This window comes from Microcoleus sp. AS-A8 (assembly GCA_039962225.1).
Classification (GTDB): domain Bacteria; phylum Cyanobacteriota; class Cyanobacteriia; order Cyanobacteriales; family Coleofasciculaceae; genus Allocoleopsis.
This window is the reverse complement of the sequence record JAMPKV010000009.1, coordinates 57,672-288,357: the sequence shown is the minus strand read 5'-3', so window position 1 is coordinate 288,357 and position 230,686 is coordinate 57,672. Positions and strand designations below refer to the sequence as shown.

Annotated in this window: 174 protein-coding genes, 1 tRNA gene, 2 pseudogenes and 1 riboswitch (1 of these 178 running past the window's edge); of the genes and pseudogenes, 91 read left to right on the top strand and 86 right to left on the bottom strand. The window is 47.3% G+C overall.

The window, feature by feature from the left end; all coding sequences use genetic code 11:
- Nucleotides 1-282 precede the first annotated feature (282 nt).
- The gene (locus NDI48_16680) at nucleotides 283-468 is read left to right on the top strand and encodes a PCP reductase family protein (GenBank protein MEP0832811.1); all 186 of its coding nucleotides are present in this window, start codon (nucleotides 283-285) and stop codon (nucleotides 466-468) included.
- A 120-nt stretch (nucleotides 469-588) separates the two neighbouring features.
- Here the strand turns inward: NDI48_16680 and NDI48_16675 are convergent, their stop codons facing one another.
- The 3 genes from NDI48_16675 to NDI48_16665 all read right to left on the bottom strand — a co-directional run bounded on the left by NDI48_16675 (nucleotide 589) and on the right by NDI48_16665 (nucleotide 5,764).
- The gene (locus tag NDI48_16675) at nucleotides 589-2,448 is read right to left on the bottom strand and encodes a serine/threonine protein kinase (protein MEP0832810.1); all 1,860 of its coding nucleotides are present in this window, start codon (nucleotides 2,446-2,448) and stop codon (nucleotides 589-591) included.
- A 418-nt stretch (nucleotides 2,449-2,866) separates the two neighbouring features.
- A complete protein-coding gene (locus NDI48_16670) occupies nucleotides 2,867-3,601 on the bottom strand; it encodes a hypothetical protein (protein MEP0832809.1) in 735 nt (244 codons plus the stop codon).
- A 78-nt stretch (nucleotides 3,602-3,679) separates the two neighbouring features.
- Nucleotides 3,680-5,764 (bottom strand): S-layer homology domain-containing protein, encoded by a 2,085-nt coding sequence (locus tag NDI48_16665; GenBank protein MEP0832808.1) that lies wholly within the window; start codon nucleotides 5,762-5,764, stop codon nucleotides 3,680-3,682.
- A gap of 797 nt (nucleotides 5,765-6,561) precedes the next feature.
- Between NDI48_16665 and NDI48_16660 the strand changes: the two genes are divergently transcribed.
- The 4 genes from NDI48_16660 to NDI48_16645 all read left to right on the top strand — a co-directional run bounded on the left by NDI48_16660 (nucleotide 6,562) and on the right by NDI48_16645 (nucleotide 11,755).
- A complete protein-coding gene (locus NDI48_16660; protein MEP0832807.1) occupies nucleotides 6,562-7,566 on the top strand; it encodes an ABC transporter ATP-binding protein in 1,005 nt (334 codons plus the stop codon).
- 124 nt (nucleotides 7,567-7,690) lie between these two features.
- Complete coding sequence (locus tag NDI48_16655) at nucleotides 7,691-8,491, top strand: ABC transporter permease (GenBank protein ID MEP0832806.1); 801 nt, start codon at nucleotides 7,691-7,693, stop codon at nucleotides 8,489-8,491.
- A 125-nt stretch (nucleotides 8,492-8,616) separates the two neighbouring features.
- Nucleotides 8,617-10,452 carry a Gldg family protein gene (locus NDI48_16650; GenBank protein MEP0832805.1) on the top strand — a complete coding sequence of 612 codons (1,836 nt, stop codon included), beginning with the start codon at nucleotides 8,617-8,619 and terminating at the stop codon, nucleotides 10,450-10,452.
- 214 nt (nucleotides 10,453-10,666) lie between these two features.
- Complete coding sequence (locus tag NDI48_16645; GenBank protein MEP0832804.1) at nucleotides 10,667-11,755, top strand: DUF4340 domain-containing protein; 1,089 nt, start codon at nucleotides 10,667-10,669, stop codon at nucleotides 11,753-11,755.
- Nucleotides 11,756-11,770: 15 nt separating this feature from the next.
- Here the strand turns inward: NDI48_16645 and NDI48_16640 are convergent, their stop codons facing one another.
- Both NDI48_16640 and NDI48_16635 read right to left on the bottom strand, forming a co-directional pair.
- Nucleotides 11,771-12,862, bottom strand: coding sequence for an endo-1,4-beta-xylanase (locus NDI48_16640; GenBank protein MEP0832803.1), 1,092 nt, complete (start codon nucleotides 12,860-12,862; stop codon nucleotides 11,771-11,773).
- A 311-nt stretch (nucleotides 12,863-13,173) separates the two neighbouring features.
- A complete protein-coding gene (locus NDI48_16635; GenBank protein MEP0832802.1) occupies nucleotides 13,174-15,327 on the bottom strand; it encodes a polyribonucleotide nucleotidyltransferase in 2,154 nt (717 codons plus the stop codon).
- A gap of 208 nt (nucleotides 15,328-15,535) precedes the next feature.
- Here NDI48_16635 and NDI48_16630 point away from each other — a divergent pair, with 208 nt between their 5' ends.
- From NDI48_16630 to NDI48_16590, 9 genes are all read left to right on the top strand, one after another.
- The gene (locus NDI48_16630; GenBank protein ID MEP0832801.1) at nucleotides 15,536-18,766 is read left to right on the top strand and encodes a DEAD/DEAH box helicase; all 3,231 of its coding nucleotides are present in this window, start codon (nucleotides 15,536-15,538) and stop codon (nucleotides 18,764-18,766) included.
- A 106-nt stretch (nucleotides 18,767-18,872) separates the two neighbouring features.
- Nucleotides 18,873-19,286, top strand: a complete 414-nt coding sequence (locus NDI48_16625) for a nuclear transport factor 2 family protein (protein MEP0832800.1) — start codon at nucleotides 18,873-18,875, stop codon at nucleotides 19,284-19,286.
- A 65-nt stretch (nucleotides 19,287-19,351) separates the two neighbouring features.
- Nucleotides 19,352-20,188, top strand: a complete 837-nt coding sequence (locus NDI48_16620; GenBank protein MEP0832799.1) for an SWIM zinc finger family protein — start codon at nucleotides 19,352-19,354, stop codon at nucleotides 20,186-20,188.
- Nucleotides 20,189-20,677: 489 nt separating this feature from the next.
- A complete protein-coding gene (locus NDI48_16615; protein ID MEP0832798.1) occupies nucleotides 20,678-22,189 on the top strand; it encodes a tetratricopeptide repeat protein in 1,512 nt (503 codons plus the stop codon).
- 153 nt (nucleotides 22,190-22,342) lie between these two features.
- Complete coding sequence (locus NDI48_16610; protein MEP0832797.1) at nucleotides 22,343-23,260, top strand: histone deacetylase; 918 nt, start codon at nucleotides 22,343-22,345, stop codon at nucleotides 23,258-23,260.
- Nucleotides 23,261-23,365: 105 nt separating this feature from the next.
- Nucleotides 23,366-24,517 (top strand): glutamate--cysteine ligase, encoded by a 1,152-nt coding sequence (gene gshA / locus NDI48_16605; protein ID MEP0832796.1) that lies wholly within the window; start codon nucleotides 23,366-23,368, stop codon nucleotides 24,515-24,517.
- 251 nt (nucleotides 24,518-24,768) lie between these two features.
- Nucleotides 24,769-25,230: a tRNA (cytidine(34)-2'-O)-methyltransferase gene (locus NDI48_16600; protein ID MEP0832795.1), complete on the top strand. Its 462-nt coding sequence runs from the start codon at nucleotides 24,769-24,771 to the stop codon at nucleotides 25,228-25,230.
- Between the two features lie 1,234 nt (nucleotides 25,231-26,464).
- Nucleotides 26,465-29,242, top strand: a complete 2,778-nt coding sequence (locus tag NDI48_16595) for a peptidoglycan DD-metalloendopeptidase family protein (protein ID MEP0832794.1) — start codon at nucleotides 26,465-26,467, stop codon at nucleotides 29,240-29,242.
- Nucleotides 29,243-29,364: 122 nt separating this feature from the next.
- Nucleotides 29,365-29,437 (top strand) — tRNA-Met (locus tag NDI48_16590).
- Nucleotides 29,438-29,532: 95 nt separating this feature from the next.
- Here the strand turns inward: NDI48_16590 and NDI48_16585 are convergent.
- Nucleotides 29,533-31,572, bottom strand: a complete 2,040-nt coding sequence (locus NDI48_16585) for an amylo-alpha-1,6-glucosidase (GenBank protein MEP0832793.1) — start codon at nucleotides 31,570-31,572, stop codon at nucleotides 29,533-29,535.
- A 339-nt stretch (nucleotides 31,573-31,911) separates the two neighbouring features.
- Here NDI48_16585 and NDI48_16580 point away from each other — a divergent pair, with 339 nt between their 5' ends.
- Nucleotides 31,912-32,514 (top strand): peroxiredoxin, encoded by a 603-nt coding sequence (locus NDI48_16580; GenBank protein ID MEP0832792.1) that lies wholly within the window; start codon nucleotides 31,912-31,914, stop codon nucleotides 32,512-32,514.
- Nucleotides 32,515-32,595: 81 nt separating this feature from the next.
- On the opposite strand, the gene NDI48_16575 is transcribed toward NDI48_16580, so the two are convergent.
- Complete coding sequence (locus NDI48_16575; GenBank protein MEP0832791.1) at nucleotides 32,596-33,498, bottom strand: ABC transporter permease; 903 nt, start codon at nucleotides 33,496-33,498, stop codon at nucleotides 32,596-32,598.
- 160 nt (nucleotides 33,499-33,658) lie between these two features.
- Between NDI48_16575 and def the strand changes: the two genes are divergently transcribed.
- The 3 genes from def (at nucleotide 33,659) to NDI48_16560 (ending at nucleotide 35,951) form a co-directional block, all read left to right on the top strand.
- Entirely contained in the window at nucleotides 33,659-34,222 is a 564-nt protein-coding gene (def, locus tag NDI48_16570) for a peptide deformylase (protein MEP0832790.1), read from the top strand.
- 18 nt (nucleotides 34,223-34,240) lie between these two features.
- Nucleotides 34,241-34,438: a hypothetical protein gene (locus NDI48_16565; GenBank protein ID MEP0832789.1), complete on the top strand. Its 198-nt coding sequence runs from the start codon at nucleotides 34,241-34,243 to the stop codon at nucleotides 34,436-34,438.
- A 118-nt stretch (nucleotides 34,439-34,556) separates the two neighbouring features.
- Nucleotides 34,557-35,951, top strand: a complete 1,395-nt coding sequence (locus NDI48_16560; GenBank protein MEP0832788.1) for a PrsW family glutamic-type intramembrane protease — start codon at nucleotides 34,557-34,559, stop codon at nucleotides 35,949-35,951.
- A 171-nt stretch (nucleotides 35,952-36,122) separates the two neighbouring features.
- Here NDI48_16560 and NDI48_16555 read toward each other — a convergent pair whose 3' ends face one another.
- The 3 genes from NDI48_16555 to NDI48_16545 form a co-directional block, all read right to left on the bottom strand.
- On the bottom strand, nucleotides 36,123-37,070 hold the full coding sequence (locus NDI48_16555; protein ID MEP0832787.1) for a DUF5996 family protein: 948 nt from the start codon (nucleotides 37,068-37,070) through the stop codon (nucleotides 36,123-36,125).
- A gap of 68 nt (nucleotides 37,071-37,138) precedes the next feature.
- Nucleotides 37,139-37,414 (bottom strand): UBP-type zinc finger domain-containing protein, encoded by a 276-nt coding sequence (locus tag NDI48_16550; GenBank protein MEP0832786.1) that lies wholly within the window; start codon nucleotides 37,412-37,414, stop codon nucleotides 37,139-37,141.
- 272 nt (nucleotides 37,415-37,686) lie between these two features.
- On the bottom strand, nucleotides 37,687-41,676 hold the full coding sequence (locus NDI48_16545) for a GAF domain-containing protein (GenBank protein ID MEP0832785.1): 3,990 nt from the start codon (nucleotides 41,674-41,676) through the stop codon (nucleotides 37,687-37,689).
- Between the two features lie 872 nt (nucleotides 41,677-42,548).
- Here NDI48_16545 and NDI48_16540 point away from each other — a divergent pair.
- Both NDI48_16540 and NDI48_16535 read left to right on the top strand, forming a co-directional pair.
- Nucleotides 42,549-43,349, top strand: coding sequence for a pentapeptide repeat-containing protein (locus NDI48_16540; protein MEP0832784.1), 801 nt, complete (start codon nucleotides 42,549-42,551; stop codon nucleotides 43,347-43,349).
- Nucleotides 43,350-43,473: 124 nt separating this feature from the next.
- Nucleotides 43,474-43,926, top strand: coding sequence for a SufE family protein (locus NDI48_16535; protein ID MEP0832783.1), 453 nt, complete (start codon nucleotides 43,474-43,476; stop codon nucleotides 43,924-43,926).
- 92 nt (nucleotides 43,927-44,018) lie between these two features.
- On the opposite strand, the gene NDI48_16530 is transcribed toward NDI48_16535, so the two are convergent.
- The 3 genes from NDI48_16530 to NDI48_16520 form a co-directional block, all read right to left on the bottom strand.
- Nucleotides 44,019-44,261, bottom strand: coding sequence for a hypothetical protein (locus NDI48_16530; GenBank protein MEP0832782.1), 243 nt, complete (start codon nucleotides 44,259-44,261; stop codon nucleotides 44,019-44,021).
- Between the two features lie 504 nt (nucleotides 44,262-44,765).
- Entirely contained in the window at nucleotides 44,766-45,221 is a 456-nt protein-coding gene (locus tag NDI48_16525) for a pentapeptide repeat-containing protein (protein ID MEP0832781.1), read from the bottom strand.
- 243 nt (nucleotides 45,222-45,464) lie between these two features.
- Complete coding sequence (locus NDI48_16520) at nucleotides 45,465-46,130, bottom strand: hypothetical protein (GenBank protein MEP0832780.1); 666 nt, start codon at nucleotides 46,128-46,130, stop codon at nucleotides 45,465-45,467.
- Nucleotides 46,131-46,277: 147 nt separating this feature from the next.
- Between NDI48_16520 and NDI48_16515 the strand changes: the two genes are divergently transcribed.
- Nucleotides 46,278-47,171: a DUF3598 family protein gene (locus NDI48_16515; GenBank protein MEP0832779.1), complete on the top strand. Its 894-nt coding sequence runs from the start codon at nucleotides 46,278-46,280 to the stop codon at nucleotides 47,169-47,171.
- Nucleotides 47,172-47,674: 503 nt separating this feature from the next.
- Nucleotides 47,675-48,067, top strand: coding sequence for a DNA sulfur modification protein DndE (dndE, locus tag NDI48_16510; protein MEP0832778.1), 393 nt, complete (start codon nucleotides 47,675-47,677; stop codon nucleotides 48,065-48,067).
- 22 nt (nucleotides 48,068-48,089) lie between these two features.
- Here dndE and NDI48_16505 read toward each other — a convergent pair whose 3' ends face one another.
- Nucleotides 48,090-49,124, bottom strand: coding sequence for a pentapeptide repeat-containing protein (locus NDI48_16505; protein ID MEP0832777.1), 1,035 nt, complete (start codon nucleotides 49,122-49,124; stop codon nucleotides 48,090-48,092).
- Between the two features lie 126 nt (nucleotides 49,125-49,250).
- Here NDI48_16505 and NDI48_16500 point away from each other — a divergent pair, with 126 nt between their 5' ends.
- Complete coding sequence (locus tag NDI48_16500) at nucleotides 49,251-50,771, top strand: DNA phosphorothioation-associated putative methyltransferase (GenBank protein MEP0832776.1); 1,521 nt, start codon at nucleotides 49,251-49,253, stop codon at nucleotides 50,769-50,771.
- Nucleotides 50,772-50,779: 8 nt separating this feature from the next.
- Here NDI48_16500 and NDI48_16495 read toward each other — a convergent pair whose 3' ends face one another.
- The gene (locus NDI48_16495; protein MEP0832775.1) at nucleotides 50,780-51,487 is read right to left on the bottom strand and encodes a DUF2062 domain-containing protein; all 708 of its coding nucleotides are present in this window, start codon (nucleotides 51,485-51,487) and stop codon (nucleotides 50,780-50,782) included.
- A gap of 649 nt (nucleotides 51,488-52,136) precedes the next feature.
- Here NDI48_16495 and NDI48_16490 point away from each other — a divergent pair.
- Nucleotides 52,137-52,388 (top strand): hypothetical protein, encoded by a 252-nt coding sequence (locus NDI48_16490; GenBank protein ID MEP0832774.1) that lies wholly within the window; start codon nucleotides 52,137-52,139, stop codon nucleotides 52,386-52,388.
- Here the strand turns inward: NDI48_16490 and NDI48_16485 are convergent.
- Nucleotides 52,339-52,923: a methyltransferase domain-containing protein gene (locus NDI48_16485; protein MEP0832773.1), complete on the bottom strand. Its 585-nt coding sequence runs from the start codon at nucleotides 52,921-52,923 to the stop codon at nucleotides 52,339-52,341. The two genes, NDI48_16490 and NDI48_16485, sit on opposite strands and share 50 nt — an antisense overlap.
- A 131-nt stretch (nucleotides 52,924-53,054) precedes the next feature.
- Between NDI48_16485 and NDI48_16480 the strand changes: the two genes are divergently transcribed.
- Complete coding sequence (locus NDI48_16480) at nucleotides 53,055-57,959, top strand: CHAT domain-containing protein (protein ID MEP0832772.1); 4,905 nt, start codon at nucleotides 53,055-53,057, stop codon at nucleotides 57,957-57,959.
- A 259-nt stretch (nucleotides 57,960-58,218) separates the two neighbouring features.
- On the opposite strand, the gene NDI48_16475 is transcribed toward NDI48_16480, so the two are convergent.
- Nucleotides 58,219-60,603 (bottom strand): PAS domain S-box protein, encoded by a 2,385-nt coding sequence (locus NDI48_16475; GenBank protein ID MEP0832771.1) that lies wholly within the window; start codon nucleotides 60,601-60,603, stop codon nucleotides 58,219-58,221.
- Nucleotides 60,604-60,712: 109 nt separating this feature from the next.
- Nucleotides 60,713-61,690 carry a tetratricopeptide repeat protein gene (locus NDI48_16470; GenBank protein MEP0832770.1) on the bottom strand — a complete coding sequence of 326 codons (978 nt, stop codon included), beginning with the start codon at nucleotides 61,688-61,690 and terminating at the stop codon, nucleotides 60,713-60,715.
- Between the two features lie 347 nt (nucleotides 61,691-62,037).
- Between NDI48_16470 and NDI48_16465 the strand changes: the two genes are divergently transcribed.
- Both NDI48_16465 and NDI48_16460 read left to right on the top strand, forming a co-directional pair.
- Entirely contained in the window at nucleotides 62,038-64,098 is a 2,061-nt protein-coding gene (locus tag NDI48_16465) for an elongation factor G (protein MEP0832769.1), read from the top strand.
- Nucleotides 64,099-64,263: 165 nt separating this feature from the next.
- Nucleotides 64,264-64,452, top strand: a complete 189-nt coding sequence (locus NDI48_16460) for a DDE transposase family protein (protein MEP0832768.1) — start codon at nucleotides 64,264-64,266, stop codon at nucleotides 64,450-64,452.
- A gap of 33 nt (nucleotides 64,453-64,485) precedes the next feature.
- On the opposite strand, the gene NDI48_16455 is transcribed toward NDI48_16460, so the two are convergent.
- From NDI48_16455 to NDI48_16445, 3 genes are all read right to left on the bottom strand, one after another.
- Nucleotides 64,486-65,787, bottom strand: a complete 1,302-nt coding sequence (locus tag NDI48_16455) for a S41 family peptidase (GenBank protein ID MEP0832767.1) — start codon at nucleotides 65,785-65,787, stop codon at nucleotides 64,486-64,488.
- Nucleotides 65,788-65,963: 176 nt separating this feature from the next.
- Nucleotides 65,964-71,384 carry a hypothetical protein gene (locus NDI48_16450; protein MEP0832766.1) on the bottom strand — a complete coding sequence of 1,807 codons (5,421 nt, stop codon included), beginning with the start codon at nucleotides 71,382-71,384 and terminating at the stop codon, nucleotides 65,964-65,966.
- A gap of 849 nt (nucleotides 71,385-72,233) precedes the next feature.
- A complete protein-coding gene (locus NDI48_16445; protein ID MEP0832765.1) occupies nucleotides 72,234-73,568 on the bottom strand; it encodes a KAP family NTPase in 1,335 nt (444 codons plus the stop codon).
- A 534-nt stretch (nucleotides 73,569-74,102) separates the two neighbouring features.
- On the opposite strand from NDI48_16445, the gene NDI48_16440 reads away from it, so the two are divergent.
- From NDI48_16440 to NDI48_16425, 4 genes are all read left to right on the top strand, one after another.
- Nucleotides 74,103-74,945 (top strand): FtsQ-type POTRA domain-containing protein, encoded by an 843-nt coding sequence (locus NDI48_16440; GenBank protein ID MEP0832764.1) that lies wholly within the window; start codon nucleotides 74,103-74,105, stop codon nucleotides 74,943-74,945.
- A gap of 212 nt (nucleotides 74,946-75,157) precedes the next feature.
- Nucleotides 75,158-76,429: a cell division protein FtsZ gene (gene ftsZ, locus NDI48_16435; protein ID MEP0832763.1), complete on the top strand. Its 1,272-nt coding sequence runs from the start codon at nucleotides 75,158-75,160 to the stop codon at nucleotides 76,427-76,429.
- Nucleotides 76,430-76,713: 284 nt separating this feature from the next.
- Entirely contained in the window at nucleotides 76,714-77,532 is an 819-nt protein-coding gene (gene thiD / locus NDI48_16430; GenBank protein MEP0832762.1) for a bifunctional hydroxymethylpyrimidine kinase/phosphomethylpyrimidine kinase, read from the top strand.
- Between the two features lie 148 nt (nucleotides 77,533-77,680).
- Nucleotides 77,681-78,250 (top strand): hypothetical protein, encoded by a 570-nt coding sequence (locus tag NDI48_16425; protein MEP0832761.1) that lies wholly within the window; start codon nucleotides 77,681-77,683, stop codon nucleotides 78,248-78,250.
- Nucleotides 78,251-78,630: 380 nt separating this feature from the next.
- Here the strand turns inward: NDI48_16425 and NDI48_16420 are convergent, their stop codons facing one another.
- The gene (locus NDI48_16420; GenBank protein MEP0832760.1) at nucleotides 78,631-79,035 is read right to left on the bottom strand and encodes a 4Fe-4S binding protein; all 405 of its coding nucleotides are present in this window, start codon (nucleotides 79,033-79,035) and stop codon (nucleotides 78,631-78,633) included.
- Between the two features lie 51 nt (nucleotides 79,036-79,086).
- On the opposite strand from NDI48_16420, the gene NDI48_16415 reads away from it, so the two are divergent.
- Entirely contained in the window at nucleotides 79,087-79,689 is a 603-nt protein-coding gene (locus NDI48_16415) for a thioredoxin family protein (protein ID MEP0832759.1), read from the top strand.
- Between the two features lie 124 nt (nucleotides 79,690-79,813).
- Here the strand turns inward: NDI48_16415 and NDI48_16410 are convergent, their stop codons facing one another.
- Nucleotides 79,814-80,308 (bottom strand): GAF domain-containing protein, encoded by a 495-nt coding sequence (locus NDI48_16410; GenBank protein MEP0832758.1) that lies wholly within the window; start codon nucleotides 80,306-80,308, stop codon nucleotides 79,814-79,816.
- Between the two features lie 235 nt (nucleotides 80,309-80,543).
- Nucleotides 80,544-82,529, bottom strand: a complete 1,986-nt coding sequence (gene dndD, locus NDI48_16405; protein MEP0832757.1) for a DNA sulfur modification protein DndD — start codon at nucleotides 82,527-82,529, stop codon at nucleotides 80,544-80,546.
- Nucleotides 82,530-82,924: 395 nt separating this feature from the next.
- On the opposite strand from dndD, the gene tnpA reads away from it, so the two are divergent.
- The gene (tnpA, locus tag NDI48_16400) at nucleotides 82,925-83,368 is read left to right on the top strand and encodes an IS200/IS605 family transposase (GenBank protein ID MEP0832756.1); all 444 of its coding nucleotides are present in this window, start codon (nucleotides 82,925-82,927) and stop codon (nucleotides 83,366-83,368) included.
- Between the two features lie 207 nt (nucleotides 83,369-83,575).
- Here tnpA and dndC read toward each other — a convergent pair whose 3' ends face one another.
- Genes dndC through dndB form a run of 3 tightly spaced genes read right to left on the bottom strand, consistent with a single transcriptional unit; the run spans nucleotide 83,576 to nucleotide 87,359 of the window.
- Nucleotides 83,576-85,192 carry a DNA phosphorothioation system sulfurtransferase DndC gene (gene dndC, locus NDI48_16395; protein MEP0832755.1) on the bottom strand — a complete coding sequence of 539 codons (1,617 nt, stop codon included), beginning with the start codon at nucleotides 85,190-85,192 and terminating at the stop codon, nucleotides 83,576-83,578.
- Nucleotides 85,189-86,238, bottom strand: a complete 1,050-nt coding sequence (locus NDI48_16390; protein MEP0832754.1) for an HNH endonuclease — start codon at nucleotides 86,236-86,238, stop codon at nucleotides 85,189-85,191. Before NDI48_16390 ends, dndC begins: the two co-directional genes overlap by 4 nt.
- Nucleotides 86,235-87,359 carry a DNA sulfur modification protein DndB gene (dndB, locus tag NDI48_16385; GenBank protein ID MEP0832753.1) on the bottom strand — a complete coding sequence of 375 codons (1,125 nt, stop codon included), beginning with the start codon at nucleotides 87,357-87,359 and terminating at the stop codon, nucleotides 86,235-86,237. Before dndB ends, NDI48_16390 begins: the two co-directional genes overlap by 4 nt.
- Before the next feature lie 487 nt (nucleotides 87,360-87,846).
- Between dndB and NDI48_16380 the strand changes: the two genes are divergently transcribed.
- Nucleotides 87,847-89,445 (top strand): DGQHR domain-containing protein, encoded by a 1,599-nt coding sequence (locus tag NDI48_16380; GenBank protein MEP0832752.1) that lies wholly within the window; start codon nucleotides 87,847-87,849, stop codon nucleotides 89,443-89,445.
- A gap of 92 nt (nucleotides 89,446-89,537) precedes the next feature.
- On the opposite strand, the gene NDI48_16375 is transcribed toward NDI48_16380, so the two are convergent.
- The 4 genes from NDI48_16375 to NDI48_16360 form a co-directional block, all read right to left on the bottom strand.
- Nucleotides 89,538-90,707 (bottom strand): Rpn family recombination-promoting nuclease/putative transposase, encoded by a 1,170-nt coding sequence (locus NDI48_16375; GenBank protein MEP0832751.1) that lies wholly within the window; start codon nucleotides 90,705-90,707, stop codon nucleotides 89,538-89,540.
- An 84-nt stretch (nucleotides 90,708-90,791) separates the two neighbouring features.
- A complete protein-coding gene (locus NDI48_16370; protein ID MEP0832750.1) occupies nucleotides 90,792-91,040 on the bottom strand; it encodes a winged helix-turn-helix domain-containing protein in 249 nt (82 codons plus the stop codon).
- Nucleotides 91,041-91,144: 104 nt separating this feature from the next.
- On the bottom strand, nucleotides 91,145-93,058 hold the full coding sequence (locus tag NDI48_16365; GenBank protein ID MEP0832749.1) for a GAF domain-containing protein: 1,914 nt from the start codon (nucleotides 93,056-93,058) through the stop codon (nucleotides 91,145-91,147).
- Between the two features lie 205 nt (nucleotides 93,059-93,263).
- On the bottom strand, nucleotides 93,264-94,646 hold the full coding sequence (locus NDI48_16360; protein MEP0832748.1) for an MFS transporter: 1,383 nt from the start codon (nucleotides 94,644-94,646) through the stop codon (nucleotides 93,264-93,266).
- 590 nt (nucleotides 94,647-95,236) lie between these two features.
- Between NDI48_16360 and NDI48_16355 the strand changes: the two genes are divergently transcribed.
- The gene (locus tag NDI48_16355) at nucleotides 95,237-95,980 is read left to right on the top strand and encodes a response regulator (protein MEP0832747.1); all 744 of its coding nucleotides are present in this window, start codon (nucleotides 95,237-95,239) and stop codon (nucleotides 95,978-95,980) included.
- A 24-nt stretch (nucleotides 95,981-96,004) separates the two neighbouring features.
- Here NDI48_16355 and NDI48_16350 read toward each other — a convergent pair whose 3' ends face one another.
- The 5 genes from NDI48_16350 to NDI48_16330 all read right to left on the bottom strand — a co-directional run bounded on the left by NDI48_16350 (nucleotide 96,005) and on the right by NDI48_16330 (nucleotide 100,847).
- On the bottom strand, nucleotides 96,005-96,976 hold the full coding sequence (locus NDI48_16350) for an NAD-dependent epimerase/dehydratase family protein (GenBank protein MEP0832746.1): 972 nt from the start codon (nucleotides 96,974-96,976) through the stop codon (nucleotides 96,005-96,007).
- A 254-nt stretch (nucleotides 96,977-97,230) separates the two neighbouring features.
- Complete coding sequence (locus NDI48_16345) at nucleotides 97,231-98,574, bottom strand: D-alanyl-D-alanine carboxypeptidase (protein MEP0832745.1); 1,344 nt, start codon at nucleotides 98,572-98,574, stop codon at nucleotides 97,231-97,233.
- A gap of 368 nt (nucleotides 98,575-98,942) precedes the next feature.
- Nucleotides 98,943-99,125 (bottom strand): CsbD family protein, encoded by a 183-nt coding sequence (locus NDI48_16340; protein ID MEP0832744.1) that lies wholly within the window; start codon nucleotides 99,123-99,125, stop codon nucleotides 98,943-98,945.
- 428 nt (nucleotides 99,126-99,553) lie between these two features.
- Nucleotides 99,554-99,853, bottom strand: coding sequence for a hypothetical protein (locus NDI48_16335; protein ID MEP0832743.1), 300 nt, complete (start codon nucleotides 99,851-99,853; stop codon nucleotides 99,554-99,556).
- A gap of 442 nt (nucleotides 99,854-100,295) precedes the next feature.
- On the bottom strand, nucleotides 100,296-100,847 hold the full coding sequence (locus NDI48_16330; GenBank protein MEP0832742.1) for a type IV pilin-like G/H family protein: 552 nt from the start codon (nucleotides 100,845-100,847) through the stop codon (nucleotides 100,296-100,298).
- A 261-nt stretch (nucleotides 100,848-101,108) separates the two neighbouring features.
- Between NDI48_16330 and uvrB the strand changes: the two genes are divergently transcribed.
- Both uvrB and NDI48_16320 read left to right on the top strand, forming a co-directional pair.
- Nucleotides 101,109-103,106: an excinuclease ABC subunit UvrB gene (gene uvrB / locus NDI48_16325; GenBank protein ID MEP0832741.1), complete on the top strand. Its 1,998-nt coding sequence runs from the start codon at nucleotides 101,109-101,111 to the stop codon at nucleotides 103,104-103,106.
- 48 nt (nucleotides 103,107-103,154) lie between these two features.
- Nucleotides 103,155-103,724, top strand: a complete 570-nt coding sequence (locus NDI48_16320) for a Uma2 family endonuclease (protein ID MEP0832740.1) — start codon at nucleotides 103,155-103,157, stop codon at nucleotides 103,722-103,724.
- Nucleotides 103,725-103,791: 67 nt separating this feature from the next.
- On the opposite strand, the gene NDI48_16315 is transcribed toward NDI48_16320, so the two are convergent.
- Genes NDI48_16315 through NDI48_16305 form a run of 3 tightly spaced genes read right to left on the bottom strand, consistent with a single transcriptional unit; the run spans nucleotide 103,792 to nucleotide 108,038 of the window.
- Entirely contained in the window at nucleotides 103,792-104,859 is a 1,068-nt protein-coding gene (locus NDI48_16315; protein MEP0832739.1) for a hypothetical protein, read from the bottom strand.
- A gap of 9 nt (nucleotides 104,860-104,868) precedes the next feature.
- A complete protein-coding gene (locus tag NDI48_16310; GenBank protein MEP0832738.1) occupies nucleotides 104,869-105,840 on the bottom strand; it encodes a hypothetical protein in 972 nt (323 codons plus the stop codon).
- Nucleotides 105,841-105,857: 17 nt separating this feature from the next.
- Nucleotides 105,858-108,038, bottom strand: coding sequence for a dynamin family protein (locus NDI48_16305; protein MEP0832737.1), 2,181 nt, complete (start codon nucleotides 108,036-108,038; stop codon nucleotides 105,858-105,860).
- Between the two features lie 67 nt (nucleotides 108,039-108,105).
- On the opposite strand from NDI48_16305, the gene NDI48_16300 reads away from it, so the two are divergent.
- The 3 genes and pseudogenes from NDI48_16300 to NDI48_16290 all read left to right on the top strand — a co-directional run bounded on the left by NDI48_16300 (nucleotide 108,106) and on the right by NDI48_16290 (nucleotide 110,235).
- Complete coding sequence (locus NDI48_16300) at nucleotides 108,106-108,285, top strand: hypothetical protein (GenBank protein MEP0832736.1); 180 nt, start codon at nucleotides 108,106-108,108, stop codon at nucleotides 108,283-108,285.
- A pseudogene (locus NDI48_16295) lies at nucleotides 108,212-108,622 on the top strand (UvrB/UvrC motif-containing protein). Before NDI48_16300 ends, NDI48_16295 begins: the two are co-directional and overlap by 74 nt.
- A gap of 215 nt (nucleotides 108,623-108,837) precedes the next feature.
- Nucleotides 108,838-110,235: an adenylate/guanylate cyclase domain-containing protein gene (locus NDI48_16290; GenBank protein ID MEP0832735.1), complete on the top strand. Its 1,398-nt coding sequence runs from the start codon at nucleotides 108,838-108,840 to the stop codon at nucleotides 110,233-110,235.
- Nucleotides 110,236-110,391: 156 nt separating this feature from the next.
- Here the strand turns inward: NDI48_16290 and NDI48_16285 are convergent, their stop codons facing one another.
- Nucleotides 110,392-111,423: an SMP-30/gluconolactonase/LRE family protein gene (locus NDI48_16285; protein MEP0832734.1), complete on the bottom strand. Its 1,032-nt coding sequence runs from the start codon at nucleotides 111,421-111,423 to the stop codon at nucleotides 110,392-110,394.
- Between the two features lie 376 nt (nucleotides 111,424-111,799).
- On the opposite strand from NDI48_16285, the gene NDI48_16280 reads away from it, so the two are divergent.
- Both NDI48_16280 and NDI48_16275 read left to right on the top strand, forming a co-directional pair.
- Nucleotides 111,800-112,273, top strand: coding sequence for a TspO/MBR family protein (locus NDI48_16280; protein ID MEP0832733.1), 474 nt, complete (start codon nucleotides 111,800-111,802; stop codon nucleotides 112,271-112,273).
- A 186-nt stretch (nucleotides 112,274-112,459) separates the two neighbouring features.
- Nucleotides 112,460-113,293, top strand: coding sequence for a DUF2382 domain-containing protein (locus tag NDI48_16275; GenBank protein ID MEP0832732.1), 834 nt, complete (start codon nucleotides 112,460-112,462; stop codon nucleotides 113,291-113,293).
- Nucleotides 113,294-113,404: 111 nt separating this feature from the next.
- Here the strand turns inward: NDI48_16275 and NDI48_16270 are convergent, their stop codons facing one another.
- On the bottom strand, nucleotides 113,405-113,566 hold the full coding sequence (locus NDI48_16270; GenBank protein ID MEP0832731.1) for a hypothetical protein: 162 nt from the start codon (nucleotides 113,564-113,566) through the stop codon (nucleotides 113,405-113,407).
- A 127-nt stretch (nucleotides 113,567-113,693) separates the two neighbouring features.
- On the opposite strand from NDI48_16270, the gene NDI48_16265 reads away from it, so the two are divergent.
- The 4 genes from NDI48_16265 (at nucleotide 113,694) to NDI48_16250 (ending at nucleotide 116,749) form a co-directional block, all read left to right on the top strand.
- Nucleotides 113,694-113,993 carry a hypothetical protein gene (locus NDI48_16265; protein ID MEP0832730.1) on the top strand — a complete coding sequence of 100 codons (300 nt, stop codon included), beginning with the start codon at nucleotides 113,694-113,696 and terminating at the stop codon, nucleotides 113,991-113,993.
- Nucleotides 113,994-114,142: 149 nt separating this feature from the next.
- Entirely contained in the window at nucleotides 114,143-115,060 is a 918-nt protein-coding gene (locus tag NDI48_16260) for a histone deacetylase (protein ID MEP0832729.1), read from the top strand.
- A 263-nt stretch (nucleotides 115,061-115,323) separates the two neighbouring features.
- A complete protein-coding gene (locus NDI48_16255) occupies nucleotides 115,324-115,677 on the top strand; it encodes a hypothetical protein (GenBank protein MEP0832728.1) in 354 nt (117 codons plus the stop codon).
- Between the two features lie 571 nt (nucleotides 115,678-116,248).
- On the top strand, nucleotides 116,249-116,749 hold the full coding sequence (locus tag NDI48_16250) for a hypothetical protein (GenBank protein ID MEP0832727.1): 501 nt from the start codon (nucleotides 116,249-116,251) through the stop codon (nucleotides 116,747-116,749).
- Between the two features lie 91 nt (nucleotides 116,750-116,840).
- Here NDI48_16250 and NDI48_16245 read toward each other — a convergent pair whose 3' ends face one another.
- The gene (locus tag NDI48_16245) at nucleotides 116,841-116,936 is read right to left on the bottom strand and encodes a cytochrome b6-f complex subunit PetL (GenBank protein MEP0832726.1); all 96 of its coding nucleotides are present in this window, start codon (nucleotides 116,934-116,936) and stop codon (nucleotides 116,841-116,843) included.
- A 92-nt stretch (nucleotides 116,937-117,028) separates the two neighbouring features.
- On the opposite strand from NDI48_16245, the gene aroB reads away from it, so the two are divergent.
- Nucleotides 117,029-118,126, top strand: coding sequence for a 3-dehydroquinate synthase (gene aroB / locus NDI48_16240; GenBank protein MEP0832725.1), 1,098 nt, complete (start codon nucleotides 117,029-117,031; stop codon nucleotides 118,124-118,126).
- 94 nt (nucleotides 118,127-118,220) lie between these two features.
- Here aroB and NDI48_16235 read toward each other — a convergent pair whose 3' ends face one another.
- Nucleotides 118,221-119,156, bottom strand: a complete 936-nt coding sequence (locus NDI48_16235) for an ADP-ribosylglycohydrolase family protein (GenBank protein ID MEP0832724.1) — start codon at nucleotides 119,154-119,156, stop codon at nucleotides 118,221-118,223.
- Nucleotides 119,157-119,318: 162 nt separating this feature from the next.
- Nucleotides 119,319-119,606 carry a helix-turn-helix domain-containing protein gene (locus NDI48_16230; protein ID MEP0832723.1) on the bottom strand — a complete coding sequence of 96 codons (288 nt, stop codon included), beginning with the start codon at nucleotides 119,604-119,606 and terminating at the stop codon, nucleotides 119,319-119,321.
- 124 nt (nucleotides 119,607-119,730) lie between these two features.
- On the opposite strand from NDI48_16230, the gene NDI48_16225 reads away from it, so the two are divergent.
- Nucleotides 119,731-119,916, top strand: coding sequence for a hypothetical protein (locus NDI48_16225; GenBank protein MEP0832722.1), 186 nt, complete (start codon nucleotides 119,731-119,733; stop codon nucleotides 119,914-119,916).
- A gap of 855 nt (nucleotides 119,917-120,771) precedes the next feature.
- Nucleotides 120,772-122,817: a tetratricopeptide repeat protein gene (locus NDI48_16220; GenBank protein MEP0832721.1), complete on the top strand. Its 2,046-nt coding sequence runs from the start codon at nucleotides 120,772-120,774 to the stop codon at nucleotides 122,815-122,817.
- Nucleotides 122,818-123,250: 433 nt separating this feature from the next.
- Here NDI48_16220 and NDI48_16215 read toward each other — a convergent pair whose 3' ends face one another.
- Nucleotides 123,251-123,481, bottom strand: coding sequence for a hypothetical protein (locus tag NDI48_16215; protein MEP0832720.1), 231 nt, complete (start codon nucleotides 123,479-123,481; stop codon nucleotides 123,251-123,253).
- 554 nt (nucleotides 123,482-124,035) lie between these two features.
- Between NDI48_16215 and NDI48_16210 the strand changes: the two genes are divergently transcribed.
- The 3 genes from NDI48_16210 (at nucleotide 124,036) to NDI48_16200 (ending at nucleotide 128,253) form a co-directional block, all read left to right on the top strand.
- Nucleotides 124,036-124,671 carry a L,D-transpeptidase family protein gene (locus NDI48_16210; GenBank protein ID MEP0832719.1) on the top strand — a complete coding sequence of 212 codons (636 nt, stop codon included), beginning with the start codon at nucleotides 124,036-124,038 and terminating at the stop codon, nucleotides 124,669-124,671.
- A 270-nt stretch (nucleotides 124,672-124,941) separates the two neighbouring features.
- On the top strand, nucleotides 124,942-127,122 hold the full coding sequence (locus tag NDI48_16205) for a tetratricopeptide repeat protein (GenBank protein MEP0832718.1): 2,181 nt from the start codon (nucleotides 124,942-124,944) through the stop codon (nucleotides 127,120-127,122).
- A gap of 216 nt (nucleotides 127,123-127,338) precedes the next feature.
- Nucleotides 127,339-128,253, top strand: a complete 915-nt coding sequence (locus NDI48_16200) for a branched-chain amino acid transaminase (protein ID MEP0832717.1) — start codon at nucleotides 127,339-127,341, stop codon at nucleotides 128,251-128,253.
- A gap of 99 nt (nucleotides 128,254-128,352) precedes the next feature.
- Here NDI48_16200 and NDI48_16195 read toward each other — a convergent pair whose 3' ends face one another.
- On the bottom strand, nucleotides 128,353-128,781 hold the full coding sequence (locus tag NDI48_16195; protein MEP0832716.1) for a gamma-glutamylcyclotransferase: 429 nt from the start codon (nucleotides 128,779-128,781) through the stop codon (nucleotides 128,353-128,355).
- 278 nt (nucleotides 128,782-129,059) lie between these two features.
- Between NDI48_16195 and NDI48_16190 the strand changes: the two genes are divergently transcribed.
- Both NDI48_16190 and leuS read left to right on the top strand, forming a co-directional pair.
- Nucleotides 129,060-129,665 carry an SMI1/KNR4 family protein gene (locus tag NDI48_16190; GenBank protein MEP0832715.1) on the top strand — a complete coding sequence of 202 codons (606 nt, stop codon included), beginning with the start codon at nucleotides 129,060-129,062 and terminating at the stop codon, nucleotides 129,663-129,665.
- Nucleotides 129,666-129,802: 137 nt separating this feature from the next.
- Nucleotides 129,803-132,373 (top strand): leucine--tRNA ligase, encoded by a 2,571-nt coding sequence (leuS, locus tag NDI48_16185; protein ID MEP0832714.1) that lies wholly within the window; start codon nucleotides 129,803-129,805, stop codon nucleotides 132,371-132,373.
- A gap of 110 nt (nucleotides 132,374-132,483) precedes the next feature.
- Here the strand turns inward: leuS and NDI48_16180 are convergent, their stop codons facing one another.
- Entirely contained in the window at nucleotides 132,484-133,710 is a 1,227-nt protein-coding gene (locus NDI48_16180; protein ID MEP0832713.1) for a sulfite exporter TauE/SafE family protein, read from the bottom strand.
- A gap of 518 nt (nucleotides 133,711-134,228) precedes the next feature.
- Here NDI48_16180 and NDI48_16175 point away from each other — a divergent pair.
- Nucleotides 134,229-135,305 carry a peptidoglycan-binding protein gene (locus NDI48_16175; GenBank protein MEP0832712.1) on the top strand — a complete coding sequence of 359 codons (1,077 nt, stop codon included), beginning with the start codon at nucleotides 134,229-134,231 and terminating at the stop codon, nucleotides 135,303-135,305.
- Between the two features lie 215 nt (nucleotides 135,306-135,520).
- Here NDI48_16175 and NDI48_16170 read toward each other — a convergent pair whose 3' ends face one another.
- The 3 genes from NDI48_16170 to NDI48_16160 all read right to left on the bottom strand — a co-directional run bounded on the left by NDI48_16170 (nucleotide 135,521) and on the right by NDI48_16160 (nucleotide 138,724).
- Nucleotides 135,521-135,853, bottom strand: a complete 333-nt coding sequence (locus NDI48_16170; GenBank protein ID MEP0832711.1) for a hypothetical protein — start codon at nucleotides 135,851-135,853, stop codon at nucleotides 135,521-135,523.
- A 600-nt stretch (nucleotides 135,854-136,453) separates the two neighbouring features.
- On the bottom strand, nucleotides 136,454-138,229 hold the full coding sequence (locus NDI48_16165; protein MEP0832710.1) for a glycosyltransferase family 39 protein: 1,776 nt from the start codon (nucleotides 138,227-138,229) through the stop codon (nucleotides 136,454-136,456).
- 252 nt (nucleotides 138,230-138,481) lie between these two features.
- Nucleotides 138,482-138,724, bottom strand: a complete 243-nt coding sequence (locus tag NDI48_16160; GenBank protein ID MEP0832709.1) for a hypothetical protein — start codon at nucleotides 138,722-138,724, stop codon at nucleotides 138,482-138,484.
- A 527-nt stretch (nucleotides 138,725-139,251) separates the two neighbouring features.
- Here NDI48_16160 and NDI48_16155 point away from each other — a divergent pair.
- Both NDI48_16155 and NDI48_16150 read left to right on the top strand, forming a co-directional pair.
- Nucleotides 139,252-139,578 carry a hypothetical protein gene (locus tag NDI48_16155; protein ID MEP0832708.1) on the top strand — a complete coding sequence of 109 codons (327 nt, stop codon included), beginning with the start codon at nucleotides 139,252-139,254 and terminating at the stop codon, nucleotides 139,576-139,578.
- Nucleotides 139,579-139,589: 11 nt separating this feature from the next.
- A riboswitch (cyclic di-AMP (ydaO/yuaA leader) is annotated at nucleotides 139,590-139,719 on the bottom strand.
- A 174-nt stretch (nucleotides 139,720-139,893) separates the two neighbouring features.
- Nucleotides 139,894-141,192 (top strand): tetratricopeptide repeat protein, encoded by a 1,299-nt coding sequence (locus NDI48_16150; protein ID MEP0832707.1) that lies wholly within the window; start codon nucleotides 139,894-139,896, stop codon nucleotides 141,190-141,192.
- 143 nt (nucleotides 141,193-141,335) lie between these two features.
- Here NDI48_16150 and NDI48_16145 read toward each other — a convergent pair whose 3' ends face one another.
- The 4 genes from NDI48_16145 to NDI48_16130 form a co-directional block, all read right to left on the bottom strand.
- Complete coding sequence (locus NDI48_16145; protein ID MEP0832706.1) at nucleotides 141,336-142,937, bottom strand: B12-binding domain-containing radical SAM protein; 1,602 nt, start codon at nucleotides 142,935-142,937, stop codon at nucleotides 141,336-141,338.
- Nucleotides 142,938-143,207: 270 nt separating this feature from the next.
- On the bottom strand, nucleotides 143,208-144,053 hold the full coding sequence (locus tag NDI48_16140; GenBank protein MEP0832705.1) for a GNAT family N-acetyltransferase: 846 nt from the start codon (nucleotides 144,051-144,053) through the stop codon (nucleotides 143,208-143,210).
- Complete coding sequence (locus tag NDI48_16135) at nucleotides 144,050-144,709, bottom strand: MotA/TolQ/ExbB proton channel family protein (GenBank protein ID MEP0832704.1); 660 nt, start codon at nucleotides 144,707-144,709, stop codon at nucleotides 144,050-144,052. Before NDI48_16135 ends, NDI48_16140 begins: the two co-directional genes overlap by 4 nt.
- Before the next feature lie 18 nt (nucleotides 144,710-144,727).
- A complete protein-coding gene (locus NDI48_16130) occupies nucleotides 144,728-145,522 on the bottom strand; it encodes a DUF2993 domain-containing protein (protein MEP0832703.1) in 795 nt (264 codons plus the stop codon).
- 525 nt (nucleotides 145,523-146,047) lie between these two features.
- Between NDI48_16130 and NDI48_16125 the strand changes: the two genes are divergently transcribed.
- On the top strand, nucleotides 146,048-149,671 hold the full coding sequence (locus NDI48_16125) for a CHAT domain-containing protein (GenBank protein MEP0832702.1): 3,624 nt from the start codon (nucleotides 146,048-146,050) through the stop codon (nucleotides 149,669-149,671).
- Between the two features lie 366 nt (nucleotides 149,672-150,037).
- Here the strand turns inward: NDI48_16125 and NDI48_16120 are convergent, their stop codons facing one another.
- Entirely contained in the window at nucleotides 150,038-150,970 is a 933-nt protein-coding gene (locus NDI48_16120; GenBank protein MEP0832701.1) for an alpha/beta fold hydrolase, read from the bottom strand.
- Between the two features lie 303 nt (nucleotides 150,971-151,273).
- Here NDI48_16120 and clpS point away from each other — a divergent pair, with 303 nt between their 5' ends.
- Together clpS and NDI48_16110 are read left to right on the top strand one after the other, a co-directional pair.
- On the top strand, nucleotides 151,274-151,555 hold the full coding sequence (gene clpS / locus NDI48_16115; GenBank protein MEP0832700.1) for an ATP-dependent Clp protease adapter ClpS: 282 nt from the start codon (nucleotides 151,274-151,276) through the stop codon (nucleotides 151,553-151,555).
- Nucleotides 151,556-151,687: 132 nt separating this feature from the next.
- A complete protein-coding gene (locus NDI48_16110; protein ID MEP0832699.1) occupies nucleotides 151,688-152,506 on the top strand; it encodes a CPBP family intramembrane metalloprotease in 819 nt (272 codons plus the stop codon).
- A gap of 364 nt (nucleotides 152,507-152,870) precedes the next feature.
- On the opposite strand, the gene NDI48_16105 is transcribed toward NDI48_16110, so the two are convergent.
- The 3 genes from NDI48_16105 to NDI48_16095 all read right to left on the bottom strand — a co-directional run bounded on the left by NDI48_16105 (nucleotide 152,871) and on the right by NDI48_16095 (nucleotide 156,773).
- Entirely contained in the window at nucleotides 152,871-153,587 is a 717-nt protein-coding gene (locus tag NDI48_16105) for a pentapeptide repeat-containing protein (GenBank protein ID MEP0832698.1), read from the bottom strand.
- 69 nt (nucleotides 153,588-153,656) lie between these two features.
- Nucleotides 153,657-155,057, bottom strand: a complete 1,401-nt coding sequence (locus tag NDI48_16100; protein ID MEP0832697.1) for a metal-dependent phosphohydrolase — start codon at nucleotides 155,055-155,057, stop codon at nucleotides 153,657-153,659.
- A 135-nt stretch (nucleotides 155,058-155,192) separates the two neighbouring features.
- Nucleotides 155,193-156,773, bottom strand: a complete 1,581-nt coding sequence (locus NDI48_16095; protein MEP0832696.1) for a B12-binding domain-containing radical SAM protein — start codon at nucleotides 156,771-156,773, stop codon at nucleotides 155,193-155,195.
- A 527-nt stretch (nucleotides 156,774-157,300) separates the two neighbouring features.
- Between NDI48_16095 and NDI48_16090 the strand changes: the two genes are divergently transcribed.
- The 7 genes and pseudogenes from NDI48_16090 (at nucleotide 157,301) to NDI48_16060 (ending at nucleotide 162,840) form a co-directional block, all read left to right on the top strand.
- On the top strand, nucleotides 157,301-157,705 hold the full coding sequence (locus tag NDI48_16090; protein MEP0832695.1) for a DUF1830 domain-containing protein: 405 nt from the start codon (nucleotides 157,301-157,303) through the stop codon (nucleotides 157,703-157,705).
- A gap of 108 nt (nucleotides 157,706-157,813) precedes the next feature.
- Nucleotides 157,814-158,251 (top strand): DUF4079 domain-containing protein, encoded by a 438-nt coding sequence (locus NDI48_16085; protein ID MEP0832694.1) that lies wholly within the window; start codon nucleotides 157,814-157,816, stop codon nucleotides 158,249-158,251.
- 361 nt (nucleotides 158,252-158,612) lie between these two features.
- Complete coding sequence (locus NDI48_16080; protein MEP0832693.1) at nucleotides 158,613-158,918, top strand: hypothetical protein; 306 nt, start codon at nucleotides 158,613-158,615, stop codon at nucleotides 158,916-158,918.
- Nucleotides 158,919-159,374: 456 nt separating this feature from the next.
- Entirely contained in the window at nucleotides 159,375-159,683 is a 309-nt protein-coding gene (locus NDI48_16075; GenBank protein MEP0832692.1) for a hypothetical protein, read from the top strand.
- Between the two features lie 96 nt (nucleotides 159,684-159,779).
- A pseudogene (thiO, locus tag NDI48_16070) lies at nucleotides 159,780-160,763 on the top strand (glycine oxidase ThiO).
- A 261-nt stretch (nucleotides 160,764-161,024) separates the two neighbouring features.
- Nucleotides 161,025-161,768, top strand: a complete 744-nt coding sequence (locus tag NDI48_16065) for a thiazole synthase (GenBank protein MEP0832691.1) — start codon at nucleotides 161,025-161,027, stop codon at nucleotides 161,766-161,768.
- A gap of 130 nt (nucleotides 161,769-161,898) precedes the next feature.
- Nucleotides 161,899-162,840 carry a phosphorylase gene (locus NDI48_16060; GenBank protein MEP0832690.1) on the top strand — a complete coding sequence of 314 codons (942 nt, stop codon included), beginning with the start codon at nucleotides 161,899-161,901 and terminating at the stop codon, nucleotides 162,838-162,840.
- Between the two features lie 72 nt (nucleotides 162,841-162,912).
- On the opposite strand, the gene NDI48_16055 is transcribed toward NDI48_16060, so the two are convergent.
- The gene (locus NDI48_16055; GenBank protein ID MEP0832689.1) at nucleotides 162,913-164,007 is read right to left on the bottom strand and encodes a hypothetical protein; all 1,095 of its coding nucleotides are present in this window, start codon (nucleotides 164,005-164,007) and stop codon (nucleotides 162,913-162,915) included.
- 234 nt (nucleotides 164,008-164,241) lie between these two features.
- On the opposite strand from NDI48_16055, the gene NDI48_16050 reads away from it, so the two are divergent.
- The 3 genes from NDI48_16050 (at nucleotide 164,242) to NDI48_16040 (ending at nucleotide 167,369) form a co-directional block, all read left to right on the top strand.
- Entirely contained in the window at nucleotides 164,242-165,234 is a 993-nt protein-coding gene (locus NDI48_16050) for a response regulator (protein MEP0832688.1), read from the top strand.
- A gap of 36 nt (nucleotides 165,235-165,270) precedes the next feature.
- Nucleotides 165,271-165,978, top strand: a complete 708-nt coding sequence (gene ubiE, locus NDI48_16045) for a bifunctional demethylmenaquinone methyltransferase/2-methoxy-6-polyprenyl-1,4-benzoquinol methylase UbiE (GenBank protein ID MEP0832687.1) — start codon at nucleotides 165,271-165,273, stop codon at nucleotides 165,976-165,978.
- Between the two features lie 161 nt (nucleotides 165,979-166,139).
- Nucleotides 166,140-167,369: a DUF445 family protein gene (locus NDI48_16040; GenBank protein MEP0832686.1), complete on the top strand. Its 1,230-nt coding sequence runs from the start codon at nucleotides 166,140-166,142 to the stop codon at nucleotides 167,367-167,369.
- Between the two features lie 5 nt (nucleotides 167,370-167,374).
- Here the strand turns inward: NDI48_16040 and NDI48_16035 are convergent, their stop codons facing one another.
- Complete coding sequence (locus NDI48_16035) at nucleotides 167,375-167,737, bottom strand: hypothetical protein (GenBank protein MEP0832685.1); 363 nt, start codon at nucleotides 167,735-167,737, stop codon at nucleotides 167,375-167,377.
- Between the two features lie 110 nt (nucleotides 167,738-167,847).
- Nucleotides 167,848-167,994: a hypothetical protein gene (locus NDI48_16030; protein MEP0832684.1), complete on the bottom strand. Its 147-nt coding sequence runs from the start codon at nucleotides 167,992-167,994 to the stop codon at nucleotides 167,848-167,850.
- A gap of 182 nt (nucleotides 167,995-168,176) precedes the next feature.
- Here NDI48_16030 and pdxH point away from each other — a divergent pair, with 182 nt between their 5' ends.
- Entirely contained in the window at nucleotides 168,177-168,815 is a 639-nt protein-coding gene (gene pdxH / locus NDI48_16025; protein MEP0832683.1) for a pyridoxamine 5'-phosphate oxidase, read from the top strand.
- 64 nt (nucleotides 168,816-168,879) lie between these two features.
- Here the strand turns inward: pdxH and NDI48_16020 are convergent, their stop codons facing one another.
- Together NDI48_16020 and NDI48_16015 are read right to left on the bottom strand one after the other, a co-directional pair.
- Nucleotides 168,880-170,076, bottom strand: coding sequence for a phosphoserine transaminase (locus NDI48_16020; protein ID MEP0832682.1), 1,197 nt, complete (start codon nucleotides 170,074-170,076; stop codon nucleotides 168,880-168,882).
- Between the two features lie 94 nt (nucleotides 170,077-170,170).
- Nucleotides 170,171-170,899, bottom strand: a complete 729-nt coding sequence (locus tag NDI48_16015) for a hypothetical protein (GenBank protein ID MEP0832681.1) — start codon at nucleotides 170,897-170,899, stop codon at nucleotides 170,171-170,173.
- A 110-nt stretch (nucleotides 170,900-171,009) separates the two neighbouring features.
- On the opposite strand from NDI48_16015, the gene NDI48_16010 reads away from it, so the two are divergent.
- Nucleotides 171,010-173,334 carry an ATP-dependent helicase gene (locus NDI48_16010; protein ID MEP0832680.1) on the top strand — a complete coding sequence of 775 codons (2,325 nt, stop codon included), beginning with the start codon at nucleotides 171,010-171,012 and terminating at the stop codon, nucleotides 173,332-173,334.
- Nucleotides 173,335-173,374: 40 nt separating this feature from the next.
- On the opposite strand, the gene NDI48_16005 is transcribed toward NDI48_16010, so the two are convergent.
- From NDI48_16005 to NDI48_15995, 3 genes are read right to left on the bottom strand one after another with little or no spacing between them, the layout of a single operon-like run.
- Nucleotides 173,375-174,667: a hybrid sensor histidine kinase/response regulator gene (locus NDI48_16005; GenBank protein MEP0832679.1), complete on the bottom strand. Its 1,293-nt coding sequence runs from the start codon at nucleotides 174,665-174,667 to the stop codon at nucleotides 173,375-173,377.
- A 7-nt stretch (nucleotides 174,668-174,674) separates the two neighbouring features.
- On the bottom strand, nucleotides 174,675-175,121 hold the full coding sequence (locus NDI48_16000) for a response regulator (GenBank protein ID MEP0832678.1): 447 nt from the start codon (nucleotides 175,119-175,121) through the stop codon (nucleotides 174,675-174,677).
- On the bottom strand, nucleotides 175,118-176,509 hold the full coding sequence (locus NDI48_15995) for a CHASE3 domain-containing protein (GenBank protein MEP0832677.1): 1,392 nt from the start codon (nucleotides 176,507-176,509) through the stop codon (nucleotides 175,118-175,120). The genes NDI48_16000 and NDI48_15995 overlap by 4 nt, the downstream gene beginning before the upstream one ends.
- Before the next feature lie 551 nt (nucleotides 176,510-177,060).
- Between NDI48_15995 and NDI48_15990 the strand changes: the two genes are divergently transcribed.
- Nucleotides 177,061-178,164 (top strand): ABC transporter ATP-binding protein, encoded by a 1,104-nt coding sequence (locus tag NDI48_15990; GenBank protein ID MEP0832676.1) that lies wholly within the window; start codon nucleotides 177,061-177,063, stop codon nucleotides 178,162-178,164.
- 309 nt (nucleotides 178,165-178,473) lie between these two features.
- On the opposite strand, the gene NDI48_15985 is transcribed toward NDI48_15990, so the two are convergent.
- Complete coding sequence (locus NDI48_15985; protein ID MEP0832675.1) at nucleotides 178,474-178,998, bottom strand: hypothetical protein; 525 nt, start codon at nucleotides 178,996-178,998, stop codon at nucleotides 178,474-178,476.
- Nucleotides 178,999-179,261: 263 nt separating this feature from the next.
- On the opposite strand from NDI48_15985, the gene NDI48_15980 reads away from it, so the two are divergent.
- Nucleotides 179,262-179,846 carry a hypothetical protein gene (locus tag NDI48_15980; GenBank protein MEP0832674.1) on the top strand — a complete coding sequence of 195 codons (585 nt, stop codon included), beginning with the start codon at nucleotides 179,262-179,264 and terminating at the stop codon, nucleotides 179,844-179,846.
- Between the two features lie 95 nt (nucleotides 179,847-179,941).
- Here the strand turns inward: NDI48_15980 and NDI48_15975 are convergent, their stop codons facing one another.
- From NDI48_15975 to infC, 8 genes are all read right to left on the bottom strand, one after another.
- A complete protein-coding gene (locus NDI48_15975) occupies nucleotides 179,942-180,439 on the bottom strand; it encodes a DUF2243 domain-containing protein (protein MEP0832673.1) in 498 nt (165 codons plus the stop codon).
- Between the two features lie 607 nt (nucleotides 180,440-181,046).
- Nucleotides 181,047-182,531: an insulinase family protein gene (locus NDI48_15970; protein MEP0832672.1), complete on the bottom strand. Its 1,485-nt coding sequence runs from the start codon at nucleotides 182,529-182,531 to the stop codon at nucleotides 181,047-181,049.
- A gap of 275 nt (nucleotides 182,532-182,806) precedes the next feature.
- A complete protein-coding gene (locus tag NDI48_15965; GenBank protein ID MEP0832671.1) occupies nucleotides 182,807-184,423 on the bottom strand; it encodes an insulinase family protein in 1,617 nt (538 codons plus the stop codon).
- A gap of 190 nt (nucleotides 184,424-184,613) precedes the next feature.
- On the bottom strand, nucleotides 184,614-187,073 hold the full coding sequence (locus NDI48_15960; GenBank protein ID MEP0832670.1) for a GH116 family glycosyl hydrolase: 2,460 nt from the start codon (nucleotides 187,071-187,073) through the stop codon (nucleotides 184,614-184,616).
- A 66-nt stretch (nucleotides 187,074-187,139) separates the two neighbouring features.
- Nucleotides 187,140-187,637, bottom strand: coding sequence for a hypothetical protein (locus tag NDI48_15955; GenBank protein ID MEP0832669.1), 498 nt, complete (start codon nucleotides 187,635-187,637; stop codon nucleotides 187,140-187,142).
- 156 nt (nucleotides 187,638-187,793) lie between these two features.
- The gene (locus NDI48_15950; protein MEP0832668.1) at nucleotides 187,794-188,273 is read right to left on the bottom strand and encodes a Crp/Fnr family transcriptional regulator; all 480 of its coding nucleotides are present in this window, start codon (nucleotides 188,271-188,273) and stop codon (nucleotides 187,794-187,796) included.
- 279 nt (nucleotides 188,274-188,552) lie between these two features.
- On the bottom strand, nucleotides 188,553-191,552 hold the full coding sequence (locus tag NDI48_15945) for an MFS transporter (GenBank protein MEP0832667.1): 3,000 nt from the start codon (nucleotides 191,550-191,552) through the stop codon (nucleotides 188,553-188,555).
- Nucleotides 191,553-191,639: 87 nt separating this feature from the next.
- Entirely contained in the window at nucleotides 191,640-192,176 is a 537-nt protein-coding gene (infC, locus tag NDI48_15940; GenBank protein MEP0832666.1) for a translation initiation factor IF-3, read from the bottom strand.
- Between the two features lie 232 nt (nucleotides 192,177-192,408).
- On the opposite strand from infC, the gene NDI48_15935 reads away from it, so the two are divergent.
- The gene (locus tag NDI48_15935) at nucleotides 192,409-193,362 is read left to right on the top strand and encodes an alpha/beta fold hydrolase (protein MEP0832665.1); all 954 of its coding nucleotides are present in this window, start codon (nucleotides 192,409-192,411) and stop codon (nucleotides 193,360-193,362) included.
- Between the two features lie 51 nt (nucleotides 193,363-193,413).
- On the opposite strand, the gene NDI48_15930 is transcribed toward NDI48_15935, so the two are convergent.
- From NDI48_15930 to NDI48_15920, 3 genes are all read right to left on the bottom strand, one after another.
- Nucleotides 193,414-195,249: an iron uptake porin gene (locus tag NDI48_15930; GenBank protein ID MEP0832664.1), complete on the bottom strand. Its 1,836-nt coding sequence runs from the start codon at nucleotides 195,247-195,249 to the stop codon at nucleotides 193,414-193,416.
- A 350-nt stretch (nucleotides 195,250-195,599) separates the two neighbouring features.
- Entirely contained in the window at nucleotides 195,600-195,941 is a 342-nt protein-coding gene (locus tag NDI48_15925) for a BON domain-containing protein (protein ID MEP0832663.1), read from the bottom strand.
- Between the two features lie 260 nt (nucleotides 195,942-196,201).
- Nucleotides 196,202-196,570 carry a BON domain-containing protein gene (locus tag NDI48_15920; GenBank protein MEP0832662.1) on the bottom strand — a complete coding sequence of 123 codons (369 nt, stop codon included), beginning with the start codon at nucleotides 196,568-196,570 and terminating at the stop codon, nucleotides 196,202-196,204.
- Between the two features lie 313 nt (nucleotides 196,571-196,883).
- On the opposite strand from NDI48_15920, the gene ilvN reads away from it, so the two are divergent.
- On the top strand, nucleotides 196,884-197,402 hold the full coding sequence (gene ilvN, locus NDI48_15915; GenBank protein ID MEP0832661.1) for an acetolactate synthase small subunit: 519 nt from the start codon (nucleotides 196,884-196,886) through the stop codon (nucleotides 197,400-197,402).
- 42 nt (nucleotides 197,403-197,444) lie between these two features.
- Here ilvN and NDI48_15910 read toward each other — a convergent pair whose 3' ends face one another.
- The 3 genes from NDI48_15910 to NDI48_15900 form a co-directional block, all read right to left on the bottom strand.
- Entirely contained in the window at nucleotides 197,445-199,721 is a 2,277-nt protein-coding gene (locus tag NDI48_15910; GenBank protein MEP0832660.1) for a PAS domain S-box protein, read from the bottom strand.
- A gap of 631 nt (nucleotides 199,722-200,352) precedes the next feature.
- Nucleotides 200,353-202,521: a pentapeptide repeat-containing protein gene (locus NDI48_15905; protein MEP0832659.1), complete on the bottom strand. Its 2,169-nt coding sequence runs from the start codon at nucleotides 202,519-202,521 to the stop codon at nucleotides 200,353-200,355.
- A gap of 312 nt (nucleotides 202,522-202,833) precedes the next feature.
- Nucleotides 202,834-203,835, bottom strand: coding sequence for a zinc-dependent alcohol dehydrogenase family protein (locus NDI48_15900; protein MEP0832658.1), 1,002 nt, complete (start codon nucleotides 203,833-203,835; stop codon nucleotides 202,834-202,836).
- 631 nt (nucleotides 203,836-204,466) lie between these two features.
- On the opposite strand from NDI48_15900, the gene NDI48_15895 reads away from it, so the two are divergent.
- Nucleotides 204,467-205,432 carry a GAF domain-containing protein gene (locus NDI48_15895; GenBank protein ID MEP0832657.1) on the top strand — a complete coding sequence of 322 codons (966 nt, stop codon included), beginning with the start codon at nucleotides 204,467-204,469 and terminating at the stop codon, nucleotides 205,430-205,432.
- Nucleotides 205,433-205,662: 230 nt separating this feature from the next.
- Here NDI48_15895 and NDI48_15890 read toward each other — a convergent pair whose 3' ends face one another.
- On the bottom strand, nucleotides 205,663-206,655 hold the full coding sequence (locus tag NDI48_15890) for an alpha/beta hydrolase (GenBank protein MEP0832656.1): 993 nt from the start codon (nucleotides 206,653-206,655) through the stop codon (nucleotides 205,663-205,665).
- A 388-nt stretch (nucleotides 206,656-207,043) separates the two neighbouring features.
- On the opposite strand from NDI48_15890, the gene NDI48_15885 reads away from it, so the two are divergent.
- Complete coding sequence (locus tag NDI48_15885; protein ID MEP0832655.1) at nucleotides 207,044-207,442, top strand: hypothetical protein; 399 nt, start codon at nucleotides 207,044-207,046, stop codon at nucleotides 207,440-207,442.
- 450 nt (nucleotides 207,443-207,892) lie between these two features.
- Here the strand turns inward: NDI48_15885 and NDI48_15880 are convergent, their stop codons facing one another.
- Entirely contained in the window at nucleotides 207,893-208,087 is a 195-nt protein-coding gene (locus NDI48_15880; GenBank protein ID MEP0832654.1) for a hypothetical protein, read from the bottom strand.
- A 601-nt stretch (nucleotides 208,088-208,688) separates the two neighbouring features.
- Here NDI48_15880 and NDI48_15875 point away from each other — a divergent pair.
- Both NDI48_15875 and NDI48_15870 read left to right on the top strand, forming a co-directional pair.
- Nucleotides 208,689-209,051 (top strand): STAS domain-containing protein, encoded by a 363-nt coding sequence (locus NDI48_15875; protein MEP0832653.1) that lies wholly within the window; start codon nucleotides 208,689-208,691, stop codon nucleotides 209,049-209,051.
- Between the two features lie 314 nt (nucleotides 209,052-209,365).
- The gene (locus NDI48_15870; protein MEP0832652.1) at nucleotides 209,366-211,999 is read left to right on the top strand and encodes a TIGR03960 family B12-binding radical SAM protein; all 2,634 of its coding nucleotides are present in this window, start codon (nucleotides 209,366-209,368) and stop codon (nucleotides 211,997-211,999) included.
- A gap of 58 nt (nucleotides 212,000-212,057) precedes the next feature.
- On the opposite strand, the gene NDI48_15865 is transcribed toward NDI48_15870, so the two are convergent.
- Nucleotides 212,058-212,528, bottom strand: coding sequence for a GUN4 domain-containing protein (locus tag NDI48_15865; GenBank protein MEP0832651.1), 471 nt, complete (start codon nucleotides 212,526-212,528; stop codon nucleotides 212,058-212,060).
- 204 nt (nucleotides 212,529-212,732) lie between these two features.
- Between NDI48_15865 and NDI48_15860 the strand changes: the two genes are divergently transcribed.
- The gene (locus NDI48_15860) at nucleotides 212,733-215,129 is read left to right on the top strand and encodes an EAL domain-containing protein (protein MEP0832650.1); all 2,397 of its coding nucleotides are present in this window, start codon (nucleotides 212,733-212,735) and stop codon (nucleotides 215,127-215,129) included.
- A 136-nt stretch (nucleotides 215,130-215,265) separates the two neighbouring features.
- Nucleotides 215,266-215,940, top strand: a complete 675-nt coding sequence (locus NDI48_15855; protein MEP0832649.1) for a pentapeptide repeat-containing protein — start codon at nucleotides 215,266-215,268, stop codon at nucleotides 215,938-215,940.
- 17 nt (nucleotides 215,941-215,957) lie between these two features.
- Here the strand turns inward: NDI48_15855 and NDI48_15850 are convergent, their stop codons facing one another.
- Nucleotides 215,958-216,497, bottom strand: coding sequence for an inorganic diphosphatase (locus NDI48_15850; GenBank protein ID MEP0832648.1), 540 nt, complete (start codon nucleotides 216,495-216,497; stop codon nucleotides 215,958-215,960).
- A 21-nt stretch (nucleotides 216,498-216,518) separates the two neighbouring features.
- On the opposite strand from NDI48_15850, the gene NDI48_15845 reads away from it, so the two are divergent.
- The 4 genes from NDI48_15845 to NDI48_15830 all read left to right on the top strand — a co-directional run bounded on the left by NDI48_15845 (nucleotide 216,519) and on the right by NDI48_15830 (nucleotide 219,700).
- Nucleotides 216,519-216,716 carry a hypothetical protein gene (locus NDI48_15845; GenBank protein ID MEP0832647.1) on the top strand — a complete coding sequence of 66 codons (198 nt, stop codon included), beginning with the start codon at nucleotides 216,519-216,521 and terminating at the stop codon, nucleotides 216,714-216,716.
- A gap of 129 nt (nucleotides 216,717-216,845) precedes the next feature.
- The gene (locus NDI48_15840; GenBank protein ID MEP0832646.1) at nucleotides 216,846-217,481 is read left to right on the top strand and encodes a Vat family streptogramin A O-acetyltransferase; all 636 of its coding nucleotides are present in this window, start codon (nucleotides 216,846-216,848) and stop codon (nucleotides 217,479-217,481) included.
- Between the two features lie 38 nt (nucleotides 217,482-217,519).
- Nucleotides 217,520-218,827 carry a hypothetical protein gene (locus NDI48_15835; protein MEP0832645.1) on the top strand — a complete coding sequence of 436 codons (1,308 nt, stop codon included), beginning with the start codon at nucleotides 217,520-217,522 and terminating at the stop codon, nucleotides 218,825-218,827.
- 405 nt (nucleotides 218,828-219,232) lie between these two features.
- On the top strand, nucleotides 219,233-219,700 hold the full coding sequence (locus NDI48_15830) for a transcriptional repressor (protein ID MEP0832644.1): 468 nt from the start codon (nucleotides 219,233-219,235) through the stop codon (nucleotides 219,698-219,700).
- 52 nt (nucleotides 219,701-219,752) lie between these two features.
- Here NDI48_15830 and NDI48_15825 read toward each other — a convergent pair whose 3' ends face one another.
- Nucleotides 219,753-223,190 (bottom strand): pentapeptide repeat-containing protein, encoded by a 3,438-nt coding sequence (locus NDI48_15825; GenBank protein ID MEP0832643.1) that lies wholly within the window; start codon nucleotides 223,188-223,190, stop codon nucleotides 219,753-219,755.
- A gap of 213 nt (nucleotides 223,191-223,403) precedes the next feature.
- Between NDI48_15825 and NDI48_15820 the strand changes: the two genes are divergently transcribed.
- The 5 genes from NDI48_15820 to NDI48_15800 form a co-directional block, all read left to right on the top strand.
- Entirely contained in the window at nucleotides 223,404-225,281 is a 1,878-nt protein-coding gene (locus NDI48_15820) for a hypothetical protein (GenBank protein ID MEP0832642.1), read from the top strand.
- A 9-nt stretch (nucleotides 225,282-225,290) separates the two neighbouring features.
- Complete coding sequence (locus NDI48_15815) at nucleotides 225,291-227,165, top strand: DUF3685 domain-containing protein (GenBank protein ID MEP0832641.1); 1,875 nt, start codon at nucleotides 225,291-225,293, stop codon at nucleotides 227,163-227,165.
- Between the two features lie 87 nt (nucleotides 227,166-227,252).
- A complete protein-coding gene (locus NDI48_15810) occupies nucleotides 227,253-228,152 on the top strand; it encodes a pentapeptide repeat-containing protein (GenBank protein ID MEP0832640.1) in 900 nt (299 codons plus the stop codon).
- A gap of 655 nt (nucleotides 228,153-228,807) precedes the next feature.
- The gene (locus NDI48_15805; protein MEP0832639.1) at nucleotides 228,808-229,614 is read left to right on the top strand and encodes a hypothetical protein; all 807 of its coding nucleotides are present in this window, start codon (nucleotides 228,808-228,810) and stop codon (nucleotides 229,612-229,614) included.
- Nucleotides 229,607-230,686, top strand: the 5' portion of a protein-coding gene (locus tag NDI48_15800) for a pentapeptide repeat-containing protein (GenBank protein MEP0832638.1). Its footprint extends 3 nt past the window's final position; the window shows 1,080 of its 1,083 coding nt (coding positions 1-1,080); the start codon lies at nucleotides 229,607-229,609; its stop codon lies beyond the right edge, outside the window. Before NDI48_15805 ends, NDI48_15800 begins: the two co-directional genes overlap by 8 nt.

The following is a 230,686-nucleotide window of genomic DNA, read 5'->3' as shown; positions in this document are numbered from 1 at the left end:
TTTTATAACCTCAGTTGTTCAATTCTTATAAAATTTAGCACCAAATAATTGTAGCAATCCTGGATTAATATACTATTACTTTAAAACCACTCAAAAATTTTTAAGGCCCCATTTAAACTAACAAGTACAGCTCTTTAAAAAGGAGAGAGAACCAATTTCTAGGGATTCTGGGAACGCAACTTCGTCTCAGCTTCAAGCAGTTATACTCAAAAAATAGCAGTAAAATAAAAACAGATGAGCTTTAAATTAAGAGCGGATTGCTAACACGAGGGGCTTACAATTATGAGCAGCTCTGATTTTATGGAAACCCTGCAATGGACAACTGAGGCGAAAGCCATGTTGAAAAATATTCCCTATTTCGTTCGTGTCCAAGCTCGAAAACGAATTGAGCAATTGACTCGTGAAGCGGAGTTGGACGTGGTAACCCCTGAAATGGTTGAGCAGGCAAGGGCTGAGTTTGGTCAGTAAGGCATGGAGGGGATAAGAATAAGCAATAAGGTTGAAGTATAAGAAAACTTCCTCGCCATCGGACGGAATATAATTAATTACTCAATCGTTATATTTTTATACTTCATACTTCATACTTTTTTAGGAAATTGGTTGCCAAATCTTGATCGTCTGGTCACTACTTCCACTCACCAGAATTTGTCCCTTCAGTCCAAAGGCAACAGACTCAACAGCTCTAAAATGACCCGAAAGAGTACATAGCCGTTTTCCGGTTTGCCAATTCCACAACTCAATCGTTTTGCCACTGGCACAGGCAAGCGTCTTACCATCCGGGTTAAAGGTGATGGACGCTGTTCCACTCGACTGAGTCGAAAAGCCTCGCAGTTGTTTGCCTGTCGTCGGGTTCCACAGGTGGATCGCGTTACTACTCCCACTGGCAAGGACTTGCCCATCCAGGCTATAGGCCAGGGATGTAATTTCGGTCAACTGATTGGAAAACGTGCGAAGCAGTCTGCCCGTGTGGGGATTCCACAACTCAAGGGTGCCATCCAAACTCGCAACGGCACAGGTATGACCATCGGGCGTCAACGCGACTATCCGAGCTGAATTGGAGTTTCCGGCCAAAATACGCAGTAGCTTGCCGGTGCGGACGGCCCAGATTTTGATTTCCCAATCCCCACTACTGATCAGAGTCTGACCATTGGGACTAAAGGCCAGGTAGCGAACTCGATCCGGGCGACCCGCGAGGGTGTGGAGTAATTCCCCCGTATTGAGTGCCCACAACCGGATGGTTTTGTCATAACTACCCGTGGCTAAAGTGTGACCATCAGGACTGATGGCAATGCTAGTAATCCGGTGGGTATGGTCGCTTAGGGTGTTTCGGGCTTCTCCGGTGCTGAGTGACCATAACTTAACCGTTTTGTCAAAACTGCCGCTGATTAAGGTTTGACCATCGGGGCTGATGGCGATCGCTTTCACCACATCCGAATGCCCCGTCAGGGTTCGGCGGAGTCTGGCTTTGGCCCAAGCGTTGGAGGTTGTGCTGGTTGTGGGCAGAAAGCTGGAAATTAAGGACAAGAGTCGTTTCGGCTTTAAGGGAATGGAATCTGATGATCGCGTTTGTTCCACAATCGGAGGGGGAAGTGGCAGGGGTGGTGGGGAGACAATCTCTTCAAGGCAACGCAAAATCATCTGTGGCGTTTGAGGGCGTTTACCGGGAAATGTCGCCATCAGGTAATCAATTAAATCTGCCAATTCCCGCGAGATGTGCGGGGAACTCTCTCGCCATTGCAGCCGACCGGTGCGGGGGTCTTTCTCAAAATCATTGGGGTGTTTACCGGTCACTAAATAGACAAAAGTGCGTCCCAAGGCAAAGAAATCCGACTGCGCCACAGCATGACCCTCCGCTTGCTCTGGGGGAGTATAACCGGCTGAAATAATCACGGTTCCTGTAGCATTCTGTTTTTGTTTCTGTAAAAAAGTCTCGGTGATTTCCCGAACCGCACCAAAGTCAATTAAGACCAGTTGTCCAGTAGGCCGGATCATGATATTGGTTGGTTTAATATCCCGGTGGACGAGTTCTTGTTGATGGACTTGAGCCAGAATATCAGCGAGTTGTTTCAACCAGGCGATCGCTTGTTCTTGAGGGATGGGTTGATTCCCGCGTTTCGACTGCCATTGCTTTAAATTCAACCCCTCAATTTTCTCCATCACCAGGCAGTGCAGTTGCTCACCCTTCGCGTCAGCCAGCGTAAAATATCCATCAGGCTCAACCCTAGGAATACCGGGATGCTGTAGCCGACTCAAAACTAAAGCTTCTCGTTGGAAGAGAGAGACGGCCTTTTTTTTACCTTCCGGGCTTTGGAAACGCTCTGCCCTGAGAATTTTTAGGACTTTTAGAGTCCCACCATCATCCACTTCAAAGGTTTGACCAAAACCTCCTTTACCCAGGAGTTGATGCACACGGTAGCGATCTTGAAGTAACAAGCCTGGTTGAATCATGAGCGCCCTGGCAAAAGTTAATTTTTGCGACGTAGCTTTAGCCATTATCTGAAAAGTGGAGTGTAGCGGAGCTGAGACTATTCATAGAGAGGCAGCAGCAAGATGAAAGGCTACACAGCTATTTAACCCTTTCATCAGTCTTTAAATTCAAGAACTTTCAGATAAACGACTAGGAACTAGGCTTACGCCAAACCACGTCCTGTCCGTTGCAGTCCCCAGTCTTCAGTTTTCAGTCCTTTGTCCGCAATCCCTATCTTCAAGAATAATCTCTTCGTGAGTACTTATCTCTGTTTGCCTATCCCCTTATGCAAAATCCTGGCATTAGCTCTCAATCAACTGGACCTGATCGAGGCGAGTGTCCTGTAGCCTACCCTAATTGATAGAAGGCTAAAGAAGCGTCGGGTGAGGCGTTTCTCAATTAATTCTGATCACAATCAGGTGGAGGCGGTTCTGATTCAGCATCTTCATTGATTGGCGTTACAATTTGAGCGGACATTTCGTCTTGGTGCAGGACGACGGACTTGAGCTTGAGGTAAAAGTCGGAAGGATCAGGGGGTGGAGTGAATTGGTGAATGGGTTGTTTATTCACCTCACACCGAGACCAATTTGCATCATAGTTGGAACGAGTACCCCTATCCGTGGATGCCTCTTTTCCTTCGTCATCCAACTGGATGAATGTCTTTGCTACCTCTTGTTCTGACATCGTTGTCGGTGCCACCGTCTCCGGGTTGGCGGTTGTGAGTGGCTCCTCCGGGATGGACTCCACCCTGACGCTCTCGTCGAAGGTCTCAGGTAAACTGGGAGTGAATAGCGGTAGACTCGGTTCCAGGTTCAGATCCGTTGCTCGCGTCGTCGGGTATGCTGCCAGCTTTTGGGGCAGTTTGCGACTAATCAGCCGCTCAAACTCATGGTTAAACCGATAAATTGGCTGTCCTCGTCGTGCCCAGACGGCTAAGATTTGCTCGACAGACACGGCTTTATACCGTCCCTGATAGAGTGCCTCAATTACACCTAGACGTACCCAATGCGCTGAATGGTTCTGGAGCCACAAATTCACTAATTCTTCAGCCGTGTAGCCCCTGAGTTCAAAACCATAGTGCTTGAGTAGCGCAACGGCATAGGCAACGGCTGAGTCTGTGGTTGGCTCCCTCATCTCAATGGTCGGTATTAGATTTTGGATTGTGGCAGGAAATGAAAGTTTCCTCGACTCCAAGAGCTCCCTCATCAGACCTCAATTCGGCTGCGTTGAACCTGAAACAATATAAGGTGAGTTGGAAGCTACCACGCGACCAGTTCTCACTAATGCCTGATACATAAACGCGATCGCCAGCGCACGGGAAGCGTCCTGTTTAAGTTGTAGGAGCTTCGGGTTGGGGTAATTGACCACAATCCCGGCTTGAGTGGCAGCAGCAACCGCTGATTTAGCATAAGCTGGAATACTATCGTGATCTTCGTAAATTTCCAAGACTTTGACATCTGCACTGGGTAAGGAAAGCCCATGTACCAAGGAAGCCATCAGATCGATCCGCCGCAAACTTTGTTGAGGGTGGAAGGTTTGGTCAGGATAGCCGGACAAAAATCCACCGCGATAGGCTTGACTAATCACGGGTAAGGCCCAAAAGTCAGCCGGAATATCGATGAATTTGGTATCTGGGCGAATCGCTGTAGGGTTAAACACTTTGACGACTAAGGCGGCATACTGAGCTCGCGAGAGCGGTTCATCGGGCTTAAACGAGCCATCCGCGAAGCCAGTGACGAGGTTCAGGTTAGCGAGGCGACGCACAAACTCAGATGCCCAGTGTTGCTGAATATCGCTAAAGGAAGGAAGGGATAGGTTAGGGCTGACAATGTAGGGAGAAGCTATAGCCTCCGCTCGTCCCGTGGAGACTAAGGCTTGATAAATCAACGCCGCAATCTCAGCACGAGTAATGTTACGCATCGGTTCGAGCTGATTGGTTTTGGGATAATTCACTACAAGTCGTTGTTGAGTGGCGGTGGCGATCGCTTCTGTGGCGTAACTGGGAATTTGGGCGCGATCGCTGTAGAACACCAACAGGTTAGCATTGCCACTACCCAGTCCCAACCCACTCACCAGCGACACCAGCGCCTGTACCCGCGTCAAATTTTGCTGCGGACGAAACGTGCCATCGGGAAAGCCGGAAATAAACCCCATCCCGGCGGCAACGCGAATCGCCGATGACGCCCAAAAGTTAGCCGGAACATCGGAAAATACCCCCGCTCCCGTCCCCCGTTGCCGTGGCAAATCAAACGTCTTGGCCAGAATTGCCGCATACTCCGCCCTCGTGATGCTCGCTTCTGGCTTAAACGTTCCATCCGGAAAGCCCAGAATTAGCCCTCGTGTCACCAATCCCTGAATGAAGGCTGCCCCCCAATGATTGCCCAAATCGCTAAACAGAGCCGGTCCCGTCATGGCGGTTGGAACTTGAGCTGAGCCTAATGTAACAGGGCCCGAAACTCGTGCCGGATTGAGCTGATTTCCCACCGAAACCAACGTCAAAGACGTGCTATTTTGCAGATCAACTTGACCGTTATCCCGCAGGATATTACCGGCTGGGTCTTGAGTGCTGCCCAAATCGGGTTTGGACTCCCCTGTAATCACCAGACCCCCATGGGTATTTTTCTCAATCAAATTCCGACGGAGTACAGGTCTAGCGCCACGGGAGAGGAAAATGCCCGAATGGTTGCTCACCAGATTGTTATCTGTGACTAATGGTGCCGCTGAATCACTAATTGCAATGCCATAACCGGTTTTTTGACACAGATTACGTCGTACTTCCCCTTTAGCATTGCGGACTAAAAACACACCACTGGATGCATTTTGGATAAATATATTATCCAGAATTAAGGGTTTGCCTGTGCCAGTGACAAACACCCCCTCACGACCGCAGCCTGTGAAGGTATTGTTAGTAACCATCGGTGCTGTTGATTCAACCCAAACTGCGGTTCCCTTTTCCACGGGATTGGTCACTGTTACGCCCCGCAATTGAGCCTTCGACTCCAGCCGCAGAGTGATATTTTGTGCATTAAACGTTGGGCTATTATATTTTCCACTGCCCACGATGACAATTCCTTTGCCTTTACTGGGTTCATGTCCCAGCACCATCACCCCAGTGGGGACAACTAAAGGAAACACTTCTCCCCCAGCGGCATTGTAAGTTCCCGCTGATAACTGAATGGTCGTTCCTGATGATGCGGTGGTGAGTGCCCGCGTTAAAGTTTTGAACGGGGACTGAGCGTTACCAGTACCGGTATCCTTACCCGTTTGTGGGTTGACGTAGAGAGTGGACTGAACCATATTTGCTTTTTACTAGAACAAAAACAGTGATAGGGGATTGGTTAGAGCGTTGAAGGTGACAAACTTGAAGGTTGAAGATAAAAGATTCAATTGACTAACTTGTAGGACTTACCAACTGGCTTTCACGACCAACATTCAACTTGCGAACCGACTAACCTGTAACCCATTTCCATCGGTCTTAGAAAACGGCAGACCCGTCAGGCGTTAACCTTACGAGTGGAAAATCCCTCTCAGTCGTAGACACTGGGGGATGAGAACGAGTCAGGACGTAGGTTTTTGTGTCCATAACATAGCTGTAGATATGTTATAAGTTATCTGGTTGCTGACCCGCCCAACTGTATGGACATCAGACAGGCTAATCCGAAGTAGCAGTAATATGCTTGCCGCAGAAACATCAGAGCTTGGGGAAAGAACATGACCACTGGTTAGTAAGGTTACGTCCTGCTGTAAAAAATAAGCCAAGCCATGTTGTACGAGAAAGAAATAAACGACCTGCGGAAGGCGGGTTGCTGCCAGGGTAGCAGGGAACTGCTACGGGAGTCAGGGGACGAGTTTCCAAACCTCCAGACGCTTTGTAAGACCATTATCGAGTTCAGTCTCGAACATCTTCTTTGGAAGAGTCCCTAACATGGCACAGCGATTGAAACTGGAAGCTGCCTGAGAACTGTACTCAGTTCACTGGCAGTACTTCACTCTAAGAAATATTCAAGGGTGGAAGTTCGGCAGCATCCACCAAGCATCCTAGCTTTTCCCCCAACCCAAGTGAGTAAAACCCTTATGATGAACGACCAGCACCCATGATTGAAGTCGAGCATCTCAGCAAAATCTACGCTTCTACCCCAGCTATTCAGGATGTTACCTTCAAGGTCGAGCCTGGAGAAATCTTGGGTTTCCTAGGCCCAAATGGTGCCGGGAAAACAACCACCATGCGGATTTTAGCTGGATATTTACCCGCAACGAGTGGCACAGCCCGGATTGCTGGCTACGATGTACATGAAAATTCCATGGAAATCAGACGGCGGATTGGTTACTTGCCAGAAACGCCCCCCCTGTATCGAGAAATGACGGTTGAGGGATTTTTGCACTTTGTGGCGCGGATTAAAGGCGTTGTGGCGGGCGATCGCACCGAACGAGTCAACTGGACGATGGAACGCTGCAACCTAACCCAAAAGCGCAAAGTCCTGATTCGCAAACTGTCCAAAGGTTTCCGCCAACGTGTCGGGATTGCTCAGGCGATTGTCCACGACCCCCCGGCAATTATTCTCGATGAACCCACTGTAGGACTCGACCCTCGACAAATCATCGATGTCCGTAACTTAATTAAAAGCCTCGCTGGAGAGCATACAATTATCCTCTCGACCCATATTCTGCCAGAGGTGAGTATGACCTGTAATCGTGTCGCGATTATCAACCGAGGTCGCATTGTGGCTACCAATAGTCCTGAAAACTTGATGGCTCAATTGGCAGGAGGGGCAGGTTATGAACTAGAAGTAGACGGCGATGCCCATCAGTTACAAAAATTATTACAGATTGTGCCCGGAATCTGTATGGTCGAACTCGTTAAAAATCCCGAACTCCCCCCTCAGCGTTCCCTGCTTCGCATTATCAACGCCCCCGGTGCTGAACCCGGACGCGATATTGCGTCGGTTACCTTTGGGGCAGGATTGGGCATCCATGAACTGCGACGCACTCGCGTCACACTGGAAGATGTGTTTTTAGAACTGACAACCAGGGAACAACCCATCGAACCGTTGGATGATGAAATTGAAGAGACTGAGGTTACCTACAAATCTGAAGTGTAAAAGATAAAGTATGAAAATATTCAGAGACTACAAGCCCAACGAATCTCCCAAGGATTGGGTTGAGCAGTTAGTTTCATCCTTGATACTTTAGCCTTTAGTAATGCAGCATCTGGAGCAGGAATAGATGGGTGTCGTTATTGCCAACATTTTGGCGATCGTTCGCAAGGAATTACAAGGCTATTTTGGTTCGCCCTTGGCTTATTTAGTCGCCAGCATATTCTGGCTATTGTCGGGTTTCTTTTTTGTCGCGATTCTCCTAAGTCCAGATGGCATCCTTCAGCAAGTCGCACAGCGAGATCAAATGGGGGTACCCGCACCACCCCTGGATGTGGCTTATGAATTTTTAAATGCCTTTTTGGGCTTCCTCGGCCCCCTAACATTATTTGTATTGCCAGTTCTCTCGATGGGGCTATATGCCGAGGAACGTAAATACGGGACGTTAGAGCTATTGGCAACCTCTCCAATTACCAATTGGGCGGTGGCTGTGGGGAAATTATTGGGCGTGCTAGCGTTTTTCACATTCATGATCCTGCCCTTGCTGGTTTATGAAGCGATCGCACTCTCGTCTACCAATCCCCCCCTTGCCCCCGCCGCCCCCTTACTCGCTCACGCTGGATTAATCTTATTAGCGGCTTCAATTCTCTCGTTAGGAATGTTTATTTCCTCCCTCACCGACAGCACAATTGTGGCAGCTTTCATCACCTTTGGGCTGAATATTTTCCTGTGGGTGATTGGTTGGGTTGCCCAAAGTGTCAAAGGCCCCATCGGTGAAGCTATTGGTCATTTATCATTGCTGGAAAACTATAACAACCTCGTTAGAGGTATCCTCGACCCTAGTAGTCTAATTTTATTCGCCAGCTACATTATTCTGGGCATATTTTTAACGGCTCAGTATATCGATGCATTACGCTTCCAGCGCACTTAAGTCAACAATCTGTTGGGGACTGGGAACTGGCAGGGAACGAGACAAGGGGGAATGATGCCCATTACCTATTACCCATTACCAATCCCTGAAGACTAATGACTAATAACTAATAATTAATGACTCTTATGAAGACCATTGCCAAAAAACAGAAAACGAATTATTTTAAATACCTGTTTTGGCTCGGCCCCATCCTGAGCATCATGGGTCTAAGTGCCAGAGTGGTTGCTGGTCAATGGTCGCCAATCGCTTTGGGGTTGCTAATTGCTGGACTTGTAATTATAGGATTGTGGCTGATCTTGGTAGGCAGTTCACCCGGATTTTGGGGACGCCGTTCCACTCAAGCCGGAACTAATGCCATTATCGCCACCCTGGCAATGATTATAATTTTGGGGCTGATTAACTTTTTAGGGGTTCGCTATGGGCAGCGAATCGACTTAACAGACAACCAGCTATTTACGCTCTCGCCCATGTCGCAACGGGTGGTGAAAACGTTGCAGCAACCCGTGAAAGTTTGGATGTTTTCTGGGACGCCTAACCCAGCGGACTTGGAATTACTGAAAAATTACCGCCGCTATGGGTCTAAGTTGGAATATGAGTTTGTTAACCCGCAATTAAAACCGGGACTGGCTCAAAAGTTTAATGTTAAGTTACCTGGAGAAGTTCACCTAGAGTATGGTCAAGACCGAAAATTGGTACAAACGGTGGACGAGGCAGAGCGTCTCTCGGAAATCAAGCTGACCAATAGTATTGAACAATTGACGAGCGATCGCATTGATCAAGTTTACTTCCTACAAGGACATGGAGAACGCCCCTTAGAAGAGGTAGAAGGTGGACTTTCTCAAGCGGTAAGTGCCTTAAAAGATAAAAATTTTACCCCCCTACCTCTCAATTTAGCTGAGCGATCAGAAGTTCCCAAAGATGCTTCTCTGGTCGTTGTTGCCGGTCCTAAGCGGGCGCTGTTTGAGCCAGAAGTTCAAGCGTTGAACAATTATCTTTCTACAGGCGGTAGCTTACTATTGATGATTGACCCGGAAATCAATGCTGGACTGGATAGTTTATTAACCGCTTGGGGAGTCAATCTAGATCGTCAGATTGTGATTGATGCTTCAGGGGAAGGGCGTGGAGTTGGACTTGGCCCTGCCACACCACTGGTTACTACCTACGGGAATCATCCCATTACCAGGGATTTTGGAAATAACTACTCTCTCTATCCAGTCGCACGGCCGGTAGAGGTTACTCCTGTACAAGGCGTTACAGAAACTCCCCTGTTGCGGACTAGTGAAGAGAGTTGGGCTGAAAGTACCCCTGAGACACAACCCCTACAATTCGATCCAAAAAGCGATCGCCCTGGCCCTTTAACGCTAGCCGTTGCCTTAACCCGCAAAGCTATACCCCCGTCAGCGTTACCCACACCAACACCGCAGGCAACGGCAAGTCCTGGGGCTTCTCCTTCGCCAACAGCCTCCCCTAAAGGGCAAGTCCCAGCCTCACCCACACCAACACCGCAGGCAACGGCAAGTCCTGGGGCGTTCCTCTCGCCAACAGCCTCCCCTAAAGGGCAAGCCCCAGCCTCACCCACACCAACACCGCAGGCAACGGCAAGTTCGGGGGCTTCTCCTTCGCCGTCACCGTCTCCCACAGCACAAGCGTCCCCTTCATTAGTCAATGAAAAACCGATTGATAAGAGGACATCTGAGTCAAGACTCGTTGTCATCGGCAACTCCAGTTTTAGTAGCAATGGTTGGTTTGAGCAGCAACTGAATGGAGATGTTTTTCTCAACTCCGTTAGTTGGTTAAGCAATCGGGACGATCAAACCTTGTCTATCCGTCCCAAAGAACAGAAAAACCGTCGCATTAACTTAACATCCATGCAAGCTGGAGTACTCGGTTGGACGGGATTATTGATTATGCCCTTACTAGGTTTGATGACAGCAGGAGTCATGTGGTGGCGACGCCGTTAAGGTGGAATGTTGGCAGGTTAATACAGAGTTGAACGTTGGCAGGTTGTTAGCGTAGCACCGGAGTTCATACGAGGACGTAGCCCAAGTTTAAAGTTGAGATTTAAAAACTTATAGACCTCAACTTTAAAACCTTCAACTTTAAAACCGTCAACCTGAAAACCTTCAACTTTAAAACTTTCAACTTTAAAATCTGCTAACTTTCAACCCATTGAGTATGAAGCTACAGCGGACAACTCTGGTTTTATTAATCACAGCAACATTACTGGGTGGTGCTGTTTATTACTCTGAAATTCAGCGTACCCAAAACCAGGAAGCGACTAAGACCACAAAAGAACCCATTTTTTCGTTTAAAGAAGACCAAATTCAATCTGTCACTCTTTACACCGCTCAAGAAACTTTGGAATTTGATCGGGTCAATGGGAAAACAACGAATTGGCAAATGAAGCAGCCCAAAGAGGCTCCAGCGAGTGATGCGGCTGTTGCCTTTTTGTTGAACTTGCTAGCAGAAGGAAAAAGCGATCGCTCTTTTTTTGTACCGACGAAAGAGCGTCAAGAGTATGGATTTGATCAACCCTTTGCCACAGTCAAGGTACAGCTAAACAATAAGCAAAATCATCGGTTAATTTTAGGCAAACCCGACTTTAATCGCAGTTTTATGTATGCTCATGTAGACTCATCACCACAATCACCTGATCAGTTAAAAGTTCTTTTAGTCCCGATAGACTTTGAGTATGCCGTAAATCGCCCGATTTCGGAATGGCAGAGCCAATCGGAAAAACCTAAGAGTCCAAAACCTTCACCGACTTCTGCAACTCCGAAACTTTCACCATCGGCGACTCCCAGTCCGAAGCCCTCATCAACAACTCCAAGCGCCAAACCTTCATCATCGGCGACTCCAAGCCCGAAACCCTCAACAACTCCAAGCGCCAAACCTTCATCATCGGTGACTCCCAGCCCGAAACCTTCATCAGCGACTGCCAGTCCCAAGCCTTCTCCATCTGGTGAAAAGCCGAAACCTTCACCATCGGCGGCTTCAACCCCGAAGCCCTCACCGACGACTCCCACTCCTAAGCCTTCATCAACAACTCCAAGCCCGAAACCCTCATCAACAACTCCAAGCCCGAAACCCTCAGCATCGACTGCCAGTCCCAAGCCTTCACCATCTGTTGAGAAGCCAAAATCCTCACCGACAACCCCAAGTCCCAAGCCTTCACCATCTGCTGAAAAGCCGAAACCCTCAGCGACAACTGCCAGTCCCAAGCCTTCACCATCTGCTGAAAAGCCGAAACCCTCACCAACTTAAGACCCTGATACTAGGCTACTTACTAGAACTTAAAACTTCTTTAAGGGCGTTGTAAGCTGGCTTGGGGCGATAAGAGGCGTCAAAAATGAGGGGTGCCTCTACCTCGCCCGTCACATCGGCAATCCAAGTATAGCGGTCTGTAAATCCCCAAGTAATGAGTGCTGTACATTTTTTAGCCTGTAAACATACTTTGAGGAGATCGCTATAAGCTTTCGCTTGTTTTGCCAAGCGCTCTTCTAAACTCCCCTTACCATCCTGAATTTTCATATCCAATTCAGTGAACTGCACCTCTAAACCCAGTTGATTGAATCGATCAAAGTTCTGAGCAAGGGAGTCCAGTCTGGGTAAATAGCTTAATCCTAAGTGAGATTGGAAACCTATCCCATCAATCGGTACACCGCGCTGTAGCAAGCCTGAAACTAAAGTATAGACACCGTCTGACTTTTGATTAATCTCCTCCGTCATGTACTCCCCATAAAATAACTTGGCTTGTGGGTCAGCTTCATGCGCCCACTGAAAAGCCATATCAATATATTCAGGGCCAATGTTCCGCAGCCAAATTGTATCTCGCAAAGAGCCATCTCGATTGATGGCTTCATTCACAACATCCCAAACAGGAATTTGGCCTCGATAACGACCGACTAACGTTTTGACGTGGGTTCGTAAAATATCGATCAATTCATCCCGGCTGAAGTTGCCTTCATTGATCCATTTAGGTAATGAATAGTGCCAGACCAAAGGGTGACCACGCACTTCCATGTTATTGTCTTTGGCAAAGTTGATTAATGTATCGACTTGCCCAAACTCGTAGCGATCACGATTGGGATGCACGAACTCAAATTTCCAAGCATTTTCTGGGACTAAGATTTGAAACTCGCGTGCTAGAACCTGTCGGTAGTTGGGATCGTTCAAGAAGGGACCCAAATCTACTGACGTACCGAAACCTATTCCTCGCTTTTGGGCCAGTGAACGCAGCGAAGGCCCGGATGTTTCTGCGGCGGGTGCGGCTGAAAGGGTTGTTATTGATGGTGTAGCGCTGCCCCTAAACATGATTAAAAATGGCACCCAGACACAAACAATCAAAGCAATTAATAGACGGTACTTCATACAATATACAATTGTCTTGAATCCTATTTTTTTGATGAGTTTTGAATTAAAAGTTGGATTTTATCTTTAACAATTCAATCAGTCTATTGCTCATACCAACCTAACTCAAAACTCATAAGTTTTAATCAAGGCTGAAGTGTTAAGTCTGACTATAAAAATATTCAGAATTAACACTTTCTTCGAGGTCAAGTTTCCTGCCAATTCACAACTGCTGATGGTCGGTTTTTGGGTGGAAATCAACCATTTTTTCGCTAGAAAAAATGAAGATTGTAACGCTTCATCCTTCTTACTTCATCCTTGTTAAAACGGTTCTAGGTCATCGTTGCCGCTTCCCGCGCTGCTGCGGCTTCGTCTGGGTGAATGCCTAAACGAGTGAGATTGACGCGCCCTTTGCTGTCAATTTCTCGAACTTTGACCACAACTTCATCCCCGACCGCTACCTCATCCTCTACTCGACCCACGCGATAGTCAGCGAGTTGAGAAATGTGAATCATGCCTTCTTTCCCAGGCAGCAATTCCACAAAGGCACCAATGGGAATAATCCGGGTGACGCGACCGGCATAGACATCCCCTTCATTCAGCTTCCGGGTCATGCCTTGAATGATGTTAATCGCCTTTTTCGCCTTCTCACCATCGACCGCAGAAACGGTAATCGTACCGTCATCTTCAATATCGACCTTAGCACCGGTTTGCTCGGTAATTCCCTTGATGGTCTTACCACCAGGCCCAATCACTAGACCAATCAGGTCTGGATCGATTCTCATCGTCAGCAGACGAGGCGCGAAAGGCGACAACTCTGTACGGGGTTTGTCCAGGGCGACGAGCATTTTTTCCAGGATATGCAGTCGCGCCGGTCGGGCTTGCTTAATGGCGTCGGCAATCACATCCATCGACAAGCCGGTGATTTTCATGTCCATTTGCAAAGCCGTGACCCCGGTATCAGTACCGGCGACTTTGAAATCCATGTCACCCAAAAAGTCTTCAATGCCTTGAATATCGGTGAGAATTCGGATTTCATCCCCTTCTTTAATCAGACCCATTGCCGCGCCACTCACCGGCTTGGTCAGGGGTACGCCAGCATCCATCAAGGCGAGGGTAGACCCACAAACCGAACCCATCGAGGTCGAACCATTGGAAGAAAGCACCTCCGATACGACCCGAAGGACGTAAGGAAAGTCTTCTTGGGGGGGTAAGACGGGGACTATAGCGCGTTCGGCTAAAGCACCGTGACCGATTTCCCTGCGTCCCGGCGATCGCATCGGTTTGGTTTCCCCAACAGAATAAGGCGGAAAATTGTAGTGATGCAGATAGCGCTTATCTTCTTCGGGGTTGAGGTCATCCAGCTTTTGGGCATCGCCTGGGGTTCCCAAGGTTGCCGTGGATAACACTTGAGTGAGTCCCCGGTTAAACAAAGCACTACCATGGACTCGCTGGGGCAATAAACCGACCTTACAAGAGACGGGGCGCACTTCATCGAGTTTGCGACCATCGACCCGAACGCCATCTTCAACAATCTGACGGCGCATCAGTTCTTTGGTAATCTCTTTGAAAATCTTGCCGACGGCTTTTTCATCTTCCGTCGCCGCGACTCGCAGCGGTTCGTCTTCGGGTAATTCGGCAATGGCTGCCACGACCGAATTGGCTTTGATTTGGTCTAAAGCGGTATCCCGACTGTGTTTGTCGAGGTCAAATTGCGAGAGAATCCCTTTGATTTGAGTCGTGGCGCGATCGCGGATAAATTGCTCCAGCGTGGAATCTCCCACAGGGGGTTCGGCGATGGTCACCTCAATCCCTAACGCACTCATCAACTCGCGCTGAGCTTGAATCAAGTCCCGCACGGCTTCGTAGCCAAAGTCGATCGCCTCAATAATATCCTGCTCTGGCAGTTGGTTGGCACCGGCTTCTACCATAATCACGCCATCGGGGGAACCGGCGACGATCAAATCCAAGTCTCCCGACTCGATTTCTCTGTACGTTGGGTTGATGATAAAGTCATCCCCGACTAAACCGACTCGCACGGCTGCCATCGGCCCATAAAATGGAATCTTGGCTTGTAATACTGCGATCGAAGCTCCGGTTACCGCCAAAACATCGGGTGGTACCTGCTCATCCATGGACAGGGTAGTTGCTACGATTTGAATATCATCTCGAAGCCAACTGGGGAATAAGGGGCGCAGAGGACGGTCGATCAGACGGCTCGTCAGAGTCACCTTTTCCGGCGGACGACCTTCCCGCCGCAGAAATCCACCTGGAATTCGACCAGCTGCATAGAGTCGTTCCTCGTAATCAACCAACAAGGGAAGAAAATCTATGCCTTCTCGGGCTTGGGCGCGTGTTGCTGTCACTAAAACAGCCGTGTCCCCCGACTGAATGAGCACGGAACCACCGGCTTGTGGGGCAAGTAGACCCACTTTCAGTCGAATATCCCGTCCGTCGAAGGATATTGACTTGTCTAACTCTACCATTGAGTACTTTGTCCTTCTCTCTATCATGTTCTTTTGTATGGTGCAATCGTAACACTTATGTACTAAGGCTGACTGGGGATAGATAATCGTTATTTAAGAGGTCAAAACAATAGCTGACTGCAAAATGAGTCATTAGTTAGAAGGAATAAATTTAAGCACTTAAGACACGATTATTGGCGTTTGGTACATAACTCAAAATTTTTTACAGATGGCGATTTTACAGGGCAGTTGGATATCGGGTGGAGCTAGTGGGCATCTCTTCATTTGGGGGGAAACTTGGCGCACAAAGGCGTCTTTAGGGTCTTCATCTGCAAATGGTGCGTTATCTCATCCCTTGGCAATGACGCAGGCGGAATTAACGTCTTTTTTGCGTTTTCATCGTCTTTCTATCGATCAATTTGTAGAAACCTCTGGGAGTTCTCGCTCAGGTCGCCATCAGCAGGTGCAACAGAGTCAACTCAACAAATGGCAAGCGAAAGTTATCGCTTTACCGACTCAAACGGCATCTCAGGAAGGGGCATACCCCCTACTATCTACCCAACGCCTGTTAGACAATAGCGATGACCCACCTCTGGAATGGCAACTCTGGAGAGTCGAAGGGTTTTGTCTGGAATCAGCGGAGGCTGTAAAACTCCTACAAGCGCTACCGCTTGGATCTTTTCAAGCCGCTGACGCTTATGTGGGAGGCTCACTCCGCTTTTGGTCACAAGTTATGCGGTGGAGTTTGGATCTGCTCAGTCGATGTAAGTTTTTACCGGGATTCTACAGACAACCCAACGGCGAGGCTGTTGCGCGTTGGCAACCCCTACTCGACAGTGCTGTAGACCAAACGCGTTTAGAAAAGTTTACCCAACTCATGCCCTCGTCTTGTCGAGCTTATCAGGAACTGGGGACGGGAGACGGAGGACAAGGAGGACAAGGCAGAGAATTGGCGGCTTTATCCTCCCCATCTCCCATCTCCCCTGAGGAATTACTGCTAGCTTTCTTGAGTAGTGTCGTCGATGTTCAGGTGCGTCATTGGGTACAAGCTCAGGCGCTTCCAGAGGCTGAATCCACGGTACAGGAGTGGCTGCGAAGGCTCTCTACAACCTCTGATTCCTTTGAGGCATCTCCCGAAGCAGTGGCACGACTAGAAGCCGCTTTGCAAACCTGGACAACTCCACTCCAACAAAACTTAGTCGCACCCACCTCCCAAGGCTTAAGACAAAATCTATGGCGCACCTGCTTTGCGCTCAAACCCCCAGCTTCGGGCGAAGCCAATTGGCAGTTGGAATACTGCTTGCAAGCCGTTGATCATCCAGACTTTTTGGTGGATGCCAAAACCATTTGGAGCCAGCCAGCCGAGCAATTGCAATATCAAGGACGAACAATTGAGCAGCCTCAGGAGACCTTCCTGAGAGGTTTAGGGTTGGCTACCCGCCTCTATCCCCCCATCGAACCCAGCTTGCATCAACCCCGTCCTCAGTCTTGCCAGCTAACACCCATTGAGGTGTATGAGTTCATTCGCGCGAGTGCTTGGCGGTTACAAGACAATGGTTTAGGAATTGTCCTGCCACCCGGATTAGCGCCGGGAGCAGGAGCCAAACGCCTGGGAATTAGCATTAGTGCCGAGGTGGCGCAATCGAAGAAGAAAGAGCGTTTGGGCTTGCAAAGCCTGCTCAAGTTCAAATGGGATCTCGCCATTGGCGATAAAACGATCTCGAAAAAAGAGTTTGATCGCCTAATGTCGCTTCAGTCTCCGATTGTAGAAGTCGGTGGCGAGTGGATAGCACTCCAACCTTCCGATGTGAAAGCGGCTCAAGCTATTTTTGCCACCTCCCAAGAGCAGATGACGCTGCGTGTAGAAGATGCTTTGCGCCTAAGTACGGGTGACACCACTACGCTGGCGAAACTGCCGGTGGTTAAATTTGAGGCATCTGGTGCCTTGCAAGAGTTAATTACCAATCTCACGGGTAATCAGTCGGTTCAGCTGATTGAGACGCCAGAAGGTTTTCATGGGACGTTACGACCTTACCAATTACGAGGCGCTAGTTGGCTAGCGTTCCTAGAACGATGGGGTTTGGGTGCTTGTCTCGCGGACGACATGGGCCTTGGGAAAACGCCCCAGCTCATCGCTTTTCTACTGCATTTACAAGAGCAGGGAGTGTTAGAGGAACCAACGCTTGTGGTTTGCCCAACTTCGGTGTTAGGCAACTGGGAACGGGAAGTCAAGAAATTTGGTTCCTCTTTAAAAGTAATCGTTCACCATGGCGATAAACGACTCAAAGGGAAAGCATTTGCTAGAGCCGTTAAGGATAAGCAATTGGTTATTACCAGCTATCCCCTGGTGTATCGAGATGCCACAACCCTTGAAGATATTTCCTGGCAAGGTGTGGTGTTGGATGAAGCACAAAATATTAAAAATTCATCAGCGAAGCAATCAAAAGCTGCCAGGGAACTCAAGGCAGGATTTCGGATTGCCTTAACGGGGACACCCATAGAAAATCGCTTGTCGGAATTGTGGTCAATTTTAGATTTCCTCAATCCGGGGTATTTGGGCAATCAGCAATTTTTTCAGCGCCGATTTGCTATGCCCATTGAAAAGTTTGGAGATAGGGATTCGTTACAAACGTTGCGATCGCTGGTTCAACCTTTCATTCTCCGCCGTCTCAAAACTGACAAAGACATCATTCAAGACTTGCCTGAAAAACAGGAGATGAATATCTTCTGTGGTCTCTCGGCGGAACAAGCAACCCTTTATCAAAAGTTGGTAGATGAGTCTTTAATTGAGATTGAATCATCTGAAGGTATTAAGCGTCGTGGGTTGATTTTGACATTGCTTCTAAGACTCAAGCAGGTCTGTAATCACCCAGCACAATACCTGAAAGAGAAAGACTTAGGTGCTGCCAAGCGCTCAGGGAAATTACTCCGATTACAGGAAATGTTGGAAGAGGCGATTTCAGAAGGCGACAGAGCGTTAATTTTCACTCAATTTGCTGAATGGGGCAAACTTCTTCAACCTTATTTAGAGAAACAATTGGGCTGGGAAACGTTGTTCTTGTATGGTTCAACAAAAAAACAACAACGAGAGGAGATAGTTGACCGTTTCCAAAACGACCCTGAAGGCCCACGTATTCTACTTCTTTCTCTCAAAGCGGGTGGCACAGGTCTTAATTTAACACGGGCAAATCATGTATTCCATGTTGATCGATGGTGGAATCCAGCCGTAGAAAATCAAGCCACTGACCGGGCTTTTCGGATTGGTCAAACTCGAAATGTTCAGGTGCATAAATTTGTCTGTAATGGCACTTTGGAAGAGCGAATTAACGACATTATTGAGAGCAAGAAACAGCTAGCCGAACAAACCGTCGGTGCGGGGGAAGATTGGTTAACGGATATGGATACAGACCAGTTGCGATCGCTCTTACTGCTCGACCGCAATGCGGTGATTGATGATTAAAATTTTTCCGCATGGGAAGCCAAATATTCCTTGCTCTTTCATTTTTTCTACCTCTTACAAAAGGCAATTTTGTAAGAAATTTAGTACCCAACTATCAGGTTCTGATATGGAAAGTAGACCTCCCTTGCCTCCGTTTACTCTCTCTACAGCTAAAGCCAAAGTACAAGCGGCTGAAGATGCTTGGAACACCCGCGATCCCGAACGAGTATCCCTGGCTTACACCGAAGATTCGGTCTGGCGAAACCGGGCAGAATTCTTCACCGGACGGGAAAAGATTCGAGAATTTCTCACCCGCAAGTGGAACACCGAACTAGACTATCGGCTCAAGAAAGAATTGTGGAGCTTCACCGACAACCGTATCTCCGTTAAATTTGAGTACGAGTATCACACGGATTCGGGTCAGTGGTATCGTGCCTATGGCAATGAGCAGTGGGAGTTTGCTGATAACGGACTGATGCGACGAAGGGAAGCTAGTATCAATGATTTGCCCATTCAGGAGTCGGAACGTAAGTTTCGTTGAGAACGAATTCGTTTCTATCCCTCGAACTATTTTCTACATACTTAAGAATTAATAACTGAGGAAACGTGACTAACTACGAAATCGATTCTCCCCCTTGGTGGGTGCAACAGTGGAATGATTTACTCAACTCCTATCGCTTCAAAAAGCGTTTGGAGAGAGCGCGCAAATATGCCAAAGAAGGTAATGTTCTGAGTATTGAGTTTAAAGGGCCAGAAGTATTAGCGAAGGTACAAGGTACCGCGCCAGAGCCGTATGAACTTTCCTTGTCCATCGACCCTTTTACTGAGGAAGACTGGAATTATATTGTGGAAACAATGGCTCAGTCAGCAATTTACTCCGCTCAGCTATTAGCTGGCGAGATGCCCCACAATATCGAAAAAGTCTTTACAGCCAACGGGTTGAGCTTGTTTCCCTTTACCCTATCAGATATCCGTTCGCGGTGTAGTTGTCCTGACCCCCAAAATCCCTGTAAACACATAGGGGCTGTTTACTACCAATTAGGCGATCGCTTCAGCGAAGATCCTTTTGTCTTGTTCCAATTACGCGGACGTAGTAAAGAACAAATTTTAGATAACTTGCGTCGCTTGCGGAGTAACGGTTCAGAGGGGCAGGAGCCTACTACAGGCGTCTCAGCTACACAATTACAGGTACACGAGAGTACACCCGTCATCCCCAATCCTTCACCTGGGCTTGACATTAACCAATTTTGGCAATACGCTGAACCGCTCGATTCTTCCCTGGTGGTGATTGCACCACCACCAGACAGCCGCACTGTTCTCGATGTTTTAGGGACAATTCCCTTAGCCTCTACTGACGCTCAGGCCGTAAGACAGTACCTGGACAACGTTTATCCCACCGTAGCGCAGCAGGCTGTGATATCGGCGCTTAATCGAGACGAGTGAAATTAATCTGATCTGCTTAGCTACTTCGTTATATAAGCTCTCGGTGATGGGAACTGGGGAATGGGTGACTTGAGACAGTTGCCTACTCCCTAATGCCGTGCTACTTAAGTATCCAGCGCCCGGTCAACCGCTCGGTTATATAATTTCTTAATAATCATTAAAGATTTGATGAACCTTGCTCGACTGAGTTGCTGGTCATCAGCGAATTGACCTATGATGCTAACGATGTATTACAGCTTATTACTACTTTTTTTACAAAAGCCTCCTATTCCTCAATCAAGTCTAATAGCTGTAATCTTTATGTTATATGCCTTGCCAGCCAGAGCACTCCGAGCCGAAACGCGACTATAGCACGACTATGTGTAATACGCAATGCTCGTATTACAAAAAATTCTAGGTGATTAAGGAAACTGAAGAGCGGCTGCCTTGTAGCAGCCTACTTCTGACGCTCTTTTTGACTTGCCGCTCTACACATCTACTCAATTTTCTATGGCTACATTGCAGCAATCCCTAGACACCGATTTTGTTGAGTCATCCGGCCTGTCAGGAGAGAAGGCTTGGGAACGACTAACAGAACTGGTGGGTACCGAACGACTTTCACGCCATAACTTATGGAAACAGCACCTTGTATCCCAACTCTGTGAATGGCTAGGTTATCAACCCTTGGGCCTAGAGTTTGTGGGGCGGTATTTAGCGGAAAACCCCAATTTGTCCTGGGGAAAAATGTTAAAGCAGCTGCAAGCCCAGCGACTGGAAGAAGAAGCGATAAATCCGTCAGAACTGGGAATACAGGCAACCCTTAATACAGCACATGGCGGAGTGAAAGCGGCATTTGAATTAATTTGGCAAAGCCTTGACCCGACGACGCAGCAGGTTGGGGAGTTCTTAAGTTTATTTGCACCGGAAATGATTCCCTGGCAACTCGTTGAGTTTGCCAGTAAACAGTTAAGTTGGGGAAAGGCAGACCTCAATCGAGCCAAACAGCAACTCTACAAGTGGCAACTCATTCAGTCGGTTGAAAATAGCAAAAATTCCTACAAAATACATCCTTTAATTCGGGAGTTTATCCAAGCTAAGCAACGAGTGTCCGAACAAAGCGACAAACTTAAACGGTCGTTTATCCAGGCCATGGTACTCATTGCACAACAAATGCCCGATTCCCCCACTCCCAAGGAGGTTGAATTAGTAAAAGATGCGATTCCTCATCTTATTGAAGTGACTCAATCACTGACGGAGTCGGTAAAAGATGAAGAGATGCTTTGGCTCCTTGATCGATTAGGTAACTTTTATAAAATTCAGGGATTATATAAACTCGCCCAGCCCTGTTTTTTAAGGTGCTTAAAGGTTGCCAAATCTCGCTTAGGCAATGACCATCCTGATGTTGCCACCAGTCTGAATAATCTGGCAGGAATTTACTATGCTCAAGGCTGTTACCAAGAAGCAGAACCCTTCTATCTGCAAGCTTTAAAGCTGAGAAAACGATTGTTGGGAACTAATCGGCCTGAGGTGGCGACAACGCTGAATAATCTGGCATTACTTTATTATGCCCAAGGACGCTATCAGGAGGCAGAACCTCTGTATGTGGAAGCGTTAAAAATCAGAAGACGCTTCCAGAGAAATTACTCCCCCGATGTCGCGGCCACGTTGAACAATCTGGCATTACTTTATTATGCCCAAGGACGCTATCAAGAGGCAGAACCTCTTTATATGGAAGCTTTAGAACTGAGAAAATCTATTTTAGGAAATAATCACCTTGATGTGGCGACAACACTCAATAATCTAGCCTCTCTATACGATGCTCAAGGACGCTGTCAGGAAGCAAAAACTCTGTTCATACAGGCTTTAAAGGTAAGCGAGCAACTTTTGGGCAGTCACCATTCTAATACTATTATTTTCCGGAAAAATTTGCTCACGCTTCAAGCTAAGCAGGAGGCTGGTAATTCCTGGCTACCAAAGAAGTTTAAGAAAAAGATTTTAACGTTGGTGCGGCGAAGAAAGTAAGAGAACTTTCCCCAGTCAAACTAATACTTACAATAGGAAGACAGGGGAAAAACTCTACGATGAGGAGGCGATCGCTAACTTTGATAAAGCGCTCAAAATTGAGCCGACCCAGAAATGATCGGCACAAATCTGCGGTTTCAACTCCTCATCCTCATGGACTTACCCATCATCTACCATCCCGACTACGTCGCCCCCCTGCCCGAAGGGCACCGCTTCCCCATGCCTAAATTTGGGAAACTCTATGAACAACTCCTGAACTCGCGCCTTGCCACCCTAGACCAATTCCATACCCCCGAAATCCCCCCAACCCAATGGATCGAACTTGTCCATACCCCCGACTACGTCCAAGCTTACTGCCAAGGCACCCTCGACCCTAAAGCCCAACGGCGGATCGGATTACCCTGGAGTTCAGCCCTCGTCAAGCGTACCTGCACCGCCGTCGGCGGCACCCTCCTCACCGCCCAACTAGCCCTCAAGTATGGCTTAGCCTGTAATACCGCCGGAGGCACCCATCATGCCTTTCCTAGTTATGGCTCCGGTTTTTGTATCTTTAACGATTTAGCGATCGCAGCGCGTGTCCTACAACAACAGGGACTCGCCCAAAAAATTCTCATCCTCGACCTTGATGTCCACCAAGGAGACGGCACCGCCTTCATTTTCCAAGATGACTCAACCGTCTTCACCTTTTCCATGCACTGTGAAATCAACTTCCCCAGTACCAAACAAACCAGTGACTTAGATGTTCCTCTGCCCGAAGGCATGGAAGACGACGCCTACCTACAAACCCTCGCCCAATATCTCCCGGACTTACTGAGTGAATTTCAGCCTGATCTAGTGCTGTACGACGCTGGAGTTGACCCTCACACAGGCGATCGCTTAGGCAAATTAGCCCTCACCGATACCGGACTCTACCGCCGCGAAATGCAGGTTTTGACTACCTGTGTCGCCGCAGGCTATCCGGTTGCCAGCGTGATAGGTGGCGGCTATGCCGACGACTTCGATGCCCTCATCTACCGTCACTCCCTACTGCATCGCGCGGCGAGTCAGGTCTACCGTCAGTATCGACTTTAATGCCAAACTAGGGAAAGACACTTTGTTTCGTCTTCTTCGATACATTTTTTGACAGACCCTGCATTACTTACTCTCTTCGCCACTCAGCTTAGCTGAGGAACAATTGTGCTTCTATCAAAAGGCTTGGAAATCGAAATGTACACGGGTACGCCCCAAGGCGATATTGTCGGTCTCTCTGACCAGATTGTGGCGTCCCTGGATGGATTTGTGCGGGAACCGGATAGCCGCAATGTAGAATACACCACTGCACCCATCTATTCTTATGATCGGCTCCTATGTGCCATCGTGCGCCCTCGGCAGAAATTACGAGCTTATCTAGAGCGCTTGGGCGATTACACCCTACTTCCCGGCAGCACCTTGTCTTTGGGTGGGAGCGATCGCTTTTACCGTTCCGACCCGAATAATCCCTACCACGACTACATCGAACACACCTACGGCACAAAAGTCGTTACAGCCAGCATCCACATCAACGTTGGCATCTCTGACCCAGAATTGCTGATGCGAGCGTGTCGTTTAGTACGAGTGGAAGCCCCCCTCTACCTCGCCCTCAGCGCCTCTTCTCCCTTTTTGGATGGACAACCGACCGGCTCTCATTCCACCCGTTGGCAAGTGTTTCCTAAAACCCCGGCAGACGTTCCCCTGTTTGAAAGTCATGCTCACTTTATCCAATGGACAGAAGACCAGCTTAAGCTGGGAACCATGCAAAATGTGCGTCACCTCTGGGCATCCGTTCGACCCAATGGCAATCGACGCCCCTATGACCTCAATCGCTTGGAACTGAGAATCTGTGACTTGATCGTAGACCCGATCGCTTTACTCTCGGTTATGGCTCTAGTGGAAGCTCGCATTGCTCAACTGCTCGCCGATCCCACGCTTGATCCGCTGGAGCGAAGTACATTCCCCGCCTCGACGCGTGCGGCTGACCTCGTGGCGCTGACTGATGCCAATGAAGCGGCTGCGGCTCAATTGAGCTTGGAGGCTGAACTCAGGCATTGGCAGGATGGGAGAAAGATTTTGGCGCGGGATTGGATTGAGGAAATTTATCCAGAGGCTTGGGCGATTGCGAAACAAAACGGATTCAGTTGTTTCCTCTCACCGCTCAAGAAAATTCTCCGGGAGGGTAATACTGCTCAGCAGTGGTTAAAACGCCACGCCAGTGGACTCGACAGTCGTGTCATCATCATGCAATGCATCCAAGCCATGACGGCTCAAGAACGGGATCTTGAGGATAAGTTATGTCAGCTATTAGTGGCTTAGGGGTGTATCACGCGACCCCCGGTTTACAAATCAAAATATCTAATAGGTGTTTCCCAACTCTTAGATATTAAGAAAATATATATATCGCGTTGCTCTCTAGGTAGATATCTATAGCCGAGCTGTTGGGTTGAAGTGTACACAGCGCTAGCTATCCAGTCCAATCGGTATTAAGCTGTATTACAGAAAACGGTAAACGGCTATACCTATATACCTAGAGAAGGTTTTTTGTGTCACAAATTGGTAAGCCTTGAATGTTAAGGGTTGTCCTGGTTCATCCCCAAATTCCGCCGAATACGGGCAATGTTGCCCGAACCTGCGCGGCTACGAGTACGGAGTTACATTTAGTCGGGCCTTTAGGGTTTGAAATTAGCGATCGCTACCTGAAGCGAGCAGGACTCGATTATTGGCCCTATGTTAAGCTTCACTACCATGAGTCCATTGATACCTTTAGAGCTATGTATCAACAGCAGGGTGGGCGCTGGATTGGCTTTAGCACTAAAGGAAAATGTAGTTATGTTAAGTTCCAGTTTCAGGCAGGTGATTGGCTGTTGTTGGGTAGCGAAACATTGGGCCTACCCTCTGAGGTTTTAGACGCCTGCCATGCGACTGTCCGTATCCCCATGACCCAGCCAGGGGTACGTAGTTTGAATCTTTCGGTGAGTGCGGCGGTTGCTCTATTTGAGGCACGGCGGCAATTAGGCTATCTGGAATGAACCGTTTGCTCCATCAAAAGAGGCTGTTTCCCTCCACTGTTTGTACAGTCTTGAATCATCACTTTTGAGCGTTATTAGAGCGAGTCCTACTGTCGTTTTCGGATCGGTAGATTTACAAAAGTCAAACAAGGCTATTTCCCTTCAACAGAGCTTAATACTTAATTTATATATGTATATAAAAGTATCTAATTGACCTAATCCCAATTCCAGCGGCTCTAAAATGAATGTAACCAGGAGAGTTCATAGAACTGGCACAATACTGCCAAGTGTCTGTTAGATAGTTGAATTGTTTGTGCCTAGATCAGGACGTTCTAGTAAACCAGTCACAATAACAGCGCAGCGGAACAGGAGCAGCAAGGCGTGTTTTCTGCCAACCGTCGCTTATTACTCACAAAGCTGCCCAGAGCCTTCCCTGTACTTATTTAAGGTGTGTCTTGTCCATGTCAAAACGGCTCTCAGATTATGTAACTCACGATGGATTGCCTTACGACCTCACTTCATTTCCTGCTCGCCACCAGGGATGATTCAGTCATCTCCAATACGAAACGCATCACTCGTTGATAAGAAATTTGTATAAAAAATCAGGGGAAGATCGATGGGGTGACTGATAGATTTTTGTCATCCAAAATTGGTGCGGAGTCAGGGTCAAAATCACCGAATCTCCAGGAAAACTGGGAGTTGACGAATAGTTTGAGGAATACAACCGTTGGCAACAATCGGGTTTTAGCTGTACGATTCTACGGTTGTTGTCTAACCCAGAGTAGCGTAAAGTTCCGTCTGTGATTAGTCAGTTGTTAAACTATCCCATTGCAGGGTGTTCGGCAGGAGCTAATAGATGTAAGCAAACAGCCTTGAGTTTTGTGTTAATCTCTAGTCTTCTTCCGGAGTAAAGCCTGCCAGGTCAGTATGTTCTATGCAGCAAACCTTGGCAAAAGCCGTATCAACATCGACAGTGTCTCTTGTCAAAATATTCTTTCTAAAGAGGCACGCAGTAATTGCTTGTTTAAGGGTGGATCGAGGGGCTACCGTCAAGGGCACAATTTTTTTTACCTGGTCAGGTCAACTTGTCTAAATCAAAACAGCAACTTGTCTAAATCAAAAAAGCAGGGTACTCTTGCCTAAGTATGCTTAATGTATGTGATTTAGATCACAAATTAGAGGTGAGTTGCCTCATTGACTGGTAAAAAATCATTCAGGAACTGTTAAGCGCTCGTCACACACCAGGAGGTCGTTTTTGAAACGAACATTTACGCAGAAGGTCAAAAAAGTTCCGACCTGTGCAGCTGACTCCTTTGATGCGTTATTGAAGCTCTATTTAGGCTATTTAGGAAAGCATCCGGTTGGCGCAACAATTCCGACCGATGTCAACAACCGTAGAGCCCGCACTTCTGCTGCATTGATTGGTTTGGCAATCTCTATGGGGGCAGCCGGCTTATTTCTACCTGGACATGGTGATGAAGCCATGGCCGTAGAGCCGATTGCAGCAGAGCCAAATCTCCCCAATGTTCCTGCGGCATCGGAAGCCAGTGTTTCTCCAGCATCAGCAACAGAGTCCAAAGTTGTCGCGACCGTGACACCGTCAACAACGGTAAAGCGAGAACTAGCACAGAAGGAATCGCCGTCTACTCCAAAACCTGTCGTCGAACACCAGGTGAAAAAAGGAGAGACGCTTTGGGAACTTTCTAAAACCTATGAAGTACAACCAGAAGCAATTACGGCTTCTAACGACATCAAAGCAAGTCCAGTTTTACCAGTCGGACAGAGGCTAAAAATTCCTACGGTGAACGGGATTGTTCACGAAATCCAACCGGGCGATACGGTTGAAACGTTATCTGAGTCTTATGGTGTGAAGCCGACCCAGTTGCAGTCCTCTGCATCCTTATCGGCATCGGGTCAGCTAAAAACGGGTGAATCCGTCACGGTTCCTGGTAATGTCAATGACCTGTTAAAGGCAAGACAAGAAGTGGCGCTCAAGCGCTTAAAAGAGCAGGGGAACCGTTTAAACGACAGTCTGGCGGAGTTGAGGTCTGAGGAGTCTACCAATTTATCTAAACTGGCAACGGTACCAACACAGGAGGCGGATGCATCAACCGCCAACTCGGTAACGCTACCATCTGCGGTTCTTACAACCAAGGAGCCATTCGCCACACCGCAGCCAATGGCGACGGCCATGTCTACTCCTGTGGTTATCCCGGTACCAACACCGGAAATGGCGGCATCACCCTTTGTGAGTCCATCATCGGCAGGACAATCAGAGTCCTCCGTCATCATCCCGGTGCCAACACCGGAAATGGCCGCCTCACCCTATGTGAGTCCGTCATCGGCAAGACCATCGGAGTCACCCGTCGTCCTCCCGGTGCCAACACCGGAAATGGCCGCCTCACCCTTTGTGAGTCCGTCATCGGCAAGACCATCGGAGTCACCCGTCGTCAGCCCGGTACCAACACCGGAAATGGCCGCCTCACCCTTTGTGAGTCCGTCATCGGCAAGACCATCGGAGTCACCCGTCGTCAGCCCGGTACCAACACCGGAAATGGCCGCCTCACCTTTTGTGAGTCCGTCATCGGCCGAACAATCGGAGTCCTCCGTCGTCATTCCGGTACCAACACCGGAAATAGCGGCCTCACCGTTTGTGAAACCAACGGTGCCAAGTTTTTCCAGTCGCACGACGGCTCCAATTCCTAATCCGAAAACGGCAGCCACACCCCAAGTCCCACAGCCAATCGTCATCGAATCCCTAGGGGCTGCTTCTACAGGTAATGTCTACCAAGTTAAACCTGGAGATACGCTGGATCAGATCGCACGTCGCAATGGTTTGTCTCGCACATCCCTGATGCAGGTGAATGGACTGAATAACCCCCATTTGATTCGCATCAACCAACAACTCAAAATTCCGACAACTCAGCCAGTGGGCAGCGCGAATCCAACTGTCGCCTTGTTGCCCGGTATCGACTCGAAATCCAGTCGCTCCGCGTCAGGGCAAGCGCAGCCAGGTGTGACCATACCAACGGTTGCTGTTCCGACTCAGCCAGACCAAGTCCAAAGGGTTGTGCCAGCCGCACAGCGACCTCAATCCCCCTCGGTTCCTCGTGCTGTAGTGGCAGAATCTAGCGATGTGGCCGGTGAAAAACCCAATTCTGCCCTCGTGGCAGACAATCAGCCCAATCAGTCGGCTAACTCTCAGCAAAGCCTTTATGTGGAGAAACTGAAGTCCGACATCCTCCGACTTCGGGAAGAATATCGGCAACAGGGAGGTACTACTCAAGCGGGTGCACCAAGCAACATTGTGGTTCCTGTGGTTAGTACGTCGGTTCCCTCAACCTCGAACACCGCCTCTGTGCCCATCAGGGTTAACCCAGAGTTCGAGACTAAGCAGCGCAGCGAAGGTTTGCAGGCTAATCGTTCTAAGCGGCAAGCACAGCCCGATCAAACGGCTTCGATTCCTATTGAAGTTCCTCCACCGGAAACTACAACTTATACACGCCCTCAGGGATTGGTCGCAACGGCTCCAGCGCCAGTAGGCAGCTATAATCCCAACACTCGGACGCGAGTGGGAGAAATGGTTTCTCCTGAACTGCCCCCCCTGTCTGCGCCGGATATGTATCGACCGGATGGCGCGGCTCAATTCAATGGCTACATTTGGCCGACAAAGGGCGTTTTGACCTCAGGTTATGGTCGGCGTTGGGGACGGATGCATAAGGGCATTGACATTGCGGCTCCCGTCGGCACCCCAGTTGTCGCGGTAGCTCCGGGTGTCGTCGTCTCAGCCGGTTGGAATTCTGGCGGTTACGGCAATTTGGTGGAAATTAAACATCCGGATGGAAGCCTGACTCTTTATGCTCATAACAGCCGGATTTTGGTGCGTCGCGGACAACAGGTTGAGCAGGGGCAACAAATTTCTGAAATGGGTAGCACTGGCTACAGTACAGGCCCACACTGCCACTTCGAGATACATCCGTCTGGACGTGGCGCGGTCAACCCGATGGCTTTTCTGCCCAAGCAACGGAGCTAGTTGATGGTGCAATGAATTCCTCGCATGTTGGGTGGGAGCTAAATGGTTCCTTACCCAACTGAGCAGGGGATAGCCATTTCCTCTGGAGGATGCTATACTAGTTAAGGCGTCGAAAAAAAACTGGCTCAGTAGCTCAGTGGTTAGAGCAGGGGACTCATAAGCCCAAGGTCGCAGGTTCAAATCCCGCCTGAGCCATGTAGAAAAATCTTAATAACGACTTTTAGCGTCAGCGCTCACAATATTTTTGTTTAATAATTGAGTTGGTCGTTCCCAGATTTCAAGGCCAAAATCTAAGACCCAAAATCTCCAAAGTGGCGGATGAGTTCAGCCACCGACCAAGCCTGCGCGATCGCACCTTGGGGTGAGTGGGGTCGATCCCCATCAAAAATTTCGGAAATCGAACCCAGGCACGCTTGCTCCTGAAGGTGTTCGAGCAACGGTAAACAGCTCCAAGGCAGGGGTTGTGTGTCGTAAAAACGCTTCCAAGCACGGATAAACGGCCCAATCAGCCAACTCCAAACCGTGCCCTGATGGTAAGCGCGATCGCGATGGAATCGATCGCCGTGATAGTATCCCACGTAAGCTGGGTCAGATGGGTCAAGACTTCGCAACCCATAGGGAGTCAGGAGGCGATCGCACGCCACCCGCAAAACCCGCCGTCCTTGCGCCTTAGCAAATCCACAATGATGTAGGGAGAGCGCCAAAACTGCATTCGGGCGAATGCGGGCATCTCGTCGGTCATCTGGCTCAATCGTGTCATACAAGTAATTCCGCTCTGTATTCCAGAACTTTTGTAAAGAAGCCTTGACCTTTTGCGCTTGTTGTGAATAGTGTTGCGCCTGGTGTGAGAGACGCACGCCATCACTTTTAGAATCATGAACCAGTTTTTCAGTCCATCGCGCCATCCAACATAACGCAGAGTACCAAAGAGCGTTAATTTCTACCGGTTTGCCCCGGCGCGGCGTCACCGGACAACCATCAATGACAACATCCATCCAAGTCAGGGCAGCATTAGGCACATTCCAAGTCAAGAGTCCATCGGCAGCATCAACCCGTATATGGTAGAGAGTACCGGCTGTCAAGGCTTTGTAGATTTTCCGCACCAGAGGGTATTGCTGAGCTAAAAATTCCCAATCCTGCGTTGTTTCTAGATAGATTCCCAGAACTTCAATCCACCACAGGGAAGCATCAATACTGTTATAGATTGGCTCTGCGCCCGCATCCGGAAAAGTATTGGGAATCAAACCCCCACGGCAATAGGCACCAAACGTTTCTAACAATCCCCTCGCCAGCGTAAAACGCCCTGTGGCTAACGTTAGTCCAGGGAGGGCAATTAGCGTATCGCGTCCCCAGTCATTGAACCAAGGGTAACCTGCAATCACCGTGGGACCGGCAATCGAGGCGCGGTAAGCGATAAATTGATCGCCTGCTCGCAATAACTGATGCCAGATCTCATCCCGCTCACCCTTGAGCGTCACGGGTGCTTGAGCATAGAGCTGACTTTGCCGTTCTTGCTCAGCCTGTAAAGCTTGCTCGAAGCAATCTGAATTCAGCTCAGGGAGCATCCCCTCAGGCCATCCAACCCTGGCTTCCAGCGTCACAGCTTCCCCTGGATGTAGCACGACACTCAGGTACCCAGGGCTATAGAGGTCTTCCTTGTCACCTAATCCCCGTCGATTTTCCTCTGGGTAGTAATAATTCCAGTACCAAACCCCCTCTGGTTGATACTCACCCCCACTCCAGCGCAGCAGCCAGGGTGACCCCACTTGGGTTCCACGAATCCCTTGCAGGTAGATTTGCGGAGGTTTCACCAATTGGGAAAATTGTAACCCCTCATTGGCGGATTGCTGATGGTGAAAGTCGCGATCGCCGATAATCGGTCGTAGTCTCAGAGTGGCTACCTGAGTGCCTTCATAGCGATACTGAATCAAAATTCGGTGATCCAATTGGGATTGAGAATTACTCAGAGATTCGCCGTCTCCAGTCTCTACCCAGCTATAAGGCATTACCAACTGCCGCGTTAACCGCCAGTGTTTTTCTCCCCAAATCCAACTCGGCACTGGGTCGATTTCAAAGGATTGCAGGAGTTGATAACCCACAGGGTCAATCTTGCCACCTCTCCAGAAATTCGTTGAGAGTGCCCAGAGATCACCTGCCACTTCCAGGCTGGCATCCAGATGAGAGAGTAATAATGTCCGGCGTCCCGGAGGCTCAAGAGCCGCAATTAACCAGCCATGATAAGTACGAGTGCGAGCATCACAAACTGTACCGTTGGCAAAACTACCCAAGCCATTGGTCAGTAGCCATTCCCGCGTGTCTAAGTCTTTCACAACAATTCCGCTCTTGAGCCTTGTAGGCTCAGTTTAGGGTTTTCTAGGAGAATTTTCTCTTGTAGAGAATCACAAGCCTGCAATCAATCGACAAAATTTAAACTCTTTGCAGTTCTCTGACCGAAGGCAATCAGAGCCAGAGGTTCAGTGGGTTGCGTCCGGAGTCAGGACTCCTACTCAAAATCGTTATGAGTATGATATAGTTGTAACAGTTCGTAAATCGTTAAGTTTTACCAGTAAGGGTAAAGTTTCTAGAACTTTACTTGCGAGGACAGCGAACGTATACGATAGGCTTTCGGGCCTGTCCAAATAATAGAAAAATCAAAGGAGAGTAACTTTATGAGCCCGATTGAAGGATGTCTGCGGGTAGGTCAACAAGCCCCCGACTTCACGGCTACTGCTGTAGCCGATCAAGAATTTAAGACGATTAAATTATCTGACTATCGGGGTCAATATGTTGTCTTGTTCTTCTATCCGTTGGACTTCACCTTTGTCTGCCCCACTGAAATCACGGCCTTTAGCGATCGCGCTGAAGAATTCAATACCATCGGCGCTCAAATCCTCGGCGTGTCGGTGGACAGTGAATTCTCGCACCTCGCTTGGATTCAAACCGATCGCAAATCGGGCGGGATCGGAGACTTAAACTACCCTCTGGTTTCGGATATCAAAAAAGAAATCAGCACCGCCTACAACGTCCTCGACCCCGATGCGGGTGTGGCGCTGCGCGGGTTATTCATCATCGATAAAGATGGTGTGATTCAACACGCCACCATCAACAACCTATCCTTTGGTCGTAGCGTGGATGAAACATTGCGTACCCTGAAAGCGATTCAGTACGTTCAGTCTCATCCAGACGAAGTTTGCCCAGCCGGTTGGCAACCCGGTGACAAGACAATGGTTCCCGACCCCGTCAAGTCGAAGGTGTTCTTCGCCGCTGTGTAGCAATCAAGTGGCTCTAACCTTCTCCTGACAAACCCCCCTGAACAAGGGGGGTTTGGAGGAGTATTATATTCGAGACATGAGTCAGCGTGAAGCAAATCGGCGTACAGCAAACAAACTTCCCATCAAGCCGACTGAACCCCCAAGAGTTAACAAAAGCAACGGCAGCAGCAATATCTGAATCGGATTGGGTTGTGCGCCACTAGCGATATATTGGATAAAATCTGGCCCCGTCGTCAGCAAATTGGCGAGAAACATTTGAACGCTGGTAATCAAAACCCAGGCAATCATCGCGCCGAGAACCCCAAAAGTCATCCCCTGCAAAATAAACGGCAGATAAATCCAAGAAGTCGTGGCTCCCACAAGCTGCATAATCTCAATTTCCCGGCGTCGTGCCATCACAATCAAACGAATCGTAGTTGTGATCACCGCAACGGCTGTCAGAGTCAGAAGACTAATAATGGTCAGGCTCACCCAGCTCAAACCCTGATTGAGCTGTTGCATCCGTTGGATTACCTCATCCATATATTGCACCTCATCGATCCCCGGTATCTGAGCCAGTTGCTTAGCGATCATTGGCACATGCTGGGAGGCTTGCGCTTTAACCTTCAGTTCATCGACAAGGGGATTTCCTTCCAATTGCTCCGTCGCTGCCTCGATATCCGAAAGACCCATTTCCTTGACCAAAACGGCCCAGGCTTGCTCTTTGGAAATCGCTTTCACATCCGTGACATGAGGCAGTTGGGCAACTAGAGGTATAACCTGTTCTACAGGTGCGCCTGGATCGAGGTAGACAGAGACTTCCACCGGACTCCCGAACTGGTTGAGCAATCCCTCTAATTTCCAAGATGCCTGTAAACTCATACCAAACAGAAACAACAAAACAGTGACGGTGCTAACCGCCGCCCAATTCATCCAACCCCCGCGCCGTAAACCCAAAAGAGTTTCGCGCAGGAGGTAATCCAGTTTTGTGAGAAATTGGAACATTCTTCACTTTCGCGCCTCATAATACATTGATGATGGCCAGACAAAAATGGCCACAAAACTAATAGCTGGGTGGGGAATCACCCCAGGTTCAAAGGCCGAGAGCTGTTAGTATTGAGGTAAAGTACACTGTTACAAATAGCTGTTCCTACGAGTCCTCCCCATGACTGCTCAACTCCTCGTTGAAAAGAAAAAATTAGAGAATCCACCGCTAAAGATTCATTATCTGGGCGATCGCGTCTTACGTCAGCCGGCCAAGCGGGTTGCTAAAGTAGACCAAAGCATCCGGCAGGTGGCTCAGCAGATGCTGCAAACCATGTACAGCGCTGATGGGATTGGGCTTGCCGCCCCTCAGGTTGGGATTCACAAGCAAATCATTGTCATCGACTGCGAACCGGATAACCCTGATAATAAACCTCTGGTTTTAATTAATCCAACGATCAAACGTTTTGGTAGCAAGCTGTGCGATGCCCAAGAAGGGTGTCTGAGTATACCGAATGTTTACTTGGATGTGATGCGCCCCGAAGAAGTGGAGGTGGCTTACAAAGATGAGAACGGACGTCCTCAAACCTTAAAGGCGGATGGACTTTTAGCTCGTGCGATTCAGCATGAGATGGATCACTTAAATGGCGTGATGTTTGTAGATCGCGTGGAGAATGGTCTAGCTTTGACCGAAGAACTGAACAAGCACGGTTTCTCACCCCAAGCCGTCAAACCCCTCGCTTAGCTTATTGCCTCAAAACCAATGATGACACCAAAAAGCGGTCTGTTTTTGGGGAGTTCCTGCGTGGCCGCGATCGCGGCTGTCGGTTCAATATTTGAACTTTCTTCGGGAAACCCCCAGTTGGGAACTTTAGTCACGGGAATTATACTAGCGGCTAGTGTTCCTTTGACGGGATTATTTTTCTATGCAGCAGTTCGGGATGCCAGGGCAAATCAGTAAAGCCATTAGTTGTTAGTCGTTAGTTGTTAGTCGTTAGGAACGAGTCGCTATTCCCTAGTCGTTTTCCTAATCACCCCGCCTCCAATACTCACTAACCATAACCACTAACTACTAACTAATGACCGATCAAGTTTATCGCGCATTTCTGCGACAGCTGTCCACAGGTGGTGCAGCAACGCTGCTTCTTCCCCCCTACCACTTGTCTGACAGTCAAGAGACGGTCATTGGGCGTGAAGCAAGCTGCCACATTAGCTTAGAACCCAATCTCTATTTGAGCGTATCGCGGCGTCATGTTGTGATTCGTCCTGTGTCTTTTTTGGAAAATGGCTTACCCGGCTGGGAAATTTGTGACCTGAATAGTGCCAATGGCACCTTCGTGAATGGGAATTACTTACGAGGTTGTCAGTCATTGAAGACCGGCGATCAGATTGAGTTGGGTCAAAATGGCCCTATGTTCATTTTTGAGTATCAGTTCAACTCCAGCTCCAGTCCCACACCTCTTCATTCACCCCCTCAACCCACTCAGTTCACTGTTGCCGCCCGTCCGCCTGTGACTCCAGTGGGTAGTGCAGGCAAACCCAAGCCCGATTCTGTCACGTTTACCCAACTGTTTCCCCTCGCTTCCACAGGGCGGGATTTAAAACAGAAAGCCTTCTTGGTACCGGGCATTGTCACGGTGCTTTTTGTGGTGTTGATGTTTGCCGCCGTTGGTCAACAAGATGTTTTTAACGTGCTGCTTGCTACCTATTTAGCCGGGGCCGCTTATTTTTTTATCTACCGACTTTGTGGTAAGTCTAAACCTTGGTGGGTCTTACTGTTGTGTGCAGCTTTGACCAGCTTAATTTTAATCGGGCCGCTTTTGCCGCTGTTTATCACTATTTTTCGCGACATTCTGCCGGGGAGCTTACCCAATGAGGGGGAAGAGGTGAGCTTAATGTCCCTACTCATCCGCATGTTCTTTGGGGCAGGATTGATGGAAGAGTTACTCAAGGCATTGCCAGTATTGGGAATATATGTTATTGGACGATTACTTTATTCCCCTTTGCGAGAACGCATTGGCATTTGGGAACCCTTGGATGGCATTCTCTTAGGCGCGGCTTCTGCTGTGGGCTTTACCCTGATCGAAACCTTAGGGCAGTATGTTCCCGGCATTATTGATAATGTAACCCTGCAAGCCGGTGAAGCCGCCGGTCAGATTTCCGGATTGCACTTGCTCATCGCCCGGATTCTCGGCTCGATTGTTGGACACCTGTCTTACAGTGGTTACTTGGGGTATTTTATTGGGTTAAGTGTCCTCAAGCCCACTCAGGCGTGGCAGATTATAGGCTTTGGTTATATTTGTGCCTCCTTTCTCCATGCTCTGTGGAATACAACCGGATTTGTCAGTCCCGTACTCTTGGCGGTGGTGGGAGTTTTATCCTACGCCTTTTTGGCAGCGGCAATTCTCAAGGCGAGGGCACTTTCACCGACGCGATCGCAAAATTTCGCCACTCGCTTTTTTGGTGAGGAGTAGTTGGGAATAGGTAATATCAAGTCCGGATAATGACTTACGATTAAGCCCCTAGTTGAGTCCACCAATGAAAGCCTGTTAAACCTCGAATCAAATCTTGCTATTGCAATATAGATTGGCAACGACGAAATAAAACTTCCTCCAAATCATCAAGTATTTCAAGTGAACGATTGGTTAGTCTTGTAGGGCTGGAGTGCGCTCCAGTGCTGCTCGATCCCAATGCCCTAAATTTGCCGCTGCTTCATAGGTGCTTTGGAAAAAAGCAAGGAGTACCACATCTGGATCGTCAGCTTGTCTCACTACTTCATAGGGCAAGATAAACTCTTGCATCTGTGAGCTGTAAAATGCCTCTGTGGGTTGGATAGGGTAATCTCGAAACCCTTCCGGTGCAGGGTAAGCGTAAGCGTAAAAAACAGGCTCTACAACTGAGCCACCACCTGGCCAAAAGCCGCAACTACTGACTTCGTGCGAATAGGCTTCTCGTGTTACCCAATCTGCCATATTTGGAACTCCACCGGGATGTTCTGGTGCACGACGACCAGAGAAACGGGTCACAGCGAGGTCAAAGCTGCCCCAGAAGAAATGTACAGGACTAGATTTACCCATAAACCGTGAACGGAATACGGTCATAACCCGGTCTACTTGCACGAGAATTCGCCAGAACCGTTGTGCATATTCTGGATCATAAGCTGCATGTTGATAGTCCTGGTCGAACGGAATCGGGTCTGCCACTTCTTGCGGCATCGTCCAGATTCTGACTTCGATACCAATTTCGCTCAGTGTGGATATCATAGTTTGGTAAAAATCCGCAACAGAGCGAGGAGCCAGTGCAATTCTTTTAGTAATGCCGTCGCTGGTGTCAATCTGTAATTGATGATCGAGAAAATCAAAGCTAATTTGAAAGTTGCGAGTTTCGTAAGGGATGGAAGCAGTTGTCAGTCCACGTGGCGTTACATAGAGAGTAGACTGCCACCAGTGATTAAGTTTAGGAGTTAGTGCTAACCGAATTTTACCGATGATTTGTGTCCATAAATGGAGGGTTGCATACGTATCCTGCCAAGCTGCTAGTGGCAAACTGGGCCAAACGATGTCAGCGGGAGTACCTTGAACAGAAACTGCCATAAGAAACCTCCATTTGAGGAAAATATATGAAGATACGGGAAGAGAGTCTAGTTAGAATCAGAATTGCTTCAATAGTCTTTTCCCTGCTCATCTACAAAACACCATACCCACTGTTCTCCCAATTCAGCCGAACTAATCACTGGATGCCCCGTTGCCTCATAATGACGGCGAGCATGTTGATGCTCAGAAGAGTCACAACACAGCATTTTTCCACAGGTTTGGCAAATGCGTAGGTGTACCCAGCGGCTGTTAATTTTAATGCACTCTTCACAGCGAAACACTGGATAGGTTGCTTTAGAAATCAGGGTTTCCGCAGCCAGATCGTTAAGATGTTGGCAGGTCATAGGGTTTTGAGTTGGTGGACAATAGCCTTATGATTCATTAACTCAGTTCATTTTACGATCATCTACAAATAATCTCGATTAATCACTGTTTATTAAACGTTTTTTAAGTCTGAAAAATCAAGGATTTGGTTGGTTTAACTCAGCGATTTCTTGGCAGAGAAAATATCAAGGAAAACAAAAAAATCACCTTTTTTCAATGGGGTTAAGAGCCTTAAACCTTATACCGCAATGCTTTTAGAGTCTTTGTCACTCCCTGAAAAATGCACAACAAATTACCCATCCGTTCCTCCTTGTAACAAGGGTATCTGAATCACAAATTCTGTGCCTTGCCCCAATTGACTATAGCAACGCAGCTGACCCCCGTGTTTTTCCACGACAATTTGATAACTAATCGATAATCCCAAACCTGTACCCGTTCCCAAGGGTTTTGTAGTAAAAAATGGGTCAAATAGTCGTTGCTTAACATCCTCCGTCATTCCTGGGCCATTGTCAGCAATACGGATCGCGACTTCATGGTCATTGACCAGTTCCGTGCAGACTCTAATAAAGCTAGGATTGGTTGTGATTTCTGCCAGTGTTCGCTTCTGATTTTGCTCATCAATGGCATCGATCGCATTGACGAGTAAATTCATAAACACTTGGTTGAGTTGTCCGGCATAACACTCAACGAGTGGCAAGTTGCCATACTCTCTAATCACCTGAATTTCAGGATGCTTCCCCGAAGCCTTCAAGCGGTTTTGCAGAATCATCAGGGTACTATCCAGCCCCTCGTGCAGATTGATCGCTTTGACTTCTGCTTCGGCAATGCGGGAGAAGTTGCGTAGCGCTGCGACAATCTCACAAATGCGTTCGGCTCCCAGCTTCATGGAATTTAGAAGTTTAGGCAAGTCTTCCACCAGAAAATCCAGGTCGATCATCTCAATTTCCGACTGAATTTCTGGCACGGGTTGAGGATAGTGCTGTTGATAAAGCTCGACTAAACCCAAAATATCTTGAGTGTAGCCACTGGCATGAACAAGATTGCCATAAATAAAGCTGACGGGGTTATTAATTTCATGCGCGACGCCAGCGACTAATTGTCCAAGACTGGACATTTTTTCGCTCTGTACCAGATGTCCTTGGGTATTTTGTAGTTCAATTAAAGCTTGCTCCAGTTGTTTTGCTTGTGACTGTGCTTGTGCCGTGGCGCTGCGACTTTGCTGGTAAAGTTCGGCTTGTTGAATCGCGATCGCAAGTTGAGCCGCAACTGCATAGATTAATTCCACTTCCCAGTCTTGCCAATGGTACGGATGCATGTTTTTCACTAAACCCAGACTGCCCCAAACCGAGTCGCCAAAGTGTAAGGGTACGAGTAACCAAGCGCCTGGAAAGGTTTTTGCATAGTCTTGATTAATCGGGTGTTCACAGGTATCAGTATCGTGAATTCTCACGATTTCTAATCGCTTGAGTTGGGAGGCAAGCGGATTATTTTCATCGGGAATTTTGATTCCGAGTGCGACTGGCAAGTCAAGGGATTTCCGATATTCGGATACAGTTAACCACAGCTTTTGTTCCGGCAAGTATTGCACGATGTGAGCGTAGTCTACTTCTACAAGAGAGCCAATCTCACGAACAGCTGTGGCAAAAATTGTCTCTAAGTCTAAAGAACTGCGAATCGCTTGAGTGAGCTGATTGAGTAACTGTTCTTGTAAGAAATGGGATTTCGCCTGTTCATACAATTGGCTATGCTGAATCGCGATCGCCGCTTGAGCCGCCAAGGCTGAGAGCAAGTCTATTTCCCATGACTGCCATTGTCGGGGTTCACAACAGTGATGGGCAACGAGGAGTCCCCACAATTGATTGTTGCTCACAATGGGTACGACGAGGTTGGCTCTAACCTGGATCTGGGCGAGTAAATCAAGATGACAGGGGTCTAGATTGGCGGCATAAATATCTTCGACAGCCAGAACCCGACCTTGTTTGTAAGGTAAGACATACTCTTGTTCAAAACAAGGGTCATAGATGTTCCGTCCCAGAATAGAGAAGCAACTGGACGCTACAGATTCCACAACGACATTCCCACTCCAGTTTGGCTGGAAACGGAAAATAATCACCCGATCCGTCTGAAGCACTTGTCGCACTTCAGCCACGGTGGCATTGAGAATCTTCTCCAACTTTAGAGATCGACGAATGCGTCCTGCGATCGCTCCAATTAAACGCTCTCGTTGAAACTGCTGCCGTAGTGCTTCTTCGGTTTGTTGGCGTTGAATGATTTCGGCTTGAGCCTGCTGATATAGCTCAGATTGCTGAATGGCGATCGCGGCTTGGGTGGACAGGCTCTTGAGTAAATCGATTTCCAATGCCTGCCACTTCCGGGGTGCGCTACACTGCTGAGCCACCAGCAACCCCCACAATTGTTCTTCGTGGACAATGGGGACGACGAGGTTCGCTCTTACCTGAAACTGAGCCAGTAGCTCGCGATGACAAGGAGCCAATGTGGCGGTATAAATATCCTCTACTGCTTGAATTCGCCCTTGTTGGTAAAGCTGGATATAGCTTTGTGCCAGGTAGTGATCGTTGATTACCGTTCCTGACATGGGTATCCATTCACCGCCAACCGATTCCACAACCACCACGCCACTGCCATCAGCACGGAGGCGGAAAATCAGTACGCGATCGCACTCCAGAAATTGCCGCACTTCGGCAACTGTGGTGTTGAGAATTTCCTCCAGGTTCAACGACTGATGAATGCGTCCTGCAATTGTCCGAATGAGCTGCTCCTTCAAAAATTGTTGTCGTAGCGCTTCTTCGGCTTGCTTGCGTTCCGTAATATCTCTTGTCGTAATCGCTATCCCATCTGCAAAGGGAATGACCTGATGATGTAACCATGAGGCCGTAATTCCCGCTTTGGAAATGGCAAACTCTTCCTCCAAAACTTCTCTGGTTTCTACAACCCGAACGTATTTCTCAAAAAATCCTGCGGTGCGATTAATGGGGAGCAATTCGCACAAGTTCTTGCCCAAAACTTCCGCTTTAGACATCGAAATCAGCTTCTCGCCGTTCGAGTTGATATCAATAAAAGCAAAGTCCTCAATACATCCGCTTTGATCTCGCACGCTCTGAAATACAAAGCACGAATCTAAACTTCCCTCCATAGATGCTCTGAACCGTGCCTCGCTCTCCTGTAGCGCCTCAATCAAGGCAACTTCTGTTTGTAGGCGTTTATTAATCTCACGAGAGAAGGCCCAGTTATGTTCTTCGCCATTACATTCTAGATAGTTGAATTTAATCTGGGCTGGCTGGCGCTGAGTCATATCCTCGAAAATATACAGGCGTCCTCGGTAATGCCCAGATTCATCTCGGATTTGCGCCGAAAAGCGTCGGATAGTACGCCCATCTACAAAGTAAATTTCATCCTCAACAACGCATGGGTTGTTCTCACTTTGCAAGGCTTGGTACAACTCAGCCAATGCCACCACATCCATGACCAGAGGTAAGCACTTGGAAATGATATCGTTGTTTTTAAGCTCACCCCGCCGCATCGGGTCTTCCAGGTGTTCGAGACCCCAAATTTCGCAGAAGCGGTGGTTAAAGTAAAGAATTGCATCAGTACGGTTGTCTACGACGTAAAAGGCCAAAGGAGATGTGCTAAGTATCATTCGTAGCATCTCTTCTTGGCTGCAAACGTCCTCTAAAGAACGCTCAAAATTCTTCTCGGCTAACGGCTCATCCGTTTGGTCGATTTGCTTGGGGGAATGGTTAGTTGGCTCAACGTTAAGATAGAAACTTGCTTCAGACTTTGGCGCTGTTTCCTCGTTGGGTTTGTACGACGTAATCTCTTCACAAACGAGGCTAATAATTGGATTAGATTGGGTTCCAGGAACTAAGCAAGCACTCGCTTTTGCCGATAAGAGGCTACCATTTTGATGCACTAGCCGGAGTTCCCATTTCCTAATCGGATTAGCTTGTTGCTGTAAGCCAGCTAATTGGGATTGAAATATAGCTTGGTCTTCTTGTTCAATTACGGGCACAATTGATTTTTGGGTTAAGTCTGTAACCCTATACCCCAAATAAGCCGCACCGAACTGGGTAACAGCCAGAATCCTACCTGTCGAGTTGAGAGAGAAGCCAATGCAGGGAAGGCTCTCATATAACGTCTGAAACCCCTCTAATCGAGGATTGTTTTTATATAGAACTTCGTCTTCTTCAATCTGCCGCTTTTTAGTATTACAATTAACCGGCTGAGACTGTCTAAGGTCAGCTTTTTTCCTCAAGTGACTCATGCCAATTATTCAATCATGTATTTAACTTATTATTTAAAATCATAGCTTTCAAATTATCCATTTTTTATGAAGATTTAAATAATGAATTTTTCTGAATAAGTCTAGATTTTGTACCTATCTGTGACTAGTTTTTTTTTTAATCTCACAAATTTAAAGCCGTATAAATATAAATAATAACAATTTAATATCCCCAAAAAATTATAGCCACTTTTGGCTAATTATTTTTTGCTTTAGGTGGATTTGAGCGCGATTTCTAGGGCTGTTTAAAATCCAGCGTTGGCGTAAAGCTAGCGTAACCAGAACGGCTAGCGTTATCGTTATTCCCGCTCCCTCTAGGAAGTAGCCCCGCTGAGCAACGGCAAATCGTAGTCTAGGGAGTAAAAGTACTCATGAGCTACATTCACCCGGCGAACTACTAGGAAGCCCCTTTCAAGAGCGCTCAATCCTTTTAGCCCTAGACTACTCAGTGTAAAATCTGTACCGAAAGGGTAAAGTTCCTGGCTACAGGGTCTGTATTCGTCAAAAATAATACAAAACTAAAAACCAATGGCACTAATATTTCAATAAATTAAAGAATATTTTTAAAATTTAAGAATTGTGTGATTATATACTCCTAAGAATAAAATAGTTTGTTTACAAAGCACCAAGAAAATATTTGAGATCGCGCTTCCTAGCCGGGGAACGCAGATACAGATGGCTGAGTCTGTTACCGTTGAGGGGTATTTGGCAATCGGCTGTGCGAGAGTGAGTGCCAAAACAGCCCTTAACTCATTGTCCTGACTCGCGCAAAATGATAGATATGCTAAAGCCTTAATCCTAACGCTCTCAAAATCGCCCTAGAGAGCCTTTGTCGCCATGATGGAGATCTCGCCATGAAGCTCAAATTTCTCACGACTGCCGCCCTGTTAACCACAACGAGTCTAAGTGTACTAGGCGATACGCTAGCCCCGCTTTCCGCCAAGGCGGAAAACCTACAACACATCCAACAGTTATTGTCAACCAAACAGTGTCCACAATGTGAGCTGAGTGGCGCAGGTTTAGTGTTGGCTGACTTGGCAGGCACGAACTTGAGTGGGGCCGATTTGAGCCGTGCCAACCTCAGCCGTGCCAATTTGATGGGGGCGGACTTGAGTGGGGCGAACCTGACGGGGGCTTCTCTCAATGGAGCCAATCTCAGTGGGGCGAACCTCAGTGGTGCCACTCTCAATAGTACCGACCTGAGAGATGCAATTCTCAGCGATGCCAAATTATTTGGTACTAGCCTGAGAACCTCTTATATTCAAGGAACCATGGGTATTCCTCAGTACGCAGGAACCCCTGAAGACTTCTACGCTTGGGGTGTTGTGGAGTCACAAAGAGGAAACTACAAAGCGGCGATCGCCAATTATAATCAAGCTCTAACTATCAAGACTGACTTTGCGGCGGCTTTCTTGGCTCGGAGTGTCTCTCGCTTCAATCTAGGAGACTACAGAGGAGCCACTCAAGATGCCCAGGTAGCAGCGACTCTCTTTTCTGTCCAACAGAACCCACTAGGCTATCAAACCGCACAGAACGTTGTTAAGGGTATAGAAATTGTCCAGAATCCGCCGAAAGCTCGCAGTAGAGGCCCTTCGATCGGTGACTTTTTCGTCTCCGTCGGTTCAGTGCTGTTACAATTAGTTTCTTTCTTTTGATCGGCTCCCATGCCAAACTCTGAACGCAAAGGTAGTCCCTTAGGATAGAAGGGTCACGATTCCAGGTGTCAATCGCCTAAGCCTTGTTAGGATCGATTATATTACTACTTCTTAACTATTGGGTATGTCATCCACTTCAACTCCATTACCAGATTCCCTCGCCCGAATTGTGGAGCGCTTTGGGCGTCGTACTAATCCCAAGCAACGTTATGAGCAACTGCTCTGGTATGCCAAACGGCTTAAAGAAATGCCAGAAGACGATAAAACACCAGAAAACAAAGTTCCTGGCTGTACCTCCCAGGTTTTTATCACCGCCAACCTGGAAGATGACAAAGTTTGGTATCAAGGAGACTCAGATGCTCAGTTAGTGAAAGGCTTAGTAGCTCTGTTGATTGAAGGCTTGAACGGACTAACGCCGGACGAAATTCTCCAAATCTCTCCTGACTTCATCCAAGATACGGGTCTGAATGTAAGTTTGACGCCTTCGCGTGCGAATGGATTTTATAACATCTTTCAGACCATGAAGAAAAAAGCACTCGGCTTCAAGCTGGGAGCTTCTTCCCAAGCACTGAGCTAATTCTTGCCAAAGACTTAAGTTTTTGCCCTCAGAATGATGGCGTCGAGTTGGGAATCATGCCCTCTCTACACAAACAAAGTAACCCATTGAATCTAAAGTGTTTCCCTGCCGCCTTTGAGGAGCGCTCCTGCCGCTGCTTGTAGAGAGCCGTAGGTTATTTCGGGTTGACCGTTGATATAGTATTGGCCCTCTACCGATTCGCAGATATTACCGACGACCAGACCATCAGCGCCGTAAACAGCCAATAGTTGCTTAATTTGCTCGGATTGAAAACCTTGGAGCGTTTGGGTCCAATGACTTTCATCCACTGAGCCAATTCTAATTGTTTCTTCCATGTAATCGACTCCTATGAGAAATTTAGACTGAATGAGAGAGTAGGCGACAGACAATGTTTTAACACAGCTACCACAGACGGGCAACGACTCATCATCCGTCAACAGTGCCTTGCGGGATTATAACTTTTCCCTGGCGAATAGAAATGTCTCAAGTTCGACATTTGCAGACAGACAAGACAACAAGCGGTATTTTACAGATCTGTCCTACAAGCCGATCATCAGGAAATTACAGAGCGATTTTCAGCCAACTCATTGATTGTGTCATTGCCAGGAGCCAAAGCAGAGCTACTTTTTAGGTACTTTGCCGTGCAATGGACGACAGGCGTAATTTTGGTCTGAACAGGTAGCTGACTCCTTGGGCCAATAAATTATTTTTGTAGGGCAGACCTCTGGTCGGCCTAAGGGGTCGTACACTCAAGAGGCCAACCCCACAAATATATGATTTCTGCCACCGTTTAGGATGCACCCGTTCTGCGCTTAGAAAAGCAGGGCGTTCAATACAACCTAGTCCCAAGCTGGGACAGACACATCTTCTCCACCAATGCCGATTCCTGTATTAAATATTTCGGCATCGCTAATGTTCAGCTCTTCCATGGATGCCCCATGCACATTAGCATCATAAATCTTGGCGCTAGTCAAATTCACCCGATTAAGATTGGCTTTTTGAAAATTGGCATTGGTGAGCAACGCTGAGGTTAAGTTAGCGCCTGTCATGTTAGCCTGAGTGAGATCCGCACCTTCGAGGTTGGCGGCTGTGAGATTGGCTCCTTGCAGATTGGCTTCTCTTAAGTCTGCACCAATCAAATGTGCGCCCTGAAGATTCGCGCCTGACAAATCACACTGAACACATGCCCCTGTTGACAATAGCTGTTTGATATGTAGCGGATTTTCAGCTTTGACTGGGTTAGTGAACCATAGCGGAGCTAGCACGCTTAGGGTTGCTAAGAGCTTGAGCTTCATAATTTTCCCCTTTTGGAAGTAATATAGTATTCCGTTCTTTGCCTCACTCTTTCATTATCTCACTCCAATCCTTGAAAAGCATTGATTTACCCTACAGGCTCGTTGTGATGGCACAAATAGTCTTTAAGTGACGAGATGCTGTTGGGTTGCGAGATCTGGATCACCAAGCCTTTTTTTACATTTTTTCAAAAAATATACCCTTTGGGAGATTGCCAAATTTTAGTTCTTTAAATTAGCGGGTTGTCACGAGGGGAAGCCCAAGCCCTGATTGTTCTTACTTCCGGTTAAATCGGATTGCATGACTTGTCGAAGGAGTTCATCATTATCATCTAAGACTGACAACAATTGCTCCAGGGGCACCTTCATTTTCTGCTCTAAAATTTTAAGATTTAGTAATGTATTTCTCGCGTCAGCTTCAGATAAATTAAATCTCTTGATAAGACGATTAACCTCTAAAAGCTCGACCCTTACTGTCATTTGAGTAAATTCAGATAATCGTTCGGGAATACGGTCAATTTTTTCGGGTGTTGCTCCGTTATCGTAGAAATGAATACCTTGGGGATCTACAAAGAAATCTTCAAACGGTTTAAATCCTTGGTCTAAAATCATTTGCACCGCTTGGATCGCTTCAGGTGGGGATGAACCTAAACCCACATAAACCATAAACCAAGCGATCGTTGGATGGGTTGAACAGCCAAGAGCTCGCTCCAGCTCTTGAGCAATGTGAATGAGCAGTTGGCTAGCCATTTCCCCTCTCAAGGATTCTGGCTGTTTTGCAGGAATGACATAAATTGCTTGTTTGAGGAGTGGGTTGAGAGTGGATTGATTCCGATTAAGGATGGCTGTCACCACGCTTGAAATGAATTCAGACCACTCTTGAGGGCTAACATTTGTTGCTTGAGTACTCATTGGATGCCAATCTTAGCCTTGGAGAAATATTGTCCAATTTATCTGGCTTATAAAATAAAAAGAATCACCCCCAATCGAGTTGACCAGCCTCATCAATTTTTGGGAAAACTCATACAATTGATCGAAACGATGAGTAGCCCCACAGAAATGCTGACACAATGGGAATGTCTTTTGAAAAATTTAGGTGAATGGCACGGCTCATTTACCCGCTTCTCACCCCAGGGGGAACAGTTAGACGATACACCGACCGTGGTGAGCTTGGCAGGATTGAATAATCATCAAACGATTCGTCAGATTGTCCGCTATCTCCCACCCGCTCAGGCGGTAAACGAAACAGTTCTAGAATATAGTTCTCTCAATCGCAGTATCCTGTTTTTTGAAAATGGCGCTTTCTCCCAAGGCTCGATTCAGTGGGGGCCGTTTTCAGAATTTGGGGCAGAATTGGGTTTAATTGAGGGAGATCGTCGTTTGCGTCTGGTGCAGTTATTCAACAAAGACAGTCAGCTAGCGCAGCTAACATTGATTCGGGAAAAGCTGGCGGATACAGAGGCTCCAGAACGCCCACCGCTCACGTTGGAACAGTTGTTAGGAGAATGGCAGGGAGAGGCGGTGACGATTTATCCGGACTGGCGATCGCCTGACATCTATCCCACTCATCTCGAAATCCAGCATGAAGAAAGTGATTACGCGCAAGGCAGTACCAAAGGCGATGATTTCCAAGGGGCAGCGAGCGATCGCATTGTACAACAGCTCACGTTTGGCACCGGGGCGTCAGCTCGCACCATCCGTTCTACGGCTAGAGTGAATGGCTCAGTGCTGCACTTCGACGAAAGTCCCCTACCAACACAAGTATTGCTGCTACCGGATGGAGCCTCTGCCAACTGCCCATTGCACATCAAACCAGGTCACCGTTTTGTGCTAGAGGTGGGTTGGCTGTTGCAACCGGATCGGCGTCAGCGCTTGGTACGCAGTTACAGCGACAAAGGGGAATGGATCAGTCTGACTTTGGTCACAGAACACAAAGTGACAACAGGGTCGTGAATCCTTGCTGCCTAGGCGTTGGCAAAATGAAGTTTGCTCCTATTCGACTGGAGCTATCGTTGAGCTATTGAGAATATAGAATTCTTTATTATCCTTATTTCCTATTCCCCGAAAGGGCGTAGCGTGATACTTCACCGAAAGCCTGTGAGTCTTCTGAAGTGTATTCAGAGTAGACCTTGGATGGGGACGGTTCCGACTTGGATCGTGCTTTTGTACTCGCTCTGGAACGCCAACGGCTGTATTGCGAATTGAGCAAGGTTAATACTCTAGGCAAACAGATGCAGACTATTGTGCTGATCAGCGTCATCACTAAACTCTCAATCCAGCTTGTATTCATAGCCGCTACCGTTGAAAAGATGTATAGGAAATTAAGGTTTCCTATTTGTTAAGTATGAAGGCAAACTCTTGCCATGGAATATCTTAAATGGTTTGAATTACTTTTGGCTACGATAAGCTTTTCTCAAGATAAGATTTGTGACAGATAACCGACCTTAGTTGAAATCATGGAACCCCCAATTGATCGTATCAAACTCTCTCAATCCGCTAAAGACCAACTCACCAAACTCAAGCGCCTGACCAAAATCGACCAATGGAACATTCTCTGCCGTTGGGCGTTCTGTCGTTCTCTTGCCGAACCCACCATCCCTTCTCCAGTACCGATTATTACAGATAGTAATGTTGAAATGTCGTGGCGAGTGTTCGGTGGCGAAATGTCCGATATTCTCCTCATCGCCCTCAAACAACGCTGTCATAATGATGGTTTTCCTCTGGACAAAGAAACTCTGGCTACTCAATTTCGCCTTCATCTGCATCGCGGTATTGGTTACTTAGCGGGCGACCCTAATATTAAGAAAATTGAAGACTTAATTGCTATTGCCTTGCCGTTTCAAAGCTGAGACTTCACTCTTATCAGCAGTTTTAAGTCTGTTCGCAGCCTTGCTGAGATTTTGAGCCGTCAGGCATAGTGACACCACATAGATTAGAACCCTTAAAATCAGCACTCTCTAACTTAGCACCGCTCAGGTTGGCACTCTTGAGGTTAACATTCACAATACGAGCTGACTTCAGGTTGGCACCACTCAGATTAGCATTCCTGAGGAAAGCCTTATTCAAGCCAGCATTGCTCAGGTTAGCACCACTTAGATTGGCATCCTCTAGATCGACAAGCTCCAGGTCGGCACCGCTTAGATTAGCAGCACTCAAGTTAGCATTAACTAAGAAGGCACGATCCAAGTGAACACCACTTAAGTTAGCATCTTTCAAGTTGACACCATTGAGATTGGTATAGACATTAATTTTTTCCTCACCCTTTCGATACGAATCACTCCCTAAATCAGCACCACTAAGATTGGCACCCTCTAAATTGGCACCCATAAGCCAGCTTGCCCTTAGTTTCGCATTGCTCAGGTCAGCCTTTTTCAGATTGGCAAACCCTAAGTAGGTAAACGTGCCGTCGTGAAGGTTCAGGTCAGCACCACTGAGATTAGCACCTTCTAAATTGGCACCCCCCAAATTGGCACCCCTCAGTTGTACGTTTTTGAGATTAGCACCCTTCAAATTGATACCTGCCATTTTGGCATTCACCAGCTTGACGCCTTCGAGATTCACACCCTCCAGTTGGGCATTATCCAGCCTGGAATTGATTAAATTGACACCTTCGAGATTGACACCCACCAGTTGGGCACCTCTGAGAGTGGCATCCTGTAAAATAGCCCCCTTGAGGTTAGCTCCCTCCAAATTCGCATCCTTTAAATTGGCATTCTTTAAATTGGCACCCTCCAAATTTGCGCCCTTCAAGTTAGCTCCCATCAAATCTACATTCCTTAGGTCACACTTGATGCAGGCGTTGGTGTTCAATAATTGCTTAACGTGGTCAGGATTTGCAGCTTTAGCCGCAGCAGCTAAGCAAAGCGGAGTGAGAAGTACGGCAGTAGCAAGGATGTTGAGTTTCATCGTAATTGAACCTTGACTAGATGGAGCTACTCGCTTGTATATCTGAACCAACGTTACTTATGCAATTTGAGTAGCGGTGAATTCCCCTGACCCGGTATAGTAACTGCAATGCTTTTGCTTGGTGTTATGGTTGCTCCAATCCCAGAAGCCCCTGAAATTGAGCGTCACAGAGCTGCGATCACCCGGACTGACCTCTCCAAACCCGTGCGATTGGCCATAGAAAGCGCAATCTTAACCAAAGATACCTCCTTCTTTGACTACGGCTGCGGTCACGGCGGCGATATTCATCGCACGCAGAACCAAGGCTATACCAGTGCGGGTTGGGACCCTTACTACCAGCGGGACAATCCCCTCATCCCCGCCGATATCGTTAATCTCGGCTATGTGATCAATGTGATCGAAGACCCCGCCGAACGCCGGGATGCCTTGCTCAGAGCATGGGAATTGACCCGAAAAGTTCTGATTGTTGCCGCCCAAGTCTTAATTGATGACCGCGCATCCGGTCAAATTGCCTACGGTGACGGCATTGTCACGCGGCGCAATACGTTTCAGAAATATTACGAACAAGAAGAACTCAAAGTCTATATTGACCAAGTACTCAGCGTCAATGCCATTCCCGTAGCCTTGGGGATTTACTTTGTCTTCCGGGATGAAGCTCAAGCGGAAAGCTTTCGGGCATCGCGTTTTCGTTCCCGCACCACGACTCCCAGAATTCGCGCCAACATTAAGCGATTTGAGGACTACCAAGAACTCCTCGCCCCCTTAATGGGCTTCGTCACGGAACGTGGACGCCTCCCCACTGCCACCGAACTCGCCAGCGTTCCCGATATTCTGGCTGAATTTGGCACCCTGCGCCGTGCCTTTCAAGTCATTTTACAAGCCACCGACCAAGGCGAATGGGATGCGATTTCCGAAAAACGCCGCCATGACATCCTGGTTTACTTGGCGCTAACACAGTTTAGCCATCGCCCCAAATTTGGCAACCTGGAAAGTGTCTTACAAAACGACATTAAAGGACTTTTTGGCAACTACAAGCAAGCCTGTGCAGCGGCTGACTTGATGCTAGTGAGTGTGGGAAACTTGCGCCTGATGGCGAATTGCTGCAAACAAAGTGCGATCGGTAAACTGTTACCTAAGGCTCTTTACGTTCACGTTTCGGCACTAGAAGCCCTAAATCCCCTGTTGCGAGTTTACGAAGGATGCGCCAGTCGCACCATTGGTCGTATGGATGGCGCGACTCTCGTTAAGTTCCACTTTAATGTACCGAAAATTTCTTATCTGTTTTATCCCAACTTTGATACAGAACCCCATCCTACTTTGCACACAAGTATGCAGATTGACTTGCGGGATTTGCAAGTGGTTTACCGCGATTACGACACTTCAGAAAATCCGCCAATCCTGCACCGCAAAGAAACTTTTGTGATGCCGGATTATCCTGATTATGAGAAGTTTGCCAAACTCACCCAACAGGAAGAAAAGTGGGGATTACTGGAGGAAACGAGCACCATTGGTACGCGCAAAGGTTGGCAAAAATGTTTGAAAGCACATTGTGCTGAAATTAAGGGACATCGTGTCTATTGGCGTAAAGATGCTGACCCTTATCGAGTTAAACTCCTAATGTCTGCCCGGAATCGTCATAAGAGTTGATTGATCATCTATGAGTACTGATCGGGATATTGTTGGTGTAAATATTTCATCCGTTTGCGCCGTTGACGTGCCTGGTGGGAAGTACGAACTCGGCGAATTAGTCGCAAGCCGAGGAAATAACTAATAATGGCACAGATGAATCCGACAAATACGCAGCCGACAAACAGAGGCCAGATAATTTCTATCCCTAACTCCTTAATATCCTTAAGATCCTCCCAAGAACGCCAATTTATATTCGTTGCAGTCTGGTCGTTGAGCAGCCATTTCCCGATATAGAAATTAAAAGCATAAATCGGTAAAGAAGTAAACGGATTACTAATCCAAGGCCCAACTAACGCTAGAATTTTATTCCCACGAAACAGAAAGGCTAGCAAAACGGCCAGAAGTGTCTGGGAACCAAAAAAGGGAAACAATCCAGCAAATACGCCACAGGCTAAACCCCGTGCCAGCGATTCTGGTTGTCCGCGCAAACGGGCTAAACGCCAATAAAAGTATTGTAAACGTCGTCGCCAAATTGGCTTAGAGCCTCTCGGCTTGCGATTGCTTTTGACCATGTGCGTTTGCCAAGCCTGCGTGTAACGCGGAGTGTGCCTGCGACTCGTGTGAGTACCAGAGGCCGCCGTTCGGGCGGCTGAGGGGGAGCGATTCGGGTGACATTCCAGGGAATATAAGGACTTCTTAGTAAACAAATCAGTAACCCTCCACCATTCCACCATGACTCTGCATTCCACCCACGGGATTGCCTGTGACACTACCCCAAAGGAGCAATTGGGAGATCGTCAAATAGGAGTTACTTTTCTACTTTAGATCAGGGATTGAGCCTATTCCTCATGCTCATGGATGAGTAAAAACGGTTAAAGCGTTCATTTTCCTAATTAAACTCAGCGCCAGAAGGTTCATTATCAAAATTTAGAATATCTATGATTGTCTAGCCCAACCATTAGTTCCCCAAGTTCTGACCCAAGTTTAAATAGAAGCTCCTGATCAGGTAATTGACTATCTTAACATAGAGAGTTAGTTTTGGCCTTCAAAGGTTATACTGTAGACCTTCAGATTCTTCGACCTTTTCTCGTTGGCTAATGAGGCAGACGTAGGTGTCGTTGAATTTTCTTTTCGGGCAAATGGAGAATAAAAAAACGTGACTCTACGGCCAAAAGTCGGCGGACTGTTAATTTGACAGTACGATTAGAGATCTAGAGGATTCATTCAGTTGGGAGTTTGGCTGGGGAGCGGATTCCGAGGCTCTAAAAGCTCACGCCTTGTAAGACTCCAACTCTGCTATTCAACGCCCAGAATAGGGTTACTCGTAATGTCAGCGATAGCGCTAGTGAGCGACTAAGGGCGCTCGTACCCTGCCATATCGCTGTGCAAAAGTTAAAAATTCTTTCTAGAGCTTGTCCCCTGGATAAATTTCGATTCGTCAAGCTGTCACAGGAAAATGGTCACATTTTTGGTGTTACAGGAGACGGTACCAATGATGCAGTGGCAATGAAGCAAGCTCATGTGGACTTGGCGATCGCAGTGGCACAGCGGATGAAAGCAGAAGAACAAGTTGACTCTTTTGTTTCTATACGAGAACTATCTCAATGGGAGACTCAACCAATAATTCTTGCTTAGGCTCTCGAATAGGCTTTATCGCTCTCAATTCAACAATCATTTCTTTCACAATATTTCTAAAGGTTTTTACTTCAAACATAATTTGCTCGGCATTCTTACCCTGATGGGTATTGGCATCTACCAATAAAATTCTTTTGTCAATCAACCAATCCCCTCTGTAACCATAATCAGCAAACCAATAATAAGGTTGTGCGAAATAACTAAAAGAGTTTAAAAAATATGGCTTGGCGTGTGTTGGGTCTTCAAAGGCATCATCGCTGGAACCATAAGGCACTCTAAAGACGGCTTTAGCGCTTGGTTTGGCAATCCTGTGGATTTCTTCCATGAAAGCTAAAGGATGATGCAAATGTTCAATCACATGACTGGCGAAAAATTCATCGATTTCATCGTTATCAAACGGTAATTTCACCTCCTGACATTTATCTAAATCTGCAATAATGTCAACCCCGCTTAAAGGAACTTTATCTAAATTAATCCAATCCGGCAAAATAGTTTTGCCACAACCTAAATTAAGTTTTTTAGTGATTTGTTTCATTTTTACAGGGTCATTCGTGTGACTAAGCTATTCCCTAAGAAAATATTATTTTACGGCTGAGATTCTCTTCAGGACGGATGTCTCACGAATTCATCTAACTTTAACGGATAAACCTCAAACCCCAAATGTTGATGATGAAAGCCCCTATTTCTATTGTGATCACCACGTATAACGGAGAGCGTTACCTCGGCGCTGCCATCAAGAGTGTCCTCTCACAAACTAGGGGTGATTTTGAGTTGTTGATTTGGGATGATGGCTCAACGGATGACTCGGTTGGTATTGCTCAGACTTATGCAAAGCAGGACAGCCGCGTTCGAGTCGTGGCGGCAGTCCATCAAGGACGAGTACGAGCACTCAAAAGTGCGATCGCACAAACCACCGGCACCTACATCGGCTGGGTAGACCAAGATGACCTGTTAGCACCAGTCGCGTTGCAGGAAACAACCGCCGTACTCGATACCAACCCAGAGGTGGGACTCGTTTACACCGATTACTTGGATATGGAGGAAAGTGGCAAGATTCGAGGCTACGGAACTCGCTGCCATATTCCCTACTCCAAAGAACGCCTGCTGTTGGACTTCATGACCTTCTTTTTCCGGTTAATGCGTCGTGAAGTCTTTGAGCAAGTTGGCGGATTGGATGCCTCAATGACCCATGTTGAGGACTATGACCTGTGCCTCAAGCTGTCCGAAACAACAGAGGTACAGCATGTTAAGAAGCCACTTTACTATTATCGTTGCCATGGGTTGAGCGTTTCCCAGAAATATCCACGACAGCAAGCTGAAAATGCCTGTTATGCGATCGCAAACGCTTTAAAACGTCGGGGACTAGCTGAGCAATTGCAGGTACAACTCGAAATCCTCCAGGATGTTCCCTTTCAGTCGAGAATTAGACTTACACCCAAACCAACGGCTGTCAGGAGTCGTAGGAGCGACTCATGCGTCGCCCATACAGAAGCTAAGAGGGGGCGATTGTCATCCCTGCGTTTTGTCGCTTGCCTATCGCCGCTTGCCCTTTGCCTTTCTCCTACATGGGTTCAATCCCAAACCATTACTCCTGCTGCCGACGGCACCAATACCAGCGTTACCTCCACGGGAAATCAATACGACATAAGCGGTGGTGCGCTTTCCAGTGATGGGAAGAATCTCTTCCACAGCTTCAACCAATTTGGACTCAACCAAAACCAGATTGCTAACTTCCTCTCTAACTCCTCCATCCAAAACATCTTGGGGCGGGTGACTGGCGGCAACCCTTCCGTGATTAACGGACTCATCCAAGTCAGTGGGGGTAACTCTAATCTTTTCCTAATGAACCCAGCCGGCATCATCTTTGGTGCAGGAGCCAGCCTGAATGTGCCTGCTGCCTTCACTGCCACCACGGCTACTGGCATGGGACTGACAACTGCAACGAACAGCGATACCAACTGGTTTAAGGCAGTTGGAACTAATAACTACGCCGCCTTACAGGGAACGCCCAGTGCCTTCGATTTTTCTGTATCACAACCTGGAAGTATTGTCAATGCAGGGCAATTAGCAGTCGGTCAAGGGCAGAATTTAACCCTCTTGGGCGGTACTGTAGTCAACACGGGCGAATTGCAAGCATCGGGTGGACACATCCTCGTTGCTGGCGTTCCGGGTTCTAGCTTAGTCCGCCTCAGCCAACCGGGAAACGTGCTGAGTTTAGAGATTCAACCTCCTAGCGCTACGAATGGCACTGTGCCAGCCTTATCGTTGCCCCAACTGTTAACGGGTGGAGGTGAGGAGACGAACACGAATCTCACAGTGAATAGTAATGGAAAAGTAGAACTGACCAATACGGGTGTCGAGATACCCACCGATACGGGTAGTACTGTTGTAGCTGGCTCTGTAGATACATCCGGTCAAATTGGTGGTAGCGTCCAGGTTCTAGGAAATAAAGTCGGTTTGTTTGGCGCGACGATTAACGCCTCTGGCATCTCAGGTGGTGGAACTGTACTAATTGGAGGTGATGAGCAGGGCAAAGGCACAGTCCCCAATGCCTCTCGCACTTATGTCAGTCCAGACTCAGTTATCTCGGCTAACAGTCTACTCAATGGCAATGGCGGTCGTGTGATTATCTGGGCTGATGATGTTACTAGCTTTCATGGCAACATCAGCGCTCGTGGTGGTGCGAATTCAGGTGACGGCGGATTTGTAGAGGTTTCGGGTAAGCAAAACCTGATTTTTCAAGGCAATGGCAATGTTGATGTTAGTGCTCCTAATGGCACTCTGGGGACATTGCTGCTCGATCCAGCGGATATTGTAATTGCGCCCGGTGCGGCGGGGACTGGAGCCAATGACGGGGAATTGGCAGATGGCAGCATTTTGTTTACGGATAGCCCTGGTGCAACCTTTACCATTTCTCAGGGTACGTTGCAAAGTCAGATTGGTGCGGTTACTTTACAAGCAACGAATAATATCACCATTACCCCTGGTGTGTCCTTAACTTTTGGTGGTGGTGCTGGTGCGATCGCATTTACAGCAGATGCGGATAACAATGGTGTCGGTTCGTTTTTGATGAATGCCGCAGACTCGATTACCGCGTTCGGGAGAAGTATAACGATTTCGGGTGCGACCATTGATGCGGGAACGATTAACACCCTAGGATTGATTACTGAAGTTAATATCACCCTCACTAGTACTGTTGGCTCAATTACAACAGCCGGTTTGATTGGATCAGGTTACAACGGTAGCAATATCACACTTTCGGCGGCGAATAACATCACCGTAACTGGCCCGATTACGTCCACAGGAGGGGTGGGGGGTTCCTTTGCAAGGACAACAGGTGGAACGGTTGATTTAAGTGCTGGCGGCAGTATTACCGTTACAGGGGCAATTAATACCTCAGCAACGGTAACAACAGATGGTGCCCCTACAGCGACGGGTGGTAATGTCAGCTTACGCACGAACACTATTGCTGGAAGCACAGGCAGGAATATTAGCTTTGCCAGTATCAACACAACTGGAACGGTAACAGGGCTGGGTTACGGCACCACCGTGACAGGACGAGGCGGCAATGTCCAAATCATTGCTAACGGATTGGTGCAGGGAACGGGGGCAGGCAATACCATTGATGCGCGAGGAGTTGCTATCTCTAACTTTGGGAATCCTGTGAATCAGGGAGGCGCGATCGCAATTACCCATGATGGAGGGCCAAATAATCTGCCGTTTGTGGTCGGGAGTGCAAGTACTAATGGTACAGCAGGAGCTATCAATAACACGAATACGGCAATTCCGACACTGAGTTCGGGGACATTTCCTGTACTGGCTAATGGTGGCGTTGCTCCTGGTACTCCCAACGCGATTACCATTACTTCCGTCAACAGCGCACCTACGCTAACGGTAAATCCACAGCTACCTGATATTCCACCCAACCAGTCCGTTACGTTTACACTGGCGGACTTAAATGCAGTTGTGGATGATACGAATGACGATATTAGGACAGTATTTATTGATGCCATTACGACTGGAACGCTAACGAGAAACAATGTTCCTTTGGGTTCAGGAGACACTGTTGCTCTAACTGATGTGTTGGTTTATACTCCACCCCCCGGTTTTACAGGTTCGATTAGTGATGTCTTGACGTTGAGGGCAAGCGATGTCGTTTCGGTTTCAGTACCCCGCTCAATCGGCATCAACGTTATACCTACACCCACACCCACACCTACACCCACACCTACACCTACACCCACACCTACACCTACACCTACACCCACACCCACTCCGTTAGAACGACCCCCTCAAGAAACTCCCCCCATCTCTTTATCGGTAGTAGGCGGCACATCGAGTTGTATTAGTTCGGGTGCTTCATTCCTAGATGGAGAGTTTACCCGTCAATTTGAAGATTACCTGGGTTCTGATGCTGATAGCAAATCTCAAGGCGACCCCTGTCAGGTTCTTGCCAGTATCGAGCAGGATACAGGTGTAAAACCAGCGCTGATCTATGTCAATTTTGTCCCTCAGGCTTTAGAGCAAAGCGATCGCAAGAGCGACGAGTTGGAATTGCTGCTAGTTACAGCCAAAGAACCACCCCTTCGCAAACGGATATCGGGCACGACGCGCGATCGAGTGCTGAAAATCGCTCAAGAATTCCGCAGCAACGTTACTGATTCCAGAAACCGTCGTGGGTACTTGGCTTCATCCCAGCAACTTTACAAGTGGATCGTTGCGCCTTTGGAGGCAGATTTACAAGCCAGAGGAGTTCAAAACCTCGCCTTCCTGATGGATACTGGGCTAAGAGCGATACCGATAGCGGCGCTCAACGATGGGAAAAACTTCATCATCGAGCGCTATAGTGTGGGTCTAATGCCCAGTCTCAGCCTCACCAACACTCGCTATAAAGACATCAAGAACTCCCAAGTTCTAGCGATGGGGGCAGAAAAATTTACTGAACTCAATGCTTTACCCGCAGTACCCGTGGAACTGTCAACCATTGCTGGAAAGCTGTGGCAGGGCAAGTCCTTTCTTAACGACGCTTTCACTCTGCAAAATCTCAAGCTTGAGCGACAGAAACAACCGTTTGGGATTATTCACCTTGCCACTCACGGTGAATTCCGTCCGGGAAAGCCTAGCAACTCCTACATCCAGCTATCGGATACCAAGCTGCGCCTCGATCAACTGCGGCAACTCGGTTGGAATAAGCCCCCTGTGGAGCTATTAGTCCTCAGTGCCTGCCGTAGTGCTTTGGGTGATCAGGAGTCGGAATTGGGTTTTGCTGGATTATCGGTACTGGCAGGAGTCAAGTCATCTTTGGCAAGTCTGTGGTATGTCAGTGACCAAGGCACACTAGGGCTAATGACGACATTTTATGACGAGTTGAAAAGCGCTCCCATCAAATCTGAGGCACTCAGGCAAGCTCAACTGGCAATGCTCAAGGGAGAAGTGCGCTTGGAAGGAGGGAAGCTGATAACTTCGGATATAGAGATTCCCTTGCCACCCGCACTAGAACAACTCGGTAGTCAAACGCTGGAGCATCCTTATTACTGGTCAGCCTTCACGATGATTGGCAATCCCTGGTAAAGTCAAATGTAATTTAATCCGTGCGAACTATTCTGCTCGATCAAAATGGACAACGACCTCGTTCCTTTTTTCATCGGTGTAGCTGTACTCATCCTCTATCTCATCTTCTCAGCCATGACGGAGATGGGTACCAAGTTTCCTTGGAAGAAATAGTGTCTTTCAGGTAGGCAGTACCACAGATTCCAGCAGGCTCCATTCTTTAATTGACCAACCTCATTAAACACTTAAGTCTTATCCAAGCCATCAATCCTTAGAAACTTTAATGGCTTTGCCGAATGGGTAACTCAATAATGAACTCACTCCCTTGACCGAGTTCAGATTTACTTAGGACCTGACCCTTGTGTTTTTCCACGATAATTTTGTAGCTGATAGATAATCCCAATCCAGTACCTTTGCCGATGGGTTTAGTGGTAAAGAATGGGTCAAAGAGATGACAGCGTACTTCTTCGGTCATCCCCATCCCGTTGTCGGTAATATGAATCAATACATGGGAAACATCACTTTTATCGCTAAATGATGAAGGGTCTTGTTTAACTTCAGTGTGAATCCGAATCAAGGGCGAGGCTTGAGAGTGGTCACGGCACTTATGTACTCTCCTCTCTTCTAACGCATCAATAGCATTGGCGAGCAAATTCATTAACACTTGGTTGAGGTGCCCTGGATAACACTCAACCTCAGGTAATTTACCATATTCTTTAATCACCTCTATCTCTGAATATTCATTTTTAGCTTTCAGTTGATGTCTTAAAATTAATAAAGTACTTTCAATTCCTTCATGGATATCTACTATTTTTATCTCAGATTCATTCAGTCGGGAAAAGTTGCGTAGGGACTGAACTATATCACGTATCCGCTCGGTTCCTATTGTTATTGAAGCTAAAAGTTTGGGTAAATCAGTGACCACAAAATTATAGTCTATGTTCTCCATTTTTTCTAGAATTTCAGCTGAGGGATTAGGGTAATGTTGCTGATAACAATTAATTAGGTCAAGTAGGTCTTGAATAGAGCCGCTGGCATGAGTAATGTTGCCGTAAACAAAACTGATCGGATTATTAATTTCATGGGCGACTCCGGCAACTAACTGTCCCAAGCTTGACATTTTTTCACTTTGAATTAGTTGCGACTGGGTTTGAGTCAACTCCAGTAACGTTCGCTCTAGTTCTTGGGCTTTTTCGCGTTCTCTCGCTTCGGCAAGTTTGCGCTCGGTGATATCATTGAGCGTACCTCCTATACCTGCAATCTCACGATAATACCCCACTACCAGACGGGAGTGTAGCTCAAAAATACGATAGCAACCGTCATTCGTTTGGAAGCGAAGCTCATACCGCGTATTTTGTATTTTCCCTTCCATGAGTTGGCGAAAGTGTTCGTTATGGTATCCTTGGTCTTCCGGATGGATAAACGTGCAGCAAGGTTTACCTAAGCTTTCTTCAACACTAAATCCAGTAATTTCTGTCCAAGCTGGGTTGAGAAAAGTCCACCTACCACTGGAGTCTGTTTGAAAAATTACTTCTTGGACGTTGTTAACAACTAACCGATAACGTTCCTCGCTTTGACTTAGCTGTAATTGCGACTCCTGCAATCTTGCTAACATCTGATTAATTTCAGTCCCCAAACGGGATAGTTCATCTCTACCCTGGGTTAACAACCGCTCTTTTAGGTCGTCTTTGGCGCGAATCCGCCTGACGGTAGCACTGAAGTGAGATAAAGGGGACAACACCCATTTTTCTAAAAGCAATAAGGTAACACAGCCAAAGGCAAAACCTACCGCTAAAAGTGCTAATACTAGATAACGCAAGCCTAGTTTACCTTGCTGGTAGATATTTCGGGCAGTATCCACGCGTAACAATAACCCAGACTGCCCTTCAATATTTCTAAGTAGGGTATAACCTGCAATTCGCTGAGAACTTAAGGGACGGACGAGAATGATTGATTCAGCTAAAATCTTAGCCTGAGACAATTCTTGAGTGAGTTCATCTTTAATGGCTTGGAAGTCTTTGGGCAATTGCCCTTGATGAAAGGGATAGATAGTGAGTGGTAAACGAGTCAATTGGGAGAGGCGGATTAATTCACCACTATTGAGAAAACGACCCAATATTAAGCTGCCACGAATTCGACCTGTACGGTCACTTTTGACAATGGGATGGGAAGCAACAAGTAAAGAGCCTTCGGGTAAAAGCAGAATTCCTGTGTGGCTGCTATTAAGTGTATTGTGCTGGAGGAGGCGAGGGCGAGTGGCAAGGTATTGTTTCAAGCTTGCGGGAACTGGGATGGCTACTTTTTGCTGTAAATCTAAGCCTTTGCCATATTTGACTTGACCTGCTTTATTAATAAACAGCATAAAATTGAGCCGGAGGTTGACAAAACTCGCATCGGCAAGATTTTCCTGAATGTAGCGTTCGTTAACATCTGCAACAAAGGCGTAAGTGTCATCCCACCCAGCCCAATCCTTGGCTGTGCTATTGAGTTCCTGGAGATTGTTGGCTAAGGCTTCGGTGACTCGTTCTACATTCTGGTGAGTCTGCTGAAACTCAATTTTGGCAACACGATTCAGCCAAATTGTGGACAAGCTAAGGTAGAGTGTCACCAACAAACACAATAGCGTTACGCCAATAATGAGAACTGTCTTCTGGCGCAAAGTCATGTGCTTGCTCTGTTGTGGTATGTACGCCCCGTCAACCTGTCACCAAACTAGCTCTACGATTAAGACATTCACCACTGTAGCTTCTTTAAATCAATTCGGAATGGATACTCTAGGGATTAGAAGTATGTGCCTTTTGTAATAACTGATCGGCATTTGTCGCCCACTGGGAATTCCCTTGCGCCGTATAGAGCGCTTTAGCATATTGCAAAACTTGCTGGGCATCACTAAATCGGTTCTGCCGCAGAAATACTAACCCAGCACCATAGTAAGCATTGGGATAGTTCGGGTTACTTTCAGCCGCTTTTCGGAAAGCGGCGAGCGCCGCATCAAACTTGCTTTGATTAAATAAAATTGAGCCTAAATTATAATGAGCTTCTGCATATTTAGGGTTAATTTTTATGGCTTGTTGAAAAGATTTCTGGGCATCTTCAATTTTGCTTTGTTGTAAATAAATAAGTCCGATATGATAAGCAGGTTCTGGAGCATTTTGGCTCACCTGTAACGCACTCTTGAACTGAGCGATCGCCTGCTCTTGCTCTCCCGCTTGGGAAAGTAACAAACCATAGTTGTAATGGGCGACACCGAGGTTGGGTTCAAGTTCGAGTGCCCGCGTCAAATAATCTCGTGCTTGCTGTAAATTACTCCCTTCTAACAACGCTGCTCCTAAATTAGCAAAAGCTAAAGCAAAATTGGGGTCTACCTGGGTTGCCTGATAAAAGGCATCGGCTGACGCTTGTAATTGCCCTGCTTGGCGCAAGGCTAACCCCAAGTTGTAGTGGGCGGGTGCGAGTTGGGGGTTGAGTTGAGAGGCTTGTCGAAATGCGGCGATCGCTTCTGGCAATTTTCCCTGCTGAATCAACCCAATTCCCTTGTTGAGTTCCTCAACGGCGGCAGGTTGTGTCGGCGTCAGCACAGGGAGTGACTGCGCCGAGGCGGTATGTGGCTGTGTCAGCGCGGTTAGGCTGCCACCCAATAACAGGAAGCTAACCGTCACAAGGAAGGTGTGCGGGGATAATGCCAAGCTACTGGGGGGAAATTTCTGCTTTATTTTGAAACAAAATCGTTTCCAACTGTTGCTTAAATCCATAAAAAAATTGAATTTGTTCACTTAACTTAACTTAACTTTATTTTGCCTGAAGTTTGTCTTACAAGACATTGCAAGTTTAATTTAATGGCGACCAGAAGCGCTAATCTCACAGGCAGATACGTTTAATGACATCTCCATATTGGCATCGGCGACTCAACCAGAGACAAGATAGCCGAGGTGACAAGACCTATGTCAACCGATTGTAGATTTTGGATGCAAGGATTTTGGGGTCTCCGCGATACTGGCGGGCGAGACATAGACGAGAATGTCACTGTCCAAAATCAGCCAGTCAAAATCCCCAATCGGCAGATTATCTGCATCACTCCTTATTATTTTGGGGGGAAATCATGAACCAAAAAGTGAGTTCTGCCACCCGTAATGTGGCAATTGTTGGTCCCTATTTAAGCGGTAAAACAACACTTTTAGAAAGTTTGTTGTTCGTTTCGGGTGCAATTTCACGCAAAGGCAGTATTAAAGACGGTAATACGGTGGGGGATGGTGCTGCCGAAGCACGCGATCGCCAAATGACAGTAGAAGTCAGTGCGGCGAGTACCCAGTATCAAGACATCCGCTTCACCTTTGTCGATTGTCCCGGTTCAATAGAATTTGCCCAAGAAACTTACAACGCCTTAATTGGTGTCGATGCGGCGGTTGTCGTTTGTGAACCGGTCACCGATCGCGTCCTGACGCTTGCTCCCTTATTCAAATTCCTCGATGATCGGGAAATCCCCCACCTCGTCTTTATCAACAAAATGGATCGACTCACCTGCGATGGTGATGGTTGGGGGGAATCTTATCGAGCCATCTTAGACGCCCTCAAATCTGTTTCGACACGCCCTCTAATTCCCCATCAATATCCCATTGGTCAAGGGGAACAGCTAATTGGGTTTATTGATTTAGTTACAGAGCAAGCTTTTCATTACCATCCCGGTGCGCCCGCCGACCCAGTACCCCTGCCAGAGTCGTTAAAAGAACAAGAACATGCCGCACGGGCAGAAATGCTGGAAGCGCTGGCTGATTTTGATGACCACCTACTAGAAGAACTATTAGAGGAAATTGAGCCACCCCAAGAAGAAATTGTCCAAGATTTGAGGATGGAATTGGGGGCAGATTTAATTGTGCCCGTATTCATCGGGGTCGCCGAGCAAGATTACGGCGTTCGGCACCTGATTGATGCCCTCGTGCGGGAAGCCCCAACCCCTGAAACGACCGCTGAGCGGCGAGGGCTGGATATCAACTCCGAGACGGTGGTGGCACAAGTACTTAAAACCTACTACACACCTCAAGGAGGTAAACTCTCTCTCGTGCGCGTCTGGCAGGGACAACTGACGGATGGAATCGTCCTAAATGGAGTCCGTGGCGGTGGTTTGTACCGGATGCTCGGTCAGCAACAGCAATCGGTTTCCGAAGCGCCAGCCGGTGAGATTGTCGCGATTGGACGCTTAGAAGGAATTCACACAGGCCAAACTCTCACCAACCATTCTGGCAACGGGAGGATGGAAGAGGCGAAAGCTGAATCACTGCGACCGGTCTATGCACTAGCGATCGCCGCCGAAAATCGCAAAGATGAAGTCAAGCTCAGTAATGCATTAACCAAGCTGCTGGAAGAAGACCCCTCTCTGGCTTGGGAGCAACACGGGGACACCAACGAAATTATCCTTTGGGGACAGGGTGAAATTCACCTTCAAGTAGCCTTAGACCGACTGCGGCGCAAATATAACCTACCGATGGCGACTCACCTGCCGCGAGTGCCCTACAAAGAAACGATCCGCAAACCCACCAATTCCCACGGACGCTACAAGCATCAAAGTGGCGGTCACGGGCAGTTTGGGGATGTTTACCTGGATATCAAACCCGTACCGCGTGGCGAAGGCTTTAGCTTCTCGGAAACGATTGTGGGGGGTGTGGTGCCAAAGCAGTACATCCCTGGCGTGGAAATTGGGGTGCGGGAGTATTTGACGCATGGGCCACTCGGTTTTCCAGTGGTTGATGTGGCTGTAACTCTGACGAATGGCTCTTACCACAACGTCGATAGCTCAGAACAAGCCTTTAAGCAGGCGGCGCGGTTAGCCATGACGGAGGGAATGACTAAGTCTGAGCCGGTGCTTTTAGAACCCATCATGACCGTTCAGGTGTGTGCGCCGAAGGAATTCACCTCGAAGGTGCTGCAACTGATCACCGGGCGTCGGGGACAAATTCTCGGCTATGAAGGGCGTTCCGATTGGCAGGGTTGGGATTGTGTCTCTGGCTATCTGCCTCAGGCGGAAATGCACGACTTTATCATTGAGTTGCGATCGCTTACTTTGGGCGTCGGCTTCTTCAATTGGCAGTATGATCATCTCCAGGAAGTCCCCGGCAAACTGGCTGAAAATCTGCTGACCACCAGTAGCAATGGGAATGGCAAATAGCGATCCTTAAACAGGCATAAGTGTGAGGGATGAAGATCAAGGAAAATTTTCACACTTCATCTGTTCATACTTCATCGCTGGAGGGCATCGAGTCGTCGGTGCCCTATTTTGATGAGCTCTAGTCGTCGATTTATCTCACACACAGGTATTAAACGTCTTTGCCGTATGAATAATACACAAAAATGGTATGTTGTCAAGCGCCCTAATGGACCATGCGAAATTATCCCCAATACTCAACTAGAAGGGGAAGACGACCCAACCCTTGTGGAGCGGTGGGGGCCGTTTGATTCACAACAAGATGCGATCGCACGTCGCGTCGGACTCATTCGCGCCGGAAAGTGTCAGCCCGCCTAGACCCAAGTTACCCCCTAGCGGGGGCTATGCGGTTTAACGCGCGGTAGATTGTAATTTGGGGTTTTGCTTGGCGGCAATCTTCTGCTGAAGGATTTCAAGACCTTTGGCATATTGAGGGTCGTCTGAGGTGCCGATTTTTGTCCGATCCTGCTGCAACGTCTTACGCTGTGTGTCAGACAGTTCTACTACAACATCTGGGGCAATTCCCAACTTGTTAATATCCCGTTTACTGGGCGTGAGATACTTGGCGATGGTCACCGCCAGACCCGATCCATCTTCCAATTGCCGCACTGACTGAACCAACCCTTTCCCAAATGTCTGAGTTCCGATTAGAGTAGCGCGCTTATCATCTTGTAAAGCCCCAGACAGAATTTCACTAGCACTGGCTGAACCCCCATCCACCAGCACCACTAGCGGCTTATCCGTAAGAGCACGATTATTGGCGAATTGAAGATCCGTTTCTCCCTGCCGATCCACCGTCGAGACAATGGCCCCATCGTCGATCCACATCCGGGCAATATCAACACTGGCATTGAGTAAGCCACCAGGATTAGAGCGTAAATCTAGAATATAGCCCGTCACCTGCTGTTTTTCTAATTCTTTGATCGCAGTACGCATTTCCTGCGCTGCATTGGCGCTAAATTGAGTAAGGCGAATATAGCCAACCTTGCCATTGGGCGAGTTCTTAGAGTCGTAGCGTACTGGATGAATTTCAATTTTGGCCCGTGTGAGCTGATAATCGATTTGCTTGTTCCCTCGCTGAACAGTAAGTTTTACTGAACTTCCGGGTTCACCCCGAATCAGCTTGACGGCGTCGTTGACATCCATGCCTTCGGTACTCTTGCCGTCAATCTTGAGGATCACATCCTTGGCCAGAACCCCAGCCTTAAACGCGGGTGTATCCTCAATCGGTGAAATCACCATCAGCTTTTTCGTTTGCTCATCCTGAGCCAACTGAATCCCGACACCAGTGAGTTCTCCAGACGTATCAATCTGCATGTTCTTGAACTCTTGCGGGTCCATGAACCGAGTGTAAGGGTCTTCCAGCTTCTTCAGCATTTCCCGGATGGCTTTATAAGCCTCTTCCTGGTTAGTGTAATTGCGGTTCAAATATTCGTTGCGAACGGATCGCCAGTCCTGCTGATTGAACGTGGCATCTACATATTGTCGATCAATAATCTGCCAAACCTCATCCACTAACTCCTTAGGGCTTGGGCGAAAAACCTCGCTTAAAACAGCTTGGCTTTTATCTAAAAGACCGACAGTTGTCACCGCAACAGTTGTTATTACTAATGCTGTCGCACCAAGAACGAGGCCACGTTTTGTAATTACCATAATCCTTTCACAAGCTGGAGGAAAACTACTGCAAAGGAATTACGCTCACTCTAACACGCCATGCCAGAAAGCGCCTAAGTCTATATATTTATGCAAGACAGTGGCCTATTATCCGGACAATACGCCTTGCTCAACGATGAATTGCGGCGAGTGAAAAGCGTGAATTTTTCTAACCATTATCCTTCAGGAGTCTGCTCTTGTGATCGCTCAAGGGAGTGACAAAGTTCCCGGTCTTGGGGTCTCACTTTCGGATTGTTTTGTAGATAGTACCGCAGCCAGTTACAGCCTTTATCCAACAGATCATCTAAATTCAAATTCCGTACCATCACGGTATTGTCCCGACTAGCAGAAGCTAGCGCCTTACCATCATGGCTCCAACTAACGCTAGTAACGCGATCTTGGTGCCCTTCTAGGGTTTGGATCAAGGTGTCATCAAGCCGCCACAGTTGCACCCGGTTATCCCAACTGGTTGTTGCTAAAATTTGACCGGTGGGACTAAAGCGAACGTGAGCGACACTATCGCTATGCCCCCTCAAAGTTCTGATCAGTTCTCCCTTGCGACTCCAGAGTTTGACCGTATTGTCATAACTCGCCGAGGCGAGCATCTGGGAGTCCGGGGAAAAACTTACATCTAAGACCCAATTACTATGCCCTTGCAAAGTTTTCAGTAATCTGCCGTCCGCCGTCCACAGTTTTACGGTCTTGTCATCACCCGCAGAGGCTAAGAGTTGACCATCAGGGCTAAAGGTAACGGCATTAACGCGGGAATAAGAGCGATTCTTCCCGTTTGCCGTCCTGCTGTTTGGCGAAGCAGGGAGTAGGGAATCGCGAGAATCATTCAAGGTTTTGATCAAAACACCCTCGCGAGTCCAGAGTTTCACTGTCCCAGCCTGACCTGTAGAAGCCAACCGCTTGCCATCAGGACTAAAACTGACACTCAACACCCAGCCCTGATGCCCGGTTATCGTCTTAATCAAAAGACCCCCGCGAGTCCAGAGTTTCAGCGTACCATCCCGACTCGCTGAGGCCAGAAGTCGCCCCTCAGGACTAAAACTGATGCTGTCAATGCGCTCCCTATGCCCCTTTAAGGTGTGGAGTAACTGACCGTTACGACTCCAAAGTTTCACCGTCTTGTCATCACCTGCCGTGGCTATCAGTTGACTATCCGGTGAAAACGTAACCTCTCTCACCTGATCCCGAACTGGCAAAATCAGGCGAGACGGGTTATCCAGACCCCAGAACCTGATGGTTTTGTCATTGCTGGCGGAGGCTAGGAGGGGAACTGGGTTGAGGGTTGCAGGTTCCTGGTTGGATGGTTGTAAGTTTTTGTTTGAACTTTCAACTTTCAACCCGCCAACGGGAGCGGGACTGAAACTGACGGAAGTGACAATATCGCTGTGTCCTGTAAACGTTTGCCGGAGCGTCCCATTGCGATTCCAAAGCCTAACCGCATTGTCAGCACTCGCTGAGGCCAGCCACTGACCATCTGCACTAAACGCCACCGCCAGCACCCATCCTTGATGGTTGGAGAAGGTTTTGAGCAGCTTTCCGTCGCGGTTCCACAGCTTTACGGTTTTATCATCGCTAGCTGAGGCCAGGAACTGACCATCGGGACTGAACACCACACAGTTTACCTTGCGACTATGTCCTTTGAGGGTTTGCAGTAACTTACCTTGTAGCGTCCATAGCTCAATAGTCCCATCCTGATAAGCTGACGCGACCCTCTCACCATCTGGACTAAAGCTGACTCCTCTCACGACACCCTGATCAGGGTGTAACGTCTCAATTAACTTGCCCTCAAGTGTCCAAAATCGAATGGTGCCATCCCCACCCGCAGAAGCAATGAGCTGACCCTTCGGACTAAAGCTCACACTATATACCTGCCCGACATGACCCCGAAACCTTCTCACGAGGCTGCCATCGCGACGCCAGAGCCTGATTATGCCATCTTGGCTACTCGATGCCATCATCTGACCATCGGGACTAAACGAGACGCTCGTCACACTATCATGGTGTCCGTTGAGAGTCGTCACTAACGTTCCATCGGAACGCCACAGTTTCACGGTTTTATCTTGGCTGGCAGAGGCTAAAAGCTGACCATCGGGGGAGAAGCTCACTTTCCAAACGATATCACTATGCCCCTCCAATCGATTACGCTCCGAAGCGGTGTAAACCGCCTGCGAGAGCGCGGTGACAACCTGGAAATGGGTATCGGGTTCTACGGATCGCTCAGCCGTCTCTAAATCCTTGAGGCGTCTCGCTGCTCTCAAGCCTTCTAGCAGAGCATCAAACTTTTTATTAGAGACAAAAAGGGCTTCTGAAGAAGCACTAATCGAACTCAACTGGGCATTAATCGAAAGGTTGGCAGCAAGTCGTCTTTGAACCTCGGCTCGCCACCCCAAGCCACCTGTAGTGATCGCTAAAAGTGCCATAGTCGCACCAACAATACTTGCGCGTAAGCGCTGTTGATGTGCCCGAACCAGTGCCTGTTCACTTCTTTCTAGCTTTGTCACGACATTTAATTGTGCAAGCTGATGATATTTTTGACGAATCGGTTCGACTAGATAATCATGAACTAGCTGATATCGGTCTTGTTGCTCCTCCGGTACTCGGAACACCAAGCCAGAACCGACCAGAATCTTTAAAATTAAGTCAAGTTTGTTGGGGGTTAGTTCTTCTTGTGACCAGTCACAACTGGTTAAGGATTGATCGGTAAAGCACTTGGGTGTAATACCCGTCCCTACAGCCAACTCCGGCATGGTTTTCAACGGACGAGTACCGCGTTCATCGGTTAAGGAGAACAGGACTTGCCAAACCGTATCTTCGTTTTCTTGTCCACAATCATTGATTACGCACAACAGCGAGCGCTCCACCAGTGTGGCTTTTGGATCAGCTCCTAGAGCGTAATATTGTTCTAGTGTCGTAATTTTTTCCGTTTGTAGCTGTTGCCCTACGACTTGCAACTCAATCAGACGTACTACTCCTGTACTGCCTGCTAAATCTCGTACAAGAGCTGCAATGAGAGATTCTTCTAACTGAAACTGAGAGACGGCAGCTAATGTGCTAATCACATTTCTCGCATCATCGGGCGAAAGATCTCCTAAGTGGTAACGAAGCTGTCGATCCAGAATATTGTTGTTAATGGTACTCAGATTACAATAGCGCTCACACTCCAACAAATAGTGGAGATAATCTTCCCGCAACGACAAGATGACTTTTAAGAAAGGAAGATTTAGACACTGCGCCAAAAACTCATAAAATTCGCGCCGTTGTTCTAGGTTCGTACAGAAGAAAAATTCTTCAAATTGGTCAAAAATCAGAACCGTTAATAGTTTTTGTTCGGCAGCAACGCGCAACTGTTTCAGGATTTGTTGAAGCCTTGGGCTAGAAATGAAAGGTTGGAAACTGGGAATTGGCGATTGATTTAATGTTTGCGATTGTCCTTGGCATTGTGTTTCGCGCAATCGCGCTACGGATAGAGCGATCGCTAGCGTTTGTGAGCGCAACGAGTTTTCCATTAACGTAGCGGCTTCTTCAGCACTCACAGGAGCTGTTTCTTGGGCGTCAGCAGGAGCCTGATCGAGCTGATCCGGGTTAGGTGCGGAACACCTAGCCGACTCGTCATATACAGATTGCCTGGTTTTCAGTTCCAACTCAGGTGGAGATTCTTCCTTGGAACTGTTCAACCCTTTAACTTGGCGACTGGCAAAGGCGGCGTTTAGACGGCGTTCTAGTTCCCCAAGCCAATCTCTGTAAGCTTTTTGCACAATCGGCATCGCTTCTCTGGCTCCAATAATCCGGGATTCCAGAGCGGGGACTAAACCCGCATTAATCAATGAACTTTTACCAACGCCAGAAGAGCCGTGAATGATCGTCAGTTTATGGTCATTGCGGCTCAGGCGTTCGATTAGGCGATTGACATCAGATTGACGCCCTGCTGCCGCAATTTCTAGGGATGATATGCCTCGACCCTGTCGGGTAAAAGGTTGTAAGGGAGCCGCACCGAGGAAGGTGGAAAATCCATACTGTTGCTCAATCGAGCGTTGCTGCTGTTTGAGTTCAAACGCTCTCAAATATTGCTGTTGCTCCAGATAGAGCGATCGCAATTCTTCCAAGATGTCAATATAAAGCTGTGGCTGTTTCTTGAGAGCCGTCGGTGGCCAAGAATCGGCTCTGATCGCCTGTTCTAGGTTGGCAATTGCCGAGGTCAGTTCACCCAACTGCCGCTGCGCTTTGGCTGAGTATAACAGATACCTTCCTTGATCCAGGGGTTGAGGCGACGGGGACTGAGCGATGAGGTCAAAAGCACCCCAGGCTAAGTACTTGGCGTTCTCCCATTCGGACTGAGCCAATGCCACAACAGCCAAAAATCCATAAGCTTGAGCCAATTGTACGGGACTGTCTTGGGTTTGAGGGTCTTCCAGAGCGTGTAAGGCCAGAGCCTGTAATTCAGTCCAGCTTTCCAGATGTTTTAAGATCTGACCGAGCTGAAGGGTTAACTGAGCAACCAAATCTTGCCGTCTGGCGAGTGTAAATACCTCAATCGCCTTAGTGAATGACTCTTTAGCTTGTTCCCATTGGATACGGCTGGTGAGCGGTTGCAACTCCGCTTGACGGCAATGACATAAACCGATGTGATGCAAAAGTAGCCCAGCACGCTCTAACGATTGTGGCTTGTGCCGTCCGAGGACTGGACTTTGCGCTGCTGTGCTAACGTCCTGGGGTCGGGTTTGGGATTCTAGATGGGAAAGGTTCTGCTGATCTCCTGTGTGGACTTCATCCCCCTGCATTAAGGCGAACATTAAAGCGCTGTTTCCCTGCTCCCACACCTCCCCACTCTCATCTTCTTGCTGCCAGACCAACAAACTCTTGTGGTACTGCTGAAGCGCTACATCGAGCTGATCCCGTGTCAAGGCATCCCGCCCTAAAATAAACTGCCAGGTGGCCCATTGTTCGGGTTCTAAACGGACGCCACGAGCCGTTAAGTCTCGCAACACAGACTCAATTTCCTGGCGTTGGCGGCAACCCGGTGCCAAATTGAGAGCGTCGTTAGGCAAAAATTCAGCTAAATCGCTCCCCAAAAGCTTGGTAAAGAGTTCATCCGTTGTTTGCTGCCATAAAGCTAGCAACTCGGCGGTGCTAAGTTCAAACTTAATCGAGGTCGCTGCCCAACTCTTAAAATCGGGGGCAAACCGCGCCAGCTTCTGCAAAACCTCATCGCTGATCCACAACACGAGAGGGCGGGTTAAGTTTTTACGAAATTCTTCTCGAACCTGATTCGTCGAAATCAGCACTTGGTCAATAGCTGTTACTGACTCCAGGCCAAATACAATCAACGCTGATGTCTGCTGGTCCGCAAGGATAGAAACAATGGGGCTGTATAAGCTTTTAATACCTTTTCGCAAAACTAGCTCACTCAGCGTGACTCCCGTGAGTGCTTGCAGCCGCTGCCACATTTGCTCTTTGCAAACTTCATAGTTACAGCGTACCAAAATCAGTGCAAAGTGCCCTTCCGAGAGAGTAATTGCCCTGGATAAGGTTGACAGTGAACGCTCATTCAAGACCGCTACTTGTTGTATTTGATTTGGCTCTCTCATTCAACTCACGTTGTGACTGTTACAGGTTCACAATTGCCACTAATTGATTGATATTCCTCTGATTACTCTAATCAGAGGAAAATTTTTAAATTTCCGATTAAATGTTAAAGCCAGTGGAGTGATGTTTCGGAACTATCTACGGCTGTGGGGATAGGTATCATGCCGTCCGTTACGTTATCCACGGACTCATTGCAGATAGTTGCGCTTTTATAGGAGCAGCACTTTTTACTCGTCCACGACCCAATCACTAATGATGGGTGTGTGAATCACAAGGGACTTGGATGGAGCGCTCTCCATAATGTGAGTCATAGCTGGTGAGCGTTGCCTAACCTCTTCCGGGCTTGCGCTCCAATCATCCCAATCACGCTCCGCAGAGCGCCTAAAAATTCGTTTCATTGACTTAACCACACAGTAGTAGATGACAACCTAGGATAGAAAGCGCACATTCTTTTAAATATTTTACGCTTCTGCACATTTCATAGTATCAGTGATTTCCGAGGGATAGTATGTAGCCTTTAACCTTAAAACAATCCGTAATTTGAGTAACTAGGATTAGCTTGGCATTTCTGCCACAGATAGCGGAGGGTGAACTCTCAAAATGCTGATATAGATGTGATCAAAATTTTCCCTCCCTGTGATACTGATCGCTGACTGAACTGTTGAGTAACAATTCATCTTCCTGCTCCTCAGGTAGCCCCAAATGAGAGAAACTAGCCGTGGTGTTCCATGTGCTGGGTTACGGCTAGCAGAAGATGTGGTGAATCCTAAAATTTTCCGGGCTACAGGAGAAGCAAAAGTCATTTTCCCCTGTATTCGCAAAAGGCAGTGTAAATTCAGCGGAATTCGGAACTAGACCCCGTTGGATGAGGTAATTAAAGTTTGAAATCTATCTGTTTCTGCCAAAGCGGGGTTGATGCCAAACCAGCGTCCCCCTTCATCGCGATACTCATAGACAAATCCACTCCGCAACAGCACTTGATATTCTCGTTCGCCTTTGACAATTTGTTGTCGAACCACCTGAGACAGCAAATCCCATTCCTCCTCATCAACGGCGAGAGCTAAGTCATCGCGGTAACCTTTGATCACACTTTCTAAGCACTCATCGGAGAAGGGTGGGTCTTCCTGTTGTAGGCAGTTATAGAGTAGCCCTAATAAGTTACGCACATGACCCCCACTCACACGGCACATCCGGTCGAGGGTGTCGGGACTGTCAAACACTTCTGGGATTAACTCCAGCCTCGCTTGAGGCTCCACATGGGGAAATGCTCGTGCCATCACCATCTGTCGCATCAGCGCCATCCCTTTGGGGAAGTCACAACCATCCCGTAACTGAATCGGCACCATCGGCAAGACTTTAGGAGCCACACCAGCACCCAAGCGATTTTTCAGCGTTTCGTACTCATTACAGAACATCAACGCCAAAGGCAGGGTGTAAACCAGATGGCACTTTAAGTCTCGTAACTGAGACCCACGGTCGATGAACAGATATTCCGTCTGCGATCGCCCAGAGGCTACAGGTCGGGGATCGACCCGATCCAGATTATCAATAATCACCACCAACCCTTTTTTGCCGCGATGCTTGAGTTCCTCAATTCCCCGCAGCAAAATTTCTTCGTTGATGGCGCTTAAAATACTTTTGGTTCGAGGTTCTAAGTGCTGTCTGAGCTGGTCACGCAGTTGGGGACTATCTTTGGTTTTAGCCGTAATTTTGGCAATCCCGACCGAGAGTTGAGCTTCCGTTGACAGCTCGATGGGGGTCTGCATAAAGTCTTTGAGGTCGTTGAAGAGTTTGACAAAAGACCGTGGTTTGAGGTGGATGCCAACCGCCTCCAGGCTTTCGCTCACGGAGCGGGCGATACTGAGCAAAATATCGCTGATATCCACATCCGCCATGTCCAGGTCTTTGCTGGACTCAAAATAAACGACATGAAATTGTTGCGCCTCCAACTGCGCTTTGAGTCGAAACAGCTCTGTAGACTTTCCGCAGCCAATATGGCCTGTAAATAACTGACAGGTGGGATCATCCGGAGAAAGGCGAGTGATGGTTCGTCCTAAGGCTTCAACAATTCTGCCGCCACGGACAGAAGAAAAATCGATATAGTATTGACGATCCTCCGGATTCCCCACAACAAGAGTTTTAGCTGGGTTACAAGCTCTGAAAAATGTTGGTAAATGCAGCTTCATTTCTTCAAGTAGGACTCACGCACCCTTTCAAGCATTTCAGGGATTTCAGCGTCTGTCGATCCCCCGATGCCCCTCACCCCCCCTATGCACCAGTATGGAAGGAATTGGTTGGTTGGTTTGGAGCTACTGAGGGGAAGGGAGGGAGGGGGATTTGGGGATCACTCGTGTTATGTGTGTTTTTCCTTTAAGATGTTGTCTTTCCTGATCAGCAATCCCCAGTGGTTGTAAAACGAGAGGAGTCCGAATCGAGAACATCCTGTCGCTAAGGCGGTCATCACTCAAGCCTTATGTCAAAATTACAGGCGTTGGAGGACTTTACTGAAGTTCAGGAGAGCCTTAATTTATATAGATTCAGGAACAGCACTCACCCTGCTTACGTACAGCGTCGGGAAAAGGAATGGTTAAATGGGAAAGGTATCTTGGGCAAATTGGATCGATGAATACCGTTGACTGGGTGCTACCCAGTGAATCTTCACTCTCCTTTGTCTTTCAGAAACATCTTAGGAAATTACACATTAGATTGAGCGGTAGTAGATGGAAAGCATCGCATCAGTCTCTCAAGCACAATTGACCACCCGGCGCAAAAAGCTGCGACGTGAGCGTCGGATTAAATCGGTTCAAGCCATTTGGCGCTCACTGTTTGTGAGTGGTATGGCCACCGGTCTAGTTTGGGCGATTACGTTACCCGATTGGGTGATTTCAAATTCGGAACAAATTGTCGTCGAGGGCAATCACTGGCTTTCTGCCAAATCGATTCGTTCCTTGCTGCCCTTGTCTTATCCGGAATCCATACTGCGTGTCGAACCCCAAGCGATCGCCAAATCCCTAGAGTCTCAAGCTCCGATTGCCGAAGCTACCGTGACGCGCCAATTGCTGCCGCCCGGATTGACGATCAAAGTCAAAGAGCGTAAACCCGTGGCTATTGCACAATCCGCTGAGCCCTCCTCTGCTCAAGCGGCTAATCCTACTGCAAAATCGGGATTCTTGGATGCCCAAGGCGTTTTGATGCCTGAAACCAGTTACACCAGGCTGGAGCAAACACTGGAGTTACCCTCACTCAAAGTGATTGGCTCGTCTGATCAATATCTCTCTCAGTGGTCGGAAGTTTACCAAGCTGTCAGCCACTCCCCTGTGAAAGTTTTCGAGATAGATTGGCGCAATCCAGCCAATTTAATCCTGAAAACCGAATTAGGAAATGTCCATCTAGGCCCATACAGTTCTCGATTTACAGAGCAACTGACCGTTCTGGATCGGATGAGAGAATTGCCGTCTCATATCCAGGCTGGGAACATCGCCTATATTAACCTGCAAAACCCAGAGTTTCCGGCGATTCAAATGGAAAAGGGAAATGATACAGTATCACCCACCACTCATTAAGATTAAATAAATAATGAAGAGTGTGAGCAAGAGGGCTTTGAGCTAACTGCTTTTTTGTGGCTAGAGCGATCCTTGATTATTAACCCCTTCAAGACGGTCAACGCCCTTACACCAAGCTTCGTTGGTTTTTGAATCGACTTACCCTATAGTTGACTCAGATTGCTACCTATAACTGATACTGATAAAGTTGTTTATCACCCTGACCTATTGCAATGACGCTAAATAATAAACTAGAGCTTGCCAATCAAAGCTCTCACATCACAGGACAAGCTGAACTATCAATTGGTGTGGACAATACACATCCCTATGGGAATTCTGGGTTACAGTTTGCTCAGATCTCTGAGTCCACCAAGGGAATACCCAGGGAAGAAACCAGGAGTGACAATATCGTGCCAGGTAGCGTTGCCAAAATTAAAGTGATTGGCGTTGGCGGGGGTGGGGGCAATGCAGTCAACCGCATGATCGCCAGTGAGGTGAGTGGGGTCGAATTTTGGTCGATTAATACGGATTCTCAAGCTCTAGCCCAAAACGCGGCAGCTAGGCGCTTACAAATGGGGCAAAAGTTAACGCGAGGACTGGGTGCTGGCGGGAATCCAGCGATTGGTCAAAAGGCGGCGGAAGAATCCCGTGAGGAAATTGCTCATGCGATCGAAAATGCCGATCTGGTTTTCATTACCGCAGGTATGGGGGGCGGCACGGGTACGGGGGCGGCACCGATTGTGGCTGAAGTCGCGAAAGAAATGGGTGCTCTTACCGTTGGCGTCGTTACCCGTCCTTTTACGTTTGAAGGACGCCGTCGCACGACTCAGGCCGAGGAAGGGATTGCCGCCTTGCAAAGCCGGGTGGATACCCTAATCGTGATTCCCAACAACAAGCTGCTGTCAGTGATTAATGAGCAGACTCCTGTTCAAGAAGCCTTTCGCGTAGCGGATGATATCCTCCGTCAGGGGGTTCAAGGGATTTCCGATATCATCACCATTCCCGGTCTGGTTAACGTAGATTTTGCCGATGTTCGCGCTGTTATGGCGGATGCGGGGTCGGCGTTAATGGGGATTGGGATCGGTTCTGGCAAGTCGAGAGCTCGCGAAGCCGCGTCTCAAGCTATTTCCTCTCCCCTACTCGAAGCGTCCATTGATGGAGCCAGAGGTGTCGTCTTGAACATCACAGGGGGTAGCGATCTCACCCTCCACGAAGTGAATGCGGCGGCAGAAACGGTTTATGAGGTTGTCGATCCCAATGCCAATATTATTTTTGGAGCGGTGATTGATGACAAAATGCAGGGCGAGGTGAGAATTACCGTCATTGCCACGGGTTTTAGTGGAGAAACCCAATCGGCACCCAGCTCAATGAAGGAAACTCCCTATCCACGGCGACCGATTGCACCCACTCCCAATCCCCCCATGCCTCCCATTGAACCTAGGGGTAGACAACAGGAATTAGATATTCCAGAGTTTCTGCAAAGGCGTCGTTTTCCTAAACCTTAGGGCTGATTAACCTTGAGTAGAAACTGAGGAGAATACAAGTTCCTCGAAGCTGAAAATTGATTAAAAAATTGTGTTGGTTCAGGTACGTCATCTACTGTTAACGTTGAATCGGGCTTTGAAACTCAAAATCGAGGTATTATCACCCTAAGCGTTTCACTAGGGTACAAAATTCCTCTGTAGTGCATTCGCCCAGATTCGTATTTTTACAAGCTCTGATACCTGGATGTCATCTATAGCTATGGGCTGGAATAAGAAATAGCTAAAATCGGTCTTTATTCTTTAATATGACCCGTCAAACTCAATCAAGCGTACCCGTTGCCCTAACAATAGCTGGTTCTGATAGCGGCGGCGGCGCTGGGATTCAAGCAGATTTAAAAACATTCGCCTTTCACCGCGTACACGGTGCCAGTGCCCTGACTTGTATAACTGCACAGAATACTCAGGGCGTGTCGCGCGTGGATGCCCTGCCTCCAGAGGCAGTGGTTGCCCAAATCGAGGCGGTAGTCAGCGATATCGGCGTCCAGGCGACCAAAACTGGGATGTTACTCAATCAGGACATTATTCAGGCCGTGGCGACCCAGGTAAAAACCTTAGGTTTGGATAACCTGGTGGTAGACCCGGTGATGGTATCCCGAACGGGTGCCCAATTGATTGATGATCCGGCTGTAGAGTGTTTACGGGATGTTCTGATGCCCCTGGCAACCATTGTCACGCCGAACCGCTACGAAGCCCAGATGTTGAGTGGTTTAGCTATTAATACCCTAGAGGATATGCAAGCGGCAGCCCAACGCATTCATCAACTGGGGGTGACGGCTGTCCTCGTCAAAGGGGGAGGAATGACAGGCAACCTGCGCGGGGTTGATGTCTGGTTTGATGGTCAAGAGCTAACTATCCTGAAAACGGAGCTGGTGGAAACCCGCCATACCCATGGGACAGGTTGTACGCTCAGTAGTGCGATCGCGGCCAATCTAGCACAGGGAAAAAATCTGGTGTCGGCGGTGCGATGCGCTAAGGATTATGTCACAACGGCATTAAACTATGCCTTAGACATTGGTCAGGGAACAGGGCCAGTGGGACACTTTTTTCCCTTATTGCGCTCCTAGCCCTCAAAATTAAACGGGGTGCACGAGTAAGGTTGAATAGATGGTCAATTTCTGGAAAAATTGCTGAGCTTGGACTCATAATTCCACTATTGTGACCTTACAGAAGTTTGCGATACCCATAACCTGTCATTTTTAGATTAATCCTTCTATGCAAACCCCCCCAACTGACCGTTACAGCAAAAAAAACTCCAATCCATACAGCCCATCTGTCCCTATTTCAGTCTATCGAGAACTCGCGGCTGAGTTACAAGGCGCACGGGAGACGGTAGAATCCCTAAAATCTCAGAATCAGCAGTTAGTCCAGCAAAATCAACAACTGCGACAACAAGTCGAAAAAGTTGTTCAGTCTGCTCAGCATCTCCAGCAGATTGTGGCGTCTTTTGGCTCCGTGAATGAGGTAGAGATTCCTCGACCTCAGCCCCCGAAGCCACCCGAACCCCGCCCCGTTGCACCGCCTCCGCCGCCTCCTAGGGCGACCACTATCCAAGAGGAATTTGCACCCCCTCCTCAGGCTCCTGAACCGATTCCCTCCCCTTACCGAGAGACGGTGGTGATTGAACAAGAGGAGCGTCCTCGCCGCACTCAGCATTCCGAGGGGTTCCCTGATGTCAGTGGTTGGATGTTACTGGTCGCTATCTTACTGATTGTATTAACAGCCTTTGGCACAGGCTTTTTAATCGTGCGACCACTGTTAAATAACAACAATAACAATCGTTAAGCTTTCGTGCCGATGAATGGATGATGAGCTGCTTTTTGTGGCAGGTTTAGTCGTTGAAGCAGAACCTCGATCACTGTTTTAGCTGCAAAACACGCTCACTTACATGTTCTGACACTGGGTCAGCGGCTCGATACAAGCATCTACCCGATCAACAGCAATCGCCAGGCCACGAAAGCCTGCAATAGGCGTATAGCTTTGTAGTCAGAATAGCCGTTTTCAAAGGTAGAGTAATCATCCCTAATAGAGATTTTTGGGATTTGAAATTTTCCGGCTTTTCCAGGAATGCCATACAGTTGTTTGTAGAGGCTTTGCCTAAGTCCTATGAACCGATCTGTCCCGGCTTAAGCGGGTAGCCATACTCCTAATCTGAAGTTCAAAATTTAAAGATTAGTAGAAATGGCTTGAACCGGACAGGTAGGAATACACTGTTCGCAGACAATGCAACGCGATCGCGTAAAGTTGAGTTTGAATGTCACTGGGTCAAGTGTCAGCGCTTGGGTGGGACAAACACCTGTACATAAGCCACAATCGACACAACTGTCTTCATCAATCAAAATTTCGCGTCCTATTAGGGACACATTGATGTCTTGCGATCGCATCCACTCAATCGCAGCATCTAACTCATCAATATCCCCCAATAATTCCACGACTAACGTCCCGATTTGATTCGGCGCTACTTGGGCACGGATGATATTTGCCGCTACATTAAAATCCTTTGCCAGTCGGTAAGTCACTGGCATGTGAACGGTGCGTTTAGGAAAGGTTAGCGTTACCCGTTTTTTCATCGTCTTGTTAAAGTGTGTGTGAAATGTAACAGTTTATAAGCTCAGTTAAGCATGGCTACGAATACACCTGATTCTGCACCAACCTCCCCTCAGATGGCTGAAACCACTGTTGGTCAACGCCTGAGAAATTTTTTGATCACGCTGGTTGCCTTTGCCCTCGGTATTGCCCTATTTTTAGGAACGCAAACCCAAACGGGTGCGACTTCCCTGGATGTCCAAGCAGAGGCATCTACCCCCTTAGAAGTGGCACTGAGCAATGGCAAGCCAACCGTCATGGAGTTCTATGCTAACTGGTGTACCAGTTGTCAGGCGATGGCGAACGATTTGGGGGAACTCAAAGATAAATATGGGGATGGCGTTAATTTTGTGATGTTGAATGTAGATAACAGCAAATGGTTACCAGAAATCCTCAATTATCGGGTGGATGGTATTCCTCATTTTGTGTTTTTTGGGGAAGATGGAAAAGCGATCGCTCAAGCTATTGGGGAACAACCTCGGAGCATCATGGATGCTAATTTAGAGGCTTTAGTGGCCGCTCTTCCTCTACCTTATACTCAAGCTAACGGACAGGTTTCTGCTTTTGACGCCCCCGTCTCTACAACCAAAACCAGTCAAGATGACCCTCGGACTCACGGTGCTCAAGTGCAACCGTAAATTTGGCTTATTCAAGGTGCGTTACGGCGCAGAAAGTTGCACAATTGAGAGAAATTGCTGAACACTATGCGCCTCACGCACCCTATTGGTCATTAATTTTTACTTGATCAATGACCTGTTAGTATTAGCTCTGTTGAATTGCAGAAGTCATGGCTAATGTTTTTGCGGCTTTTTGCATCACCTCAATATCCGATAGTAACCAAGAGTGAATATCTTGGCAGTGATGAGCAATGAGCAGTCCCCATAGCTTTTCGCCCTGCAAAACAGGTACGGCTAAATTAGCACGAATCTGCATTGTTCGGAGGAAATCGCGGTGGCAAGGATGGATGGGTTCTGTTTCAATATCTGCGATCGCTCTTACCCGTCCTTCTCGGTACATTTGGGCATATTCGTCATTAAAGCACTCGTCGGGGCCGCTGGAGCCGAGGATCGAAAACTGTTCAGAACTTAAAGACTCAATAGTCACTCGTCCTTCCCACTCATCATAAAAGTAATACAAGACTACACGATCAACGTTAAGAACCTCCCTTAAATTGTTTACGGTTGTTTGCACTAAGAAATCTCTGGCGAGAGTGCCGGCAATGCGATCGATTACTCTTTGTAAACCCCGTTCGGACATACGATGGAAATAAGATTTGATAGAGTTTCTAGGATAATTGGTAATCCTGTTAAAGTGAAACTCTATGACTCCTAAAATCTGCCCAGCCAACACAAGCTTTGGTGTGAGCAATTTTAAATCCCAAATCGAATAGGTTACCTCTTACCAACAATAACCAGGCTCAACAATTGTTTGGCGCTTTGGGGCGATCGACTCAGTGATAAAAAGGGATTTTGATTCGCTTCCTTTAATCTACTTACCAAAAGTAACCCAACTGGGCGCTGGTTTGGCGCTTGGTGGGGTCGTATTTCAAGAGATACTCCCGTGCGATCGCGTCTGCTTCTCTCAGGCGTTCGACTTCGGTTTTGCCGATTTCGGTGTCGGTGGACAGGAGAATCACCTGATGGGAGGCGGCGGGAAAGTAGCGATCAATCAGGTTGGTGCGGTGGGAGGAGTCGAGGCGTCCGAGGGGTGTGTCGATCGCGATCGGGAGGTGGCGTCCGGAGACGCGGGCGAGTCCCCAGAGAAATGCGATCGCAAGTAGCTGCTTTTCCCCTGCTGAAAGGCGATGTTTGGGAACGAGTTGTCCAGAGAGGTCGTACAGGGAAAGGCTAAAGCTACTCGTATCAATGGCAACCCGATGTACTAAGTCAGATTTGTGCAGGAGATAGCGGAAACACTCTGTTACTTCTATTTCTAATTTATTCAGTTTTTTGAGGGTTAATCGCTCTTTAAAGAGTTTGAGTGTAGCTTGGACCTTGGCGGCAGAGGTGATAATATGTTGATTATTTCTCAGTTTGATATTGTCCTCTGCATAGGCTTCTAAGTCTTGTTTAGTTTTTGCGATCGCACGTTTTAATTCCTCACAGCGGCGATTTACGCTTTCATGGGCGGCTTTGGCTTTTGCGACTTCGTTTTGTGCCTCTTTAACGGCATTTTTCAACTGTTCGTAAGCTTCGGGCGATGCAGCAGTAGCAATTTGTCGGTCTAAGAAATCAATTTCGGTTTCGAGTTCTTTGAGATTTTCCTGTTTTTTAGTGGCTTTATATTGGCTGTATTTTAGGTCATGTTTAATGAGATTCTCTAGTTGAGTTAAAGCCTCGCTATCAGCTAGTAACCAGGGTTCTTTGTTCGCGGCAATTTCTTGTTCGAGTTCTTGATTTTCTCCCTCTAGGAATGTTTTAATTCTTTCTAGGTGTTTGGCATTTAATTTTAATTGGGTAATATAATCCAATAGGCGTTGAGCGCGCTCTTTTAAGACATCCTGTGCCATCTGCCGCTGAGTAATACGGCTTTCTGTTTCGGCTTGGGATTGAGCTTGAGTAAGCAGGGGTGAAATTAGGGTTAATGGTAAGGCACCCGCCGCTAATTCTCTCATTGCCTGACGGGTGTCGTCTGCCTCTGCGGTTAGGTCTTTGTATTGGCTTTGGAGTAGGTTGCGATCGCTAGCAATTTTACCGCCTTCATAGATGAACTTTTCTTGGGCTAAGTGCTGTTTTTCTTCTGCTCGTTGTAATTCGGCATTAAGACCAGATAATTCTTGCGTTTCAGCTTCTAATTCGTCTTTTTGTTGATGCAGTTTTTGTTCAATTTCTTCTAAAGTTGCGATGTCTTTGGCGCTGGCGATTTCCCTGCGCTTGCGGCTGACTAGAATATCTAAGTCTGTTGATAGGCGTTCTGCTAGTTCTAAGCCTAATAGGGATTGAATGGCTCCAACGACAATGGGGGGTGGTGTTTCGAGTTCGGCAAGTTCTTTGACTTGTTCACCGTCGAAGAGAAATAGGTTGGAAATCCCTAACGGGAGTAAGTTTTCAATATACTCGTCCCAGGTATTCGCTAGGGCTTTATCAGGCCATTCTTCATCAATGAGGACACCTAATGTGTCTTTGCCATCTTTGGGGTCTGCTGTCCAATATCTGACCACTCTTAAGGTAGTAGGTCTATCGTCTTGGATGACTTCAAAGGCTAATTCAATTCGGGCTTTTTCTGTGGGTGGCGTATTGCGGTTGACAGACTGAGTAAGGAAGTCGGGATAGCTTAAATTGCCGCGTGTGGAACATTGGGCGCGAGAACCATAGAGAGCGAGGCGAATGGCATCCATAAGCGTTGTTTTACCGCCGCCATTCATGCCGCCAAACAGGATAATTGGGCGAGTGGCGTCATCAATTTCTGGACGGAGATTGATAACTTGTTTGCCAAGGTATGGGCCAAAATTTTGCAGGACGAGTTCAAGAAATATCACTTTAAATAAGAGGCAGTTTATTTAGAGAAAATCTAGTTATGCCATTATATTATATGGTACTGATGAAATAGCTTTTTAATCTAAAATTTTATGGTTATAAATATGGATAAATATAGACAGCAAAATCTAAGGGCTGGGGAGTATAGCTGCGTTGTTAAACGCCAGAGAATTAATTCCCTGGCTCATAGGGAAAGTCCTCTTCAGAGGACTAAATGTTTAGTGGCGTGGATTTTAGTCCACTTAAGTGGACTTTATCTATTAGCCGTGGAATTAATTCCACGGTGGGGGTCGCTATCTACAGAGAAGGTTGCAAGATACAAAGTACCAGTTTAAAGGCTGTGAGTGTCAAATTGATAAATGGTGTAAATTTAGGGAAAACCCCAACAATAACCTAAATGGCTCTTTGGCGACTTTACTATCATCTTGTCTGGGCGACGAAAGAGCGTCAGCCTCTGATTAATTCTGATAGAGAGGATGAGCTTTACCGTTATATTATTGCTAAAGCTGATGATATTCGTTGTATTGTTCATGCGATTGGTGGTGTTGAAGATCATATTCATTTGGTAGTTTCTATTCCCCCAAAGCTAGCAATAGCTGATTTTACCAAAAAGATTAAAGGAAGCAGCGCTCATCATCTAAATCAGGCTTTGTCAGCTTCTTTAAATAAATTTGGTTGGCAGGAGGGATATGGTGTATTTTCGCTGGGAGGCAAGCAACTGGAGCAAGCGGTTGATTCTGTGAAGAATCAGAAAGCACATCATTTAAATGGAACTGCGATCGCGTCTTTGGAACAGGCGACGAATCAAGATGATTCTCCAAAACGTTGGCACCCTAGCTGAAGGATTTATTGATTGAGCTTTTGTCCCTAACGCTCTCAACCGCCGGGGAATTAATTCCCCGGCTCATAGATTAAGTCCATTAAAATGGACTGAAACTCTTTTCTTGCTACCATTTAGTCCTCTTTAGAGGACTTTATCTATTAGCCAGGGATTTAAATCCCTGGTGGGTTAGTGGGGTAGTGCAAGATGTAAGCTTACTCAATAAGGCTAATCGTCCGAATTTTCCTCATCTGAGTTTTTGCTTGAGAATTTCAAGCTTGCCCAATTTAAATTAAGCTGCTTTGCTTCGTCGCGATCGCTTTGCTCGAACAGTTGTCTAACCTCGTGAATTTCAGCCGTATCATCTTTTAGAGCTTTGACGGTATTTTTCAAATTTCTTTGATAGTGGGCATTCTCAATTGCTTCATCCTTAGAACGAGAACTGCTGGCAAAGCATTTCTCCAGGCTGTCGTAGACACCGCGCCGGGATTTTGCGTGATACTGGTTTTCTGTGTCTAGCAGTCTCGCCATGAGTTCTAGGTGCATTTCATCCTCACAGATTTCATTTAACACTGTCCACTCGTCACTGCCGAGTAGTCTCCGTTCTGCACTGGGACGAGTGTCTTGGAAGGGTTCGCCTGTGACTTCTTCGTAAATGCGGGGTAAGCTGTCGTCGAACTCGTGCTTTTCTTCTAACCAGATGCGGCGAATTTCACTCAGTTCTTCATGGGTAATGAGGGTGATATCGCGCATTTCTGGGGGTGCGGTGCGGCGAACTTGGGTTTGTGCTTCTAAGACTCGCCTTAACCAATGTTCCCGCCAGTATTTAGTATAGGGGCCGGGAACTGGTTCAACTGACATTTCACCGTCAACATTGCGCTCAAAAAGTTCGACTTTACCATAGATGCGGCGGAAGTCTCTCTTAGGGCGATCGTCCTCAACATCTAATTCATTGCGGATATCGAGTAAAGGCTGCATCCATTCCTTCTCGTCATCATTTTGGATCATCGCCTCCATCGATTTATCCTTATCAACCATCGTGCAAACCCAACAACCAAAACGAGAACTGCCACAGCTAGGGGTAGAAGTATCTACCACTAAGGGGCATTCATTATCTGCTGTCGCACCTCGATACATGGTGAATAAGTCTTTGTTACTGTTTCCCCAAGGGTTTTTCCACTGATTCAAGTAAATCCAGACTTCATCAGTACGCCAGTCTTCAATAGGAACGTAAATCAGGGAGCAAGGTCGGCTAGGGTTAGGGTTCAGGCGATCTCGCACTCGCCCCTGTCTATGTTTAGCCATTGTTGCAGCCCGTTTAATGCTTTCATCCTTCCGAGTACCCAAGGCAAGAATCACTTCACCTTTAGTTCTGATTACTTCACGAATGAAAGAGTCAGCAGGCTTAATTTTTAGGCGTTCAGTACACCACCTGAAACGATTTCTAGGTGCTGGATAGCCTTTGCCCATTAAGCAAACCCAGAATGTGTCTTTGACTGCGGGAGAGAGTAGATGGGGTTCTATGGGTAGTCCTTGATCTTGGGCAGCAGCTTTCATCCGCTCTAGAGATTTGCGTACCCAAGCAGAGACAATCGGATTTTCTACCAGCGTGTCTGTCGTGATAACGTAAATTTTTTTAGTTCGTTTCTCTGGTGGCAGGGCTGCGATCGCATTCCATACAAGTTGTAGAACACAGGTACTATCTTTTCCGCCACTCCAGCCAATAACGATTGGTGTTTCGTCTTGACTATATAACTCTTGGATTTCTTCAGTTAGCTTTTGTATATCTTCTACTAACTCGGCAACAGTGCGTGGTGGAAATAGTGATGTCTGCATTTCTGTCATGTTTGAAACCCCCATTTTTTACGGTGCCATTCGAGTGAGTTGTCGCTTGGATAATATTGATCGGGAGCGTATTTTATTGAATCTGGCAAGAGAATCTTTTCACCGTTAAACTCTTGCATTTCTCGCGTATGGGGCGATTCTTCCTGCAAGTCGTTAGCAACAATAATTTTGTAATTATTGGTTATGCTAAACCAGCCTTTGTCAAAAGCCCAATGATGATTTTTACAGAGGGATATTCCATTATTTATTTGATTATTAAATGATATTGCAAATGGTTCAATATGTGCGCCATCTACAATATTTTGCTTCAGAGAATTGGTCACTTTCAATCTACAGAAAGCACATTTGTAATCATAAATTCCTACAACTGCTTTACCAAAAACTGCCTCTCTAGCTGCTGCTTTACTGAAATAAAATTTTTGCACTTTTTCACTGCGTCCAACGTTACTTAATTTTTTTATTTCCTTCTGTATAGAATCATGAAAAGATTGATTGGCTTTCAAAAGATTTTCTATTTTATCTTCACTTGAAGAAAACCATCTTGTTACAAGCGTATCAACTAATTCCTCTCTTGACTTTTCATCTTTTATTAAATTAAACAAATCCTCCTCTATAAAGGCGTGGTTCACATATTTTTTGAGTTGCGTAATTGATTTTCTTATGTCGTCATTGGTTTTTTTCTTATTTATTTTGACACTACGATGGTATTCAGGTTTGTAGTCAAGATGCCAAAATTGATGCTCTTCATTTTGCAAATGAAAAAATGGCAGAGATAAACTACTTTTTGATTTTTTAGCACCCTTAATATTTTGATCAACAATTAAGATAGCTCTATACTTGTTGAATGTAGTTCTTAATTCCTCTGTGATAGGAATATAATTATTATCTTCTATTACACCTTGTGCAATTAGATCAATTACAGATAAGAGCAGTATCGGTTGGTAGAGAGCCTCTCCCTCTTCAGTTCTATTTACATTAAGCTCCCAAAAACGCTGACGGTAGTATGCTAAATCTTGCTGGTTTTCTGGCTGTTGTCCTGTACTCATGTCTCCCTTCCTGCTTCAACAAGGGTATTTTCCAAGCGTTCCTCTTCCAGGGTAAGCGGCAAACCCAGATACCTCTTAATGTAAGCCGTCATCCGACTCACACTCGTTTGAGACTGAGAAATCCCACCTTTAGACATAATTCGCCCTTGCCAATCCGGATTAGAACGCGACCAATCAATTCCTGCCAGTCCTCCCAAATACTCATCCCAACCTTCTGGATAAATCGAGATGAGACTCGCACCCACCCTGCCTAATCCTAAAAGCGCGATCGCATGACAATGCACATAATCCCGGCGCATCTCGCTTGCAGCTATTTTTTTCTGTAAAACCATATCCCAATCAGGGATATAGCGCGTCACCGCATTCCAGTATCCAGCAGCAAGTTCAATCTGCTCATTCACTTCAGCATTCTGACCATTAGCAAGCAGGGCAAGGGTAGCATTATAGATGCTGCTGAGCGTAAATAACTTACCCGAACGGCTTGGCAGAGTACTGCGTTCCATATCCGTCAGCGTCCGAAACACCGGAACCTCCTTAATCACCGCCCTAACTAAACTCGCCTTCTCGTCCCGGTGGTCATAAAGAATTGTCAGCGATGGATCGAGAGGAACTGAATTGCGGTTTAAATCCAGACACATCTGTTGCGATCGCTTTAACCCAATATCCAAAAACAGAATAAGTGCGATAGCGAAGCGCTGCTGCGAAGCGCAGATCGTCTCATACCCCAATTCTGGCTTCTCTTGCAACGCCAACTCAAACGCCGCCCGTCGGTGTTCCCCATCATGAATCGCAAATCGTGCATCCATCGGCACCCTCAACCGTCCAATTTTCCGCGCCTCCGCCTCCGTACCAATCGGCTCAAAAGTAATATCCGCATCAATCGATGCCGTAATTGCCGAGAAAGTATAGTTCCTTGGATTGTTCAGAATATATCGCGCAATTTCCGGAACGCGAGTCTTGTTCGACGTGCGCCGCGCCCTCATTTCCGGCAGCACTTCTTCGTCATTGCCAGCGAACAGCTTCGGGATATACCGCGCTGGACACATAGAGACGTAATATTCGCGCCCTGCTTGAATCCCTCGGATGACGGGCAAAACGTACTCGAAGGAGGGGATAGGCATAAATACCCTGCCTTGTTAGTTTTTTGTAGATGTGATACCAATTTCATAAATGTTTGCTACAGATGCGCCTCTGGCTCCCCCCTTAATAAGGGGGGTTGGGGGGGTCGATGTGTAGCGCTATTTTAGGAAATTGATGTGAGCTGGGAGCATCTGGGCTTCGCTGTTACCCCGCCGGGGAATTAATTCCCCGTCTAATAGCCAAAGTCGGTTAAAACCGACTAAATTTCCAGGTTTTTAGTCCACTTTAGTGGACTTTCCCTATTAGCCAGGGATTTAAATCCCTGGCGGGGCAAATGCGTGGCGACTATTGCGGGGTATAGATAAAGCCCTGCAATAGCTTGACACGACAGATTCTTTATGATAAAGAACCACAAGATGCAACCCTGTAACTTAAATATGATACATCAACTGTTTTTAAAAACCATACTTGACATCAAAATACCTGATTGGTAGTTTTTTAAAACCAGCTAAACTTCCTATAAAACCCATGAACAGCGCCAACAACCCAACGGCTGACATCGCCAGCCAAATTCTGGAACGAGAAAACCAGGAGAGACAGGCGCTGGCACTCCTGCTGGACAGACATCTCGCCCGCAACGACCAACTCATCGTTCAGAAAACCCAAATGGGTGCAACCGAAGCCTTTATCGGTGCCGTCACCTTAGAATGGCTTGACAGTCGCGTTCGCTTCGCCTCTCAACTGCCCCTTTTCCGGCAAAAATTCGACCCCCAAACCGACAACGTTGTCAGAGATGAAGAAACCATCGATGAAATTCTCCAACGACCCTTAGATTGGTCACGTCAAGCATCTCTCACCCAGTATTTAGCCGCACGGAAAGCGCATAAGTTTCCCGCCGTCTTAGTCGTTCACAGTCCCGCCTGGGTAGATAACCCCAAAGCGCCTGAATGGGATAAAAATGGACGCGCACTCAAATCTGCTGCCGATTTCACGCCCTTGGACAAAAACGAAACCGTTGGACTTTTGGATGTTTCAGAGAACGTCTCAATCTTCGCCCTAGACGGTCAGCACCGACTGATGGGAGTCCAAGGTTTGATGACATTGCTCAAAACAGGTAGACTCCAGCGCTACAACAAATATAAAAAGCCTGTAGGCAGCATCATTACCAGTGACGACCTCATCGAGGAATATCAATTAGACCCCGCTTACCTGCAAAGTTTAGCCCACGAAAAGATTGGCATTGAATTCATTCCAGTAGTTGGCAAAGGGGAAACCCGTGAAGAAGCACTGCGGCGAGTCCGTTCCATCTTTGTCCATGTCAACCTCATGGCGTTACGGTTAAGCAAAGGACAGCTTGCCCTACTCAATGAGAATGATGGATTTTCCATCGTTGCCCGAAAAATTGCCGTCAGCCATCCTCTCTTAAAAGAAGTGGCAGGTCGAAATCCTCGCGTCAATTGGGATAGTGCCACCGTTGCAACTAAGTCAACCGTCTTGACTACCCTGCAAGCGCTCGATGAAATGTCTGAACGGTATTTGGAACACAAATTCCCTCACTGGAAACCTGCCGAAAAGAAAGGTTTAATTCCCATGCGCCCTGAGGATGAGGAACTTGAAGAGGGAATCGAAGCATTTACCCAACTCTTCAACCATTTAGCCACTCTACCCAGCTATCAAAGACTAGAAGCCGGGGAAGAAACGCCTCAACTGCGTCGGTTCAGCTTTGAAAAGAATGGAGGTGAAGGCAATATTTTATTCCGTCCAGTGGGTCAAGTTGCCTTTGCTCAGGCACTGGGAATTGTAATATTCCAAAAGGGATTATCTCTCAAAGAAGTTTTCAAAAAACTCCAAAAGTACGATGTGGACGATGGATTTAGTGGCATGGAAAATCCGCAGTCTCTCTGGTACGGCGTTTTGTATGACCCGAATAAAAAACGGGTATTAGTTTCCGGTAGGGATTTAGCAGCGAGGTTGTTAGTCTACATCATCGCTGGTACTGAGGATGACATGGAGCGTGCGGAACTGCGCCGAGAGTTAGCTGAAGTAAGAACGATTGAAGGTAAAGCTGTGGGATTTAATGGCAAATTTGTTAATCCAAGGGATGTAGGACTTCCGCCAGTGTTGTAAAAATCTAGGTATGTTGCCCACACCCGCCAGGGATTTAAATCCCTGGCTCATAGCTAAAGTCCTCTAAAGAGGACTGTATCTGAGTACATCCCTCAAACTGATTGACCGCTAATCTCATTCAACCAATTTATCATCGCCTCTTCTTCTTCAAAATCAAACAACCTCTCTGCCAACTCTTCCACCCGTTCAATTGGTAAACGGCGAATCTGCTTTTCTACATCAAGAGAAACAGTTCCAAAACGGCGATTGATTTGGCTCAATACAATTTTTTCAACTCCCCGTCGCAGTCCCCTTTCATATAACCAACTCCTCAAAGCCGTTTCACTAGCTAACTTAAATAACGTCTCACCTAATAACTCGATTTCCACAATTGACAACCTGCGGATTTCCTCCTCTAGAGATTGGGGAATTCCTGGAAAACGCTCCTTGAGCTGGTACAAAACTAAAGCCGATTCTCTTGCTAATGCCTGCTGAAATCCTTGCTGAAATCCCTGTTGTAAGCCCTGCTGTAATCCCCGTTGAATTCCCTTCTCCATCCAACTGGTAACAATTTCCATCACTCGCGCCTCTTCCTCCTCAGATAACCCCATTTTATCTAGTTCAGCTTCAAAGGCGACTTCCTCAGCTTCATTCAACCGCAAGTAAGTATCAACAAACCCCGAAATTAACTGCATTCTTGCGGAGTCTAAACGTAACGTAGTCAGCAAGCGCAAACATTCTGCTTTCACCTTGGGTCTATCTTCTGGGTGAATTTTCATCTTCGCCATCAACGCCGCCGCTACAGGATTGGGTGAAGAGAGAAAATCTCGCCAATTCAGACGATTGAGCTGAATCGCTACATAACTAAAATCCAACACCTTCCGGTCAGGGAACTCAACTTGATAGCGATTAGGTTCCAGTCGTTGTGGAGTATCAAAAGAAAAAATAACTACTGGATAAATCGGCAAGCTATACTTCTCGTCTAAACGAGCAAAGTAATGAAACATCCGCCGCTCAAATCCAGCTTGGGAATAGGATTGATTTTCGACATGAATTAAAAAGCAAGTCTCTTGACCCCGAAACCGCACTTGTGCCAGTAAATCGACTTCCCGACGCTCTCCAGACGTAATATTCGTGAAGATTTCCTGATTTAAGAAAGAAATCGACTCTCTTTCCATATAATCAGCTACATCTGGCAAAAACAGCTCGATAAATTCACTAAAAAACGTCGATAGTAATTCCTTAAATAGTCGATCATGGTCAATCATTTCGCGATTTCCCATTAATTTATTTCACATTTTAGTAGCTTTATAGAGTCGTTACAGCTTCGCTTAACGCACCCTACTACATTAGAAATTGCAATTCAATCACTTATTCTTCAAGCCATACTTTCCATCGGGGAGTTTTTTAAAATATTTAGGCTCAATTGAATTTTTTCGATTCAACCCTTCGCATCGTCTCTCAATGGCTCCACGAACAATTCCTCTTGGCTCCTGAGCATTGAAACTATACAAGTTTTTATCGAGGATAGCCTGCGTAATATCAGAAATAGTCATTGGCTGCTTAGCGGCTTGCAATACCTCAATTACGGCTTGAGCAACTGTTCGTTTTTCCATAACATTTCCCACTATGTAGTAACTCAAAATTTATCAAACATATCTTGACATCTTTGGGTCGTTGTTCAGTCGAAAAAGTCAGAGCGCGTCCGGGTTTGGAGTTTCTACTGTGATAAAGGAATCTGGATCAAAAACTCGGTACCTTGCCCTAGTTCGCTCCAGCACTGTAGCTGACCTCCATGTTTTTTGACCACAATTTGATAGCTAATGGACAATCCCAGACCTGTACCGGCACCTACAGGTTTGGTAGTAAAGAAAGGGTCGAACAGTCGAGCTTGGATTTGCTCCGTCATCCCTGAACCGTTGTCTGCAATCCAAATGGCTACTTGCTGGTCTTTCAGTACCTCGGTGCGAATCCGAATATAAGGGTTTGTAGATGACAGATGAGAAGGTGGTAAATCATCTTCCGATATTGTAGGGGTCGCAAGATGAGGGCTGTCACATTCAACGTTCAAAGGGTCAATATTTAACTTTTCCAAGGCATCGTCAGCGAAGCGAGATGCGATCGCATCTATCGAATTACTGAGCAAATTCATAAACACTTGATTGAGCTGTCCGGCATAACACCCGACCTTGGGTAGGTTGCCATACTCTTTAATCACCTGAATTCCAGGATGCCTGCCCTGAGCTTTCAATCGGTTTTGCAGAATGGTCAGTGTACTATCCAGACCTTCGTGAATATCGACCGCTTTCATGTCGGCTTCAGCAAGACGAGAGAAGTTACGCAGTGAACCGACAATCTCACAAATTCGCTCGGCTCCAACCTTCATTGAAGAAAGTAGCTTCGGCAAATCTTCGATGAGGAACTCTAGGTCAATGGCTGCAATGTTTGACTGAATTTCTGGTGTAGGGGAAGGGTATTGCTGCTGATACAGCGTGAGTAAGTTCAGGATGTTTTGGGTGTAGTTTTCGGCATGAGCCAAATTGGCATAAATAAAGGTAACGGGGTTGTTGATTTCGTGCGCTACTCCAGCCACGAGTTGTCCCAAGCTGGACATTTTTTCCCGTTGTACCAGTTGCGCTTGTGCTCTCTGAAGTTCACTTAAGGCTTGCTCAAGCTGCTGAGCTTGTGTCAGAGCTGTCTGTGTCGCCCTGCGGCTTTGTTGGTAGAGTTCCGCTTGTTGAAGCGCGATCGCCAACTGGGTTGCTAGTGATTGGAGTAAATCAATTTCTAACGGCTGCCATTGACGTGGACTACTACAATGATGAGCAATCAGCAGTCCCCAGAGTGTGTCGCCTTGGAGAATGGGCACCACTAATTTGGCTTTCACCCCAAACTGTTGTACAAATTCAAGCAGACAGGGTAATACTATAGACGGCTCTACATCAGAAATAGCCAGAATTCGTCCTTGGCAGTAGGCTTTGTGGGACTCTAGAGGAAAGACTTCTTCCGGAAAGGTACGCCCCAAAACGGCGGGCCATCCAGGCACTACAGCCTCTGTCACGGCGCTTCCCGTTCCATTGGGCCAAAGGCGATAGATTAAAACGCGGTCAGTTTGGAGAAATTGGCGTACCTCTGTGACTGTGGTATTCAAAATTTCTTCCAGATTCAAGGATTGGCGAATGCGCCCTAGCGACGCCGTCATCAATCGCTCCTTCAGGGATTGCTGCCGCAGAGCCTCCTCCATGCGTTTGCGATCGCTGATATCGGTAATCAGGCCAATGTAGCCTGTGACAGATCCGGTGTGGTCTTCCTCGGCGACGGCCTGAGCCAAAACCCAGATCATTTTACCGTCGGGACGTTGCAGCCGATACTCGGATTGAAATGGCAAGTGTTCTTGTACTGCTCGGTACCATTCAGCAAAAACACGTTCCCGGTCGTCCGGATACAGGACTTGCAGCCAACCGTCTCCCTGAGCCTCTGCTACTGTGATTCCAGCCATCTCACACCAGAACTCATTCACCGATAAATAATGCCCAGTGGCATTGGTCTGAAATATGCCGACAGGTAATATCTTGGCTAAGGTACAGGAATGAGCTTTACACTCCTGTGTACTGGTCTCCATCGTATTAAACATTTTTGTATAAAACTTAATAAAAATCCAAAAATGAAAAACTGCTGCACCCGTTTTTTCCGTGAAATTTGATACTTTTCTATGTCTAAGATCTCACTTTTGATGATTAACCATCTTATTTGTTACTAAAATGCAACATTGACAATCTGTAACTCTGGTAAATGTTTACAATCAATAAAATTTTGTTGGATTGGTTTCTAACTATCTGTTAAGTCTTCACCACCGCGTCTTGTGAAACTTCAACTTCAGCTGTGTCTTCCTCACTTGACTCCTCTTGCACTCGCTGCATGAGTAAAGCGGCAACAATCAGGAAACCACCACCAATCACGATAGCGAGTAGCCGATCATTCTGGAGAATATTTTGCATCACCCAGCCGAAGCCAAGGGATGCAAAAATCTCCGGCAACACGATAAAAAAATTAAAGATTCCCATATAAATTCCAGTGCATTCCGGCGGTAAGGAACTCACTAAAATTGCATAAGGCATCGCTAAAACACTGGCCCAAACAATACCAACACCCAGCATTGAGAGGAGTAACAAATATTGGTTAGCGATGAGATCTGTCGAAGTATTTTGCGCGATCGCACCTAGTGACATCAAACCCATCGCGCCACACAGTAAGCAAAAGCTATGAGTTTGCTTCAGACTGGTGGCTCGTGCCAAACGAGGTAACACAAAGGAAAAAACGATGCAAACCGCATTGTAAGTTGCAATACAAATTCCCGCCCATTCAATACCTGTAAAATAAAGCGGCGAACCCTCGTCAATGGCACCGAAAATATTATGAGCTACGGCTGGGGGAAAATAAAGAAAAAAGCAGTATAAACCGAGCCAGGTAAAACACTGTACCCAGGCAAGCTGTCGCATCGTTCTTGGCATTTCTTGTACAGCGGTGCCAATTTCTCTGAAGGTATTGAGAATCCCACCTCGCTGTATTTGCTGCTCCTTGAAGGCGTTGATATCTTCTGGAGGATATTCAGGGGTCGTCACTACCGTCCAAATCACCGTTCCCAAGAAAAGCACTGCCCCAATATAAAAAGAAAGCTCTACCGTTAGGGGCATTTTTTGTTGGTTGCTCCCAATATTAGAGACACCAAAGACATGATGCAAAATCCAAGGAAATGCCGCTGCGGAGACAGAACCGATACCAATTAAAAGGCTTTGCATGGCAAACCCTTGGGTTCGCTGTTCGTCAGGAAGCAAATCGCCCACAAACGCTCGAAATGGCACCATACTGATATTGGCGGACGTGTCTAAAATCCAGAGCAATCCCGCCGCCATCCACAGTGCTGATGAATGAGGCATAAGGATCAAAGCAATAGAAGCAAGAATGGCACCTACTAGCAAGTAAGGTCGTCGCCTACCCAACGCGCCCCAAGTGCGATCGCTCATATTGCCGATAATCGGTTGTACAATTAAGCCTGTAAAAGGAGCTGCAATCCAGAGAATCGGAATTTCGTGAGCTTGGGCACCTAAATACTCGAAAATAGCACTCATATTGGCCATTTGCAGACCCCAGCCAAACTGAATGCCCAGAAATCCAAAGCTCATATTCCAGAGTTGTAAGACGTTAAAATGTTCTTTTTTCATCTCCATAAGCCCTTACGTTCTTGAGAGTGTAACTGACGCCAAGGTGACAAGGGATAAGTTGAGAGATGATCAAGAATCCATCCTGATAGCCCCCAATAAGGCTCAACCTTTAGACGCCTTAAATCTGTGCCAGCTTTCTTAACCTATCTTTGGCTTCTGTGTGTTATTCATAAAGGAATTCCAAACTCTACAGCCAAGCTATAAGATAAAAGCAACTCCAGCTTGATTTCATACCCTGAGTGATGCAGGTATTTAGGAAACACTAACAAAGTTAAGCAAAGTTCATCAGCTTTACTTCTTACTTGAGGAGCACAAGTGCAGAATTGGTTGGCTTTTCGGTATTAGCATCAGCCGAATATGATCTGCATCGGCGAATGGATGATACAGACAATAGCTGAGATACCCTGAGCGAGGGCTTTTCCAGCGAGGCTGAGTGACTACCGACCTAACCCTAAATTTCTAGGCAATGTTTGAAAGCTGCTGATAAGAAACTTAGGCAGAATGGGTAAGTTGGATCTGATGACGTCAGTCATAGCTGTGAACATCACCCTTTAGTCTGAACATTGCCCCTAGTAAAAAGGTAGACATTGATGAGTACAGTTTTAGTCGTTGAAGATTCTCGCAGTCAACGAGAGTGTATCTCAAATCAGCTAAGCTGGAGTGGGCTGAATGTCATTCAAGCTTGTGATGGAGTCGAAGCGCTAGAACAAATTCAGGCCAATTGTCCCGATCTAGTGTTGCTTGATATTATCATGCCTCGGATGGATGGTTACGGGGTTTGCAATTTGCTAAAAGCCAACCCTGAAACCCAAAACATACCTGTCATTTTCCTAACGGGTAAAGGACAACATTTGGCTCTCTACTGGAGTATCAAACATGGAGAAGCCTATGTTGCTAAACCTTGGCAGCCCAAAGAACTGCTGGATACGATCAAACGAGTGTTAATAGACACTAAAAATTTACCGAAAAGTGCCTCGGCTGAGGCTTGGACAGAATACGGAATTTCTATCCTCAAGATGATTGAACTCTACGAATGCCGTGCGGATGCCTGGACAAAATACAGCACACAAATTCTGCGGCTTTACGATTATGCGATTACGGCTTTTAATCAAGCGTTGAACGTTGACTATACTTACTCCTTAGCGTATCAATATCAGACTAAGGTTCAGAAAAGATGGGATTCAATACTTGAAAAATTAGAGCAAACAAAACCTTGCAATGTATGTCGATATTACTATGGTAAAGAGGGTTTAATTTGTGCTATACACCCGTCTGGCCCGATGGAAAAATTGTGTCAAGATTGGGATTTTAGAGCTTCTATTCCGCCCTTTTAATCTTAATAAAGCAGAAGGCTGCGTTCAGGATTCTGCTGTCAGGGTTTGCACAATTTCCTTTAAGGTTTGAGCGACAGATCGAGGTTGCCAACCGAGTTCGGTGCAGGCTTTGGTGGCATCTACCCGAACACAACGGTCATATATATAGTGAACTCGTTCCCGACTAAGGGGAGGTTGCCATTTGAGTAAACGTCCAATCGGATCGAGGATATTTCCTACTAATTTAACTAAGGGTTTGGGCGCTTCACGCGGGACGGGAATTCCAGTTTCTTGAGAGAGGATACCAAACATTTCACGGGTCGTCAGGTCACCGGCAGAAATGATGTAATGTTCTCCAGGTTGAGCTTTTTCTGCTGCCAAAATCATGGCCGCCACTAAGTCATCCACATGGACAATTCCTGTAATGCGATCGCCTCCTGCCCACACCTTCAACCCACCTTTGAGAAATTGCTGTAGCACGGGGCCAAAATGGGGATCATCGGCACCAAAAATCCCAGAGGGGAGGATACTCACGACGGGTAAGCCTTGGGCGGCAAAGCGATCGACAATTTGTTGAGCTTCGTATTTTGTGCGATCGTAAGCGGAGGAAAAGTCAGTTTGTGTGCGTTGAAACGTTTCATCCACAACTCGCCCTTGGGTGTCGCCAAATACGCCAATCGTGCTGCAATACACCACTTTCGACACAGCAGCCGCTTGAGCGACTTCCATCACAGCAAGGGTTCCTGCCACATTCACCCGCTCCATTTTGGCGGCATCAACCAGTCCTAACTCGACATAAGCCGCTGTGTGAAACACCCAGTCTACCCCAGCCATGGCAGTTTTTAAGGCTTCGCGATCGCTGATGTCGCCGTACACCAATTGCACCTTGCAACTCGATAAGCGATCGAGGTTGCTAGACTGGCGGACTAAACCAACAACAACATCACCTCGCTGTTCTAAGGCTTTAACTAAGTGAGAGCCTGTAAATCCGTTAGCACCTGTCACGAGGACTTTCATAGTTGCACCTCAATAACTGTTTGTTAGTCTACGCCGTTTGCCAGGTTACTGATTGACAAACCTGCTGGCTTCAGTTCTAGGGGATTTGCTTTTTATCCTGATAGAGCCAAAGTAGCGATGGAGTAAGGAATAAGTAGATGCACCCTGATGACTTCGCCCAGCGCCTTCACAAGCTCTGGGTTTTTTGTTGGATGTGTGTGGCGAACTTACGATCGCTCCGCGCTGCCCCTTTGGGGCAATCGCAACTTTAAAGACTAATTCACAATTTCACTCCGAGAAGTTTTGCTGTTCCTCTCAGGATTTGGGGCTAACTCCTCTGGTAATGATTGCACCGCACCCCATTGTTGAACCAAGCCTTGTAACAGCATCTCTTGCCGAACCCGGAATCCTTCCAAGTCATTTCCGCCATTCATGGTTGCAAACCAAACGGTGCCCTGTTGCTGAGTGGGTAATGCTCCTGCTAAGGCGCTAACGCTATTTAAACTGCCTGATTTCACCACTAACAATGGGGGAAGTTTGCGTTGATTTAAGATGCCTTCATCTTGCCCCACAATGGCGAACAAATCGCCAACTGTCAGGTTGTGCGGTTGTAGATAGCGCTCAAGGGCGAGAAACATGGCACAGGCGGCGCGAGGAGAAATCCGGTTGAGTGGACTTAACCCAGAACCGTTGACTAAAATCACTTCGGATTGCGGCACCCCAGCTGCTTGCGCGGCTTTGAAGGCTACGATTTTGGCACCCCCGGCAGAATTGGCAATCATCTCTGCCATTTTGTTGTTGCTGTACTGATTCATCTTTTTGAGCAGTTCAGCGAGGGGGAAGGACGAGTGGCGGATCACAGGTTTGACGTTGTTGGGAGTTGAGGGGGATACTTTGACAGAACCCGCGATCGCAACTTGGGGTTTAGGGGTGCCTGGGGGCAATGTCTGATACTGAGTTTGGGCAGCAGGAGGCCAAGTTAGAGCATTTAACGCTTGTTTGAGCAGATTACCGGATTTGAGGGGGCTAGGCTCAAAGTTCATATAAAATTTACCTGTGATGACTAGATTGCCCGTCACCTGCTTGATGCCCTTCTGATTTAAGAGATTACCCAGCGCGATCGCTTCTTCCCAAACAAAAAACGGGTCTTCCCCTCCCTGAATCACTAAGTCCCCTTTTAATACCCCGTTCTCAATCGGCCCTGTTGCGCCAATCTGGGTAATAAACTGATGGTCGGGGCTAAAGGTTTGCAGTGCGGCTAGAGACGTTGCCACCTTGGTGATGGAAGCGGCAGGCAGAGGAACAGTACCTTGGTGATTGGCTAAAAGAGTATTACCCGCTTGTATCCACATGCCTTGGCTTTGCTTGGCAAATCCCTTCGCCGCGAATCCATTGAAGTATTGCTCAACTTGCTGTTGAATCGCTGGATCGGGATTATCGGGAGATGCCAAGGATGGGATCGCTGGCTTTTTCGCAGCCGCTACTGGATTTTCTGATTCTGTGGCACTCTCGGCGCTGTTGGCTGATGATCGCGGAGAATTCGATTGCAGAGAACATCCAGCAAGAAGCGTGAGTAGAGCGATTGATAGTGCAGCAGTCAAGCGAACGGATTGTGGCATGGCGTTGTAGGAAGAATACCATCTGGCTTTTGACCTGAGGTAAAGTTTACAAGTTCCTGGTACCTTCCCCATCAGTCTATAGCTGTCCCTGGCTTGTCAGTTGCACGCCCTATCTCACAATCCAGTGCAACTCTAACCAGAAGCGTGGATCGGTAGGCTTGAGTTTCGACATATCGCCAAATCGATGAGTACAGTTCAATCTGATTAGTAGATAGAAATAACAAGAAAGCCTAGATAACTTTTATGCTATCTAGACCCTCAGTTTATTCGCTTGTCATTTTACTCAGCGACTGTGCATTTAATGGTTATGCCATCATCCGCCAAGAAGATTGTCATGCTCAAGCTTGTGATTCGAGATTTTGAATGGCTTAGTCAATCGCCTTCTTGATTTTGTCCTTAACATCTTCTACGGCATGACTACCTTCAGCTTGAGTTTGCTTGGCTTTCCCTTCTGCTCTATCTTCAGGATCGCCCGTTACATTACCCAAAGCTTCTTGAGCTTTGCCTTCAATGTTTTTGGCAGTGGCTTTTGCTCTATCTTCTGTACTCATAATTTTGTTTTCCTCTTTTTTTCAAAAGTTTATTTTGAAGAGAATTGGAAAATAATTCACAACTTTCTTCTATGTGTATCCAAGTTATCTAAAAATATTTACATATTCGTCAGTCTACAGAGGTATTAGCCTGGTATCCAGTTTGTACCTAAAGCATAGTTTTAGCCAATTGTTGCCAAACTCACTATATTCTCCAGCCTTAGCGATTAATCACTATTCATTAGTATTCCTAAATACAGATGACAAATAAGTTCTATTACGATAGTTTGTTAACTAACAAATGATGACTAATGTATTCAATAAATAAGCGTGACTGAAATCCCCTTGTTTCCTTTTTAGCTTACCGATTAGCCAAAAAACCATCTTAAAGCCAGCAAAGTCAAGGTGGAAACCGTCACGCTCTGAGTATTGATTAGAGTTTAGTCAGTTTAATCAAGATACCCCATCAGGTCATGTTCACCATCTATGTAATTTGAGGCAATGGGGCGATTCATCATAATCATTTGGGCTTCACTAAATTTAAACAAGCTTGCCGCGATTGGGCGTTCCCCAGAGATAGAGATGGTATCCAATACTGTAATGTTGCTGGCAACAATGGGGCGGTCTTCCACCGAAGAAATTGAGCCAAGAACCTGAATATTAGCAGAGTCAATGGGACGATTCCCAGGGAGGGGAGACACAGAACTCTTAACCGTTTCTTCTGGGGTAGCCGTGCTATTGCTCATCATCAAATACCTGTAAATTTCTAAGTGAGTTTGTCCCTGAGTAGGAGAATCACCCGCTTTCGGTGCTGACTTGCTGCTCCTACTGTCATTTTTAGAAATATTATAAACGGATAACTATCTTAAGGAAGATGGATAAATTTATATAATTTTATAAATATTTGTCAAGTCCGATGCCAATCTGCCATTATCATTGATATAATCTATGGTTTACACCCGACTGATGGGTAAGATGCATAGGCGATTTCATGGGTACGATTGGCTAGTCTGGTAATCTGACTAAGCCATGTATCCATACTCTCTCCGGGCATTAAGGTGCAGTTTCTCCATCACGAACGATGGGGTAAGGGCGGGTTTTAAAAGGAATTTTCCGGTCGGATAACCGAAACGATTCCTCAACCCGCCCCTACAAATTTTCATCTACAAATCCTTAAAACACCACTTGCCCTCACCTATTAAGGAGTTGAGAACCAGGGGGACATTCAAACGGGCTGGATTGATTGGCAGTGAACTTTGGCATGGCTGGAGGAGTTGTAGAGGGAGTATCAGTTTCACAAACTCCTGAGACAGTAGCCACATCCTGACCTTTTTTAGTCGTAAAAACAGCGCCCGTGTAGCTCTTCAACATTACCTGCTTCGCTTGAGCTGTAATCATCACACTCTTGTTACCCGCCTGAGGCACAATCTGATAGCGATAACTCTCCGTTTCTGGTCGAATACCAACCCCTAACTCTTCAATCGATTTGCTAAAAGTTCCTTTCTCGATATGAAAAGCTTGCTGCCCTCTAACCATTGAATTAACGTTATTTCTGGCTTCTGCTTGTCTAGCTTTATGGGCTTGGGTGAGAAGACTGGGCAAAGCGATCGCAGCAATAATTCCCAGGATGATGAGACCAAAACAGCCACAACCTAAGCCTCCAATAATCCAAAGTATGGTGGGGAATGATTTTTTTGATTCGGCTTGCCCAGGTGGGGTTTCAAAGTCTGAAAATTCTGTCATGAGGGAGGCCTATAAAGAGGGTTTTTCTTACAGTAATGTTGTTGTTAGAGTTAGCCAAAGCTTAGAGCCTAACGAATCTTGGTTCGTGTGGTTTTTAGACTTAAGGGCTGTTTAGGAAAAACTTCAAGATGCCAATACGATTTTCCAGAATTTGGGGTATCTTCTTGAGCTTTAGATTTTAGGAGGATTTCGGCACGATTCACGCAATGAAGTCGAAGTTACTTAGCATAGGAGATAGAGGCAGCAACCATCTTCACTTCTATGTCGCATTTTCAACTCCAAGCCCCCTTTCAACCGACTGGCGATCAGCCCCACGCGATCGCACAACTCACCTCCTACCTTCAAGGGAATCATCGCTTCCAAACCCTACTTGGCGCAACGGGAACCGGTAAAACCTTCTCCGTAGCGGCTGTGATTGAGAAAATCGGCAAACCGACTCTCGTTCTCGCCCACAACAAAACCCTGGCGGCACAGTTATGTAATGAGTTGCGGGAGTTTTTTCCCCGTAATGCCGTTGAGTACTTTGTTTCTTACTACGACTACTACCAGCCCGAAGCTTATATCCCTGTCACCGACACTTATATAGAGAAGAGTGCAGCGATTAATGATGAAATTGATATGCTCAGGCACTCGGCAACGCGATCGCTGTTTGAACGTCGGGATGTAATTGTGGTAGCCTCAATTAGCTGCATCTATGGCTTGGGCATTCCCTCAGAATACCTGAAGGCCGCGATTCCCATAGGAGTCGGGAAGGTAATTGACCAACGCCAGTTATTGCGAGACTTAGCCTCAGTACAGTATTCGCGCAATGATTTAGAGATGGGACGGGGACGCTTCCGGGTGAAGGGCGATGTCGTGGAAATTGGCCCAGCCTACGAAGACCGAATTATTCGTGTAGAATTCTTTGGCGATGAAATTGACGCGATTCGCTACATTGACCCAGTTACCGGCGAGATTATCACCAGTCTGAACGCCTTGAATATCTACCCTGCACGTCACTTTGTTACCCCAGATGACAAGCTAGAGGACGCCTGTGACGCGATTGAGGCAGAAATTCGGGAGCGTTTGGTGCAATTGCAGGATGCGGGAAAGTTACTGGAAGCCCAGCGATTAGAACAGCGTACTCGTTACGATTTGGAACTGTTGCGGGAAGTTGGTTACTGCAACGGCGTGGAAAACTATTCTCGTCACTTAGCGGGACGCCAAGCTGGGGAACCCCCGGAGTGTTTGATTGATTACTTCCCCAACGATTGGCTGTTAGTTGTGGATGAATCTCACGCTACGGTACCGCAAATTCGGGGGATGTACAACGGCGACCAAGCTAGGAAAAAAGTACTCATTGAGCATGGTTTTCGCTTGCCGAGTGCGGCTGATAATCGTCCCTTGAAGGCAGAGGAATTTTGGACGAAAGTCAATCAATGTATTTTTGTTTCAGCAACACCGGGAGACTGGGAGATTGAACAGTCGGAGAATCGAGTTGTGGAACAGGTAATTCGCCCGACGGGTGTGATTGATCCAGAAATCTTTGTGCGTCCGACAGAGGGGCAAATTGATGACCTCTTGGGTGAGATTAAGGAACGGGTGAAGCGGAAAGAACGGACGTTGGTAACCACCCTCACCAAGCGCATGGCGGAGGATTTAACGGAATACTTGCAAGAACGAGGAATTCAGGTGCGTTATTTGCACTCAGAAATTCAATCAATTGAGCGGATTGAAATCTTGCAAGCGTTGCGGGAAGGGGAGTTTGATGTGTTGATTGGGGTTAACTTGTTGCGGGAGGGGTTGGATTTGCCAGAGGTGTCTCTGGTGGCGATTTTGGATGCGGATAAGGAAGGGTTTTTAAGGGCAGCGCGATCGCTAATTCAAACGATTGGACGTGCGGCGCGTCATGTGCGGGGGCAAGCGATTATGTATGCGGATAACCTCACCGATAGCATGATTAAAGCGATCGATGAAACGGAACGGCGTCGAGGAATTCAGCTTGCATATAACAAGATGCATGGGATTACACCGCAGCCGATTGTTTCCAGAGCCAGTAATTCGATTTTGGCGTTTTTAGCTGTGTCGCGGCGGTTGAATGCTCAACAATTGGAAGAGGTTTATGAACAGGCGGATGATTTGTCTTTAGAGGAGATTCCGCAGTTAATTACTCAGTTGGAAGCGCAGATGAAGGATGCAGCCAAGAATTTGGAGTTTGAAGAGGCGGCGAAATACCGCGATCGGATTAAGCATTTAAGAGATAAACTTGTGGGTCATTAAGCTGCTTTTATCATTAAGGTCACAAACTCAGGTATTAGGGTAGAGCCGATGAATGCCATCACCTTGACTATTCCTCGTTTGAGCGCAGAAGGTTTTCTTGAATTGTGCAAAGCGAATCAAGACTTGCAGCTAGAACTTACGGCGACAGGAGAAGTCATTATTATGCCCCCCACTTTCCCGTGGACAGGTAAGCAAAACTTTGGAATTATCGCCCAACTCGGTGCTTGGATTGAACGGACGGGTTTAGGTTTTGGCTTTGACTCCTCTACCGGATTTACTTTACCTAATAGTGCTATTAGGTCGCCTGATGCGAGTTGGGTGAGTAATGAGCGGTGGGAAGCGTTGAGTGAAACTCAGCAAAAGGAGGAGTTTTCTCCTCTATCTCCTGATTTTGTAGTGGAGTTGCGTTCTAGTAGTGATTCGTTGAAGAAGTTACAACAAAAGATGCAGGAGTACATCGATAATGGGGTTCGCTTAGGTTGGTTGATTGATTCCACGACGAAGCAAGTGGAAATTTATCGTCTGGGGCAGGATGTAGAGGTTTTGCAGTCTCCGGCAACGTTATCGGGAGAGGGTGTTTTGCCTGGGTTTGTGTTGGATTTGGGCAAGGTGTGGTGAAATGCGATCGCACCTCATGAGGATATTGGGAAGATGCGATCGCTAACACAGCATTAATCCATTGAGCTTAACGGCTAATCTGATTTTCTAGAGCTTTTACTTGATTTTCAAGGTTGCCATTTTGAGTCTGTAAATTTTTGACAACCGTTTTTAAATCAGCCCTTTGATTACGTTGTTTCTGAAGTTTAGTTTCTAAATCATGTACTTGAGTTTTGAGTGGCTGTACATGATTTTCTAAAGCCAGTTTTTGAGCCTGTAGATTCTGCACTTGGTTTTCTAAATTTCGTATTCTATCCCGTGCTCCTACCTGCTGAGATAATAGCCCAATATTAAAAGACAAAGAAATGATAATTATGACTATTACCAATCTTGGTGCTATTCCTTGGTTGCCACCATTTTGAGCTGGATTTTGATAAGATTTTATCTCTTTCCAAGATTGTGAATTTGAATCAACTAGACTTGACAATCCCCGCCATACTTTTTTGTTTTGGAGCGTTTCCTCGTCCTGAATTCCCGTCACGACAACCAGTGGCATAACTTGCTGATTATCTGTTTTATTTTCGGTTTTTTGCCTTGGTAAGCAGTATTTTTCAAGGTCACTAGCGAGTTCTTGTTTAAGCTTGTCTGAAGTGCGTCCTATTTTCTTTTTCTGCCTATCTTCATTGGTCTCTTCATTCGGAGCTATGCACTCAATTTTAGCGGTTTTTTTTACAGCTTCAGTTAAGGTTTTAAGCTTCTCAAACGAAACCTCAAAACCTTTCTCACCACCTGACTTCACTGCATCATCTATGTCTTTTTCCAAAGTACCTAGTAACGCACGAGCAGCAATTGCTCGCAAAGTAGGTTCATCAGTTTGTTCATCAGTTGGTTGATCTACCCAGGCTTGACCTATGCAGACTAGTGAGTTTCTTATTGGACGACCCCGATAATCTTTTCGCCCACTTGCTTTAAGACCAGTTACTAGCAATAGTAATTGATCGCTATTCCGTGCCATAACAACTGAATGTGCTTCACTTTGAATTAAGTTTTTGGCTTGTTTGACGAAGCCAGGTTCTTCTACAATGTTTTGGCTTTCATTGAGCCAACAGTAATCATGTTCTTGAGCAACACCACAACTTTGGACGTAAATTTTCATTGCTAACTCCTATCCAACACTTAGCCATTTTTCCCCTTGGAGTACTGTGAACCCCCAAGTGGATTTGCATCCATTGGCAGACTGACGAGCTGCTTCCTTGATATGGTTATCCCAACCCAACCAAATGCGGATAGGACTGAATAGACCCCAGCTCCAATTTCTAGACTCAATCTGGAGTTTCAACGCGAATCGTAACAGATATCGCAGAGGCTGTTCGCTATCGCAAGGGCTATATTCAGCATCGTGACTCGTCTTACGGAAGTAAAAGTGAGGCGTTCCATTAGCCACCTCAATATGAGAAAAGACCACCGTACCAACAGTTTGAATCGGCGTAACTATGCTGACTACCCAAGGCAGCAGAGCTTCTGAGCTGAAAAGGTTTAGTAAGTTAGCATATTTCTCCTTAATACGCTTCAGTAAAGCATTGGCAGAAGTTGCATCTTGCATGTATTTTTCGCACCTGACAGGAGCCAAGATAACCAGTCGTGGTGACTTCAGATCTTGATACACTGATTGAAAAAGGTGAGCAATTTGCTGCGGTCTATTGATTTTGTCATGCCACTTGCCACCTGCTTCCATAAGTGCAGGTGCATCGACGGCAATGAGAACTGCGGCAGATTTAGTCAGCAAATTTCTGACAAAGTTTCTGTTTTCAGAGGTTGCTTGACTATTGAGGTAACCACCCGGAAAATCTTGAAAGTGTAAGCGTAAAGATGGCTTCTCCCCCTTCTTTCCCAAATCAAAAATGAATGAGCGAATATCAGAGGTACCTAAAATTCCTCCTGTAGCTTCAAAATCATCTGTAAGACTTTTTAGTTCTCCTAAACGCTCCTGTAAAATTGCCGAACTTTTCAAGTCAGGTGTAAGTTGTAAATTGGTTTGACCAATCGTACTCTCAAATTGCTCATACATGGCAGTTAAAAAACTAGTTTTGCCAACGCCTCTTGCTCCAAGCATGGCAATTTTAATTTCTTGTGACATTGATTCTCCTTAATTTATTAATTCAAAGAATGCATTGAGTTTGATTTATTGATTTGTGCTGCACGCTCTACTGCGTCTAACCACTCTCGTCGCATCCGAGTTCGCTCATTTAGCTGTTTGAATTCATCGGGCCACACCTCTGAGCGCACATCATCGAGAAAGATGCGCCACTCACTCTCGACATCTTCTGCACGTAGTATGCGATCAAGAAATTCTTCGACAATTGCAAAGGCGGCTTGACTAGGTTCAGAAAGCAAATTTTCTAGAGCATTCTCACACTGATAAACGGCTTCTGCATGAGCTGTCTTAAGATTGAGAAAAACTTGTTGAGCAGAGGGAGATGTAGATAGCTGAAGAGTTGCTGGCTCATTAGGAGTAAGACCATCCAAATGCTGCCGAATTCGATGCTGAATAAATCCCCGATAAGAAAGCTCAAATTCAGCAAGCAGTTGAAATCCAAATTTCAGTTTGCTTGGTTCTCCTGGTATTAGTTGCTCAGGTAATAGCTTTGCCATTCCCCTAATCAATTCAGACCCTCGCGCCTTTGTCAATCCCCCCAAGCGCCCTTGATTGATGAGTACCTCTGCTACCTGAGATTTCACCTGCTCTAGTGAAAGTTTTAAACCTTCATCTAGAGACAAAAATTTATGTGATAGGTGGGCGCGAACCTCTGGAAGATACTGATAGTAAGCATTGGGATAGCCGCCTGTACTCCTAGCCTGAATTTCAATCTTCTCAATTGATGGAATGCCCGTATCCTCTCGACAATTTTGGATAGCCTCGTCTACCTCTGCCTTGAAGTTAGTATCTACATCATCACGCTGCTTTCTGAGTTCCTGAAGTAGTTCCTGAAGACCGTTCCTGAGATTTTTCCAAAGTTGATTGAATCGAGGGACAAAAAGTTGAGCATCCTTATTTTGTTGTACTTCTTTACCTAAGCTATTTCGTGCCTTGTCTAGCTCAGTCTTAACTTTTGCCTCAATGTGACTCAGACTCTCCTGACAGGATTTTGCATAGTCTTTATCCAGAGACTCAATATTGTTAGCTAGATAATCAAGAACTAAATCAAAAACTCTGTTGGCATCGTTAGGATTAGAACAATCAGCAACCTCACACCGAACAACCTTAATAGTGTCAATACTGCTCTGTAATGCTTCACAGGCTTTGAGGTTATCAGTTCTAACGCTATGATTGAGAACCATAAAAGACCTGCCTGCCAAGTTATTTAAGGCTTTGGCAGCCGTATCATAAAGCTGTGTATCCACTGCCTGCCATTGATAGCGTTGCGGATCGGGTCTGCGGATGAAAAGGACAACATCTACCTCCTGTCCTAGAGTTTGTAGCATTAACTCTTCATCGCCTAGCTTGGTGTCGCCTAAGCCTGGTACATCAACCAGCGCAATCTTTCCTGAATCAGAATTTTTGAAAGGACAAAATATCTTGACCTCTCGTACTGCTAAATGTTTGAAAGTAGTGAGACGATGGTCTTTGTCCCGTTTTTGAATCACATAGTCTGGGATTTCCTCGTTCCTAATCTGGAGTGTCTTTACTGTCCCAGGAGTGAGCAACTCTCGATACCTTTCTAAGTTGTAGTGATAATCTTCGCATAGGCGCTTATACGTTTCTTCATTAGTAGCACCACTAGGCAGCTGATCAGGAAATGGCTTATTAGCAAAATCATCTAGGCTAGTTGGCTTGTTAGTAAAGCCTAGTTTGTCGTAGTAGAGCCAAATTACCTCTTCTAAAAATGACTGCTCTGAATGGAGTGTGACCTCAGCTTTAGTCGCCTCATTTTTATTTTCAATCGTGCTGCGGACGGCTGTGCAGGCTCCCCCTTCATAAGCGGGAATCTCATTATCAGTCAGCCCACTCAGGCTTTTTAGCAGAGTACTTTTTCCTTGTCCCATTCGTCCCACCACACCAATATTGAGGGTAGGACGTGAGAGGCGTTTCCTCAGAGTTTTAAGCTTCTTGGACTCTTCCTCAATCAACTGAATCGTCGAAAAATCGATTTCCTTCAACTGTCCCTTAACATTTGGCTCATCAACCCGTGTCAGCAGTTGATTGCGGTTATCCTCAAGATTACGCAGTGCTGAAACAAGAGATTTCAGATTTGCCTCAACTCCTTCGATTTTCTGTGCCAAGGGACGACGCTTCTCAATAATGCTGGCAATTCTCGCAGTCCTATTTATATTCATGTAGCCGCGTTTTTAAGCCGTGTTGCGAAACCTACTTGACGGTAGATCAGTAACACTCACCAGGGGAATGTGGAATTTACCTAAAACAAGAACTGTCTTCGAGACGAAGTTAGGTGAATTTACGGTTGTCCTCATCCCAACTACAACGGGGAAAGCGGCTTATCTAACCTGGGGAGCGATCGCGCCTTCACACACTCGGACGTGCGGCGCGTCATGTGCGGGGGCAAGCGATTATGTATGCGGATAATCTCACCGATAGCATGATTAAAGCGATTGATGAAACGGAACGCCGTCGCGGAATTCAGTTAGCTTACAACCGGATGCATAGGATTACACCTCAGCCGATTGTGAAAAAAGCAGGTAATTCAATTTTGGCGTTTTTGGAAGTGTCGCGGCGGTTGAATGCTCAACAATTGGAAGAGGTTTATCAGCAGTCGGATGATTTGTCTTTAGAGGAGATTCCGCAGTTAATTACTCAGTTGGAAGCGCAGATGAAGGAAGCGGCGAAAAAGTTGGAGTTTGAGGAGGCGGCAAAATATCGCGATCGGATTAAGCATTTACGAGATAAATTGTTGGGGCATTAAGCGTCGGGCGGTTGAACAAAACTCGGAGTCAGTCTAGGGGAATGCTCCAAATTGCTGATTTATTACTGGCTCACGGATTGTTACATTAGTTTATAAAACTCATGGACATCTAACTCGCGCTATAAGTTCCAAGTTTTCCGAGCGGCAATGTCCGCTACGGGCTACAAAACAGATAGGAGGAATTTGATAGCACCAAGTTATAAAGTAAAGTTCCAATGAAGAGTGAGATTTTAATACAAAAAATCGAAAATTTAAAAAAGAGAACTAGTGCAAGTCTAGTGGCAATTGAGGCCATAAAAAACTGGTTATTTAATTCAAGTCTTCTCCAAAGACTTAGAATAAATCCTCATTATATCGCCGCTAATTCCGCTTGCCATGTGGAAGAAATTACCTCTGAATTTTTATATGGCGTCAAGGCAGGGGTATTTGATTTGCACTGGGACGTTCACTGCCCTCATTGCAATATGATTACTGCTGAATTTAATGACTTAAAAAATGCCTCAGCACTCTCGTTTTGCCAGATGTGTGAACGTAGCTTTGAGGTTGATTTTTTGGAGCGCGTTGAAGTGACGTTCTCCCTCAATAAAGAAATTGAAGACCCAAAACTTTCTCCTATCTGCGCTCCCCCGCCTATATTAAAAGCTAAATTTCAACTGGTTACTCCGCTCAATGAAACTGACTCTGCTATCGTCATCTTGGAAAAAGGGAGATATCGCTACTGCTGTCCTCTCACCTTGGCCAAAGGAATTTTGGTGGTAGACGGCGAAGAGACGGAGGAACTCCAAGAAATTTGCATCAAGCAATTGGAAGGCAAGCACTTTGATAAGACCCAGCTAACTGTCCGTCCTGGTAAAACCAGAATTGAACTCACCAATATTGGTCACTCGCTATCCGGCCTGATTATGCATGTTGAAGGCTTACCAGATGAGCTGAGCTTAGATCAACTTCCTCCCCGTCTTAGCGGTCTTCAAATTATTCATTTCTCCGCTTACAAACGCATATTTGGTGAGCAATTTTTATCAGATCGCGAACGAATGAAAGTTCGTTCTGTTACTATTATGTTTACCGATATTACGGGTTCTACTCGGATGTATGAAACCCTAGGAGATGCCAAAGCTTATAATATCGTGCGCGACCATTTTGAAATTTTATTTCAGGCAATTGAACGGCATGGGGGAACTGTAGTCAAAACCATTGGCGATGCGGTAATGGGTTCTTTTTTAACCAATGAACAAGCCATAAAAGCAGCGACAGATGCTTGGTTAGAGTTTCGCAATTACAACTCTAATCGCCCGGAGTTTGAACAAATTCAGGTTAAATTTGGAATTCATTGCGGCTCTGCCGTGCTGGTTACTCTCAATAATCGTCTCGATTATTTTGGCTCAGTCGTCAATAAAGCAGCACGCATTCAAAACGTCTCAAGAAGCTACGAAATCTCGTTCTCTGATGAGGTTTATAATGATAAATCTTTCTTAGCCGCATTAAGGGCTAATGGAGTATCGGGAATTCAAAAACATTATGAAGATTTGAAGGGTATTCAAGGAAGACAGATCGTGTACACGGCAAGAATTGATATAGAGGCGCTAATTCCCGTCGTGAATATCCTAATCTGAGTGAGCCGATTACGCCTACACTGTACGAGGGAATTGATAGTCGGGTATAGCGGTTTGCATTTAGATGAAGTACAAGGCTGACGGTTTTCAAGCAGAGGGCAAAGGGCAGAAGTTAGATGTACTCCACCCAATCGAGAACCGCTATATTGTCAAACGTTACTCCCCATGCAAGCCCGTTCGCACACCGGGGATTTTGAGGCGGATACGGTAAAGGCTATTACTTGCGGTAATGTAGAGCGTTTTGTAGTCCTCATCGCCCCAGGTCAGGTTAGCAGCCACCTCTGGCACTTCAAGAATGCCTAATAGATTGCCTGACGGTGAGAAAATCCATATGCCCCCAGGCCCAGTACTGTAAACATTCCCCTCTTGGTCTACCTTCATTCCATCTGGAACACCATTTTTACTGGGGTCTTTCAATTCTGCAAACAGTTGCCCGTTTTCCAATGTACCGTTCGATTTCACATCGAAGACACGAATGTGACCTTTTTCGGAATCATTCACATATAGTTTTTTCTCATCCGGTGAAAAAGCAATGCCATTGGGACGCACGAAGTCTTTCACTAACAAAGTCAGTTTTCCATCCGATGACAATCGATACACACCATAGAAGCCCAGTTCCTCCTGCTCAGATTTAATGCCATAGGGGGGGTCGGTGAAGTAGATGCTTCCATCTGATTTGACCACCAAATCATTGGGACTGTTGAGTCGCTTTCCCTCGAACTGACTTGCCAGCGTAACAATAGTGCCGTCTTTTTCAGTACGGGATACACGACGATTACCATGCTCAGCCGTGAGTAAACGTCCCTCTCGATCTAGAGTATTACCATTGGCATTTCCAGAAGGGCGACGAAATATCTCTAGTTTTTCATTGGCTGTCCATTGATAAAGGGTGTTGGCAGGAATATCACTAAAGAGTAAGAAGCCTTTGGGATGCCACAGCGGCCCCTCCGTAAACTGGAAGTCTCCCGCCACTTTTTTGACTTGGGCGTTGTCATCAAGAATCGCTTGTAGAGTATTTTTATTGCTCATATTCCTCGATTGTGGTGAAGTTAGGCGGGAGTTCGTTTGAGACTTCGAGCATCGAAACCCTAAATCATTTCTTCCTTGAGTAACACCGTTGCTGGGCGCAGTGGTTAAAACCGTAAATAAAAGGCTGTATTGAGTAACTCTCAAGATTAGGTTTTTCATGCTAGCGGCACTGAACTCAATAATAAAGTTATCACAACTTTATAATGATTGAATCTTCAATCCGTACTGCTCCGAATTGCTTCAACAAAGGAAGATACTACCGCTTGAACGTGTAATTGCGAGTAGCCATTGAGGGGCTAACGGCGTTCTCAAAAAGTTGGGCATCGGCACTGATTAACTGAAAAATAAGCCGTTAATTTTCAGTTAGCGTGTAACGGCGAACACAAAATACAGCACTCAAATCAAAGCCTCAGTTTTTGAGATTTCTTTCAGACCAAAGACTGATTAAAGCGATACCTTAACCAGACACAATTTATATATCGGATTTGACTCAGATTATAAACACTAATGATATAGCTCAAGTCTTGGGGGAAAAATGCTAAAACCTTGGATGATAATTGATGGTGTAACATTAATAGTTGCTCTAGGTAGTAGTTTGATTAGACCAAAGGATATCTCTTGGTCTCAACACCTTTCTCGACCGAAGTGGCTATTCTTTGAGCCGGCTATCCCATTCATCTGGACTGTCATTTTTGCTTGTGGAGCCGGGTCAGCGGTTCTCGTGTGGGAAAAAGAGCCAGGGAGTCTTAGAACTTGGTTACTCATGGGATTTTACTTGCTAGTCGAAGTAATCACAGTCGCTTACATTCCTGCTACCTTGAGACGGCGGAGCCTCGGAGTTGGCACACTTCTAGGGTGGGTTGGTGTAATTTTAGGAGTTCTGCTGACGCTGGTTGTTTCGCCTATTTCTGGACAGGCTGCTCTTTTACTACTGCCTTACCTAATTTGGAGTCCGATTGGAAGTTATACAACCCGGAGGATGATTGACCTTAATCCCGATGCTGCATAGAACTTCAATTTTCCTGAGTTTATATGAAGTTTAAGTAAAGTTTGGTGAAGGAAAAGCCCATAAAGCACTGGCAAGAGAAAGTGTTCGAGCATGAAGCTAAATAACTTGCATATCTCTACCTTAAGCAAGAGAAAATCTAGCTCATTCCTGTATTAACGTGGCAAGTGCAGATAGAAAAATAAAGTTATGGCACTTGTAAAAATTACGGATTATTATCCGAACTATAAACAAGACATTTTCGGTGGCGATGACATCAAAGGCTATGATGTTTATTCCGAAAGTAACGAAAAAATTGGTGGCGTTTATGATGCCATTCTAGATAGCGATTCGGGTCGTTTTCGGTATTTCGTGGTTGATACGGGATTCTGGATTTTTGGTAAAAAGGTATTACTACCTATTGGTCGTTCGCGGATTGATTATGAGCGGCACCGGGTTTATGCCACACATATGACTAGAGAGCAAGTAGAACACTTGCCTGAGTATAACGACCACATGACCGTTGATTACGATTACGAAGAACGAGTCAGAAACGTTTATCGGCCAGCCAATACAGCGGCTACGACACCTACCCACAGCCGCGACAGCTATAGCTACGAGCACGATCGGGAGCTTTACGACACCAATGAGCAAGCTCACCAAAATCTCAAGCTGTATGAAGAACGCCTGATTACTCACAAAGATCGTCATAAGACGGGTGAAGTAGCGATTGGCAAGCGGGTTGAATCGGAAACAGCCACGGTTTCAGTACCCGTCGAAAAAGAGCGTGTGATTATTGAGCGCAACGCTCCTAGCACAGCTAGAGAAGTTGCACCGGGTGAAGCTGATTTCCGGGAAGGGGAAGCGGCTCGGATGGAAGTCTATGAAGAGACAGCAGATATTCAGAAAAAAGCCTTTGTCCGTGAAGAAGTTAGCATCAAAAAAGAAGTGGTTCGCGACACGGTAGATGCAACAGAACAGTTGCGTCGCGAAGAATTAGATGTTGATGTTGAAGGCAAGCCAGTGATTGATAAAAATCGCTAGGTTATTGATACGAGCCTTTGAGCATCTTTGTTGAATCAGTATCGTAACTAACTGAGCTGGGTAGGGACATGGCAATGCTGTGTCCCTACCCTTTTGGGCTTGTTGGTTGCACTAGTGCAGCGCGGCGGAAATAACTATCCAGTTGACAAAGGCAATAAGGCTTACTGTACAAGCAATGTTGCTTCTGCCTTCTGCCTCCTGCCTTCTGCCTTTTTGCACTAGAGGCACGGCGACACTAAGGTATCGGTTAAAGTCAAATCCTGAAAATGCCATGGCCTTAAACCCCGTAAGGCTTCAGGGTAACTGATCAAGCTCTTGAGTCAACAAACCTGATAGAAACTGATAAACTACCAATTTTGATTGGTTGGTTATTGGTATGTTGAGGTATAAATTATTCATTGTGTCTTTATCGGCTCTGCTCATTTCTACTCCTGCGGTGGCAGCAGAAACGTTAAATTCCCAACTCGTTAAGGCCGTCTGTCGTCAGGAATGGTGGAGAGCCATTCGTGTGGTGGATCGAATGGCGGTTGTGTCTGAGCCTCAATATCGTAAGCCGTTACGCGCTTACCGTAACCGATTGGTTCGTATCGCTCAGTCTCGTGTGCCAGCGATGAGTCCTGATTGTGCAAGGGATGGTCTGCCCCGCTCTGGAATACCTAATATTCAGCTAACGCCTTCAGAGTTTCGACCACCAGAGTAAGGTTGAGCTAGAACAATTACAAGTTTGCAATCACTCTCTCCTTGAGGACGAATGATCACCCAAAGGCTTCGCTCCGTCCAGGCATCCAATGACCATGAATTAGTCCCTATACAAATCTCGATTCCTTAAGTGCCTCCCTAGCTCGAACTATGCTGCCAGTTATTTACTCAGATGAATTTCTCAATCATGACAATGGTCGGTTTCATCCAGAACGACCAGAACGTCTAACCGCTATTGTGAACGCGCTCAAAGCCGCGCCTTGGGCTGACAAACTTGAGTGGCAGCTACCGACACCCGTGGAAACACGTCCAGTGATGCCGCTCTTGCAACAAATTCATACCCCAGTCTACATTGAACTGGTTCGGGAAATTGCCACTAGTGGCGGTGGAATGCTGGATGCAGATACAGCCATTTCCCCTCGTAGTTACGATGTCGCCCTGCTAGCCGTCAGCGCTTGGTTAGATGGGGTGGATCGGGTTCTCGCTACAGAAAATCCAGCCTTTGTCCTAGCACGTCCACCCGGACACCATGCGGAGCGAGAGAGGGGAATGGGATTTTGCTTATTTTCTAATGCTGCGATCGCCGCTTACTATGCCTTAAAACAACCGGGTATCCATCGCGTTGGCATTCTGGATTGGGATGTTCATCACGGTAACGGTACACAAGATATCGTGGAGAGCGATGCCCAAATTGCCTACTGTTCGCTGCATCAGCATCCCTGTTATCCCGGTACAGGTCAAGCAAGTGAGCGAGGGTTATATAAGAATGTCCTCAATCTGCCCATGCCACCGGGCAGCAAAGTCGCGAATTACCAACCCATGTTTGAGCAGAAAATCCTGCCGTTTTTCCGAGATTTTCAGCCAGATTTACTGATTATCAGTGCCGGTTATGATGCCACTGCGGATGATCCCTTGGCAGGAATTGCTCTCAATCCACAAGATTTTGGACTGTTTACTCACTCCTGTCTGCAACTGACTCGTCGCATTCTTTTTGGTTTAGAAGGGGGTTATCATCTTACCGCCCTTGCTCAGTCAGTGGTGGCAACGATTGAAAGTTGCTTGACTTGAGTGCTTACCTAAATAACACCTTCAACTGAGAGCTTGCACCCTAGGCTGCGATAGGCGGGACGCCCAACCCAGCATCAATAATTTTTCCGGCGGGGTAGGCATCCTGCCTGCCCCATGAAACACTCGATTGGTGCCTTTAAACCAAAAGTTCATCCTTCCTAAGATATACTTTCATCTATCTTTAGGTATACTTGGCAAAACGACGAGTCTTGTGCAGAGACCGTAGACAGGCACACCTTAGGCAGAAAACACACCAGCCAAGTATGAACCCCTTAAAGTTAGATCAAGAAATCGGTAAGATGGCGAGGGCGATGATGACCCGTAACACACTGATTGGGACAGATCTGATCGCCCATCTGAGCAATCAGATGACGCTTGAAGAAGTAGCCGGGCTAGTGCTTGTCAGTTTCGAGCGGTTGCTCTGGTTTGATGAAGAGGCGATTCTCTGGTCGATAGAAAATCTCCTTCCGGCGGCTGTGTTGCAAGCAATCCAAAAAATTACTTCAGTCGCCGTGTATCAGCAGTTGATTCGTAAGGGATATGTGCCAGGAAAAGACATGAGTGTTGATGCCAATGGCCAACTGCTTGTAAAGGCAAAGATGATAACAGTAGCCTGAGTAAAAATTTTGAGGAGTTAGGAAGCGATCGCGTCCTATGTTGTAGAGTCACTCATCCCTTAGCTTCAATGAGTGACTCGGTAAAAATATTTGATTTTAAACCTAATTTAGGTGCTTTAGCCGTATCGCGAGAGGCTTTTGCACCTTTCTTGCTTTGAGCTTGTTTCACAGTCTCTTCATCAATTTTTTACAGGTTTCTTTATCGATTTTTTAAACTAAAACTTAAAAATCTCCGGAATCATGAGCTGGGCTTGTGTAACCTTGAAAGCTAGCTCAAGTAATACACTCATAAAAATCGGTGAAGTTATTGGGAATGATACTCAGTTTTTCTATTGCTAATTAGTGGCAGTCTAGGGATAGCAAAAACTTTGTAACTCATTTAGGTACCGATGGTCTCAAGTTTAGACCTGTGATTCATCGCGTCATAAATCCTGGAAATCATACCTTATAGGCAACCTAAATAACATCATTCAAAAGTTGCAAAGGCTCTGCAATATCCATTGCAGATAGATAAACAACAATAGAAATTATCTGATTGGTTCTGCGCTTTTTTATGGAAGGACAATCTCTTGTGTATAGGCCAATAACTCAACCGACTAAAATCTTGAGTCAGTTGCGGACTGGTCAACTACTCAGAGTCAAGGGTACTCCTGGCAATGCTCTGATTATTTGCAATCCTCACCATTCAGAACTGGCGGGGCCAGGTGCTGCTGTTGGTAGTGTGTTTGACCTTAAATGTAATCGAGTCATTCCTATCGGCAAAGTTTCTATCGTCTATCCCGAAACTCGGATTGAACGCAAGAAAGCCTATGCACTGCGTCAACAATGGATTCTTTTTACTCATAAAGCAATGGAGACTTGGGTACCATTGCAGCGAGCGAAAAGACTGTTGATTATGCTTTATCAGTACTTTGACCCCCAACTCATTGACGAATTGCCTGATGAAGTCCTCGCTCGGTTGGTAGGAGTTTTGCCTAAAACAATAGGTATAGTACGCCAATCTCTGCTGTCTGAAAGATTGCTGACGGTAACCCGCGAAGCTGAGCGGGTACACTGCAAGCTCCCGAACTGATGAAAGTTGGACGAGAGATAGGGAATTAGGAATTGGGGACTGGTGATTGAGATCATTTGTCTTAGTCCCCAGTCCCAATCCCAAGTGCCTGTTAAATCAATTTGACAGCCTTCAAACCAAAAAAGAGCGCCAGAGCAACACCTGTGGCACCACCGAGCAATAGAAAGTAAGCAACGACTCCAGACATTTACGTTTCTCCACAAAAAATCATATATCTCCATTGAATCATTGGGTGGGATAAAATACAGCGCACAAGTGATCGGAAGGGGTCAAGGCGCAATGGATTCTGTGATTGGTGTGAATTTGCCGGAGCAGTCTTATCAGATTGCCGTAGTGGCTGGTGGATTGGATGATGTAGGGGTGTGGATGAGCCGCTTAAAACTGGGGAAGAAGGTTTTGGTCGTATCCAATCCTGTGATATTCAAGAAATATAGTGAACGTGCGATCGCAGCCCTAAAGTTAGTGGGATATGAGGTATCCACCTGTACTCTCCCAGCAGGAGAACGCTACAAAACTCTCAAATCGGTGCAGAAAATCTACGATGTTGCATTAGAAAACCGCTTAGAGCGTTCCTCTACCATCGTCGCTTTGGGGGGTGGAGTAATTGGCGATATGGCAGGTTTTGCAGCCGCTACCTGGTTACGGGGGATTAACGTGGTACAGGTGCCGACATCGCTGTTGGCAATGGTAGATTCCTCGGTGGGTGGCAAGACGGGAGTGAATCATCCCCAAGGGAAAAATTTAATTGGGGCGTTTTATCAGCCGCGATTTGTTTTGATCGACCCCTTGGTATTAAAAACATTACCACCCCGTGAATTTCGGGCGGGCATGGCAGAGGTAATTAAATATGGCATTATTTGGGATGCTGAGCTATTCGACAAACTAGAAGCGACAAAGCGTCTCGATCAACTGCGTTATGTGGATGAGGAGTTGTTGTCTCTGATCCTGACTCGTTCCTGTCAAGCGAAAGCAGATGTTGTTAGCAAAGATGAGAAAGAAGCGGGGTTAAGGGCAATTCTCAACTATGGTCACACGATTGGTCATGCGGTGGAAAGCTTGACGGGATATAAGTTAGTGAATCATGGGGAAGCGGTGGCAATTGGCATGGTTGCAGCCGGTCAGATTGCAGTGCAACTTCAGATGTGGAAGTCAGAGGAGGCACAGCGCCAAGACGCATTGATTGAGAAAACGGGATTACCGACTCAGTTACCCAAGGAACTGGATATTGATGCGATTGTGGATAGTCTGCAAACTGATAAGAAGGTGAAAGATGGGAAGGTGCGGTTTATTCTGCCAACTCAGATTGGTGCCGTAACGATAACGGATCAAGTGCCTGCGGATGTGATTCGGCAAGTGTTGCGGCAAATGCAGCCATGAGCGATCGCTGATTATCCCCCACGTTTTTTGAAAAAACAACAGATCAAGCAGATACCGAGAAACCTGTTGCAGCACTGCTTGCCTAGAAGTGCTGTTACAACGATGGAGATTGAGCTAGAGCAAAGAGGTTATCAGCCATAGACTCAATCAGATGAGAGCGAAATAGCTGAGAACGCCAGGAGTCTGGTATTTCCATCTCCCCATAAAACGCTCCTGCCAACTGTCCGCAAACAGCACCTGTTGTATCTGCATCCATGCCCAAGTTAACAGCTAACAGACATGCTTCCCGAAAAGAATTACCCTGATAGAACGCCCATAACGCCGCCTCAAGAGATTTGACCACGTAGCCTGAACCTTGAATCTCTGGGGGTTGGCGGTGTTTGAACGACCCCGCAGCAATTTCGTCGATTTCCTCCACCAACGGGTTTTCTTCCCAGTATCCGGGGATGGGACTGTAGCGTTCTGAAAGCAGTTCTTCCTTACTAACCCCATTGACAGCACCAACGATAAGCGCCCCAAAATAGCGGCAGGCATCAACTGCTGCCCTTACTCCGTGGGTTGTTCGCGAACTCTCTCCCGATTTTTCAATCGCTTCTAGAGGTCTTTTGGCGTAAAACAAAGGTACTGGAGCTAAGCGCATGATGGAGCCATTTCCAGCACTGCGGGGGTCTGTGGGACCGCAATAAGGTTCCTGGGTTTTTTCAAACCGCGTTAGCGCGTCTAGCGTCGTGTTGCCGATGTCGAAACAGCGATCGATGCTGCTGAGGTAGCCTTCCCGCAACCAGCGAACGTACTTCTGCAATTGATTGACGGGATTAAACCCTTGTTGCTCCATTAGGCTATCAGCCAAGCACAGCGCCATTGAAGTATCATCCGTCCATTGTCCCGGCATCACATCAAATGAACCGCCTCCAACCATATCGTCAATGGGTGTAAATGAACCGGGTTGTCTAAACTCTATGGGTGCTCCTAGTGCATCTCCCACTGCCAAGCCCAAGAGACTGCCACGATAACGTTCAATTAGCTGCATTTGGAATTACTATTCGATGGGATAACCCAATTCTGGCAAAGTCATTGAAATTTGCGTCTTTTCGGTTAGCTACAAAACGCACCAGTCAATCAATTTTAGGGATAAATAATAGTTAAGATTATTAAAATCAATCGCATTCTGGTCACCTCTCACTATCAGAGATTATTGCGATCGCAAATTCAACTTTTGCGGTAATTGCTCAAACGGAACGCCCAGTAACTCACAAAATACTGTCCACTGTTCGCGAGTCATTGCCGGTTCAACATCTCCGTTTTCCCAACGCCTCAGCGTAGACGTGGATACTCCTAAACGAACTGACAACTGCTCCTGAGTCAGATTTGCCTGTTCGCGCAGTCTTTTCAACGGAGAGTCATTTTCCTCTGGCTGTTGACTTGATTTTCTCGCTGACATATCATCATATACGCGATTCAAAACAATCGCTTCATTCAATCGATTGTAGTAATCTTTTCACGAACACAACAGTGGGCAGACACCCCTCGATACTCACCTGCGTTTCCGGTAAAGGTCTGCCTCGTTTTTCAGTGTCTTCATCATAATGGATTCCAGGGATTCTATGAGCTACAAAGAACGTCTCCAAGCTTGGACGATTGTCCGCCTCCTTCCCGATATGCAACGAACCATTGTGGGTCGGTTCCGTCATCGCTCTGATGCAGACGGACACGTCCACTTTTTACGCCAACAAATACCCAACGCTTCCTTTGTCGTGGTCTTTGACTCTCAATCAGGAATCGAAGGATAAACCCTTGCAACGTATCAGATGTCCAGTTGATTACCCTTAATCGAAGCATGTTTGTCGTGAGCGCTTCATCGCACCATTCCCCGCAGACTCCCATGACTCACTACAAACTCCCGCATCGTGTTGTTTTTTGACGGGACATGATATTTATTTAGTCGGAAAAAAAGCTAGAGGTTCCTGTAGAGTTTGCCCTGCTTATCTCTGTTTGCAGGAGTCAACATGTTTTGCCGGAACCTCTCGCCACCGTCTCCTCAAAATTTAGCTGAAACCAAGGCTAGAACAGTGGTTGAAACCGCAAGACATCTGGAGTTTTATCTAAATCCAACCGTATACTGGTAAAGAAGTCCGGATGGCTACGCCTCTATTGAGTAGCTTGGTTGTAGATGCCTGCCAGAGTAAAATACAGCCGGTCTGTCATCTGCCTACTACAATCCCTGGGTGCCCCATTAACCATGTCCATTGGTCAGCAGAGGCGTACCACGCTTGAACACCAACCTCAAATTACATCGTTAAACCGTTAAGTCAGTAAAATAACAATTGCTCTAAGAAATAGCAGATCTCAGTTGCATGAAGTACATCACAATAACTTAACCCCCCACTCCTCATCCTCGTATGAATTCCGGTCATCTCGGGTTCCCTATAAGGGAAGGGGATTAAGAATCAAAGCCTCACTCATAGAGTAGGAGAGAGGTTTTCCTGAGAGGTCAGAGTGTACCTCATCCAATCGAGAAGGGCTATAAAAGACCGCCCAGGGCAATGGGTGCATCCTAATTAACCAATCTAGTTCCTGGGGTATTGGTGAAATAAACTTTACAGGCGTGCTTGAGCTATATCCTTGCAAATTTGGGATGCACCTGAATGAACCTTTTACGTATGTTTCAGCCGACCGATCCAGATCGACCCCTGGGCGGACGCTACAAAGTCATTAGTCAATTGGCCGCCGGTGGGTTTGGTCAAACCTTTGTCGCACACGACTTGCACATGCCGGGTCAACCCCAATGCGTGGTCAAGCAGCTCAAGCCTCAAGTGAGTGATGTTGAGAGTCTGCAAACGGCAAGACGACTGTTCGATACGGAAGCTCAAGTTCTCTATAATCTAGGCAATCACGACCAAATCCCCCGCCTACTGGCTCACTTTGAAGATAATCAAGAGTTCTATCTAGCCCAGCAATTAATTGAGGGAGATCCACTCACCGAGGAACTGGCATCGGGTCAGCCTTGGCCGGAGGCTAAAGTGACCGCCCTGCTGCAAGATATCTTAAACGTCCTATCGTTTGTCCATCAACAGCAGGTGATCCACCGTGACATCAAGCCATCCAATCTCATCCGCCGCCGACGAGATGGCAGAATCGTCCTAATTGACTTTGGTGCCGTTAAGCAAGTCAGCACCCAGATGATCAATTCCAAAACGGGACGAACCAATATGACGATTTCCATTGGCACCCACGGTTACATGCCAAAGGAACAGTTGCTGGGAAATCCCCGGTTTAGTAGCGACATCTACGCCGTTGGCATGATTGGCATCCAGGCGTTAACCGGAGTTCACCCTAGGCTCCTGCCCGAAGATGGGAATACGGGTGAAGTGGTATGGCATGACCGCATCCAACAGGTCAGTCCTGAATTCGTTGCTATCCTTGACAAGATGGTGCGCTATGAATTTCGCGCTCGTTACGTGTCAGCGATAGATGCTTTACAGGCATTGCGGAGTTTACCCGCCCACTTGTTGGAATCTGTGCCTCTCCCCCAACCGTTGCCAGAAGCATCGGGCGCAGTCCCTGGATTGGAACTGCAAGCTCCTCCCACAGCCACTGGGGCGACAGTGCCGATCATGGGCGTCGCGCCGAGTCCTACCCCGCCAACGGCACCCAATGCCGCGCCAACCTCTGAGCACTCCACTCCTACCATTGCCGCTGGCACCGAACCGTTCCCCCAGCCCACTACGCCCACATCAGGCTCTCAACACTCAGAACCCACGGTTGCTGCTGGCACCGAACCGTTCCCCCAGCCCACTACGCCCACATCAGGCTCTCAACACTCAGAGCCTACCGTCGCCACTGGCCCCGAGTGGATCTCCCCGCCTGTCGTCGGATCAAAGCCAACGGTAACGTTACAAGGAAGCCGGCAGAAATCTTCCATTAAGCTTTTGCCGATTATGGGTGGCGTTGTCGCACTGGGTGCCAGTTTTTGGGTTGTTAAGGGTTTCTTATTCCCTCCAACTCCTCAAACCGCCTCCCAAGGGAATAGTGTTGCCGCTGTTAGTGGAAATAAAAGTACCGATCCCAAACAAGCAACAGAACTCCTGAGTCAAGCCGATCGCCTGCGGGAAGCTGAAAATTATCAGGAAGCGATCGCGACTTACGAAAAAGCGATCGCACTCAATGCCAATGAGGCAAAAGCTCATTGGGGACTCTGCTACAGCCTGAATCAGATGCTCAAGCCACAAGAGGCGATCGCCGCTTGCGATCGAGCGCTTGCCATTAACTCCAACTACGCAGAAGCACTGTGGAGCAAAGGTAACGCCCTTCACCAAGAACAGAACTACCAGGAAGAACTCAAACTCTACGAGAAAGCGCTGCAAATTAAGCCCGACTTTGCAGACGCCTGGAATAATCAGGGAGTCGCTCTGTTGAAATTGAATCGCTTCGATGAGGCGTTTGCGGCTTTGGACAAAGCAACTCAACTCAAGCCTGATTGGGCCGATCCCTGGGCTAATCGGGGCAATGCCCTTCAGGCTCTCAAGCGCTACGATGAAGCATTCGCCTCACTAGAAAAGGCTCTGGAACTCGACCCCAATCACGTAAACGCTAATAATTTGTTGCAGCAGTTACGGCGAAAACTCGGTCGCTATAGCGATGACCAAGACCAGGAAAAAGGCAAAAATAAGAAAGAAAAAGGCAAACAATAAATAGAGATTTAATTTTTGTGTTTATGCCAAAACGGTTGTTTTTATGAGTGCGATCATATCATATGCAACTGTACTGTTTATGGCAGTGATATAGTGTCCAGCAATAAAACCCTAATCTGTGAAGATTTTGTTGTGATAACTTTAGTCTTCTTGTGAGGGCGAATCAACCGCCTACTACGAACAGGATTTTCTTAGGGGCAATTAACCGAATATGATATGACAATGGCTATAACTTTCTGAGTATGCCCAAAAAATCCTTTCTCTACTGACCGCTTAAATCAATCAGAAAGGACTTCAATTATTTATTAATATTTTTATTTTAGTAAAGAAAAATAGAGCAGTTCAGGAATGACCCATCACTAATAAATAATGACGGAGCGACGGTTGCTCCAATTTCTTTCAGAAATGAACTTCCCCGTCGCATTTTTTTGTGTTACCCAAGCGCTCTTATCGGTCTGATTACCCTCACGGTCGTTGCCACACCCCGCGAATTGAGTCTTACGGCAATTCGAGAGCCTGATCTCAAACCCAGCCGATTGATGACTCGCCGACTAATGGTGATGTTTCTGGTTTGACCATTCGACTGGGCAAACTCTACTGTTTCACCGCTAATGCTATTGATAGATCCGGCAAGTTCCCCTGCCTGAGTTGCTTGACTTAGCAAGAATGTAGGTGACTTTGAATCATCTAAATTGATAGCGCTCGCTGGATATGCTGACACTGCTGAAATTAACAGTGGTAGCATTAGACCTGTGAATACTGTCTTTGTATGAATCCGCACGTTCTCCTCACTTTAAATCGTCGATAATCAGACACCAACCTAACAACAGCCTTCAAGGTTGGCAAGGTTTTTTCTGTAAAAAAGTATCCTGAGAAAACCTATATATTATTAATACAATTAATAGAAAAAACATCCGGAAAAAAATAATAGATTTCTGGAAGACTGGTTATAGGGTAGCTAGAGAACCCTGATTCTTCTAAATATTCTTTCGCCAAAAATAATGAGCGATGCTGAGAGGTAAATTCCAAGTTGCAGGTTTCATGTTGCTCGGCTTGAGTGGAATGATGTTGATCCTCATTCGTCAGCCCCAAACAACGACACCCATCGCTCTGAAAGACACGACGCCAACCAGCCAGCGTCAGCAGCCAGCAAAGACAGCCATCGTTGCCAAAAAGACGGGGGCAACCAACCCACCTCAGCCGCCAGCAAAGACAGCCATCGTTGCCAAAAAGACGGGGGCAACCAACCCACCTCAGCCGCCAGCAAAGACAGCCAATCTTGCCAAAAAGACGGGGGCAACCAACCCACCTCAGCCGCCAGCAAAGACAGCCAATCTTGCCAAAAAGACGGGGGCAACCAACCCACCTCAGCCTCTAAAGCCTTCTGGTAAACAAAAACCGCCCGCTTCTAAAAAGTCCTCGGTGAACCCTCCATCTCAGGCGATCGATCCAAAAAGTCTGAGTAAGGATACTCACTTGGTGATTAAACTAGGCGATCGCCGAGTCTATGTCTATAAGAACAAAAAATTGAAAGTCAGTTACCCGATCGGCATTGGCAAAGCGGGATGGGAAACCCCCACAGGTAACTATAAAGTGATGGATATGCAGCCCCATCCCATTTGGGAGGAGCCTTGGACAGGTAAAGTTATCTTGGAAGGCCCCAATAATCCCTTGGGAGTCAGGTGGATCGGTTTTTGGACGGATGGACGTAACTCCATTGGCTTTCATGGCACTCCTGCCGAAAAGTTGGTGGGACAGGCAGTTTCCCACGGCTGCATCCGGATGCGTAATCGAGATGTCGTTGCCTTGTACGAACAGGTAAAAATGGGTACACCCGTCACGGTGAAGCCTTAAGAAAATTCGCGTGAAGTTTGAGTTCCTCAGATTTTAAGAAGTTATCCCCCTCCAAAGGGCGATCGCTTCAATTTTTCAACGCCCGTAGCCTAAACTGAAAACACAGGTGGGCATCTATTTGATCGATTTCAACGTCTCAAAGCTGAGCGGGTGTGTATATTAAGTGAGATAACTGATCCCTGAAACTCTGTCAGTGGTTGTAAGTTTTGTGAGCATCGAAAGTGCTTTACTCACTTAGTTTTGGCTGGCTTAGAGTAGAGGAATTAAAGTATGAGAACTCTATTTAAACGAACAAACCCAGATCAGCCCCTAGGCGGACGCTACAAAATTATTGGCGAACTAGGGGCGGGTGGGTTCGGTCAAACCTTTCTGGCGCAAGACCTGCACCTACCTGATCATCCCCGATGTGTTGTTAAACAGCTTAAGCCCCAAGTTAGTGATGCCGAAAGTTTTCAAACGGCAACACGTCTGTTTGATGTAGAAGCCAGAGTCCTCTACCAGTTGGGCAACCATGACCAGATTCCCCGCTTATTGGCACACTTTGAAGAAAATCAGGAGTTTTATCTCGCCCAGGAATTAATTGATGGGGAACCCCTGACTCAGGAGATTAAGGGGGGACAGCGTTGGTCGGAGACTCAGGTGATTGCCTTTTTGCAAGACCTTCTGCATATTTTGACGTTTGTCCACGAGCAAAACGTAATTCACCGCGACCTCAAGCCTTCTAATTTGATGCGTCGCCGACGAGATGGCAAAATTGTCCTGATTGACTTTGGGGCGGTCAAGCAAGTCAGCGCACAAATTATTAATCCCCAGACGGGGCAGACAAGGACGATTTCGATTGGCACTCAAGGTTACACCCCCAAAGAACAATTGGGCGGAAACCCCCGCTTTAGCAGCGATATTTACTCGGCTGGCATCATTGCGATTCAGATGTTGACGGGGATTCATCCCAGGAACTTGGCTGAAGACGCTCAGACGGGGGAAATTAGCTGGCGCGATCGCGCCCCTCATGTGAGCTCTGAACTCGCGGAGTTTCTTGACCACATGGTGCGCTATGACTTCCGTGTTCGTTACCCCACAGCAGCAGAAGCACTTTTGGCACTGCGAAACTTATCAACATCAAGAACGCAGTTTGGCGCGATTTCCCCGCTCTCATCTGAAGGCTTGGGAGAACTGCCGACGCAACCACGGCAATCCTCAGCCAGCACCAACGAATCAACCGGTTCTGGTTTAGGGCAAGCACCCACAAACCCAATCGCACAGCCCCAAACGACTGAATATACGGGGTCTGGAATGGATCAATCGGCGACGAATATGTGGGTACCCTCCGCCTCCTCCTCTCACTCCCAAACACCAAACAGCCAAACAGACCCCACGGTTCCTGTGGGTCAATTCCAGCGCCCTCAGCACTCATCTGTCAGTTCAGTGCCCACTGTCGTTGCACCCCAAGCAGGCCAGAGACGACTGATCATTCCTTTGTCGATTCTGGCTGTCTTAGGGGCTGTGGGGGCGACGTTTTTGATGACGAAAACCTTCTTATCCCCGCAATTTGCCAATCAAACAGTTGACCGCCGTGAGGTACCTGCGGCTAGTTCTAATCCAAGTCCTGCTGAGCCGTCTGTGTCGCCCACAGAGGTCAGTACACCAACAGCGAGTCCCAGCACGACACCTGATGAAACGCCTGCATCACCAACAGAGGCGAGTTCACCCACGGCAAGTCCCAATGCAACGCCCACACCTAGCCCAACGTCTGCATCCCCTTCTCCTACTGGTTCACCCGTTGCCACCCAAGCGTCTCCGACTCCCAGTGCCGCACCTCCCGTTACAAAATCTGCACCGGCCTCAGTGCCAGCGGTGGTTAAATCGGCTCCTTCTCCGGCAGCCCCCCAGGTGGGAGAATTCGTGAAGCAAGCCGATCGCGCACGGGAAGCTGGACAGTTCCAGAAAGCGATCGAACTATATGACCAAGCGATCGCGGTCAATCCTAAACTGGCAGAAGCTCACTGGGGACGTTGCTACAGCCTGAATTCCGTGCAACAACCGGATGATGCGATCGTAGCTTGCAATAAAGCTCTCGCCATCAACGATAAGTACCCAGAAGCCCTGTGGAGCAAAGGTAGCGCCCTCGACCAGAAGGAGCGCTTCAGTGAGTCGCTAATACTCTACCAGCAGGCGACGGCTCTCAAACCCAATTTTGCGGAAGCCTGGAATAACCTGGGCGTGTCACTCTTGGCAGTGGGTCGCTTCACTGAGGCCGTTGCCGCCTTTGATAAAGCAACAGCACTCAAGCCAGGTTTGGCCGATGCCTGGGGGAACCGGGGTGCCGCCCTCTGGGAACTCCGACGATTCGATGACGCGATCGTTTCTATGGACAAAGCCCTGAAAATTCAACCTAATAACCCAGACATCCTTCACCTGCGCCAGCTGGCACGGGAAAAGCTAGGGCGTTAGGGCGCTATGACGGTCAGAACACAAGTTTTTCACCCTTTCCCTGTGGAGAGGAACTTTAGGGGAGAAGATGAATTTACATTCTTCTGCTCGCTGAAGTCGCGGCTCATGGAGTTTATTACCAACATCAGCTAAGCTGAGCAATAGTCCTCAAGGTGGAGTTTGAATTAAATTAGACTAATCTTCACTTGATGGTAATACTCATCCTTCACGCTGACAATGCATAATTTTTTGCCCATCGCTTACTTTCAAAACAATTTTGTCCCTTTCGCCGAAGCTAAAATTTCCATTGCCACCCATGCACTACACTATGGAACTGGAGCCTTTGGGGGATTAAGGGGAATCACTGACCCTCAAAATGAAAAGCAAATTCTGTTGTTTCGCTTAGACCGCCATTGCCAAAGATTAAGCAATAGCGCTAAAGTTCTTAATTACAATTTACCCCCTGATAAAATTCAGAAGGTTATCGTTGATTTTGTTAAGAAAAATAACCCGACTACTTCTTTTTATATTCGGCCTTTTGTCTACACATCCGATTTAGGAATTGCACCTAGACTACATAACATCGAAAAAGATTTCTTTGTTTATGGGCTAGAGTTGGGAGATTATTTATCTCCAGATGGCGTTAGCTGTCGTATTAGTTCTTGGTATCGTCAAGAAGACCGTAGCTTACCTTTAAGAGCCAAGATTAGTGGCGCTTACATTACTTCTTCATTAGCAAAAACGGAAGCAGTGGAATCAGGTTTTGATGAAGCTATTCTGATCAACGCTCAAGGTAAAGTCTGTGAAGCCTCTGGGATGAATATCTTTATCGTGAGAAATGGACAATTAATTAGCCCTGGATTCGATCAAGATATTTTGGAGGGGATTACCAGAGATAGTATCCTAACCCTGGCCAGAGACTTAGGGATTCCAATCCAAGAAAGACCCGTTGATAAATCAGAGTTATTGATAGCGGAGGAAGTTTTCTTGAGTGGGACAGCCGCCCGAATCACCCCAGTGAAACGAGTGGAAAATTATGAATTATCCCAGAACCGACCGATTACGGGAAGACTCAGAGATAAGCTAACGGCTATTACAGAGAATCGAGACTCTAAGTACCAAGACTGGGTATTCCCCATCTCTGTTGACTAAGAATTTTGGGAATCGGAAATGGGTCAGATAAAGTGTGAAGGATAAACTATGAAATATCAATTACAGAACACGCAATTCCCCATTTTCCATTCCCCATTTTCAGATATGAGCGTTGCTACTCCAACACCCGGAGGGAATGAGAACACCTTGGAAATCCTGTACCTTTTCTAGTGTCATGAAGTAGACCCAAGCCAAGCCCAGTGATTGCCCTGCCTGGTCATAGACTGCTATTTGCTCTCGATTATATTCGTTGTCTTCCGGCCTGCGGTTCGGCTTGTAATCTTCTAGCTCATCCAGACTCTCGAAGATGGCGGAATCAGCAAAGGTTAGCAAAAAACCCTGAACTTGACCGTCTCCAAGTATCATCCCTGGATAGCCCAGCGATAGGTGATACAGTTGACCATAGGCGATCGCTCTTTTCGCCTCTACAACCTTAAGGGTGCAGTACCGTTGATAATTGCACTCCCCTGGCTTAAGAGTACCGTAGACAAAGATTTTTAAGTTATTCAAGGTTTGCTCATTAGACACAAATGTAGTATATTTGTAGCAAGCTAACTATAGCATTTCTCAGTTGCGTAAAGTACACCACAATAACCTAACCCCCAACTCCTCATCCTCACATAAGAACTCCGGTCGCTCCGGTTCCCTACAAGGGAAGAGAGATAAGAATCAAAGCCTCTCTGGGCTAAAAAAATCGAACCGCTTCCCTCTCCTATACAGGAGAGGGTTAGGGAGAGGTGGAGAGACGTTTTTCCGAGAGGTCAGAGTGTACCGCATCCAACCGAGAACCGCTATATTCGCAGACCATGAATAACAAAATAGAACTTCTCAAAGAAAAAATAAACCTGCTTAAACAGAAAGACAAAGATTGTGTACTATTTGGTGCTCAAGCCCATAGATACCAACTCAATGCCTGTCTGACTAAAAAACAAGTGGCAAATTTTGAACAGCAGTACAAAATAACTCTACCTGAAGACTATCGTAGTTTTCTCTTACATATAGGGAATGGTGGTTCAGGGCGTTATGGCGGCGCAGGACCTTGTTATGGAATTCTTTCTTTAGAAAAATCCCTAGCAGAAATAAAAATAGAAATCAAAAATTTTGGGTTAAATTTCTTATCGGAGCCTTTTCCTCTGAAGGAATCGGACGCCTTAGACTGTATTCATAAAAGAAATCGAGACCTACCTTTTTATTTTATAGATGAAGATTATCCCTTGTGTGGTTCCTTGCCTATCTGTCATCAAGGATGTGGATGGATGTATGTTTTGGTGGTAAGCGGAGAACAGAAAGGGAAGATTTGGACAGCTGGAGAAGGTTGGTGCCCCTTCTATTATGAAGACAACCAAATTGATTTCTTGACTTGGTATGAAGATTGGTTAGATAGCTCCTTAGCAGATATCTTAGGGAAATAAAGTCTAAAAATCAAAAGGTGAAGAAAAAATCACAACAGTAGTAGGGTAGCACGGCGACTAACCCACTATTGTGAATCAGGGATGTGTCAAAATACAACAAGCAAAGGCAGATAGCGAGTCCCGTAGGAGCAAGTGTTGTGGAGTCCCGTTACAACCCCGCCGAGATAGAGGCACATTGGCAAAAGATTTGGTCTGAACAAGGTATTGACCAGACCCCGACAGAGAGCGATAAGCCGAAATTCTACGCCCTGTCGATGTTTCCCTATCCATCGGGTAACCTGCACATGGGTCATGTTCGTAATTATACGATTACGGATGTGATTGCCAGAACTCACCGGATGCAAGGCTATCGGGTACTGCACCCGATGGGTTGGGATGCCTTTGGTTTACCGGCGGAGAATGCGGCAATCCAACGGGGGGTTCATCCTGCCAAGTGGACGTATCAAAACATCGCTCAGATGCAGTCTGAGTTAAAGCGATTAGGACTATCCTACGATTGGAATTGCGAACTCGCGACTTGTTTCCCGGATTATTACAAGTGGACGCAGTGGATTTTCTTGCAATTTCTCCAGGCGGGATTGGCTTATCAGAAAGAAGCCGCGGTAAACTGGGACCCTATCGATCAGACTGTACTTGCCAACGAGCAAGTTGATAGTGAAGGACGTTCTTGGCGTTCCGGTGCCAAAGTCGAACGCAAATTGTTGCGGCAATGGTTCTTTAAAATTACCGACTATGCCGAGGAATTGCTCAACGACCTCGACAAGTTGACGGGTTGGCCGGAACGGGTGAAACTGATGCAGGCCAACTGGATTGGTAAATCGGTTGGTGCCTATTTAGAATTTCCCATCATCGGATTGGATGAAAAAATCGGCGTGTTTACGACGCGCCCGGATACGGTTTATGGCGTAACTTATGTTGTGTTAGCGCCAGAACATCCCTTGACGCCGAAAGTGACAACCCAAGACCGGAAAGCGGCAGTTGACGCCTTTATCCAAGAAGTTTCTGAAGAAAGTGAACTGGAACGCACAGCGGAGGATAAGCCGAAACGCGGGATTCCAACAGGGGGCAAAGCCATCAATCCGTTTACTGGGGAAGAAATTCCCATTTGGATTGCCGACTACGTGCTGTATGAGTATGGCACGGGTGCGGTGATGGGTGTTCCTGCTCACGATACCAGAGATTTTCAATTTGCTACAGAACAGAAGTTGCCCATCAAAGTAGTGATTGTGCCGCCGGGGGAGAACACTGGCGAGACACCTGTGCCACAAGCAGCTTACACGGAACCTGGAGTGATGGTTAATTCCGGTTCTTTCGATGGCATGGCTTCCACGGCAGGAAAGCAGGCAGTAATTGAGTATGCCGAACAACAAGGATGGGGGAAAGCCCGAATCCAGTATCGTTTGCGGGATTGGTTAATCTCCCGGCAACGGTATTGGGGTGCCCCGATTCCAGTGATACACTGCCCGAAATGTGGGATAGTGCCGGTGCCGGAAGCCGAATTGCCTGTGAAGTTGCCCGAAGATGTGGAATTCAAGGGGGGGCGTGTTTCGTCCTTAGCACAAGTTGAAGGATGGGCAGATGTGCCTTGTCCGACTTGTGGCACAGCCGCGAAGCGGGAGACGGACACGATGGATACGTTTATCGATTCCTCGTGGTATTTCTTGCGCTTTACGGATGCCAAGAATGACAATCAAGTATTTGACCGCAACAAAACGAATGACTGGATGCCAGTTGATCAATATGTAGGGGGAATTGAACACGCGATTTTGCACTTATTGTACTCGCGGTTCTTTACCAAAGTATTGCGCGATCGCGGCTTGCTCAACTTCGATGAACCATTCCAACGCCTGCTAACTCAAGGCATGGTGCAGGGGTTAACCTACATGAACCCCACCACCGGCAAGTGGATTCCTTCGGCACAGGTAGACCCCAACGACCCGAAAGACCCCGAAACCGGGGAAAAGCTGGAAGTTTCCTACAAAACCATGTCCAAGTCTAAGTATAATGGCGTCGCACCGGAGGCTGTGATTAACAAGTACGGCGCAGATACAGCGCGGATGTTCATCCTGTTTAAGGCACCACCGGAAAAAGATTTGGAATGGGATGAAGCGGATGTGGAAGGGCAATTCCGCTTCCTCAATCGCGTCTGGCGTTTGGTGACGGATTTTGTAGCCGTGAAGGGCGCAAAGCCTAACACTCCTACAGAGGGTGGCTTGACGAAAGCTGAAAAGGACTTGAGACGGGCTATTCACACAGCCATTAAAGCTGTCACTGAAGATTTAGGGGATGAGTACCAATTCAACACAGCGGTTTCAGAGTTGATGAAACTGAGTAATGCGTTGACGGATGCTAATTGCAAAGATTCACCTGTATATGTTGAAGGAATTGAAACCTTAATACTGATGTTGGCACCCTTTGCCCCTCATATTGCTGAGGAGTTGTGGCGTCAGACGGGTCATAATGAGTCAGTTCATACGGATACTTGGCCTAACTATGACCCAGATGCTTTGGTTGCTGATGAGATTACATTGGTGATTCAAATTATGGGCAAAACTCGCGGAACAGTTCAAGTGCCATCGCAAGCGGATAAACAAGCGTTGGAACAATATGCGCGTGAGTCGGAGGTTGCCCAGCGTTACCTTGAGGGCAAGGAAATTAAGAAGGTGATTGTTGTGCCTGGGAAGTTGGTGAATTTTGTTGTGGGTTGAAACCAGCTAAGTTAGCGCCCTCTGTTGTGCCAACATGAAGCGGGTTAAGTCATTGCCATTCTGATTAAAGTCGGGTGGCAGTGACAGTAACCCAAATTTTGCTCAGTGGCTTACTTGAGGTTAGGTGGGAGATAGAACTTCTGTAGAGATACCAGTGACCAGAATTGAGGTAAGCGTATCAGCAAAACAGCGATGACCAAAAAAGATGCGATCGCAACCATCACTTTATTCTCCCATGTTCCCTCAAAGTCACCGAGGTAATGGGAACCAATGAGTACCGTATGAATAGCCGCGAGCACTAAAGCGGGAATCGATAACAAGTGAATGTGTCGCCAGCGTGTTCCCAAAGCCTTCTGAAGGCGGTCAAAACTCGTCAGCGCGGCGGGTGTTATCAATACCAGTGCCACAATTCCCGCCCAAATCCCCATCTGATGCATCGGCAGCATGAAGGAAATTGCCTCAAAATTCCACTGCAACGTATGCTCCAACATGTGACCGGTATGGGCTAAAGCCAACACATAAGCCCCTACCCCAATCGCACGACGATAACGCAATGGTTGCGCCCAGAAGCGATGAATCGGACGGGCAATCAGCGCTAACATCAGCAGGATGAGCGAGGCGTGCCCTGTATAATCGACCATGGCATCCGTTCGCAGCAGCGTTAAGATCCCAATGGTGAGTGTCACCCAGCCTCCCAAGCGAAAGAGTTGACTGCGTTTATCCGCACTGAGTTTAGACGCCGACACCCCCACTCCCATCATCATGGGCATCGTTCCCAATCCAAAAGCCACCATTGTCGCGGCACCCAGCCAGAGATCACCGGTCTGTGCTGCTCTAATTTGAGCGGTATACAAAAAACCACAGGGCATCAAACCCCAAACACCGCCCAAAAGAGCCGGTGTCCACCAGTGGGGTTGGGCAGATAGTTCACTCATGGCTGCACTCAGCCGCTGATGCCATTTGCCCTGAGTGAGTGGGTGCAACAAAGGTAGGCGCGGGAGAAAGTCGGGTTTAATTTGTACCAAGCCAAACCAAATCAGCATCAAGCCAGTGATAATTGCCATCCACTGACGTAAGCTACTCCCAATTCCTGCTAATTGTCCGCTAGCCAGCAATAGAGAACCTAACCCCCCAATCCCAGCACCTACCAAGGTATAGCTCACGACCCGTCCCAAATTCAGCAAAATGTGAAACCCTAGGAGTAATCCTTTCTGGTTCTCTCGCTGCTGAGACAGGGAAAAAGCCACGGTGATGGGGCCACACATCCCCACACAGTGACCAAAACTCCCTAGGAATCCCAGGGTCATGAGCAGAAAAAAGTCTAGGTCTAGTAGCATATTCCTTGGTATTCACCCAGAGAGCGCCTAAACAGTTACGACAGTTTCAATGGCTTGTCTAGGGAAATGTACTTAATTTCCTTCCAGATTTTAAGGAGTGCGATCGCTCCTGTCAAAAGACACGCTGTAAAACTTCATGGGAAAAGGAACTAAATCGCTGCCAAAATTGCCATAGCGTCTGAATGTTTGCAACTCAGTTTTATAGCAGAAGGCAAACCGGAGCTTTAGTGAGGACAGAAGGCAGAAGGCAGAAGGCACCGGAGCTCATACGAGAAGGCTTTTATTTTTATGTTTATTACTGGTAAGTGGTCACAAGAGCTGTTAAAGAAAGTCCTAAACTTTATGGCGATAGCTATAACTAAAAGCTATCCAGTCATCAGCTCAAGGAAGGGTGACTCAAAACGAATGATAGATTACGATCAGCATCGGCTGACCACCTGCGCTTGAGGTCGGCAAACAGCTTGCTACCCTGTTTTGGCTGTAGTCCTTGGCGGCATTCAATCTAATGGGTTTGATCTATGGCTTTTAATCCTCGTCCTCTGAAGTTATCTGTAATTAAAAAAGGCTCTACAGGAGTTGCTGTAGCGGCTTGGCAGAGATTTTTACGGGAGGCTGGATTTCCGATTGGGGCGATTGATGCTAATTTTGGCAACAGCACAGATGTTGCCTCTCGTGCCTATCAGGAAAAAAATGGGTTGCTGGCGGATGGGGTTGTGGGCGCTGGCACCTATACGAAAGCTCTTACGCAGGGGTTCATTTTTTATGTGCCAAACCTCACGGCTGCCATGCTGCTGGAGTGTCTCAACTTTGGGGAGGCGCAAGTCAAAGACTTACAGCAGAGTTTGAATGCCATCGCCCAACTCACCCCGCCCTTAGGGAGTGATGGTGACTTTGGACTCAACAGTGCTAGAGGATTAGCGGAAGCTTACAAAAAGCTAGATGTCAGCTTTCGACCAACACTAGCGCAAAAGCTCTCTGCCTCGACCAAACTCAAACTAGGTGCTGACTTCGAGCCAGCCTTAGATACACTCACCGAATATGCCAGACGGCAACGCCAACGTCTCAGTGGTGCCCACTGGGTTAAGTATTTTTTGGCGAGCACCTCCATCGATGATTTGGCTTCACCGTTTCGCCAAAAGGTACAAGCTTTTGAGAAAGCCTTGCGGGCAGCCGGGGCAAGCATTGAAATTGCTAATACGCTTCGACCACCCGAACGGGCATACTTGATGCACTATGCCTCCAAAATTATTAGAAAGGAAATTGCTCCCCAGAATGTCCCCTCTCGGACTGGTGTAGATATTAGTTGGGTGCATTACACCAACGCCATATCGCTTCAGGCGGCTCAGCAGATGGTGGATGCCTATGATATTGCTTTTCCACCGGCTCTACAGTCTCGTCACACACAGGGACTTGCGATTGACTGGCTTGTAACTTGGCAAGGTACGCTCAATATTAAGAATGCGAAGGGACGAATGGTGAGTATTGGTTCTCCCCCCTCTAGTTATGAAAATTCGGAACTTTGGCGTGTCGGTGCTACCTATGGCGTGATTAAGTTAGCGAGCGATCGGCCTCATTGGTCTAGTGATGGACATTAAATAAGTTATTTGACATATAATACCCATTTCCCTTTTACTTGCGACATTTTCAGATCCCCCCACCCCTCCTCATCCTCACCTTCGGCTCCGGTCGCTCCGGTTAACAAGGGGGGAGAAAAAATATTTGTAGTAATAGGAAATCGATATTAAACAACGGTATCGTAACTTTTGAGTGGAGCTGTATGGACAGACTACAGACACCCCACTCAAAAATTTTAAGTGAGAATCATTCCTTTATCTTCCAATTCTTTAACTGTTAAATCTAGAGATTCCTCTATTAGGGGAAAGTAGGGTTGCAAATCAGAAGAATTCTGCAAAATCCAGATCGTCCAACGACAAGCGGCTGGGTCAGATTCAGCTAGCTGATGTAAGGCCGTTGTTAGGATATCACCGATTAGGTCAGTTTTGGGAAAGGTACTGAGAAAATTCTTTAAAGATTTCACCAAGGGCTGTCTTTTGTTTCTTAAAGCCTTAAATGCCAAATCAGCATAAGACTTGCATTCCTGTGTATGACAAAGCATGGCTGTTCCTCCGGCTACTGCCGTCATCTTCCTAGAATGGGTTTTACAACAATTACCAACAGAATCGTTTTCAAACCCCTCGGTAATAATTCCTATCCCCACCTCTGCTTGCGCCTTACGAGGCTGATGCTTCGAGCAACGTAGTAAGGTGAGGGAGTAGATACCAAATGCTAATTCAGAACTTGGTTCCTTTTTAGAAATTATTTCCTAAGGGGGATATACAAGGATTACTCTTGAGGATTTTTCTTCTCAAGCCCCAACTAGGAACGACATTCGTCGAGTCAGTTGGGATCATTGATAGGGGAGTTGACTTGATACTGTTTTAATTTTGAAGATAAGGCCAATTTGTGAATATTTTGTGAACCAATTGGATACATCTGCAATATGTATCCTACTACACCAAAATTTTACTTGGCTCCAAACACTCTGCTAATTCTCTTTAACAAAGCTACTAAATTATAAAACAATGAGAGCTTTTTGCTCCCCAAAAAGTAGCAGCAAATGGAGCCATATTCTCGGAATTTTACAAAAATATAAATTTAGAGCTGATCTTATTCCCTTATATTGAAAGCCGACAAGATGTCTGCACTAGGAATTGAGCAACAGCAGAGACGCTGTAAGCGATCGCTACAAATCAGGTGTTGAAACACAACGATAAAGCTGATAAGGAATCCCTATCCGGTAATGTTGAGAAAGGTCAATTGTGCAGCGAGTTGGGTTCCCAATTGCAAGCTGTGGAGGATATTCTCGACGCCTCAACCCAGGCGCAACGACCCAAAGATTCAAGCGAGGGACTGATAACACGGGCAGCTTAGACAGTTTTTGCCAAACGGATTCATAAGATGGCTCTGGGTGCAAAAAAGCAAAAGAAGCCTTAGCCATTTCCTGCAAACTATCTCGATGCAATTGGTCGATAGCTAACGCAAAACTTAATCCCAAAGCAACATCTTGAAAGTTGTGGTATCCCACTACCATCATGATTGGAACATCCCGATCCAGGGACATATTCCGCGCTACCTGCTGAGGATGAAAAGATTTGAGAAACGCTAAGTTAGAAACGACAAAAATACAACTCAATAAGGAAAGAGACAAAAAAACGGTTGCCGGTTGTATTGAGGTGGCAGATTGAATATTAGCAGGTTGCAGGTGAGAAGACGGATTTGAACCTACCCTTTGGGAACCCCTTCGGAGAACAAGCCTCAACCTTTCAACATTCAACCTTCTGGAGCTAAAGCTAGCTCCTAGCAAAGCACATACGGCTGGGTAGTAGACAAAGTGATAGCGAGGGGCAACCGTAATATCCTTGCCTAATAGGTAAATAATCCCTGCAAATTGCAGCAGCACACACAGGATGAAACTGGAGAGGGTTAAGATTGCCAGGTGCGTTTCCGGCTGCTGCCACAGTGATTTTAGTCCCTGCAAGCCTTGCCAACCCACCCAACCCCCAAACACAATGGTCAATAACGCGGCTGGGATTTGAATCCACAACGGTTGACTTTCGACTGGCAGTGCGATCGCCATGCTCAGCCAAGCTAAAACGGTTTGATACAAGGGGGCAATATGTTGAGGTTTGGGAAGCCAGCCTGTTTCAGCACGCCCAAAACTCCCTAACATCACGGATAGCCAAGGCAAATAACTCACTGCCACACCGACGACTACCAGCGTAACCGCCAGCCAACTGCCCTTGGGTAAAAGCCGACGACGCCAGTACATCAGTCCGGTTAGCGTCAAAAGCTGGGCAATGAACGCCAGAATAAAAAAGTAGTGGACATAGCAACCGATACTGTTAATGATGCCCCACAACAACCAAACGAAGGGTTTTGGCAACTGCTGCCGATTGTAAAGGGCGTGCTGAATGTGCATTAATCCCAGTAGCGCTAGGATAATCAACAGCATCGGTAGTGTGTAGTGACGTGCTTCTTGGGAGAGGTAGACAGCAAAGGGAGAAACCGCCATGAAAGCGGCTCCGATGAGACCGGCGCTTGGGGAAAAAACGATACGATTGAAAGCATAAGTAGCTGCGATCGCACCCACCCCCAAGAGAGCAGGAAGCGCCCTGAGTTTCCACGAGAGCGTATGGGCGACAGGTTCCATCCCATTTAACCATTGATGCATTAAGCAAAAAAACAGGGGAGGATGGGTGGATTCGGTGGCAACGGCTTGGGCAATCGCGGAACAACTGCGATGGGGTTGAAGCGTAAACAACTCCTGCAACGTTGAAGCAGGGAACACCACCTCTAAAGGTACATCTTTGTAACGATGCCCTAAGCTCAGTAAAGCTGTCAGCACCTCATCGAGCCATAGAGGTTTAAGATCAAGATTGCAAAATCGCAGGGCTACTCCTAGAGCCATGACTCCAGCCAACGCCCAGTAATGTAGAGAGAGGTTTTTGCTGTTATCCATGATCGGAGCCTGTTCGCGAAACCACTCTACACCAGACGCTCGACTTTGCCATTAAGGACTCCCAGAAAAGTAATTAAATTATCCCGGCGTCATCTTACACCCTTCCTGTGCAGAGATTCCCTACCACTCAGAACTTTAATAGAGTAAGGGCACGACAGTGTCGTGCCCCTAAAACTGTGTTGAGATTTTTACTCTTTTCTTGCCCTTAAAACATTTTTGTACTAAAAAGACGAAGAAAGTTAGACCCTTGCCCTAAATAGCTTCAGTCAGTTTGACAGGATTATGGCTAAACTTCATTAGATCGTAAAGGTCATAGGCAGATAATTCTTCCTGACTTGGCTCGTCAGTTTGACAGATGCCAACAATTGGATCGCCGTATCCTTTAGCTCTACCAATCAAAAAAAGCTTTTTACCTGCATATTCTCCTATTAAGCGGAAATTGTCAGCCGTAAAAAAGTCTACGTAATTAAAAAAGCTACGATTTTTGATTTTCATTTTTCCTCTTCCTCTTGAGTTGTTCAACAAAGGCTCTCATCAGCGTTAAGTTGATACGCTAAACAAATTTACTTCTATTTTGGTATTTTCTTCTCAAGTTGTGATTATGGCTCAATATATTAGGAATTCCTTCAATTTCAAAAGAAGACTGATGAAGAGCATATTTTATCGTATTAATCTTAGGGAAATTGGATAAATTTTTAAATTCATGTTGCGAAGTGAATTCAGTTCGTAATGGTGCAGTGCTATTCATTTTCGTTCCCATAATCTTTGATATCAGCCGAGGAAATATGATGCAGATAATGCCACTCGTTAGTGTAAGCAGCAGACAATCAATTAAGATCATACTCGTTGCTGTAACTCGATAATTTGTTGATGACAGTGGGGATGAACTTAGGAAGCTTAGACACAGTTGAAATTTTGCTTCTTTTGCTCAGAGTACTGGGTTCTTAGGCACAGGCTAATTGAAATTTGTCCAACTTAATAGCTGAATTTAGGTGTTATTCAGGAGACAGGACGGCGGACTTATGCCTAGACAATTCCTTGGGAATTTCCTGAACCCTTGGCGATCGTGTCAAACCCTTCTCCAAAAAGCTTATTCGCGACATTCATGGGAATTGCTCATTCTTCTTTGGCTCAATGGCTCTCCCCTAGCGATCGCGTTTTCAAGGCTTGAAGTCATCCAGAATATTTCCGATCCACTTGGGCAACCTGAAGCCATTGTTTGTAAGTCATCATCCATTCCTCTATGTACTTGTGGCGGTTTTCGAGGTGGGTCAAGAAACGAAAAGCTGACACTGACTGGGCGGTCATACTATTCGCTAGGAGACCCCAAGGACAACGGCTTACCTTAAGCTGATGTCAATGGTGCTCCTTCCATTGCCTACGGAGTTAGCTGACGGGCTCAGACTGGAAGGTGTCTGTCTCACGTTGAGTGAGATTTGCCCCAAAAATTGGTTCCTCCGTTCTCCTCCAAGTTAAGACTTTATGGAATAGGTCAATCCTTGAAGAAAATTAGGCTACCCACTTACTTTTTAAGAGTATTACTTCCTTGTGTAGCATTTGTCTAGCTAAAGTAATATTTCTTCAGACTTATCAGGTTGGGTGAATTACAATGCAAGACCGCTATCTTGGTATCAATTAGTTTTTCATCCTAGGAGGAAGAAGCTGTGTGGCTTGTCGCCGTGTTCGTTTGTCTCGGTTGGATTTTATCGGTTTGCATACATGAGTTCGGACACGCGCTAGTGGCTTATTTGGGTGGAGATACGTCAGTAAAAGATAAAGGATATTTGACGTTAAACCCACTCAAATATACCCACCCCGTTTATAGCCTCCTCCTGCCGATTCTTTTTCTCTTGATGGGTGGAATTGCGCTGCCGGGAGGAGCTGTTTATATTAATCGGGGTCGTTTACGCAGCCACTGGTGGGAAAGTGCCGTTTCAGCCGCAGGCCCCTTGGCCAGCATCGTTGTCACAATATTACTGGCAATTCCTTTTGGGTTGGGTTGGCCTACACCATCTCTTCAACACTGGATTTGGCCTAGTTTGGCATTTCTAATCCTCTTAGAAATTGCGAGTATCTTGCTCAATTTACTGCCCATTCCCTCCCTAGATGGTTATGGCATTATTGAGCCGTGGTTACCCCGAAAAACTCAGATTCAGCTCAACAAATTTAGCCAGTATGGAATATGGGTTATTTTTGCCTTACTCTGGTATGTTCAACCCTTAAATCAATTGTTTTGGAATTGGACTTATACTATTAGTAATTTTCTGGGTGTACCGCCCCAGATGGCAAGTCAGGGATATGACCTTTTTAGGCAACAATCGAATATTTTAATCTTAGGGCTGGTTGGTTGTTTATGGCTATTTAGACGTAAGGAGCCTGGGTGGTATAACCGAGGTGAGAAGTTCCGAAAATCCCAACGCTATGAGGAGGCGATCGCGGCCTATAACCAAGCCATTAAAATCAAACCCGACTACTGTGAAGCTTGGTATGCAAAAGCTGCCTTACTCTATCAATTACAACGATATGAAGAAGCCGTGGTTGCCTATGAAAAGGTAATTCAAATCCAGCCCGAAGAGGCTCACGCTTGGTTTATCAGAGGCTGGATACTCGGAGAATTACAACGATACGACCAAGCCATTGCTTCCTACGATAAGGCTATTGAAATCGATGAAAACTTAGATGAAGCTTGGTTTTACAGAGGAAAGACGCTTGAGAAGTGGAAGCGGTATGAAGACGCGATCGCATCCTATGATCAAGCCATTCAAATCCAGCCTAACTATGCCGATGCTTGGTATAATAAGGCTTGCTGTTATACGCTGTTAGGTAATGTATCTATAGCCATTGAAACTTTGCAAAAAGCAATCGACTTCAACCCTGAACGATTTAGGGAAGAAGCCAAAACTAATTCTTGCTTTGATGCTATCCGGGAGAATCAGATTTTTAAGCAGTTAGTGGGGATGTAGCGAGTTTAAATGAATAGTGAAACAGTTTTTTCTTAACCACAGAGGACAGACAGACGCGGAGGGAAAAAGAGAGTCTCTTATGAATTCTTTTAGGAGCGCTAGCTCAATAGGGCAGGCAGGATGCCCACCCCACGATAAATAGCCTACGCACTGAGACGCACAGGCATTTTGGTATCCTCTGAAGATTCCTTGAATTGGGCTTCCTGAGCTATAAATTCTGCTAATTGCGCTTCAATTTGTTCCTTAACAATCTGGCGATACTCCAGGAAATGTTCAATTTGAGCACAAGTGGATAAATAACTGCTCAAACCACCCCGATTGTAGCGATACATATTCATGAAATTGCGCCAGAATTGCCAACGAGTATTGCGAACAACTCCCTGCCGCCAGCAGATAGTTAGTAGTGCTCGAATCACGACCCAATTCAGCTTTTTCTTAGCCGATTTTTCCTTCTTCGGATAGGTAGCTTCTCCTAAAATTCGATAGTGGCGGTAGGTGCGATCGAGAAAACGCGCTGGCTCGTATAATCTCCAAAAGGCATCGATATATTCACTAGCAATTTCTTCCAACGGACGGGTTGGCACAAAGTTCATCAATGTCGTTTGATTGATATTCGCGGATTCGATTCGCAACCGTCCTTCTTTCTTCAAGCGATGCCAGAGAGCGGTGTCGGGTAGGGCTTGCAACATACTGAATAAGGCAGTGGGAATTGCCGTTTTTTCCACAAATTGGACAATGCGATCGCCTGCACCCGATTTCTCTCCATCAAAGCCAATAATAAACCCAGCCATCACTCGCAATCCTGAGCGAGTAATCGCATGTACGCACTCACTTAAAGAGTCTCTCGTATTTTGGTACTTTTGTGTGAGGGCTAAACTCTCTTCATCCGGTGTCTCAATCCCTAAAAACACCGCCCCAAAATTACACTGAACCATCAAATCCATCAGTTCTTGGTCTTTCGCCAAATCCACTGATGCCTCGGTGGCAAACGAGAACGGATAGCCGTGTTCTACCATCCAGGGTTTTAATTCTTTCAGAAATAACTTGACATTGCGTTTATTGCCAATGAAGTTATCATCCACCATAAAAATACTGCGTCGCCAACCTAACTCATACAGGCGTTCTAATTCTGCCAAAAGTTGGGCTGGGGTTTTAGTCCGAGGTTTACGACCATAGAGGACAATAATGTCACAGAATTCGCACTGAAACGGACAGCCTCGCGAAAACTGAACAGACATTTCCGAATAAGCCTCAAATTCGAGTAAATCGAAGCGAGGAATCGGAGTGTTAGTAACATCCGGTTTCTCTCCCCCAGATCGGAAGACACCGCAGGACTCGCCTCGTTCAATAGCCTCCACAAATAGGGGTAACGTGATTTCCCCTTCATCCAAAATCAAATAGTCAGCACCCGATGCTTCGGCTTCGTGGGGTAAGGCTGTTGGGTAAGGACCACCAACAGCAACCGCTTTCCCTCGTCGTTTGGCTTCCTGAATTTGCGCTAAGAAATCTTCTTTTTGCACAATCATGGCAGAGAGAATCACTAAATCTGCCCAATCCCACTCGGCATCCGTTATCTGGCTAACATTGCGATCAACCAGCTTAAATTCCCAAGTTTGGGGCAAAATAGCGGCGACCGTCACCAAACCCAAGGGAGGAAGCATCGCCTTACGGCCCAGCAAGGCTAAGGTTTTTTCAAAAGACCAAAAGCTTTTAGGAAACAGGGGATAAATTAGTAAAACTCGCATTAAATTTCAATCCTCACACCGAATTAAGCAATTAATTTTTTAAGAATTCAAGTATTTCGACAGCAGATGCTTGTTTGTTTAGGAATAACCTTCAGGCGTATACTTTTCCCGATGATTTTGCGGGTAACAGGAGCGCTCAATCACAAGAGGAATTGCCTAGAGATTAGACACATCAGAGCATATGCTGACTTTCCACACGTTTTAACACGAAACTGGCAAGAACTTACATCATGAGTGACACTAGAGCAACTGCACCTATATGCTCCTGTATCAGCCATCGAACCCGTAGAGCTGCATATAATCATCCAAAGGCTGATATCCGATCGCCTGATAAAGGTGATTCGGGGCAGGATTAGCTAAATCTGTAGATAAAAAACAGTATTTATATCCCCGATCTAGTAAGGCTTGACTCAACGCCGAAACACAAGCGGTTGCATAACCCTTTCTCCGATGCTCTGGCGGAGTGTAAACCAAATTAATCCTCACTCCATTGGGTGTTGAACTATAGAAGTTAGCCAAAGATAAGGGGGTGTCATCGTGCCAAAAATGTAGACTCCCCTCTGCCAAATAGCGCTCCACAACTTCCTCCGCCTCCCAATCGACGATTTCCTCTGAGACTTCTTCCATAAAAGCACGACACCAATTAATCAGTAATTCGCGATCGCCGAATGTAGCCTGCCGCAACTGTCCGCTGACAAAGGGAAGAGGTTGCACGGTTTCGAGTTGATAGAAGCGCTCTCGCGTTCCTTCGTGGTAAGGTTGTCCCGTCAATTCTTGCCAATGTTGGGCAAAAGTTTTAGCGGCTGATGCCGTAGCCATAACGCCCGGTATTTGTGCTTGCCTGGAATATAAGTCTTGGGCGATGATAGCGATCGCCTGAACGTCTTCAACTCGCGATAGCAAGAGCTTGCGAGGCGGTGTTTGCAGGGCAACCGCTAAAACAGTATCATTGTGTTCCACCATGGCGACATAAGGTTGATATTTGAAGCGATGGGGAGAGTAAAGGATCGTATCGAGCAGACCAAACATCAAGCTGTGATACGCTTCGTGCTTTAGTAAGAAGCTTCGGGTTTGTTCGTAATCTTGATTGGCCTCAGTCAGATGCTTGAGTTTCATTCGGGTTCATGAGCTGCTACATAGGGCAGTCTCCCATAGGCATAGTAACGACGATAAAGCAGCTCTAGCTTACCACCATACTCCTGAATTAAGGCGAGTTGACGACGATATAGCCCCCGAAAGGAGTTGGCAAAAAGCAGGGTAAAGATGGCTACGCACAACCCCCCTACTGTTGAGATTAAAGCCTCACTGATTCCGCCTGTAACACCCGGAGTGCTGGTAGTGCCAATATCGCCCACTCTAAGCGCGGCAAAAGAGGTAATCAAGCCAAGAATGGTACCCAAAAGACCGAGTAGTGGAGAAACCGCGATAATTGTTTCAAACCCCGTATTGAAACGCTTGAGGATAGGCATCTCCGCTTGAGCGGCACTTTCGAGTGCTAGCCGAAATTCCTCTGGGGTGGGGTTTTCCATTTCTAGTGCAGCCAGAAAAATCCGCGCGAGCGGCAGGTCGCTATTTTTTTCTAGGATGTTGTAGGCAGCTTGAGGGTCTTGTAGGTAAAGCCTGAGGGCGGCTTTAATTATGGGCTTCTGACGCTTGGTGACTCGTTGCCAAAAGATGAGGCGCTCCAAAATCAGTGCGATCGCCAGGATAGAGAACACCAACAGGGGCCACATAACCACCCCACCCGCCGCAAAGAAACCACTGATTGACATTATTTATGTGCTTTATGGTTATGGAGTATTTGGAACGCGCTCAATTTGGGCGTAACCACTGAAAATCAGCTTTTTGCCATGAGTTTCCAGACGATTAATTCGCAGCGTGACGCCATCAAGGTTGAACCGATCCAGATCCACCATATTATTCAAGATCTCATCCAACGCGGTTGCTAACTTTTGTGATGTTTCCCGCAAAGACTCTGGTATGTCCTCTGGTTCAAACTGAGAGTTTTGAAACAGGACACGCCGCCGCCGCTCAACCGCCAGAGTAGATGTCATACTAATCGGCACTAAACCCTGCACAGGAAGATTGGCTTTGGCAAACAAACGTAGTTGGTTGTTGGGTTGCAAGGTAACTTGCACCTCAGTAAAGGAAATTGGCTCACCCCCCGACAACTCACTCAAGGCTGGACTGGTAATATTCTCTAACCGCTTCCTGACCAGTTCTGCCTTAAAAGAATTATTGATATCCTCTTCCGTGAGGACAACCTGTGCGATCGCCTGGGTGGGCTGCTTGATGTTCATCTGACCCTTGAGAACCGAGCTAAAGTCCAGGGAGATGGCATCCGTTTCAAAGGACAATTCCTCCGTCCGGAACTGCTGACGAATCACCAAACCACGACCATTCATCTTGAGGCTGTCGATGCTACCCTGCAACAATTTGCTTGAAGGGTAACAGCGCACCGAGACCTCCACTGACTCGCTCTCAGTAAAAAGGTGGCGAATCGTCTTGCTGGCGACGGTATTGAGCATTTGCTCTCCCCAGTCCGTGCCAGTAGGAGTTTTTGAACCGGTAAAGCCACCAAACATACCGCTCTTGCATCCACGAGAGTTCTCTATATCTTTGTAACAAACTGTGAAGAACTCAGCAATCCAGCTCCTCACGTACCGAGGCATTGGGCTAGGTTGGAGAGAGTAACCCACGAACGCGCTCAACCCTTGTAATACAAGCTCTTAACCCTTTCTTTAGTTTTAATACTGAAGTCATAGAGCTGGAACATAGAATTTCTTAATCATTTCATCAGTTTTTGTAAAGGGAAACATCTATCTCAGTTGAATCTCTCCGGGTGCATCAAGCGTCAACCCTCGATAGGGCAAGGAGTAGAGGGGGCAACTTCCCAGAACTTACACCCAAGATGATCGGCAACCTTCACCCAAGGATTTGACGACGCTACGCAGCGAACGTCTACTACGCCAACAGCCACCCTTACGGGGAGTTCTTACCTCCTCGGATGAGTTGCGCTCACCCCCTCACTCAAACTCCAGTCTCCCTCTCACCCTATTTTTTAGAACCCTGTTCACCAGAGACAAGAGTTAGCCTTTTTTAAAGATTCCATGCCAAAACTAATTTCCCTGCTGAGCTTTGCAAGGAAACTGGAACACTATCCCGGCACTAGCAAATTCTGGCTAGCTTGCTTATCCACACTTGCCACCCTTTTCCTGCCTTCTTTCGTGGGACAGTCATCGAGTTGGCTCACATCGCTAACGTCTGTCGCAGCTCAACCTATCACCTCTGATGGCAGTACCAACACAAGTGTGAGTCCGCCGAGCAACCCCAACACTTCGGGCAATGCAGCCGTTTATGACATCACCAACGGTCAGCTGAGTCAGGATGGAAAGAATCTATTCCACAGCTTCACTCAGTTTGGCCTTGAGGCAGGTGAGACCGCTAATTTTATTGCCAATCCCTCCGTTTTGAATATCCTGGGTCGGGTGACGGGAGGGAACCCTTCGATCATTAATGGTCTGATTCAGGTTACGAGTAGCGGCAACCCTAACTTATTTTTGATCAACCCAGCGGGGATCGTTTTTGGGGACAAGGCTCAGTTAAACGTTCCGGGTGACTTTACCGCTACGACAGCCACAAGAATTGGCTTTGGCAACAACAACGGGTTCAACGCTGTTGGTACAAATGACTATTCTTCCTTAATTGGGACGCCCAGTACCTTTGCCTTTGGAACCTCCGGAACACCTGGAGCGATCGCTAATTCGGGTCAACTGGCTGTCACCGAAGGGAAAAATCTCAGCTTACTGGGCGGCACAGTGGTCAGTACCGGTGAGCTGAAGGCACCCGGAGGGAACCTAAGCATTGCGGCTGTACCTGGGCAAAACTTGATACGCATTTCTCTATCCGGTCACTTGCTCAATTTAGAGATTCAACCGTGCAGCAGTTCGACGAATTGCACCCTTCCTGCCACCTCCAACTCCCCACTCCCCACACCTCTGTCCCCACCCCAATTACTTACTGGTAATGCGGGTTCTGCAACCAAAGGATTGACGGTGAATGATGTCGGTCAGGTGGTACTCACTGATTCAGGTCTTGTGGTGCCCCAGTCACCAGGTACGGTTATACTCTCCGGTACTGCTGACGCTGCCACGACGAAGCCTTCAGAAATCGGCGGTTCTGTGCAGTTACGGGGCAATCTGGTGGGTTTAGTGGAAAAGGCGCAGGTAGACGCCTCTGGGAGTGCGGGGGGCGGTAGGGTATTGATTGGTGCAGATGTTCAAGGACAGGACACGGTATCCCAACAGTTAAGAACATTTCTCGGACCGGATGTGAAAATTAACGCCAATGCTGGCGCAACAGGGAATGGGGGTCAAGTTCGGGTTTGGGCGGGTAATACAACCCGTTTTCTGGGTGAAGTGAATGCTCGTGGTGGAGCTAGTAGCGGCAATGGTGGCTTCGTGGAGGTGTCAGGAACCCAGAATCTGACCTTTACGGGCAGCGTGGACACCTTAGCCGCTAATCGGGAACGAGGCACGTTGTTCCTCAACTCGGCTAACTTAACGCTGACGGATGCGGAGGCTGTCACCAAGGCTCAAAACCGCACCTTGGCGAATAATCCGCAAATCTTGCTATCCGATAATAACGCTGGTGATAATACCATATCTTGGGGACAAATTGCCGATTTAGCGCCAAATAATAATATTGTCTTACAAGCCACTGGGCCAATTGCGATCGCGGATATCTTCGGCAATACACCGGGTGTCACCCAAAACAATGGGGTGAACTTAGGCCAGAAAACGGGAAGCCTCACCCTTCGCTCTACGGGCAGTTCAATTGCCTTCCAAGACTTCAACGATACCCTCCAAAGTTCTGGCAGTTCGCTGGCCCTAGAAGCCGCCACTAAGATCACAGGGGGTAATTTCCTCACCAATGGGGGCGCACTCACCTTAAAGTCGCAAAATGACAGCATTACTACTGGACGGATTAACACCAGTTCCTCTGCCGGAGATGGGGGCCGAGTTACATTGAATGCTCAAAAGGACATCACGGTTAACTCGATTGATACCCGAAGCCTCGGTAATGGTGTAGGCGGTAATGTGGAAATTACGACCCCACGTTTGTTCCAGGCTTGGGGTACCAATAGCAGCAATGCCAGTATTTCTACGGGCGGTGGAATTCAGGGAGGCTCCATCAGCATCCGGCATGGAGGCGGCTCCTTGGGTATTCCTTTTACAGTAGGGTCGAATTATAACGGGTTGAATGGTACGGCTGGAGCCATTTCCACAGGCACCAACAACCTGATTGCCTCCGGAGTGTTTTCCGGTTCCTACAGCCTGGGTAGTCCCCCAAGTGGCATCCAAATCATTACTTCCGGAAAAAATACGATTACACCCCAGTTACAGGTAACAACTCCACCCCAACAGGACAATTTCACCAGCGCACCCCTATCGATTTCATCCAGCCTTCCCCCAGCCGCCATTGACACGGGAGTAGCGGAAGTGGACAAGTCGTTGACGCAACAGGTTGAGCGATATTTCGATCGCTCGTTTAATCCAGCGAGTCTCAACTTAACCCAGGTGCGTGATACCCTCGATCGCATCGATCAGGTAACGGGTAAAAAACCCGCCCTCATCTATACAGTTTTTGTGCCTGCTACGCTGGAGTCCCATTCATCGGGGGAAACTCAAGCACCGCAACCCACAGACCAACTGGAACTGATACTCGTTACCGCACAGGGGAAAACCATTCGTAAACGGGTGGAGGGAGCCACGCGCGATCGCGTCCTCAACATCGCTCAAGAGTTTCGCAATAATGTAACCAACATCAAAAGTTCTGATGACTACCTCAGTTCGTCTCGGCAGTTGTATGAGTGGCTTGTAGCACCGTTAGAGGCCGAGCTAAAGACCCAAAAAATAAACAACATCGTCTTTCTGATGGACAGTGGTTTACGCTCTGTACCGATTGCCGCTCTTCATGATGGTCGCGGCTTTTTGGTAGAGCGATACAGTGTGGGTTTAATGCCTAGTTTCAATCTCACGGATACTCGCTACCAAAATCTCAAAAATGTCCAAGTCTTGGCAATGGGAGCCGAGAATTTTCCCGACCAAACGCCTCTACCCGCCGTACCCCTGGAGCTTTCTGTGATTACAGAAAAGCTGTGGAAAGGAAAAGCGTTCCTCAACAATGCCTTCACGCTAGAAAATCTGAAAGCCCAACGCCAGCAGGGAGCCTTTGGTATTATCCACCTCGCCACTCATGCCGACTTCCATGCGGGATCGCCAGATAATTCCTACATCCAACTCGCTAATAGTAAGCTACGGCTGAATCAGATCTCCCAACTTAACTGGAGTAATCCACCGGTAGAGCTATTGGTTCTGAGTGCTTGTCGGACAGCAGTGGGCAATGAACAAGCCGAGCTAGGCTTTGCGGGTCTGGCAGTACAGGCGGGTGTTAAATCAGCTGTAGCGAGTCTGTGGATTGTCAGTGATGAAGCTACCTTGGGACTCATGAGCGAGTTTTACAGGCAGCTCAGAAGTACCCCGATTAAGGCAGAGGCATTACGACAAGCCCAGTTAGCCATGCTCAAGGGAGAGATTCGTGTGGAATCGGGTAAGTTGATTAGTCCGCAAGGGACGGTGCCGCTACCACCTGCTTTAGTTCGGTTGGGGGACAAAAAATTGACCCATCCTTACTACTGGGCGGCTTTTACAATGATTGGCAATCCTTGGTAGTCAGCTTTTGTGCATTTAACTTGCATGACTCAGACGGGCAGGATGCCCATCCCACGAGACGATTCTCTAATAGGGAATGGGCATCTTAAAAAGAATTTCCCCGCTGCCTTTAAGTTTAAACCTAAGGCTTCCGAAGGCGGGGAAAATGTCCAGAGAATGGGGAATTTATTGACAATATCAGTAAGACATGTAATACCGCGAGTCCTTTTGAAAAAAAGTATTTTTTGTAGTTAGAAGTGTCGCAAAAACAAGAAAAAATGGAATTTTTTTTAGATTAATTGTTTTACTACGCTCAGAGTATTACGCTTGCAGTGGTTCAGATACCCGACTTCTTTAAAGAAGTCGGGTATCTCATCTCATCTCGTCTCAAAACTCGCTCACACTTGATGCGTCAACTGAGTCGATCGCCAATATCCAATTTCGTAGAATCGCATTCACCTGTTCTGGCACCTCATCATGGGGACAGTGCCCAGCTTGGAGATAGTGTTCTGTGAGTTGAGGATAGTATTGACGGAACAAAGCGCCCCGCTGTTTGGCATTCATCCAAGGGTCAGCTTCTCCCCATAACAGGAGGAGTGGACAGGTTAGCTGGTTTAACAGAACATCAATTTTTTCACCTTGGGGAGACTTGAACACCGAGGCAAACACCTTATGGGCACCCTCATCACAGGAGGGGCGGTAAATCTCTTCCACCAATTGGTCTGTGACCGCACTCTGATCCAGATACACTTGGGAGAGCGTTTTGCGAATCATTGAGCGTTGCCGCACGTACTGAAACAACAGAAAACTTGCCCAAGGTTGCAGCAAAACTGACCGGGCGAGGTCGCCGATGAATTGTTGTAAGGGACTCTTTTGATCCGGCACCTTGGTATCGGTGAAAGGGCCAGCACTGTTGAGCAGCACTACACCAGCAGCAGCATTAGGACGCTGGGCTGCAACACACAGCGCTGAATAGCCACCTAAAGAGTTTCCCGCCAATACGGCGGGTTGGCCAATCACCTCAGTGATAAAGTCATGCAACTGGTCTCGCCACACGTCACCTCCATACTGCCAATCGGGTTTGCTTGAACGTCCAAATCCCAACAAGTCAATTGCCCAAACTTCAAAGTCGTGACAAAGTTCAGCAATATTCTTGCGCCAGTGGTCTGTGGATGCGCCAAAGCCGTGAATCAGCAGTAAAGGGGGGCGTCCTGATCGTTTCTGCCCCGCTTGTACATAGTAAATAGATTGTCCCCGCCATTGCCAGTAAGTACCGGGTGCTGGGCTGGCTGCGGTCTCTCGGATTGCCTGTGTCGTCACGAGAAATGTTAATTAACGTTAACTTTTCTTATTTTAGCTGGGGTTGGCAGGTTGCAGGTTGAACGTTGAAAGTTGTCGGTTGCAAATTAGAGTTTGCCGTTGCCTTGTGTTGACTACTTTAGGGTCTTGCACCCTATAGCATATTTCAAAGCCATGTGCAGTTTTGCACCCGTTTTGTAGCAACAATTTACTCTTGCAACTGTATTGAATCCCACAATGTTTAGTAATATAAAGACAATGCGAGTATCTTTCCCTGTTCCACTGGGAATCAGTGCAAACCTATGAACACAAGAGGGTAGAGTAGTGTCTGTCGAAACAATTGAGAAGCGTTCAACAGTTCGTAAACACGCGCCTCGCTATCGCGTTTTGCTCCATAACGATGACTTCAATTCGATGGAGCATGTGGTGCAAACCTTAATGACGACAGTAGCGAGTCTAACTCAGCCTCAAGCCGTCAACATTATGATGGAAGCTCATATGACGGGGATCGGCTTGGTGATTACTTGTGCTCAAGAACATGCGGAGTTCTACTGCGAAACGCTGAAGAACCACGGTTTAAGCAGCACCATTGAACCGGATGAGTAAGGGGTTAAGATTTGTCTTGAGGGTGTCGAGGGTAAGCATGGCCTCAAGTTTAAAAGCCTGGTTTAAAATACTATTTCCGGTTCTTTGCCAACCGCTCACATCCCAAGCCGTTTGAAACCTAAGCTTACTAAATTGGCTCAATACCCAGCACCAGCGCGTCTGGGGATATTTCTTGTGATTTTATCGCTGCTCTGGCTACCAGTAGCAGCACCCATTTATTTATTATTGGCTCAAGACCCGAACTTAGTGACCATTCTGACCATGGGGCTATTGTTCGGGGCATTTTTGTTGTTGCTGAGATGGTGGGGGAAGAATGTCTATGAGCGAGAGCATCTGCTAAAACGTTATGGGTTGGTGCGATCGCGGCAAAATGGATTAGACCTACTCAAAGGATTGGGTATTGGTCTATTGTTTACCTTTTCCCTATTTGTTGTAGAAGGGTTACTCGGTTGGATTAAATTCCAAACGCCTCAAAGTGTATTACCCAAAGTAATTTTAGAGGGATTTGTCAGTGCCCTTGGCATTGGTTTTGCGGAGGAGTTAGTCTTTCGGGGTTGGGTATTGGATGAGTTGCAACGAGACTATACCCTAAAAGCCTCTCTTTGGGCTGATGCGATTATCTTTGCGGTATTGCACTTTCTCAAACCCCTCTTAGAAGTAATTCGCACATTACCAACATTTCCTGCCTTAGTGCTGCTGGGGTTAACGCTAGTTTGGGCAAAACGGTCATCTGGAGGTCGTTTGGGCTTATCAATAGGTTTGCACGCAGGCTTGGTTTGGGGCTATTACATCCTCAATGTAGGGCAATTAGTGCAGTATTCTAACAACGTTTCTCCTTGGATTACGGGTGTTGATAATAACCCGATCGCTGGAGTAATGGGTTTGTTATTTTTGAGTGTTCTTGCCTTGTGGATGAGGAAGCAATCAGTTGTTTTCCGTAAGCTTCGCTAGGGCAACTATGAGCATTAATTCTCTTGTAGCAGTCCGTTCGATGCATAAGTCTCGATTAATTTGACACAGCTCCAAAAACTGCTCATTGGTCAGATGAATCACAAGATGTAGGTGAAGCACTAGAGGAGTTTACTGTCTTCTCTTCTTCTGACATGATTGCCCGATCAACACGAACTAACCTAATTGTTACATTTAGGCTGGACTACGTGTCGCTGTGCTATCAATTCTCCGAAATGGTCAAATTAATTTTGCTCCCTCCCCGTTATAGGGAGGGATGGGCAAGGGTTCTTTTTATTTTTACAACAGACCCCCTGCTCGATGCGATCGCTCACAACGAAGGATGAAAGTAAACTTTCAAGAGGGTCTATTCTTGTGTGAGATCTTGCACCGAAGTATGCTCTATTTCAGTAAACCTCAAGGGAATTTTCACCTGTTCCAATGGTGGGGTTAATTTCGCATGAGATGTGCCAATTAAACAAGCTGCGGCTAGATTAACCCCCTCTAAATTAGCTCCCTCTAACTCCGCGCACAGGAGATTAGCCTCCGTCAAGTTCGCACCAGCCAGGTTGGCACCGCGTAAGTCTGCCTCCTCCAAATTGGCATTACTCAAGCTAGCTCCTTGCAAATCCGCTTGAGACAGATCAGCCCCTTTGAGATTCGCACTGTTGAGATTAGCACCTCGCAGGTCGGCACCGCGTAAATCAACCCCCTGTAAGTTCACTCCCATCAGGTTGGCACCACTCAAAAACGCACCGACCAAAGTCGCCTTCTGAAGCTTTGCGCCCATCAAGTTTGCACCTCGGAGGTTGCTCCCGCGCAAATCTGCACTGCTTAAATCGGCTTGCATCAAGTTGGCACCGAGGAAGTTGGCTCGTAAATCGGCGGCGGCGAGTTTGGCTCCAACCAAGTTAGCACCATCTAAACGGGCACCATTGAGATTGGAGCCAGAAAAATTGGTACCCGCCAGTGTCGCCCCAGCCAGGTTAATACGCTCTAGTTGACTGGCAGAAAGGTCTTCCTCTTCTAAATCGGCTCCTGGCAGTTGCTTGAGTTTCCCAGAGCGAATTGCTTCTATCTCCATCACTTAACTCAAAAAATTAGGTTGACCTAACATAAACGTTGAACCTGAAAAGGTTGAAAGTTGAACGATCTAATCTTCAAGCTTCAACTTGCTAACCTTTAACTCTTCATTCGGATGGGAATCGAGCAACCACATCCCTGCTGCAATTTTAGGTTGATTCACCTGCAAGCTCATGCCCTGTTGCATCCCCATAACCAGTAAAGATAGAGCTTCAACGAGTTTGGGGTCAAACGCTTCGCCTGCTTGGCGCTGACATTGGGCTAACGCTTTGGATAAGGTTTCTTCGAGATTGGAGGTTGTCTCCTCTCCTTCTTGTGACATCCGTAGCTGTCTGACGTGCCACTGAAAGTGAGCCACCAGTCCTAAAATTCTCGATTCTAAAGGAATGGCATCATAAGCTAAGCCAGCGGGCAGACCCGTACCATCCCACCACTCGGTTTGGTGAGTGATAATTTGGGCGATCGCTCTCATGCGGGGCATCACTCGTAATGCCTGCACAGCCGACGTTAGAGGGCAACTGGGGGCTTCGTCCTGGGAATGAACGGCTGTCACCAACGACGAACCCAACCCATGCAATAACGCCGCCAGACGTAGACGCTTGAGCTGCCACGACGGAATATCCAGCATTTGTCCCATGGCCTCTGCCATTGCAGCCACCTCAGCCGCCGCCAAGGGATTCGCCGCATTTGCTTGGTCGATGAGCTGCGCCATCCGCAAAAATGCCTGCATCTCGCTAGATAGCAGGTTGTCATCTAACGCCTGTTCATGAATCGGCGAGGCAAACAGTTCGTTTTCCCCAAGGTGAGAGACATCTTCTTGACTATGTTGAAGATAATCCACCACACGAGCCACCACTATGCCAATGTCGTCTCGTGGCTTGGTGCCATAGGCGGCGGTAATCTTTTGTTTTTGGCTTTTCAAGGCTTGCTGCAAGTCTGGAGCATAACGACCGATATGCGCGATCGCTAAGTCTATTGTCTCCTGTACCAGTTCGGCCTCAAACGTCCAAAATCCATAGAACTTGCGTTCTAGATCATTTTCGGGTAAACCCGTTGGCCCATAATCTGTGGACGATAACTCTTGACAGAGTACCATCGCGGAGTAAGTCTCCGACAAAATAATCAGGTGCCACTCTTGAGCCACTGGATCATCCGGTGTCAGATTCACCAGTTCCACATTCGACCGTTGGCTTGTCGGGTGTTCAGCAAAGCCAGCATCAGATGCTGCCATAATCACCACCTGAGAAGCTTTCTCGGCTAAATCTCCATAACGCTCTGCCTCTTGCAAATACCACTTACCTCGCTGGAAAGCTGTAATCATCAGAGGTGTACCGCCAGACTCCAGAATGAAGTCTTCCAGAGCATGGCACAGAGCAACGAGTGTGTTTTTGTAATAAACCCCAAAGTTTAGAGGTCTTTTACTTCCTCGATGGGCTGCTTCTAACTTTCGTAAAATCGAACCTTCCAGCATTGTTAGGTTTTTTGATCTCCAACCACAAACATGTAAAGGACGCTCTTAAAAAAGAATCTCTATAGGCAACCGAAAAAAAGAGAGCGCTACTTTTCCAGTCATTGTACGGGCAACGCTTTCAAATTGCCCAGTTTCCTATACAACAGTAACCAGTTGTTTATCCTGTTTCTGTTTCGGCTCAAGGGGAGCGGTTAGTGCTTCCTCTAACGGTGCACAACCCAATTGTCCTTCAAGAATCTTCAGGACTTCCCGCCCAAAGTCATTCGGATTTTGCCGCCATGCTTGAAGACAAACTTCCCCGAAAAACGACCCCAAAGGTTCTGGATTCCACAGCAGTTTCTTGGCTGTCCAAGGCATTAAGCTCATCGGGTCATAATCGCGATTGAGCATGTTATTTTCAAACGCATACTCTTCCAGGTGAGTGTGGGGTTGTAACCCAATAAAGAAGATAGCCGGTTCGACTTTATCCGCTCCAAAAATCCGCTCTAACTCCCGATGATAGGCAATAGTCTGACGAATAGTTTCCGGTCGTTCATCGATGACATTAAACGAGTAATTGACCGAAACCAGGTCATTAAAGCCAGCCGCTTTCAAATCTCGGCAGTTTTGCAAGACGGTACGTAGGTTGTAACCCATCCGCATCTTCCGCACCAGTTCTTGAGAACCGCTGGTGATGCCTATTTCAAAGTAATTCATGCCGGTTTTCACCATGAGGTCGCACAATTGGGGCGTTAAATTGTCTGCCCGAATATAAGCCGCCCAATGTATATCCCTCATGCCTGAATCAACAATTTTCTGCAACAGTTCAATGGCATCATCCATAAACCTGCGCGCCGGGATGAATTGAGCATCGGTAAACCAGAAGTTACGGACGCCGCGATCATAAAGCTGGCGCATTTCAGCCACCACTTCCGAAGCTGGGTTAATCCGTACCTGTTTGCCTTCCACTACGGTATAGACGCAATAGCAGCAGTTGTGCGGACAACCTCGCTTGGTTTGTACACCTATATAGAAGTCGTTTTCTTGTAGGTAATAATCAAAACTCGGCCAGATTTGTTCGATGTAGTCGTAATTACAAGCGGTTTTTTCTAGGGGGGCGGGTTGTTCATGGATTAAGCGATCGCGCGGTTTAGTCTCCCCAACCACATAACAGCGCTCACCCTCAACACTTTCGCCTCGTAGAATTTTTTCCAGGAGCGCTTCCCCTTCACCTACGGAAACAATAGTTCTGGTGGGGAGTTTATTTTCCAGTTGTTCATAAAACACACTCACTGCCCCCCCACCGACAATGGCACGCGCTTCTGGGTGGTATTTTTGGGATCGTTTGACCCCTTGCTGAATTAAGCCGAGGTTGCGCCAGAGCTCCGTGTAGTAAGACGCAGCTAGACGCAAACCCCCCAAAGCTCCCCTGAGCTTGATGAAGGGGTTACGAGCATAGTAGAACTCGAAGGCATTTTGTAGGGGATTGCCTCCTCGTCCCCCTACGGGCGCATAAATTTGAATATCACGCCAGGAGAACACCAACAGCGTGGGTTGAAACTCGTCAACGCAGGTATCGAGGGCATTGGCAAAATCCAGGGGAGGCACCGTTCCCAAGTCAAAGATGCGCTGCTCAACTTCTGGAAACAACTTATGAACGTGATCGGCTAAGTAAACGACACCAATCGGAAAGATGGGGTTACAGGGAAGCCGAACATAGAGGATTTTCTGTTGCATTGTTAACTTCGTGTTACAGATGTTCTTTTTTATAAGTCACTGACTCCAACATAAACATTAGAGCAATCCTGAGAGCAGATGGCGTTGTATTGGCTTGATGAACGGGATTTGAGCTATTACCCCACTTTAAGAGTCTGCTTGCTTCTTACCGACTCTCGCTGTTTGACAAGGGAGAGCCACTCACAATTCTGAAAAGATTATTCATATAACTTAACTTTAACAAGATTACCGACTTCTCTCAACTGTGTGGTATTTTTTTTTGAGGAAGCCAAAAAGAGTAACAGGTAAGACGAATCAGACCCCAGGGTGAGATACAGTGGGCTGATGCCTCCATTGGTGCTTAAATCTCTAAAAAATTGCTAAAAAAGGCGCAAAAGCCGAAAAAATCAGGAAATTTACCCGCCGAGTCCTAAATAGCGAGGGTTGATAGGACGTGATTGGTAGTGGGGTTTACAGCCAGTGGGGATCGCAGGTGCTAACTTGAGGGATGTAATAAAAAGCTAAATTCGTTAATCGCACTGGCAGTTATGGCTCAAATCCTTGATCCTCTCCCACCTGATAACCAAAATCAACAAATTCTCTGCTGCTATGTGAATGCCACTAGCCATATACAGATCGCCCGCATAACAAACATTCCCAACTGGTATTTTGAGCGTGTGGTGTTTCCAGGACAGCGCCTGGTGTTTGAAGCCCTAGCCAAAGCTCAACTGGAAATTCACTCCGGCATGATGGCCAGTGCCATTCTTTCAGATACGATTCCCTGCGATCGTTTGCGTGTAGACGACAACGAAAATCCCTTAGAGCCTCCATTACCTAAGGCTTTAGCGGAAGCGACTACAACTAAGCAACCGGTGGAAACAGTCAAAGTAGAACTCGTCAATCATAATATCCGATTATCAAAAGAAACTTTAACTTTTGCGACTCTGGGCTAGTTGAGCCTTCCTGGAGTGAAATTGAGACAGGGGTTGTCCTCATTGGGCAATCCCTTACTTTTATGATGGGAGGAGAAAACTCTACCCACCCAAATGGGGGGTTATTTTGTGAATCTGCCTTCCTTTATCTGGCTCTGGAAGATAGCCGCTTGGTCAATGGGCTTCTCCCTCTTGGCTTATTTTCTGCTCAGTATGACCGGGTTTTTCCTCTTCAGGAAACGTCAATCTCATCATCTACAACCCCGTTGGTTACGACCTTTACACTACATCGTGGGTTGGCTCATGGTGAGTTTAGTCTTACTGCTGCTCTTAATTGGCATTGTGGGAACCTTGGGTCATTTCGGCAGCTTAGGGCACTCAGGACACTTAATCGCTGGGTTGTCTGTTGTATTTCTAGTTTTTCTCTCAGCCGGCAGTTCTGCCCTAATCCGTCCAGAACGAGATTGGGCGCGTGCCATTCATGTTGGGACAAATATTGCACTGTTGGTAGGATTTACCTGGGTTTCCTGGACGGGTTGGCAAGTGGTACAGAAATACTTACCCTGAGTCGAAGCTGCTCCTAGATAGGTTGGGCAAACCAAACCCATCGACAGGAGAGGAGCAAAAATATTTCTTTCGCAAGTTGTAGCGACATTGACCGGAGATTCAGAGAAAATATAGAGAATATATAGATAGGGTGAAGGTAAAGCCTAATCTGAAACTAGATACTACTTAGTCAGGGGTTTCCAAGCCAGGGAAGCAAGATTTTCAGTACCATGCTCGTGAGCTTTGCTCATCAATGTCTAATCAGTAAAACCTTGATTCACTTCCATGACCCAAGCCCCGGTAAAGGAGTATTACCGATTACCTACGGCTTTAGATTATTCTTGTAGATTGACAGACGCACGATTCTTTCCTTAACTCAGGTATGAACAGATTTATCGGGTTAATTATCATGGTAGTTGCGATCGCCGCTCTGGCAGGAGCAGCGATTGGTTGGCGTTTTCCCTTTCAAGGGCGGAGTCAAAGTGCAAACCAATTACGAAGCCCTCAACAACCGACAAACGCTACAGCCACCAATCAAAGATTAGGCGCTCCTCGATCTAATAGAACAGCAACAGCGCCAGCTAGCGTTCCGGCTACAACCGCACAAGCACCAAAAACAACGACCAATCCAGCAGCGACGGACTCTGCCCCAGTGGAAACCGCTCAGCCAGTCCCAGCACTTTGGTAAGGTGGAATCTATCCAATTCTCCTGTATTCGTTTCTAGCTGTGATGGTTCCTAGACCCGTTCGGCAGAAGTAACCCACCTGTTTTTAGGAGTATTCCGAAAAACGTTCTCCCCCATCTTCATCCTCATCCTCGTATGAGCTCCGGTCCTCTCCGGTCATCTTTAGGCGATCATCTCCGACCCCACTCCCAACGGGTGTGTTATTTTTGTAACCCGGCAGGAGGATGTGTTGGCTGCGCCTGCGGCTTTTAGCGAAGTCTTACTCATTCAGAACGGCTGCCAAAGGTCTTGCTGACCCCACACTGGCATCTGCTAGGAATTTAGCCCCAAGGCTGGTAATCTGAAGTCTGAAGTCGCAGCCATTCCTAAAAAAATAACAAAACAAAATCAATATTTATATTCGTTTTGATAACTTTTTGTGATTGGCACATTTAGTTCTTTTTATTTGACCCAGGTTTATGCATCAATTTATGGGATTAATCAGTAGAGTTGTTGTAGCTACGGTGCTTGTGGGTTTAGTAACTGGGTGTAATCGAGTTCCCTTCCTGGGTCGGAATCAAAGTGCCAACCAAACGGGGGATACTTCAGACACAACACAAAACCAACCCGGAACTCGTACACAGGTACAGCGCGCCAACCAGCCACTGCGGCAAGCCCAAAACAATCCGAGTAATGCACAATCCCCCGATGGTATATTAAATCCCGAAGCCACCAACACGGGGGCGGGGCAGTCAGGGGCTAACCAAGGTGTGCCTGCGTTATGGTAAAGTGGACAACCTGAGTTTTTAGTTGTTTGTTTCTCGGTTTAAGGCCGTAACCAACAACGGCGTAGGCGTGTCCGAGGCGCGTCTAAATTTTTTCCCATGAACGCAGCAAGTGACATTCTCATCATTGGCGGCGGCGTGATCGGTTTAGCGATCGCCGTTGAACTCAAATTACGGGGCGCAACAGTAACCGTTGTTACCCGCGATTTCCAACAAGGGTCTACCCTAGCCGCCGCAGGGATGTTGGCTCCTTTGGCAGAAAGGATTCCCCAAAGTCCCATGTTAGATTTATGCCGTTGGTCGCGATCGCTGTATCCAGAATGGATTCGTAAGCTAGAACAGCTAACGGGTGTGGCGACAGGCTACTGGCCGACGGGAATTTTAGCACCGGTCTATGAACAGGCAATCGCATCCAGACAAAATGTAACAAGCGCTGAGGCAAAATCAGCCTGTTGGTTAGACCAAGAAGCGATTCATTTGTATCAACCCAGTTTGGGTTCGGATGTCGTGGGGGGGTGGTGGTACCCGGAAGATGGACAGGTCGATAACCGGGAACTGGCTCAAGCCTTGCGTCTGGCCGCTCAGGAATTGGGCGTTAATCTGCGTGAAGGGGTTGAAGTCTACGCCATTGAGCAGCAAAATTGCACTATCCGCGAGGTGAGAACCTCTGTCGGTGAATTTCAAGCCGACCATTACGTTTTGGCAGCAGGTGCCTGGTCAAGTGACCTATTGCCGTTGCCCATACGTCCGAAAAAAGGGCAGATGTTGTCCGTGCAAGCACCAGAAAATCGTAAGCCTTACTCCCTAAAGCGGGTGCTATTCGGGTCTGAAGTCTACCTAATACCACGTCGAAATGGACGGATTCTGATTGGGGCGACGAGTGAAGATGTTGGCTGGATGCCTCACAACACGCCAGCAGGGATTCATACCCTACTCACGCAAGCAATGCGGTTGTATCCCGAATTACAGGACTGGCCGATACAAGAGTGCTGGTGGGGGTTTCGTCCCGCAACACCCGATGAACTACCGATTCTCGGCACCAGTGCCTGTAAAAATCTCACCCTGGCGACCGGTCACTACCGCAATGGCATTCTTTTAGCACCAGGAACCGCGGTGTTAATTGCCGACTTGATTAGTCAGCAAAAATCTGACCCACTCCTAGAGCATTTTCGCTACGACCGACTCTATACTCAATCTGCTCCTGCTCAGACAAGCCCGATGGTTTTCTCCAGCAACTCGTCGCTTAATTCAACCTCCTCAGTCCTTGCCCCTCAAACCCCATCTTTGCCGGAACCCTCCACGGACAAGCTGATCATTGCGGGTCGAACATTTAATTCTCGCCTGATGACAGGTACGGGCAAGTATAGCAGCCTGGAACTCATGCAACAGAGCATTGCGGCAAGTGGTAGCCAGATTGTCACCGTTGCCGTGCGTCGCGTGCAAACCCAAGCCCCCGGACATGAAGGACTGGCAGAGGCGCTGGATTGGACGAAAATTTGGATGCTACCGAACACAGCCGGGTGTAAAACGGCGGAAGAAGCCGTGCGGGTGGCGCGCTTAGGTCGGGAAATGGCAAAACTATTGGGTCAGGAAGATAATAATTTTGTCAAGTTAGAGGTGATTCCAGATGCCAAGTATTTACTCCCTGACCCCATTGGCACCCTAGAAGCCGCAGAGCAATTGGTAAAAGAAGGTTTTGCCGTATTGCCTTATATTAATGCCGACCCCTTGTTAGCGAAACGATTGGAAGAGGTGGGTTGTGTGACGGTGATGCCCTTGGGGTCACCCATTGGTTCGGGACAGGGGATTAAGAATGCCGCTAATATCCAAATCATCATTGAAGAAGCCAAGGTGCCGGTGGTGGTGGATGCTGGCATTGGCACGCCCAGTGAGGCCGCTTATTCGATGGAGTTGGGGGCAGATGCCTTATTAATTAACAGTGCGATCGCGCTGGCACAAAACCCCGTCGCCATGGGAAGAGCTATGGGTATGGCAGCAGAAGCAGGGCGTCTTGCCTATCTGTCGGGTCGAATGCCGATGAAAAGTTATGCCAGCGCTAGTTCGCCGCTAACTGGCACGGTGAATTAGTTAGTCCAGGCAATCCCCCACAACAATATTCATTGAGGGCAAGCATTTTAAGGAATTGCGATAAACCTTCACGTTTGACTGAAACTTGGGATATCACAGGAGAGTTAGACGCAGCTAAAGAGATTTCACCATGTCCCAAACAGAAAAAAATGTACCAGCAACACTCCGGTTAGAATCAGGTACTTTGTGGGCTAAACTGACCGAAACAACTGAACATGCTCTCAGTTGCGGTGCACTCCAGCCCATCGCGACGGAATGCCAATGGATCGAGCAAGACGGCGTTAATTTCCTGGTTCGGGTTTTGCCTAACCTCGCCCGCAAAGCAGAAGCGAAAACAAAGCAGGAGCAACACAAAACAACCGCCGGGAAGGAGTTTAACCCGTTTCTTCCTTACGAGGAGGATTTATTTGTTACAGACATTTCCGACACCCATCTGTGTCTATTGAACAAATTTAACGTGCTCGACCATCACCTGCTGATCGTCACGCGAGAGTTTGAAGAGCAGGAAAAGTTACTAACTCTGCAAGATTTTGTAGCCATGTGGGCCTGTCTTGCCGAAATTGACGGCTTGGTGTTTTACAATGCAGGCAAATTAGCGGGTGCTAGCCAGCGCCACAAGCACTTGCAATTGGTTCCGCTGCCACTTGTACCCAACGGACTCAATCTACCGATCGCACCTCTACTCGCATCCACCCGCTTTGAAGAGTCGATTGGAACTATACCAGGCTTCCCTTTCGCCCATGGGATCACACAGCTAGACTCTTGTGGGTTGCACTCTCCACAAGCAGCCGCTGCTTTAACGTTGGAACACTATCACACAATGCTTCAAGTCTTGGGTTTGAGCAGTGAGAGTTCTCATCAGCAAGCTGGTGCTTATAATCTTCTGGCAACACGCGAGTGGATGTTACTCGTACCACGCTCCTTAGAATCGTTTGAGTCAATTCCTGTAAACTCGTTAGGATTTGCGGGTACCCTCGCGGTACGTTCCCAGGAGCAGATCCAGATTCTCATAGAACAAGGCCCCATGACTGTGCTGAAGAATGTTGCTCTACCCAATGCATTCCCAGCTTAGAAGGACGGGCTTTTCGGCCCATCCCACAAAAGTTTTAGAACTTAAATTGTGCCGAATTCAATGCCTCAGGGCTTACTCATCAATTTGCCAGACATCTCGACTGAGATTTTCATCCAACATTTTCTTCGGACGGAGCACGAGGATAATGCGTCCTAATAGGTTAACCCCTGGATCGTCCTGAAACCACTCAATGGCGAGCTCTCCTGATTGGTCAACAACAAAATAACTCTCGCCGTCCCATTCCGTCTGTTCACGGTCAACAATTACCATAACCTCTTCGGATTTACCAGCCTGTTGATTAGGCAGTTGACTCGTTTTACACAAAATCCCAACAGGGTCTTGTGCCTTCAATATCACTTGCCAACCCGGTATCGCAACGAGGGTTTGTGCCTCAGAAACCTTGGCCAGTTGGAATGAACCTGAACTTTGAAGGCGGGAAACTTTTTTCAAGTCCTCTGAGTTCAGGGGAAACTGACCGGCGACGGGTAATAGGCGAGGTTGCTGTTCGTCGGCTTCGATACGGTAGAACGGTAATCGAGGAGCGGGACGCCTTTCGCCACCCGTGAGTTCAGTCAGCAACTTTTCAATTTGTTGCCGCGCCTCCTGGCTATGAGCGAACATTAGACCGCGTGCAATTAAACGCGATCGCTCTTGTAACTCCTTTTGCTGTCGAGCGACTTTCCAATATTCATAGGCCACTGCATCACCGGGATGATTGGAAAAACCTTCTGGTAGAGTGCTTCGGCGGGCGAATTCTTTGACTGCTTTGGCAACTTCACGCGCTCCTTCAGAGTCAAGATTTCTGGAAACAATAAATTCCGCTGCCGCTCCGCGTTCATTTTGTGTTAAAATACGCAATTCGTACAACGAATCGCTGCCCGTCCGCTCAAAGCGCGATCGCACGGCATCGGAAACCCCAGCGTTGATTAAAGTGGTGTAGACCTGAGACGCCACAATCACTTGATTTTGTTGAATTGGCTCAAACCCAGTTTCTTCAAATATCTTCTGGGAACTGTAGCCTGCTTTTTGTAGCTGCTGACAAGCCTTGCCCCACTCTACCCAGTTACTTTGTTTGCGACGCAGCAATAGGATTAAGTCTTCAAAATTTAGGCTTTCGGCATCAGGTTGAGGGTGGCTTTCGGGAGTGCCCGCTGGTATTTCAGTCATGATTTAGGCCAAATTAACAATAGGTTTAACTGGAAAGATGACATTAATTTATTTTGAAATGGATATTAATAATATTGACAGGGAAAGCGGACAAAGCAAGCGAAGAGTTAGGTTAAGCCAAATATTTTTTCTTTGCACAAAGTTTTTTAGTTCACGCCAATACCAACATCACCTTAGACCTCAGGTCGACAGGTTGCTAGTTTAGATTCGCCACAAGGGGCTTATCGTATTGTTATGGACGATGTTATTCCTAATTTTGATCAAATTAAACGTCAGTTAATGAGCTTAGAGCGACCCAAAAAACCCAAAATGCTAGTAGTAGACGATGAGCCAGATAATCTGGATCTACTCTACCGTACCTTCCGACGCGATTTTGAAGTTCTTAGAGCCGATAGTGGAGTCAACGCCCTATCCTTGCTATCGACTTCAGGGGAAGTAGCCGTAATCATTTCGGACCAACGAATGCCGGAAATGAAAGGAACGGAGTTTTTGAGTAAAACGGTTCCTCAGTTCCCCGACACAGTTAGGATTATCCTGACGGGTTTTACTGACGTTGAGGATTTGGTCGAGGCGATTAACTCAGGACAGGTGTACAAATATATTACAAAGCCTTGGGACCCCCATGAATTGAGAGCGGTGGTGCAACACGCTGCTGAATCCTATGAACTCCTGAAGCAGCGGACAGAGGAACTGCATCGCTCACAGGCACAAATGGCGTTACTGGTGACCATTGTGCAGGCTGCTCAAGAGTCCGAGAACTTAAATTCTTGTCTGGAACCCATCGCCCAAGCGTTTGGCGAAAACTTCTCGGCCGATGCCTGCATTTTGCAGCTCGTGGAAAATAACGAACTAGCGGCAATACGGGGAATTTACACCCAATCAGAAATCCTGGGAAGCCCTCTAGAAAAAGACCCACTAGCTCAAGCCGCAATTGGCAATACCACGGGGACACCTCATGCGACTCAAGAGCTTCAGCTTTGGGTCAATACTCCGGATTCGACCCTGACACCAGAGGCGGAATATTATCGAAATATTGGCCTCTATATGCACCTGCTTGTCCCCATTAATTACCGAGGTGAACGGCTGGCGGTGCTATCCCTCCAATGGCAGCAAAAAACGACACATTTGCGAGAAGATGAGATCAAACTGATTCATTTGGCGGCGCAGCAGGTTGGGTTAGCGCTCACCAGTACCCGTGCTTATCGACCCAGAGCACAAGAAGCATGAAGATGAAGAGAAAGGGACACTATTTTTTCATCCTGTATGACCACACCTGCATCAGAAATTCGGGATTTATTTGACCGCATCGCACCCGTTTATGACCAACTGAACAATGGGTTAAGTTTAGGCCAGCACCGTGTTTGGAAGCGGATGGCCGTCAAGTGGAGTGAACCCGATGCAGGGGATATCGGTTTGGATTTATGCTGTGGCAGCGGTGATTTAGCCCAACTCTTGGCGCGGCAGGTAGGAGCAACCGGTCAGGTTTATGGGGTCGATTTTTCATCCGCTTTGTTAGCGATCGCCGAGCAACGGATAAAAAACCAGTATCCGCCACTTCCCATCCGTTGGGTCGAAGCCAACGCCCTCGATTTACCCTTTGAAGACAATTATTTCGACGCGGCAACCATGGGATATGGATTGCGAAATGTAACGGATATTCCCCGATGTTTGAGTGAATTGTATCGTGTTCTCAAACCCGGTGCCAAAGCGGCTATCTTAGACTTTCATCGCCCCAAAGAGCCGCTGATGCGTGCCTTTCAGCAGTGGTATCTGGAAAATGCCGTGGTGCCTGCCGCTGAACGATTAGGTTTGACCGAAGAGTACGCCTACATTGCGCCTAGCTTAGACCGATTTCCAACGGGGCGAGAGCAAGTGAATTTAGCCCAAAAAGCAGGATTTGCTGCAACCCACTATCCCATCGCAGGCGGCATGATGGGAGTATTAGTGGTAACTAAAGGCAATAGGGACTAGAGGTAATTTCCCCAATCATCAACTGCCAATTAACAGTTGAGAGAGAATCAGACCTTGTGGCGTTCTCGCTAAGATGGGAGTTGGGTGTTAGGTGCCGTGTTCTCAAAAGATGTCCCTACGCCCTCTTCGCTCTCGACGCTTTGCCTGACTGGACTCTCACCTTGGATCTAGCTACTGTTTGGATTTACGTTGCTCCTCCCGTGGCGGGTGCAATTATTGGCTATTTCACCAACGATATAGCCATTAAAATGCTATTCCGCCCGTACAAAGCTATTTATATTGGGAAGCGTCAGCTACCCTTTACACCGGGCTTGATTCCTCGCAATCAAGCACGCCTTGCACTGCGGATTGCTGACACGATTATGGGGTCGCTGCTGACCCCTGGTGAATTGCAAAACCTGGCCCAGCGTCTACTGCAAACTGAGCGAGTGCAGGGAGCTATTCTCTGGCTCTTGCAGCTAGCGTTGGATCAAATCAAGGTTGATAAAGAGCAGAAAACCGCCAAAATTCTCGCCAATATTCTGCGCGATTTATTCGGTGAGTCGTTACCTCGATTGCTGAAGGTACTCGCTCGCCGTGAAGATTTTTTGGAAGCTCAAATCAACCAAATTTTTGATCAAATTTTATTGGACTTTCAGCTCAGTGAAGCACAGGCACGAAAGCTTTCTGATTGGCTGTTGCAGGTCGTTCTCCCTCCTGATGTCATGCGTCAGGCGCTAGTTGACTTTTTGACTGACCGAAATATTCAGATTATTGATGAAGGTTTTCGAGAAAAGTCAAGTGGAACCTATTGGGTTGTAGCGAATTTGTTGGGTCTACGTAACTCTTTGACACGCCTACGAACCTATTGCTTGGATGACAAAGATGCTGCGAATGCGCGACTTGCAGAACTATTACTTTCTCTTTCCATCCGAGAACGCGTGCGAGCATGGCTGCAAAATATCTCCTTGCAAAATCTGCCACTCTCAACGGTGCGACAACTGCGTAAAACGACCCGTGAATCTGTCCGTAGCTATGTTCAAGAACGGGGTGCTGATGTACTGAAGGGATTAGGTGAATCTATTGATTGGAATAATCTGGCAGTACTCATTCTCAATCGGCTGCGGAATTCGGCAGCCGTGACAACATCGTTGAACGTGATTAGCCGGGAATTGGCGTTAATTTTAGAGCGTTATTTAGAAGAAGATTTAGAAAAAATTGTCGCCCAAATTATCCCAATTTTGTCAATCGATCAGGTGATTGTTGACCGGGTTAAGGCAACAACGCCTGAGGAGCTAGAACTCACCATTCAAGGCATTGTCAAGAATGAATTACAAGCTATTGTTAATTTAGGCGGAGTTTTGGGCTTGATTGTTGGATTGGTACAGACCGGTATACTCCTGCTTCGCTAAACCTTTTAATTGCGATCTCGCTCCAAGTCATAAATTACTTTTTCCCAGTACCAATCTTCTGTCTGTCCGGGATAGTTCATTCTTGCTGAATCAAGTAACCGCTCGGCTAGATTCCAATCTCCTTGAATTAGAGTAAACAGCCTCTGTCGCAGTTCCCAACGAGGTTGGTTGGAATAATTTTGTTGTTCATTCAACCATTCATTGAATTCATGGAATTTGGTTTCTCCTTCTCTGATTAATTCATCAGCTATAATTTGGACTTGCTCTCCAACCTCTTGGAGCATTGTTTCCGTGTCTTCAAAGGCATGGTTCACTTCCTCTACGAAAGATTCAAACGCTTGTTTAACAAAGTTTTCTAAATCGTCCATCTCTCTTCCTATTGAATGACGCATTACCCTAAACTATTAAACCTTCTTTGGTTTTTCAGTCAATTTGACTCGCGAACTGACCTCGCTTTCAGTGCCAATTGTTGCTCACATTACAAGTCTTCAACATAGTAACTTGTCCCATCTTTTCCTAACCCCAATCGCTCTACAATGCGATATCGTTGGGCAATCATCTCTTTCGGTTCGTGTAGCCGTTCCATGAGCTTCTCTAGATTGAAGTTGTAAGGTAGTCTGTACATGGTGTTTTTCATCACTCTATACTCTACTGAGACGGTGCAGTGGCTCAACACGAATCACACGGCGTACCATCACTCAGTAGATATCGAACTTAAGTTTGCTGGGTGGCTGTTTTACTTATCTCTCGTTCAAGAGCCACTTATGCAATAACTCTAAAAAAATATTACGGCTCAAGCGTTAAGATATGGACATCGAAAATTTACGACAACAATATACACGAGCCGGTCTCAGACGCCAAGACCTGAAGGCAGACCCCTTTGAGCAGTTTGAAATTTGGTTTAAAGAAGCGTGTGCGGCTAATCTCTTAGAGCCAAACGCAATGATTTTGGCGACAGCATCTGCACAAGCGGAACCTTCGGTGCGGACTGTGCTTTTGAAATACTTTGATCGGGAAGGATTGATATTTTTTACAAATTACGAAAGTAAAAAATCTCGCCAAATTCAAGAAAATCCTCAAGTCTCTCTACTTTTTCTGTGGTTACCCTTAGAACGTCAAGTGCAAATCATTGGAACGGCTGCAAAAATTTCTACGGCTGATTCACTCAAATATTTTACAGCTCGTCCTAGAGGTAGCCAAATCGGAGCTTGGTCTTCGCAACAAAGTTCTATCATTTCATCACGCCAAATTTTGGAGATGCAGTTTGAACAAATGAAGCAAAAATTCATGAATAATGAAGTCCCCCTCCCCTCTTTTTGGGGCGGTTATCGTGTGATTCCCCGCAGTTTTGAATTTTGGCAGGGGCGTCCCAACCGACTTCACGATCGCTTTTTGTATTCTCGCCAAGAACCTGAATCTTGGGAGGTTAACAGGCTATCTCCGTAACAAATTCTCTCCCTAAGGGGGGAGAGAATCTAATCCAAAAGATGAATTAATCGAGCGGTGTAAATTAAGCCACAGGCGCAAGCTCAGCTTTCAAGGTTGCATAAGCCCAATCCAACCAGGGAAGTAAGGCTTCAATATCTGCGGTTTCTACCGTTGCTCCTCCCCAAATCCGCAATCCGGGTGGGGCTGCGCGATAGGGTGCAATATCGTAAGCTACTTCCTGCTTTTCTAGCAGTTTCGCCAATTTCTTAGTATATTTGGCTTGCTCTTCCGGGCTGAGGTTCGTAAACCAAGAATCAACAATCTTCAAGCAAATGGAGGTACAAGAACGTGTCTCCGATTTTTCGGCGAGAAAATCCGCCCAAGAACTTTGCTCAACCCATTGGGCGATCGCATTCAGGTTCGCTTCGCTGCGGCGAATTAACCCAGGCAGTCCACCGACGCTTTCCGCCCATGTCAGCCCATCGAGGGCATCTTCGACGCATAACATGGAGGGGGTGTTGATGGTATCTCCTTTAAAAATGCCTTCAATCAGCTTGCCTTTTTGCGCCAGATGAAAGATTTTAGGGATTGGCCAAGCGGGTTGATAGCGTTCGAGTCGTTCCACAGCGCGGGGTGAGAGGACGATGATCCCATGCTGGGCTTCCCCACCCAAGACCTTTTGCCAAGAATATGTCACCACATCCAACTTGTTCCACGGGACATCCATGGCAAACACAGCCGATGTGGCATCGCAGATGGTCAATCCCTGTCGGTCATCTTTAATCCAATCACCATTGGGAACCCGGACGCCTGAAGTTGTGCCATTCCACAAGAACACCACATCATGGCTAAAATCAACTTGGTCTAAATCTGGCAAGCTGCCATAGGGTGCCTTGATCAGCCGAAGATCGGGCAACTTGAGCTCATCTACGACATCTTTTACCCACTCCTGACCAAAACTTTCCCAAGCCAGGATATCAACAGGGCGTTCTCCCAACAGTGACCACAAGGCCATCTCCACGGCACCTGTGTCAGAAGCTGGAACGATGCCCAAGCGATAATCGGCAGGAACGCCGAGGATTTTCTTGGAGCGCTCAATAACTTCTGCTAATTTGGCTTTACCATCTTCAGAACGATGGGAACGACCGACACAGGCGTTTTGAAGATTAGAAACAGACCAACCAGGGCGTTTTGCACAAGGGCCTGAGGAGAAATGAGAAACGCGAGGCTTGGTTGTGGGAGGAGTAAGATGTTCTGGCATGGTTGCTGGGGGCAGCATTACGATAGGTAGTCTTGATTATATATAGCAGCTCTGGGTTGGCAGTAGTCAGCAGCATAAATCTTACTCCCTCCCCGATGCGGGGACCGGAGCTTTAGTGAGGAATGGGGAGGGGTTCTTTGTAGGGGTGCAGGTAGTCTAATGTATCAGTCACCGCCTGTTTCAGTGCCGAGTTCCCTAGGAGTATCACTTCGCTGCTGCTACTGGAACTGTGTCTCCTTTTGGAAGGATACAAGCGCGAAAGCGGTTGCTCGATCTCCTCAAGGTAAGAACAGCAGTGGCAGCGAAAACTGATGCGGCGTTTCCCTTCCTTTTCGATTGTTGGTGCTATTAGCGTCTCTATAGTAGTGCATTCCACCGTTAATTCTTGACAGGTAAGGCATTCCCTAAATTTGTACGGATTGACTATGTATGCACGGATGTGGATGCCTGAACCTGTCAGGTGAGGTTTACACTTTGGACACTGCCAGCCGATGAATTGGACGCTGCCAAGCTTGTTCACTATTTGCTCCGGTTTTGTCAGATGGGCAAATACCACTGCTGAGTCAAACTGTTTCAGAAGGTTTGAGCAACTGGCACATTTTCCTGGGCGCTTTAACTCTTGTTTACTGACTCTTGATCGCCCTTCTGGCTCTATCAAAACTGGACGCTGGGAAAGCATCAGCCTCCACTTGTTATAGGCAAAAATTAGCAAGAATAGACCCCAACAAAGGACAAATTCTAGTACAAATTTTTCCCATCCATCTGTTGGCTGGATGTCTCCTGGCAGGGCAATAAGCACTGCTTGGACTGAGTTATAGTCCTCAAAGGCTACAGAAAACATAGCTATTGCTAGGATGACTAATATTGCACATCTAAACTAGCTTAAGCTTTTCGCTCCCAGCCCCAGCCTAATAACTGTAGCTGACATGTCGCATCGATTAATAGCACCCAATGTCACAAGATGAACCCCAAAACCAGACAACCCTGACTCAGCCTCTAGCTGCCTTGCGGGAGCAAACCTTGCAGCGTCTCCGCAATAGTCTAAGACGCGGACAACAAAGCATGGCTGATTGGCAGGGGGGACAACTTGCCGTTTCTGCTGTACCGGGTGCCGGGAAGTCTACAGGGATGGCAGTAGCCGCCGCTTTGGCGATCGCGCGTTTTCAACTCCACGGAAAACGTCAGCTTGTCGTTGTCACGTTCACCCGTTCCGCTGCTGCGAGTATTAAAGGTAAAATCAGGGAAAATCTCAAAGACCTTCGATTACCACAAAATAGCTTTGTTGTCTATACTTTGCATGGTTTGGCGCTGAACATTGCCACCCGTCATCCAGACTTATCGGGACTCAATCTGGACAGTGCAACCTTGGTGACGCCGAATCAAAGTCATCGTTTAATTCGGGCTTGTGTGGAACAGTGGATTGCCAACAACTCGCGCCGTTATTCGATGTTGCTGGAAGGGCGTCAGTTTGATGGGGAAGAAACGGAACGCTTGCGGCGGCAGTCGGTGTTAAAAACTGAGGTGTTACCCAGTATTGCCCAAATTGTAATTCATGAAGCCAAAAGCTCTGGTTTATTGCCAGAGGATTTGTGGCGGTTATCGCAACAGACACCGGATGAGTATGAAATTTTAGCGATCGCCGCAGGCTTATACGAACAATATCAAAACGTGTCGCGATCGCGGAATTTCATCGACTACGACGACATGATTCTTGCCGCACTCCGGGTGTTGGAAAACGACGCCATTCGCAAGCTTTGGCAAAACCAATTCTTTGCCGTTTTTGAAGACGAAGCGCAGGATTCCACCCCCCTGCAATTCAAACTCTTAGAAACCCTCGCTGCTAACCCGAATCAGCCAAATGCACCGCTGAATTTAATTCGAGTGGGCGACCCCAATCAAGCCATTAACTCCACCTTTACCCCCGCTGATCCGGTTTATTTCAATCAGTTTTGCGAAGCTTGCCAAATCACTAAGCGACTGGCAACCATGGATCAAGCCGGTCGCAGTACCCGCATCATCATCGATGCCGCCAACTATGTCTTAAACTGGGTGAATCGCTCCCAGTTAACCGGTGCCGAGCAAGCCTTTCGTCCCCAAATGATTCGTCCCGTTGATGCAGGTGACCCCCAAGCAGATGCCAATCCTAACCCTGTGGGGCGAGGCTTGGAAATTTACACCCCTCGTGACATTTACCACACCGTCGAACTCATTGGAGAGCGAGTGGTTGAGTTATTGACACAAAACCCCACTCATAGCGCCGCTGTGTTAGTGCGAGAGAATCGACAGGGAACGTTTGTGGCTCAGAAGCTGGAATATCTCAAGCGGAACCATGGGATAGAAGTTTATGATGTCGCCGGGAGCGATCGCCATTCCCATGTCCCCTCGGAAATTTTAGCTATTCTGCAATTCCTCGATCGCCCCCATTCCCCCGACTATCTGAAAAGCGCCTTAGAAGTCCTTGTCAAGCGCCAACTCATCCCCACCCAAGACCTCAACGCCCTCGCCACCTCCCCCGAACAATTCCTCTACCCAGGCCCCCTCGACCCCCAACAGACACCCTCGGTCAAACAAGCCCGCAAATACTGCGCCAATCTGCTGCGTGCTCGCCTGGAACTCCCTCATCATCAACTAATTTCCTTCCTCGCTCTCACCTTAAACTACGACCAATCCGATTTAGCCACGGCAGATAAATTAACTGAACGCATAGCCAAACAGACTCATGGCAATAGTTCCATGCATTCTACCCTGGAAGCCCTGAGTGAAATTGTGAGTTCCGAACGCTTTGAACCGGTAGAAACCGAAGACGCCGACTCTCGCTATCTGCGTGCTGGACAACTCACGGTGATTACCATGCACAAAGCCAAGGGACTGGATTGGGATTATGTCTTTCTGCCCTTTTTGCATGAAGACACACTTCCCGGTAGTCCTTGGGTACCGACGGCGGCTCAGTTTTTAGGAGATTTTACCCTTGCCGAAGTCGCCCGCGCCCAAATTCGCGCCAGTCTTCATCACAAACCCTTACCCATGGCGATGGAGGCATGGGATCAAGCGGGACATTTGAAGACGGCGGAGGAGTATCGTCTCCTTTATGTTGCTATGACACGAGCCAAACGCTTGCTGTGGATGTCTGCGGCGGATAAAGGGCCGTTTCGGTGGAATACATTTAGCGGTCATGCCTCAGATAACTTGCAGGCGAAAAAGCCTTGTCCTGTGTTGCCGGCGTTAAAAAGTCAGTTTCCGCGATCGGTGGTTCCCCTCTCGGCGCTGCTCAATTAGCCCGATTCCAGAGGAGTCCAACGCCAAACATAGATTGCCGCTAACCAGGCATCTCCATGGTTAAGGGCAGCGTAACTGTAAACGTTGTCCCAACTCCGACTTCACTCTCCACCAAAATCTCACCCTTGTGGGTGTTCACAGACCTCTCAACAATGGCTAAGCCTAAACCCGTTCCAGAGATTGTGCCCACATTACTACTGCGGTAGAACGCATCAAAGAGCTGGGATTGGTCTGGTAAGGGAATGCCAATTCCTTGGTCTTGGATGCGGAAGACGATCGTATCTTGCCCGAAAACGAGTTCAAACTGGATTTCGCCTCCCTCAGGAGAGTATTTGAGGGCGTTGGAGAGCAAATTGCTCAGGATTTGGCGTAGTAATTTTTCATCCAGATATACCTCCTGTTGAATACCGAGACACCTGAAGTTGATACTGTGATTTTCTCCGGCTGTCACTTGTAATTCTTCCACCAGTTCGCGGCAAAACTCCACCACATCCAGGTGTACCGGATTAAATTCCAGTTTTCCCGCCTCTGCTTTACTGAACATCAGTACATCATTCACTAACCGCGTCAGATGATGAACTGAGGTTTCAATCCGTTGGAAATGACGCTGCTTTTTTTCCTCTGCCCAGTTATGGCTGTAGTGTTCTAGTAACTCTGTAGACGAAAGAATCGTTGCCAGTGGGGTACGATACTCATGAGAAACGACAGAAATAATCCGGGATTTGAGGTCGCTGAGTTCTCTTTCATTGGCTAAGGCGTAACGGAGTTCCGATTCTAAACGTTGACGCTCAGTAATTTCCTGTTGTAAGGACTGATTTTTTTGTCTTAATTCATCGGTTTGCTCTGCGACTCGGCGTTCTAATTCTTCGTTAAGCCGTTGTAGCTGCTCCTCACTCTGGCGTAACTTTTTGAAGGTATGGGCACGCTCGATCGCATAACGAATCGCACGAACGAGTAAGAAAGTATCAATCTTGCCCTTCACCAGATAGTCTTGTGCCCCCTGCCGCAAGGCTTCCAAAGCGATGACCCGATCATTGAGTCCGGTGAGGACAACAATCGGCAAATCCGGTGCCGCTTCATGGATTTGTGCAACTGTAGACAATCCTTGTTTGTCGGGTAGGGACAAGTCTAAGAGAATCACATCAAATAAGTGTTCATGCAGAGAGTTCAGCGCGTCTTTGAAGCGTTCCACATGTACCAGTGACCACTGAGTTTCCTCAGCTTCTTCGAGAATTTCGCCGAGGAGGTCAGCATCAGCTGGGTTATCCTCAACTAGAAGGATATGAAGAGCGTTAGCGGTAGCCGCCAAGTGGTGTCGGGGGGCAGTGTTCATCTTTAAGTTACTCCGACGGCAGTTTAACCAAGGCTAGCCAGAACTGTTCGATTAACTTCACTACAGAGATGAACTGCTCTAAGTCGATCGGCTTGGTGACGTAGCAGTTCGCGTTTAGCTCATAAGTCTTGAGAATATCTCGTTCAGCGGCTGAGGTAGTGAGAACGATCACGGGGATGAGCTTCAGGCTGGAGTCTGCCTTGATTTCCGCCAAAACCTCACGACCATCTTTTTTGGGCAAGTTGAGGTCGAGTAAAATCAAATCGGGACGGGGTGCATTGGTATATTTTCCCTGGCGACGGAGGAAGGCGATCGCTTCTACACCATCTTCCACCCAGTGCAAGTGATTGAGTACCTTGCCGTCACTGAGCGCTTCTTCTGTGAGATCGGCATCACTGGGGGAGTCTTCTACTAGTAGAATCTCAACGGGTCTAATCGGAGTGCTGATATTCATGGGGACGGATTGCCTTGTGGGATAGTGAAGTAAAAGGTTGTACCTACTCCTAATTCTGACTCTATCCAAATGCGTCCCCCATGACGTTCCACAATTTTCTTACAAACGGCTAGACCAATGCCCGTACCGGGATACTCAGCACGGGAATGGAGACGCTGGAAAATTGTGAAGATACGCTCAAAGTACTCTGGCTCCATGCCGATCCCATTATCACGGACAGAAAAGACCCAGTCGTTTTGTTGTTGCACCACTGAGATATGTACGCAGGGTGGCTCCTCGCGATGAAACTTGATGGCATTGGAAATCAGATTTTGGAACAATTGCATCAGTTGTATTTCATCCCCCATGATTGTGGGTAGGGGGTCATGAGTCACAACGGCTTGGCACTCGGCGATCGCCACTTTTAAATTTATCAAAACCTGACTCAGCACGACCTCGCAAGCCGTTAACTTCAGCTCTTTTGCCCGTGTCCCCACCCGTGAAAACTCCAGCAAATCATTAATTAACTGCTGCATCCGGGTGGCTCCCTCCATGATGTAACCGAGGTACTTATCGGCTTTAGCATCCAGGTTACCCTGGTATTTCCGCCCTAGGAGCTGAGCATAGCTATTAACGGCTCGTAGTGGCTCTTGCAAGTCATGGGAAGCCACATAAGCAAACTGCTCTAGTTCCCGATTAGAATACAACAAATTAACGTTGGCCTCTTTCAGGTCGGCGGTTCGCTGCTGCACTCTGGCTTCTAGCTGTTCATTGAGCTGTTTCAGCGAGGCTTCGGCTTGCTTGCGCTCCCGAATCTCCTGCTCGATCGCGCGGTACACCAAATAAAAGGCGATCAAGTTGAATACTAGGCCGAATAAGAATATCAACTGTATTTTCTGGGCTTCCTCCTGTTTCGTCTTTAACCACATTTGTAATTGCTCATATTCTTTACTTTTCATCTGCTGGAGTACCGTTCTCACTCGCTCCATGAGAAATTTTCCCTGATGGGTCAAAACCAGCTGATTCGCGGCTTCAAATCCCTTGTTTTGCCTTAATTCAATGGTTTCCCGAAGTTCAGCAAACTTCTGGGCGATTAGGGGTTCAAGGAGGGAAAGCTGCTGCTGTTGTTTAGAGTCAGCTACCGTTAATGTTTCGAGAACAGCTAGTTGCTCGTCCATTGTCTTTACAGCCAGGTTATACGGCTCTAAGTAAGACTCTTGTCCTGTGAGTAAGTAACCCCGTTGGCCTGTTTCAGCCTCCGTAACTGAAGAAAGAACGTTTTCCAGATTCTGGAGAACTTTTTGGCTGCGATTCACCCGATCTGATGTTTCTTTTTGCTTGATAAAGCTCCAATAAAACAGAATATTGAGACCCACTAGAATCACGGAAGCCAGTCCCAGCATTGCCATAGTCTTCCTCTCCACAGACCATGTTCTTGGGAAAAACCTCAAGGGCACAGTTTGAAGCGTTCTCTCGGTTACGTGTACATGGGGCTTGCCTGGTTTATTTACAAGAGAAGCTTCTTGTGATATCGAAGAAAAAATCTCCTCTCCTTCTCTAACCCTAGCTTGAGGTTCAGCGTCTGATTGAGTTGGCGTTTGACTGACGTTTTGATGCTTCACAGAATTGTCCCCCAGAACCCTAAGCAAAGAATGCTGTTTTGTCCCTTACCTGGGCTGAATTAGCTCCTTCATTGTTACCACTTTGAAGCAAAACTTTTCTCCGGGAAAATACTGAATTGTCTCAGTTATTTAAGCAAACCCTATCTGTAAGTAAAATTACGGGCTACCTTGTGAATTTGCAGATTGCACCCACAAGAGCCTCTTTTGTTTGCCTCTATGTCTAGAGCAGTTCATCAAAAAGTTTGTCTGACAAATCCCACTGGACTGCTATCGCTCTCAAATTGAGGTTTAATTTCACTAACGACAGCAGCAGTTCTCTGATTTATTTTCCGTAACCCATGGCAAATGTTCGATTAGAAGGGATTACCCGTCAATTTGATCAAATCACAGCGATTGAGGACGTTACCTTTGAGGTGCCGGATGGGCAATTGTGGGTGTTAGTGGGGCCATCAGGTTGCGGTAAATCCACGATTCTACGCATGATCGCCGGTTTGGAATCGATGAGTGATGGCAATCTATTTATTGACGATGTTTTGGTCAATCATGTCCCGGCGCGGCAGCGGGATGTGGCGATGGTGTTTCAAAACTATGCTCTTTACCCACACATGACAGTGGCTCAGAATCTCTCGTTCGGATTACGGATGCGGAAAGCGGACAGGGCAACGATTGAGAAACAGGTGGAGAGGGTGGCGCGATCGCTTGATATTTCCCATCTGTTGGATCGTAAACCAAAGCAGTTGTCTGGGGGGCAACAGCAGCGAGTGGCACTCGGAAGAGCGATCGCACGGGAACCTAAAGTTTTTCTGTTGGATGAACCACTCTCGAATCTGGATGCTCAGTTACGGGATGATACCCGTTCGGAATTAAAGCAGTTACATCAACGATTGGGCATCACGACGATTTATGTGACTCACGATCAGGTGGAAGCGATGACCTTAGCCGACCAGATTGTAGTCCTTGATAGGGGTCGGATTCAACAAATTGGTGACCCGCAAGCGATTTATGCTCAACCCGCAAATCGGATGGTGGCGACGTTTTTGGGTAATCCTCCGATGAATGTTTTTCGCGGCACTTATACGGGTGAGGGTTTTCAGGTGGGGGGGCAGTTTTTGTCTTGTCCCAGTGAGCTTCATCTCAAGTTGCAATTGGTTCCGGCGCAACCTGTGGATTTGGGGATTCGCCCGGAATATGTGGAGTTAACCAACCATTCCAGACAACAGGACGTAGAGAGGAGAGAGGAGTTGAGGATGGAGGTGAGGGTGGTTGAACCGTTGGGGCGGGAGACGTTAGTTCGTGGGTGTCTGCCGGAGTCGGAGGTGCTTTTGGATGTTTTGGCTCCTTCAGATTGGCGTGGGTGTCCGGGCGATCGCGTTGGCATCCAATTCGACCTTAACCAGTTGTTTGTTTTTGACCCTTCGACTGGTGATGCCCTCTATCCATAAATGAGCAGTTAAATTCTTCTAGGCTGACCTTGCTTTAAGCCTTTTTCAAAGTTCTACCTTTTGCTGAGTGCTGAATCTTCCTACAGCGATAGGTTCTGATTCACGTAAATTTTTAGGGTAGAGGGTAGTCTTCTAAAATATCCTTCTAAAAACTATGTTAAAACTCCTTAAGTTAAGCGCGGCTCTGTCTGCCGCTGCCGTAATTGTATCTCTCCCTCAGGCTGTCGTTAGCCGTCCTTTGCCTGAATCATCTGGCTACCCAACTGTGCGAAATTCAGGCACAGGCAGCCCTTTTTGTTATATGCAAACTCAACGAGGCGTTACTCTCAATCTAGAAAATCTGTGTAGAGCTAATAATGGCTCTAGTAGCGGGAATAGGGCAGCCAATTCACCTTCAAACCCTGCTAATACTAACCCTGCTGCTACCAATCCCGATAAGAGAGTTTTCACTTTCACCGGTACCCCTGGTGAGGGTAACAACCGCAACGCCGCAAACACAGGCGCTAATACCAACCGCAACGCCGCAAACACAGGCGCTAATACCAATCCCAACGCCGCAAATACAGGCGCTAATACCAATCCCAACGCCGCAAACACAGGCGCTAATACCAGCTCAAATGGCGCAAACACAGGCGCTAATACCAGCTCAAACGGCGCTAATACAGGTGCTAATACCAGCTCAAATGGCGCAAACACAGGCGCTAATACCAGCTCAAATGGCGCAAACACAGGCGCTAATACCGCCTCAAACGGCGCAAACACAGGCGCTAATACCACCTCAAACGGCGCTAATACTACCTCAAATGGCGCAAATACAGGCGCTAATACTCCCATTAGGTTCTAACGAACTCTAACGGGAGCTTGCCATGAACACTGAACCTTAACGCGAAGCCTTACCGCTATAAGCGGGAGCCTCTTGCCACAACACAAGATAAACAGTCTGAGGATGCTCGTTTGTATGAATGTTAGGGTGGGGTCGGCTTTTTTAAAATTTCTATCTTAAGGTTGTTGGCGATTCTAGCAAGACGGTAATCTTGCTAGAATCGCTGCTATTTTTGCCGATGCCCTCATCCTTTACCTACTCATTGGCGTAATTCATGCACTATCCTCTGGAGCTCCAATTCAAATTTTGGGCTTTGGCACCCCAATTGTCTGTTACTGACGCTCACGGTAGCCTTGTCTTCTATGTCAAGCAAAAACTCTTCAAACTCAAGGAATCTATTAGTGTCTTTGCTGACACTCAACAGAGCAACCTAGTATACTCCATCAAGGCTGATCGCATCATCGATTTTTCGGCTAGTTACAACTTCACTTCATCGAGTGGTATCCCTTTAGGTTCGGTGAAAAGACGAGGGTTAAGATCGCTTTGGAAAGCGCAATACGACATTTTTGAGGGTGCCACAGTCGTCATGACCATTCGGGAAAAAAATCCATGGGTTAAAGTCATGGATGGATTATTTGGTGAGATTCCGATCATTGGTTTATTCAGTGGCTATGTCTTCAATCCCGCTTTTGTCGTGATGCGCTCAGATGGCACGATTGTGATGAGCCTGGAAAAGCAGCCTTCTTTCTTCTCCCGAAAGTTTACGATTAAACAACTCAATCAACTCAGTGAGCAGGAAGAAATGCAAGTTTTGTTAAGTTTAGTAATGATGATTTTACTAGAACGCTCTCGTGGCTAAGCCAGTCAACAGGCAAAAGCCAAAATGGTAAACTCGAATGTGGACAGTATCCTGGCTTCTTACTGTATGTCGATTAGATGTGAAATAGCTTAGCCTTAAGATGGGCTTGAATTTTCCTTTTGCCCGCTTCGCAAAATAACCCAGCCTACTAGGGCAAGGATGGCACCTAAAGTCAGAAAGCCAATATCCCACGCTAACTGATTTGGGCCGGGTTTAACATGATGAATTCCTAGAATTTGGTGATCGATGAGACCTTCTATAAAGTCAAATAACCCTGCACCCAGAAGTAAAGACCCACCGAAGATTTTGGACGACCAAGCTATATCGCTACGTCCACCGGCACGCCAGAGCAAGGCCAGACCTATGACACTCAATATCCAAGTGCCTAAATGAAAAAGACCATCTCCTAGAGTATTGGCTTCCAGATTAGAGAGGTTCGTTGCTGGTCGAATGCTTGTAAACATGTGATGCCACTGGAGGATTTCGTGCAACAAGATGCCGTCAACAAATCCTGCAAGCAAACCTGCACCAATCAGGATGCCCGCCGCCACCAGTAATCCACTGTGCTTACCTGTCTCCAGCTTAGACTCCATAACAAAACTTCATCCTTAGGCTTTGTGAGGTTTTCGTTAAGATTCGCATAACTCTCTTGTCGCGGCTTCCATCCCTCGTTAGAGTTAAGGGTCCCTACATAAAATACCCACCAGGTGGGTTGACAAACTGCCAAGTCAAACGGTGAAACTTTCTCCTTCTTCCGGGAAACTACTGAGATTGGCAGAAAATTGTTCCAATGTTCCGTAATCCCCACCAAGAAAGTTCACCAGACAATGTGCCAAGGTTAACTAACCAGCCCTTGATTGGTGTATCTGATGGAGGGTGGAATAGCTCTCACAACGCTTCTCTAAGATTTTCCTCATATGGCTTCAAAAGACATCAAGCTCAAATTCCCCTTGTGGCAATTTCTGAACCAGCCGGTCTTTAGTTCTCAAACAAAGCTTATACTCGATCCTCGTCTGTTTGCCTATCTCTATAGAGTTAAACTTCTAGAACGCTGTTGGACTAAAGTGTGTGATTCTCAGGGGCGTCAGTGCAATTGATATTTTGGCAATAGGTCATTAGGCAAGGATGAAGAAATCTGTATTCTTCATCCTTTACCCTTCTTTATACTTCCTTGAGTTGTCTGTATGTTTCTACAGATGGCTAACTGCTTTTTGCCTCTGGAATTGTGATATCGACAGAAGTCACCTCAGCAGAAAGACTCGTGAGAGGGGGTTGGATTGCTTGAGCATTACCCACCACTAGCGTCACAAGTTTATCGGGTTGCAGATATTTTTGGGCAACACGTTGCACATCCTCAATCGTTGTTGCTTTGACAGCCCGCTGATAACGGAAGAGGAAATCCTCTGGGTAGCCGTAATATTCATAACGCATCAGCCGCGCTAGAGTTTGGCTGGGGTCTTGAAAATTGAACACAAAGGAGTTGAGAACCTGATCTTTGGCAGAGGCAAGTTCTTCAGGTGTGATCGGTGTTGTGCGGAATTTTTCGATTTCGGCGCGAACGGCTTGAATAAAGGGTACAGTTGCATCCGATCGCGTCTGTCCTCCAGCAACAAATGTACCCGGAAAGTCGTAACGGGGACTCCAAAATCCATAAACCGAGTAAGAAAGACCTTGGCGCGATCGCACTTCATTAAATAAACGTCCACCAAAGCCATTCATTACCTGATTCAACACATCCAGCGCCGGGTAATCGGGACTGTTGAGTTCACCGCCAATATGCCCAATCTGAACATAACTTTGGGTGAGTTGAGGCTGATTCACGAAAAAGACACCCCCCTGCTTTGCCTGGGTGGCAGAGGGCACCGTGGGTTTTGGCGCTTTAGAGGTGGGTTTCCAGGTGCCAAATTCTTCCTGAATCCGCGATCGCATCTTGGCAGAATCAAAATCCCCAATAATGCCCAAAATCATATTTTCAGGATGAACATATTGCTGGTAGAATGCCATCAAATCTTCACGGGAAATCGGGTTGAGCGTCTGATACTCCACCGTGCGGGCGTAAGGGCTATCTTTCCCGTAAATGAGTTTCTGAAATTCACGACCCGCAATGCCATTAGGGTCATCATTGCGGCGAGCAATTTGTCCCGCCCTTTGTTTTTTAGCTAAATCCAGTTTTTCCGGAGCAAATGCTGGCGTCTTGAGTACCTCAGCAAACAAATCGAAAACCGTATCCAAGTCTTCGCTTAAAGCGCTAAAACTAGCACTGCCCGAAGTCGAACCAATAGCCGTCTCGACTGAAGCCGCCCGTTGTTCTAAAAGCTGATTTAGTTCATCTCCCGTATGTTCAGTGGTACCGCCAGTCCGCATCACTTCCCCAACCAAGGACGCTAAGCCCACTTTGTCGGCGGGTTCGAGGCGTTCGCCCGTGCGAATCATGGCTGTACCTCCAACCAAGGGCAATTCGTGGTCTTCCATGAGATACACCAGCATCCCATTCTCCAGCTTATAGCGGGTGTACTTGGGGAGCTTAATTTCTGGCAGAGGCGCAAATTCTAACTCAGTGTAATGCTGGGCGGTGGCGGCGAGGGCTGGCAAACGCGATACCACGACAAGAACAAGCGTAGCCAGGAGTAGCCCCAACCAGCTAAAGGATTTTGGATTTTGGATTTTGGATTTTGGATGGGTCATCGATCAACGGGTTGAAGGTTTGAGGTTTAAATGTTGACGGTTTGAGGTTTAAATGTTGACGGTTTGAGGTTTAAATGTTGACGGTTTGAGGTTTAAATGTTGACGGTTGAGAATACAAAGCGCGACCCTTCTTAGAGATTTGTTGGAGGGTTTAAGGTTTACGACTTGGAAGTTAAAACATGGGAATTTAAAGGTTTTCAAGACAACCTTTAATCGGCTAATCTTCAAATTTCAACGGGTTAACTTTCAACTTCCAACCGACTAACCTTCAACCTTCAACTCTCTTTAGTTAAAAGGCGTCCAATCGTGCGATTTTCTGAGGTGAATGTTGCCTTCGCCACTCGCTGAATGTCGGCTGGGGTAATGGCGGCAATCTGCTCTAATTCCTTAAATAAATTGCGCCAATCGCCGGTTTTGACCTCATACTCCACTAAGCTGCGTGCCATGCCCATATTAGAATCGAGCGATCGCAATAATTCAGCACGGGACTGAGTCTTCACCCGATCTAACTCTTGCGCTGAAACGGGTTCTGTCTTGAGTCGCTCAATTTCAGTCCGCAATGCCGTTGCTACCTCATCCACTGTACGTCCCGGCGCACTCAGGGCATAAAACAACATCAAATTCGGATGTTTATCCCCTGGAAAACCACTAAAACCTTGAGCTGAGAGCGCAACCTGTTTCTGCTCCACCAGAGACTTATACAGGCGAGAGGTTCGTCCCTCACTGAGCAGACGCCCAATAATTCCATAAATCACATCATCAGGATGGTTGACGGCAGGTCGATGATATCCCTCTAAGTACCAGGGTTGGGACGGCAATTGCAACGTCACTTCCCGCGTTTGTTTTTGGGGCGGTTCAACCGTCTTGACTCCCGGCGCGGCGGGTCGAGCCTTGTAGCGTCCAAAGTAAACTTGAGCTAATTCTTTAACTTTCGCTGGGTCGAGGTCGCCCACAACCGCCATCGTCAACTGACTAGGAGCATAGTGAGTCTCAAAAAACTGCTGAACATCCTCGCGGGTTAGGTTCCGGATGTCTTCGTCATAGCCAATCACCGGACGGCGGTAGGGATGCTCCTGAAAGGCAGTATCCAGAAACACTTCAATCATCTTACCGATGGGAGAGTTATCGGTTCGCAGACGACGCTCCTCTAAAATGACATCTTTTTCTTTATAAAATTCTCGAAACACAGGGTCTAGAAATCGCTCCGATTCCAGGGACATCCACAGCTCTAGCTTATTGGCAGGGAAGCTATAAAAATAAACCGTTGCATCTGCTGAGGTCGTCGCATTCAATCCCACACCCCCAGACTGCTCGACAATCTGACCCAGTTCATTCTGCTCGACCAAGCCAGCCGCTTCTGCTTCAATTTTGCTAAATTCCGCCTGTAACTGGGCGACTTCTGCCTGTTTACCCGCTTTTTTGGCGGCTTGAATTTGTTCAGACAACTGATCTAATTTGTCTAACAACGGCTTTTCTGCCTGATAGTCTTTCGTCCCGATGCGCGTGGTGCCTTTAAAAGCTAAATGCTCCAGGAAGTGAGCGACACCCGTTTGGCCATTGGGTTCATCTGCCCCCCCAACATCGGCATAGGTGACAAATGAAACAACCGGTGCCTTGTCGCGTTTGAGGACAATAAATTTGATGCCATTATCGAGGCGAAACTCAGTAATTCGTTGGATGACTCCATCCAAGTAAGGCTGAATCGACGCAGAGGTCGTGGTTGGAGTCTCGGTGCGAGCCAAAGCGACAGGGGGAAGCATTCCCCAACCAAGGATTACAGCCCCCAGGAACGCCAGGATTAGGGATAGAGTCTTTGACCCACGTCCTACGGGCGATCTTAACTGGGTCGTAACAAGCTGGCAAAGCAGAATAAATGGATTCACCTGACTCATATAACAGTAGGAATTGGCCTTGTTTTGAGAATAAGAATTGCTCCTTCTCCTGATATATCCTGACAAAAAATCAACCGTTGCGAGTAGAGTTGATTTGAAAATAGCAGGCAAGGAGAACCGGAGTCTTGCTCCCCTCACCACATCGGGGAGGGGTTAATCTGTACCTCACTCGGATGAGAATCGCTATACTCTACCGATTGAGCATGAAATAAACCGCCCAAATAGCCATCGCTCGCAGATAGTGACTAGCGCGGAAAGTTCCCGCCGCTGTAATCGCTTCCGGCGTTCTAAATTGCAGTCCATTTTCATAGACTTGACGCACGACAGCTTCCGTGAGTTGCAAAGCTTCTTGCTTCATCCCTTGCTGCACTAAAAATGCCGCTAGCCCAAAGTTAATGCCCGTCCAGACTTCTAAAGGATGAGTTGCATCGGGATTTTCGGGTGAACCATCCGGTCTTACGCCATTGGCTGCTCCCAGTTGGGCATCCTGAAACTTTAAGAAACAGGAATCATACACGCTCTTGAGGGCAGACTGGACGCATTCTGGAGGTACAATATCCGGCAAACCTAATAACTGGGCGTAAAATTGACCGCACAGTTGGTCTGTCATCACGATATCTGAACCGCTCTCACTATCCAGCCGATAGTATTGACCATTCCAGAGTTTTTCTTGATAAATGGGTTGTGATTGTTCTAACCATTGGCGATAGAGTTCAATGGTTTCTTGAATGGATTCCGGGTCAGGGACTTCGATGAGTTCGGATACGGGAGGGTAGTGGTTAATCAGAATTTCACCCATGGCGATCGCGGCTTCTAGGGCTGCCAACCACAGCCCACCACAGTAGGCGCTGATTCCTTGCAACCGCCAGTCATCAAAGGTTTGATCGGGTGCCCCAGAGTTTTCCGGAATCCCATCTCCGTCTTTGTCAAAGGTCTTAAGGTAAGCTAACGTCTTGACTACGCTCGACCAACACTCCCACAAAAATTCTGTATCGTTAGCCCCCGTGAGGACAAAATCTCGATAAACCTGCAAGACAAAATCACAGGGTAAATCTTTCCACTGGTTGCAATCTTGGTAGCTGGTATAGTTCGTCTTTTCCCACGGGTGCTCGTTGGGTGCACCCAAGTCGTGGGGTGTGGCATCGGCGGCTTTACGGATGGCTTCTGCCTGGTTATAACCGATAATTCGCGATGTCTCGTCATGCGTCGGGATGGCGCGGGCAAAGGCTTCTAATACGGCTTTATCGAGTCGAGGCCAAAGCATGGCTAGAGCAAAGGAACCATAAAGCCTCACATCCAGGCTTTCATACCAACGATAATCTAAGCATTCGAGAACACCAAACTGACCAATCGGGTCGCGGTCATCCGCCGCCGTCCACAGAGTCCCCCCATCCGCCAGCAGATACAGCTCATTAAACAGAGCCATCTTAAACCAATCGGGCAAATCCTCACGCTTTAAGATGGGTTCCTGCCACAAGTGTATTTTCTCCTTCCACAAGTCAGCGTGCTTGAGGGCGGTACGAACAATTGACCAGGCGTTGTTGCCTGTACGACCAAAGAAATCGGTGTAGCGTCGGTAGTAATGAATGCCTGGGGAAAACTCTGTGACAGGGAAATCCCAAGCGAGGATAAAGGGAATTTTACGGGTTCTACCAGGACGAATAGTAAAGCGGATGGCGATCGCGGCAGCAATTTGTTCTCCCGGTGCGGCGGCTGTCTCATCCTGCGTATCACTCAAACTGCCATCGGCGGCGAAGGATTGCCAAACCTCAGCCCCGTTGCCCGTCGGGTTCCAGCGAGTGTGGTAAAACACTTCCATACTGGGATTGGTGACGGTCGCAAAGCATAACTGCCCTTCCCCTTCCTGCATCTCAGATGCGCCTCGAAAATCGGCTACCGCTTCGCTATCATGCAGCCTAACCCGGTCTAAAAGGCATCCCACCCGGAAGTTATCCACAATCCACTGATTGTAACTTCCCGTGCTTTCGCCCCAGCGCGGCTGGTACTCATAAACCGGACTACCATCATCCCGCACCTGTATCTGTGGGCTTTTGATCGCATTGGTAAACCAGCCCACTATATTCTGCCAAGTCAGCATAATGCTGAGGGTAATTGGGGCATCCGTGGGGTTGTGTGCCGTCCACTCGAACACCGCTACCGGGTAACTGGCTTCCTGGTAACACCCCGCCCAAATGGGGGAAAACTGCTCACAAGTTAGTTCGGTTTGGAAAACATTTTCATAGGTAAACCAACTTTGAGGATACAACGCCTGATAAGTACCCGTATTGCCTTTTGCCTGTTGCGATGTGGGATACCATTGCCACGCGCTCAGAGTACCCTCCTCTGGTGGTTCGGTACACAGAGCATAAGCTTGCTTGGGTGCGTTTTCTGACTGCTCGAATACACTAAACTGACACGCCGGGAGGCTTTTAAAGGAATGCTCTCCCCCATCCAAGTGCCATAAATTAAAGTCGCCTCGTGGAGAACGACCTATACAACCCGCCCCAAACCCCCCAAGGGGCATACCATGCCAGGGGCCATCGTCGAGATTACTTGCATAGCGGACGGTGTAGGGTTTGTCCCAGCCAAGTCCAATGGGACGCTGCCAGCTACACTCAGGGATTTTTGGGCGCGGTGGTTGGTAGATCATGCCCTGATTTTACCGAGATTGGAGCTACATGGATTGCCTCCAAGTCCGATTCTCTATTACTCCTGACTAATGAACTTTAGCTGAGCATAAGCCATGATACTGTTTTTTGATATCCTTAAGGCTTCTACGCAAGCCATCAGTATGGAGCCAACCAACAAAACCCCCGTAGAGGCATTGTCCCTCATTGTTACCAATAAAGACATGCTCCACTTGTAAAGGATTGCTCCAGGTACGAATGGTAATGCCGTTGTGGAATCTTATATAGGCTCTTGAGCGATAGAAATCTCGTCGATGTGCATCAGTTATTCCTGGAACTAAACGTATCTGCTGAATTAATCGAGTACTGAAATCGGTTCCTCGATCATCTACAGGTATTTGTGGGTTAGTCCAAAAATTTTGAATGGTTACCCCAACTTCCGGGTGATTTTTGAGAACGGCATGAGATAAAGCCGGTAAGCAGATAAACTTCTTGGCTCCTGAAAACTTGGTCGTTTCTATCGTAATTGTGCCGTCGCTGCCATGAAAATCTATCAATTCTTGATTTTCTTCATGGGCATTTAACATAAAAAAGACGAGAACGGCTAGTATGCGATCGCGAGCAACAACAGGGATGCCAAAGCGAGTTTTTACCCAAACGCTTTGGCAATTTGATTCTGCAAAAAGACTCCTTCTGTTACAGAACAGGCATCGTTGAGTAGAGATAAGATTGCATCACATTGATCAGGATAAATTACTCCCCGTCCTCGTTAGATCCGGTGCCGAACTCTTCGCCTCGTAAGCATTCACCTTATTATTCAGTTCACGAATGCGACGAGAAAGTAGGCGAATAATATTAATGGCAATTCCTGGCGTCTCATCGATCGCATCATACAGTTGTAGCTGTGTCAGCATCAGGCATTCACAGGGTTCTATCGTCGTTACGGAAGCAGAACGGGGTTCGGCATCGAATAACGACATCTCCCCGAAACAGGCTCCCTCCTTGAGCTGCGCTAAATCGCGATCGCCGATGTGAACTCGGACTAAACCTTTGACCACAATATAAAGCGATCGCCCCTCCTGTCCTTGGGTGAAAATCGTATGATCGGCGGGGAACGATAGCTCATCCATCACCGAAGCAAGACGCACTAAAAAATCGTCCCGGAGTTCTTGAAAAATCGGGACAGCCCTGATAAACAATAAACGCTCAACGCTGGTTAACATCGATTAGCGGTCAGCTATTGGCTATTGGCGCTGTATTACTGTGGAAAGCTCAAGTTTACCGTAATCCGCTGGACTCAAGACTAATAATTGGGAAAATATACGGTTTGACGTTAAAGAAGGCAGAAGGCAGAAGCAGGAAGGCAAAAGGCAGTCAATTGGAAAGGTATTTTAATACCAAATCCGCATTGATAGCCCCCTTTCCAAATGAGCGTATTTTTCTCCCCTGCTCCCCTGTCCTCACTAAAGCTCCGGCCCTGATGCCTGATGCTCCAGCTTGCCTTAGCTCACTTGACCCAACTCTTCAAGTATCCGCTGCGCCTGATCTGCCACTAAGCGATCGGAGTCATTTTTCAAAGCGGGTAACAAATCAAGACAAGCACGAGGCGAGGCTTCTCTCAAATAGGCCAAAACGGCTTCCCGGACAAAACCCGTTGGATGACGCAGGCAGACGAGAGTGGCTTCCGGTGTCAAACTGTAGTGAGCGGTTCTAGCTAAATGAAAACAACAGGCTAGAGACCAGTCGGGCAGAAAATGACGAAATTCAATCAACCTACGGAGGCGATCGCTCGGACTCATCGGTTGATAAGGCACCCATTCCTCCAAACAAGCCATCTTCTCTTCCGGAGAACGACGGTCTAAAATGGACAAAAACGCTCTCTTCTGGGGAATATCCAGCGTATTGTCTAAAATTTCTAACCCTAGTGCCACATTAGACCTTGATTCCGATGCCACATTAAACGCTCCCGCTTGAATCGCACTAATCGGGTACAGGAACTTCATCAACAAGAAACACCGTTCTAATAAATCTGTTTGCAAATTGTGTAGCGCCCCGACAAGCAAATCTGCCTCCTCTCCTGAGATGTTCTCACTTGTTAGATCGAGAATAGCCGCAAAAATCTGACCCAGAAACAATAATTCTTGCTCAATGAGCATCTCAATCCCACTCCGCCCCAATTGGTCAAGGACGCCTTCAATCCCAGCGTCATTCGGCATCTTGAGTAGAATCCGGAGAATATTGCGCCGAGTTGTCCCCCAACTACTCATCAACTGTTGCACTAACTGGTTGAGGGCTTCTGCGGTACCCATCTCACCCAAAGCCATCCAAGCTTGTAACCTCACCAAATCCGGCTTATGGATATCTTCTGCCAACTCCACGACTAAGGGAATCGCTTCATCCTTCAGGCGCACCAATGCCCCACGCGCCGCTTCACGCGTGGATTTATAGTACAGTCCTTTCATTAAAGAGCCATAGTACTCTTCCAAGTGAGTGGCGGCAATTACCTCCAACAAAGCCCGACGCACCCGCAGCGACTCATCCTGCAAGAGATTGGGGATATAAAGCCTCAACGCCTGCAAATACTCGGCCTCGCCTAGCGCCCGTGTCCCCATCACCCGCTCTTGTTCTCGTTTGGAGGTAAGCATCCGCCGCAAGGTATTGGTGGCCTCTGCCTTCTCGGCAGGGGTTCCCCGGCGCAGAATTAAAGCGGCGGCGGTGGCTCGTACCGTTGGCTCCACACCAGAATGCATGTAATGCTTAATGGTACGAATATCGAGTTCAGGTTGGGTCAACCAGACATAGCGTAGTGCCAAGGCTAAGACTTCTGGGGGCGGTGTTTGCTCAATCAGGACTTGAACGTCGCCCAGGTAAGCGGGGTTGGGGTACTCTAACATGGCCTCTAGACTCTGGCGTTGCAAGGCCGTAGACAAGCGAGGCAATAAGGGAGCGAGGACTTCGCCCACGGTGGTTGGATCGATCTGGCCTAACAGTTGGATGCAAGAGCGTTTCTCTGCCTCAGTCCCGGGCTGCTCCAATTCTTCCACCACAGCCCGCTTGAAGGCCCGTAAATCCACATCGGAAAAACCCAGACGCCCTTGCTCTGCACTCTGCACGAGTAAACTGACATAGCTCGATCGCATTAACCAGCCACTCAGCAACCAGATGGCCGAAGACAGCACAATCGCAAAAATAAACACCTGACTCTGCAATTGTTCCATCCCTGGGAACAGATTTTTTGTCACCCAAATCGTGCTCAAGATGCTGATGCCTGTAATCCCGGTGGTGATGGGTTCGGCAATGCCCTGTACAGAAGTCTGAACAGCATTTCGCATCTTCTCCGGTATGGGTTGGAACAGGACGGGTTCAATGCCTGCGATTAAGGTATAGCGCAGTAACTCATCGATAAACCGGAGTAAGATCAGACCGACAAACAGCCCACTAATAAGTTCGGGTAAAGGAATGACCTGACGGATGACTCCAATGACAAAGTCGAATGAACCCGTCAACATCAGCAATCCTAAAACTGACAACGATGCTGGCAACAGCATAGCGGCAACAAAAACGCCTAAGCGATCAATCGCCCGACTGGAGACAAACCATTGGGAAGTCAGTTCAAATAATCCGAGAGTTCCCCCAAACAAGCCTAAAAACCCAGCAATGTCCGAAGTCTCTGGCAGCTTTTCTTCCAGTTGACTGAGATACTGGAATTCGACTAAGAGGTACAGAGCTTCTGCCAGGATAAAAAAGGTAAATAAAGGGATGATGTAGCGTTGCAGAGGACCACTGGTGCTGCGGACTGCGAATTCAGACTCATCGTCTTCCCAATCTCGCGAGGGCAAGTCAGGAAACGCTTGGCTATAGCGTTGACCGAGATAAAACAACGTTCCTGCTCCTACCAACATGGCAAAAGCCGCGAGAATGATCACATCGTACAGGCCAACGAAACGCAGCAGGACGGGTAAGGAGAATCCGGCGACGACATCAGCGACTAACAAACCACTGGAGATAATCGGGTAGGTTCGCTTAATTTCTCGGATGTTGAACAGTTGATTGGCGGCAACTTGGGAGTTGAGGTCGTTGAGGACTTCAACCGCATCAGACCACAACCGCACCAGAAAAACGGTCGCCAAAGCGATCCAACCGTCGAAATAGTCGAGTCCCAAGCCTACGCGAAACAGTAACAGAGGTATGCTGGTCAACAGGGCGATCGTGACCAAGACGCTTCGCATCGGCAAAATGCCAGAAAGCCAGGAGTACAACAATCCTAGCCCTGAAACCATGAACGCACCGACGATATAAATCAACGGCAACCGCTCAGCACCATATTTGTCTAGGAACAGCGCCACCGCACTGTACTCGAACCAAAGCCACCCCACGGAGGTTGCTGTGTAGAACGCGAACATCAATAAGGTTCGCTCACCTTCTTCGGGACGAAGGTTGACCCACTGTAGGGCTTTCCGTACCCAGTCACCCTGAACACGAGCACGAGGTTGCAGTTTCATCGGTTAAAGCAAGTCAGTTGTTATTTGTCAGTGATCCGTTGTTCTGTGTATGGTCACTGATCTTGAGCCCTGACCACTGACCACAAATCATTTTTTAGGAGAAAGTAGCATCATCATATTACGACCTTCCCGCTTCGGTGCTTGCTGCACTTCCGCCAACGCATCCAAATCTATCGCCATCCGCTTGAGTAAGTCCTCCCCTAAGTCACTGTGTTGAATTTCTCGACCTCGGAAGGTAATGGTGGCTTTGACCTTATCGCCAGACTTGAGAAAGCGTTCCGCTTGATTGACGCGCACTTGGTAGTCATGATCCTCAATTTTGTAGCGCATCTTGACTTCTTTGACATCGGCAGTGTGCTGCTTTTTTCTGGCCTCGCGGGCTTTTTTCTCTTGCTCAAATTTATACTTGCCATAGTCCATGATGCGACAGACCGGCGGATCGGCTTTGTCGCTCACTAAGACGAGATCCAACTCTTTTTCCTCGGCGATGCGTAAAGCTTCTTGAGGCGTGATTATCCCCAGTTGTCCCCCATCTGTATCGATGACTCGAATGTTAGGGAACCGGATTCTTTCGTTAATTGGGGGTAAATCGCGTTGGCGTCTATTCTCATTCACAGGCGTCAGAGTAATTTCTAAAATCGATGGATTGAAAAGAATAGAGCGTAGCGTCAGTTTACACTTGCCATTTTACTGAGTCCTCTCATATTTCTGTGCCGCTTGTTAATGTAACTTCCCATTAGGGCTATTTACTGAGGAACTTCAATGACTGTAACGGGGTCATTCCCAATCGGTTAGGTCAGGGGAAACCACATAAAATGGAAGAGAATTTGTAAACCTTTTTGAAGGTGAGGCTGGCGTGACAACATCTGTGCATTGGCAGCAACGAGTTGGGAATCAGCGAGACTGGGTTTGGCGAGGCTGGCAGACCCGCTACACCTATATCCGATCCCCGCAATCGCTGAGTGAATCAACAGCCCCGATAATGCTGCTGCATGGCTTTGGAGCCTCCATTGGGCATTGGCGTCATAACTTGGAAGTGATCGGTGAACACCACACGGTTTACGCCTTGGATATGCTGGGGTGGGGTGCATCCCGGAAGGCCGCTGTGGAGTATAAGATCGATCTCTGGGTAGACCAGGTTTATGAATTTTGGCAGACTTTTATCCGGCAGCCGATGGTATTAGTGGGTAACTCGATTGGCTCCCTGGTTTGTCTAGCGGCAGCGGCAGCTCATCCAGAAATGGTAAAAGGAATTGCCCTGATTAATTTACCTGATTTTTCTTTGGAAGAGGAGATGACTCCCCCTTGGTTGCGACCTGTGGTTTCCGCCGTTAAGAGTGTGGTGGTTTCACCCATCGTAATCAAAAGCCTTTTTTATGTGGTCAGACGCCCACCCTTTGTGCGGAAGTGGGTCGGGCGTGCCTACGCTAACCCCGCCGCTATTACCGCTGAGTTAGTGGAAATTTTAGCCGTTCCAGCCCAAGATAGGGGGGCAGCGGCTACGTTTAGTGCCCTGTTTAAAGGGATGACCTCTGCGGAATTTGGACCCAAGGTCAAAACCATTTTGCCGACCTTAAATATTCCCCTGCTGTTGATGTGGGGGCGTCAAGACCGGATGATTCCGCCCTATTTGGCGCAGCAGTTTGCTGCACTCAACCCGAATTTGGAATTGGTTGAATTAGATGATGCGGGTCACTGTCCCCACGATGAATGTCCAGATAAAGTCAATCAAATTATCTTAGAGTGGCTGGCACGTCACTGTACTGAGGCACAAAATGCTAGCGATTCTTCTCTATCTACGACTCCGTAATAGGGAATTGTTGATTCATTTGAGTTTTCCCCATTCCCCATTACCAAAACATTAGAACGTAGATGTAGTGCGAATAACACCCACCCCGGTGGTGTCATTGTTGCTATTTCCTTCCGGATTGAACAGCACAAAAGCACCCGGTGTAATGCTGATATTCTTACTCACCTGAAAGCGATAATAAGCCTCTAAGTGGTAGGGCGTGGCTCTGTTGACACCAGCCGCTGCCAGCACAGCATCCCCACCTGCATCTACCCGGTAAAGTGGCTGTCCAAAAATGAGTCCGGCTGCATTCCCCTCTTTGAACAAGTCCTTAAAGTGCAAACCTACCATCCAACTGCTGAAGTTAGACGAGGCATCAACATCACCTGTTGAATCATTCGCAAAGATGTAGGCTCCATAGGTACTTAACGCCACCTTCGGTGTTAACCGCCAAGTCAGCGTTGCACCAACTGAGTTGAGGTTTACGGGAGTGCCGAGAGCGACTCCGCCCAAAGCGTTAGCATCCGATTGAGCTAATCCAGTGCCCAAGATGTTGATTTCGTGGTAACTGTTGGCATAGTTCAAACCAATGTCAATGGAGTTGGTGGGTTTAATTGTCAGTTGCGTCGCAACAACACTACTACCACTAAACACGCCCGCTCCCAAAGGTGTACCCGAAACCCCTGGCAGAACATCCGAAGCCTCACCGGGCAGGTTAGCATTGACGCTACCGTACAAGGCTCTGAGGTCGAGCTTGTCAGAAATGCTCCAGATAAAGCCAGCCGCCGATGCTAAACCGGTTCCAGAAGTCCCACCCGATACCCGTACCACGGGGTTATAACCCGCGAACCGGGAAATGGCCTCTTGTCCATCATCGGCAAAGGGAGTAATGGCGGGAAAGGCATCGGAAACTTCAGCTGCCGTCCCAGCAAACACCGTAAATTTGTTGGCAAGGGGGAAGATGTAAAGTAGCTTGTATAAATTAACGCTATTGGTTCCGACCGTTGATAAGTCCTTGGGATTGAATCCCGGAAATTGGGGTTCAAAGCTGAGTTTACTCATTCCGGAGGTGAGGGTTGAGCCTGGGAACAAAGTATTTTGAAGGCTGTTTCCCCCAAAGACACCCCCCTCGAAGTTATAAGCTTGCAAGCCTGTGATTAGGGTATCTTTTCCAGTAAAACTGGTGACTAAGTTGAGTCGCACCCGATTGGTTAGGATGATGTTAGCGTCCTTGCCATCCGGCGCACCCCCGCTAGCACCGATGGCGGAGATAATAGCCTGACCACTTAATTTGGTTGTGGTGGAGAATTGATGATCTTCGAGAAAGGCGACTCGACCGTCTAATTTATCGATTCGTGACCCTAGAGTCGTGAGTTCGGGACGAAATTCCTCCACTAATCGCTGTAATGCGGCTAAATCTTCCTTGGTAGCCGATTCAGAGCCATTACCAGCCATTAATTTCTCAATTTGTTGCAAACAGGCATTCAAACCTGCGGCAAATTCATAGCGGGTCATGGCACGGTTTCCTCGGAAGGTACCGTCTGGATAGCCCGCAATACAACCATAACGCTCAACGAGCGATCGCAACGCTTCATAAGCCCAATCTGTGGGTCGAACGTCACTCAACTGGGAAACGTTGGTTACTTGTTCCATTGAGTCAGTGAGTGGTTCACCACTGAGTTGGGAAACATGAGTCACTTGCTCCATCTGCTCAGGATTGCTCTGTGCTGGTTCTCTTGCAACGTCTGCATTGGTGGGTTGAGCGCTACTGAGTTGGGCAAGAGACTTCGCTGACGGGGCAGATTCTGCCTGTAGAGGGGGACTACTGGGGAGGGTGGAGGCTACAGATGATAAGGATTGTGCCTCCTGGGCGATCGCGATGGAAGCTTCATTCAGCTCCTTATACAACCATCGATTAAAATATTTTGTGTATTCAACGAGATATAACTAACATTAACCAAAACTATAGCTAACCTAAATCATTTGTACAAATAACAACCTTTACTGGATAATTTTTCCAGCCCCACTTAGATTTCACAACTTATTGAGGATAGCTATATAAATCTATTAATTGATATAAAAAATCTCCCTACTAAATAATATCTAGTAGAGAGTCATACGGACTAAGCCGACTAACTAAACATTGGCGGCGAAAGTTTCCCACCAGCCTAATTGGTCAGGGTTCATGGTTTACTGGTAGGCTATTTCTGCCAAGCTGGTCTAGTCTTAAAACTATGCGCGAGAGTGAAGCAAAAAATTTAACCAACAGTCACTTGATCGGTTGCAACGCTAGTGGCACCGCTAACGCTTTGGGCAACACTCACCATTTTGTCAAGAGTTGCTTGGTCGGTGACTTGACCCTTTAAAACCACAGTGCCCCCAGTTTGAGCAACCCACAGCCGTTCTTCATCAGCCAGTTCGGGTTCTTGGTCAAAAGCTAAGGCAACCCGCTTGGCAAGACCGCTTTGATCGTACTCTCCGCTTAAGCCAACACGCTCTGGGGCAATTTCTCCGCCTTCAGGTGCCGTTTCTACGGGCGCAGGGTTAACCTGAGCCTCTGCTGGTTTTTCCATTCCAAAAAGTCTTTGTAACCAACCCATCGTTTCGTTAGCTCCAAGAATGCTTGATTTTCATCAATATAATGGGTGATTTGTAGATTTGTCAGCATTTTGATAAAAATAAAAAAATCTCCCTACCAACTTGTTGTAGTAGAGAGTTAAAAAAGGGAACTTAAACTGTATCCAAATCCAAAAAAATTTTTGAGCAAAGACTGGATATCAGTCTAATCTGTGTGCATCCCTACGACAAAACACATTCAACTATCATCTGCACGTTTTGGATAGGTCAGGAAGAGAAAAAATTAACCCACTTTAACTTGACTGCTGTCTACGGCAGTGCAACCATTAACGCCTCTGGCAATACTTGTCATTTTGTTCAGGGTCGCTTGGTCAGAGACTTCGCCTTTTAAAACGATAGTCCCGCTAGTCTGGGCTACCCACAGGCGCTCTTCATCAGCGAGATCGGGGTCTTCGTCAAAAGCTAAGGCAACTCGCTTGGCCAAACCGCTTTGATCGTATTCTCCGTTTAAACCAACACGTTCTGGGGCAATTGTTTCGGCGTTAGTACTCGCAGGAGCCTGAGCTGTATATTGAGGTGCAGGCTGGGCAGGTGGGTTAACCTGAGCGTCCTTGGGTTTTCCCATGCCAAACAGTCTTTGTAACCAACCCATAACTTGTTGAGCTCCAATTACGCTTGATTGTCTTTAATATTATTCATAAATGCGCGAATTAGTCGCATCTGCCTAGCAATATATTTAATGCTGCGCTCTTACTCAGCCTTTTGGCGTAGGAGAGATAAGTTTAGGCCAACTGGGCAGAAATAATCCATCTGTTTCCTCGGCCCTTGTCCCCTTCCGTGCCTTTGATGGATAGATCGAGTAGTTTGGTCAGTGCCATAGACCGCGATATTATAGAAAATTCACGCCAAGACAACTTTCTCCGGTTGCGAGGCGAGTGCGTGCGTGCCGCCCTTGTTTTAATCCCATGAAACACACCCTTTCCGTTCTGGTCGAAGATGAAGCCGGTGTTCTGACTCGAATTGCTGGTTTATTTGCCCGTCGGGGCTTCAATATTGAAAGTCTTGCGGTTGGCCCAGCCGAGCAGGTCGGCATTTCCCGAATTACCATGGTGGTGCCTGGAGACGAACACATTATCGAGCAGCTAACTAAGCAACTCTACAAGCTAATCAATGTACTCAAGGTACAGGATATTACAACCACACCCTGTGTAGAGCGGGAGTTGATGTTGGTGAAAGTGAATGGCAACAGTTCGACTCGCACAGAGATTATTGAATTAGCTCAGGTCTTTCGGGCGCGTGTGGTAGACATTGCAGAGGATTCACTGACGCTAGAAGTCGTGGGAGACCCTGGTAAGTTGGTGGCGATTGTTCAAGTCTTGGGTAAGTTTGGCATCCGTGAAATTGCCCGAACGGGTAAAATTGCCTTGACGCGGGAATCCGGGGTCAATACGGAATATCTGAAGTCTCTGGAAGCGAAAGTATAGTTAGCTGACTTGCTTTTAACGTGCCTTAGCGTCCTTTAGGGGTTACTGAGGGAGCATGACTGGCAGCTCAATCCAGAATTCTGTTCCCTCTCCTGGTGTTGAGACACATTTCAACTGACCACCATGTTTGTCAACGATAATTTGGTAGCTGATGGACAATCCTAGACCAGTTCCTTGACCTACAGATTTGGTGGTAAAGAAGGGGTCAAAAATCTGTTGTTGTACCTGAGCTGTCATCCCAGGGCCATTGTCGGCAATGCGAATTAACACCGTATTGTCGTCTTTGAGTTGGGTATCAATCCGAATACAAGGAGTTGTAGGTTGAACGTTATTGTTTAAACTTTCAACCTTAGACTTTTGAGTCCCTTCAAACTTGTAACTTTCAACCTGCCATCTTTCATCGTTCAACTCTTCTAAGGCATCAATGGCATTACCCAAGATATTCATAAATACTTGGTTCATTTGCCCCGCATAACACTCTACCAACGGCAATTCACCATACTCTTTAACGATCTCAATTTTGGGTCGTCCAGCTTTTGCTTTCACTCGATGCTGCAACAACAGTAGGGTATTATCGATGCCTTGGTGTAAATCGACTGGCTCTCTAGCCGCTTTATCTAAGCGGGAAAAGTTCCGCAATGAAAGAACGATTTGACGAATACGTTCGGCTCCCATTTGCATGGAGTTCATCAATTTAGGTAAGTCTTCGCTGAGGAAATCTAAGTCAATTGACTGCTCCTCTGCTTGAATGATGGGTGCCGGCTGAGGATATTCCTGTCGATAAAGGTCAATCAAGTGCAGTAAATCTTGAGTGTATTGAGTTGCATGGGGAATATTACCGTAGATAAAAGAGACGGGGTTATTGATTTCATGAGCAATTCCGGCAACTAATAACCCCAGACTCGACATCTTTTCGGTCTGAATCAGTTGCGTCTGAGTTTCTTGCAGTTCGTGTAAGGTGTGCTCGAGTTGAGTGGCTTTTTCTCTCAATTGGGCTTCCGATTGTTTTATGGCTTCCTCAGCCCGTTTTCGCTCTGTCACATCGCGGAAGTTGACCACAATACGCGTCACAGGAGAATCCATGAGTAAATTGCTATAGGTTGATTCGATATAGCGCCATGAACCGTCTTGGTGCCGAAATCGGAACTCTAGAGATAAATCAGTGGTTGGGTTTTGCAAAAAGTCTTGAAAATTCTGTTCAATATTTACTAGATCATCGGCATGTACTAACTCAAACAGATTCTGACCCATTAATTCTTTGGGCTTGTATCCTAAAACACCGCGAATAGCCGGACTGGCATACTTAATGGTTCCATTGGCTTCTAAAATTGTAATTAGGTTAGAGCTGGTTTGAATGAGCGATCGCCATTTGGCTTCGTTTTGTGCCCAGACGGTTGCTTCTCGCTTGTGTTCTTCCTCAACACCAATAGCGGCAGCAATAATCCCCATCAACGTTTTGTCAGCTTTACTGGGAATAAAGGGATTCTGATACACCACAGATAAAGCCCCGATATACTCTCCAGCACATCTCACGGCTTGCCCGACATAGGTTTGTAACTGATGACCCACAATGTCGGGGTTTTTGTGGGCATAAGAGGTATTTTGTAAGTCTTGAAGCACAAAGACTTGATTGCTGCCCTGCTGAATCACTTCATGACAAATGTTGTGTTTCGGTTCACCTACATGAATGTAATTCGGCGGCGTCTGCCATTGACCTAACGACCAAAGTAAGTCTTGATTCAGTCGATTGTAAACCGCCCATCTTCCACCGAGTAACTCTCCCGCTAAAGCTGTGAGGCGATTGATGTTCTCATCTGGATCGGAGTCAAGGCTCAAAAAACACTCATGGAGTCGGGAAAGTTTTTGTTCTGCCTTGAGATTGGTGATATCGCTCAAGGTACAGATGACTCGTTCTACACAACCATCCATACCTAATTTGGGTTCAGTACTAACCGATAGCCAAATTCGATCTTTGAGTAAGGGTCGATACACTCCTAAAACTAAATTACGTAGGGGTTGGCGGCTCCCCAATAGCATTAAAATATGTTTGGCTCTTACGGGTACTGACTGGAGTTTGAGCTGAAACGGTTTGCCATTTTCTTGGATGATGTGCCAATCTGGATCAACGGGAGTTTGACCCAACAACTGACTCTCACTCAGTCCTAGTAAGTTGAGTGCGGTTTGATTAACGAAGCGAATTTCTCCTTGCGCTTCCATCACCAAGATACCGAGGGGTAATTCTTGGAAGAGCGCTTCCGAAAGGGTGTTGTCCCGATGCGTTAGGCCAATTCTTTGAGGATTGAGTTGTAAAGGTAACATAGCTTCCAGCCAGGGCGCTTGGTGAATACATGGAGTCCTCGCTGACTCCTGTGTAACGTGTCTCATGTGTAGCGGAATACACCCTGGGAAAGAACTTTGTTCCAACTCTTTCTATAGACTTAGAAATTACTATTGCCTCCGGACAGAAGTAATTCATCGGTTAGAAAAGAGGGAATGACGGAAGCAACGAGCCACCCAAGACCGATTGGGCGAGTTTACGGCTTTTTGTAGGTGGCACTAAGTTAAAAAGTTTTCTTCCAAGAGATTAAATTAGAGCTTTGATCCAGATCCAAGTCTCTAGTTCATCAGGGGAGAAAAAGTATATTTTAAATGGAGATAACCTACTTCAATCTTATCGTTTTTTAACTTTGTGATTGGGTTGGGTTAAAATCACTCAAAAATTTGAAGTTTTTAAAGTCTTGATAAAGTTCAATATCTCTCATAGAATATTGTAAAGTTATTAAAAAGTTACGGCAGGGCGGAACAACCATTTTTTGTTGAAACATTGATTGTTCCATACTTTAGCTAAAACCGAAATGAACCCTTAAAAAATTAATAAAAAACTTCAAATTTAGATTACAAATCTTAATAGAACTTATTAATGGTTTTTCTCGAAAAAAATAATAATTTCTTACTTAAGGTATATGAGTAAGTTTAATCCAGGAATAGTCCGGGAAAGCGTCCACAACAGCAAGGCGATGTAGAGAATGCCGAGGCTCCATTGATACCAAACCAAAGCGGAAAGGATACCCGGAAGATGTTTGTCTCGCAGACGAATGTCGTTGAAGCCAAGTTTGAGCAAGTTGTTGAGGCTGAAGTCGTAGTAGTTGAGCCAGTTCCAACGACGATCCCAAAGGATGGGCATGTAGCGATCGCGAAACATTTCAAACCGGGGCATCACCGGCAGGCGTCCAATCAACAGACGCAACTGACGCAGACTCCCATCTTCTACGAAATAGCTGACATCCATCAAATCATGGTAACGACCTTGCTGGTACAGTCGCCACAGCAACAACATAGGCACGGGTAAAATAACCACCCCTAAGCAAGCCAGCGTTAACCAGGGGCGATCGCTCGTGCGAAAAATTGCCGTGACACCCGCAAAAGTCAATACTCCGTAACTGCCGAACATCCAAGGCGTTTCAAACACCGTGGGGACAATCGGTTGAGGGTGGCGACGGCGGAAACGATCAACGAGCCAGAAGAAGAGGCCGAAATAAGCGATCGCCACCACTCCCACCCCAAAAACCAGCCAAAAACTGGTGCCATAGCGACTAAGTAGTAATAGCAGGCTCAACCCGACGCAAGACACAGCATCTAATACCCAGCCAAGAGGCGAGAGGGGGATCACAGCTTTAGTAAGTAGGGGAAGGGGGGAAGAATTTTGGGGTGAGGTGTTGATAAAATCTTCTCTTTCTAAATCAGAAGCAACACTCTCCATCCTTTTCTTTGTTACTACAAGGCGATGCCCCAGTTGCCGTAGTCGCAGCCGCTGAGTTGTATACTCCAGCTGATTGGCATCGGCAATTTGTTGCAAAAAGCGAAAATTCCTGACTAAATTGCGGAGGACGTCTTCATTTCCTTCCAGTACTGGCACGGAAAGCACACGACCAATTCGACCCGTATCCCCAATGATTTTGGCTTGGTCGGAGTCAAAAGTTAGACTCGCAACATTGAGATAAACATCGTTAAGAAATCGGGCATTACTAAAATCTACCTGTTCCAGAAGACTAACCGCGCGTAGATTGATGGGTTGATTAAACTGAGTTTCCCGGAAGGCGACGGATTTCTCAAAGCTTGCCTCTGTGAGGAAAAGAGGTTCTAGAAAGCGACTTTTGCTGAACAGAGCGCGATCATGCCAGTTCGTATCGGTAAAATCAGCGAACTCCTGGAAATGCGATCGCGGGAGCGTTGCGGGGCGTAGCCCAGCGCTGTTGCTTTCAGCAGCTCGCGTTTGACCGGGATGCTCATAGAAGGTAGCGTCATCAACGGCGGAGGAGTTAGCGCGGCCAAAGACAGAGCGTGTAAAATTTGCTAATTGTGCAAACTGCGCGTGACTAAAAATTGCATTCCCCTCAAAGGTGCTGCCTGGGAAATTAGCAACCCCTCGAAATTGCGCCCGAGCAAAGGTTGCTTTGGTAGAAAATAGACTACCGCTAAAATTCGCTTCTCGACCAAACGCCGCATCGGCAAAGTCAACGGAGCGAGTCCAGCGTGTTTCTGACCAATCAGACTCTTGAGTAAAAACGGCACCATTGGCTTCTACCCGGTTGAGAAAGAAGGTATTGGCGAAATTGACCGTTCCGATCACTCGCGTTTGCACTAACTTGATTGCACCCCGGAAGACCGTTACAGTGGGAATTATCGTCGGCTGAGATAATCGACGAGAGTCACGCAATAGCTGTTGTTGTTCGTCGGGTGTCAACAGGGGTGACAACGCCTCCCCATGTAGGGGTGTACGCAAACCTAACTTACTACCGATCAGTTCTCCTTGAATTAGAGAACGGCTGAAATCGATACCCAATGGGGTTTCGGAGCGATTGAGTTGGGTTTGTAGTAGTTGGTAAAATTGGTCGCGAAACTCGGCATTTTCCGAGCGCAAGTTAATAATCAGTTGGCGCAGATCGATGGTGCGAACGCCTTCGCTTTGAATAGGCGATTTTAGGCGTTCTTGCAGGAGTTCTAGGGTTAAAGGCGATCGCTGTGTCGCGGCTGTTGCTGTCCATGCAGGTAGCATCAGCAGCAGCAAAATCAGTAATAATCCCACTAGTAATTTTGGGAAGTAGCCAATCGACTTCACTCCCTGGTGTCCCCCATAAACAAAAATGCTTTCTTATCTTCCCTCTGAAACGGTGTGAATAAGAAAATCATCGCCACTGCAATCACAACAGCGAGAATTACGTTAAGTCCTATGAAGACAGAGTCTCCAATTTGGTGTTCTTTTATTAAGTGTCGCTCTTTCCATCCCACAAGTGACCAAAGGCTAGAAGCTTTGAGGAGTACTCGATACGGCTCACCCAATCCTCTGGCCATGCTGCTATCTTCTCCTACCTGTGTTCTCTGTAGCTCTGTGGTTTATTAGTTTTCACAACCCATTGAAAATCACTATTATTTACTCCATAATCAGAGCAATTTTACCCGTTGTTGACCCCGTTTCGATCGCCTTATGAGCCGCTGCCGCCTCATGGAGAGGATAAGTCTCACTCAGGTGGATTTTGAGTTTACCTTCATCTATCCATTTAGCACACTGCTTGAGAATCTCAGCTTGATGCTGCTGGGCGGCAACCAATCCTTGTAACAATGGGGTGAGCATAAGTTCAAAGCTGAGCCGGAGATTACGCGATCGCGCCGTCTTCCAATTGGTCGCCGAGTCGGGTTCAAGAATCGTCACCACATCGCCATACACTCGCACTGCCGGAAACGACTTCGCGAAGGTTTCACCGCCTATCGTATCAAAGGCAAGGTCTACCCCCTCTCCCCCCGTCCAATCTAGCGCCGTTTGCACAAAGTCAGTTTGTTGATAAAGGATGGGATGATCCGCACCCAACTGACGCACTAATCTCGCTTTGTCCTGAGAACTAACGGTCGTACAAACCTTAGCCCCTTTAAGTTTCGCGAGTTGGATGGCAACATGACCCACACCACCCGCACCGGCATGAATCAGCACTTTTTGACCAGCTTCCAAGCGTGCGCGATCGTAAAGGGCTTCCCAAGCGGTGATTAATACTAAAGGTGCAGCCGCCGCTTCAGCAAAAGACAGGGAAGCGGGTTTTGGGGCAACCAATCGCTCATCTACAACAGTTAACTCCGCATAGTTGCCCGTGTTCGATTTTCCCAAGCCTCCAGCACAAAAGTAAACTTCATCCCCTACGCGAAATTGCTGGACGCCAGAACCAACAGCTTCCACCACACCAGCACCATCACAGCCTAAGATAGCTGGCATCTGGTCTGGGTAAAAGGTACCTCGCTGCCGCAGCTTGGTATCAATTGGGTTCACCCCAGCCGCGTGCAGACGCACTAAGATTTCTGTATTATTTTGAATTTTGGGTTCTGGTATTTCCTGAAGTTGCAGCACTTCTGGTGTTCCAGGGGCTGTCATTAAGATGGCTTTCATACGTTGTTTGTAGCTAAGACAATATCTGGTATTTGAAACTTTACCGCAGGTGTTGACATTCTTAACGTGTTTCAACAGTTGCAGGCTTAAGGATAAAAAGCACTCTCTCCTCGCTCTTGGCCTATGACACCTGCTTTCAAGGTAAACTCTAAGTCAGGACAGAAATAACGGTGCGACACTTGGGTTAGCTCAAGCCATTGCCAATTTGTCGAATTTCCTTGACCATTGAGGCGTGCAAGGTACTGCCAAGAAAAAACTTGCTCTGCTTTAAGCCCAGCACTTGTGCGATCGCACGTTGCTCAATGACGCAAGATTGTGATTACCGCCTGATTAGTCTCTGACTTTTCACACCATCTGGAAAAACCAACCGTAAACCTAACTCCCCAACCTCTTTGTATCAGCTTTGGTTCCCTACAAGGCAAGGGGGAAAATTCAAAGCCTCACTCATAGAGTAAGAGAGAGGTTTTCCACATCCCGTGAACAGTTAGGATTAAGCTATGTTTACCTACAAAGCTCATGCTATTTTAGCTTAGGGTCAAGAATTGTTACCTATGTCTTTAAGTTCAGTTATTACTAACTGCATTGCGATTAGGTCTCGTTTATGATCGAAGTAGTTTTCTGATGCTCCATTATGTCCCGAACATTACGTGTACATCCGCAGTATATTCAAACCGTTAAGTCAATTTGGGAGCGGAAAAGTGATGGACGCGATCGAGTTCTAGCGGAAGAATTAGGGTTAGCTCTGCCTCAAATTCATCTTTTCCTTAAAGGCCAATTTTTGAGTGGCCTGGATTTTTTAGAAATTTGTCAAGCCTTGGAGTTGAACTGGCGAGAAGTCGCTGGCTTACATTTACCTGAGACTTCAGATTTGGCTTGGCCTGTAGCCTCTAACCAAGGGAAATCCTTCCCTAACCCCAGCCTTGATACAGCGGTTATTAACCTGAATCAAGCCATCGATGAGTTGGTGAGTGTTCTTTGTGCAATGCTGCGCCGTCTGACTCGAAAAGTCGGAGATTTTATTAGGGCAGATCGCACCAGCATTTTTTTACTCGATTCCCAAAGAAACGTACTCGGCTCCATTAATGCAGAGGATGGAGAAGGTGGATCTCTAGTGATTGAAGTTCCCTTAGGCCGGGGAATTGCTAGTTTGGCTGCCACGACTTCAAGTGTGATTAATATTCCCTTTGATGTCTACAATGACCCACGTTCTGAAGAAGCAAAAAAAACCGATCAAATAACTGGATACCGGACTTACACAATCTTAGCTTGGCCTCTCTTTAATAAGGAGCAAAATTTAGTAGCGGTCGTGCAACTTATTAATAAATTGAGGCAGAATTGTGACCCTGGATTTGAATTATCAAGAAGAATCGATATTAAGGGTTTTACGCACGAAGATGAATCCCTATTTGCTACCTTCGCGCCTTCAATCCTCCAAGTTTTAGAACGATGTCAGTTCTGTTACCAACTCACCCAGCAACTCAGAGAAGATACACAGCTTAATAAGCATAAACCAGACATTATTTTGCAGAATACTCAATTGATTGCAGAATTAAAGCAACAAGAGCAACTACTCCGAAAGATTATTGACAGAATGTAGAGTAAGGCACCTGTGTGGAAATCAGATGCCAAGTAAGTGGAGAAGCAAAAAAGTAGTCCAATAACAGCCCTTCCTGGTTGTCAAACCCTGTACTCCAGCCAAAGGTTAGACAAAAAGTCAAAGGAACCCTTAAAGATGCAGTTAAAAAACTGATAGGAGTCAAGAAAGGTCAATTGGAAGAATTAACTATTAATTCCCTAACTCAATTCCGCAACCGAAGACTGTTAACTTCAATCTCTCTCAACAAGTTGACGAACTGCACTAACAATCAAATCTGGTTGCTCTAAGGGAATAAGGTGTCCACTCTTTTCTGCAATGATATATTGGCTATTGGACGAAAGTTTAGTTAAATCTAACTGAAGTTCCTGCCATCTCTGGAATTTTTCATCACTCATTTCTGGCGCTTTGGTACCTTGAATTAACACTATCAAAGGCAAATTATTCAATGATGTAACGGCTTGTAATTGCTCAAAGCTTTTTTCAAGGTTGGCACGTTCGCTAGATAGGGTTGCCCAATAGTGAGGACGATAACAGTAGGATTTGTAAGTATCAAACAAGGCTTGGACTGCTAGCGGATATTTTTTAATTTCTTGTTTGATCTGTTCAAGAATTGGCAACAAGTTAAGTTCCCCGATTAATCGCAACACACCAACTCGACTGGCAACCCCCATCACTTGATAAAGCCATAACTGCCTTTTGATGCCTTTCCAGGTTTCGGATGTCATGTAGCTTTCATGGGAGGCATCCACCAACACCAATCCAACCACATCTTCTGGATATTGACTTGCATATAGCCGCATATTGGCTCCACCCAAGGAGTGTCCAACCAAAATGTAAGGAGGGTTGATCCCAGCTTTAACCAGAAGTGTATGCAATTCATCAACGCTTTGCTGACTCGTGCGCGGTGTCCTGAGATTGGGATCGCTCCAACCTAAACCCGCTCTATCGTAAGTACACACACGAGTAAATTTAGCAATTTCATTTGGAACCAAACCCCATGTGATTGATGGAGCACCAGCACCAGCATCCATTACAACTGTTGTTGTACCCTGACCCATACAGTTGAGATGTAGACGAAATCCCCCAATATCAACAAACTGACCTAGCAGGGGGTATTTATGCCGATCAACAGCTTCACTGACTGTTTGGTATAAAATTCCCAAAAGTAATCCGACTGCGATAACACCTAGCCCAAGCCAAATCAACTTTTCCGTAATTATCATACCGAAAGCTTAATAATATTTTTGGAGTCAAAAGCTGAGTGAGGAAACCAAAAAACTGATGAGAAATCCCATAATCGTGGAGAAAGCAACTGTATGCCTTGTAAAAATGCTGCGTTTGACATGGCGGCCTCCTGCTTGCAACACAAACAATCGTATCTCCGGATTTAGCCCTGAGGATACGAAGAAGTATGCATGTCAACAAAAAACCGTGCAGCGCTTGCGTTGCACGGCGTTTGGTATGGTGTGAGGAGCTTAAGCTCGATTCTGATCCTATAGCCGACTCAGCCAGGGAAAGGCACTCGTAACAGTTTTTGAAACACTAAGGCAGTCCTATTGAATCTGAATCCTTAAAATAGAGATTACAATCCCACCTCAGTAATTATTTTGTGTGAAGCAAGGATCGCTTGGTTCAGCCTACCAGTTCCAGACTCGCCAGATTGTTTGTTTAGAGCATGAAAATACTCGCCTCTACACGGAAGTTATTCAAGTTGTCACATCACGGCAAGTCTGTTGGGTACGTCCGTTGATGCTGGCTGTCTCACCCATAGAGCCTGACTCGCAGCCTACCTTTTCACCCGAACAGCTCAATTTATACGACTTGCGCCAGGGAGCTGATTTGCTTTGGCCTGCGAGTTTATTTCGGCTTGCTTTGGATACAGAGGTTATTCCCCTGTTAGTTCAACTAGATGACCCCAGCAAGGTGCAACAAGCCAACCCCTCAGAAGCTCACCAGCAACTCAGTGGTTTTGTCCGTAAAGTTTGGCAAGCCTATAAGAGTGCCTTTTGAGCTGACTCTTCTAGAAGGGCACTCAGGACTTTGCGCTAGTTTGTAAGTCCCTGATTCAGACGAATCGTTTGGACATCTTCCGCCTCGTTCCGGGTGATCACACCCGAATTTTGTTTCTTAGGCTCTGTCACAAACTCTAAGGGTGTGCTTTATCGTGGCTCACCCACTCCCCCATCTTCTACGCCTGACGATAGCCGAAGTCAGACACAGCCTTAGCTCTAGTAGGCGCACTGAATGCGAACAAGCGAGAATACTGGGTATGTTTTTCGCACCTTGGTCCCTACTGGGAGATGGTTGGGTGTTTCCACCCAAAACTAATCGTAAATTATCCGCCTGTAGTTTTTTAACCTAAGCCTATATCCACACAACTACCTAGTTTAGGAACGCTCTGATGAGAGTGAACGAACCTAATTTATAAGTGCTTCTGGCTTTAGGCATCTGTAATGAAGTTTAGATGGTAGGAACTAACTGAATACGACCTGCATCCATCTCAGACATGAGTAATTCCAGAGCTTCATAATCAACATCTGAGATGTGACCCAGTCGAGTCAGTTCATAGTTGATTTCGTTCTCTATATCAGGAGTTAATTTCCTAAGATGAAGGGCTTTTTCTACAAGATGACGAATAACATATGTAGTTTTCACAATCATTATGCCTAGAACTCCATACTAAGAAATTTTCGGCTGAATCCTTGGCATTTAGAGTGATCCAACTCCTGAAACTTAAGTGATCTAAATCACTATTTAGTGAGGCGGGATGCTCTCTATCTGTTCGCCATGACTTCCCTGCATGGTTTGGAATGCCCTCGACGCTTGCTAAATGTCTTATAGCTGACGTAGAAACAGATAGTCCTTTTCCAAGTATGGCTCTTACTTTAAGGATAGTGATCACTGGGCGCTAGCGTTCTCAATCTAGCGTTTCTTTGAGTAGGGAATTTCTGGAATTTAGACAAAATAGCTTTTTGTAGCCCAAACTTTAAGACATGGAAAAACGTTTCATAAATAAAACTTATAATCATGCTAAATAAAATTGAGGATCAATGTACTTCTTTGGAAAGATTTTTTTTAAATAGGTATAGAGGTACACAAAATTTTAATAAGGTTTATTTAAAACTTTATTAAAGTAGAACGGCTTGATGAAGATTTAGCAAACCCTACCAGAGGTAGTGGTTGAGGAAAGAACGAAAATAGTATGTTCAATACATTCTCTTTCAAGTCTTTTTACTAAAAAAGGTGGAACTTAATTATGACAATTGCTATCAGGGATTCACAGTTGACTATCATTCAACCTTCTGGTCATATCAATGCTGCCAATGCCGCCGAGTTCCAACGTCAGCTAACCGGTGCTGTCACGTCAGCTCCGAATGCGGTTTTGGTGGACATGCATCGGGTAGAGTCTCTCGATAGTGCGGGCTTGATGTCGTTGATCTGTGCGTTTCGTCTCGCGCAACGTCTGAATCGGCGCTTTGGGATTTGCTGTGTGGCTGCCTCAATTCAGATGATTTTTGAACTGACTCGGCTAGATGCGGCGTTTGAAATTTATCCCAACCGTGATGCTTTCTGTGCCCTGCTTGAGCGAGGGGAGGAATCTGTGAGGCTGATCGCTTAGTGTCAAATCACAGAAGATCGTCGGATTGTTCCTCTTGTAACAACCCAACGATTCTCCTCCTCTTAGCTCCTAGGGCAACCCGTTAACCGCTCCTAACTGTCACGACGACTGACGCTGTATGAAACTAGCTCTCTAGAATCCGAGACAGACACGTTGCCATCCTAACAGCACCATCCTTGGCTTTCAGATGGAAGGCTCTTCATGGTGCAAAGCGCCCTAGCGTTCGCCCCATAAAACAGCTAGTTAGATGAATACCTTCTACAATGAATGATTGCTAAGGGTTAGCTGTCAACGAAGCAGCAAAGAAGGTTGCAATGGCGTTCACCGTCGAGGAACTACTCACCAAACAGATAATGGGGCCGGCGCGTTACCTGGGTAACGAATTGGGAGCGGTACATAAGCCCTGGGACACGGCACAAGTGCGGTGGGTCTTAACCTACCCGGAAATTTACGAAGTCGGCGCTTCTAATTTAGGGCATATTATTCTCTACAATATTTTGAATGCCCAGCCCAGGCAACTGTGCGATCGCGCCTACTTACCCGCGCCCGACTTAGCCGCAAAACTGCGAGAAACCAAGACGCCTCTGTTTGCTGTTGAGAATCGGCGATCGCTCCAAGATTTTGATATTTTAGGCTTTAGCCTCAGCTATGAACTAGGGGCAACCAACATCCTGGAAATGTTGGATTTGGCAGACATTCCCCTAACCTGGCAAGAACGTGCCGCCAGTGACATCACAGAAATCCCCCTGATTTTTGCGGGTGGACAGACAGCAACATCTAACCCCGAACCCTACGCCGACTTTTTTGACTTTATCGCCTTGGGAGATGGGGAAGAACTACTGCCCGAAATTGGCTTAGTCTTGGAAGAAGGCAAAACCGCGGGGTTAAGTCGAGAAGCGTTACTGCTGGATTTAGCCCAGATTCCGGGTGTGTATGTCCCGCAGTTCTACGATATGGCAGAAGATGGTTCCGTCCATCCTAACCGCCCAGATGTGCCCAAGCGGATTCTACGACGAGTCGCCACCCCCATGCCCGCTTACTCGATTGGGTTGGTTCCCTACGTGGAAACAGTCCACGATCGCCTCACCATTGAAATTCGTCGAGGCTGTACTCGTGGTTGTCGCTTTTGTCAACCCGGAATGCTAACTCGTCCGGCGCGGGATGTGGAACCGGAACAAGTGGTAGAAGCGATCGAGAAGGGAATGAGGGCAACTGGATATCACGAGTTTTCCCTATTATCTCTGAGTTGTTCCGACTATCTGGCACTGCCAGCCGTCGGCATGGAAATCAAAAATCGCCTCAAGGATGAAAATATTTCCCTCTCCTTGCCCAGTCAGCGGGTAGATCGATTTGATGAGAATATTGCCAATATCCTAGGGGGTACGCGGCAGGGCGGTTTAACCTTTGCCCCAGAAGCCGGAACGCAGCGAATGCGGGATATTGTGAATAAGGGCTTAACCAATGAAGAACTGCTGCGAGGCGTGAAGACGGCATTTGAGCAGGGTTGGAATAAGATTAAGCTCTATTTCATGATTGGCTTACCGGGGGAGACGGATGTCGATGTCGTCGGGATTGCCGAGACGGTGCGCTGGTTGCAGCAGAAATGTCAGGCACAACGAAGAAGACCTTTGAATTTTAATATCACCATTTCTAATTTCACACCGAAGCCTCATACCCCGTTTCAGTGGCATTCGGTTTCAACGGCGGAGTTTAAGCGCAAGCAAGCGTTACTGCGTCAGGAATTTCGCTGGATTAAGGGCGTGAAGGTGAATTTCACCGATGTCCGAATTTCGGCAATGGAAGACTTTGTGGGGCGGGGTGATAGGCGCTTGTCTGCCGTACTGCGTCGGGCTTGGGAACTTGGTGCAGGGATGGATTCGTGGTTTGATAATTTAGATCGGGCGTTTGGGGCTTGGGAACAAGCGATCGCAGAATCTGAGCTTACCTGGAAATATCGCCAAGTGGAAAACGGCGAATGGAATGTGTTTCAGGAGTCAGATTCAACAACGCAAAATCCCTATGATGCACCGTTGCCTTGGGATCATATGGATACAGGGATTGATAAGAATTGGCTGGTTGCAGACTTACAACGGGCATTAGAAGCGGCAATCGTTCCCGATTGTTCCTTTGATGGCTGTTCTCACTGTGGCGTTTGCGGTGTGGACTTTGGTCACAATGTGGTGATACAACCTCTGCCTATCCCAGAATTTGCCGGTCATTTCAAGCCAAATTCCGAAAAAGTCCAGCGGATGCGGGTTTGGTATGGCAAGCTGGGCGATATGGCTTTGTTGAGCCATCTGGATTTGGTGCGTTTGTACGATCGCGCTGTGAGACGTGCCTCCCTACCCATCGCTTATACGGGTGGTTATCACCCGATGCCTCGAATTATGATTGCCAATGCGTTGTCATTGGGAGTGACAAGCGAGGGCGAGATTGTGGAGTTTGAGCTCACTCAATCGATGGAGGTTGAGGAGTTTAAGCAACGCTTGGCATCTCAATTACCTTCGGATATTCCTGTGTATCGAGTTGAGGAGGTGGATTTGAAGGCTGCGAGTGCGACTCAAGTGCTGGAACGGGCGGAGTATTTGCTGACTTTGGCAGTGGTTGATGGGCTTTCTCTCCCGCCGTGGCAGGATTGGGTTGAAGCGGTGAAGAATCGTGAGGAAATTCTGTGGAGCTATACCACAAAATCGGGACGGAAGCAAGAGGTGAATTTGCGCGATCGTTTGTTTGAGTTGGAGTTGAACGAACCACAGAGGCACAGAGAACTCAGAGAGAGCGAGGAAGAGGGGGTTTCGACGGGGGTGTTGCGTTATGTGGGGAGTTGTCGCAATGATGGTACGCTGTTGCGACCGGAGCATTTGGTTTATATGCTGGAGCAGGTGACGGGGTTAGAGTTTCAGTTGTGGCACGCTCATCGATTGAGGATGATGCTGAATGTCTCTTGATTTGGAGAGAGGAGCCTAGCTTAAACCTACTTGTCCTACCCAAAGAAAGTTGTAGATATTACAGCTTACAAAAATCCACGCGATTATAAAAAGAATCAGCACTCTGTGACCACAGCCCCCATACCAGGGAAGTGACCCAGGCACCAGCACCGGGAAGGTGACCTGGGGGGGCATCGGTATTATAAGTGAGTGATGAAATGCTTAGCCAGTTACGTCCCTCACGCCAACCGACGCGATCGCCCATCTTTTCCCAGTCTCTTGCGACTTCCTCATAGATGCGCTTTTGCACGCTAAAGCCGAAGCGTCCTTTTGAGTATTCCACCCAAAGTTTGTCAACCGTGCGTAGGTCAGTGCAGGGTAAATTGTTGATGGAATCCTCATTGAGCCAGCCTTCGTTGTCCCGACTGGCAACCTTGAGCATGACGCGTCGTGTTTCTTCATCCGCCTCTTTCCACTTGCCAGCGGTCAGTAAGTCACGCAATTGAGTGTAGTTAGCACCGACATCAGATAATAGTTCAACTTCGGACATTCGCTCCTCCTCGCGTCCCCAGACTTTAACCACTTTTCAACAGCTTAAATTGCATTGCCGCCTTTATCTATTTTCAGATAGCTGAAATTTTGACTTAGCGAAAATCTAGATTCACGTGTACCCCTAGAAGTAAATCCTACGGGCAATGCGAAAACATCTTCACTGCCCTAATGTGATAATCAAGCCTTCCGTGTAGAACATTTGATGAAAGCCTCCGCGCAGCTCACACACAAGATTATCGCAGCACAATGTGGTAACTGCGGTCGCTCCCTTGAGCTGCTGTCGGACACCTTATTGATACTACCCGAACAAAAAGTTAACATCCTCTTAGTAGACGACCAGCCGAAAAATTTGCTAGCTTTATCGGCGATACTCGATAGTCCCGATCTAAATCTAGTGAAGGCGGATTCGGGTATAGAAGCCTTAAGATGTCTGCTCAATCAGGATTTTGCTGTAATTCTGCTTGATGTCCAGATGCCTAATATGGATGGGTTTGAAACAGCGGCACTGATTCGACAAAGACAGCGCTCTCGACAAACCCCGATTATTTTTGTCACCGCACTGAATCGAGACGACACTCATGTGGAGAGAGGTTATGCCCTTGGTGCAGTGGATTACCTCTTAAAGCCTTTTGCGCCGGAAATCATCAAATCCAAGGTGACGGTGTTTGTTGAACTGTTCAAGAAAACACAGTTGCTCGAACAACAAGCAGCCCTCCTGGAAGCCGCTAACAAAAAACTCGAAAGTGAAATTACACAACGTCAGATTGCTGAGGAAGCACTGCGGGGTGCCCATGACTCTCTAGAAATTAAAGTTCAGGAACGAACAGCACAATTAGCTCAAGCTAATGCCTCACTGCAAGCTGAAATCAGCCAGCGCAAGCTGGCTGAGGCAGAGCTGTTCCGAGAAAAAGAACAGGCTCAAGTGACATTGCACTCCATCGGCGATGCCGTCATTACAATCAATGCCAAAGGCTTGGTTGAGTACCTCAATCCGGTTGCTTCTGAACTCACGGGCTTTCCTCCCCAGGAGGCCCAAGGAAAGCCACTATCTGAGATAGTCAGGATAGTTAATGAAACGACCCGTGAGCTTTGTGAAGGTCCAGCAGAAACCGCTATGCGTTCTGGCAAGCAAGTTTGCTTGGACAAGCCAACGCTCCTGATTACCCGTGAGGGTGATGAATTGGCGGTGGATAATTGCGCCACACCCCTTCGCGCTAGCGACAACCAGATTATCGGTGCGGTATTGGTGTTGAGGGATGTAACCGTCGCACGCCACATCGAACAGCAACTATCTTGGCAAGCTAGCCACGATGCCCTAACTGGACTGGTCAACCGACGAGAATTTGAAAACTGCTTACAAAAGGCTGTGCTCAGTGCCAAGGCTTCAGACCAACAACACGCTTTGTGTTATCTAGACCTCGATCAATTCAAACTGGTCAACGATACTTGTGGTCATATTGCTGGTGATGAACTGTTACGCCAAGTTACCGCTTTGTTTCAAAGTCAGGTGCGTACCTCCGATACTTTAGCTCGGCTAGGCGGAGATGAATTTGGTTTACTACTCTTCCATTGCCCCCTCGATGCAGCTTTGCGGGTAGCTTCTAAGCTGCTAGAGCAGCTCCAGGAGTTTCGTTTCGTGTGGCAAGACAAAACGTTCAGTATAGGGGTCAGTATTGGCTTAGTTGCCATTGACGCCAATACACAAAGTATGACTAGCGTGATGAGTGCTGCCGACTCAGCTTGCTATGCCGCCAAAAACAAAGGGCGTAATCGTGTACAGGTTTATCAAGCTGATGATCGCGAGTTGGCAATTCAACAAAGCCAAATGCAATGGGTGACACGGCTGACTCAAGCGCTTGAGGAGAATCGTTTCCGCCTTTATTACCAGTCGATTGTTCCCAGTCGTCAAACTTCGTCGTTGGCAACACATTACGAAATCCTCCTGCGCCTTGTGGATGAACAGGGGAATTTGGTGTCGCCAATGGCGTTTATTCCCGCTGCGGAACGCTACAATCTCATGCCAGCCATTGACCGTTGGGTCATTCGCACGCTGTTTACTAGTCTGGGACAGCACTACCGAGAAAACCGCAACCCTTGCCACTTCTTGGAGGATGGTTGTGATTGTTTGTATGCGATTAACCTTTCGGGTACGAGTCTCAACGACGAGCAGTTTATCGACTTTGTACGCGAACAGTTAGCCTTATACCAGGTTCCGCCTCAGGTGATTTGCTTTGAAATTACTGAAACCGTGGCTATAGCTAATTTGCGTCAAGCTGCTCAGTTTATGCGATCGCTAAAACAAGTGGGTTGCCGCTTTGCCTTGGATGATTTCGGCAGTGGCATGTCCTCGTTTGCTTATCTGAAAAACCTGCCGGTGGATTATCTCAAAATTGATGGGGGATTCGTCAGGCAAATTGTTGATGAGCCGACAGATTTAGCAATGGTAGAAGCCATCAATCATATTGGACATGTCATGGGTCTTCAAACTATTGCTGAGTTTGTCGAAAATGAGGCCATACTCGAAAAAATCGCAGCGATTCGCGTGGATTATGCACAGGGCTATGGTATTTCCCAACCCCGCCCCTTGGCATTCAACTAAGTTCCCCCAGGTCTACTCAGTAATGTGAAAGGTTAATAGCCATAAGGTTTGTTTAACACCCTAATTAAATTCTATGAGCAACTTAATAAAAACAAGATTTTCTTTTGTCATAAATCAATTAACTAATTTGAAGATATTGTCCCGACGTGAATCCTATACTCTCTTGTTTGATTCCTCAAATACGGCACAAGAGATTGCTTTTATGCTCGGTGGTGAGTGGGATGAGTGCAATGGTGTCGTCTTACCTTCATATGATGCAGTAGCTGTTAGCACAGCGGCGAAACTTTATGAAGCTTCCTGGTGTAAGAGTGGAGACTCTGTTGCTCTGTTACTCAGATTAATGCCTGATGAATTGATTAGGCGTTATGCCGCAGGAGAAAGGAATTTCAGTAATGCTAACTTGAGGTGTTCAATGTTAGCCTGCAAATTTTTACAGGAGGTTAAGCTCAATAATGCGAAGCTAAATTGGGCAAACCTAAGTGAGGCAAACTTAAGTGGAGCTGACTTAACAGGGGCAGACTTGAGCAATGCTAATTTAATGGGCACGTTCCTGAGTAAAAGTGACCTAATTAGGACGAACTTTACTAAAGCAAACCTAGAGCTTGCCGACTTAAGAGAAGCGAATCTTAGTAAAGCTAACCTAAGTGATGCTTGCCTGCGTCAGACAGATTTTAGAGGAGCCAATCTTAGTTATGCAGACTTAAGAGGAGCGGATTTGAGCGAAGCGAAGCTTCAAGGAGCATCCTTGACAGATGCCAAGCTAAATAATATGAACTGGGTAAGTCTAGCTAATGAAATAATTGACGACTAATATATGGCGATCGCACCTTAAGGTTGGCGAAAACGCTCCGCTGCCTCAATAACCAGTTGGCGGGCTTGCTCTGGCCCAAAGCGGCCTTGTGGCTCAAACGTTTTGCCCTTAGCCGCGTTGTACGACACGAAGAAGTGTTCGATCTCGTGGATCAGGTTCTGATTCAGGTCCTCGAGCGTCTTCACGTCACGCTGGTTGCGGGAGTTGGCGGCAACGGCGAGCAGGCGATCGTTGCGATCGGTTTTACCTGACTCGGTCTGAAAAGCGCCAAAGCCGCCGATCAGCCGCGACGGGACGAGGCAGCCGACGAAGGCAGGCTCCTCCATCAGTACCAGTACGTCGATGGCGTCGCCGTCGTCAGCTAGAGTGGAGGGCACGAAACCGAAGTCGTATGGGAAAAATGCGCCTGCTGCCAGTACGCCGCCTAACTTATACAGCCCGTGCTTTTTGTCCCACTCGAATTTGTTACGGCTGCCCTTGGGCGTATCAATGATGACGTGGAGCGTCTGGGCATCGTCTAAGTCAAACGGGGGCAGGTGGAGGGGGTCGGTTGCCATACAATACCAGCACGTATTCATTTGAAAATAGCGATCGCTCATGTAGCTTACCGCTTGACTGGAAAAGCCTGCAACCCCCAAGTGATTTGGGATATGGCGATCACTGACATGATTAATTCTGGGGCGAGTGTGGAAGTGATGGAGTCTTTAGCTGAGTTAATGGGTTATAGTCCGCAAATGCAACAGAAAATCTCCTCCCGTCATGCTCAAACACAGTGATAGTACTCTAGCCCTTGATGCACTAAGGGCGATTTCGTCGAAGGTTCTGGAGTGAGGGAAGTTTGCTATCTTTAACTAGGACTTACGCAGGCACACTAGATATAGGGGTATAGGAGCTGAGTAGACAAATTGACGGAACAATTCGGGCCAGATCCCAATCGACCCTATCCAATGGTCGATCAACGGCGAGTCTGTTTCATCAAGCCTTTTATCAAAGCACCCAATATTATTGTCGGGGATTACTCCTATTACGACGACCCAGTTGACCCGGAAGGCTTTGAAAGAAACGTCCTGTACAATTACGGGAGCGATCGCCTGATCATCGGCAAGTTCTGTGCGCTCGCAACTCATGCCAAGTTCATCATGAATGGTGCCAATCACAAACTGGATGGCATTTCCACTTATCCTTTCCCAGCCTTCGGACACGGTTGGGAAAAAGCGATGGACAAGTTAATCAATCTGCCGACGCGAGGCGATACGATTGTGGGCAATGATGTCTGGATTGGCTACGATGCGCTGATTATGCCGGGAGTCAAAATCGGCGATGGTGCTGTGATTGCCGCGAAGTCCGTCGTAACCAAGGACGTTCCTCCCTATACGATTGTTGGTGGAAACCCAGCATGTCTCATCAAGCAGCGCTTTAGCGACGCTGAGGTAGCACAACTGTTGGAGATTCGGTGGTGGGATTGGGAGATGGAGAAAATTACACGCCATATCGACAAGATTATGGAAAGTGATATCCAAGCACTGCACGATGCCGAGTGAACGATTCATAATCAGCAAGTAGTCACTAACAATTGAGTGTGAAAGCTTTGGAAAACCGTACACTGGACGCCTTCTCGCTAGCCGCCTTGTTGGTGTCCGCCCATTACGGTTTAGGATTTCTCTTTGGAACGGCTGAGAAAGCACTAACTGTGGGTATCGCTGGCAGTCTCTACGCTGTCTCGATTAGCGTGGGTACAATCGCGGCGATGGGACTGGCGAAGTTCTACTGGACAGAGGTTGAGCAAATCTGGACATTGCTGGGAAACCGCTACGGGAACCTTGTCAAAATCCTGGTGGGATGGTTAATATGGTCATCCTTAATTGGCATCGAAGCCGTCCAGATCATTTCTGGAGCCTTTGTTCTCAAGGTTTTAGGGCTACCTGTGCTGCCGAGTATGGTGGGTTTGGCTATCTTGTTTACCTTCATCTCTTTGCTGCCAGTGGAGGAAGCTAGCTGGATATTTCAAGCGTTGCTGGCTCTAAATTTCTTGGCTTTGCTTTATGCACTGTGGGTGCTGCACGGTTTCCCGGATTATTTGCGATCGCCTCTTGAGTTTATTCCATCCCTGCAACGGGTGAGTCCGCCGGATTTCCTGGGCATTTCTCTGTCCACGATTTTGCTTGTTCTCATCGATATGAAGTGTCAGCAATTTATTGTTCAAACCAAGGATGTGCGAAATGTCTATTTAGGCTCTGTGTTGGCAGCCATTGTGCTTATGTGGATTGCTTTGTTGCCTTCTGTTGTGGTGATTGCGGCTCAACAGGCGGGAATTTTGCCGATTGGCATTGATGGCAAGGAGACCATTCCTTTTATTTTGTCGTGGATTGGCGGTGGCACAGATAAGCCCTTGGGAATTATCCTGATTTTGTCTTTATTGGTTCCGGCGCTGGGTGTTGGCAGCAGCGTGTTGCGGGTACAGAATAAAACAATTATCGACTTCGGTATTGTACCTGTATCTAATCGCAATCGGTTGTTTGTTGCTGTTGCGAATGCCCTTTTCGCTCTAGCCATTGCCTTAAAGGGTAGTGATTCACTGATCGGTCTGATTGTATCGTTTTATGCTGTCTATTTAGCTGCCGTATTTGTTCCCTTTATTGCCTACCTTGCCGCTCAAACAGGATACTATACATTCTCCGGGATGGGGGTGAGACTTTCTTTGAGCATGGGTAGTATTTCGGCTTGCTCGATGCTGATTTTAACGCTGATTAACCCCGCTTTTGTCATTTTTAGTCCTGTTGAGTTGAGCATTATGACTCTGGGAATTGGATTTGGAATTTTAGGATTATTCATCGGTCAGATCATCGATAAATATTTTCCTGCATCCCCGGTCAGGGAAGAAATTTGAGCGATTTCATTTCCTACAAGATTTACGCATTTTCTGGCTTAATACATCATCTTGGTAGGGGCAAGGATGCAAGAACCCCTACCTGTAGCAAATAGCCTAGCCAGTTGCATAAGTCCTCTCCTAAATCCTTAAGGAATAGAGAGGGAATCACCACGCCCCTCCTCAAGCGAGTGGACAGCAAACGAGAATCTAAGGTAAACTGGTAATGAGTTTGGATAAGACGGTTGAGGATCGTAACTTAAGCGGTTACCGTCTGTCTTGCCAAAATTTTTTAGGAATTATTTTAACGACTAACGACTGAGGCTGAAGTTGCTGAGGTCTGGGCGCAAGGACTTGAGTCTCGTCGCTAAAATGAAAGACAAGGACTATATGGATCAACAAACCCATACATTAAGAACCTCAACTATGCAACATGAAGCGGCAACTGTGAAACCCATTCGCTCATTAGAAGACGCCCTCAACAAATGTCAAGCATTGGGGATGCGTTTGAGCCGTCAACGTCGCTTCATTTTAGAACTGCTGTGGCAAGCTAAAGAACATCTCTCAGCGCGAGAAATCTATGACCGATTAAATCAGCAAGGTAAAGCGATTGGTCATACCTCTGTATATCAGAACTTGGAGGCACTATCGAGTCAAGACATTATCGAGTGTATTGAGCGTTCGGATGGTCGTCTGTACGGCAACGTTTGTGATGCTCATAGCCATGTTAACTGTCTGGATACCGCTCAGATTATTGATGTTTTTGTCCAATTGCCCGCCGATTTGCTCGACCAAATTGAGCAACAAACCGGTGTGCGGATTACTGACTACAAGATTGATTTCTACGGTTACCGAACCCAGAAATCCGAGGGGCAGGCAAAGTCAGTTAACTAAGGTCAGTAGCTCAAAAACTTAGGAGAGAATGGCAATTTCAGGGATCGATGAATTAGGGATAATCGAGAGGATTAGCGATCGCCGTCTCTTGCTCCCCATAATCATCTTCACTCTCACCGTACCCACCCTGAGCAAAAGCTGACATTTCCTGCTCAAGGTTTTCGATTCGGGCGGTTTCACCCTCATAATCATCGTCAGTGTGCTGATTCCTGTACCGAACCTCTGGTAACACCAGTTCGCCTTCTGCACTTTCCATAAAGATTGGTGTTTCTTCCCCTAAAAGTTCATCATCATCACTCCGACTGAGAAGTTTGGTGGGAGTTAAAGATTGCTTGTAAGACTGAAACTCTTCCAGGGAAAATATCGCTCCGCTATGAATAGCCAAGTTGCTCAGCGGTTCATCTAACTGCGTTTGAAATAGGCAAGCATGGGTGAGATTCACCGATTTGAGATTAGCTCCTTTGAGGTTCGCCCCCGACAAATCTGCTCCTTCTAAGTTCGCATCAGAAAGATTAGCATTTGAGAGATTAGCACCAGCAAGACTGGCTCCCGATAAATTGGCATGATCAAGATTGGCAGCGACTAAATTAATGCCAATTAACTCAGCCGCCGATAAATTGGCTCGTTCCAGGTTAGCCTCAGCCAACATGGCTTGATTCAGGCAGGCTTCTGCTAACTGCATGTTTTTCAAACTGCCTCGTGTCCGCTGCCAAAAAGCCGTAGGAGATAGGGCGGCGGTTCGCCCGATAAAACTTAACAATTGGTCGGGATCGAATTCTTGGGGAATATCAGGATTCCCACAAGGCCAGAAAGAAAGTTGGGCTTCTTGCGCTCCCGAACATAACAATAAAAAGACATTGATGCCAAGCGCCGCCTCCACCTGCAACACATTTAAGGGGTTATGGAGCGCAGACAACTGAGAGTGAGCTTGGTGAGCAACGCCTTCATCCAGCCACTGGCCTCGACAGTAGGCACGATAGAAGCGATAGAGGCGTTGAAACAGGACAGAAAAGGAAAAAACCCTGGAATTACGCCTTTGCTCCCGGCGCAGACGTTCAATCACGAGGGCTTCAATTTCTGCGGACAAAATTCCATATCCCAGCAGTGCGTAAAGATGCTGAGCCACACTCAGCGCGTCTTGGATGACAAAAGTGACCTCATTGTACGGGTCTGGAACTGTTTGGGTCAGAGCCGTCAACTGCTTGGCAATTTCTTCAGCCCCCAAGTATTCCCCTAAGCTGGGGTGGGAGAATTCGAGCCGAACAGGAAGAGATGAGCGCGCCGTGGCAGGGAAATGGGGGGTGAGCGGAGCTTTAGGCAGGAGGTGACTGGAGCCTTGGTAAGGAACTGAGAGTTTGTTGTACCCAACTGGGTTGGGGTTAAAACCTTCACCTCTGGCCTGTCCCCCTGCACCTGGTTTCTCCTTGGGTTGGGAGCGGAAAAAAAAGGCTGGGAGAACTGGAGGGAAAACAGAGGTGAGTGGCTCACCACTAGGAGGTTTGACGATTGGATGGAGATCAGACCTGTGGGCAATCGCTTCTGGCAGAGCCTTTTGGGTGATTAGCTTCGCAGGTGCCCCTTGGGTCATGGCATCCGATGACACTTGATATTGACCCGTTTGAATAATCGTCAGAGCCGCCACCTGCATTTGGTGACGCAACTGTTGGGGATCGCGACCCTGAAGCAAATTGGCGATCGCTTCTAGGGAGCGGCTGGCATGAGCTAGACCTTCCCGGATTAACTCCGGGAGTGGGCCATCCCCAGTGGTGGGTTCTCCCAACAGCCAGCGCGTCATCCGGTCGTAAATTTCAAACTGAAATTGGGGCGATCCCATCAGAAAAATGCTCTCATCCACCCAGCCATCTCGATGTAAGATGCCCAACAGATAAAGCATCAGAGGGCGTGTCACTAAACTAGCCACGTTATTGCCGGATGAACGTTGCTTAAAGGCTCCGCCATGCTTCAAAAAACTAAAATAAGCCTGAGCGATGGATTTAGATTGCAGCTTGGCCCACGCACTGAACCATTGTCGGAACTCATCCTGCCCCATCGGCTCAATCACAATTCGATGTAGTTGGTCGGGTAAATAAAGGGTACTGGTTTGCCGGGATTTTTTGATCAGACCATCTAACGTCGCACGGCGGCTGGTGAGAAAAATTTTATGGCGGGGTAAACCGGCCGCATCCGTGTCCTGATTATGGAAACGCATGACCTGTTCCATAAACGTCCAGAGGTAGCGCTCCGTCTGAGTGGAGCGAGGGAGTTCATCCACACCATCGAGGATGAGTAAGCAAGGGGGTGAGTTAGGGGAGAGCCAGCCATCGGTATCCGTGAAACGTCCTACCGGGAAAGCGGAGTCCAGCGTCTGCTCCAAGGTTTGCCCTAAGGTGGCATCTCTGAGCCGGATTAATACGGGCATCCAATTGGGATAGAGTTGCTGAGCCACACGCGCCGCCCAAATCTGGCAGAAACTGGTCTTGCCACCGCCGGGAGCCGCTTCGATCACGGTGATACTGGTTTTATCGTCTAGCTGGGAAATCGCCCATTGCATCAAATCGACGGGTTGTGAGGAGCCTGGAGATGAAGAGGAGTAATCTGGAGTGTGGTATTCTTCATCCCGAACGACCCGCCCTTTGAGGGGAATGTATAAATCCTTGAGGGAAAAGGGTTCTGCCAGGAGGGGTTCACTCAGGGCACAGGTGAGCGCGGCTCGATAGTATTCTCGATTGAGGTTCAGCGGCAGTGAAGCCGTTGAGAGTTCCGAGGGTTGAGTCGGGACGGGTGCGATCGTTGTATCTCGCAAAGGGCCTAGATTGCCTAAGCGCACAAACTTTTGCAGCTGTGATAAAGGTAGGGGATTCTCCGCAATCACCGTGAGCAGATAACCCGGAAGTCCGTTACTCAGGCGTTGCGTGAGCAATTTAGCTTCCGTGTCTTCTGTACCATTGGCGACAAACCAGGCGATCGCCAAATTATTCATCTGCTGCACCAAAAACGAGTCAGCCACCAGCGACAGAGCTTGTTCCGCCTGACTATCGCTGAGCCGTCCCGGTCGCAATGTTCTGATCAACCCGACCAATTGTGGGTCACCCAAGGATGGGTCAGCCTCTTGGCCTGTCGGGACTAAGGCTCGGTTAACCCAAGGTCTTCTCAATTGAGATTCTTGTTCTAAAATTCCTTGTAACGCATTCAGATAAGCAACTTGAAAGGTGAGCCAAGTGCCTTCATTACGCTTTAATGGTTTTTTCCGGCTCAAAATCCGCAAGAGTCCCACCGTCAACTGGGAGAGGGCGGGAGCTGCTTCCCACGCGGCTTTTAAAGGCAACTCCAAAACGTCTGTCAAGGGACTAATCGCAAAAGGATTAAGGCTCTTGACTTCCATATCCTGGGCGAGGCGAAAGGCAATGCCCGCAATCTGGGCACTATCATGTCCCAGTTGGCGGCGTTCAATGTGGCGCTCCGCTAGCCAATGGCGAATGCTTAGGCTCATGCCACCCTAGTCACTCCAAAATTTGCTCACTCATCTTATTGTGAACCCTATACAATGAGTGCGAATCACTCCGATTTCAGTCCTGGAGACTGGAGACACAGTGATCCGCTGAAGTAGGAAGGACGAAGGACGAAGTATGAACAATTGTTTTATCCTTTATCCTTATATGCTTTATCTTTTCAATATCGCCTACCAGGGACTTATCGCGTATCCGTGCCAAAAAGAGAATTGCACCGATTCCATGTCCAAGCGCCCCTTAAACTGGGTAAACGACGGGGACGCAAACTGGTCATCCGACTGGTAAACAACACTCACAGCTCTCCGCAACAAACCAATGGGGAGTTGCGCCGTGGGAATTTAGAAGCTGCTCGACCGTCTATCTCCACAGCCCTTGTTCCTTTTAAAAAGCGACGATTCCGGATTCGTTGGTGGCGGTGGACGCTGCTTTGGGTGAGTGTCTTTTCCATCATGGGGGTGGCTGTTACCTCAGGGGTGTTGTTGCTGACGAAGCTGCCGCCTCCGATCAATTGTCGGCGCATCTCTGCCTTGTCGGCTGATGGTGACCGCTTGTACTGTGCTAGAGCGGCGGCGGCGTCCGGGAAATTAGACCAGTTGGTGGCAGCCATTGGGTTGGTTGATCATTGGCCTTCAGGGCACCCTCTCTACCCAGAGGCACAGCGCCAAATGAAGGCATGGAGTCAGGCGATTCTGGATCTCGCGCAGCAGAAAATTCATGAGGGCAACCCATTAGAAGCGATCGCCATCGCCAGTAAAATTCCGTTCAGCAGTCCGATTTATGCGGAGGCGCGAGCCAAAATCACCACCTGGCAACAGCACCTCCAACGGGCGGAGGAAATTACTCGTCAGTTTAAAGATGCCCTAAAAGTGCAAAGCTTCCAGAAAGCTAGCCTGCTGATTACACAACTATCGCAGCTTAATCAAGAATCCTGGACGTTATCCCGTGTTGATGCCCTGCTCAAACAGCTCACCGTCGAAAAAGAGGCATGGCAGCAACTAGAGGAAGCGCGAGATCTAGCTCAATCCAATCTGTTGGAGCCTTTAGTCGCTGCGATCACCCTGAGCACTAAAATCAATCCCAACACCTATGTCAAAGCTCAAGTCCTACAGGAACAGTCCCGATGGAGTCGTACCATCGTGCAAATGGCGACCAATCTGTTCCAACAGCAGGATTTTGCCGGAGTCGTTAAGGTGCTAGAGAAGATTCCGGTCACGACTCCCCAGTACACGGAAGCTCAGGATTGGATTCGCCTGAGTCGTGCCAGTGAAACGGCCAAGAAGGACAATATCCTCGCCCTGATGGATGCGCTGGCGGCGGTGCGCCCCATTGAGTCAAAAAGTCCAGTACACAAAGTGGCCTCATCACAAGCCACGCTCTGGCAATCTCAGTTGCAAGACCTGTCTGTGTTGCAATTGGCCAACCTTTTCGCTAGCTCCAAACAACGCACCGGCTTGGCTTATGCCATTGACCAAGCTACTCGCGTCGCGCCTGGACGCCCCCAACGTCAACGCGCCCAAACTTTGATTGCCCAGTGGCGCAAAGAAATTCAGCTCATCGATGACCGCAATACCCTCGCTAGTGCTCAACAACTGGCTCAAGGGGGAACCATCGTAGAGCTCAAGGGAGCCGTGGAACTCGCCCGTCAAATTAAGCTGGGGCAGCCACAGCGGATCGAGGCTCAAACTGATATTGCGAAATGGACTCGGCAGATTCAAGCCCTCGAAGACCAACCGATCCTGGATTTAGCTGAAGCGTTTGCTCAACGTCGAGATTTAATCGCAGCGATTTCTACCGCTGGACAGATTCGTTCTGATCGACCCTTGTATCCTGAAGCTCAGAAGGCGGTCGCCAACTGGGTCGCCCAAGTTCAGACCGCCCAAGACCGTCCCATTCTGGATGCGGCAGCCGCTCTCGCGGCTCAAGGACGTTTTGACGCTGCGATCGCAACCGCGGCTCAGATTCCACCCGAACGAGCGCTTTACCCACAAGCTCAAGCGGCGATCTCCACTTGGGCAGCACAAAAGGCTGCCAGTCAAGGTGAAGTACAATCCGCTCCCTTTGAATCCAACTAAAGACAGTTGATGGAAAAATGGGGAGATGGGGAGATGGATAAAATGCTAGAGGAAACCTCCTCCCCTCTGCCAATGCCCTCACCCCCCGATCAAACAGAGGCGACGCCGATTCGCCTTGTCCTGATTGATGATGATCCCATCTTCCGGCTGGGTCTACGCACAGCTCTGGAAGCTTTTCCTGACCTACAAGTTGTGGCGCAAACCGATTCTGGAACAGAAGCTCTAGATATCCTGATGCGCTTGCAGCCCACTACGGTGAGTGCGATCATTTTGGAACTCGTTAGTGGTCGCTCTAACGCCAATCCCTTGTCTGGATTGCCGCTTTGCCAACGCTTGAAGGGCGATTACCCGGATTTGCCGGTTTTACTGCTCACTTCACAATCCGAGCCTCTCTTCCTCAAGGCAGCCCAACAGCTCGGCATTGAGGGCTATTGTCCCAAAGGAGTGGCCATTACCGATCTCGTCCAGGCTATCCGTCAGCTTGCCACGGGTGAATCCGATTGGCACAGACTACCCGACTTGCCACCCCCACTAATCAATTCTGTACGCCCTCCTAGCTGGCATCATAAAGTGCGCTCCTATGGACTCCAACAAATCGAAGAGTCCTTGGCAGTGGTAGTCCAAGAACTACAAAAACCTAATCTTTCCAACTTCGACTGGCTGTTCTGGAGTGGACGCCGCCGAGAACTTTTGGCCGCTCGTTGGGCGGTTAATCAGCTATTGCCCACCGATGTCATTGTGGTAGAAGAGAGCGCGAGTTCGGATTTACTCTCAGGAGTCGTGAGACGAAGTTCGGATCGAAGAGTAGAACAAATTCCCTCTCGGACTGGGCTACGTTCTGCGATCGCTTCCTCACCCCCTGCTGTCCTCTCGGCCAACGTCCAATCCCCCAGTCCCAATCCCCAAACCCAAAGTTTCCAGCCAGCCACACCCTTTGAGCTGACCTTGTCCATGCTCCAATCGGACTTGCCCAATCTCAGTGGTGTGCCGTTAGAAATTGATATTCTCGTAACTGAAAAAAAACGCGATTTACTCTATATCGTCTTACGAAAATTGCAACAAATCCTAGAGGAGTTGCGTTTTTCTCAGGTCACTCTTGAGCAACTTCCCCCAAAGCGAGCGCAAATTTTACTGGATTTGTGGCAAGCTTCCGTCACCGATTTTTTGGGTAAATATTACACGTTACCCTTGGATAACCAAAATTTAGAGATTGTTAATATTTTGCTCGGTTACGCTGTCATTATTCAAACCTCTATTCTAGATAAAATTCCTTTAGTTGTTGAATTTTTATCCCAAGAACTGTTTGAAACTCCTTTATTAATTGATAATGTATCTTATTCGGCTCGGACACCTGAAGCTCTAGTTCAGTCAGAAATGTTGCTACAAAACCTAGTTATTCAAGTCGCTAATGCTGTGATTCAACCGCTCTTAAATGAATTTGCTGATATTGAAACGATTAAACAAAATTTTTACGCTCAGCATCTGATTTCATCACGAGAAATGGCTCGATTTCGCAACAATTTATCTTGGAAATATCGCCTTTTCCAATGGATAGAAGAGCCAAAAGCTATCTTCGAGAGCCGATATCCGTTGTTCGTGCTGAGCGGTGCGGGCATCAAACAAACATCTATTTATGCCCCCCGCCGTCAAGAGTTAGAACAACTGCAAGGTATTCCGTTAGCTGTGACGTTAGCCTTTGAGACACGAGATGCGATCGCGCCTCGCCTGCGTTCTACTGTTGCCTGGGCGGGTAAAGGTGTCGTTTACGTCCTCACCCAAGTTATCGGTAGAAGCATTGGGTTGGTGGTTCGGGGTGTAATTCAAGGCATTGGGAATACCTTGCAGGACGCACGGTTTGGCAAAAATGGCGAACGAGGAAAGTGAAATCTCCTCAGCGCCGAGACTCATGATCGTTATCCGTCCTGTATTCAACTCAAATTTCAGCCAATCTCCGTAGAAAGTCGTTGCCCCATGATTGACACGATTGACGAACAGTCGCTCCAGGAACTGCAAGACCTGATCCAATGTGTAATCACAGCAGAAACCGACAATCTTTCAGAGATCGTGAAAATTGCGCGTCTCAATCCTGCTGAAGATTTTGCTGGAGCTGATCTGAGAAATACCAGCCTCAGGGGTGCAATCCTGGGTAATGCTAACCTCAGTGGGACTAACTTCAGTGGTGCCAACATTAGAGGTGCCATTCTGATCGAGGCCAACTTGAGCGAGGCCAACTTGAGTGAGGCTGATTTGAGCCATGCCAACCTCATGCGGGCCAACCTGAGCGAATCCAACTTGAATCACGCTAATTTGAGCTATGCAAATTTGATTGTTGCCAATTTGCTCCGTGCTGACTTGAGCGAAGCTGATTTGAGAGGAGCCAACTTGGGCGGAGCAGAACTGAGCCAAGCTAACTTGGGCGGGGCCAATCTGGGAGGAGCCAACCTGTGTGGTTCTAGCTTGGGTGCGACCAACCTCAGCGGGGTTAACTTGATTCGGGCTGATTTGCGCTATGCCGTCTTAATTCGTGCCAACGTCTGCTTAGCAGATCTCATTTGTGCCGATTTACGCTCAACTAGCTTGTGTGGAGCCGATCTGATCGGAGCTGATCTGAGCCTTGCCAATCTCAGTGGTGCCAATCTCAGTGGTGCCAATCTCAGTGGTGCCAATCTCAGTGGTGCCAATCTCAGTGGTGCCAATCTCAGTAGTGCCAATCTCAGTGACAGCAAGCGGCGAGGTGTCACGGTCAAAAACGCTCTGTTCTCTAGAAATTTAGGCATTTGCGAGCAAACACAACTGGATTTAATTCGTCAAGGGGCAATTTTTCAGGGGGGGAAGGGTGAACGCGAGCGCTACAGCTTGGCTAATCTGTGAAAGTGAGATAATTTGTAAATTTTTGTAATCTCTACTTCATCCCATGTAACAAACAGGCGCGGCCTCACCCGATGAATATCCCAGTGACATCCTGCCAGCCCTACCCTACCAGGACACCGGAGTTTAAGGGAGAATCAAGGCTCCCGGACATCAGCTAATTAGGTGGGAAAAAGTCAACAAAAATATAAACTTTTGTAAAATAAACGACCATTTCGGCTGGCTTAAGATTGAGTTTGTTTACAATTTACTACACATATGTAGATATTTATTTCACTTTAATTAATATAGATATGATGTTGAATAAATGTGATTTCCGTCACTCACATTAAACATAGCGATGCTAACTCCAAAGGGAGTGAACCTAGAAAAAGGAATACACGGCATGAGGTTCAACCCAAAAATCTGAGGAACTCAGGGGAAAGGTAAAATCTTGTGTGAGATGAGAGTGAGTAGCATTTTGATTGAATAGCTGCAAAAGTACCGTGGGAAATACGGAAACTAACGCTTAAGGAGGAGATTAAAACGGCTCGACATCAGAATTAAAGACCTTAAGTAAGCAAGCTGAAAGAGGCCGTCTCAGCCCAAGAATCCCAGGCATCGAAGCGCCTGGTAGTGTCAAAAGTAACCCCTTGAACTATCTGATTCAAGCTTGGCAATGCATCCTCCCCTTTCAAAACAGCCTCAGCCGGAGCCTGAAAACAAATATCCAGATTGCTTATATATGGAGTTGGCCGGAACTGTGGTTCAACCCAACAACCCAGAGCATCCAGCATTTTGGACAACCTCAACCCAGAGGCAACCGATTGACCTGTACTTGACCATCTACTTTAACGAGCAGTGGGAATCCCTGGACAAGGGACGCGTTAAGTTTGGCCTAAAAGGTGGAGAACTCAGACTCAAACTGGAAAACAGTGAAATTCCCTATGAGTCTCGTGAGTTAGTCGGCTCCCTTGAATTGAAAAACTCCCCAAAAAAGCAAGAGCGCGACAGGAGTCAGGAGCGAAAGAGTACGTTGGGACAGGCAATTGCGCCAAGGGCGGCGGCAAAACCAATCACCATTATCTCTAACTTCAACGGTAATAAACCTCAAGCTCAGATAAATTTTGGTACACAGCCAAAGCCGTCTCCACCTGAAGCTTCCGTTACAGTTTGCCACGTAACAACTAAAGTGAGCGAGGAAAATCCTGTCTGGATTTTTGAAGAAGAAATTGGTGAACCTGTATTAAAAGGGGTACTCAATCAGGTCAAACTTGCCACTGTTAATGTACTTGCCTTGCCTTGTCGCATAGAAGCAAGGTTTGAAGTTTCCAAGCGAGATGTGTGTCTAACGGATGCTGAAGGATTATGGCCGCCAGACATTAGTCGGAATAAAAGGGCAGTGTTAGACAGACTCATTATCCAGCGTTTGCTGGAACCCAAATTAAAGCCCTATCTGAGTCGAGCGGAGTTGCATTATGAGTGATGACCAATCTCGACTGGATCTGCAAATCCTGATCCAGCGAATTGTAGAAACAGAAACAGACAATCTGGAGCAACTCGCAACCCTGGCGGGTCTCAATCTTGCTGAAGATTTTGCCGAAGCTGACTTGAGCGGTACTGATTTGAGTCAAGCCGATCTGATTGAGGCTGATTTTAGAGGTTGCAACCTGAGGGGAGCTGATCTTAGAGGTGCTCATCTCCAAGGTGCTGACCTCAGGGGGACGGATCTTAGGGGTGCTCATCTTGACAATGCCAACCTTAGAGGTGCCAACCTTAGAGGTGCCAACCTTAAGGGCGCTGACCTCAAGAGTACTCAGTTACACACTGCGAACCTGAGCGATACCAACCTCAGCGAAACGATACTTTGTAGTGCCAATCTCAGAGGTGCCGACCTGAGGGGGGCCGATATCAGGGATGCTAACCTTCAAGGGGTGAGCTTAAGCGATGCCAAACTCCGGGGAGCCAACTTGGGTCGTGTGAACCTGAGCCATGCCAACCTTAAAGGAGCCTATCTGAGGCGTGCCTACCTTGGCGGTGCTGATCTTAGAGGTGCCGAGATCGATGGGGCAGATCTCACCGAAGCCGACCTGAGCGAAGCCAAGCTAAATTGTGCCAAATTAAGGGGAACGAACCTTAAGGCGGCTAATTTGAGTCTTGCCGATTTGAGTGATGTCAACCTCATCCGTGCCAACCTGAGTAGTGCCGACCTTATGCGCGCCAACCTCAGGGATGCGGACTTAATCCGTACCAACCTGAGCGGTGCGGATCTCAGGGGTGCCGACTTGAGTCTTGCCGACTTGAGCCTTGCCAACCTCTGCCTTGCTAACTTAGGCAGTGCCAACTTGATTCGTGCCAACCTGAGCATTGCTGAATTGTGTGGTGCTAACCTCAGCGATGCCAACCTCAGCGAGGCAGACTTGAGGGGGGCGGATGTCGAGAATGCTCAGTTTGCTAGGAATTTAGGAATTTCTGCTCAGACACAACGTGTCTTGCTGCGGCGGGGGGCAATTTTTGAAGATTCAACGAGTGAGCGATCGGAAGTTCTAGCGCCTCAT

Coding starts and splice junctions, on each gene's coding strand:
- NDI48_16165 (MEP0832710.1), bottom strand. CDS start 138,229: ATGGATAACAGCAAAAACCTCTCTCTACATTACTGGGCGTTGGCTGGA.
- NDI48_16420 (MEP0832760.1), bottom strand. CDS start 79,035: ATGAAAAAACGGGTAACGCTAACCTTTCCTAAACGCACCGTTCACATG.
- NDI48_15860 (MEP0832650.1), top strand. CDS start 212,733: ATGAAAGCCTCCGCGCAGCTCACACACAAGATTATCGCAGCACAATGT.
- NDI48_16010 (MEP0832680.1), top strand. CDS start 171,010: ATGTCACAAGATGAACCCCAAAACCAGACAACCCTGACTCAGCCTCTA.
- NDI48_16550 (MEP0832786.1), bottom strand. CDS start 37,414: ATGACCTGCCAACATCTTAACGATCTGGCTGCGGAAACCCTGATTTCT.
- NDI48_16465 (MEP0832769.1), top strand. CDS start 62,038: ATGAACCAAAAAGTGAGTTCTGCCACCCGTAATGTGGCAATTGTTGGT.
- uvrB (MEP0832741.1), top strand. CDS start 101,109: ATGTCGCATTTTCAACTCCAAGCCCCCTTTCAACCGACTGGCGATCAG.
- NDI48_16475 (MEP0832771.1), bottom strand. CDS start 60,603: ATGACTTTGCGCCAGAAGACAGTTCTCATTATTGGCGTAACGCTATTG.
- NDI48_16525 (MEP0832781.1), bottom strand. CDS start 45,221: ATGAAGCTCAAGCTCTTAGCAACCCTAAGCGTGCTAGCTCCGCTATGG.
- NDI48_15960 (MEP0832670.1), bottom strand. CDS start 187,073: ATGATCTACCAACCACCGCGCCCAAAAATCCCTGAGTGTAGCTGGCAG.
- NDI48_15980 (MEP0832674.1), top strand. CDS start 179,262: ATGCACTATCCTCTGGAGCTCCAATTCAAATTTTGGGCTTTGGCACCC.
- NDI48_15890 (MEP0832656.1), bottom strand. CDS start 206,655: ATGATAATTACGGAAAAGTTGATTTGGCTTGGGCTAGGTGTTATCGCA.
- NDI48_16410 (MEP0832758.1), bottom strand. CDS start 80,308: ATGTCCGAACGGGGTTTACAAAGAGTAATCGATCGCATTGCCGGCACT.
- NDI48_16545 (MEP0832785.1), bottom strand. CDS start 41,676: ATGAGTCACTTGAGGAAAAAAGCTGACCTTAGACAGTCTCAGCCGGTT.
- NDI48_16600 (MEP0832795.1), top strand. CDS start 24,769: ATGTTAAGGGTTGTCCTGGTTCATCCCCAAATTCCGCCGAATACGGGC.
- NDI48_15925 (MEP0832663.1), bottom strand. CDS start 195,941: ATGGGTTGGTTACAAAGACTTTTTGGAATGGAAAAACCAGCAGAGGCT.
- NDI48_15990 (MEP0832676.1), top strand. CDS start 177,061: ATGGCAAATGTTCGATTAGAAGGGATTACCCGTCAATTTGATCAAATC.
- NDI48_16330 (MEP0832742.1), bottom strand. CDS start 100,847: ATGACAGAATTTTCAGACTTTGAAACCCCACCTGGGCAAGCCGAATCA.
- NDI48_16065 (MEP0832691.1), top strand. CDS start 161,025: ATGACAGGTACGGGCAAGTATAGCAGCCTGGAACTCATGCAACAGAGC.
- NDI48_15895 (MEP0832657.1), top strand. CDS start 204,467: ATGTCCCGAACATTACGTGTACATCCGCAGTATATTCAAACCGTTAAG.
- NDI48_16500 (MEP0832776.1), top strand. CDS start 49,251: ATGGTTGCTCCAATCCCAGAAGCCCCTGAAATTGAGCGTCACAGAGCT.
- NDI48_15815 (MEP0832641.1), top strand. CDS start 225,291: ATGGAAAAATGGGGAGATGGGGAGATGGATAAAATGCTAGAGGAAACC.
- dndB (MEP0832753.1), bottom strand. CDS start 87,359: ATGCCTATCCCCTCCTTCGAGTACGTTTTGCCCGTCATCCGAGGGATT.
- aroB (MEP0832725.1), top strand. CDS start 117,029: ATGGATTCTGTGATTGGTGTGAATTTGCCGGAGCAGTCTTATCAGATT.
- dndC (MEP0832755.1), bottom strand. CDS start 85,192: ATGACAGAAATGCAGACATCACTATTTCCACCACGCACTGTTGCCGAG.
- NDI48_16580 (MEP0832792.1), top strand. CDS start 31,912: ATGAGCCCGATTGAAGGATGTCTGCGGGTAGGTCAACAAGCCCCCGAC.
- NDI48_16155 (MEP0832708.1), top strand. CDS start 139,252: ATGCCTAGACAATTCCTTGGGAATTTCCTGAACCCTTGGCGATCGTGT.
- NDI48_16640 (MEP0832803.1), bottom strand. CDS start 12,862: ATGAAGTACCGTCTATTAATTGCTTTGATTGTTTGTGTCTGGGTGCCA.
- NDI48_15945 (MEP0832667.1), bottom strand. CDS start 191,552: ATGAAACTGCAACCTCGTGCTCGTGTTCAGGGTGACTGGGTACGGAAA.
- NDI48_16235 (MEP0832724.1), bottom strand. CDS start 119,156: ATGCAGCTAATTGAACGTTATCGTGGCAGTCTCTTGGGCTTGGCAGTG.
- NDI48_16485 (MEP0832773.1), bottom strand. CDS start 52,923: ATGAAACAAATCACTAAAAAACTTAATTTAGGTTGTGGCAAAACTATT.
- NDI48_16630 (MEP0832801.1), top strand. CDS start 15,536: ATGGCGATTTTACAGGGCAGTTGGATATCGGGTGGAGCTAGTGGGCAT.
- NDI48_16460 (MEP0832768.1), top strand. CDS start 64,264: ATGAATAATACACAAAAATGGTATGTTGTCAAGCGCCCTAATGGACCA.
- NDI48_16480 (MEP0832772.1), top strand. CDS start 53,055: ATGATGAAAGCCCCTATTTCTATTGTGATCACCACGTATAACGGAGAG.
- NDI48_15970 (MEP0832672.1), bottom strand. CDS start 182,531: ATGACCCATCCAAAATCCAAAATCCAAAATCCAAAATCCTTTAGCTGG.
- NDI48_16320 (MEP0832740.1), top strand. CDS start 103,155: ATGAATGCCATCACCTTGACTATTCCTCGTTTGAGCGCAGAAGGTTTT.
- NDI48_15965 (MEP0832671.1), bottom strand. CDS start 184,423: ATGAGTCAGGTGAATCCATTTATTCTGCTTTGCCAGCTTGTTACGACC.
- NDI48_16180 (MEP0832713.1), bottom strand. CDS start 133,710: ATGCTACTAGACCTAGACTTTTTTCTGCTCATGACCCTGGGATTCCTA.
- NDI48_16355 (MEP0832747.1), top strand. CDS start 95,237: ATGAGTACAGTTTTAGTCGTTGAAGATTCTCGCAGTCAACGAGAGTGT.
- NDI48_16555 (MEP0832787.1), bottom strand. CDS start 37,070: ATGGCAGTTTCTGTTCAAGGTACTCCCGCTGACATCGTTTGGCCCAGT.
- NDI48_16380 (MEP0832752.1), top strand. CDS start 87,847: ATGAACAGCGCCAACAACCCAACGGCTGACATCGCCAGCCAAATTCTG.
- NDI48_16245 (MEP0832726.1), bottom strand. CDS start 116,936: ATGTCTGGAGTCGTTGCTTACTTTCTATTGCTCGGTGGTGCCACAGGT.
- NDI48_16095 (MEP0832696.1), bottom strand. CDS start 156,773: ATGCAACAGAAAATCCTCTATGTTCGGCTTCCCTGTAACCCCATCTTT.
- NDI48_16205 (MEP0832718.1), top strand. CDS start 124,942: ATGAGAACTCTATTTAAACGAACAAACCCAGATCAGCCCCTAGGCGGA.
- NDI48_16650 (MEP0832805.1), top strand. CDS start 8,617: ATGAAGACCATTGCCAAAAAACAGAAAACGAATTATTTTAAATACCTG.
- NDI48_16445 (MEP0832765.1), bottom strand. CDS start 73,568: ATGAAGCTGCATTTACCAACATTTTTCAGAGCTTGTAACCCAGCTAAA.
- dndE (MEP0832778.1), top strand. CDS start 47,675: ATGGAACCCCCAATTGATCGTATCAAACTCTCTCAATCCGCTAAAGAC.
- thiD (MEP0832762.1), top strand. CDS start 76,714: ATGACCCGTCAAACTCAATCAAGCGTACCCGTTGCCCTAACAATAGCT.
- NDI48_16535 (MEP0832783.1), top strand. CDS start 43,474: ATGTCATCCACTTCAACTCCATTACCAGATTCCCTCGCCCGAATTGTG.
- NDI48_16345 (MEP0832745.1), bottom strand. CDS start 98,574: ATGCCACAATCCGTTCGCTTGACTGCTGCACTATCAATCGCTCTACTC.
- NDI48_16060 (MEP0832690.1), top strand. CDS start 161,899: ATGTCCCAAACAGAAAAAAATGTACCAGCAACACTCCGGTTAGAATCA.
- ftsZ (MEP0832763.1), top strand. CDS start 75,158: ATGACGCTAAATAATAAACTAGAGCTTGCCAATCAAAGCTCTCACATC.
- NDI48_16260 (MEP0832729.1), top strand. CDS start 114,143: ATGCTGCCAGTTATTTACTCAGATGAATTTCTCAATCATGACAATGGT.
- NDI48_16080 (MEP0832693.1), top strand. CDS start 158,613: ATGAACAGATTTATCGGGTTAATTATCATGGTAGTTGCGATCGCCGCT.
- NDI48_16440 (MEP0832764.1), top strand. CDS start 74,103: ATGGAAAGCATCGCATCAGTCTCTCAAGCACAATTGACCACCCGGCGC.
- NDI48_16425 (MEP0832761.1), top strand. CDS start 77,681: ATGCAAACCCCCCCAACTGACCGTTACAGCAAAAAAAACTCCAATCCA.
- NDI48_16090 (MEP0832695.1), top strand. CDS start 157,301: ATGGCTCAAATCCTTGATCCTCTCCCACCTGATAACCAAAATCAACAA.
- NDI48_16670 (MEP0832809.1), bottom strand. CDS start 3,601: ATGAGGGAGCCAACCACAGACTCAGCCGTTGCCTATGCCGTTGCGCTA.
- NDI48_16300 (MEP0832736.1), top strand. CDS start 108,106: ATGTGGAATTTACCTAAAACAAGAACTGTCTTCGAGACGAAGTTAGGT.
- NDI48_16415 (MEP0832759.1), top strand. CDS start 79,087: ATGGCTACGAATACACCTGATTCTGCACCAACCTCCCCTCAGATGGCT.
- NDI48_16225 (MEP0832722.1), top strand. CDS start 119,731: ATGAGCTACAAAGAACGTCTCCAAGCTTGGACGATTGTCCGCCTCCTT.
- NDI48_16135 (MEP0832704.1), bottom strand. CDS start 144,709: ATGTCAATCAGTGGTTTCTTTGCGGCGGGTGGGGTGGTTATGTGGCCC.
- NDI48_16350 (MEP0832746.1), bottom strand. CDS start 96,976: ATGAAAGTCCTCGTGACAGGTGCTAACGGATTTACAGGCTCTCACTTA.
- NDI48_16625 (MEP0832800.1), top strand. CDS start 18,873: ATGGAAAGTAGACCTCCCTTGCCTCCGTTTACTCTCTCTACAGCTAAA.
- NDI48_15810 (MEP0832640.1), top strand. CDS start 227,253: ATGATTGACACGATTGACGAACAGTCGCTCCAGGAACTGCAAGACCTG.
- NDI48_15830 (MEP0832644.1), top strand. CDS start 219,233: ATGCAACATGAAGCGGCAACTGTGAAACCCATTCGCTCATTAGAAGAC.
- NDI48_15920 (MEP0832662.1), bottom strand. CDS start 196,570: ATGGGTTGGTTACAAAGACTGTTTGGCATGGGAAAACCCAAGGACGCT.
- NDI48_16390 (MEP0832754.1), bottom strand. CDS start 86,238: ATGAGTACAGGACAACAGCCAGAAAACCAGCAAGATTTAGCATACTAC.
- NDI48_15985 (MEP0832675.1), bottom strand. CDS start 178,998: ATGGGAGTATTAGCGCCTGTATTTGCGCCATTTGAGGTAGTATTAGCG.
- NDI48_15910 (MEP0832660.1), bottom strand. CDS start 199,721: ATGTTACCTTTACAACTCAATCCTCAAAGAATTGGCCTAACGCATCGG.
- NDI48_16200 (MEP0832717.1), top strand. CDS start 127,339: ATGCATAATTTTTTGCCCATCGCTTACTTTCAAAACAATTTTGTCCCT.
- NDI48_16520 (MEP0832780.1), bottom strand. CDS start 46,130: ATGAGTACTCAAGCAACAAATGTTAGCCCTCAAGAGTGGTCTGAATTC.
- ilvN (MEP0832661.1), top strand. CDS start 196,884: ATGAAACACACCCTTTCCGTTCTGGTCGAAGATGAAGCCGGTGTTCTG.
- ubiE (MEP0832687.1), top strand. CDS start 165,271: ATGACCACACCTGCATCAGAAATTCGGGATTTATTTGACCGCATCGCA.
- NDI48_15900 (MEP0832658.1), bottom strand. CDS start 203,835: ATGAAAGCCATCTTAATGACAGCCCCTGGAACACCAGAAGTGCTGCAA.
- NDI48_16190 (MEP0832715.1), top strand. CDS start 129,060: ATGAATAACAAAATAGAACTTCTCAAAGAAAAAATAAACCTGCTTAAA.
- NDI48_15995 (MEP0832677.1), bottom strand. CDS start 176,509: ATGGCAATGCTGGGACTGGCTTCCGTGATTCTAGTGGGTCTCAATATT.
- NDI48_16450 (MEP0832766.1), bottom strand. CDS start 71,384: ATGAGAGAGCCAAATCAAATACAACAAGTAGCGGTCTTGAATGAGCGT.
- NDI48_16675 (MEP0832810.1), bottom strand. CDS start 2,448: ATGATTCAACCAGGCTTGTTACTTCAAGATCGCTACCGTGTGCATCAA.
- def (MEP0832790.1), top strand. CDS start 33,659: ATGACTGCTCAACTCCTCGTTGAAAAGAAAAAATTAGAGAATCCACCG.
- NDI48_16015 (MEP0832681.1), bottom strand. CDS start 170,899: ATGTTTTCTGTAGCCTTTGAGGACTATAACTCAGTCCAAGCAGTGCTT.
- NDI48_16335 (MEP0832743.1), bottom strand. CDS start 99,853: ATGATGAGCAATAGCACGGCTACCCCAGAAGAAACGGTTAAGAGTTCT.
- tnpA (MEP0832756.1), top strand. CDS start 82,925: ATGGCTCTTTGGCGACTTTACTATCATCTTGTCTGGGCGACGAAAGAG.
- NDI48_16565 (MEP0832789.1), top strand. CDS start 34,241: ATGATGACACCAAAAAGCGGTCTGTTTTTGGGGAGTTCCTGCGTGGCC.
- NDI48_16140 (MEP0832705.1), bottom strand. CDS start 144,053: ATGAAACTCAAGCATCTGACTGAGGCCAATCAAGATTACGAACAAACC.
- NDI48_16610 (MEP0832797.1), top strand. CDS start 22,343: ATGGACTTACCCATCATCTACCATCCCGACTACGTCGCCCCCCTGCCC.
- NDI48_16660 (MEP0832807.1), top strand. CDS start 6,562: ATGATTGAAGTCGAGCATCTCAGCAAAATCTACGCTTCTACCCCAGCT.
- NDI48_16075 (MEP0832692.1), top strand. CDS start 159,375: ATGCATCAATTTATGGGATTAATCAGTAGAGTTGTTGTAGCTACGGTG.
- NDI48_16220 (MEP0832721.1), top strand. CDS start 120,772: ATGAACCTTTTACGTATGTTTCAGCCGACCGATCCAGATCGACCCCTG.
- NDI48_16365 (MEP0832749.1), bottom strand. CDS start 93,058: ATGTTTAATACGATGGAGACCAGTACACAGGAGTGTAAAGCTCATTCC.
- NDI48_16130 (MEP0832703.1), bottom strand. CDS start 145,522: ATGTTTGGTGGCTTTACCGGTTCAAAAACTCCTACTGGCACGGACTGG.
- NDI48_16665 (MEP0832808.1), bottom strand. CDS start 5,764: ATGGTTCAGTCCACTCTCTACGTCAACCCACAAACGGGTAAGGATACC.
- NDI48_15825 (MEP0832643.1), bottom strand. CDS start 223,190: ATGAGCCTAAGCATTCGCCATTGGCTAGCGGAGCGCCACATTGAACGC.
- NDI48_16680 (MEP0832811.1), top strand. CDS start 283: ATGAGCAGCTCTGATTTTATGGAAACCCTGCAATGGACAACTGAGGCG.
- NDI48_16455 (MEP0832767.1), bottom strand. CDS start 65,787: ATGGTAATTACAAAACGTGGCCTCGTTCTTGGTGCGACAGCATTAGTA.
- NDI48_16340 (MEP0832744.1), bottom strand. CDS start 99,125: ATGAGTACAGAAGATAGAGCAAAAGCCACTGCCAAAAACATTGAAGGC.
- NDI48_16285 (MEP0832734.1), bottom strand. CDS start 111,423: ATGAAAAACCTAATCTTGAGAGTTACTCAATACAGCCTTTTATTTACG.
- NDI48_16035 (MEP0832685.1), bottom strand. CDS start 167,737: ATGGACGATTTAGAAAACTTTGTTAAACAAGCGTTTGAATCTTTCGTA.
- NDI48_16540 (MEP0832784.1), top strand. CDS start 42,549: ATGAAGCTCAAATTTCTCACGACTGCCGCCCTGTTAACCACAACGAGT.
- NDI48_16615 (MEP0832798.1), top strand. CDS start 20,678: ATGGCTACATTGCAGCAATCCCTAGACACCGATTTTGTTGAGTCATCC.
- NDI48_16505 (MEP0832777.1), bottom strand. CDS start 49,124: ATGAAACTCAACATCCTTGCTACTGCCGTACTTCTCACTCCGCTTTGC.
- pdxH (MEP0832683.1), top strand. CDS start 168,177: ATGGACATCGAAAATTTACGACAACAATATACACGAGCCGGTCTCAGA.
- NDI48_15870 (MEP0832652.1), top strand. CDS start 209,366: ATGGCGTTCACCGTCGAGGAACTACTCACCAAACAGATAATGGGGCCG.
- NDI48_16020 (MEP0832682.1), bottom strand. CDS start 170,076: ATGCTGCCCCCAGCAACCATGCCAGAACATCTTACTCCTCCCACAACC.
- NDI48_16030 (MEP0832684.1), bottom strand. CDS start 167,994: ATGTACAGACTACCTTACAACTTCAATCTAGAGAAGCTCATGGAACGG.
- NDI48_16645 (MEP0832804.1), top strand. CDS start 10,667: ATGAAGCTACAGCGGACAACTCTGGTTTTATTAATCACAGCAACATTA.
- NDI48_16275 (MEP0832732.1), top strand. CDS start 112,460: ATGGCACTTGTAAAAATTACGGATTATTATCCGAACTATAAACAAGAC.
- NDI48_15975 (MEP0832673.1), bottom strand. CDS start 180,439: ATGGAGTCTAAGCTGGAGACAGGTAAGCACAGTGGATTACTGGTGGCG.
- NDI48_16315 (MEP0832739.1), bottom strand. CDS start 104,859: ATGAAAATTTACGTCCAAAGTTGTGGTGTTGCTCAAGAACATGATTAC.
- NDI48_16575 (MEP0832791.1), bottom strand. CDS start 33,498: ATGTTCCAATTTCTCACAAAACTGGATTACCTCCTGCGCGAAACTCTT.
- NDI48_16280 (MEP0832733.1), top strand. CDS start 111,800: ATGCTAAAACCTTGGATGATAATTGATGGTGTAACATTAATAGTTGCT.
- NDI48_16005 (MEP0832679.1), bottom strand. CDS start 174,667: ATGAACACTGCCCCCCGACACCACTTGGCGGCTACCGCTAACGCTCTT.
- NDI48_16560 (MEP0832788.1), top strand. CDS start 34,557: ATGACCGATCAAGTTTATCGCGCATTTCTGCGACAGCTGTCCACAGGT.
- NDI48_16370 (MEP0832750.1), bottom strand. CDS start 91,040: ATGGAAAAACGAACAGTTGCTCAAGCCGTAATTGAGGTATTGCAAGCC.
- NDI48_16375 (MEP0832751.1), bottom strand. CDS start 90,707: ATGGGAAATCGCGAAATGATTGACCATGATCGACTATTTAAGGAATTA.
- NDI48_16470 (MEP0832770.1), bottom strand. CDS start 61,690: ATGGATTTAAGCAACAGTTGGAAACGATTTTGTTTCAAAATAAAGCAG.
- NDI48_16125 (MEP0832702.1), top strand. CDS start 146,048: ATGCCAAAACTAATTTCCCTGCTGAGCTTTGCAAGGAAACTGGAACAC.
- NDI48_15955 (MEP0832669.1), bottom strand. CDS start 187,637: ATGTTAAATGCCCATGAAGAAAATCAAGAATTGATAGATTTTCATGGC.
- NDI48_16305 (MEP0832737.1), bottom strand. CDS start 108,038: ATGAATATAAATAGGACTGCGAGAATTGCCAGCATTATTGAGAAGCGT.
- NDI48_16105 (MEP0832698.1), bottom strand. CDS start 153,587: ATGGAGATAGAAGCAATTCGCTCTGGGAAACTCAAGCAACTGCCAGGA.
- NDI48_16310 (MEP0832738.1), bottom strand. CDS start 105,840: ATGTCACAAGAAATTAAAATTGCCATGCTTGGAGCAAGAGGCGTTGGC.
- NDI48_16175 (MEP0832712.1), top strand. CDS start 134,229: ATGGCTTTTAATCCTCGTCCTCTGAAGTTATCTGTAATTAAAAAAGGC.
- NDI48_15805 (MEP0832639.1), top strand. CDS start 228,808: ATGCATCCTCCCCTTTCAAAACAGCCTCAGCCGGAGCCTGAAAACAAA.
- NDI48_16360 (MEP0832748.1), bottom strand. CDS start 94,646: ATGAAAAAAGAACATTTTAACGTCTTACAACTCTGGAATATGAGCTTT.
- NDI48_16515 (MEP0832779.1), top strand. CDS start 46,278: ATGCTGACACAATGGGAATGTCTTTTGAAAAATTTAGGTGAATGGCAC.
- NDI48_16270 (MEP0832731.1), bottom strand. CDS start 113,566: ATGGCATTTTCAGGATTTGACTTTAACCGATACCTTAGTGTCGCCGTG.
- NDI48_15850 (MEP0832648.1), bottom strand. CDS start 216,497: ATGGCAACCGACCCCCTCCACCTGCCCCCGTTTGACTTAGACGATGCC.
- NDI48_16050 (MEP0832688.1), top strand. CDS start 164,242: ATGGACGATGTTATTCCTAATTTTGATCAAATTAAACGTCAGTTAATG.
- NDI48_16255 (MEP0832728.1), top strand. CDS start 115,324: ATGAACCCCTTAAAGTTAGATCAAGAAATCGGTAAGATGGCGAGGGCG.
- NDI48_15950 (MEP0832668.1), bottom strand. CDS start 188,273: ATGTTAACCAGCGTTGAGCGTTTATTGTTTATCAGGGCTGTCCCGATT.
- NDI48_15875 (MEP0832653.1), top strand. CDS start 208,689: ATGACAATTGCTATCAGGGATTCACAGTTGACTATCATTCAACCTTCT.
- NDI48_16055 (MEP0832689.1), bottom strand. CDS start 164,007: ATGACTGAAATACCAGCGGGCACTCCCGAAAGCCACCCTCAACCTGAT.
- NDI48_16290 (MEP0832735.1), top strand. CDS start 108,838: ATGAAGAGTGAGATTTTAATACAAAAAATCGAAAATTTAAAAAAGAGA.
- NDI48_16530 (MEP0832782.1), bottom strand. CDS start 44,261: ATGGAAGAAACAATTAGAATTGGCTCAGTGGATGAAAGTCATTGGACC.
- NDI48_16495 (MEP0832775.1), bottom strand. CDS start 51,487: ATGGTGGAATGGTGGAGGGTTACTGATTTGTTTACTAAGAAGTCCTTA.
- NDI48_16655 (MEP0832806.1), top strand. CDS start 7,691: ATGGGTGTCGTTATTGCCAACATTTTGGCGATCGTTCGCAAGGAATTA.
- NDI48_16160 (MEP0832709.1), bottom strand. CDS start 138,724: ATGAAAATCAAAAATCGTAGCTTTTTTAATTACGTAGACTTTTTTACG.
- NDI48_15865 (MEP0832651.1), bottom strand. CDS start 212,528: ATGTCCGAAGTTGAACTATTATCTGATGTCGGTGCTAACTACACTCAA.
- NDI48_16170 (MEP0832711.1), bottom strand. CDS start 135,853: ATGACGGCAGTAGCCGGAGGAACAGCCATGCTTTGTCATACACAGGAA.
- NDI48_16100 (MEP0832697.1), bottom strand. CDS start 155,057: ATGCTGGAAGGTTCGATTTTACGAAAGTTAGAAGCAGCCCATCGAGGA.
- NDI48_16145 (MEP0832706.1), bottom strand. CDS start 142,937: ATGCGAGTTTTACTAATTTATCCCCTGTTTCCTAAAAGCTTTTGGTCT.
- NDI48_16635 (MEP0832802.1), bottom strand. CDS start 15,327: ATGGTAGAGTTAGACAAGTCAATATCCTTCGACGGACGGGATATTCGA.
- NDI48_16000 (MEP0832678.1), bottom strand. CDS start 175,121: ATGAATATCAGCACTCCGATTAGACCCGTTGAGATTCTACTAGTAGAA.